Source organism: Parahaliea maris (assembly GCF_008064665.1).
In the GTDB taxonomy this organism is placed as follows: domain Bacteria; phylum Pseudomonadota; class Gammaproteobacteria; order Pseudomonadales; family Halieaceae; genus Parahaliea; species Parahaliea maris.
The window spans coordinates 230,686-461,371 of sequence record NZ_VRZA01000001.1 but is presented as its reverse complement, the minus strand read 5'-3'; the positions used below and the strand labels follow the sequence as shown (position 1 = coordinate 461,371).

Below are 230,686 nucleotides of genomic sequence, written 5' to 3'. Positions count from 1 at the left end.
GCGCCACCATCCAGGTGGTCAGGATGGCGCCCCAGGTGGTGAAGGAGTCGAGATAGGGCATGGCGGCATCGGTGTAGCGGGCCAGGAGGTAGCCGCTGAGCGCAGACACCAGCACCACGGCTGAAATAGCCGTGGTGTGCTGGCGCAGGGTCCAGCGACTGATCGGGCGCTGGCCCTCGTCGTCGATCTGCCCCTGGCTGCTCTGTTGCCACTGCCACCAGCCGTATACCGCCATCGCCAGGTAGTAGACTTGCAGGGCAGATTCCATCACCAACCCTACCTGCCAGAACAGGTAGAGCGAAATGGCCGTGCCGGCGAAGGCGGCGTACCAGCACCACAGGCTTTCGCGCACCGCCAGCAGGAGGTAGGCAACCCCCAGCACCACCGCGATGAGTTCCCAGCCGGACATGGCTGCGAGCGCGGTGGCCAGGTGCTCGGGGAGCCCGCCTTCTGTCATCGGCTGATCTCCAGCTCACCGGGGATGAACTTGCACACCAGGACCTGCTTGCCGTACTGCTCGAAGTTGGCCTTGAGTTCCTGGCGCACGATGGCGAACACCCGGTCGAAGTCGCCACAGATTTGGGTGCTCATGGCGTTGGTGACAATCACCAGGTCGCCGTGCTCCCGCAGGCGATCGATAAAACCCTGGATGACCGGAATGTATTCTTCCTGCAGGGGGTAGAGGCTGAGTTCAGCCGTCAGTTTCATGCTGCTTTCCTGTATGTCTGACATGCAGTGTTACTCCGTAATGATGATTCAAGAGTAGCTGGAATCGGCTGTTAAAAGGAGTAGCGGCCATACACGCCGAAGGTGCGCGGTTCGCCGTACTGGAGATAGGGTTCGGTGACGTATTCCTTGCGCGGGTCATTGCCGAAGCTGCCAAAGCCGCGCACGAAGTAGTCCTCGTCGGTCAGGTTGCGCCCCCACAGGGCCACGCTCCAGTTACCGCTGGCGTAACCCAGGCGCAGGTGCAGCAGGTCGAAGGCGGGCGCCTGCAGGTCGTGACGGTCGGAGAAGTAGAAGTCATCCTTGCCCTCCAGGTCCAGGCGGGCGTAAAAACCGCCTCCCAGGTCGTAGCGCGCGCCGGCGGCGTACTGGTAACCCGGGGCGTGGGCCTGCTCGCGGCCGGAGAGGTCGGTGCCGGAGGCGTTGACGTAGTCTTTGAACTCCGTTTCCAGCAGGCCCAGATGGGTGTAGAGGGACAGGGATTCGGTGGCCCGCCAGTCCATCTCCAGTTCCAGACCGTAGTTGGTCCCCTCGGCCGCATTGCTGACGTGGTCGAGGAAGGTGGTGCTGTTGTCCTCGCGCTGGATCACCAGCGAGCCTTTCACCTGCTGGTCACGGCGGTCCATGTAGAACGCCGCCAGCCGCAGACTCATGCTGCCGTCGAGTAGCAGGCCCTTGTAGCCCACCTCGTAGTTGAGCAGGGACTCCTCGTCGAAGGTCTGTACCCGTTCCAGCTGGGTGATGATGGCCGGGTCCTCGAAGGCCTCCATGCTGGCCAGGATGCCGGCATTCACACCGTTGGCGCGGTAGCCGCGCGACAGGCCGCCGTACAGCATGTGGCCGTCGCTGACGGTGTACTCCAGGGTAACGCGTCCGCCCCACAGGGTCTTGCCCGGGTCAGAGGCAACGGCGTTGCTGTCGCTGTAGTCGGTGTTGCGGCGCTCCACCCGCAGCCCGGTGAGCAGGGACAGGTTCTCCGCGAGCCGGGTATCCATCTGGCCGAAGGCGGCGTAGGTGTCGGTGTCGTAACGGCTGTAGAAATCACCGTCCAGGTAGGTATAGCGGCGGTGCAGGTCCTCGCGGTCGCCCAGGTAATAAACACCGGCTACCCAGTCGCTGCGTCCGCCCAACAGCCTCGAGCTGTCGTTGGACAGCAGGCGCAGTTGGGCGCTGGAGCTGTCGCGGTCGCGCAGGTACTGGTCGAAGGACGAATACTCCCAACCGGGGGCAATGCCGACAAAGCTCCAGTCCTCGTCGTAGGAGTACTCGGTGTCCGAGGCCGCCAGGGTCAGGGTGGCCTCGAGGTCGAACGCGTTCAGCGATTGCTGCCAGTCCAGGGCCAGGGCGGTGGACTCCTGGCGGTCGTGGCCGGGCTGGTCGGACAGGGTGTGACGGGTGTTGTCGAGTGAAAAGGCGTCAAAGCCGTTGTCGGCGTCGAGGTAGAAGGCGGTGATGTCCAGGGTGGCGCTGTCGCTGGTCAGCCAGCGCAGTTTGCCGCGCACACTGGTTTCGTCGCGGCGATTGGTGTCATCCCGGGAGAGGTAGTCATTCTCGATGTAACCGTCGCTGCGGTACTCCTGGACTGCCACCCGATACAGGAGGCTGTCCTTGACCAGCGGGCCGGTGCCGACGATACCGGTGCTCCAGGTATTGTAGTTACCCAGCGTCCCTTCCACCGCCAGGGCCGGCTCATTTTCCGGCGCGGCGGTGCGCACGTTGATCAGGCCAGCGAGTGCATTGGCCCCGTGCAGCGTGCCCTGGGGGCCGCGCAGTACTTCCACCTGCTCGACGTCGAACAGGGTACCGGCGGTGCCCAGGCCGCTGAAATCCACGCCATCGACAATCAGGCCGATGGAGGCGTTCAGGGGCTCCTGGTACTGGCTGCGCTCGCCGATACCGCGAATCTGGAAGAAGCGGGCGCGGGAGGTGCCGCCGGCAAAATTCACATTCGGCGCCAGGTTGAGAATATCTTCCAGGTGCTGGGCGGCCCGCTGGCGGATGTCCTCCTGGGTTACCACGCTGGTACTGGTGGGTTGCTGCAGCAGGCTGGTGGGGCGGAATTCCGCGGTCACCAGAATTTCTTCCAGTTCCGCAGCGGTCGCCGCCGATACGGTACACGCCACGGCAACGGGTAGCAGTCGCAGGTAGTTGTTCATGTCGGGTTCTCCTCAAAATAAAAACAAGAGAGAACCGGTTTGAATAGCGGAGCGGGAGGAGAGGCGTGTAAAAGCCGCCAGCAGGCAGCCGGGATTACACAGCCGAAGCACCTGTCCCTACGCCGGTTCTAACCGGATCAGGTTCAAAGGGTTCGCCGGTAAAGGCATCTCAGGCAGGGTGTCATGTCCGGTTGATTCGCTGCATTTCAGCGTGCCAGCCAAAGCTTCTGGCAAGGCGCGTCTTGCAGGCAATGGCCGTAGCCCTTGGCAAAAGGCGCAACGCGGCCAGAAGCTTTGGCTGGCGCGCCCTTCGGGAGCCTACAGAAAACGCTGCCACTGCGTTGCTCCCCTTGAAAATACAACCAGTATTCTCTGCGGGTCGCGCCTTGTTGCAGCGTTTTCTGTAGGCTCTGAAATACAGTGAATCAACCGGACATGACACTCGCCACCCCCAGGTTTGCATCGGCATTATAGGGCGCTTACACTGAGCTGCCAATAACAAGGGTCGAATCACGACCCAACAGGGGAACGATCAATGGCGGAACAGCCTTTTGATGAGTACCACCCTATGGAAGAAATCGAGGGCGCGCCGCCGGCAGAGACACCAGAGGAGATCCGGCAGCGTCACTTGAGGGAAACCCTCAGCCTCAATAAATACCTCTACCGCCAGACCCAGCAGATGGAGTACATGCTGCTGGGGGCCGCCGACCTGCAGGCCCTGTTGGAGGTGTTACTGGTCAACCTGCCGCGCCACTTCGGATTTGCTGCGGCCGAGCTCTGGCTCTACGACCCCGAACAGGTTCTCGCCGGCCTCATGGCCGACCCCGAGCGTTACGGCCCGGCCCTGCAATTGCACAAAGATGTGTTCGCCATGCAGGAACTCTATGACCTGGAGCCGGCGGTGGAACTGATTGACGCCGCGGACACCCGCATGTTCGAGATTCTCAAGTCGAGCCGTGGGGTCGAGCAGGCCCTGTTGATTCCCCTGCAGGACGGCGGGCGGGTCATTGGCAGTTTCCACTGCGGCATCGGCGAGCCGTCCTTTGCCCTGGACGAGGCCGAACTGGATCATGTCGCCCACCTGGGCTCGGTGGTCTCCCTCTGCTTCCGCAACGCGGTGAGCCGACAGCAGATCTCCCGCCTGACGATGATCGACCCCCTGACCCAGATCAGTAACCTGCGCGGCTTCCAGAAAGACATCGCCAGGGAACTGGCCCGGGCGCGCCGGGCCGACCAGCCGGTATCGGTGTTGCTGCTGGATATCGACGAGTACGATGACCTTTACCAGAGCTATGGCGAGGTGACCGGCCAGTTTCTGATCAAAAAGATCTCCGAGCGAATCTCCTCCGACCTGCGTACCTCCGATTACCTGGCCCGCCTGGACGGCGCCCGCCTGGCCGTGCTGGTGCCCGGCAGCGGCGAGGTGCTGACGTCGGAGATCGCCGAGCGTATCCGCAGCGATATCGAGCATTTCGCCGTGGATGATGGTCGCGGCGCCAACCTCCAGGTAACCGTCAGCATTGGCTACGCCACCTGGGAACCGCAGCAGTTTCCCGCCATCGATATGGGGCAACTGGCCAGGCAGATCGAAAACACGGCGACCAAGGCGCTGGAGTCGGCCAGGAAGATGGGGGGGAACCGCTGCCAGGTGAATCGCCTTACCACCCTTATGGTGTAGAATCCCGGCATATCTGCCGGGAGAGTTTCGCCGTGAAAACGATCAATCAGCTGTTTGACAACAACCGCAACTGGGCGGAGAGCATCAAGACCAGCGATCCGGATTTTTTCGAGAAACTGGCCAACCAGCAAAGTCCCGAGTTCCTGTGGATTGGCTGTTCCGACAGCCGGGTACCCGCCAACCAGATTGTCGGCCTGCTGCCGGGTGAGGTTTTCGTTCACCGCAATGTGGCCAACGTGGTGGTTCATACCGACTTCAACTGTCTCAGCGTGCTGCAGTATGCAGTGGATGTCCTCAAGGTGAAGTATGTCCTGGTGGTCGGCCACTACGGCTGCGGGGGGGTGCGCGCAGCCTTCGAAAACAGTGATAACGGCCTGATCGACAACTGGCTGCGCAATATCAAGGATGTACAACACCGGCACCAGGACCAGCTGACCCCCCTGTCCGATGACGATGCCCGGGTGGACAGGCTCTGTGAGCTCAACGTGGTCAGCCAGGTGGCGAATGTGTGTCACACCACCATCGTCCAGAATGCCTGGTCTCGCGGGCAGCAATTGTCCGTACACGGTTGGGTGTACAGCCTCAAGGACGGCCTGCTGCGGGACCTGAAATGCGATGTGTCCGGGCCCGACCAGATTTCCGAGGCCTACCGCGTTTCCTGACAGCCTCCTCCGAATGGGTGATGGCGCACCGGCCGGGGCTCTCTACACTGCCGGGCAGGTGGTACACGGGCGGGTGACCGTCGCTGGCCACTGCCGACAATGATAACGAGAGGAACCGCCATGCCCTTCGATCCCGTTGCGATCAAAGACAAAAAAATTCTCATCACCGGCGCCACCGGCCAGGTCGCGCAACCCGTGCTGGCCGCCTGGTCCGGACAGGCCGATGTCTACGCCCTCGCCCGCTTTGCCCGGGACGAGGACCGCGCGCAGGTGGAGGCACTCGGGGCCACCTGTCTGGCCGCGGACCTGGCCGACCCCCAAGGGCTCGAAGGCCTGCCCGACGACTTCGACTATGTGCTGAATTTTGCCGTGGTGAAGAGTGGCGACTTCGACTACGACCTGGCCGCCAACGGCGAGGGGGTGGGGCGCCTGATGCTTCACTGCCGTCAGGCGAAGGCCTTTCTCCACCTGTCCTCCACCGCAGTGTATGAGTACGCGGGCCATGCACCGCGCGCCGAGGATGCGCCCCTGGGGGACAACCACCGGGTGATGTTTCCCACCTACAGCATCAGCAAGATCGCCGCCGAGACCGTGTGTCGTTTCGTTGCCCACCAGTTCGGCATTCCCACCACCATTGCCCGCTTGAGCGTTCCCTATGGCGACAACGGTGGCTGGCCCTGGTACCACCTGATGATGATGGAACAGGGGATTCCCATCGAAGTTCACCCGGAGGGCCCCAACAATTACAACCTGCTGCACGTGGACGACTACCTGGAGAAACTCCCGCGCCTGCTGGCTGCAGCCTCCACTGATGTGACCACAGTAAACTTTGGCGGTTCAGACACCACCAGCATCGAGGCCTGGTGTGCCTACCTCACCGAACTCACCGGGCTGGAACCGGTGTTTCAGGAAAACCCCAAGGCGTTTGGCAGCCTGAGCATCGATACCACCCGCATGCACGAGTTGATCGGCCCCACCGCGGTGGATTGGCGCGACGGCGTCCGGCGCATGGTGGAAAGCCTGTCGCCGCAACTTTTGCAGTAAAGCAATGACTCCCGAACGCAGCGCACGCCTGCGGGCCGTATTGGAACGACGCCAGCCCGACCTGACCCTGGTCACCGACTTCGTTAACAAACAGCGCAACCTCTCCGCCATCGTGCGCAACTGTGACGCCGCCGGCATCATGGCCATCCACGCCGTACTCGGCGAAGAGGACTACCGCGCCTTCCGCGGTACCGCCATGGGTTCCCATCGCTGGGTCGAAGTGCACCGCCACGCCGCCGTGGACGAAGCCATCTCCGGTCTGCAGGCGCAGGGCTACCAGGTGCTGGCGGCGCACCTGGGGGAGGGCGCGCGGGACTATCGGGAGATCGACTACTGCAAGCCCACGGCGGTGTTACTGGGCGCCGAGCGGCGCGGCGTCAGCGTGGAGGCCAGGGCCCGGGTCGACGGCTTTATCACCGTACCCATGATGGGTATGGTGGAGTCCTATAACGTCTCGGTCGCCTCGGGCATCATCCTCGCCGAAGCCCAGCGCCAGCGCGCTGAAGCCGGCCTGTACGACCAGTGCCGGATCGACCGGGCCACCTACCGCCGGCTGCTGTTCGAGTGGGCCTATCCCGATCTCGTTGAGTACTGCACAGAGCGAGGCCTGGCCTACCCACCCATCGACGAGGCAGGTGACCTGGTGGTTCCCTCCGCCTGGTATGCTGCAGTGCGGGAAGGCAGGGCGCCACTGGCCGGCGAAAGCGAAGCTCACTAACAGGGAGGACCCGCGTGAACAACCTGTTTCTGGTACTACTGCTGATCTTCGGCGGAGTGGCCTTGATGGTCGTCCTCGGCGAGCGCTTCGCGGCACCGGCCAGCCCGGAAAAAATGGCCCGCCTGCGGCGCTGGCTGGTGCCGCTTGTGGGCCTGATGCTGGTGCTGTCGCTGGTGAATTACTACCTCTGACTGGCATTGGCGAACAAGTGACGAAGTCGCCAACCTCGACAGTCTACGGGGGGAGCGTGTGCGGTACGCGGGGCCCGTCCGGGACTCTATGAGGCAGGAAGCCGATTAGAAGCGTACATGGACGTATCCACAGCGTGTCCCGGACGGGCCCCGCGTGCCGTATACGCGGCTTCAACCCTCTCAATCACCTGGCGCCACTATTCCCCGTTAGTGTTCGACGAACCTTTAAATGGATACCACCCGTTAGGGTGATGCCCTTTCCCCCGCGCTTTGCGAGACTGCTCATCCCCTACTGGTAGCTGGCGACAAGAGCAACATCAATGGCCGAGACAACCCTCGAACAACAATTACTCAGCGGCGAACTCTGGAACATATTCTGCGATGAACTGAAAAGCGCCGGCCAGCAGATACTGGCCGAGGGCGTGCCCCGTGACGCCCTGACCCGGGCCGAGGGTTACCGCTACCTGACCCGTCTGTTGCGTCTCGGCCTCGAGAAGCAGATCGAATTCGACGACCCCCAGCACCCCCAGTTCTACTCCCTGTCCCACGAAACCGCCAAAATCGGCAACGACAACCCGGACAACTTCTACCAGAACTGCGCCGTGGATGGCCGCCATGAATATCGCATTCGCGGCAATCGCGGCAGCGTCGACTACCTCAGCATCGAGACCAAGGCCGGCTCCTTCGCCGGGCAGGGCGACATGGCGCCGACCGGCCATGTCGAAATCGATGAACTGGACGTGGACGCCAACGGTGACTTCGAACTGATGGTCTCGGCGACCGAGTACCCCGGTAACTGGCTGCCCATGACCGAGGCCACCGACAACCTGCTGGTGCGCCAGACCTTCAAGGACCGCGCCAGCGAGCGCCGGGCGGAACTGTCCATCGAATGCCTCAACCCTGCGCGGGACGCACAACTGCGCCCGGCGGAATTTGCCGCCCAGTTACAGGCGGTGGTGCCCTTTGTTTCCGGTACCGCGGGCCTGTTCCATCAGTGGATGCAGGTGTTCTCGGAGCATATCAACCAGCTGCCCCCGAACGACCAGGCCATGTGCCTGCGGGCCGGGGGGGACCCGTCCATCTACTACCACAACAGTTACTGGCGACTGGGCCCGGATGAAGCCCTGGTCGTCGAGTTTACCCCGCCGCAGCAGTGTCGCACCTGGAACCTGCAGTTATCCAACTACTGGATGGAATCTCTCGATTACCGCTATCACCGGGTATGCGTGAACAAGCACAACGCCGTGGCCGAAGCCGATGGCAGCGTGCGGATAGTGATTGCCGGTGGGAATCCCGGGGCGGATTACCCCAACTGGCTGGACACCGCGGGGCATGGCAATGGTTCCATGCTGCTGCGCTATGTGGAAGCACAGGACAAGCCGCCCGTGCAGACCCGCGTGGTACCGCTGGCGGAGCTGCGGGCGGATTTGTTAGCCCGGTAACCACAGAACAATAAGACCGAGGAACCCAACGCTGTATGACTGACACAATTGTTTTTGATCCGGACGTGGCTATTGCCGCCGCCAAAGCCGTTGACGGGCTGGAGGATTTCGGCGACGACAGCCATGTCGAGCCCCTGCGCCGCCTGCTGTGGTCGCTGGAGCACGAGGCCGACCTGAACGCCTTTGGCCGCGGCGCCATGTTCCAGCGGGTCGTGGATATCCTGGCCACCCGGCTGCGAGTCCAGGCCTGGCTCAAGCGCTACCCGGAAATCCGCGACGAAGTGATCGAGGCGCCGCTGGTGATCGTCGGCCTGCCGCGTACCGGCACCACCATGCTGCACCGGACCATCGCCGCCGACCGGCGCATGTATGCGCCCCTGTGGTTCGAGACCCGATTTCCCTGCCCGGACCTGGACTGGGACTTTACCGCCGAAGGCGACCGCCGCATCCGCGATGCCAAGGCGGAGATGAAGGCCATGGTCGACGCCAACCCGGAGCTGATGTCCATCCACCCCATGGACGCCCTGGGCCCGGACGAGGACATCATGCTGCTGGAGCAGTCCTTCTACAGCTTCAATATCCAGTCCTTTGCCTGGCTGCCAAGTTACGACGAGTGGATCGAGGCCCAGGACCACACGCCGGGCTACGAATATCTCAAGCTGCTGCTGCAGTTCCTGCAGTGGCAGAAGAAGCGCAGCGGCCAGCAGGGCCAGCGCTGGGCCTTGAAAGCGCCCCACCACCTGCACTACATGGATCTGGTGTTCAAGATATTTCCCGACGCCAAGGTGGTACAATCCCACCGCGATCCGGTGGACACAGTGCCCTCCCTGGCGAGTCTGATCTACGGTGTGTGGGTCATTTACTCCGACAGCGCCGACCCGAAGCGGGTGGGTGAGCAGTGGGCACGCAAGTTCGCCAATGGCATGCGCCATACCATGGCCGTGCGCGAGCAACTGGGCAGTGATGCCTTCCTCGACCTGTGGTTCAAGGACACCGTCAGCCAGCCCCTGGTGGAGATCGAAAAGGTCTATGCCTTCCTCGGTATGGACCTGACCCCCGAGGCGCGCGAGGAAATGGCCAAGTGGCAGGACTTCAATCGCCGGGAATTGCGCCCGCCCCACGAGTACACCCTGGAGCAGTTCGGGTTGTCGGAGGCGGGCCTCAAGGAGCAGTACAAGGAATACCGGGCGGCGTTTATCGAGCGTTAGCCCCCTGACCTCAAGGGTCCGACAGAGGCCCGGCCGGCGCACAGTGTGCGCGCTGGCAGTAACAATACCTATCCGACTTTGAACAGTAGAGAACTGGAGTTATGGCAGAACAGAAAGCGACAAACGTGCACTGGCACGAAGGCGATATTACCCGTGAGCACCGGGCCAAACTGCTGGGCCACAAGGGTGCGACCCTGTGGTTCACCGGCCTGTCCGGCAGCGGCAAGAGCACCGTGGCGGTGGAACTGGAAGGCCGCCTGAGCGAAATGGGCATCCTGGCCTATCGCCTGGATGGCGACAACGTGCGCATGGGTATCAACAAGAACCTGGGCTTCTCGGCGGAAGACCGCACCGAGAACATCCGCCGTATCGGCGAGGTGGCCAAGCTGTTCGTGGACGCCGGTGTCATCGCCCTGTCCAGCTTCATCAGCCCCTACGCCGCCGACCGCGACCAGGTGCGCAAGCTGCACGAGGAAGCCGGCATGGACTTCATCGAAGTGTTTGTCGACTGCTCCCTGGAGGCTGCGGAATCCCGCGACCCCAAGGGCCTGTACAAGAAGGCCCGCGCCGGTGAGATCAAGAACTTTACCGGTATCGATGATCCCTACGAAGCGCCTGCCACCCCGGAGATTCACCTGCACTCCGACCAGCAGAGCCTGGACGAGGAAGTGGATGCCATTCTCGCCGCCCTGCGCGAGCGCGATGTCATCAAGGCCTGAATAGACAACTGACGGAGACCACCATGATCAAGCCCCACGGTTCCGAACAACTGAACCCCCTCTACGTGCAGGATGACGCTGCCCGCGCCGCCCTGGCCGCCGAGGCCGAAGGCCTGCCTTCCCTGCTGCTGAACTCCGCCGCCGCGGCCAACGCGGTGATGCTGGGTGCCGGCTACTTCAACCCGCTGACCGGCTATATGAACCTGGCCGATTCCCTGAGCGTGGCCGAGAAGCTGGCCACCGTCGACGGTCTGTTCTGGCCAGTGCCCATCGTCAACCTGACCGCTGAGTCCGGCATTGCAGCCGGCAGCCGTATCGCCCTGCGCGACCCCAACGTCGAGGGCAACCCGGTACTGGCGGTGATGGACGTCGAGGCGGTCGAGACCGTGTCCGACGAGCAGATCGACTTCATGGCGGAGAAGATCTTCCGCACCCTGGACCCCGAGCATCCCGGTGTGGCGACCTTCAAGAGCCTGGGGCGCACCCTGTTGAGTGGCCCCATCCAGGTGCTCAACTTCTCCTATTTCGAAGGCGAGTTCCCGGAAACTTTCCGCACCGCCTTCCAGATCCGCGCGGAAATCGCCGAGCGCGGCTGGGAGAAGGTCGTCGCCTTCCAGACCCGCAACCCCATGCACCGCGCCCACGAGGAACTGTGCCGCATGGCCATGGATGACCTGGGCGCCGACGGCATCCTCATCCACATGCTGCTGGGCAAGCTGAAGCCGGGTGATATCCCCGCCGACGTGCGCGACGCCGCCATCCGCAAGATGGTCGACGTGTACTTCCCGGAAAACACCGTGATGATCACCGGGTACGGTTTCGATATGCTCTATGCCGGCCCCCGCGAGGCAGTCCTGCACGCGGTGTTCCGCCAGAACTGTGGCTGTACCCACCTGATCGTGGGTCGTGACCACGCCGGGGTAGGGGATTACTACGGCGGTTTCGACGCCCAGACCATCTTCGACGAGGAAGTGCCCGAGGGCGCCCTGGAACTGGAAATCTACCGGGCCGACCACACCGCCTACAGCAAGAAGCTGGACAAGGTGGTGATGATGCGCGACGCCCCGGATCACAGCAAAGAGGATTTCGTCCTGCTGTCCGGCACCAAGGTGCGGGAAATGCTCGGCAACGGCATTGCGCCGCCCCCCGAGTTCTCCCGTCCGGAAGTGGCAAAGATCCTGATGGACTATTACCAGGCCCTCTGATCGCGCCGCTCCGGCGCCGGACCGGCCCTTCGGTCCGGCGCCTTTCCCGCCCCTTTCCCCTCTTTACGACGGCGAAAACGTGACACGTTAGCGTCATGTATGCCGCCTGATCCCGGCGTTTTTTGCTGTTTTCACAAATCTGTCACAGTTTTATCTTTTAATCGTCCACCCTATAATCGGGGCCTTGAAAGCCCCGGTGTACGCAATCGGCGGGGCAACGGATGGGAGTGCGCTTTGCCAGCTCAATGGCTCGACAATAAAAGTGATGTAGCTGAGCGCGCCGCCGCGAATTTACAGCAGTTTGGCCAGACCCTGGCCCAGCCCCGCAATCTGAAACGGCTGCGCACAGGCCTGCTGCTACTGGCGCTGGTGTGGGCGGCGGCGGCCCTGGCGCAGCTGTTCTGGGCCCTGTGGCCCTCGCCGGAGGCCGACCCGGCGCCAGCAGTGGTCATCAACCCGGTCAGTCGCAGCCAGCAGGCGACCCAGGCGGTGAGCGTAGACCGCGAGGCCCTGGTGGCCCGGCCCCTGTTTGGCGAGCCGGGAGAGGAAGCCGTCGAGGTGGAGCTGGCAGAGGCGACCGCCAGTTCGGCTTCCGAGCGTGAAGGTATTGAAGAGGGCGCCCGGGAGACCCGGCTGGACCTGACCCTGCGCGGGGTGGTGGCCTCTACCGAGGACGGCCTCGGCCACGCGATCATCGAATACCGCAACCAGCAGGCGGTGTACGCGGTGGATGACGAATTGCCGGTGTCCGGCAATGTGCGCCTGGCCAAGGTGCTACCGGACAAGGTGGTGCTCGACAACAACGGGACCTACGAACTGCTGCCCCTGTTCGATGACAGCGAACTGGACCGCCAGTTGCAGAATCTGCCCCGCACAGCCCGTCAGCCCGGTGCTGCAGCGGCCGAGTCGAGGGCCATTACCGCAGATGCCGAGGCCGGCGAACTGGCCGCGGGTTACCGCGACCAGCTCTACGACAACCCCGAGTCCCTGGCCAGCCTGGTGCGCATCAGTGCGGTGCGCGAGGGCGGGCAGCTGCAGGGGTACCGCATTATGCCGGGCAAGGACAGCGCCCAGTTCGGCCAGCTGGGTTTCAAGCCCGGCGACCTGGTGACCGCCGTGAACGGCATCGCCCTGGACAACCCGGCCAATACCATGCAGCTCTATCAGGCCATGCGCACCGCGCGCGAGGCCGTGTTCGATCTCCAGCGCGAAGGCGCACCCGTGTCGATTACCGTCGACCTGGGTGCCGCTGGGGGGGAACGGTAATAGAGTCAGCCACACTTTGACGAGGATCTACGTCTTGCTACAGCGTTTGCTCAGGCCACTTGGCGCCGCCCTGATTATCTCCCTCGCGGGAGTCTCGGCGCTGCCGGCCACCGCCCAGGAATTTACGGTCAACCTGAAAGAGACCGATATCCAGGAGCTGATCAAGTTCGTGGCGGAGGCGACTGGCACAACCATCGTGGTGGACCCCGCGGTGAAGGGCAAGGTCAAGGTCGTCTCCTCCAAGCCGGTGTCCCGCGACGAACTCTACGACCTGTTCCTCTCCATCCTGGAGGTCCACGGCTATACCGCGGTGCGCTCCGGTGGTGTGGTGCGGGTGATCCAGAGCAAGGACGCCCGCTCCGCCCCGGTCAGTGTCCGTGACATCCAGGCTGGCCAGGGTAACGACGAGTACGTGACCCAGGTCATGAAGCTGGAGAACATCTCCGCGGCCAAACTGATCCCCGTCCTGCGTCCGCTGGTTCCCCAGCAGGCCCATATGGCAGCCTACGCCCCCAGCAACGCCATCATCATTTCCGACATTGCCTCCAATATCGACCGCATCAGCGACATCATCAAGCGCATGGACCGCTCCGCCGTGCAGGAAACCGACCTGATCAAGCTGAAGTATGCGGTGGCCGAGGATGTCGTGCGCATGCTCAACCAGCTCAATGAGTCCGAGGCCCAGGCCAGTGGCGGCACCGAGCCCGAGGTGTTGCTGGTGGCGGACAAGCGTACCAACAGCGTGCTGATCAGTGCCGACGAACTGGAGCGGGCCCGCATCCGCAAGCTCATCAGTCACCTGGATACCCCGCTGGAGCAGAGCGGCAACGTCAAGGTGATTTACCTGGAGTACGCCAAGGCCGATGAAATTGCCGAGGTCCTGACCCGGGTGATGCAGAACATCAGCCAGCTCGACCCCGACGAGAAGCAGCCCCGGCGCACCAGCAGCAATACCTCGACCATTGAGGCGGACATCGGCACCAACTCCCTGATCATTACCGCCGACGCCGACGAGATGGCGGCCATCGAATCGGTCATTCGTCGCCTGGATATCCGTCGCGCCCAGGTGCTGGTGGAAGCGATCATCGTGGAGATGAACGTGACGGACTCCCAGGACCTGGGGTTGCAGTGGCTGTTCGCCAACGACAGCGGCACCTTTGGCAGCAATGTCACCGCTGGCGATGGGACCCTGAGCAACATCGGCGGGGCGGTACTGCCCCCGTCTGACGGTGATGACGGCGCGGGCATCACGACTGGCGACTTTGACGTGGGTGGCCTGGCGGGCGCGTTGGCGGGCACCGACGGGGTGACCCTGGGCTGGGGCACTATCGGCGACGACCTGTCGATGACGGTGATTCTCAATGCGCTCAAGGAAAAGAGTAACGCCAACATTCTTTCCACGCCGAGCCTGCTGACCCTCGATAACCAGGAGGCTTTTATCACGGTGGGGCAGAACGTCCCGTTTGTGACAGGCAACTACACCAACACCGGCTCCGGTGACGGGGTGTCAAACCCCTTCCAGACCATCGAGCGCGAAAACGTGGGTATCACCCTGACGGTGACGCCCCATATCAACGAGGGGGATTCGGTGGTCCTGGATATTGCCCAGGAGGTGTCCAGTCTCACCAACGCCGGGGCTGACCTGTCTGCTTCTGACATCATCACCAATGAGCGCAAGCTGCAAACCAAGGTGTTGGCCGCCAACAACCGGGTCGTTGTCCTCGGTGGCCTGATCAAGGACGACGTGCAGGACGGCCAGCAAAAAGTGCCGCTGCTGGGCGATATTCCCGTGCTGGGCCGGCTGTTTCGCTCCGATGCGGTGCAGGTGGTCAAGACCAACCTGCTGATATTCATCCGCCCCACCATCATTCGGGACGACAAGGACCTCGACGGCGCCAGCGCCGAGAAATACCGCTACATCCGGGCCCAGCAGCAAAGGCGCCGGGAGCAGGGTCTGATGTTCCTGGATGACGGCAATATTCCGGTACTGCCCGAGTGGGAAGAACAGATCAGGCAGCTCGAGGAAATCCGCGATGAATCGGCCGCTACCAGCGAGGAAGGAGCTGAGTAATGGCCGCGGAGGGAACTAGCCCGTCAGTGCTGGACCCGGTTGAGGGCAGTACTGTCGCCAGCCTGGAAGATGCCCCCGCGCCGGAAACCGCCGCGGGCAAGGGGCTGCCCTTCAGCTTTGCCAAGTTGCACGGTGTCCTCCTCGACCGGGAGGCGACACCGCCGGTGCTCTACTGCCAGGCGGAACCGGACCTGCCGGTACTGGTGGAGTTGCGACGCTTCCTGGGTGAGTCTTACCAGAGGGAAGTGGTCTCCGAGCAGGAGTTCCAGCGCCGCCTGACTCTGGCCTACCAGCGCGGCAACAACGAGGCCGTACAGATGGCGGAGGATCTCTCCGCCGATGTCGACCTGAGCCGGCTGGCGGACGAAATCCCCGAGGCGGGAGACCTGATGGACGCCGAGGACGACGCGCCCATCATCCGCCTGATCAACGCCATCCTGTCCCAGGCGGTGCGCGAGCAGGCCTCGGATATTCATATCGAGACCTTCGAGGACCGCCTCAGTATCCGCTACCGGATCGATGGCGTGCTGGCCGAGGTGCTGTCCCCCAAGCGCATGCTGGCGCCCCTGTTGGTTTCGCGCCTCAAGGTGATGGCCAAGCTGGATATTGCCGAGAAGCGCGTGCCCCAGGACGGGCGGATCTCGGTGCGTATTGCCGGACACGCGGTGGATATCCGCATGTCCACCATTCCCTCCGCCCACGGCGAGCGGGTGGTACTGCGCCTGCTGGACAAGCAGGCGGGGCAGTTGCAGCTGGAACAGCTCAACATGAACCCGCAGGTGTTCGACGCCTACCAGCGCGCCCTGCACAGCCCCCACGGCATTATCCTGGTGACCGGCCCCACTGGCTCGGGCAAGACCACCACCCTGTACGCGGGGCTCTCCCATATCAACCAGACCTCGCGCAACATCCTCACCATCGAGGACCCGATCGAGTACATGTTGCCGGGGGTGGGCCAGACCCAGGTCAACCAGAAGGTGGACATGACCTTCGCCCGTGGCCTGCGGGCCATCCTGCGCCAGGACCCCGACGTGGTCATGGTGGGGGAAATCCGCGACCTGGAAACAGCGGAAATTGCGGTGCAGGCCTCCCTGACCGGCCACCTGGTGCTCTCCACCCTGCACACCAACACGGCTATCGGTGCGGTGACCCGGCTGCAGGACATGGGCATCGAACCCTTCCTGCTCTCCTCCAGCCTGATCGGGGTGATGGCCCAGCGCCTGGTGCGCCTGTTGTGTGTCGACTGCAAGGAGTCCTACACGCCCACTGAAACCGAGCGTACCATGCTGGGCCTGGATGCACAGGCCGCCGACGGCCAGCAGCTGTGCCGTGCCACAGGCTGCGAGCGCTGTAACTACAGTGGTTACCGTGGCCGGACCGGCATTTACGAGCTGATCGAGGTGGACGATACCCTGCGCACCATGATTCACGAGGGCGCCGGCGAGCAAGTCATGCTGGCCGAGGCGCGCAAGCACTACCCCGGCATTCAGGAGGATGGCCGGCGCCGTATACTCGCGGGCGAAACCAGCCTCGAGGAAGTACTGCGGGTTACCGCGGTAAGCTGAGCCTGCGATGACCGCATATCGCTACAAGGCGCTGAATACCGGCGGCAAGCTGGTCAAGGGCGTGGTCGAGGGCGACTCCGAGCGCCAGGTCCGCAGCCAGCTGCGCAGCCAAAAACTGCGCCCGGTGGAAGTGGCCGTGGCCAACCGCCAGGCGGCCAACGCCCCGCGCATGCGCCTGTCGCTGTTCCAGCCCCGTATCAGCGTCTCCGAACTGGCCCTGCTGACCCGCCAGCTGGCCACTCTGGTGCAGTCCAACCTGCCGCTGGACGAATGCTTGCAGGCCGCCGCCGAACAGAGCCGCAAGGCGAGGACCAAGGCCCTGTTGTTGCAGGTGCGCTCCCGGGTGGCCGAGGGCCATACCCTGGCCTACGCCATGGGCGAGTTTCCCTCGGTGTTCAACGACATGTACCGGGCCATGGTCAACGCCGGCGAGCACGCGGGCTACCTGGGGCCGGTGCTGGAACAGCTGGCGGACTACAATGAACAGCGCCAGTACACCGCCCAGAAACTGAAAATGGCGATGATCTACCCCTTTATCCTGATCGGGGTGGCCATTACCGTGGTGGTGGCGCTGATGGTGTTCGTGGTGCCGGAGCTGGTGGGCATCTTTGCCCACTCCAAACGCGAGCTGCCAATGCTCACCAGGGTGTTGATCGCCACCTCGGATTTTTTCCGCGATTACGCACTCTATCTGTTACTGGGCCTGGTGGTGCTGGTGGTGGGTGTCCGCCGCCTGCTGCGCAACCCGGGCCGGCGCAAGCGCTGGCACCGGACTCTGCTGAAACTGCCGGGAATTTCGCGGCTGGTGATCGCCATGGATACCGCGCGGTTCGCCTCGACCCTGAGCATTCTCATGGCCAGCGGCGTGCCCCTGCTGGAATCCTTGCGCATCGCCGGGCAGGTCCTGACCAACCTCGTGTTGCGGGAAGACAGCGCCGCCGTGGCGGAGCGGGTGCAGGAGGGCAGCAGCCTCAACCGCGCCCTGCGCGAAAACGGCCGCTTTCCGCCGATGATGGTGCACATGGTGGCATCCGGTGAAACCAGCGGTGAACTGGAAACCATGCTCGAGCGCTCCGCTACCAACCAGGAGCGCGAGCTGGAAATGACCCTGGGCACCCTGATGAGCCTGCTGGAACCCCTGTTGGTGGTGTTCATGGGGGTGATGGTGCTGACCATCGTGCTGGCCATCCTGTTGCCCATTTTCGATCTGAATACAATGGTGAGATAGTCTTATGAAGCATCGAATGAACACAGCCCGCCAGCGCGGTTTCTCCCTGGTGGAGATTCTCGTGGTCCTGGTGATCATGGGACTGCTGATCAGCGTGGTGGCGCCCACCGTGCTCAATCGCGCCGACGAGGCCCGGGTGCAGAAGGTCTACGCCGATTTCAAGTCCATTGAAACCGCGCTCAAGATTTACCGCCTGGATAACTACGTCTACCCCACCACCGAGCAGGGCCTGGCGGCGCTGGTGTCTCCCAGCACGCTGTCCCCCGAGCCGCGCAACTTCAAGGAGGGTGGCTACCTGGCGGAAGTGCCGCAGGATCCCTGGGGGCGTCCCTACCTGTACCTGAGCCCGGGTGAACACGGCGAAGTGGACCTCTACTCCCTGGGCGCCGACGGCCTGTCCGGCGGTGAGGGGCAGAACGCCGACATCGGCAACTGGAAGTCCGAGGAATAAGCGAGGAATAAATCATGTGCCGCCCCCGCCAGCGGGGCTTCAGCCTGCTGGAGCTGCTGGTCGCCCTGTTTGTCATCGTACTGGTCACCTCCCTGGCCACCCTCAATGTGGGCTCGGGGAGCGGCGGCCTGGAACTGGAATCCAGCCTGCAAACCCTGCTCGATACCAATGAATTCGCTACCGATGAGGCGCAGATGACGGGCCGCGATTTCGGCCTGCTGTTGCAGCGGGTGGATGTGGACGGCGACATCGTCTATCGCTACGGCTGGCGCGAGCGGCGCCCCGAGGGCTGGCGCCCACCCACCAGCGGGGCGGACGTGTTCAACGACCGCGATTTCAGTCCGGAGGTGGTACTGGCCCTGCGCATGGAAGGCCAGGTGGATGGCGAGCTGCAAACCCCGGTGGACTCCCTGAACGCCGCGCCGCAAGTGGTTTTCTACGCCAGTGGCGAAGTCACTCCGGGAGAAATCGACGTGCGTCGGCGCAGCGACGACGCCCTGCTGTGGCGCCTGGAATGGGATCTGCTGGGCCGGGGCGACCTGCTGGTGCGGGGCGAGCGCGGAGAAGAGGCCGATGACGACTTCTAGGCGTGTTGCAGGCTTCACCCTGGTGGAAGTGATGGTGGCGCTGGCGGTGGTCGCCCTGGCGCTACCGGCGCTGATCATGACGCTTTACCAGCAGGTAGACGGCACCGAACATCTGCGTGACAAGTCACAGGCGCAGTTGGTAGCGGCGAACAAGCTCGCTGAACTGCGGTTACTGAGCCAGGCCCGGGGCAGCCTGCTGCAGGGCGAGGACAGCGGTAACTCCGAGCTTGCAGGGCGCGACTGGTCGTGGCTCATTCGCAGCAGCACCACACCTGTGCAGTCCTTTCAGCGGGTAGAGATCGAGGTGCGTGCGGGTGAGGACAATACCAGCGGGCCAGCGCTATATACCCTGAACGCTTTCATGTCTTCGGAAATCGAGAACACGGAGTCTACCGATGCCGGCGAGTAGACGGGCCGCCGGTTTTACCCTGGTCGAGGTGCTGATCGCGCTGGCTATTTCGGCTTTTATTGCCGCTGCCGCCTACACCGGCCTGAGTACGGTAATGACCGGGGTGGAGCGCACCCGGGCCGAAGCCGAGCGCACCTGGGAGATCAATCGCGCCCTCAACTTCCTGTCGCGGGACCTGCGGCAGTTTGCGGACCGCCCGGTGCGCGATGAATTCGGCGATGTGGAGCCCGCGCTGCAGGGCGGACCCGCGGCGCGTTTCCTGCTCAGCCTGACCCGCGCCGGCTGGTACAACCCCCAGGGTCATCCTCGCAGCTCCCTGGAACGGGTCAATTACGTGATCGAGGACGAGGCCCTGTGGCGGGAGTCGTACCCGGTGCTGGACCGGGCCGCGGAGACCGAACCCCTGCGGGTGCGCCTGCTGGATGACGTGGTGGACATGCGGTTGCTGTTTCTCAGCGATATCGGCGCCGTCAATCCGTCCGCACGGGGTACCGACATCGACACCCGCGCCTGGCCGGAAAACTGGGTGGCCAACCTGAGTGATCCCGGCGTCGATCTGGCGCCGCCCATTGCGGTGGAAGTCCAGCTGGAACTGGAAGACTGGGGGGAGGTGAGACGGCTCTATGTCCTGCCACCTTACTGACCTGCCATCCGGCCGCGCCGGTGGCGGCCGGCAACGGGGCGCCGCGCTGGTCATCGCCCTGCTGGTGTTTGCCATTTGCGCCGCCTTGATCGTCGCCATGAAAGCCGACTTCGAGCTGTTCTACCAGCGCGGGTCCAACAGCTTCCTGGCGGAGCAGGGCTATGCCTACCTGCGCGGTGCGGAGGATCTCGCGTCCCTGGCACTGGTGCTGGATTTCGACACCGACCAGACCGAGGACAGCAAGCGCGACGACCTCACCGAAATCTGGGCCCTGGGGCAGCCGCCCTTCCCCCTGGAGGACGGCAGCGGCCTGATGCGGGGTGTGCGCCCGGACCCCCGGGAAGGCGGCAAGTTTCTTTTTCTGGAGGATCTGCAGGGACGCTTCAACCTCAACAACCTGCCCGGACAGGCCAGCACCGGTGAAGGAGAAGGGGAGGAAGGCGAAGGTTCTGCAAGCCAGCGCTTTACTCCGGCCCAGGCCCAGTTTATCCGCCTGTTGCAGACATTCGAGGAACCGAGACTCAGCCAACAGCAGGCGATCACCCTCACTGAGGCACTACTGGACTGGATGGACACCGATACCACGCCGCGCGCCTTTGGCGCGGAGGACGACTACTATTTCGGCGAAGAGCCCGCCTACCGCGCGGGTAACCGCGCGCTCTCCAGCGTGTCTGAACTGCGTGCCGTGGCGAACATGACACCGGCGCTGTACCAGGCGCTCACCCCCTGGGTGACGGTCTGGCCACGGGAGGGGGGCAGTCAGCTCAATATCCACACCGCCCCGCCCCGTCTGTTGCAGACCCTCAACGCCGACGATGATCTCATGCCCCTCTCACCTGACGAGGCGCTGGCGATGGCCCAGCTGAGGGAGGAGGTTGGCTTCGCCGATGTTGCTACGTTTCTAAGCCAGCCTGTATACGCGGAGCGAGAAACAGAGGGGCTGACCGCCCTGTTGGGGGAGACCTCCAGCTGGTACCTGCTCAGTGCGGTGGTGGAAGTTGCCGACCGCAGCAGGCACTTGTACAGTGTCCTGCACCGCAACCAGCGGCGGGTGGAGTCGCGGGCGCGCTCCGCGGGCGAGCTGTAGCTGGCGGGCCCTGTGCTGTGAAGTCGACTCAACGATTACGATGCCCATTGCCATGATGCGCGCCGATCTGACACCCGAGACCTGGAGATTCTTCCTTGCATAACATCGCTGTAATCCGGCTGCTCGACGAGCAACTGCTGTGTTACCCGCCGGGAGCGGGGGAACAGCCTCTGCCGCTGGATAGCGCGGAGGCCTTCAAGTCCCTGCGCGACAGTGTGGCTGGCAACCGCTGGTCACTCTGTTTTGCGGCACCCGCGGCGGCCATTCGCCTGTTGACGCTGGACGTCGCCGCCGAAGAGAAGAAACACCTGGCCCAGTCCCTGCCCTTCACCCTGGAAGAGCAGGTGGCCGAGGATATCGATGGCCTCCACTTTGCGATGGCGCCCCTGGAGCGGCTGCACTACGGTGTGGCGATCTGCCAGCACGAGTGCATGCTGGCGTGGCAGGAGCAGCTCGCCGCACTGGACGGCATTACCCACTGGGTACCGGAAACCCTGCTGTTGCCGTGGCAGGCGGGGGAGTGGTGTCTGCTGCTGGAAGGTGAGCGCGCCATCGTGCGCAGCGGTGCCTGTGCCGGTTTCGGTTGCGAGCGGGAGCTGCTGCCGCTGCTGCTCGAAGCGGCCCTGCGTGAGGGCAGCCCGGACAGTGTCGTGATCTATGGCAGCGATCAGGCGGCCGATTGCGAACTCCTGCCCCAGGCCCTGCGGGAAAAGGTGCAGTGGCGTCGCGGCAACCTGTGCAGTGCGTTGCTGCTGGTGGATAGCCTGCCGCCACTCAACCTGAACCAGGGCCCCTATGCAGCCCGCCTGCCGCTGCAGCGCTGGTGGCGTGAGTGGCGCCTGGTGGCCTCGGTGCTGGCGGCCGTATTCTGCCTGCAGTTGCTCGCCACCTGGCTCGAGTACCGTTCCCTGGCCGATGAAAACCTGCGCCTGCGCGCAGCCCGGGAAGCCAGCTATCGCCAGGCCTATCCCCAGGGCGCGGTGGTGGATCCGGAGAAACAATTGCAGCGCCAGCTGGATGCAATGCGCGGTACCGGTGGCGGCAGTGGCTTTGTGCCCCTGCTGGACCGGGTGGGCAAGGTCCTTGCCGGGGAGCCCGGCACCCGGCTCGCCAGCCTCAACTACACCGACCGCGGCGGCGAAATGCGCATGAATATAGTGGCCAGCGATTACGAGAGCGTGGAGCGTATTCGCGCCGGCATCAACGCCAGCGGCCTGAACGCCACCATGGAAAGCAGCAATGCCCAGGGTGACGGCGTGCGGGCGCGAATTCGTGTGGAGGGCCGGGGATGAGCCAGTGGTTTGACCGTTTCAACATGCGCGAGCAGATCAGCCTGCTGGCCCTGGCGTTGGCCCTGCTGCTCTACCTGGCCTACATGCTGCTGTGGAGGCCCCTCGACGTGCAGCGTGAAGACATGCTGGCCCGCAACGCTGCCACCGCCGTTTCCCTGCAGCGGGTAGACGGCATGGTGTCGGAGATTCTCGCCCTGCGCGAGAGTGAAGGGGGTGCAACCCGCCGCCGCAATCTGACCACCGTGGTCAACCAGACTACGGCCGCGGCGGGGCTCGCAGTGAGCCGTCTACAACCCAATAGCCGCGGTGAGATTCAGGTGAGGCTGGAGGGCGTGGAATTCGGCGCCCTGGCCGGCTGGCTGTATGAGGTGGAGTACGGCCAGTCACTGCTGGTGCGCGAGGTTTCCATGACCCAGTCCGGCAGCGCCGGGCGGGTCGATGCCACAGTGCGTCTGGGCCAGAGCGAGTAGTCCGGTGAGGCGTCTTCTGCCACCGGCAGTCCTGCTGCTGTTGTTTCTGGTATTCGTGGTGGCAAACGCGCCGGCCCGGCTGTTGCCGGCCCTGCTCCCGGGGGAACAGCTGCAACTGCAGGGTGTGAGCGGCACGCTCTGGCACGGCAGTGCCAGTCGGTGTCTGGTGCAGACGCCCGCGGGCCCCCTGCAACTGGGCCGGGTCGAGTGGCAGCTCAAACCCCTGTCACTGCTGACTTTTGCCCCGGCCCTCGACTTTGCCAGCCAGTGGGGTGAACAACACGCTTCCGGCCTGGTGAAGGTACGCGGCCTGAACGATGTCACCCTCGACGGCATTTCCGCCCGCGCCGATGCCGCACTGCTGCGAGCGCTGGCGCCATTGGCGGTGGACGGCCTGTTTTCCCTGCAGGCAGAGCACCTGCGCGTGCGCAACGGTCGCCCGGTGGAGGCCGCTGGCCGCCTCGTATGGGAGAATGGCGCCTGGACGGCCCCACAGGGACGTATCGCACTGGGCTCCTACGCCCTGGATTTTCGCCAGGAGGATGACAGCTCGCCGCTGGAGGGACAGGTGATCACCCTTGCCGGGCCGGTACAGGCGGTCGGTAATGCCAGCCTGGCTGGCCAGGACTACAGCGTCGATGTGCGCATCCGGGCGCAGCAGGGTGCACTGGACCCGGCCCTGCAGCGGGGGCTTTCGCTGATGGCCACCCCCGATGGCGAGGGTTACCACCTGCAACTTTCCGGGACCCTGTAAACGGTCCTGCCACGACAATCCCCTAACACCAGGTACAGGAGCCAAGAGCATGTCAGACGCCCCCTATCGCAAGTACGAGTGCGTGATCTGCGGTTTTATCTACGACGAGGCCGAAGGCCTGCCGGATGACGGAATCCCCGCTGGCACCCGCTGGGAGGACATTCCCGAGGACTGGGAGTGCCCCGACTGCGGCATCAGCAAATCCGAATTCGACCTGATGGAAGGCTGACACCATCGACATGGATGCCGCTGACACCAAGGCCGCTGATACCAGGGCCGCCGACACAAAGGCCGCCGATACAAAGGCCCGATTGGACGCCCTGCGCGCCCTGATGCGCGAGCGAGGGCTGGATGCGCTGTTGATCCCCCGCGCCGACGAATACCTTGGTGAGTATATTCCCGCCCACAATGAGCGCCTGCGTTGGGTGTCCGGATTCGCCGGGTCCGCCGGGGTGGTGGCGGTGCTGGCAGAGGCGGCGGCCATTTTTGTCGACGGGCGCTACACCGTACAGGTAGCGCAGCAGGTCGACGCGGCCTGCTTCGAGTTTTTGCACCTGGTGAATGACCCCCACCTGGATTGGCTGGTGGAACGTCTGCCCGCCGGGAGTCGGGTGGGGTGTGATCCCCGGCTCCACACCCTGCAGTGGTATCGCGAAGCCCGGGACCGGCTGGACCGGGCCGGGCTGGAACTGGTGGCCGACACCGACAACCTGGTCGATGCCTGCTGGGAGGGGCGCCCGGACCCGGTCGTCCGCGAGGCACTGCTCCTGCCAGAGCAATACAGTGGCGAGTCCAGTGTCGACAAGCGCCAGCGCATTGCCGGGTTATTGCGGCAGAGTGAAGTGGACGCTGCGCTGGTGTTTGCGCCGGACGCGGTGAGCTGGTTGCTCAATATCCGCGGTACCGATGTGCCCCTGCTGCCGGTGTTGCAGTCCTTCGCCCTGCTCGGAGCGGACGGCACCCTCACGCTGTTCGTGGACCCGCGTCGTCTTCCCGAAGGATTTGCCCGACACGCCGGCGAGGGGGTGAGCGTGGCGGCAGAGCACGAGTTCGCCGTCCACGCCGCCGCCTGGAAGGGCCGCCGGATACTGGCCGACCCGGCCCAGGCCAATGCCTGGACCCTGTTGACCCTGGAGGCTGCCGGCGCGCGACTGGTCGCGGGCACCGACCCGGTCCTGTTGCCCAAGGCCTGCAAGAACGAGCGCGAGATCGCCGGTGCACGGCGTGCCCACCTGCGCGATGCGGTGGCTGAAATTCGCTTTCTGGCATGGCTCGATGCCGAGGTGGAGGCGGGGTACCTGCACGACGAGGCGGAATTGGCGGATCAGCTTTACACCTTCCGTGCGGCGGGTGAACACTTTCACGGCGGGTCCTTCGATACCATCTCCGCCGCCGGTGCCAATGCCGCCATGTGTCACTACAACCACCTGAATGCCTCGCAACCCGGACGGCTGGCCATGGACTCCATGTACCTGCTGGACAGCGGTGCACAGTACATTGACGGCACCACGGACATCACCCGCACCATTGCCATTGGCAATCCCGGGACGGAGCAGCGTCGCCTGTTTACGCTGGTGCTCAAGGGGCATATCGCACTGGATCAGGCCCGCTTTCCGCGGGGAACGACCGGCACTCACCTGGACGCACTGGCCCGCCAGTTCCTGTGGCAGGCGGGCTTCGACTACGACCACGGAACCGGCCACGGTGTGGGCTCCTTCCTCAGCGTGCACGAGGCGCCCCAGCGGATTTCCAAGGGCTGGAACGGGGTTGCCCTGCAACCCGGCATGATTGTCTCCAATGAACCGGGTTACTACCGCGACGGCGAATTCGGGATTCGCTGCGAGAACCTGGTCGTGGTGCGGGAACTGGAGGGTGACTTCGAAATCCCGGTTCTCGGCTTCGAGGCCCTCACCCTGGTGCCCTTCGACCTTCGCCTGGTCGAGCCGGATTTGCTGGGTGCTTCCGAGCGCGCATGGCTCGACAGCTACCACCAACACGTTCTCGACACGGTCGGCCCGCTGCTGGATGAAGCCGAGCGCCAGTGGCTGGTCCGGGCCACGCGCCCACTGGGTAACTGAACTGATAGCCCCCGGGTTTTGTTGTAGACTGCGCCCTATCGCCTGTAACCACAGGCCGCAATAACAAGTTTTCGGAGATTTTTATGGCAGCAGCCGGCGGCGGGGAGCACTGGTCTTCCCGATTTGCATTTTTGATGGCCTCAGTGGGCTTCGCAGTAGGCCTTGGCAATATCTGGCGATTCCCCTATGTGACGGGTGAAAATGGTGGCGCCGCCTTTGTCATCATCTACCTGGCCTGTGCTTTCGGTATCGGGGTGCCGATCCTGATGGCTGAATTGATGGTCGGCCGCCGGGGTCAGGGGAGCCCGCCAAATGCAATGGCAAACGTCGCCGTTGAGAGTGGCCGCACCCGGGAGTGGAAGTGGGTGGGCGGTATGGGCCTGCTGGCGGCCTACACCATCGAGATCGTCTACGCCGGTATCGTCGGTTGGGTACTGTGGTACCTGTTCAAGGCGGTGACCACGGGCTTTGCCGGTGTCGACGCCGTGGCGGCCAATGCCGAATTCGCCGGGGTACTGAGTGACAACCTCGGCATGCTGTTCTGGACCCTGGTCGGTCTCGCCATTACCGGCTTCATCATCTTTGCCGGGGTCAAGGACGGGATCGAGCGCGCGGTGAGCTTCATGATGCCGATGATGTTCGTGCTGCTGGTGGGGCTGGCGGGCTACAACTACTTTGCCGGTGGCTTTGACGCCGCACTGGACTACCTGTTCGCACCGGACTTCAGCAAAATTGGTCCCGAAGCGGTACTGGCCGCCATCGGTCAGGCCTTCTTCTCCATCGGGGTGGCCATGGGCGGTATGATGACCTACGGCTCCTACCTGCCCCGCAGCATCTCGATTACCCAGTCCGTCTTTATTATTGTGATCGCCGACACCCTGGTCGCCGTGCTCGCCGGACTGGTGATCTTCCCGGCGGTGTTCAACTACGGCCTCGACCCGGCCGGTGGCCCCGGTCTCATCTTCCAGACCATGCCCGCCGCCTTCGCCCAGATGCCCGGTGGTCACATCTTCAGCGTGCTGTTCTTCGCCATGCTGGCGGTCGCCGGTATCACCTCCATGGTGGGCCTGATCGAAAGTGTGAATTCCTGGGTCGAAGGGCACTTCGGCATCTCCCGGCACAAGAGCGCGCTGATCGTGGTCGGCTCGGTCGCGGTGCTGAGTGTGTTGAGCATCCTGTCCTACAACGTGCTTGAGGGCCTGAGCCTGGGCGGCAAGAACATCAATGACACCCTGGACTATTTCTCCAACCAGATCCTGTTGCCCCTGGGCGGCCTGTTCATTGCGCTGTTCGCGGGTTGGGGCGTCAAGAAGGTCTACAGCCGGGACGAGCTGACCTCGCTCAACGCGGTGGGCTACGCGATCTGGCACTTCCTGATCCGCTTCGTGGTGCCGCTGGCACTGGCCGTTATCTTCATCCTGGGCGTCGCTGGCTGACAGCGGCGCCTGGCAGAGCCCTGGGGGAGGGATCATGCTGGCGACTGTAAACGACTTTTTGTGGGGCCAGGTGCTGGTCGTGGTGCTGGTGGCGGTGGGCCTGTTGTACACCGTTGCCTCACGGGCCGTGCAATTCCGCTATTTCGGCCGCATGTTTGGCGTGTTGCGCCAGGGGCTGCACCACGAAAAAGGCCAGGTCAGCTCGTTCCAGGCGCTGGTGGTGAGCGTGGCCGGCCGCGTTGGCAGCGGCAACATCGCCGGGGTGGCGGTGGCCATTACCCTCGGCGGGCCCGGTGCGGTGTTCTGGATGTGGGTGATCGGCCTGATGGGCATGGCCACCAGTTTCTTCGAGTGTTCGCTGGCCCAGTTGTTCAAGCGCCGGGAACCTGATGGTCGCTTTCGCGGCGGCCCCGCCTATTACCTGAGCCACGGTGTCAGGCAGCGCTGGCTCGCGGTGATCTACTCGGTGCTGCTGCTGATCACCTTTGGTTTCGGCTTCAACGCGTTGCAGTCCTACGTGGTGGCCACGTCCATGGAGTCCTCCTTCAGCGTTCCGGCCTGGGCTACCGGGCTGGTGATGGTCGTGCTGCTGGGCAGTATTATTTTTGGTGGTATCCAGCGCATCGCCACGGTCGCGGAATTTGTCGTGCCGGTGATGGCCCTGGGCTACCTGCTCGCGGCCCTGCTGGTGCTCGGCATGAACCTCGAACGCATTCCGCACATGCTGGGTCTGATCGTCAACAGCGCCTTTGGCCTGGATTCGGCGGTCGGTGGCGGCCTCGGTGTCGCCCTGATGCAGGGGGTCAAACGGGGCCTGTTCAGCAATGAGGCGGGGCTTGGCAGCGCGCCCAATGTGGCCGCTGTGGCCCATGTGCCACATCCCGCCAACCAGGGCGTAGTGCAGGCATTTTCGGTGTTTATCGACACGGTGATCATGTGCACCTGTACCGCGCTGATCATCCTGCTGTCGGATGTATACCAGCCGGGTGCACCGGATGTCGCCGGTGTGGCACTGACCCAGTCGGCCCTGGCCAGCCATGTAGGGGCCTGGGGTGCCGGCTTTGTCAGTGTGGCGCTGGTCCTGTTTGCCTTCAGTTCGATGATGTACAACTACTATCTCGGCGAGAACAGTCTCAACTTCTTCAGCGAGGAGAACCAGCACCTGTTCAATATCTACCGCTGTCTGGTGCTGGGGCTGGTGCTCTGGGGCTCTATGCAGGATCTCGGCACGGTGTTTGGCTTTGCCGACCTCACGATGGGGCTGCTCGGCCTGGTCAACCTGGTGGGGCTGGTGTGGATGTTCCGGATCGGTATGCGCCTGTTGAAGGACTATGACAGTCAGCTTGCCGCAGGCGGTCAGCCGGTGCTGAAGCCTGAAGATTATGCGGATCTCGATATTGATCCTGCTGCGTGGCGTGATTGAGTGCCCCCTGATTCAATGCCCCGGGAGCCAAAACGTTTTCAAAGAATCGGTGAAAACAGCCGCGCCACGCCAGTGGCAAAGGTGAACCACAGCGGCTTGCCGGCGAGTTCCTCGCGGGTGACCCGGCGTGAATTGACGATGTCGTCCTCAAGCATATCCTGCACCTGGCCGCAAAACTGCTGGTCGTGGACCAGCAGGGTAATCTCGAAATTCAGGCGGAAGGAACGGTTGTCGAAGTTGGCGGTGCCAATCCCCGCGACCTTGTTGTCCATCAGCAGCACTTTCTGGTGCATGAACCCGCCCTGGTAGCGGTACACCTTGACCCCCGCCGGCAGCAGTTCCCGGGTGAAGGCCCAGTTGGCCATGCCCACCACGGGGCCGTCGGGCTCGTCGGGAATGAGCAGCCGTACATCCACGCCACGTAATGCCGCCAGTTGCAGCGCCGAGACGATGCCCCGGTCCGGGACGAAGTAGGGGCTGGCGATCCAGATGCGATAGCGCGCTTCGACGATGACCTGGTGGAACATCAGGCTCGCTTCCTCCAGGGTGCTGGCGGGATCGGACGCGAACACCAGGACGTCGCTGTCGCCGCGCCGTGGCGGTTCCAACTGATGCCGGATGTCCAGGGTGGAGCGGGTTGCCCAGCGCCAGTCGGTGGCGAAGGCGAGCTCGACCCCGAGGACTGCCGGCCCTTCCAGCCTGGCGTGGGTGTCGCGCCAGAACCCGTGCCTTTTGCTCAGCCCGAGATATTCGTCGCCGATGTTGTGCCCCCCAACCCAGGCCTGCTTGCCGTCGACCACGACGATCTTGCGATGGTTGCGAAAGTTGAGTTGGAAGCGGTTCCGGTGTCCCTGGGTAGTATTGAAGGCGGCCACCTGAACGCCGGTCTGAATGAGCTGCCGGCACATCCGCGTGCGGTGGAAGTTGCGGCTGCCAATCTCATCGTACAGCAGATAGACCTGCACACCCTCCCGGGCTTTCTGCGACAGGATACGGGTGAAGCGCGAGCCGAGTTCGTCGTCGCGGATGATGTAGAACTCGATCAGGATGTAATCCCGGGCGGTCTTGAGACCCTCCAGAATACTGTGGAAGGTGGCCTGGCCGTTGACCAGCAGCTCGAGACAGTTACCACGGGTGGAGGGTGTGCGGCTGAGATTATAGAGGCTGTTGTAGAGGGGGAGCTCGTCCGAGTAATCGATCAGGAACTCGTCCAGGGCGTGATGTGTGCGCTGTAGCAAGTCCCTTGTTTCGTTGGCGATCTGTTCGCGCTGTTCGAGATAACCGTCGAACTTGTTGCGGCCGAACACCAGGTAAAGGGGCAGGGCGATGTAGGGGATGGTTAGCAATGACAGGGCCCAGGCAATAGCACCCTGGGCGGTACGCACGCGGATGATGGCGTCGACCGCACAGAAGATGGCCGACAGGTAGAAAAACAGGGCCCCCGCGGCAATCATTTGACTGTAACTGGGCAGGTTCATTGCATGGCCAGTCTAGCCTGATTGCTCCGCCAGTACACGAGGAATCTGTCGGGGGAATCCGGCCCGCCGCCGCGCCGGGCAGGCCGAATGGAATGTGAAATCGACTATTCGAGCAGGTTGTTGCGCAGGCTGTCGATATCGGCCTGGCTGAGTTGCAGGCCATCGCGCAGGTAGGCGTCAAAGCTGCCCCAGTTTTCGTCGATGCTGGCGAAGGCGGCTTCCAGCCAGGGCCTGTTTACTCCCATCATGATAGCGATCTGCCGCTCGGCTTCCTCGCCCTTGAACAGGCGCAGCAGGGTGAGGTCACGGCTGTGGGCTTCACGTGACAGGGCGTCACTGAGCATGTAGTCATCGAGGATGGTCGAGCGCGGCACGCCCAGCAATTCCAGCAGGACCGCGGCGGCGAAACCGGTACGGTCCTTGCCGGCGGTGCAGTGCCAGAGCACGGGTGAGCCTTCGGCTGCTACGAGAGTGTGGAAGAACTGCCGGAACTGGGGCGTGAATTCACCGGCGAACTGGCGATTCGCCTCTTCCATCAATGCGTTGGCGTCAAAGCCCTCGAAGTCACCGCTGTCGATACGCTGCTTCAGGTCTTCGAATATTGCCGCATTGCCCTGGTCCAGGGTCGGTATTTCTACCACCTCAAAGGTGTGCGCCTCCGGCAGCTGGTCAGGCGCCTGTGTTTTCTCGGCTCCCGAGCGGAAGTCCACCACAGTTCCCAGGCCGAGTTCAGGCAATTGCTGGAGATCGGAGCGGCTGGCTTCCGACAGGTCACCCGAGCGATAGAGTCGCCCCCAGCGGACGGTCTTGCCATCGCTGGTGGTATAGCCGCCGAGGTCGCGGAAATTGGTGATGCCCTCAAAGGCCAGTACCCGGTGTGCCGCGCGTTGCGCCGGGGGCAGCTCCGCTGGCAGTACCACGGGCTGCGAGGGAATAAACTGAATGATGACGACGGCTGCCAGGCAAGCTGCAACCGCCCATGCCCCAAGGGATTTTTTCACAGGTGCTCCACGATGGTTGTTCCACGACAATTTAAAACGGGCGCCAGCTTATCATTCCAGGGGCCATTCGTGACGCCCGGGGTGGAACGGACAGCGACAAAGCGCGAAGGCCCCCAGTGCGTTAAACCAATCTGTGCCCAGGCGGGGCGAGCGGTCTTTGTGCCTGGCGCAGGGATCAATTGATGTATTAGGTAAAACTAATATAATTGCCCAATGCCGGATACATCGAAACCAGACAGTCCCCCGGGATTTTCGCCAGACCGCTTTGCACCCGGTGCAGAAGCCGCTGAGCGTTTTCTGAAACAACTGGCCAATCGCAACCGGTTGATGGTGCTCTGTGCCCTGAGCGAAGGGGAAAAATCGGTGGCAGAACTCAATGCCCTGATCCCCTTGTCGCAATCGGCGCTCTCCCAGCATTTGGCCCGCCTGCGGGAGGAGCAACTGGTTCGGGTGCGGAGTCAGGGGCGCGTCAATTACTACCTGTTGTGCGATCCCCGGGCGGCGAAATTGCTGGCAACCCTGCACGAACTGTTCTGCGAAGAGGGTACGCAGTGACTCACGGCCCCGAGTTCACCCATCCCCTCGACCGCCTCATAGCGCGTAGTCTGCGCGGCAGTGTGCCGCGTCTGTTGGCTTTCGTCGCGCTGGTCACGGGTGCTCTCGCACTGGTATTCACGCCACGGGAGGAAGAGCCGCAGATTGTGGTGCCGATGGTGGATGTGATGATCGAGGCGCCAGGGCTTGAGCCGCGCCAGGTCGAGCGCCAGGTGGCGATTCCGGTGGAGAAACTGCTGGCGCAGATACCGGGCGTCGAGCACGTGTATTCCACCACGACGGCCGGCAGTACGGTGGTCACGCTGGCGTTTTATGTTGGCCAGGATCGCGAGACGGCCCTGTTCAACAGCTACAACAAACTGTATTCCAACCAGCATCAGATGCCGGCTGTCGTCGGTCGCTGGCAGTTGCGGCCGGTGGAAGTGGACGACGTGGCGATTCTCATGCTGGGCCTGTGGAGCAGCGAGCCGGACCGCTACAGTGACTACGAACTGCGCCGCCTGGCGGAGGAGCTCAGTGCCAGCTTGCAAGCCCTGCCGGATACCGGCGAGGTGAACGTGACGGGCGGTCGCCCGCGGCAACTGCAGGTGTTGCTGGATCCCGAGAGCCTCGCGGCCCGGCAGACCACGGCCCTGGATGTGCTCCAGGCGCTGCCCGGATCCAACGTGCTGCAGTCTGCGGGGAACTGGGTCCTGGATAATCGCTCCATCGCGCTCGAGGTGGGTGATGCGCTGCGGGACCGGTCCAGCCTGGAGGCACTGGTGGTGAACGTCGTCGATGGCGTACCGGTGTCCCTGCGTGAGGTGGCAGAGGTCGTCGACGGGCCGGCTGAAGCCGACAGCTATACCTGGCTGTCGTTTGCCGGGCGGCCGGCAGCCGGGCCCGGTGGCCGGGACTATCCCATGGTCGCGGTGAGCGTGGCGAAGCAGGCGGGCAGCAACGCCGTGCAGGTAGCTGCGGATGTGCGTGCGCTGCTGGATGAGTTGGCAGGCACCTTGCTGCCGCCGGCCATCCACGTCGAAATACTGCGCGACTACGGTGAAACCGCCGATGAGAAGGTCAATAACCTGGTGGGGAGCCTGGGTTTTGCGGTGCTGACGGTGGTGGTGTTTATCAGCCTGTTCCTGGGCTGGCGGCCAGCCCTGGTGGTCGGCCTGGCGGTGCCCATCTGCTACGGCCTGACCCTCGCCCTGGATTACGCCTTCGGTTACACCATCAACCGGGTAACCCTGTTTGCCCTGATCCTCTCCCTCGGCCTGCTGGTCGATGACCCGATTACCGGTGTCGACAACATCACCCGCTTCCTGCCCGGCGATGGCAAGGGCATGCCACGTCGTATCGTCGAAGCCATGGCGGAAATCCGCGTGCCCCTGCTCATGTCCACCCTGACGATCGTGCTGGCCTTCCTGCCGCTGGCCTTTATCACCGGGATGATGGGGCCCTACATGGCGCCGATGGCCTTCAACGTCCCCATCGCGGTGATTGGCAGCACCCTGGTGGCCTTTGTGATCACGCCCTGGGTAGCCAGTCGCCTGCTGAAGCCCTCTGTCACTGATGACACTGCTGGCGGTGGCTGGCACACCAGTCTTTACGCGCGCTGGATGCAGCCGGTGCTGGTGCGAGGCCGGGCGCGCTGGGTGGTGGTAGCCGTGGTGCTGATGTTCCTGGCCGCGGCCAGCCTGCCGTTGTTGCGCCTGGTCCCCCTCAAGTTACTACCCTACGACAACAAGAACGAACTGCAGGTGCTGGTGGATATGCCGGAGTCCGCCTCGCTGGAACAGACTGCGGCAGTCACCGGGCGCGTCGTCGCCGAGGTGCTGCGACTGCCTGAAGTGGTCGCGGTGGCGGCCTTTGTGGGCGAACCGTCGCCGGTGGATTTCAACGGGATGGTACGCGGCTATTATCGCCGTCACGGTGCCTTCATGGGGGAACTGCGGCTGAAACTGGTCGACAAGACCGAACGTGACGAACAGTCTCACGGGGTTGCCCTGCGTCTGCGCGCCCTGCTGGCGCCCCTGGCCCGGGAGGGGTTGAGCCTGAAAGTCATCGAGGTGCCGCCGGGACCGCCGGTCATGAGCACCCTGGTGGCAGAAATCTACGGCGACACCTACACCCCCTATGCCGCGCAGCAACAGGCGGCACAGACCCTGGCGCGGCGCCTCGAGCGCGAGGCGCACGTGGTCGAGGTCGATACGACGGTGCAGGCCCCCCAGGAGCGTTGGCGTTTTGTCACCGACAAGACCAAGGCGGCTCTCTCGGGGGTGGCTACTCGCGACCTGGCCGATACCCTGACCCTGGCCAATGCCGGTATCGTGGCCGGCCACTTGCAGGAGCAGCACGAGACGCAGCCCCTGCCGATTGTATTGCGGCTGGCACCCTCTGACCGGGCGGAGCGGAACGACCTCGAACGGCTGCTGCTGAAGGGAAGGGCCGGGATTGTACAGGCGAGCACCGCCCAGGGCCTGGACGCGGCCCCCCAGCCGCTGGTCGCGGTGGGTGAACTCGGCCATTTCGAGGAAGGCCATGTGCAGCAGTCGATTCATCGCAAGGACCTGCGTTCGGTAGCCTACGTATTTGCCGAACTCTCCGGGCGCACCCCCGCGGAGGTGATTGCGGATGTGGTGGCCGACCGCGGGACTGTAGGGGGTGCAGAGGGTGCAGAGGGTGCAGAGGGTGCAGGGGGCGCCGAGAGTGGCGAGCCCAGCGACTGGCATCGCCGGACCTACCTGGCCCCGGGCGGTGGAGATGGCTGGCGCGTTGCCGATGACATCGAGGTGCGGTGGACCGGGGAGGGTGAGTGGCGGATAACCGTGGACGTATTCCGGGACATGGGCCTGGCCTTCGCCTTCGCCCTCGTGGCCATCTATTTCGTGCTGCGGGCGCAGACCGGTTCCGTCGCCCTGTCACTGATTATCATGTCGGCCATTCCGCTCACCGTGATTGGCATCATGCCGGGTTTCTGGTTGCTGAACGCAGCGGTTGGCGGCGAGATTGCCGGCGCCCCCGACCCGGTGCTGTTTACGGCCACTGCCATGATCGGAATGATCGCGCTGGCCGGTATCGTGGTTCGCAACTCCCTGATCCTGGTGGAGTTCGTGACCCAGGCGCGCGCCGCCGGCGCGAGTGTCAGGGAAGCCCTGCTACAGGCAGGCTCAGTGCGAATGCGGCCTGTTTTGCTGACCGCGGGCACTACGCTGCTGGGTAATCTGGTGATCATTCTCGACCCGGTATTCAGTGGGCTGGCCCTGGCCATCATCTTTGGCATCCTGGCGTCCACACTGCTGTCGCTGGTTGTGGTGCCGGTGGTGTACCTGCTGGTGTACGAGGGGCGCGACGAGGTGCAAGTGCAGGGAGGAGTGGGGTGATGCAGAACAAACGAGCCTGGTTGTCGGTCGTTGCGGCGCTTGCGGTATTAATGCTGCTGGTGGCCTGGATGGCCGGCCTGTTCGACCAGCGATTGCCTCCCGGTCTGGAGGAGGCCGGTGTGGTGTCGCTGGAAAACAGCCGGGAGGTGGTGGCTGAAGCCGTGGTACTGCAGGAGCCCGTGTCGGGCTCGGTGGAAGCGAAGCAGGCCACGATTATCTCCTCGCGAACCCTGGCGCGGATCGAGCGGGTTCACGTCCGGGCCGGAGACTCGGTACAACGTGGAGACCTGCTGGTGGAACTGGAGCAGGAAGACCTGGCGGCCCGGGTGAAACAGGCATCCCAGCGTAGCGACGCGGTGGCCGCTCGTTTGCGCGAGGCGGAGCGAAGCTTGTCACGGGCGCTGGAGTTGCAGGCAAAGGGCCTGCTGGCGGTGGCCGACCTTGACGCTGCCCAGGCCAGCCGGGATGCATTGCAGGCTGAGTTGCAAAGCGCCCGGCAGGGCGAGCGGGAGGCGAGTGCGGCGCTGGCCTACGCCGAAATTCGCTCGCCCATCGACGGGCGCATTGTGGATCGTTTCGCCGAGCCCGGTGATACCGCAACGCCCGGGCAGAAATTGTTGTCCCTGTACAACCCACTGTCCCTGCGGGTGGAAGCGGCGGTGCGAGAGCAACTGGCACTGGCTCTGCAGCCCGGGCAGCAGCTCGCCGTCGAGTTGCCGGCGTTGGACAGCCAGGTCGAAGCGACCATCGAGGAAATCGTCCCGGCCGCCCAGACCGGGTCCCGTACCTTCCTGGTGAAATTGCACCTGCCCTACGACAACAAGCTGCTGCCTGGAATGTACGCCCGGGTGCTGATACCGGCGGGGAGCGAGAACAAAGTACTGTTGCCCCGGGACTGGGTGGCGCAGGTCGGCCAGTTGTCGGTGGTACTTGTAGCCGGGCCCGGTGGGGCACAGCGACGCTTCGTGCGTGTAGGCAGCACCCTCGACGATGGCCGGGTGGAGATTCTCTCCGGACTGGAGCCCGGGGAGTGGGTGGTGGCGCCGGAGTAGGCGCCTTGCTCCTGCCGCTGGGCGACGCTCAGGCCTGGCGCGAGTTCTCCGGCCCCCAGTAGGCGCGCATGCTGGTGACCTTGCCGGCGTCATTGAACTCGAATACGTCGATCACATCCATCTCCATGCCCGGGATCATCACCTTGAAGGGGAAGGCCACCGCATTACCCGCACAGCGCGGTGTGCCGGTCAGGGCCAGCTTGGCGCCGGCGCCCATGGCGCCCTCGTAAAAGGCGCAGATGGCCTCCATACCAATGTGGGCGTCGGTGCCTACCGGATCTTCCACCGAGGCGTCTTCGGCGAAGAGCGCGCGAATAATATTGAGGTCTGCGTTGGCAAACGCCTCGATGTAGCGATCTACAGCGGCGAGTTTAGCGGCGGTCTCCATGCTTCATTCCTTTTATCGTTGCTATGGGTTGGTATTGGGTTGCGCTTGTCTCAGTAACCACACAGGCGGGCGTAGCGGTCCTTGTGGTAGCCGGTATCTCCCAGAATCTGCATGGCCACCCGGGCGCGTTTGAGGAAAAAACCAATTTCCAGCTCGTCGGTAACGCCGATGCCACCGTGCATCTGGACGGCCTCATTGGTCACCCGCTTGGCCAGTTCGTTCAGCTTTGCCTTGGCGAGACTGGCCATGAGAGGTAGCTGCTGCGGTTGCTCGTCCACCGTGGACAGGGCCTGGAGCACCACGGACTGGCACAGCTCCAGTTCGACCTGAATCTGCGCAGCGCGGTGCTGCAGGGCCTGGAAAGTGCCGATCAATGCACCGAATTGCTCTCGCTCTTTCAGGTAGGCGACAGTGCGTGCAAAGCTCTCCTTCGCAAGACCGAGCATTTCCGCCGCCATCGCGATACGGCCACGGTCGAGGACCTGCTCCAGCAGGGGCCCCGCTTCACCGACACGGCCGAGTACCGCTTCTGCCGGCACCCGGACCTGGTCGAACTGCAGGTTGGCGGCATTGCGGCTATCGGCCATCACCGTGCGGGTACAACGCACGCCGGCAGAGTCGCGCGGTACCAGGACCAGGGTAAGGCCATTGCTGCTGTCGGGCTCCCCGCTGCTGCGGGCGACCACCAGTAACTGGTCTGCGCTGTGACCATCGAGCACAAAACACTTTTCCCCGTTGAGGGTATAGCCGTCAGCTTCTGCCGCCAACCGGGTCTCGACGTGGGTCGGGCGGTGGTGATGGTGCTCTTCAAGGGCGAGGGCCAGGGTGAGTTCACCCACCGCGAGCTGTGGCAGCAGGGTTTCTTTCTGTGTCTCGTTGCCCGCCAGCAGGATGGCGGACGCCCCGAGTACTCCGGTGGCAAACAGCGGTGAGGCGCTCAGGGTGCGGCCGCTTTCCTCGACCACCAGGCCGAGACCGGCAAAGCCGAACTCCAGGCCGCCGTAGGCTTCCGGCAGGATAATACTGGCCCAGCCCAGTTCGCACATCTCCCGCCACAGGGACGGGTCGTAACCGGTCGCGTCGCGACTGTCGCGCAGCTTGCGCAGCGCCTCCACCGGTGCGCGCTGCTGTAAGAATTCCCGCGCGGTGTCCTGCAGCAGGCGCTGCTCTTCGTTCAATACCAATGCCATGTTCTTTCCCTGACGAACCCCGGTGCTGTGTGCTCAGCCCTGGGGCAGTTGTAATACATTTTTTGCGATGACGTTGAGCTGTACCTCGGAAGTGCCCCCGGCGATAGTCATCGCCTTGGACATGGCCCAGAGGCGCAGGGTATCCAGTTCCGCGGCGCTGAAGCTCTCGCCCTCCCAGCCGAGCCCTCGGGTGCCCATGATGGCCAGCAGCAGTTCGCTCTTGATCTTCTCGGCCTCGGTGCCCGCGTATTTCATCACCAGCGGAGCGGCGCTCTGCACGCCGGCGGCCTTTTCCTCGAAGCAGCGGAAGTGGGTCAGGCCGATGGCCTGCATCTGCATTTCGTAGTCCACCAGGTCGGAGCGCAGTTGCGCATCGGCAATTTTGCCGTCGACGAAGTCGAGGTAGTCGCGCGCCGCGGCCGTCGGGGGTACCTGCAGTCGCGGCGACTCGCTGCCCATCTCCGACATCAGCTTGCGCTCGTGAACCAGCAGGGCCTTGGCGATGGACCAGCCTTTGTTGAGTTCACCCACCAGGTTTTCCTTGGGGACCCTGACGTTGTCGAAAAAGGTCTGGCAGAACTCGGATTCGCCACTGATCAGTTCGATGGGAGTGACACTGACACCTTCTGTCGCCATGTCGATCAGGAGGAAACTGATACCTTCCTGTTTCTTGGCGCCCGGGTCGGTGCGCACGAGGCAGAAAATCCAGTCGGACTTGTCGGCGTTGGTTGTCCAGATTTTGCTGCCATTGACCAGGTAGTGGTCGCCCATGTCCTCCGCACGTGTCTGCAGGCTCGCCAGGTCGGAGCCTGACCCGGGTTCGGAATACCCCTGGCACCAGCGGATTTCGCCACCGGTTATCGCCTTCAGGTGGCGAAGCTTCTGTTCCTCGTTGCCATATTCCAGCAGCGCCGGGCCCAGCATCCATATGCCGAGGCTGTACAGCGGCGTGCGCGCGTTGATGCGCTTCATCTCCTCCTTGAGCACCCTGGCCTGCTGCGGATTCAGGCCGCCGCCACCGTAGGCCTCGGGCCACTCCGGCGCGGTCCAGCCGCGCGCATGCATGCGCTCAAACCAGAGTCGGGCGTCTTCGCCGGCAAAGCTGCCGCTGCGTCCGCCCCAGTACTGCTCTTCCGGCAGCGCCGGGCTGCGCTGGCTCTCGGGGCAATTATCCTGCAGCCATTGCCGCACTTCGGTGCGGAAGGTTTCCAGTTGCTCCACCTTGATACTGTCTCCTGCGCTGTGGGCAACGTTGCATACGTTGCAAAATTTGAATGGGCCAGCTTAACGGCTGCCCCTTGGCAGGCAATGACCATAGCAGTCACCCGTGCTGACAAAATAGCACCCCCGGGCTTTCGGGCCGAATCTGTGACGGTCGGTACACTGCCGCGAACCGCACCGCGTTGACCGGGCCTGGAGCCGGGGGCATGCTGGGTCCGATAGAAATTCAGCGGAGTGTAGTGGATGCAACGATTTGATAATAAGGTGGTACTGGTGACCGGAGCGGGCAGTGGCATTGGCCAGGGCAGTGCCCTGCGCATTGCCGCGGAGGGCGGCCACGTGTTCTGTGTCGACCTCGACCAGGCTGGCCTGGAGACAACGGTGGCAATGATTCGCGAAGCCGGGGGAGAAGCTACCGGCCACAGTTGCGATGTCAGTGACGAACAGCAAGTGAAAGACTGTGTCAGCGCCTGTGTGGCGCATTACGGCAGCCTGTACGCGCTGGTCAACATGGCCGGTATTCTGCGCTTCGACGATACCCGCGAGATCGAGCTCGATAAATGGCAGAAGGTGCTGGATGTGAACCTGACGGGCGCCATGCTGTTCTGTCGCGAGGCCTTGCCCCACCTTATCGAAACCGGGGGCAGTATCGTCAATGCGGCTTCCACTGCAGCCCTCGCGGGGTTGCCCTGCGGCGCGGCCTACTCCGCGAGCAAGGGGGCGGTGCTGGCCATGACCCGCAGTATCGCCATCGATTTCGCCAAGCAGGGCGTGCGTGCCAATTGCGTCTGTCCCGGAGATATCAATTCCGGTATGACGAACGATATCGAGTGGCCGCCTACCATGGATTTCGAGCTGATGCCGCGCATCGTGTCCCTGAGCGGGGCGAAGGGGCCGGAGGCCATCAGCGGGGTGATCGCCATGCTGGCGTCTGAGGATGCCATACACATGACGGGTGAAGATGTCAGGGTAGACGGCGGCACCCTGGCCTGAGCCAACCTCAGGCCGTCTGCCCGGGGTCGCTTACTCCGAGGCCGTCAGTACAACCTCGACGGTGCGGGTACTGTCACCGTTGCGCACTTCCACTTCCAGGCTGTCGCCAGGGCGGTGCTGTTCCAACACGCTGAGGAAGTCATCGTTGCTGTCGACCTCCCGTCCGTCGATGCCGACGATGACGTCACCCAGGGCGATTTCGCCGCGGCTGTTGCGATAAGCGCCCCGCAGGCCCGCTTCCGCCGCCGGCATGCCGGGGTAGACCCTCACCACCGGCAAGCCGTCCATGCGATAGCGCCGGACCCAGCGATCGCTGGCGAGTTCCAGCCCCATGGTCGGGCGCTGGATGCGACCGTAGGCGATCAGCTGCGGAACCACCTCGCGTACGGTATTCACGGGAATGGCAAAGCCGATTCCCGCGCTGGCACCGCTCGGGCTGTAAATGGCCGTATTCACCCCGACCAGTTGCCCCATCGAGTTGAGCAGGGGGCCGCCAGAGTTGCCGGGGTTGATGGCGGCATCGGTCTGGATGACTCCGCGGATGGTGCGATTACTGGGGGCCTTGATTTCCCGTCCCAGTGCGCTGACCACGCCGGTCGTCAGGGTGGTATCCAGGCCAAAGGGATTGCCGATGGCCAGTACTTTGCGGCCCACACTCAGTTCTGAGGAGTCGCCCAGGGGCAGGGAAACCAGGTCTTCTGGTGGCTCTTCGATGCGCAGCACCGCGAGGTCCTTTTCCGGGGCGATTCCCACCACCTCTGCGTCGTGCTCACTCTGGTCCTGCAGGGTTACTGTCAGCCGGTGTGCTCCGGCAATGACGTGGAAATTGGTGACGATGAGGCCGTTGTCATCCCAGACAAAACCCGTGCCGGAACCCCGTGGAATTTCGTGGACATCCAGCGAGAAGAAGTCCCTTCGCAGGGCCTTGTTGGTCACGTTGACCACCGCCGGGCTGGCCTTTGAGTAAATTTCCGTGCTGTTGGCCTCGTCTTCGGTAGCGAAGCTGAGGTAATCGGGCGCGGCCTGGGCCAGGGCAGTACCGGTCGCCGCCAGCAGGCAGGCGACCAGCAGGCCAAACAGGCTGCGGCCGGTTGTTCCGGACAGGGGGGCAAACGCTTTCATCGACATCGGGACTCCTTGCAGTCGGGCGAGCATACAACGTCAATTCAGACAGCGCGATACGGCCTGCGGTTCAACAGAGCAGCCACGCTCCCGGTTTGCCCGCCTCGGCATTGAGCCGGAAAAGGGCATTTGCTTAACTCCGGGCCTGTTAACACAAGGATTCAATGTTATGGGACGAGTAGCGGGCAAAGTTGCCATTATTACGGGGGCCGCCAGCGGCATGGGGCGGGCGGACGCCGAATTGCTGGCGCGGGAAGGGGCCACCGTGGTCCTGGCTGACCTCAATGAACAGGACGGCCTGGCGGCGGTAGAAGCTATCGGTGAGCGGGCCCGCTTTATGCGGCTCGATGTGACTGATGAAGCGAACTGGGAACAGGTCATTGCGCAAACTCTCGCCGAGTTCGGGCGCCTCGATGTACTGGTCAACAACGCCGGCCTGATGAGCCTCGGCACCGTGGTGGATACCAGCCTGGAAGCCTGGCATAAACTCATGGCGGTGAACGCCGACGGGGTGTTTCTCGGCTGCAAGCACGCCATTCCCGCCATGGCACAGGGCGGGGGCGGATCTATCGTCAACATGTCTTCGGTGGCGGCGATGCAGGGGATGTCTTTCGTGGCGGCCTACTGCGCCAGCAAGGGCGCGGTGCGCTCGCTCACCAAGAGCGTGGCCATGTTCTGCAAACAGCAGGGTAACGGTATTCGCTGCAACTCGATCCACCCGGACGGGGTGCGTACGCCCATGGTAGTGAAAGTCGCTACCGGGCAGGACAGCGCCACCCGGGAGGAGATCGAGGCCCTCGACAGCGCCGGGGCCATGTGCGAGCCGGAGGACATTGCCAACCTGGTGCTCTACCTGGCTTCCGACGAGTCGCGATTCGTGAACGGCGCCGAGATGCTGATCGACAACGCGGCGACGATTACGCCTCCGGTCGGCGTGTAAGGTCCGGGGAGGGCTATTCATGGAAAAGCTGGTTTATCCGCTGTGGAATGTCGAGGGCGGCGACGGTGATGCCCTGCGCGAACGCCTGCTGGGCGAGACTGTTCCCGCCTTGCTGGCCTCGGACGGCACGCGCGCCGTGCGCCTGACGGTCGCCGACAGCCGGGTCGCCCCCGCCAGCGGCAAGCGCATCGCTCGCTTGCCGCCGGCGCCGGATGCGGTGCTCTCACTGTGGCTGGACAACGCCGGGGCGCGGAGCGAACAGGAATCGGCCATTGCCGCGGCGGTGGAACGCTTCGACTGCCTGCTGGTGACGGAGGCGGAACCTATCGTAAACCGGGACCAGGCACCGGACGCGAACGGCCGCCTGCCGGGCTGGTGCCAGGTGGTGTTTCTGGAAACCCCGCCCCGGCTCAGCCGACAGGAATGGCTGGAGATCTGGCAGGGCAGCCATACGGCGGTGGCCATCCAGACTCAATCAACGTTTGCCTATCGGCAGAATGTGGTGGTGAGGAGGTTCACTGAGGGTGAGCGCCTGCCGGATGCGATGATCGAGGAGAATTTCCCGCTGGAGGCCATGACCTCTGATCATGCGTTTTACGATGCCGCAGACGACGCCCAGTTGCAGGCGCGGGTGCAGGCGATGATGGATAGCTGTGCCCGGTTTATCGACTTCGACCGGATGGATGTGATTCCGATGAGTGAGTACGTGTTTGGGGAGTTACTTACAGGACGTTTTGTCTGACCTGATTTGATCAAGTCGCTTTGCCTGCGGTTCTGATGGGTAAACTCAATTTAGTCGTCATTTCGAGGCCGCTATTCTGGATGTGAGCTCCGTAGGTCGGGCGCGATCTGGGCGTGCACCTCTCCGGACACGCTAAAAGCATGCCGTCCATGGCGCGCTCCTCAGCGGCCATCCCTGGCCGCTGAAGGTCCGGAGAGGCGCACCCCCAGCTCGCACCCTGCTCCGGCACGTGTATCAGGTTCTTTAGATTCGAAGTTCAGAGCTTGATGCTACCTGCGAGAGAGCGCGTGCGGCGCCCGGAGCCCTTCCGGGACCTTCAGCGGCATGGATGCCGCTGAGGAGCCCCCATGGATGGGTTCACGGCGTGTCCCGGAAGGGCTCCGGGTGGCGTGCGTGCGGGTTCAAGCTGTCGCTTTCTTGATGACTCGCAGTTACGGCAATTCAGAACGTGGGTTTGCTGATCGTGTACGCATTGCCCCAGTTCTCGCTCAACCCCCCAGCGCCCGAATCCGATCCTCCAGCGGCGGGTGCGAGCGGAACAGCCCGCCGATGCCTTCTTTCAACTGCTCGCTGATACCAAAGGCAGTGAGTTCGCCGGGCATATCCTGGGGCAGGCCCTGTTCCGCGCGCAGGCGCTGGAGGGCGGCGATCATCGCGCCGTTGCCGGCGAGGCTGGCGCCCGCTGCATCGGCGCGGTACTCGCGCCAGCGGGAGAACCAGAACACGATCATGCTGGCCAGAATACCCAGCACCAGTTCCGCGACGATGGTGACCGCGTAATAGCCCAGACCATAGCCGCGCTCGGTCTTGAACACCACCCGGTCCACCGTGTGGCCGATAATGCGGGCGAAGAACATCACAAAAGTATTCACCACGCCCTGGATCAGCGTCAGCGTGACCATGTCGCCATTGGCCACGTGGCCGATCTCGTGGGCCAGTACGGCCCGTACTTCCTGCGGGCTAAAGCGCTGCAGCAGGCCGGCACTGACCGCCACCAGGGCGGCGTTGCGGTTCCAGCCGGTGGCGAAGGCGTTGGCCGCCTGGGAGGGGAAAATACCGACTTCCGGCATGCCCACCCCGGCCTCTTTCGCCAGTTCGGCGACGGTGTCCACCAGCCACTGTTCCTCGCGGGTACGGGGTTGCTCGATGATCTGGGTGCCGGTGCCGCGCTTGGCCATCCACTTTGACAGCAGCAGGGAAATAAACGAGCCGCCAAAGCCGAAGACACCGCACATGACCAGCAGCGCGCCCAGGTTCAGGTCGACGCCGTTGGCGGCGAGGATGCCCTGGAGCCCGAGCAGGTTGAAGACAATGCTGACCAGCACCATCACGGCGATGTTGGTGGCCAGGAATAGCAGAACTCTCATGGTGTGCCCTTGGGTTGGCGTCTCAGTCAGATAGCTGTCCGACGGCGCATGTGCACCGCCGTTCGCCTGTATCTATGGTGCCAGTCGGCGCCTTTTTCAAGCGCCCTGTTCAGCTGTTGTGGACCCGGTCTCAACGTCGGAAGGCGTCCCGGTGTCGGTGTCGGTGTCGCTGTCGTTGTCGATAGCGGCTTCGGGGGGCGTGGGCAGGGGAATATCGCTGACTTCCAGCACGGGTTCGTTCCTGGGGCCGAGTTCGGCAGCCAGGACTTCACCGCGCAGTTCCACATCCTTCGCGCTGAGCTCGAACAGGGTGTTGATTCCCTCGTCCTGGTGCTTAACCCGCATGACCGCGCGCGGGTCGCGGCCGTCTACCCAGGCCTTTGACTTGCCCCAGTAGTGGCCGAGCTGGTTGCGGATGACAAATACCTCGTTCATGGTGCCTGAATCGACTCTCTATCTATTGCAGAATTCGTTGCGCAGTGTACGGCCTTGTCAGCCGAGCAGGAAGTCCTTGGCCTCGTTGATCCGCGCCGCAAGGTAATCACTGCCGCCGCGGTCCGGGTGCAATTTCTGGATCAGGCTGCGGTGGGCGGCGGTGATGTCCTCGTCGCTGGCATCGTCCCCAAGGCCCAGAATGGCCAGGGCCTCCTTGCGGGTCATACCGCCGGGGCTGGCCGTGCGGGTGTCGGCGCCTGGCTGCTCGCTGCTGCCGGCGCCGGGAAAGCGTTGTTCCATGTAGCCCGCGAGCAACTGGGCCGAGTCACTGTCTTCCCGCTGGCAGTACTGCATGAGTTCGTCGAGTTGGGCGCGGTCCATCTCGTCCAGGAACCAGTCCTTGTAGGGTCCGCTGAGCACCTCGCCGCTGAGCTTGCCGCTGCTGTGATCCATGTGCACCCGCAGGCAGGCGGTTTCCACCGTAGACTGCTGCTGGGCACCGGCCTGCGAACGCAGGGAAGAGAGCATGGGAAACAGGCGCACCAGGATGGGTGCCAGCTGCCGGAATGCCACCAGCAGGCCGGTCAGCGCCGCGCCTATCCAGTGCATGCGGCCGGTGACCGTGAGGCCGATCACCACGATGACCGCGACGATCACGCCGAGCTTGATGTACTCCGCCCGGCGTTTGTGGGGGGGTTGGCGACGGGCGCGCTGGTAGAGAATGTAGACAACGGCGGCAATCGCCAGCAGCAGGATGAGACGGGGCACTGTTTCCTCAGGGCTTGAGTTGCTGAAGCAGCAGTTTAGCACCCTCGGTAGGGTTGTTCTCCAGTGCCGCCCGACCCCCGCTGGCAAAGCGTGCCACGGCGCCGAGCAGCTCTGCCAGGCGCTGTGCGCTGCTGCTGTCAAAGCGCGCCCAGGCGCCACCGGAGAGCTTTGCCATCTGCTGGAAGCACTGCCGGACGTCGTATTGGTCGCCCTCCTGGAACAGGAACAGGGGGAGCTTGCGCATGCCGCATTCGCCGGCCAGCTGGCACAGGGTGTCGGGACTTTCCTCCATGGCGTCGCCAATGAACACCATTGCGCGCAGGGGGAGCTCCCGGTGTTGTTGCAGGGCGTGGCGCAGCAAGCGGCCGATCTGGGTTTGGCCACCCTCACAGGCGACCCGCTCCATCAGCGACGCCAGCGCGGTGCCGTCGCCCAGCCAGTCACTGGCAAAAAAATCGTGGAATCCGCGGTAATAGCACAGTTGCAGCGACAGGTTGGTGGCGCCGGTGCCAGTGCGGAACATGTCCTGCTGCAAGTGGCTGGCGCGGTCCCAGGTGGGTTGGCGGCTGGCGGTGGCGTCTATGGCGAAGATCAGGCGCGCACGCTGCTGGGCCACCGTGCTGATGGCACGACTGGTGCCCAGGAAGCGGGCGATCTCGGTGGAATTGGCTTTGCGTGAGGGGGGGCGGGCCATGCGCTGGAGCTGGCTTAGTTGGGCCCCAGTTTCTCCAGCGCCTTGAGGTTCTGCAGTTCCTGCAGGTAGTGACGGCGCGCGGCGAGCTCGCGCACGGCCTGTTGCAACTCGCTGTCGCTGATGCTGTCGTCATCGCTGACCAGCTGCCACAGCTTGCGGCTGCACAGTTCACTGGCGTTGAAATTACTGGTGGTCGTGTTCATGGTCGTTCCTTGTTCTTTACCGCTTCAGATTGCCACCTCTATGTGACATCTGCATGAAGCCTTTTACTCAATTTCTTGAAACCAGCTTACCCGCTTGTCAGGGAAAAGGGAAAGGGCGCCTGACCCTGGAACCCGGGCTGCGGCCGCGGGGCCTGTTCTCCGGCACGCCAGGCGGGAACCTTGAATCGTGCGCGGTAGGCGGTGCCGGGGGCCTGCTCGAAAGGTTTGCGCAGTTGCTCGATGGCCACCAGTTCGACGCTGAGTCCGCCTGCGCTGAAATGGGCCAGGCCGTAGCCATTGGCGGTACTGTCGGCAAAGCACAGCCCGGGGTTGGCCGGGTTGCTGCCAAGCCAGCGCGAGAGACGCCCGCTGCCGACTTTCTGGAAGGCGAAGGCGGCGAGTACACCGTCCTGCAGGGTCATGTTCCAGTTGGGGTATTGCCTGCCATCGTGTTCGGCGCTGACCAGTGCGGCAAAGTCCGGGTGGTCTTCGCCGGCGATTGCGCTCACGTTGTCGAATAGCGGAGAGGAGCTGATGCCCGCACAGTTGAAGTCCAGGGCCACCGCCGGGCTCGCCGGGTCCCCGGGGTTCACCAGGGCCTGGGCGGCGCCGTGCATATGGTGATCGCCGGAAAGGGAGACCACCCCTGCGGTGCCGGCGTGCTGCAGCTGGCTCATGATGTGTCGGTATTCGTGGGGATACCCATGCCAGGCATCGATATTGAAGATGCAGTCTTCGTAGCCGGCGAAGGGAATGCTGGAAAGGTCGAGGCGCAGGGGCAACAGGGGCAGGGGGTTGGCCCACAGTTTCCAGGTGGCCCCGGACCCTGTCATACCCTTCACCAACCAGTCGCGCTGGGTAGTCCCGAGGCAGGTGCCGGGTGCGCGCTCGCGCCAGGGGTTCGGCGTAGTGCCATCTCCCCAGGGCAGGGTCGCCGGTGGCTGGCCGTTATTGTACTCGCGGCCACTGTCGGCCATGTCGACCAACTCGACACTGTTCATGGGCAGGCCCAGGGATTCGGCCATGCCATCCTCGAGGCAGGGTGGCGTGCGGTAGCTGCGTGCGTCGGTCAGGAACAGGTCCACCAGTGTCCCCCAGCGCAGCCGGCGGTAGATGCACAAACTGTCGCGGGCGTTGCGGTTGTCGCTTTCGGGGTCGCCGCTAAGTGTAGCGGGCTGCAGGCCGTGGGCGTCCTGCCCCTGTAACTCGTCGAGCGCGCAGGGGATGAATTCGAACCAGGCGCGATTGGCATCGAGCTTGCGCCGTGCCTCCAGTTTTGGCTCCCGGGTGTACTGGCTGTAACTCTGGAAATTGTCGTCGCTGAATTCGTGGTCGTCCCAGGTACAGATAAAGGGCCAGCGGGCGCGCGCTGCCTGCAGGTGCGGGTCGGAAAGATAGGTTCGGTACAGGTGACGATAGTCCGCCAGGCTGACCGCGTAGCGATTTTCAGGCCCGTCATGGCCGTCGGGGAAGGCGGGCAGTACCCGCGAAGGTGCGCTGCCATCCTGGCGGGTGTGCCAGCTGCGTTCGTAAATGAAGTCGCCCAGATGCAGTACGGCGTCAATGCCTTCGCCAGGTGCGGCGCTGAGATCGTCCTCGAGCATGCGCGCCCAGCCCCCGTAAAAGGCCTGCTCGTAATTCTGGCAGCTGACGAAGGCCAGACGGAAATCGCGGGCCTGGTCCGCCGTTGGTGCAGTGCGGGTGCGCCCGCTGCGGGACACCGTGTCACCCGCGCCGCGGAAGCGGTAGAAGTACCAGCGATCCGCTGCCAGACCTTCTATCCAGGCCCGCAGTGTGTAGTCGTTGTCAGCGTGCACGGATAGCTGCCTGCTGACCAGCAGGTTTGCGAAGTCCTCCCCTTCGCTGATTTCCAGGGTGACGCCACACTGGCTGGCGCCGTCCTCGGGCACCGCCCTGGTCCACAGCACAACGCTGCCACTACCCGGGTCACCCGACGCGACACCCTGGGGAAAGTCCAGGGCTGGGGTGGGAACTGCAGCACTGGCGGGGGACGCGGATGACAGCTCTCCGACACTGAGCAGGAAGGTTCCGCTGGAGATCAGGGTCAGGAGTTCGCGACGTGACAGCTTCATGGCAGGGTTCCCCGGTAGACGAGGGGCTACTCTAGCCGCAATGGCGGCATGCGCACACCCCGGTTAAGTGTGCAGGTCACAGACCTCAGGAATTTTTCCAGTTCTGATAGTTGAACTACTCGGTGCGATTGCGGGAACGCGGCTTGCCGTTGTGCCGGTGGTCCGTCATCTGCGCCTTGTTGCAGCAGCGGAAACTGGTTCTAATGGTGCCGCAGGCAAGTACCCGTAGTGGCGATACAGGCTTTGCCCTGATACCGCCACGCGCAACTATAACGATAATGTCGAGGTGTGTAATGCCAGTGTTTTTTCCTTCCCGGAAGGGTTTCCGTCCAGTTCTTATGACAGCGGCGGTCGCCTCCGCGCTCTCCCCGTTTCAGATCTCGCCGGCGATGGCTGAAAGCCTGGTGCTGGAGGAAGTGGTCGTTACCGCCAGGCGGCGGGCTGAGAGCCTGCAGGAGACGCCGGTGGCGGTTACCGCCCTGGATGCGTCAGCGCTGCGCGAAGCTGGCGTGCGCAATCTGTCAGACCTGAACCAGGTGGCCCCGAGTATCGATGTGGCCAGCGCCAATGGTAACGCGCCCCTGGCAAACGTTTATATTCGCGGCGTGGGCCAGCGCAACTCCGGTGCCAATATCGATTCCGGGGTGGGGATTTACATCGACGACGTCTACGTCAGCCGACCGGACGGTGCCCTGCTGGATCTCAATGACATCCAGTCTGTGCAGGTGCTGCGCGGCCCCCAGGGTACCCTGTTTGGCAAGAACACGACCGGTGGAGCTCTGGTGTTTACCACCAATCGCCCCACCGATGAATTCGAGGGCTCGGTGGGCTTCCGGATTGGCAACTACGACCGCCTGGACGCCGATTTCGTGGTGAATGCCCCGCTGACCGATAACCTGTGGACCCGCCTGTCCGGCGTGAGCCGCAGTCGCGATGGCTATATCGATAATGTCTTCGACGGTGAGGACTATATGGACGAGGACCGCCAGAGCCTGATCTGGCAGACCCGCTGGGTGGCCACCGACGATCTTACCCTGGACCTGAATGTGAACTGGGCCGAGACCGACCAGACCATGCGGCCGCAGAAGTGTATGCCGGTGCCCGAGGTGGTGGGGTGGCAGGCGGCAATTTTCGATGCCATCGCAATCGTGCCCGCCACCGGCAGGAGCGTCGATGAGCATTGTGCCGAGGCCCGCGCAGCGGGGGACGCCAATACGGTGATCTCCGATCTCGGCGGTGATTACTATTCCGAGAACCAGGGTGCCTCGCTTACTGCCGAATGGGCGATCAATGACGATCTGAGCCTGAAGAGCATCACTGCCTGGCGCGGCACCGAGGCCACCCAGAACGATGACCTCGACAGTATTGGCGTACCTTTCCTGCATCGCACTAACACCGTGCACCCCAGCTTCAATCATCCGTCTGAATCAGACCAGTACAGCCAGGAATTGCAACTGGTGGGCAGTGCCTTCGACGATCGCCTTCAGTATGTGACCGGGGTCTACTGGTTCCAGGAGGAAACGTCCGGGCGGATCAATACCAATTACCTCGGTCCCTTTGATCCGGCGATAGCCCCCAACCTCATTTTCTTCAGTACCACGGCGTCAACCCTGGCGGCGGACAATGACGCGGTGGCGGCATTCGCCCAGCTGGAATGGGAGTTTAGTGACAACTGGCGGGGTACGATCGGCCTGCGCTACACCGACGAGAGCCGCGAACTGGAACGGGTGAATTACCTGCCCGACCCCTCTACCCTCGACGCCAATGGCGGTCCGGTCATTCCCCTGTCCGGAGGGCTCTACGTCGTGCAGCGTCCGGGGTATGAATTCAACCCGAACTTTGCTTTTGTCGAGAACGACATCGCTCGCGATGAGTCCGACAACAACGATGTCTCCCCCATGGCCAGTCTCCAGTATCTCATCGACGAGTTCGGCTGGATCGACCAGGGCAGCATCTACCTGACTTACAGCGAGGGCTTCCTCTCCGGCGGGCTGTCAGAGGCTCCGACCGGTGACCTCGAGGAGTTCGAACCGGAGGAAGTGGAAAACTGGGAGCTCGGCTTCAAGCTGGACCTGGCCCAGCGTCGCCTGCGGATCAACGGCGCCCTGTTCTCCTCCGACTACGTCAACCGCCAGCTCACCACCCTGGTGATCAATCCGGAAACCAACTCGCCTTCGGGTGCCACCATCAATGCCGCCAAATCGAGTATTGAGGGTGTCGAGCTGGAGACCACCTGGCTGGCCACCGACAACCTGGTGTTAAGCTTCAATATGACCCTGGCCGATGGGGATATCGAGGAGTTCGACGATATCCAGATCCTGACGGCTGACCCCACCATGGCGCCCGGCCCTGGTTGTACCCGCACCAACCTGACCCTGGTGTTGGTGGACGCCTGCCCCAACGACCGCTCCGACGAGAACCTGCCGCGGCTGGCGGAACAGACCTACTTGCTGGCGGCGCAATACACGCTGGATACCTCGCTAGGGACCTTCATGCCGCGGGTCCAGGCCAGCTGGAAGATGGACATGGACTTCTGCTTTGACTCCAGCAGCTGCCAGGTGGGCTATTGGTTCGAGGACGAACAGTTCGAGCTCAGTGCGCGGCTGACCTGGATCTCGCCCAGCGAGCGCTGGGTCGGCTCACTCTACGGAACCAACCTGACGGACGAGGAATACCTCGTGGGCGGCACGGCCCTTGTGGAGTCAGAGGGTGTTGGTGGCCAGGCCTACGCGCCGCCGAGGATGTACGGCGCCGAGTTGCAGTACCGTTTCTAGCAACCCGCTAATCCACCGGTAACAGGCGGCCCAGCAGGGCCGTCACTGCATTTTCTACCCGCAGGATGCGCGGGCCGAGGGACACGGTCTCCAGGCCCGCGGCCTGCAGCATGTCTACTTCGTACGGAATAAAGCCGCCCTCCGGACCGATGGCCAGCAGCAGTGGCGTGTCCGTATCTGTGGGAGCAGCGGAGGCGCCGGGCAGCGGATGCGCGAGCAAACCGCGCCGTTCCGCCAGCAGGGCCGGCAAGCGGTCCTCCACGAAGGGTTTGAAGCGTCGTTCCAGGGTGACGGCTGGGACGATCGTGTCGCGGGCCTGTTCCAGCCCCTGCAACAGGTAGTCACGCATAGTGTCTTCTGCCAGCACCGGTGTCTGCCAGAAACTCTTCTCCACCCGGTAGCTGTTGAACAGTACCAACTGCTCCACCCCGAATTCGGCTGCCGAGCGCAGGATGCGGCGCAGCATCTTGGGCCGGGGCAGGGCGACCAGCAGGGTAACGGGCAACTTGGCCGGCGGTGGGGAGTCCAGCTGGAAGGTAATAGTGGCGCGCTGGCTGTCGAGGCTGACGATGCGTCCCTCGCCCATCAGGCCGTCAATTTCCCCTACCCGAACGCTGTCACCCACGGCGGCGCGGTGCACCTGCCGAAGGTGTTGCAGGCGTTGGTCGCTGACCGTGATTTCAGCCGGACCCGAGCGATCGCCATCCGTGAACAGCAGCAGGTTCAAGGTGGCTCAGCCTGCCCACAGGTCGTATTCGTCTGCGCCGGTGACTTCGGCTTCCACAAAGTCTCCCGGGTTCAGGCCGGTGGCGCCGTCGAGGTAGACCTTGCCATCGATTTCCGGTGCGTCTGCGGTGGAGCGGCCAATGGCGCCCTCTTCGTCCACTTCGTCGATCAGGATTTCGATGGTCTTGCCTACCTTGGCCTGCAGCTTGTCGGCGCTGATCTGCTGTTGCACTTCCATGAAGCGTTCCCAGCGTTCCTGTTTCACTTCCTCCGGCACGTGGTCGGGGAGGTCGTTGGCGGCGGCGCCCTTGACCGGGGAGTACTGGAAGCAGCCGACCCGGTCCAGCTGGGCCTCGCGCAGGAAGTCCAGCAGGATGTCGAAGTCGCGGTCGGTTTCCCCGGGGAAGCCGACGATGAACGTACTGCGCAGGGTGAGGTCGGGGCAGATGCTGCGCCAGTGCTGGATGCGATCCAGTACCTTCTCGGCCGCGGCAGGGCGTTTCATCCGCTTGAGGACGTCCGGGCTACCGTGCTGGAAGGGGATGTCCAGGTAGGGCAGGATCTTGCCCTCGGCCATCAGCGGGATGACGTTGTCCACGTGGGGATAGGGGTAAACGTAATGCAAGCGCACCCACACGCCGAATTCACCGAGGGCCTCGCACAGTTCCTGCATCCGGGTCTTCAGCGGGCGTCCGTTCCAGAAGCCGGTGCGGTACTTCATGTCGATGCCGTAGGCGCTGGTGTCCTGGGAAATGACCAGCAACTCCCTCACCCCTGCCTTGACCAGGCGTTCGGCCTCTTCCATTACATCACCGATCGGGCGGCTCACCAGGTCGCCGCGCATGGCGGGGATGATGCAGAACTTGCAGCGGTGGTTGCAGCCCTCCGAGATTTTCAGGTAGGCGTAGTGGCGCGGGGTGAGCTTGACGCCCTGGGGGGGTACCAGGTCCACGTAGGGGTCGTGCACCGGTGTATGGGGCACGTACTGGTGCACCGCGCCCACCACTTCCTCGTAAGCGGCCGGCCCGGTCACCGACAAGACCTTGGGGTGCAGTTCGCGAATGGCGGCGGCGTCATCGCCCTTGCCCATGCAGCCGGTGACGATCACCTTGCCATTTTCGCTGATGGCCTCGCCGATGGCGTCCAGCGATTCCTGCTTGGCGCTGTCAATGAAACCGCAGGTATTCACGACCACCAGCTCGGCGTCCTCGTAACTGGGTACGATCTCGTAACCATCCATCTTGAGCTGGGTGAGGATACGCTCGGAGTCCACCAGTGCCTTGGGGCAGCCGAGGCTGACGAAACCGACCTTGTTACTGGCCATGGGATTACCTGTTGGGGAGCCAAAAAAGGGGGGCGAATTATAGCGGACGCGGTGCGGGCTGTCTGTGGCAGTATTTCTCCCTGAACCGGTGCGCATTCCCCGTCATGACGGGCTGCGGCTGAAGTGCTATGCTGACGGTGATGACATTCATTCGCCACCGCCGACATGATTCGGGGGGCGGTTTATTGGTTTACGAATTGAGGTATTCTATGAAGCTTCACATCCTGTGTGCTGCGGCGGCAGTGTTCGCGCTGTCTGCCTGCTCCAGCACTTCCTCTTCCTATAGCTCCAACGCTGCTGCCGAGAACTCGGTTGCCAGCGCCGACGGCGTGATCTGCGAGCGGATCCCTGTGACCGGAACGCGCAAGATGGAAAAAGTGTGCACCACCCAGGCCCAGCGCGATGCGCGCGCACGGGCTGCCAAGGACGCCCAGGCCCAGGTGGGTATTCGCGCCCAGCAAGTGGGTGGCCCCGGCGCCAACTGAGTTCATCAGTACCCGGGCGGTGTCAGTGTTTTGCACCGCCCCCTTCCCTTACCTAGTAGCAGACCACCATTTCTTTGCTATCCCCCTTCACCCGAAGTTCCTGACGCAATAGTTGCAACAGGGTCAGGCAGTCCTCCCGGTTGAGGAAATCGCCAACGCAGACGGCTTCCCCCCGGTTCTGCAAACAGATACCCGGACCCTCCGACGGATGGCTCTCCCGCAGCACACCGATGTTGGTCGTCTGGCGCTTGAACAGCCAGCTCTGGCGGGGCAGGTAGTAGCCCTTGTCGATGCGCACTTCGCGCTCGCTGATGGTGATCACGTGGCGGTATTCCAGTTTCCAGTTCACCAGGTAGAGCGCGCTGCCAAGGGCGGCCAGTTCCAGCCCCGCCAGCGGCAGAATGGGCCAGGCACCGATCAGTGCAAACCCGGCGGCAATACCGAGGGAGGGCACTGACAGCGCGAGCAATACCAGCTTGTTGACCCGCCAGCTCGCTGAGCGGTTGGGGCGGGCAACAATGGTAAAGCTTCGATGTTTACGCTGGCTGGTGACCACACTGGGCTTCCACGCATATTTTGGGTAAGTTTAGCCCGACTGAGGAGAGCTTTCGATGTCTGAACACGATGATGCCGTCCAGGCCCGCCTGGTGTCCCCGGACGATAGCGAGCGACTGGCCCGGGCGGTACTGGTGGATTGCCGCTACGCCCTGGGTGATCCCGCTGCGGGGCGTGCCGCCTATGAACAGGGGCACATCCCCGGAGCCTGTTACCTGGACCTGGGGGTGGACCTGTCGGCCCCGGTGCAGGCCCACGGTGGGCGCCACCCCCTGCCAGAGCCGGCGACCTTTGCCGCGACCCTGGCGGGTATCGGTATTCACAAGGGCAGCGAGGTCATCGCCTATGACGACAGCAACCAGGCCTATGCCGCCCGCCTGTGGTGGATGATGCGCAGTCTCGGCTACCGGCCGCCGCGGCTGCTGGATGGTGGCTACAGTGGCTGGCTGGCCGCAGGAGGCGTGCCCGAAACCGGGCTGCCGGTGCCGGATCCCTGTGAAGCCCCGGATGTCGGCCACTGGACCGGCATCTGTGACATCGACGGTGTGCGCGAGGCCCAGGCGGCGGGTGCCCTGCTGGTGGATTCCCGTGAGCCGGCCCGTTACGAGGGCCGGGAAGAGCCCATCGACCCGGTGGCCGGCCATATCCCCGGCGCCATCAACCGGCCCTGGCAAGGCACGGCTGCGGGGGAGGGGCGTCAGCACGACGAGGAGGGGTTGCGGGCTCACTGGGGCGAGTTGCTGGCAACGGAAGAGCTGGTCGTTTATTGCGGTTCCGGCGTCACTGCCTGCGTCAATCTGTTCACCCTCTCCCGGCTGGGCTACAACGACGCCCGGCTCTATCCGGGGAGCTGGTCCGACTGGTGCAGCTACCTCTGACCGCTCCCGGGTCGAACCGTCATACCATCGGGCCGAGGCTCTAGAAGGGCGGTGTCGACTCGCCCGCGAGCCACTCGCCGGTGGCCGGGTGCTCGAAACCGAGTGTCGTGGCGTGCAGTAGCAGGCGATCCGCCATGGCCTCGGCCTCCGGGTGGGCGTACATGTCGCAGCCGAGAATGGGGTGGCCCAATTCGCGCAGGTGAATACGCAGCTGGTGTGAGCGGCCGGTGACCGGGCTCAGTTCCAGCCGCGAGCGGTCTCCCCGCCGTTCCAGAACCCGGTAGCGGGTGAGCGCCGACTTGCCGCGTTCGTGGCAAATCATCTGCCGCGGCCGGTTGACCCAGTCGCAGGCGATAGGCAGGTCGATTTCGCCGCTGTCCTGCGCGGGCTCCCCCCAGACGATCGCAATGTAGCTCTTTTCCACCTGGCGCTGCTGGAACTGGCGGCTGATGTGGCTGTGGCACTCCCGGTTCAGGGGCACCACCATGATGCCCGAGGTGTCCAGGTCCAGCCGGTGCACGATACTGGCGGAGGGATAGTTCTCCTGCAGGCGGGTGATCATGCAGTCCTTGTTGAGCGGATGGCGCCCGGGAATGGTCAGCAGGTAGTGGGGCTTGCGCACCAGCAACAGGTGTTCATCCTCGTAGAGGATGTCGATGGGCTCCTGGCTGTGGGGCACGATGTAGGGAGGCAGGTCTTGCATGGCGGCGTATGCTAACTGGAAACGGTGTCGGCCTCCATGCCCTGGCATCTGTTGCACGGGCACCGGATAATGGCGGCCCCCGGCTTGTTGTGTCCCCATGAATCGACTCGCTTCATACGATCTCTCCGCGCTGCAATCGCAGCTGCAGTCTGTGCTGCCCGGTGCACGGCTGGATATCGCCAACCTCCCGGTGCGCAGGCCCCTGTCGCTGTACCTGCTGAATGCGGACTATCCCCAGGGGGAGCTTGATGCCCAGGCGGTGCAGTTCGTGATGGATAACCCGCTGTACTGGGTGTTCTGTTGGGCCTCGGGCCTGGTGCTGGCGGACTGGCTGTTCGAGCAGCCAGAGTGGGTCCGCGGCAAGCGGGTGGTGGACTTTGGCTGCGGCTCGGGGGTGGCGGCCATTGCCGCCGGCCTGGCCGGTGCGGGTGAGGTGATCGCCTGCGATATCGATCCACAGGCGCTTGCCGCGACCGCCGCCAACTCGGCGCTGAACCAGGTGAACCTGGCCCTGGCGGCTGATTTCCACGACATTGAAGGGCCCATCGACCTGCTGATCGTGGCGGATGTGCTGTACGACCGCAGCAACTTTCCCTGGCTTGAAACCTTTATCACCCGCGCGGACCGGGTGCTGCTGGCGGATTCCCGGGTCAAGGATTTCGACTTTCCGGGTTACCGACAGATTGCCGCGCGGGATGCCCACACCCTGCCGGATCTCGACGAAAGTCCGGAGTTCCGCGATGTGCGGATATACGAAGGGCTATCGGGCGCTTAGGGTCGGTACTCGTGCGGCCCCTTGCCCCACTGGAAAATGTCAAAGAAATCGTATGACGGGTCGGCCTGCTTCGGCTTGCCGATACGTGAACCCTCGATCATCGGGTGTTCGAGGTTCACCGTGGTCGGGTCGTCGACCTTGACCCAGTCCGCCACCACGGCCCGGTGGCTGTACTTCCACACGCCATCTCGCCGTTCGTACTTGTCGAAGTAGCGCCCGCCAATCAGCACGTCCATTGGCCCGTCCTCGCCCTGCACCTGGTGGAAGGCAATGATGTACACCTCGCCCTCGGCGCGGTTGCCGTCCAGTACGATGTTCAGGGTGGTGACGTTGTGATGGAGAATCAGCATGTTCTCCTGGATGCCGGGGAGGGCGTCGATAAAGGCCATGGCGTCGCCCTCGAAGAACTGCCCGTGTTCGTCGATGGCGTCCTCGTGGTAGAGGCTGCGCATTTTTTCGTTGTCGTGGCGGTCCGCCGCGTTGCAGTAGGCCATTACCAGTTCGGTGATGGCCTGCTTGTCGAGCAGAGCCTGCAGGCGGGGGTCCATTGCCTGAATGCCGCTGTAGGGGGAAGAGTCTGTCATGGGGGCTCCTTGTTATCCGGCGCCCCCGGAACTGGCGGGAGCCGCCTCAGTTTTTACCCAGCGCGCGCTGGTAGGCGGCGACGGTAGCGGCCAGGCCCATGCGAATGGCGTCCACGGTCAGGGCGTGGCCGATGGACACCTCCAGCAGGTTGGGTACGGCAGCGGCAAAGGCCGGCAGATTGTTGAGGTCCAGGTCGTGACCGGCGTTGACCCCGAGGCCTTCCTCGGCCGCCACTTCCGCGGCGCGCACGAATTGCCCGAGTATGGTATCCACATCCTGGCCAGCGGCGAAGGCGCGAGCATAGCTCTCGGTATAGAGTTCTATACGGTCGGCGCCGGTTTGTGCCGCCAGCCGGATCTGCTCCGGGATCGGGTCCATGAACAGGCTGGTGCGGATGCCCAGGCTGTTCAGTTCCTCGACCAGAGGCGCCACGGTGTCGCCGTCACGCTTCAGGTCGAAGCCGTGGTCGGAGGTGAGCTGGGCGTCGCCGTCGGGTACCAGCGTGCACTGGGCGGGACGGATGGCGCGCACCAGTTCCATGAAGCCCGGGTAGTCGCCGACACCGTCGCGCTCGCTCTTGCGAGGGCCGGCCATCGGGTTGCCTTCGATATTGAATTCCACGCTGAGCATACCGGCGAGGTCGAAGCAGTCGCTGGCGCGAATGTGGCGCTGGTCCGGCCGGGGGTGGACGGTAATACCGTGGGCCCCCGCGTCGATGCACATCTGCGCATGCCGCGGGATATCGGGATTGGTGGTATCCCGCGAGTTGCGGATCAGGGCGATCTTGTTGAGGTTGACGGAGAGGGCGATCACAGCAGGCTCTTGCGCACGATTTCCTTGATGATGATCGGCTCGGCGGGCACGTCGGTGTGCGAACCGATCTTCTGCACCGGGGTGGTGGAGATGAAGTCCACCACGTTCATACCATCGGTCACCTCGCCAAATACGGTGTAACCCTCGCGCCCCGGGGCCCAATCCAGACGCAGGTTGGTGCGCTGGTTGATGAAGAACTGGGCCGTGGCGGAGTCGGGGTCATTGGTGCGGGCCATCGCCACGGTTCCACGGACGTTGTGCAGGCGGTTTTTGGATTCGTTGACGATCGGTTCGCGGGTTTCTTTCTCGCTCATGTCCGGCAGCATGCCGCCGCCCTGGATCATGAAGTTGGGAATGACCCGGTGGAAGATGGTGCCGCTGTAAAAGCCGTCGTCCACGTACTTGAGGAAGTTCTCCACGGTCACCGGCGACTTGTCCCGGAACAGGCGCAGGGTGATATCTCCCTGGCTGGTCTTGATGACGACCTGCGGGTTGGGCAGGCCGCTGTCGCCGGCCGCACCGGCCAGGGGCGCAATCAGCAGTGACAGGCACAGGATCAGGTTTCTCAGCATGGAACGGTCTCCGTTGTATCTGTTGTCAGGCCCAGCTCGAGCTGCGGCGGCGCTTAGGCCACAGGCGCGGGACGACCAGGGTGATGATGACGCCCAGCAATACCGCCAGCGCACCGTCGATAAACTGGCCGCTTTGCAGTTTGTCCTGCAGGCGCTGGTTTTCCGCCTCCAGGGTGTCCACCTCGGAGCGCAGTGACTCCGCCTCTTCGGTCAGGCGGCGGTTGTCGGTATCCAGTTGCACGGCCTTGCCGGAAATCTGTTTGAGCTGGGCCAGTTCCTCGCTGACCTGGGCCAGTTCGGCGTCGGTATCACTGACCTGGGTGCTCAGGTCGCTGCTCTCGGATTGCAGGGCGGCAAGCTGGGATTCCAGGGCCTGGTTGCGCTCGCGCAGCTGGCTGGCGGTCGCCTGGGCCTGTTCCAGCTTGTTGGCCGCGGGCGCCTCCTGCATCAGATACTGGGCGCGCAGCCAGCCCTCGGTGCCGCTGCTGGTGGAAATCCGCGCCCAGTCACCGTCGGCGCTGGTTTCGTGCACCGTGAGACGGGTGCCGGAAGGCAGGCCCCGGTGGACGATGCGGTAGTCATTGCCGGCGCCACTGCGCACGGGAATGTACTGGGTGTCGCTGATATAGCGGGTGTCCTGGGCGGCAACGTGGGCGCTGCAGAGGCCGAGGGCAATCAGGGCTGTCAGGGAAATCTGGCGAAACAAGAGGCTTTCCTTTCTCGTTCAATGATGTGGGACAAGGTTAATCGGGGCGCAAGAATACCACGCCAGCCCCGCGGTCAGGGCAGTACCCGCTTGTAGGGTTTGACCACCACCCGGCTGTACACGCCGGCATCCACGTAGGGGTCGGCGTCGGCCCAGGCGGTGGCGTCTTCCAGGCTGTCGAACTCCGCGATCACCAGGCTGCCGGTAAATCCGGCCTCGCCGGGGTCTTCGGTGTCCAGTGCCGGGTGCGGCCCGGCCACCAGCAGGCGCCCCTCATCGGCCAGGGTTTGCAGCCGGGCGAGGTGCGCCGGGCGGGCCTTCTGGCGCAGCGCGAGGCTGTTCTCAACGTCTTCAGTGAGTATGGCGTAATACATGGAGGGCAATCCTATTTGTCGAGGGCTTCCTGCTCTTTCAGGTGAGGACTCACGATCAGGGCGGTGAGAATGGTCAGTACAAGAGTGAAGCCGATGGCAGAGTACAGCTTGTAACTCACCCAGGTTTCCTCGCTGAACCCGTAGGCCACCACCAGGTTGAGCGCACCCACAATCAGGAAATTGGAGACCCAGAGCAGGTTGAGACGGGTCCAGATCGGGTGCGGCAACTGCAGCTGGGAGCCGAGAGTGCGCTCCATCAGGTTCTTCTCGCCGATGAACTGGGAGCCGCCAAAGACGATGGCCAGTACCCAGTTGAAGATGGTGGGCTTCCACTGGATAAACGCTTCATTGCGGAACACCAGAGTGGCGCCGCCGAAGATGCAAACAGCGAGTGTCAGCCAGATCAGACGCCGTTCCAGTTGGCGGGTCATCAGCCAGGTGACCAGCACCTGGGCGATAGTGGCGGCCATCAGCACCGCCGTGGCGCTGAAGATACCGTCCAGGGTGTAAGTCCAGTCACCGAAGGTGATGGTTTCGCCTTTCATCTGGTAGACGATGAAAAACAGGGCGATGGGTACAAATTCCAGAAGTTGTCTCATAGGGAATGCCAGTTGACGGGCGTGATACCATGCGGTGGTACGCGGACCTGCAGAAGGCCATTCCTTCGCAGGTGAATTTTAGATGCGAGAGTTTAAAGTTTGTGTTGATTGACTTCCACACCCATTCCTCGGCCTCCGATGGTGAATTGTCGCCCGGGGATTTGCTCGCGCGCGCCCGGGAACGGGGTATCCGCGCCTTTGCCATCACCGATCACGATACGGTGGGGGGCTACCTGGCGGTGCGCGACAGTGCCCTGGACAACACTATGACACTCGTTTCGGGGGTAGAGTTCTCCTGTCGGTGGTCGGGGGTTACCGTGCATATCGTCGGGCTCGGTATGGAGGTGGAGCATCCCGCCATGCAGGAGGGGCTGGATCGCCTCGCCGGGGCCCGCCTCGAGCGAGCCGCCAAAATTGGCGCGCGACTGGAGAAGCTGGGTTTTGCCGGTGCCCTGGCCGGGGCCGAAGCCGAGGCCGGCGACAGCCAGCTCGGCCGCCCGCATTTCGCCGCGTGGATGGTGGCACAGGGGCACGTCGGCGATTTCAACGAGGCCTTCGACAAATACCTGGGGCAGGGCAAGACGGGGGATGTGAAAGCCTTCTGGCCGGAACTGGAGGAGGTCACCCGCTGGATTGTGGACGCCGGTGGCACAGCCATCATCGCCCATCCCCTCAAGTACAAGTTCACCCGCACGAAGCTGCAGCGCCTGGTGCTGGATTTCAAGCAGGCGGGAGGCTCCGCCCTGGAGCTGGTCAACGGCCGTCAGAACCCGGAGCAGACCGCCACCCTGCGGCGGCTGGCGCTGGAATGCGACCTGGCGGTGTCCGCGGGCTCCGATTTCCATCGCGACAGCAGCTTCGGGCCCGACCTGGGCGTGGAATTTCGCGCCCCGGAGGGGCTGGACTGTGTCTCGCGGCGCTTCCTGCCGGCAGGGGGTGCGGCATGAGCCAGTTTTTCCAGATTCACCCGGAATCCCCCCAGGCCCGGCTGGTGCGCCAGGCGGTGGACATCATTCGCGGGGGCGGGGTGGTGGTCTACCCGACTGACTCGGCCTACGCCCTGGGTTGCCACATCGGTGACAAGCAGGCGGTGGACCGCATTCGCCGCATCCGCAAGCTGGACGACCGCCACAACTTTACCCTGGTGTGTCGGGATCTGTCGGAAATCGCCTCCTATGCCAAGGTCGACAACACGGTCTACCGCCTGCTGAAGCACGCCACCCCGGGCCCCTACACCTTTATCCTGCGGGCGACCTCCGAGGTGCCCCGGCGCCTGATGCACCCCAAGCGCAAGACCGTCGGCCTGCGGGTGCCGGACAACGCCATCGCCCAGGCCCTGCTGGCGGATCTGGGCCAGCCCCTGATGAGTGTGACCCTGATCATGCCAGGGGACGAATTCCCGTTGATCGATCCTTACGACATCCGCGAGACCCTCGAACACCACGTCGACCTGGTCATCGACGGCGGCTATTGTGGCATGGAGCCGACCACGGTGGTTGACCTCGCCGACGACACGCCGATGTTGCTGCGCAGCGGCAAGGGCGACCCGGCGCCGTTCGAGGTCTGAGCCCGCAGCGGACTCGCGCCAAGCGGCCCCGGCTCAGGTATACTCACCCCAGACTATGGCAGGTGAACACGTGAACGAGACCAATTCCCAGGCGGAGCCCGCCCCCGGCGAGTCCGGTGCGCCCGACGCAGCCGCGGCCACGCCTCCGGGAGGCGCCCCCGAGCGTCCCCAGCAGGGGGAAATGCCCTTCGCGGTCGTACTGGGCAAGGCGATGACCGAACTGCCCAAGGACCTCTACATTCCCCCCCAGGCGCTGGAGGTGTTCCTGGAGGCCTTTGAGGGGCCCCTCGACCTGCTGCTCTACCTGATACGGCGCCAGAATCTCGACATTCTCGAGATCGACGTGTCCGAGATCACCGCACAATACATGCAGTACGTCGAACTGATGGATGCCATGCAGTTCGAGCTGGCGGCGGAATACCTGCTGATGGCCGCCATGCTGGCGGAGATCAAGTCGCGCATGTTGCTGCCGCGCTCTACCGAGATCGACGAGGACGAGGAGGACCCGCGGGCCCAGCTCATTCGCCGGCTGCAGGAGTACGAGCGCTTCAAGAAGGCCGCCGAGGATATCGAGGAAATGCCCCGGCTGGAGCGCGACACCTGGGTGGGTAGCGCCAATCCGCCGGACCTCAACCGCAGCCGGCCGGATCCGGAAGTGGACATGCGCGAGCTGCTGCTGGCCCTCGGCGAGGTGCTGCGCCGTGCCGATATGTTCGAGAGCCACCACATCCAGCGCGAGGCCCTGTCGACCCGGGAGCGCATGGCGGAGGTGCTGGAGCAATTGTCCGGGGCGCAGTTCGTGCCCTTTGTGTCACTGTTTTCCCATCGCGAGGGGCGACTGGGCGTGGTGGTGACCTTTCTCGCGGTGATGGAACTGATCAAGGAGTCCCTGGTGGAGATCGTGCAGAGCGAACCCTTCGGGCCCATTCACGTTAAAGCGCGGGCCGAGTAAGCCCCCAACAGGACATGGCAGAAATCAACCTGGTACAGATAATCGAGGGGGCCCTGCTGGCGGCGGGCAAGAGCCTGTCGGTGGCCCAGATCGGCGAACTTTTCGAGGAGCACGAGCGGCCGGACAATACCGCCATCCGCGAGGCCCTGGCCGAGATCGGTGAGCGCTGCGAGGACCGCGGCTTCGAGTTGCAGGAGGTGGCCAGCGGCTTTCGCTTCCAGGTGCGCCAGAATCTCAGCCCCTGGGTGGCCCGCCTGTGGCACGAGCGGCCGCAGAAGTACTCGCGCGCGCTGCTGGAAACGCTCGCCCTGATCGCCTATCGCCAGCCGATTACCCGCGGTGAAATCGAGGAGATTCGCGGCGTGGCGGTGAGCTCCAACATTATCAAGACCTTGCACGAGCGGGAGTGGATTCGTGTGGTGGGGCATCGCGACGTGCCCGGTCGCCCGGCCATGTACGCCACCACCCGTCAGTTCCTCGACTATTTCAACCTCAAGAACCTGGATCAGTTGCCGGCGCTGGCGGAAATACGCGACCTTGAGACCCTGAATGCGGAGCTCGGCTTCTCCGAGCCGGTAGCCGAAGCCGCCAACGAGTCGACGGATACCGGCGCCGCAGAAGACGCTCTGGAAGCGTCTGCGGAACCGCAGGACGAGTCCAGCACAGAGGCCGGGGCCGAAGATGGTCTGGGCACCCCACCCCTGCCCGGGCTTACCGTCGTGGGCGGAACAGAATTTGCCGGCGCGACTTTCGCGCCTGAAATCGCGCCTGATACCGCGCCTGAAGAGGAATCCCCGGAACCGGATGAGCAACACAGTCCAGAAACCAACGAAGACGGGGAACCGCGTGTCTGAGTCCCCGTCACTGAACGATAGCGAAGCCAAGGCCTCCCCGCGCACGGGTGAAAAACTGCAGAAAGTCCTGGCCCGCACCGGGCTCGGCTCCCGGCGCGAAATGGAACGCTGGATCGAAGAGGGCCGGATCGCCGTGGACGGCAAGCCCGCGCGCCTGGGTGACCGGGTCGATGACAGCGCCCGCATCGCCATCGATGGCCGCCCCCTGGATCGGGCCCCGGCGGAGGAAACCCGCTGCATCCTGTACCACAAGCCCACGGGGGAAGTCTGTTCGCGCAAGGATCCCCAGGGCCGGCGCACGGTGTTTCAGCGCCTGCCCAAGCTCAAGAGCGGCCGCTGGATATCCATAGGCCGGCTGGACTACAACACCTCCGGTCTGTTGCTGTTCACGACCGACGGCGAACTGGCCAATGCCCTGATGCACCCCTCGTCCAATATCGAGCGCGAGTACATGGTGCGGGTGATGGGGGATGTCAGGCCCGAGCACCTCGAGGCACTGCTTGCAGGCGTGATGCTGGAAGACGGGCTGGCGAAATTTACCGATATCCAGGACGGCGGCGGCGACGGTATCAATCACTGGTATTACGTGGTGATCATGGAGGGGCGCAACCGCGAAGTGCGCCGCCTGTGGGAGTCCCAGGGCCTGACGGTGTCGCGCCTCAAGCGGGTGCGCTATGGCGAGGTGTTCATCCCCTCCCGGGTCAAGCAGGGTCAGTGGACTGAGCTGGAGAACAAGGAAATCAAGAGCCTGTACCGGATGGCCGACCTGCCACAGAAAAAAGTGCGCAAGGCGAGCATCAAGGAGCGGGAAAAAATGGAACGCCAGTTCGGCAAGCGCGACGGCCGGGGCAGTGCCCGCAAAGGCGGCAAGCCCGCCGGTGGCACGGGTCCCTCCCGCAAGCGGGGCTGACCGGGCCCGGGCAGCCCCAGGCTGTCCCTGAGTGGTCTTGGCTGGTCTTGGCAATAGCGCCGAATGGCCTGCGCTGGCGAGACGGGTACACAGGAGGCGTTGTGCGGATTCACCGGGATTACGGGCGCCGGCTGAGCCTGGCGCTGCTGGCGCCGTGGCTGCTTAGCCCGCTGCTACAGGCGGCGCCAGCGGAGATAGCCGGCGAGGCGGCGGGGGGCGAGGCTGCCCCGGCAGCTCGCTACCAGGCCTGGATCGAGGCCATGAAATCTTCACCCAGAGGGCCTTTCAGGCGGGTGCGCTGGTTCTGCCAGGACGGTGAAATCCTGCCACCCGAACCCTTTGCCTGCCGTGACCACGGCGGCGGTTTCCAGCATGGCGAGTGGACCGAGCAGACCCTTGTGCTGCGCGAGCGGGGCTACTTCATTGCCAATATCCTCGCGGGCATCGACCCCGCGACGTTTCTCGATGCCGACCACGCGATGGACGCCTACGGCCAGTTGATCATCGAGAAATATCTGGTCAATGTCGACGACGGCTGGATTCTGCGCAGGGCCCGCACTGTTCGCGGCGCAATTCAGGCTGAGGATGAAAACGCCGGCGGCCGGGAATTGCTGCTGGCGATGGTGCAGCGCCCGGAGTGGATCGGCCCGCGGTTTCTGGCCCTGCGCGCCGGGCTGCGCCTGCTGCCCCACGGCAGCGATTCGACCACGGTACAGCAGGTTCGCGAACAGGCGGTGGTGCTGGCAGAGCGCGATCCGGGTTTCTCCGGCTTGCGGGCCAAGATTCACGGCGCCCCGGATGGCGGAGACGCCACCCGGGTGCGGGATTACGCCGCCGGGCGCGCCGCCTCAGAACGCGCGCCCTACCTGGCCCTGGCAGACGCCATCGACGAGCTGTACCGGGCCGAACCCCTGGCGGGTGAGCTGGAGAGTCTGGCGGCGAAGTACACCGCCGCCCCCTGGCTGCAGGAGCGCCTGCGCATCGCCGCTGCCGGCCTCGGGCCGGACAGTCCCGCCGATACGCGGCTGACAGCGAGCGCGTCACTGCTGGCCGACCTGCGCACCCACCTCGAGCGTGTCCATTCGCCCTGGGTGCGTCTCGAGCTGCTGGACCTCGGCGTGGACCTGGAGCGGGAGTTTTTCCGGGCCGCGGCGGATCTCGGCCCCCGTGTCGAAGAGGCTACCCGGCGGCAACAACTGCACTGGCTGGCCCAGGCGGGCAACGCCGCCTATGGCACCGGGCTGTTAAACACCCGATTGCAGGCGGCCCTGCAGGAAGCCATTGCCGCTGGGCATGACAGTGGTAGGTCGCTGACCATGTCGCTGGAAGAGTACCGCGACCTGTTGCGCTACCTGGCGCGAGCGCCGGGATGGGGAAACCAGGCCCTGCGCATGCAATTCCAGGGCTCGGTGGTCACCCTGACGGGAATCGAGCCGCGGGCGGCGCAGTTCCTGCCCGACCAGCTGCGCGGCAGTCCCCTGCTGTTCTACTCGCGAGTTCTCGACAGTCTCGCCCGGGATGGCAATCGCCTGGCGGGTGTTCGGCACCGGTTGTTTGGCCGTGAAATCGGCGTGGGCTTCAATGCGCTCAACCCCGGCCTGGCCCAGGGAATTCTGCACACCTCGCCCGATCTCGACGACCTTGGCAACCTGGATCCCGACGGTATCTACCTGCTCCCGGAAACCGTGGCCGACCTGCCGCCGGTGGCGGGCATTCTCACCGGCGGCGAAGGTAACCCCCTGTCGCACATTCAACTGCTGGCGCGCAATCTCGGTATCCCCAATGTGACGGTGGACGAAACCCTGCAGCGCGAGCTGGTCCGCTACGAGGGCAATCGAGTGGTGCTGGCGGTCAGTGATTCCGGCCTGGTGGAGCTGTCCCTGTGGGACGAGCAATGGAGCGAGGTCTTCGCCAGTAACCGGGGAGTGACCAGCGTCAGGATTGAGCCGGACCTCGACAAACTGGACCTGGAAGTGCGCCGCTTCCTGCCGCTGGCGGAGTTGCGGGCGGAGGACTCGGGCCGGGTCGTCGGCCCCAAGGCGGCCAAGCTGGGGGAACTGCGGGCCCTGTTCCCACAGCAGGTATCCCGGGGGCTGGCAATTCCCTTCGGCCTGTTTTACCAGGAAGTGCTGGCGCGTCCCTACCCGGGAGGCGGGGGCAGTATTTTTGCCTGGATGCAGGCCAATTACGCAAGGCTGGCCCAGTTGCCGGCGGGTAGCGCTACCCGTGCCGAAGCCACCGAGCGCTTTCGCGCAGAGCTCTATGACCTGGTGGTGACCAGTGAGATGAGCCCGGCCTTTCGCGATATGCTGCGACAGGCCTACACCCGGGCTTTCGGCGAGGACAGCCCCGGCGTGTTTGTGCGCTCTGATACCAATGTGGAAGACCTCCCCGGTTTCACCGGTGCCGGGCTCAACCTGACCCTGCCCAACGTGGTGGGCTTCGACAATCTCCTGCGCAGTATCCACCGGGTCTGGGCCTCGCCCTTCAGTGCCCGTGCCTTCGCCTGGCGCCAGGCCCACATGAGCCAGCCGGAACACGTGTACACCTCTATCCTCCTGCTGGAATCCGTGGCATCGGACAAGTCCGGGGTGATGGTCACCCAAGATATCGACAGCGGCCGCCACGACGTGATTTCGGTTGCCGTCAATGAGGGCCTCGGCGGCGCCGTCGACGGGCAGGCGGCGGAGTCCCTGCGAGTTTCCCTGCAGACCGGGGCAGTGAAGGTGCTGGCCACCGCAACGGCGCCCTGGCGGCGGGTGCCCGACCCCCGGGGAGGCATCCTGCAATTGCCCGCCAGCGGCAGTGATACCGTGTTGCAGCCGCATGAGATCGACACCCTGGTGGAATTTGCCCGGGTGCTGCCCCAGCGCTTTCCGGCGATCACCGACGAACAGGGCCACCCGGCCCCGGCGGACGTTGAGTTCGGGTTTGAGGGCGGTGAGTTGCGCCTGTTCCAGCTGCGTCCGTTCCTCGAGAGCCGTCAGGCCCAGGGTATTGCCTACCTGCAGGGGATGGAGGCGCGGCTGGCCGATATCGACGCTGTGACGGTGGCGCTGGATGAAGTGCCGGTGGCAGCGCCATGAGCAGAATACTGTTCGCTCTGCTGTTGCTGTGCGCCGTGAATTTCGCCGGCGCCTGGCCGCTGGATGGCTATCCCGACACCGGCATTCGCCGGGTGGAGGGCTCGCGCCTGGCCAATGAGGGTCTGGTGAACGATATCAGGCAGCCCCCCGGCGCCCTGTTACCGACGTCGGCGGTGCAGTTGCGGCTGCGGGATTATCCCGATCTCGCCATTCCCGCGCCCGACCCGGACTTTACCGCGGAGGTGCTCGGGCTTTTGGGCGACGAGGTGGATCGTTACGCCCTGGCCCTGCTGGACCTCACCGACCCCAATGCGCCGGTATACGCCGAATATCGGGGTGACGCCGCCCAGAATGTGGGCAGTGTGGGCAAAGTGATCGCCGCCCTGGGCCTGTTCCAGGCGCTCGCCGAAACCTGGCCCGACCCGGTACAGCGGCAGCAGGTGCTGCGCGACACCGCGCTGGTGGCCGATGATTTTTCCCAGAGCGACCATCACACGATACGCCTGTTCGACGTGGCGCAGCGCACGCTGCAACGTCGCCCGATGCAGATCGGCGATACCGGCTCACTGTGGGAGTACCTGGACTGGACCCTCTCGGTGAGCTCCAATTCGGCGGCTGCGATGGTGCAGCGTGACGCCATGATGATGCGGGCGCTGGGACGCGGCTATCCGCCGGCGCCTGCCGCCGTGGACGGTTTTTTTCGGGAGCGCAGTCGCGCAGAGCTGACCCGGCTCTACCAGCAAACCTTCTGGGATCCGGTCACCGCCAACGGTATGTCCCTGGGCGCGTTTCGCCAGGGCAGTTTTTTTACCCGGGGCGGCAAGCGCCGGGTCGATGGCGGCGGCGACAGTTATGCGACCCCCCGCGGCCTGCTGGATTTCGCGTTGAAAATGGAGCAGGGAAAACTGGTGGACCCCTGGAGCAGCCTGCAGCTCAAGCGCCTGTTGTATGTGACCGAGCGGCGCATTCGCTATGCATCGGCGCCCGAGTTGAAGAACGCCGCGGTGTATTTCAAGACCGGGTCGCTGTACCGCTGCAAGGCCGAGGAGGGGTTTGAGTGCCACCCCTACCACGGCAACGTCTACAACTACATGAACGCGCTGGCGATTGTCGAAGAACCGGTTGAGGGGGCGGCGGGAGAGCGCCAACTGCACTACATCGCAGTGCTGCTATCCAATGTGTTGCGGCGCAACGGGGCTGTGGATCATCAGCGGGTTGGTGGCGCTATTCATGAAATGCTACGCCGCCGCCACCAGCCGCATGAGTCACTGGTTTCCGCCGCTGCACAGGCTGGCGCAGCGCCAGGGCATTGATCGGTTCCGCCAGCTGTTCGAGCCACTCCGAGCCGTCGTGATCGCGGCTCAGGGCCACCAGTACATAGGCCTCATCGCCACGGCGCACCAGTGCGCTGTCGGCGTGGAAGGTCCTCCAGGTGCCGGATTTGCGGAACAGCTGTAACCCGGATTCACCCGCCAGGCCCTTGACGAACTTGTGGTTGATGCCCGGTCGGGACAGCGCTTCCAGCATCATTCTGTCCTGTCGGGGGCTCACCAGCTCGCTTTCGTGCAGGCGGCAGTAGAAGCGCGCCACCTGGTAGGTGGTGGCAGCGTGTGACAGGCCCTTGAGCGGGTCGCGATGGAAGGCCGGGTGCTTGTTGTAGGGCTTGCCCAGCCACAGTCCGCCGCCTTCCTCGGCATTGTAGAAGCCGTACTTCGGCGACTGCAGGACGTCCAGCAGGCGCTCGCCCCCTACGGCCTCCAGTACCCGGTTGGCGCAGTCGTTACAGGAGTAGCGGATCATGTCCTGTATGTCCTGACGCAGGGAGCGGTCGGGCTTCAGCCAGCCCTCATCCATGCCCACCGCGGCGCCCAGCAGGATGGCGATTTTCGGCAGGCTGGCGGCGTAGAGCATGTCGTTGCCGTTGATCTGGGCCAGGCGGGGGTGTTCATCATCCGTCAGGACCAGCAGGGACAGGGCGAGGTCACCGCGCTCGGTGGCCTCGGTCAGCCCGAGCTCGTCGACCAGCGATTCGAGGGATTGCTGCAGCTGCGGGTCGCCCGCCTGTTCCAGTTCGCAGTGGTTGGGCGCTACTTCGGCCATTGCCGAACCGGCCAGCAGCGCGGAGGCCAGTAGCAGCCAGCGTGGAATCAGCTTAGCCCTGCGCATCGAACGCCTGCCCGTGCACGCCGGCACTGTCGTCACCCATCAGGTAGAGGTAGGCCGGCATGATGTCCGCCGGGCCGGGGTTGTCGGTGGGGTTTTCCGCCGGGTAGGCGGCCCGCCGCATCGCGGTATTGGTGGCGCCGGGGTTCAGGCTGTTCACCCGCACCTGCGAGGTGTTTTCCAGCTCGGCCGCCAGTACCTGCATCAGGCCTTCGGTGGCAAACTTGGAGACCGCATAGGCGCCCCAGAACGCCTTGCCGCGGCGGCCCACGCTGGACGAGGAAAAGATCAACGAGGCGGTGGGAGCGCGCTGCAACAGGGGCAGCAGGTGGCGGGTCAGTAGGAACTGGGCATTGACGTTGACCTGCATCACCTCTTCCCAGGCTTTCCAGGTGGCGCTTTCGATGGGGCGACGTTCGCCGAGCACGCTGGCATTGTGCAGGAGGCCGTCGAGCCGGCCAAAGTTCTCCTCGATGGCCTGGGCCAGTTCCCGGTAGGACTGTTCGTCGGCACTGGCCAGATCCACGGGGAAAATGGCCGGCTGCGGATGACCCGCGGCCTCGATGGCATCGTACACGGCCTCCAGTTTGTCGACGGTGCGCCCGAGCAGTATAACCGTGGCACCGTGGGCAGCGTAAGTCTCGGCAGCGGCCCGGCCGATGCCGTCACCGGCGCCGGTCACCAGTACCGTTTTGCCCGCCAGCAGGTCGGGGCGCGCCTGGTAGCCGGCAGGCGCGGTAGAAATTTGTTGCAAAGTGTCCCTCTCTGGCCGGCAAGAGGCCGACCAATCAAAACTGGATAATCAGGTTGTGCAGCTCGGTGCTGCAACTAACAGCGGCGTCGGCGCCCCAGCAGTCGGGGTCGTCGTCGGCCTCGATATAGCCATACAGCGCGGCTATGGTGTGCATCCCTGCCCGGCGTCCTGCCTCGATATCCCGCCGGTGGTCGCCGACGTAAATGGTCCCTGCGGGGCTGCGGCCGAGTTGGCGGCAGGCCAGGTAGAGGGACTCCGGGTGTGGCTTGCGCTCACGGACGTCGTCCGGACAGACGACGCTGCCGGCGGCGGGTTCCATGGCCAGCGCCTCCAGCAAGGGCATAGTGTAAGCCCGCGGCTTGTTGGTGGAAATACCCCAGGGCACATCGCGCTCGGCCAGGGCGAGTATGAGTTCCGGAATTCCCGGGTAGGGCGCGGCACTCGTGCCCAGTACTTCGCTGTAGAGATCGAGCAAGCGCAGGCGTTTGGATTCGAACTCCGGCGCCGTCTCCTCGATGTCCAGGGCCAGCTGGGTCAGGGCCCGGGCGCCGTTGGAGACCGAGGCGCGGATACGCTGTTCGTCCATCGGCGGCAGGTCGTGCTCGGCGCGCAGGGCCTGTACCACCACGACAAATTCGCTGGCGGTATCGACCAGGGTGCCGTCCAGGTCGAACAGTACGGCCTGTAATGGCTGCTTGAGTGGCTGCTTGCGGTTATTCATGCCGGTACTCATGCGGGTTTCTGGGCTCTCACCATGTAGTTCACCGAGACATCGGTGGGGTGCAGGCGGTAGTGTTTGGTGAGGGGGTTGTAAGTGAGACCGGTGCTTTCCCGCAGCAGCAGGCCGGCATCGCGAATCCAGCCGGCCAGCTCCGAGGGCTTGATGAACTTGCTGTATTCATGGGTGCCGGCGGGCAGCAGTTCCAGCAGGTACTCGGCGCCGACAATGGCAAAGGCGAAGGCTTTCGGATTGCGGTTGATGGTGGAGAAATACAGGTTGCCACCGGGCCGTGCCAGCTCGGCACAGGCCGCCACCACCGAGGCCGGATCCGGAACGTGCTCGAGCATTTCCAGGCAGCACACCACGTCGAAAGTCTCTGGCGCTTCGGCTGCCAGGCCTTCGGCCGTGCTTTGCCGATAGTCCACCTCCACGCCAGACTCCAGTTGATGGATGCGAGCCACCGAGAGGGGGGCCTCGCCCATGTCGATGCCGGTAACCTCGGCGCCGCGCTGGGCCATGGCCTCGGCCAGGATGCCACCACCGCAGCCCACGTCCACCAGCCGCTTGCCGGCTACGGGTGAGTGCTCATCGATGAAGTTGGCCCGCAGCGGGTTGATTTCGTGCAGGGGGCGGAACTCGCTGTTGCGGTCCCACCAGCGTGAGGCCAGGGCCTCGAACTTGGCGATTTCCTCGGGGTCGACATTGCTGTGCCCGGGGTTCCCGGTCGGGTTGTCGGTGGCTTGCTGTTGACTCATGCCTTGGTTGTCCTCTTGGTCGCGATGCGCTGCTGCCAGTTGGCAACCCGCGCCGCCAGTGCAGTGGTGTCGATAGTGGTAAGGCGTCCGTCCCTGAGCAGCGGCTGGCCAGCCACCCAGTTGTGGGTGACTTCACTGCCGTTACAGGCGTATACCAGCTGGGACAGGGCATTGTGGACGGGTTGGGTCGCCGGGCCCGAGAGGTCCACGGCGATGAGATCGGCCTGCTTGCCCACCTCCAGGCTGCCCACCTGGTCGTCGATACCCAGGGCGCGGGCGCCCCCCAGGGTGGCCATCTCCAGCGCGGCGGCCGCGGGCAGGGCACTGGCGTCCAGTCGGCTGACCTTGGCCAGCAGAGCGGCGGCCTGCAGTTCGGCGAAGAGGTTAAGCGTGTTGTTGCTGGCGGCACCGTCGGTGCCCAGGGCGAGATTGACCCCGGCCTCCTGCAGAGCGGTGACCGGGCAGATGCCGGAGCCCAGTTTCATGTTGGAGCGGGGGCAGTGCACCACGTGGGCGCCGCTGGCGGCCAGCAGGGCGATATCCTGCTTGCCGAGGTCGGTCATGTGCACGCACTGGGTGCGCGGGCCCAGCAGCCCCAGGCGGTCGAGGCTGTCGATCGGGCGCTCACCCGTCGTTTCCACAGCCTGCAGCACCTCTGCGGCGGTTTCGTGCAGGTGTATCTGGACCGGGAGGTCGAGCTCCGCGGCCAGGGTGGCGACCCGGGCCAGGTCGGCCTCGGGTACGGTGTAGGTGGCGTGGGGCCCGAACACGGCGGTAATCAGTTCGTCGTGCTTCAGGGTGTCGCGCAGGGCGAGGCCCTTGCTGATGCACTCGCCGGCGTCCCTGGCCCAGGCAGTCTGGAAGCCGATGATCGGAATGGACAGCTGGCAGCGCATCCCGGCGGCCTGCACTGCGCGGGCAGTGGCTTCGGGAAAGAAGTACATGTCACTGAAAGTGGTGGTGCCCGAGCGAATCATTTCCGCCATGGCCAGTTCCGTGCCGTCGGCCACGAACTCGTCCGAGACGTGGGCGGCCTCGGCAGGCCACATGTGGTCTTCCAGCCAGGGCATCAGCGCATAGTCGTCGGCATAACCGCGCAGCAGGCTCATGGCGGCGTGGCCGTGGGCATTGACCAGGCCGGGCAGCAGTACGTGGCTGGGCAGTTCCAGTGTCTCGTCGGCCTGCCAGCCGGCGAAGTCGGCGCGCGGCATCAGGGCGGCGATGCGGCCGCCGCGGATAGCGAGGCTGTAACCCGTCATGACCTGGCCGGTCGGCGTTACGGGAATGATCCAGCCGGGATGGATCAGGGTGTCTGCCTGTTTGTCCGTAGCGATGGGGGGGGTACTCATGCACGCCTTACCATGGGGGCAGGGCTTTCGAGCCCGACCGGAATTTGCCGAAAAAATAACCAGCGGGCCGGGCCCGCGGAGGGGCTGCCGGCCCGCGCGCGCCAGTATAACCGCAAATGGTGCGCCGCCGCCCCGGCAGGGGCCGAAAACGGTAAAAACGTGGCGACTGGCGGGCATCTTCCGTATAATCGGCGGTTTGTGTCGGGGTCTGTGCAGTGCCGCAAAGGGGCTATTGAAGCCCACTGCCACCGCGCTGCCACTGTGTCCCGCATCGAGAATAATACCCCTCGCTTTTCGCTGAAGGAATTCGCTGTAAATGGGTGAATTAGCCAAAGAGATACTGCCCGTCAATATCGAGGACGAGCTGAAACAGTCGTACCTCGATTACGCCATGAGCGTGATTGTCGGGCGCGCCCTGCCAGATGTCAGGGACGGCCTCAAGCCGGTGCACCGCCGCGTGTTGTTTGCCATGAACGAGCTGAGCAACGACTGGAACAAGGCCTATAAAAAGTCGGCCCGTGTGGTCGGTGACGTGATCGGTAAGTACCACCCTCACGGAGATTCCGCGGTGTACGACACCATCGTGCGGATGGCCCAGCCCTTCTCCATGCGCTACATGCTGGTGGATGGCCAGGGCAACTTCGGGTCCATCGACGGTGATAACGCTGCGGCCATGCGCTACACCGAAATCCGCATGCGCAAGATCTCCCACGCCATGCTGGCCGATCTCGACAAAGAGACGGTGGACTTCGTCGACAACTACGACGGCACCGAGCGCATCCCCGCCGTGTTGCCCACCCGGGTGCCGAGCCTGCTGATCAATGGTTCTTCCGGCATCGCGGTGGGTATGGCCACCAACATCCCGCCCCACAACCTGCGGGAAGTGGTCAGCGGCTGTCTGGCGCTGATGAACAACCCGGACATCACCGTGGATGAGCTGATGGAGCACATCCCCGGTCCCGATTTCCCCACCGGTGCCATCATCAATGGCCGCGCCGGCATCATCCAGGCCTATCGCACCGGACGCGGGCGGATCTACGTGCGCGCCAAGGCCGAGGTGATCACCGACGAGAAACGGGGCAAGGACACCATTATCGTCCACGAGATTCCCTACCAGCTGAACAAGGCGCGCCTTATCGAGCGCATCGCCGAGCTGGTTAAAGAGAAGAAGATCGAGGGCATTACCGAACTGCGGGACGAGTCCGACAAGGACGGTCTGCGGGTCGTAATCGAGCTGCGTCGCGGCGAAATGGGCGACGTGGTTCTCAACAACCTCTACTCCCAGACCCAGCTGCAGTCCGTGTTCGGCATCAACATGGTGGCGCTGGTAGACGGCCAGCCCAAGATCCTCAATCTCAAGGAGGTGATCGAGGCCTTTATACGCCACCGTCGCGAGGTGGTGACCCGGCGTACCGTCTACTTGCTGCGCAAGGCCCGGGAACGCGGCCACATCCTTGAAGGCCTCGCGATTGCCCTGGCCAACATCGACCCGGTCATCGAGCTGATCAAGGCCAGCCCGAGCTCCGCCGAGGCCAGGGAAAAGCTGATCGCCCAGTCCTGGGAACCCGGTGACGTCATTGCCATGCTCGAGCGTGCCGGCGACGACGCCTGCCGCCCCGAAGACCTGGAGCCCCAGTTCGGCCTTCACGATGGCCGGTACCACCTGTCACCGGCCCAGGCCCAGGCCATCCTCGACCTGCGCCTGCACCGCCTGACCGGCCTCGAGCACGAAAAGCTGCTCAACGAGTACGGGGAGAAACTGGCGGAAATTGCCGACTACCTGGAAATTCTGGCCGACCCGGACCGCCTGAAACTGGTGATCCGCGAAGAGCTGGAAGAGATCGTCACCGAGTTCGGCGACGACCGCCTCACCGAGATCACCGCGTCCCAGCACGACCTCACCGTGGAAGACCTCATCACCGAGGAAGACCGGGTGGTCACCATCTCCCACGGCGGCTACGCCAAGACCCAGCCCCTGTCCGACTACCAGGCCCAGCGCCGCGGCGGCATGGGCAAGTCGGCCCTGGCGGTCAAAGACGAGGACTTCGTCGAACACCTGCTGATCGCCAGCACCCACGCCAACATCCTCTGCTTCACCAACATGGGCAAGGTGTACTGGCTCAAGGTCTTCCAGATCCCGCTGGCCGGGCGTAACTCCCGCGGCCGGCCCATGGTCAACCTGTTGCCGCTGGAAGACGGCGAGCGCGTGACCTCCATCCTGCCGGTGAACGAGTACACCGAGGGCTATTACATCTTCATGGCCACCGCCAACGGCACCGTGAAGAAAACCGCCCTGCCGGACTTCTCCCGCCCCCGCAGCGTGGGCCTGCGCGCCCTCGAACTGGAAGAGGGCGACGTACTGGTGGGCACCGCCATCACCAACGGGAAGAACGACGTCATGCTGTTCTCCTCCGAAGGTAAAGCCGTGCGCTTCAGCGAGGAAAACGTCCGCGCCATGGGTCGTACCGCCAAGGGCGTGCGCGGCATCGCCCTCGGCGAAGGCCACCGCATGCTGTCGCTGATCATTCCCCAGGAAGGCGGCCGCGTACTGACCGCCTCCGAGAATGGCTACGGCAAGCGCACCCCCGTTACCGAGTACCCGACCAAGGGTCGCGGCACCAAGGGCCTGATCGCCATGGCCACCACCGAACGTAACGGCAACCTGGTGGGCGCCGTGCAGGTGTTCGAGGGCGACCAGCTTATGCTCATCTCCAACCAGGGTACCCTCGTACGCACCCGCGCCGACGAAGTCTCCGAACTGGGCCGTAACACCCAGGGCGTGCGCATCATCCGCACCAAGGAAGGCGAATTCCTGGTGGGCGTGGAACGCATCGAGGAGCCGGAAGAAGACGAGGTGCTTGACGGCGAGGTCGAAGCGGTGGAAAGTGCTGCGCCCGAAGCTGACGGTGATTCCACCAGCAGCGATGCAGCGCCGGAAGAAGATTCAAGCGACGACTAGAAATATGCCTCGCATCCCTGTCGGTGGCGGGGAGCGAGGCGTAGTCCGCGGGGGGAGGGTGTAGTGACTGTGTGAGGCATGGATGCCGAGCACAAGCCCCCATGGACGGGTTCACGGCGTGTCACGGAACCCTCCCCCCGCGGAGTGCGCCGGGCTACGGGGTGCCGTGGAACGCGCCGGCCTACGAAGCTCCAGAAAGTTATGAGTAGGCGTCGACAAAAAGTATTTCAGTACATCACATGTCGTGATGCGTTAGGGAAACCAAACCAATGACCCGCAAATACAACTTCTGCGCCGGCCCCGCCGCTCTACCGGAAGCCGTGCTGGAAACCGCCCGCAACGAAATGCTCGACTGGCACGGCAGCGGCCTGTCCATCATGGAAATGAGCCACCGCAGCCCCGAGATCGTCGGCATCGCCGAACGCGCCGAGGCCGACCTGCGGCAACTGCTCAGTATCTCCGACGACTACGCCGTCCTGTTCCTGCAGGGCGGTGCCAGCACCCAGTTCTCCGCCGTGCCCCTCAACCTGCTGGGTGGTAAGACCAGTGCCGACTACGTCAACACCGGGCAGTGGTCCAAAAAGGCGATTGCCGAAGCCAAACGCTACGGCGGCGTCAACGTTGTCGCGTCCTCCGAAGATACCAACTTCAGCACCATCCCTGCCTTCGATTCCTGGCAGCTGGACAAGGACGCCGCGTACCTCCACTACACCCCCAACGAAACCATTGGTGGCGTGGAGTACTTCTGGACGCCCAAAGTGGACGTACCGCTGGTGGCAGACATGTCCTCCACCATCCTGTCCCGGCCGATCGACGTCTCCGAATTTGGCGTCATCTACGCCGGTGCCCAGAAAAACATCGGGCCCGCCGGCCTGACTTTGGTCATCGTGCGCAAGGACCTGCTGGGTCGCGCCGCCGACATCTGCCCCGCCATGCTCAACTGGCAGGTGGCGGCCGACAACGACTCCATGTACAACACGCCGCCCACCTACGCCCTGTACCTGGCCGGGCTGGTGTTCGACTGGCTCAAGGCCCAGGGTGGACTTGAGGCAATGGAAGCCATTAATCGCCGTAAAGCCGGGAAGCTTTACGCCGCCATCGACGGCAGCGACTTCTACGCCAACCCGGTTGAGCTGGCCAGTCGCTCCCTGATGAACGTACCCTTCACCCTGGCGGACGACAGCCTCGACAAGGCCTTCCTGGCCGAGGCGGACGAAGCCGGCCTGCTCAACCTGAAGGGGCATCGCTCAGTGGGCGGCATGCGTGCCAGCATCTACAATGCGGTGGGTGAAGACGCGGTCGATGCCCTGATCGCCTTCATGCACGACTTCGAACAACGTCATGGCTGATAAACGCACCCTCGAGGAAGTCCGCAAGGATATCGACGCCATCGATCAGGAGATCCAGGCGCTGATCAGTCGCCGGGCCCAATGCGCCCAGCGTGTGGCCGATATCAAGCTGGAGCAGATGCAGATTGCTCGCGAATCGGGTCAGGAGCCGGGCGAAGTCGTCTACTACCGCCCCGAGCGGGAGGCCCAGGTCCTCAAGCGCATCATGGATCGCAATGCCGGTCCGCTGCAGGGCGAGACCGTCGCGCACATTTTTCGCGAGATCATGTCCGCCTGCCTGGCCCTGGAAAAGCCCCTGCAGGTGGCCTATCTCGGCCCTGAGGGCACGTTTACCCACGCCGCCACCATCAAGCATTTCGGCCACGCCGCGATTCCCGAGTCCCAGAGCACCATCGACGCCGTGTTCGCCCAGGTGGAATCGGGGGAGTGTAACTACGGGGTGGTGCCGGTGGAGAACTCCACCGAGGGCATGGTCAACCACACCCTCGACAATTTCATGGACTCGCGCCTGAAGATATCCGGCGAAGTGGAGATGCCCATCGTCCACCACCTGCTGGTGGCGCCGGGCACCGGGCAGGGCGCGATTACCAAAATCTGTGCCCACCAGCAGGCCCTGGCCCAGTGCCGCAACTGGCTGGACCTGCACTGGCCCAATACCGAACGCGAGGCCGTGAGCAGCAACGGCGAGGCCGCGCGGCTGGCGGCCAGCACCCCGGCGGGTGTTGCCGCCGTGGCGGGGGATATGGCGGCGGAGCTCTACGGGCTGGAGAAGCTCGCGGAGCACATCGAAGACTACGCCGACAACACCACCCGCTTCCTGGTGGTCGGCCGGGAGGAGGTGCCCCCCAGCGGGCGCGACAAGACCTCGATCATCGTGTCCAGCCGCAACAAGCCGGGCGCCCTGTACGCCCTGCTGGACCCCTTCCGCAAGGCCGGTGTCAGCCTGACCCGCATCGACACCCGGCCCTCACGCACGGAAAAGTGGGCCTACGTGTTCTTCATCGAGTTCGAGGGGCATTTGCAGGATGACAACATCCGTGCCATTGTCGGGGAACTCGAAGAGCAGTCGATTCTGCTCAAACCCCTTGGTTCCTATCCCCGGGCGGTCCTGTAGTCCGCTCTACAGATTGTTATGGCAGAGCGTATCGACACTACCCTCATCCTGGGCCTCGGCCTGATTGGCGGCTCCCTGGCCCGCTCACTGAAGGCGCGGGGTTTCAGCCGGCAGGTGATTGGCTACGGCCACCGCGAAGCCTCCCTCTTGCGGGGGGTGGAGCTCGGGGTGATCGACAGTTATCACCTCGACCTGGACGAGGCCCTGGCCGCGGCGGACCTGATCGTGGTGGCGACGCCGACCCTGGTGGCGGCGGACATGCTGAAACAGATCCTGCCGCGACTCGCCGAGTTGGGCCGGACCCCGGTGATCACCGATGTGGCCAGTGTGAAGGGCAATTTGCAGCAGGCCGCCGTGGCGGCTCACGGCGGCATGCCGCCCAACCTCGTGCTGGGACACCCCATTGCCGGCTCAGAGAGAAGCGGGGTGGAAGCCTCCCGGGAAGACCTGTTCGTGAACCACCGGGTGATCCTGACCCCGGCGCCGGAAAACGACCCGGCCGCCATCGCGCTGGTGCGGGAGATGTGGGAGCTTACCGGCGCTGAGGTCGTGGACATGGCGGTGTCGGATCACGACGCGGTACTGGCGGCGACCAGCCACCTGCCGCATATGCTGGCCTATGCGCTGGTGGACGCGCTGGCCCAGAGCCCAATGAGTACCGATATTTTCCGCTTTGCTGCGGGGGGCTTCCGTGACTTTACCCGGATTGCCTCTTCGGACCCGGTGATGTGGCGGGATATCGCCATTGCCAACCGCGACGCGGTGCTGGTGGCCATGGACCTGTTCAGCGAGCACCTGGCGCAACTGCGTGCCGCTGTCGCTACAGAAGATGCCGATGGCATGCTGCACACCTTTACCCGCGCCAAGGCCGCGCGGGATGAATTCGCCGTGATGCTGGAAGCCCGCAGCCGCAAGTCATAGCGGTTGCCCGGCCCCGGTTATACGAGCCTGGAGAAGTAGGAACTATGGAATTCAAGTTGATGCCCGGTGGTACCGTGACTGGCGAGGCCCGGGTGCCGGGGGATAAATCCATCTCCCACCGTTCTATCATGCTCGGCGCCCTGGCCGAGGGTACCACCCGGGTCAGTGGCTTCCTCGAGGGTGAGGATGCCCTGGCAACCGTGGCGGCATTTCGCGCCATGGGCGTGCGAATCGAAGGCCCCGAAGACGGCGAAGTCGAGATCAGCGGTGTGGGTTTGCACGGGCTCAAGGCGCCGGCGCACGCCCTGGACGTAGGCAATTCCGGTACCACTATCCGCCTGCTCTCCGGTCTGCTGGCAGGGCAGGATTTTGACGTTGAGATCACCGGTGACGTGTCGCTGCAGAAGCGGCCTATGGGGCGGGTGATGGAGCCTCTGGCCCGGATGGGAGCAAAAATCGACGGCAGTGACGGCAAGCCGCCCCTGAAAATCACCGGGGGACAGGCGTTGCAGGGTATCCACTACGATCTGCCGATGGCCTCCGCCCAGGTGAAGTCCTGCGTGCTGCTGGCAGGTCTCTACGCCGATGGACGGACTTCCGTCACCGAGCCGGCGCCGACCCGGGACCATACCGAGCGTATGCTGCGGGGCTTCGGTTACGAAGTGAAAAACGAGAACGGCGTGATCAGCCTGGCCGGTGGTGGCAGCCTCCAGGGTTGTGAAATTGATGTGCCAGCGGATATTTCCTCGGCGGCTTTTTTCCTGGTGGCCGCCAGTATTGCGCCCGGTTCCGATCTGTTGCTGACCCACGTGGGCATCAACCCCACCCGTATCGGGGTGATCAATATCCTGACCCTGATGGGCGCCGATATCACCCTCAAGAACGAGCGCGAGGTGGGCGGTGAACCGGTCGCAGATATCCGGGTACGCTACGCACCCCTCAAGGGTATCGAGATTCCGGAAGACCAGGTGCCCCTGGCCATCGACGAGTTCCCGGCCCTGTTTATCGCTGCGGCCTGCGCCGAGGGGCGCACTGTGCTGCGTGGGGCAGAGGAGTTGCGGGTCAAGGAAAGTGATCGTATCGCCGCCATGGCGGAGGGCCTCACCACCCTTGGCGTACAGAACGAGGTGCTGGAAGACGGCATTATCATCGACGGTGGTCCGCTGGGCGGCGGTGTGATTTACACCTACCACGATCACCGGATCGCCATGGCCTTCTCTATCGCCGCGCTGCGGGCGGAGCAGGAAATTCGCGTCATGGACTGCGACCACGTGGCCACTTCCTTCCCGGGGTTCGACGCGCTGGCCCGAGGGCTGGGCCTGCAACTGACCGCCCTGGCGGACGACTGAGCCGCGCCATGAGCCAGGCACCGGTCATCACCGTCGACGGCCCCAGTGGGGCCGGCAAGGGCACCATCAGCCACCTGCTGGCAGAAGAACTCGGCTGGCACTTCCTGGACAGCGGCGCCCTGTACCGGGTGACCGGCCAGGCCTGCCTGATCGAAGGGGTGAGCTGGGATGACCATCCCGCGGTTACCCGGGTGGCACGCCACCTGGAGGTGACTTTCACCGCCGCCGACAACGGCGAGATCCTTGTGGCTTATAAAGGCCGGGATGTCAGCCGTGAAATCCGCACGGAAGAGGGCGGTCGCGGCGCCTCGACTGTGGCGGCCATCCCCTCGGTGCGCGAGGCCCTGTTGGCGCGCCAGCGCGAGTTTTTGCAGCCCCCCGGCCTGGTGGCCGACGGCCGCGACATGGGTACCGTGGTGTTTCCCCATGCCCCCCTCAAAATCTTCCTCACCGCCTCTGCCGAGGAGCGCGCCCGGCGCCGTTTTGATCAGTTGCGAGCAAAGGGAGAAAATGTTAGTCTCCCGCGCCTTCTTGAGGACATAGAGGAGCGAGATGCGCGTGATAGCCAGCGCGAAGTCGCTCCCCTGCTGCCCGCAGAGGACGCCGTCGTGATCGACAGCACCGCGCTACCCATCGCGGATGTGTTCGCGAAGGTGATGCAGGAAGTGTCGGCAAAAGGCCTCAAATAGGCCGTAAAAGCCCCTATCTTCCCTTAAGTTGTAAGCAAGACGCTGCGCCAAAGGCCGGTCCAGAAGTGGTCCTGGCGGAGCGATTATTCAGTGACCCGAGCCGGCTGGCGGCACGGTGCAGGCAGGTAACTGCCAAACCAATTAACAGGTAATGTGTAATGAGCGAATCATTCGCTGAACTTTTTGAAGAAAGTCTGAAAACTGTCGAAATGGAGCCCGGTAGCATTGTTACCGGTGTTGTCATCGACATCGATAACGAGTGGGTCACCGTCCACGCGGGCCTCAAGTCCGAAGGCGTGATTCCTCGTGCCCAGTTCACCGATGCCGCAGGCGAATGCAGCCTGAGCATTGGCGACGAAGTACAGGTGGCACTGGAAACCGTAGAAGACGGTTTCGGTGAAACCAAGCTGTCCCGTGAAAAAGCCAAGCGCGCTGAAGCCTGGAAAGAGCTGGAAGCCGCGCACGAAGCCGACGAAGTGGTTACCGGCGTTATCAATGGCAAGGTCAAGGGCGGCTTCACCGTCGACATCAACTCCATCCGCGCGTTCCTGCCCGGATCCCTCGTGGACGTGCGCCCCGTGCGCGAAACCGCCCACCTGGAAGGTAAAGACCTGGAGTTCAAGGTCATCAAGCTGGACCAGAAGCGCAACAACGTTGTCGTTTCCCGTCGTGCTGTTATGGAAGCAGCCAACAGCGAAGAGCGCGAAGCCCTGCTGGAAGCCCTGCAAGAGGGTATGACCATCAAGGGTATCGTGAAGAACCTGACCGACTACGGTGCATTCGTTGATCTGGGTGGCGTAGACGGCCTCCTGCACATTACCGACATGGCCTGGAAGCGTATCAAGCATCCTTCCGAAATCGTGGAAGTGGGCCAGGAAATCGAAGTCAAGGTCCTCAAGTTCGACCGCGAGCGCAACCGCGTATCCCTCGGCCTCAAGCAGCTGGGCGAAGATCCGTGGGTGGAAATCACCAACCGTTACCCCGAAGGCAGCCGCGTTCAGGCGCGCGTTACCAACCTCACCGACTACGGCTGCTTTGCCGAGCTGGAAGAGGGTGTGGAAGGTCTGGTACACGTTTCCGAAATGGACTGGACCAACAAGAACGTACACCCCTCCAAGATCGTCCAGCTGGGCGACGAGGTAGAGGTAATGGTTCTGGATATCGACGAAGAGCGTCGTCGTATCTCCCTGGGTATCAAGCAGTGCCAGCAGAACCCCTGGGACGCCTTTGCCGCCACTTACAGCAAGGGCGACAAAATCTCCGGCAGCATCAAGTCCATCACTGACTTCGGTATCTTCATCGGCCTCGAAGGCAACATCGACGGCCTGGTGCACCTGTCCGACATCAGCTGGAACGAAGCTGGCGAAGAAGCGGTTCGCAACTACAAGAAAGGCGACGAGATCGAGACCGTTATCCTGTCTATCGATCCGGAGCGCGAGCGCATCTCCCTGGGCATCAAGCAGCTGGACGGTGATTCCTTCTCCGACTACGTTGCCGAGAACGACCGCGGTGCGATCGTGACCGGTGAAGTGGTTGAGGTTGAGGCGAAAGCCGTGATCGTGAAACTGGCCGACGACGTCGAAGGTGTACTGAAAGCCTCCGACATCAGCCGCGACCGTGTCGAAGACGCCCGTGCGTCCTTCAAGGTTGGCGACAGCGTGGAAGCGAAAATCGTTTCCGTCGACCGCAAGAACCGCGTTGTTGGCCTGTCCGTGAAAGCCAAGGACTACGACGACGAGAAAGAAGCTGTGAAGTCCCTGAAAGACCAGGACGAAGCAGCCTCTCCGGGCACCATCGGCGACCTGATCAAGGCGCAGATGAGCGAGCAGTCCTGATCGCTGTTAGCTGAAACGCTGTAAAAAAGGGCCCTTCGGGGCCCTTTTTTTCTTTATAAAATAACAACTTGCGCAATTGGTCCCGAGCGCTAAAATAGCTCAAAACGCGCCCCGGCGTATAAGACACCTCTGTACAGGAGGCGGAATGACCAAAAGCGAACTGATCGAGACCATTGCTGCCCGGCAGTCCCAGCTGTCGTCCAAGGACGTGGAGCTGGCGGTGAAGACCATACTTGAGCATATGTCCCAGGCCTTGGCCGTGGGCGAGCGGATAGAGATACGCGGGTTTGGCAGTTTCTCCCTGCACTACCGGGAGCCGCGCCGGGGCCGTAACCCCAAGACCGGCGACACCGTGGAGCTCACCGGCAAGTACGTGCCGCACTTCAAACCCGGCAAGGAGCTCAGGGAGCGGGTAAATCTCGGCCTGCAGGCAGGGCTCTGAGTTGCCGCACACATTTCAGGCGGTATGATCATCGGTGATCATACCGCCTTTTTCGTTCCGGACATCCGACCATGAAACTGCTCCGTAAACTCCTCACTCTTCTGCTGGTTGTGGTCATGCTTGCCGTGGGGGTTCTGTTCGCCCTGCAGAACAAGGAGCCGGTTGCCCTGGACCTGCTCGTGTATACCTTCGCGCCCCACAGCCTGGCACTGTGGGTGCTGGCGGCCTTTGCCCTGGGTGGCATTGCCGGGATGCTGGCCTCCAGCCTGGTGATTCTCAAGTTGCGTGCGGGCAGGGCGGCCTCCAACCGCCAGTTGCAGCGCGCCAACACTGAACTGGATCGTCTGCGCACGGCAGGGCTCACTGGTGGAGATTGATTTACTGCTGTTTGCCACCCTGGTTGCGGCAATTGCCATAGGCTGGTTCCTGGGGCGGCGCAGTGCACACGCCCATACTGCCAGCCATGCCGACCTGCCCAGCCAGTACTACCGTGGCCTCAACTACCTGCTGGATGGCCGCCCCGACGGAGCGGTGGATGCCTTCATCAATGCGCTGGAGGTCAACAGCGAGACCCTTGAAACCCACATCGCCCTCGGTAACCTGCTGCGCAAGCGTGGCGAGGTCGACCGGGCTATTCGCATCCACCAGAACCTGCTGGCCCGTCCCAGCCTGCCCCGGCCCCAGGTGCACCAGGCCCACCTCGAACTGGCCAGGGATTACATCAGCGCTGGCCTGCTGGACCGGGCGGAGCGTCTGTTGCTCGACCTGCAGAAGGAATCTCCCGAGCAGCGTCGCGCCAGCCAGCGACACCTGCTGGAGATCTACCAGAGCGAACGCGAGTGGCCGCAGGCCATCGAGGTGGCCACCCAGTTGCTGCCGCGCAAGTCGCTGCTCGGCGGCAACCCGCCGCGGGAGCCCGACGGCGCCTCCCGGCAGCCGGTGAGCGTGGCCTTGGCCCACTATTACTGTGAACTGGCCTGCGAGCGCCAGGCTGAGGGCAAGCTGGCCGAGGCGGGCACGTTGCTGCAGCAGGCCCTCACCCAGGACAAGCAGTGTGTGCGCGCATCCATCATGCAGGGCGAGGTGGAATACGCCGCCGGTAACTACAAGCAAGCGGTCAAGGCCCTGCGGCGGGTGCGCCAGCAGGATCCCGAGTTCATTCCGGAAACTATCGCCACCCTGCGCAAGTGCTATGCCGAACTCGGCGATACCCGGGCCCTGCGCACTTACCTCAAGGACTGCCTGGCGGCCAACCCCTCCGCACCGCTGGTATTGGCGGTGGCGGAGGACCTGCGCACTGCCGAGGGGGGCGACGCCGCGGCGGAGTTCCTGTCCCGCCAACTGGCCGACCGGCCTTCCCTGCGCGGGCTGGCCCGGCTGATCAGCCTGCAGATGGATGAAACCCGCGGCAAGGTGCGCGACAACCTCGGCCTGCTGCAGGTGCTGGTGGACCGCCTGATTGCCGAACGCCCCGCCTATCGCTGCGGTCACTGCGGTTTTGCCGGCCGCCAGCTGCACTGGTTCTGCCCGGGCTGCAAGCACTGGGGCACCATCAAGGCAATCCGCGGCACCCGCGTCGACTGACGCCTTTTCCAGACTCTTGGAGGACAGATCATGACAAGCCCTATCCTGGTTGCGCTCGATTACCCCGACGCGGCCCCCGCCCTGGCCCTGGCGGATCGCCTGGCGCCAGAGCTCTGCCGCCTGAAAGTGGGCAAGGAGCTCTTTACCCGCGGCGGGCCGCAACTGGTGCAGAGCCTGCAGGACAAGGGTTTCGAAATCTTCCTCGACCTCAAGTTCCACGATATTCCCAACACGGTGGCCGGCGCTGTCAGGGCGGCGGCCGACCTCGGGGTGTGGATGGTCAACGTTCACGCCAGCGGGGGCCGGCGAATGATGGAGGCGGCGGCAGAGGCGGTCGCGAACGCCGCCAATAAACCGTTGCTGATCGGGGTGACCGTGCTCACCAGCATGAGTGACGAGGACCTGGCGGAGCTGGGCTATACCTGGACTGCCGCGGAGCGGGTGCAGCAACTGGCGGCCCTGACCCAGGATTGCGGGCTGGACGGCGTGGTCTGTTCCGCCCTGGAGGCGCCTGCCCTGCGCGCCAGCCGTGGCGAGGACTTCTGCCTGGTCACGCCGGGCATTCGCCTGGCGGGAGATGCCGCGGGCGACCAGCGCCGGGTGGTGACCCCGGCAGATGCCCTGGCGCGAGGCGCCACCTACCTGGTGATCGGCCGCTCCATTACCGGCGCAGCGAACCCCCTGGCGGCGTTGCAACGGGTGCACGAGGAAATTGCGTAAGATCATATCTGCCCGCTGGCGCGCGAAGCGCCTGGCGGGCTGCTAATCTCCGCTGTGATACGGATGCCTGCACGGACGCAGACACGTAAACGGAGATTACGCCATGAATCACTCACCCTTTAGTCGTACCGCCCCCGGATATCGCCTGGGCCGGCTGCTCAAGCACCTGCAATCCACTTCCTTAGCCACCCTGCTCGCGTTAACCGCGGTGACGGGCCTGCTGCTGCCGGACACCGTCCGCGCGCAGGAGACCGTGGCGGCGGCGACGGTGCAGGTCAATATCAACTCGGCGAATGCCGCCACCCTCGCGGCGCAACTCTCGGGCGTCGGACTGTCTCGCGCGCAGGAGATCGTGCGCTACCGGGAAATGTACGGCCCCTTCAAATCCGTTGACGAACTGGTCGACGTGAAGGGGATAGGCCCCGCAACCCTGGACCGCAATCGCGCGGTGATAACGCTGGAATAGGCCGGGCGCATCCGTATCATGTGGGGGCTCAGGCCCCCCGCTCTGTTTTCGGGGGCGGTAAATCACCAATAACCCCGGGGGTTGAAGTGCAAACAGGGAGCCTTGCCGCGTGACCTGCCTGGTGACAGGCGCCAGTGGTTTTATTGGCAGTGCCCTGTGCGCGCACCTCGCCGCAGAGGGTGTCGGGCTGGTAGCCACCAGCCGCGGCGGCGCGGTAACTGCGAGCGGCATTGCCACCCGGCCGATGGACCCGGCCCACCCGCAGGCGCGGTTGCTGGAGGGGGTGGATTCGGTGGTTCACCTGGCGGGCGTTGCCCACCAGCACGCGGCGCCGGAGATGTACGACAAGGTGAATGTTGAAGCGACCCTGGCCCTGGCGCGGGCCGCGCTGGAGGCGGGCGTTCGGCAGTTCATCTACTTCAGCAGCGTCAAGGCCATGGGGCCTCCCCATCACGAATCGCCACGTACCGAGACCGAGCTGACCTTGCCGGTGGATGCCTATGGCCGTTCCAAGCGCGAGGCCGAACTGCAGCTCGACGCGCTGTGCCGTGACGGCGGGATGTGCCTTGTCATCCTCCGCCCGTGCCTGGTCTACGGCCCTTCGCCCCGGGCCAACCTGCGCCTGTTGGCGGGGCTCGCCCGGTGGTGGCCCCTGCGTCCGCCGGAAGGTGGTGTGCGCTCCATGATCGGCCTGCAGGATCTTGTCAGCCTGGTGTCGCTGCTGGTGCGACAGCCGCCAGCAGAGAGCCGAACCTGGCTGGTCGCCGACGGCAAGCCCCTGTCGGCGCGCGAGATGTACGACGAGTTGCGCCAGGCGCGGGGGCTCGGCCCGGGGCGCCAGTGCCTGCCGCATTTCCTGTGGCGCTTTGCCTGCCGCCTGGTGGATTACCTGCGCGGAGAGGTGGGGGGTAGTACTGCGCACAAGCTGTTTGCCGCCGAGCAATACGACGCCAGTGCCGTGCAGGGCGCGACCGGTTGGCAGCCACGCCAGTGCTTTGCCGATGTGGCGCCCGCGATGGTGGAAGGGCGTTGATCGGGCTCTGGCTGCCACTGTTGGCCATGCTGCTGTCGGTGGGATTGTGCGGGGCCTACCTGCAGCTGGCTCGCCGCTGGCAACTGCTGGCCCACCCTAATCATCGCAGTTCCCACGACCTGCCGACCCCCCACGGGGGCGGCGTGGGTATCTTGAGTTGTCTGGCGCTGGTCACGGTGGTCTCCGGCTTTGGCGGGGTGAGCTGGCCGGTGGAAGTCTACTGGCTGTTGGGGTTGGCCCTGTCGCTCACGGTGCTCGGCGTTGTGGACGATGCCATGCACCTGTCGGTGCGGTTGCGCTTTACCGTCTATGCCCTCTGTTGCCTTGTCCTGGCGCTGGTGTGCCTGGCGCCATTGGAGTTGTGGCGTTGGTGGCTCCTGCTTCCCGCGGTGGTCGCTTTGCTCTGGGGCATGAACCTGTTCAACTTCATGGACGGCATTGACGGCATCGCAGCGTTGCAGTGTGCTGTGGCCTGCTGCGCCGCCGGCCTGTTGGCCTTCGTCTACGGTGGCTCGCCGGAATACGCCTTGTTCTGCCTGATGCTAGCTTTCGCTCACCTTGGCTTTCTGGTCTGGAACTTCCCCCCCGCGAAACTGTTCATGGGCGATGCGGGCAGCATTCCCAGTGGGTTCCTGTTGGGAGGGCTTGCGCTGTGGGGGGCGGTGAGTGGTGCAGTTGCTCCGGCGGTATGGCTGATCCTGCTGGCCTGCTTCGTGACGGATGCCAGTTGGACGCTGATGCGCCGTCTGTTGCGTGGTGACAATGTGCTGCAGGCGCACCGCGAGCACCTGTACCAGCGCCTGAGTCGCCACTGGGGTTCGCATCTGGCAGTTGACCTGGCGCTGCTGGCGGTGGTGTCTCTGTGGCTGTTTCCATTAGCCTGGTTTGCGCAGACGAATGAGGAGCACGGTTTATTCCTTGTTACTTTGGCATATTCTCCCCTCTTGATTTGCATGGCTAAAACAGGTGATTTGACGTAATATCCTTGCTCCGGGCTCACGCCAATCACATCTATTATGTGGGCCTGTGCAGACCATAGTTAGACCATAGGGAGTGGGGGAAATTTGCGTCATCGGCTTGTAAGTTATGTCCTGCACGCGATCTCCGGAACACTTGGGAGTCTGCGCGATGGGCTGGAGAAGCTGATCGAACTACCCCGCAATATCAAGCAGGCCTTCCTGCTGCTCCTCGACATGTTCTTCGTCTCCGCCGCCATCTGGGCGGCGGTTGCATTCAGGATGGGACACACCGATTTCACTCTCGGTCCCGTCGAACTGTTCTGTGCAATTTTCACAGTTTTCGCCAGCGCGGTGATCTTCCTGCGGCTGGGGCTGTACCGTGCCGTTATCCGTTTTATGGGGCAGCAGGCTATCTGGGCGGTGATCGCTGCGGTCAGCTACTCCACCCTGGTGCTGGGCGCGACGGTCTTCTTTACCCGGGCCGAAGTGCCGCGCTCCATGCCGTTCATCTACTGGTGCCTTGCGCTGTTGATGATTGGCGGTTCCCGGCTCACGGTGCGTGCCTACTACCAGGCCAAACTGCGCTCCCTTTCCAAGAACGTGATTATCTATGGTGCCGGTGAATCCGGGCGCCAGTTGCTGACGGCCCTGCACCACAGTGACCAGTACCGGGTGGTGGTGTTTGTGGACGACAACCCGCAATTGCAGCACTCGGTGATCAATGGCCTGCAGGTGGCGCGCGCCGAAGAAATTCCCCAGCTGATTGCCGAGCACAACATCACCCAGGTGTTGCTGGCGATTCCCTCGGCCTCCCCCGAGCGCCGACGAGAGATTATCGACTCCCTGGTGGGGCTGCCGGTGCACGTGCGCACCGTCCCGCGCATCAATGAACTGGTCGCGGGCCGCGCCAGCGTCAACCAGATCCAGGATGTCGACCTCGACGACCTGCTGGGCCGCGAGCCGGTGCCGCCGCACCCGGAACTGATCGATCGCTGTATCACCGACAAGGTGGTGATGGTCACCGGTGCCGGTGGCTCGATCGGGTCCGAGTTGTGCCGCCAGATTCTGCTGTCCAACCCCCGCGAACTGCTGCTGCTCGACAACTCCGAGTACGCCCTTTACCAGATTGAGCGCGAGCTCAACGACATCATGCGTGAGCGTAATGTTCACGTAGAGATGGTGGTGTTGCTGGGGTCGGTGCAGGACCAGCGCCGGCTGGAAACGATCTACCGCACTTTCGAGGTGAACACGGTCTACCACGCCGCGGCTTACAAACATGTGCCGATGGTGGAGTACAACGTAGCCGAGGGCGTGGCCAACAACGTGTTTGGCACCTGGTACGCCGCCGAAGCCGCGCGCAAGGCCGGGGTGGAAACCTTTGTGCTGGTGTCGACCGACAAGGCCGTGCGCCCCACCAACATCATGGGCGCCTCGAAGCGCTTTGCCGAACTGCTCCTGCAGGGGCTGGCCCAGCGCGAAAGCGGTACCCGGTTCTGCATGGTGCGCTTTGGCAACGTGCTTGGTTCATCCGGCTCCGTCGTGCCCCTGTTCCGGGAGCAGATCGAATCCGGTGGTCCGGTGACCGTGACCCACCCGGAAGTGTCACGCTATTTCATGAGCATTCCCGAAGCGGCGCAACTGGTGCTGCAGGCCGGTGCCATGGGCACAGGCGGCGATGTCTTTGTGCTGGACATGGGTGAGCCCGTGCGCATTGTCGACCTGGCGCGGCGCATGATCCGCCTCAGCGGCTACGAGATGCAGCACGACGGCCACCGCGCGGACCATATCGATATCGAGTTCATTGGCCTGCGCCCCGGCGAGAAGCTGCGGGAAGAGCTGTTGCTCGGCAGCAATGTCAGCGGCACCGGACACCCGATGATTATGCGAGCCGAGGAAGAATGCCTCAGCTACGCCCAGGTGCAGCGCTACCTGACCGAACTGATGCATTACTGCGACACCATGGACTGCGCGGGTATCACCGCGGTTCTCAATGCCGCTGTGAGTGGATTTGGTGGCCACGAAGTACGCTATGACCACCTCTGGCGCAAACAGGGCAAGGTTGGCCACCGCGTGCCGCGAGCCCTGGCCAAGCCGGTTCCGGCTGGCACCTCCAACGTACAGGAGCTGTTCCCGGAAAAATCCCAGTAGTTGCTACACACCAATCGATAACACCCTGAAAGAATTCCATCATGACCCACTTTGACGTATTCAATGGCGACGCCGATGGCCTGTGCGCCCTGACCCAGTTGCGCAATGCCGAGCCCCGCGAAGCCACCCTGGTCACCGGTGTCAAACGCGACATCAAACTACTGGACCGGGTAGACGCCGGACCGGAATCCCTGGTGACCGTACTGGATGTTTCCATGGACAAGAACCAGGCTGGGTTGCAGCGGGCCCTGGAGGCCGGCGCCAGCGTGTTCTACTGTGACCACCACTTCGCGGGTGATATTCCCGAGCATGCCAGCCTGGAAGCGCTGATCAATACCGCCCCCGACGTGTGTACCAGCCTGTTGATCAACAACCACCTGAACGGCGCTTTCCTCGGCTGGGCCGTGGTGGGGACCTTTGGCGACAACCTGCGCGACAGCGCCCTGCGGATTGCCAAACCCCTGGGTCTGGATGAGGCGGCGCTGGCACGGCTGGAGAACCTGGGCATCTACATCAACTACAACGGCTACGGTTCCAACCTGGAAGACCTGCACTTCGAGCCGGAGAACCTGTACCGTCTGATCAGCCAGTACGCGGACCCCTTCGACTTCATGACCGATGGCGCCGAGCACTTCCAGCGCCTGGAGACCGGGTATCGCGAAGACATGGCCGCTGCAGAGTCACTCAACCCCGAATACAAGGATGCCGCCGCAGCCGTGTACATGTTGCCCAACGAGCCCTGGGCGCGTCGGGTGAGTGGCGTTTACAGTAACGACCTGGCCAACGGCGACCCCGACCGGGCTCATGCCGTGCTCACCACCAAGGCCAATGGTTGCTACCTGGTCAGTGTGCGCGCACCGCTGAACAACAAGACCGGCGCCGACGAGCTGTGCATGCAGTTTCCCACCGGGGGAGGTCGCAAGGCAGCAGCGGGCGTCAATGACCTGCCGGCCGACCAGTTGCAGCGCTTCATCGATACCTTCGCCGGCTTTTACGCCTGAGCCAGACAGGCACCAGGCTTGAATCGCAACGGCGCCTGACCCATGATGCCCCTGACTTGCAGGAGGCTGTAGCGTGGATTGGGATGACATCAAGGTATTACTGGCGCTGAGCCGCAGGGGTTCCGCCCGCGGCGCGGCCCAGGAGCTGGGCGTCAGCAACTCGACGGTGACCCGGCGCCTCGATGAGCTCGAGCACCAACTGCAGACCCACCTGTTTGACCGCACCCCGGATGGCTATCGCATGACCGCGGCCGCCGAACGCCTGTTGCCGACGGCGGAACATGTGGAAGAGCTACTGCTGACCGCGGAGCGTCAGATCACTGGTGGCAACCAGCACCTGGAGGGCGTGATTCGCCTGACCACGCCGGACGTGTCCGGCATGGGCTTCCTGATGCGCCGGCTGGCAAAGTTCGCCGAGGAGTTTCCCGGCATCGAGCTGGAACTGATGCCCAGTTACGACGCCCTGGACCTGAGCCGCAGTGAGGCTGATATCGCCATCCGCGTAATGCCCGCCGGGGTCAAGCCGCCCGATTACCTGATCGGCCGCTATCTCTCGCCCCTGACGGCCTCGACCTATGTCCATCCCAGCCTGTTGAATCCGGACGATCCGACGGATGTTTCCCACCTGACCTGGATCGGTAAAAACCCCATAGGCCAGAAGGAAAGCTGGCTGGAAGAGACGGATTTTCCGGACTTGCCGGTGCGCCACGCAATTTCCAACATCAACCTGGTGGTGGATGCGCTGCGGGCGCGGATGGGACTTGCCTTCATGCCGTGTTTTGCCGCTTTCAATCACGACGACATCGTGCAGGTACCCGGTTCCGCAGTCGTCCACCACTCTGATATGTGGGTGCTGACCCACAAGGACCTGCGCATGAGTGCGCGCCTGCGGGCCGTGCGTGAGATGATCGCCGAGGAATTCGAGCGTATTCGGCATCAGCTGGATACCCGCGCCTCCTAGCCCCGGCAGGGTCGCCCCGCCAGGGCCACCCCGGTTGCAACGCCAACCGCTGGCTGTAGACCGTGCTACTTCTTCTGGTTCTGGATGCCACCTGTCAGGGCGATGCGCATGGCTTCCTCAACCCCGATCTCCAGCGGTGTGAGCTTTTCGGCGGGCACATACAGCGTGTATCCGCCTATCTGGTAGCTCATGGGCAGATACACACCAACCAGGCTCGCCTTGTCCTCCGGCATCATGCGTTGGGCAATGTTGCGCCCGGTTACGAACCCTATCAGGTGCATACCCTCCTGCACCTCCACCAGTACCACTGATTCCGCGCCGGTGCTGTCTGCGAGGCTGAACACCCGCATGAAATCCTTGATGGCACCGATTACCGATTTCACCAGTGGAATTCGCCCCAGCAGGGCTTCGCCCATGCGAATCAGGTAACGGACCACATACACCTTCACCAGGATCCCGATGCCTACCAGCACAAAGAACGCCGAGATGACCCCCAGGCCCTGGAAGTAATACTCCCGGGGCATCACGTAGAGGAATGCGGCAGAGGCCAGGCGCTCCATTTTCAGTAGCAGCCAATACACCAGGTAGATGGTGAGGGCGACGGGCAGGACGGCAGCAAGCCCCTGGAGGGCGAGGGTAAAGATGCGCTTCATTCAAGCTCCCTGTGAGGATTTACCGGGATCGAGTGTAACCCAGCCCCTGTCCTTTTTCGGGCCATGTGACGAATGCAAGCGCAGGGCCTGCCCAAAAATGCACCGATATTAAGCGAATGCGGATATCACACATATTTTTGGGCAGGGCTATGCTTCCTTCCACAGTCTGCAGAGGAGGCAGTGAGATGAAAAAACCGATGATAGTGTTAGTGGCAGCCGTACTGGGCACTGGTGCCCTGAACGCCTTCGCCGATCGCGGGGACCGGGAGAACCTGGCCGCCTGTACCGGAAGCGTCGAGCAGGCCCTGGGAGAGGATACCCGAACCCGCCTGTACGGGATTCAGCATCGGCGAAACGGCGACCGCCTGCGCCTGCGGGTCTACCCCGGTGAAGGTGAGAGCCAGACCCTGAGCTGCTGGGTTGACGATTCCGGGGCGATAACCCTGCAGACTTCGGACGGGGTAGCCCTGCGATCAGTGCCCTACGATGGAGCCGAGCAGGTTACCCTCAGCGAGTAATGCCCAACCACATAGTGAAGTATCAGTGAAGTATCAGTGAAGTAAGAGTGAATTAACCCATTCCCGCGCCGTCCCCTCACTCCCTCGGGGGCGGCATTTTTTTATTAGATCAGGCCGCGTACGAGTCCTCAGTCCTCGACATCATCCACATCGATCTGCCCGGTCAGGCGCTTGCGAATGTGCGACCAAGACATGCCCACCGCTAACAGCACCGAAATCAATACCAGCGCCACCCAGGCGAGTGCGCCGGGGGAATCCAGCGTCATCCAGCCTAGATCGATGAACAGCCAGATAAAGCAGCTGAACAACGCGGCGCCCAGAATCACGCCAAGCCAGCCCATAGACAGGAAGGTGGCCCGTACGTAGATGATCCAGCCGATCAGCAACACCAGTCCGACGATGGCGATGATAGGGCCAAAACTGGTGCCCTCGGCGAGGACCCAACTGACGTAGGAGTAGTCGGTGGGATTGTAAGTACCCAGGACGAGGATGGCGGCAAAGAGCCAGCGGAGGAGGAAGCTGCCTGCGTCGAAGGTGTTGGCCATGTGGGGGTCTCTTATCGGTGGGACGTGGTTAAAGCTAGAGGAAAGAACGCTAGGGGGCAAGTCCGCAGGAGAGGTCCTGCTTAATGCTGATAGATCAAATGCGTAATATCGCGATCCAAAGTACTAGGATGAGGAAGACTATAGGAATTCGGTTATAGGAGTTTTTTGTGAAATCAAACTTCATTACGCCGAAGTATGAGTAGGAGGAAAAAACGAGTTCAAATAGCTTCCAGAAGCTAACGAAATAAGCCAGTGTTAGAAGCACTGGCCTATCTGAAAACTTGATGAAAACTGAGTTCACAAGAAAAAATAGGTTAACTGAAAGAAAGATTACGCCAAAAAGGAGTGCCTTTTTTCTCTGTGCAGCAGTGCCAAGGTTAACGTCCATTTTAGTTGCGATCCCGATTTTCCATCAATTTTTGCAACGAGCTTCCTCTAATATTTTTTCTATCTGTGATCTGATGTTCTCAATGGTGAAAGTACCTGTTGAAAACATATTGCTCAGATTCTCGATATTTGCGTCACTCAGGTCTGTTAGTGGAAACTTTTTCCTTAGTATAGACTCAATAGCGCGCTTCAGTGCCCCTTCTCCAGCGGCTTTTACACCAGAGATAATCGCAGTCTCGTGGTCTCCGTAAGCCGCACTCATAAGTATTGATGTTCCTGAAAATAATGTGGAACTTGGTATAGTAAAAGGTGCGCAGGCGTAACAAACAAAGGTCAAAGCTGTTAGCGAGTCACCTATAATTCCTAGCCTGTTGGCACTTTGCGAAGGGGTGAGACCAAGATTTTCTTGTCTGCCTTTGTGGCGGCTCATCTGGCCGTTTAGTCCATAGAAATCAATGTATCGCGTTGGTGCGGCGTGCGCATATAGGTAAGAGTTCAAGCCTCCTTGCAGACCGATAGGATCACTCTGCACGTAACGCCCTGTAGTAGGTTGGAAATCCCGAAAATAATTGTGATGAAGTTTTGATTCAGCATCAAAGTACTGGCCGGGAAATCGCAAGTTATATTCTATGGTCTCAGTTCCTAGGTTAGCCTCTCCAAATGGTTTGTGGTCTGACCTCCATAAAACTCCACGATCAGTGGCTGTAATGACTCTCGGGCTCCCCAAATGATCCGAATGGATAAAGTACACCTCAGTCGTGTATTCAGGCTCCGGCTCTACCAACTCAACGAGCTTAACCCCATCCGCCGCCGTAACTCCTCCCGCATCCCCGATTTCTACGTACTCTCCACCTGATCCACTAAATTGGTAAGTACCAAGCAAGACCCACTGCTTTCCAAGTGATGACTGGTCTTGCTGGGTGATATCGACCCTGCCGTTATGTACGACACTGTAAGAAGCATTGGGGTTGTTCTTCCTGGTCTTCGGCCACCAGGCCCAAACCTCATAGTTCGCGGGTGTCAGGTTCTCAGGAATCCAGCGAAAGGTTGCGCCGCTGTTTTCGGACCGGTGGTAATAGTCATTCAGGGCGCCTTTCTTGCGCACGAGTTCCCAGTTTCCAGTAGAGCTAACACTGGTACTTTCGTCGTCAATCTCGATAACGCGCCCGGTAGTAGGTTCAGCGATTTCCTCGTGGGTGTAGGCGACGGCGATTGGGTTGTTCTCAAGGTACATATATTCCCTTAGCACGATGCCATCATCGCGTACCTCAGCCAGGAGTTTACCGTCGGTGTCATAAACAAAGTGAATACTGTGCTGAGGCGTTGTCTTGATGGCGCGCTGTCCCAGGGCATTGTAGGTATAGCTTGCCAGTACGGTGTCGGATTGATCGCCACCCAGTGATTTCCGTTCAATCACTTGGCTCAGCCTGTTGTGGGTTCCGTACTCGTAAATGAATCCGTCGCCACTGTTATTCAGGCGGCTGGTTTTTGCTATTTGATTACCGTTATTGTCGTACTGATAGGCCCACTCGTTGGTTTCCAGCAAACGGTGGCTTGCGCTGTCGTAGAGATAAGCGTCTGTCCCCGTCGAAGACGTCAGTGCAAGCCGGTTTCCGTTGTAATCGTAGGCGTATTGAAGTGAGCCATAGGCGCCCTGTGCGTTCGTCAGTCGATTGAGGGCGTCATAGCCAAACAGCTGGTTTGAGGCAGGGGTAATCGCGTCGTCGATACTGACAATATTCCCATTGTCGTCATAGAGATAACTGAGGTCCATCAGGCCAGCGTGAGTTCTGCGTGTGGGGCGATAGGCACCGTCAAAGCTGGCAGTCATTTCGATGCCATTGCCGTACGATATGGCATCCATTGGACCGTAGGGGAGGTAACTGACTGAGTCGAAGAGGGGGGCGCTACCGCTGTCGGTCGCTGTGACGGCGCTTGTTACCCGGCCTGAATCGTCCCGGCTGTAGGTTACAACCCGGCCACTGGGGTAGGTGATTGTCGTCAGTTGATCCGCGCTGTTGTAGGTATATTCAACGTCAATAGTGAGGGACTCGACGTCCCAGCTTCTTTGAATCAGGTTGCCCCGGTGATCGTAGCTGAGTGCAGTATTCCCGGAAGCGTCCGAGATGGTTGTCAGTCGACCTATGCCGTAAGTGCCCTCGTCATAGTGGTAGGTGATATTCAGGGCGGGGTCAGGGTAAACAGTCTGGGTGATGCGATTGATCGCGTCGTAACGGTGGCTGACCGTCGTCCCGTTTGCGTCGGTGCTGCTGATAAGGTTTCCGGCTGGGTCGTATTCATAATTGACGGACCCTGTGTCCGGGCTGCCCAGGTAGAGCAGGTTTCCAAACCCGTCGTAAAGATAATCGGTCAGCAAGGCGCGAGGGTCAGTAACCTGTTGTATCTTGTCCTGATCGTTGTGTGCATAAAGTGCGTTCTTGTTCAGCGGGGCGAACTCGCCGTTCAGTCTGTCGAGGGCGTCATAATACTTGTCGGTCACTTCGAGCTTGCCGTCGGTTACCTGGATTTGATTGCCGTTTCGGTCGTAGACAAAGTTGGTTGGCTGCTGGCTTCCCTCGGCGAGCGTAAGCACCCTGTTGAGCTCGTCGAAGGTTCTTTTGACGGTGTAGGCAATGGTTCCGCTTTCTGTTCGGGTAGTCTCGGTCAGGCGATTTCCTGCGTCGTCGAGGGTGTACTCGATCCGCTCTCCGCGGTTGTTTGCGACGGCGGTTAATCTGTGAGCCGCGTCGTACTCATTGTAAAGAGTGACGTTGTTGGGGAGGAATGTAGCGGTGAGCAGTCCCGCATTATTGTAGGTGTACTCCGTCCTGGCATTTCCGGATCCATCAGGGGCAATCACGGTGCTTGCCACAAGCCAGCCCCGAGAGTTGTACTCCAGTTGGGTTTGTACCCCGTTGGCATCGATGAGTAGCTCTGCCTTCCCCCAGGCATTGTGGTTCAGCATGCGCGCCTGGTGGTCGAGCGCATTGCTGGTACTGGTGCGGTTTCCCTGCGCATCGTAGGTGTGGCGGGTCAGGTCGGTAACGTCAGTTCGGGGCCCGTCTGTTGTGAGAACCTGTCCTGCTGAGTTATAGGTGTAGCTCCACTGTCGATCTGCCGCTTGCGCCGGGGCGATGATCAGGGCCAGTACCAGTGGCCAGGGTGAAGTTGGAACATCCTTGTTCGCGATCTTCATTGTGTCTCCTTGCCTGTCCGTGGCTGGGATGTTGTCAAAAATTCTGTCGGTTTATCTGCCTAATTGAGAGGGGTCAGTGTGGCTTGTGTCGAAATCAGATTGCCATTGGTGTCGTACTGGTAGTCGGTGGTAACACCCGGTTCGATGCGTTGCGAAGGCAAGTTGAAAGCTGGATGCCAGGTGGTCTGGTACGACCGCTCCACAGCACTCCCCAGTGCTTCGGTTCGCGTAAGTTCTCTGCCCAGGTAATCCCGTGTATACACGGTGAGGTTGTCCTCCCAGTCCCGCCTGCTGTTGATGAAAGCACGGGAGTCGTAGCGATAGGACTTGCTGGCGGCTACACAGTTCGCGCTGGCGTGGCCATCCACATCCCATACCAGTCGCTGACCGTTAGCCACCACGTACAAATAGGTCGTCTGCTTGCCCAGGGGATTTGTCACGGTGACCCGCGGATAGATGTCTTCAGCCAGTGTGTAGTCAAAGGTGGTAAGGTCGGCACCGGCATTGTGCGCAGAGCTGGTTGCCCGGCGATCGCTATCGTATGTCCAGCTCGCAAAGCGATCACCGTTCGCATCGGTAATACCCGTCAGCAGTTCCGGATAGCTGCTGTTTTCGTAATGATAGATACGGCTTCCGAGCTCGTCGGGGTAACTCACGGACGTGTGCATGCCGTTGGTGTCGTACGAGTATGCGTAGTGGTTGCCGCCGGGATCGGTAAAACCGGTTACGCGGCCCGTATCGTCGAGATGGTAGGTTAGTGCACCTCCCAGGCTGTGACTGACAGTTACGCTATCGGAAGAGTAAGTATAGGTATGGCTGATACCTGCACGGTTGGTGCGTGAGAGGATGCGTCCGGCTGCATCGTATTGTTCAACCAGGTCGTCCAGGGTTTCGTAGCGCCAGCCGCCGGGTTCCGCGAAAAGCTGTCCCGTCATGTTAGGTGCAGCAGATCGCATGTAGCTGCCGCCGACCAGGCCCCAGCCGAGAAAAGTGAAGCCCTTGCCGTCATCCCGCACGACTTCCACGGCAACGCTCGATCCGTCGTGGACCACCTCGGGAAATAATTGCCATTTACCCCCCAGCGAGTTGTACGCACGACGAACGAGCAGAGGAAACGGTTTGCTACCTTGGTAATCAATTTCCTCCTGGAACTTGTTGCCAACTGACGGCGTCACCGGGTTTCCGGCAGATGGGCAACCCTCACCCTGCTCCCTGTCGAGATCATCGCGTACCCCGGGCTCGGAAAAATAGATGTTATCGATGCCAAACCCGGCAGGTTCGGTGCCCACGATGAACGCCCGCCAGCTATAAATACCCACACTGCCACCCACGTGGTTTAGCCTGAAAAAACCCGGGGAGGGCGCATAGGTTTCATAGATGATCTGCCCGGTGTCTCCGTAGAACTCCAGTTTCACCGAATTGCTGGCTTCTATTGAGCCAATATCGAAACCCATATGGGCAACCGGCGCCGGGATATTCGTGCCGGGAAGTACAAACCGTCCAAATATCTCACCCATCAGGTTGTCCCCTCCCGACAGCACCTGTTCACCCAGGCTGGCCGTATCGGTGACGATGGTGGGCCCCGTTCCGCCAAAGTGGATGCCGCGGGGTTCGTATGAGGTGGTCACGTCCGTGCCTTCAGGAAACTCAGAAAATGTAATCGGATCGCTGTAACCGTCCGGTCCACTGATGGAAGGAGGTAGAGTTACCGCCGATAGCGCTGCCAGTCCCCTGGCGGGCTGTGCCGGGTTGTCCGGCGGATCACTCATGGTGATCGGGGCTGCAAATTGCTGGCCGGGGGTGATGGTTGCGCCTGCTGGCGTTTCGCTGGTGCCGCTGTTGCCAGCCTGCGAACACGCAGGAACAAGCGTCACAACCAGTGTGATGAGTTGTTTGAACATGCCGCTCCTCCCTGAGCCAGCCGGGTTCTTTGTGGCAGGTGTCATCCTTGAGACCTGTCAGGGAAAGATCGAGTCATACTCGACATCCCATGATTTTACTTTAGAGGAATGTGGCTGAGGTTGCGGGGAGAATGATTGGTCGATTTCAGCCAGAAGTGGAGAGAGTCGTCGGGTAGGGGGGAGTGATGAGCGCTCAGGCGCTCTTCTCTTTCCTGGTCCTGCCTTTCCCGGTGGCAGTTTTCAGCTTGTCTTTATCCTCAGCCTTGAGGGTGTCCAGCAGGGTGTCGTTAATCCTTGACTGCCATCCGGTGCCGCCTGCCTTGTAAGCATCGACAATGCGCTGATCCAGCCGAATGGAAACCGCCACTTTCTTTGGGCCCTTTTGTGGGCCGCGTCCTCGGGCTTTGGCGAAATCCTCTGCGGTCGCCTCGGACGTGTCAGGATCGCAAGAGATCCCCTCGTTGATCGCCTTGTCTTCAGCAGCGGTGGGTCTTACCAGCTTGCGTCTACCCTTTTTGCTCATAGTGATCTACCTCTCTGCTATTGGCCTTACGAAGACTGATCACGCGACAAACTTCTCCGCGCATGGTGTAAACAAGACAGTAGAGTCGGTCTTCGATGGGAGCGAAGGAAATCATTCGGGTTTCTTGGTAGTTTTCGCGCCTATCCTCCCACTCAAGAACGGAGTCCCATTCAAACTTTTCCACGTATTCAAACGACACCCCGTGAACTTCAAGGTTACGCTCAGCCTTTTTTCTGTCCCATTCGTATTTCATGATCAAATTGTAGGTATGCCATTCTACCTGTTAAAGCAAAATGTATATACAAAAAAGGTCGGCGTGATGTGATCGTGACTGCCGTGCCTGTGGCTATACCTGAGGACTGGAGGTAATTGTTAGGCGACCGGATCCCTGGTGTTTTTTGAAAGCAGTAGTGCCGCAGTGAGGTGTGAGTATCGTCAGCGCCGGGATATCAGCGGTCCTGCAGGGTCTTTGTAGAGGGCACAAAAAAGCCCGCAGAATCAGCGATTCTGCGGGCTTTTCCGTAATATGGCTCCGCCTGCTGGGCTCGAACCAGCGACCCAATGATTAACAGTCATTTGCTCTACCAACTGAGCTAAGGCGGAATGGACTTAACCAGAGGCCGCGTATATTAATGATCGAGTTGGGTGTGGTCAACACCCGATTGCAGATTATTTTCAGTGGCCCAGCGAACCCCTTACAAGGCTGAAATCCGGGGCCAAGTCGATGATAATAAACGGCTAATTTCTGCCCAGTCTGGCCCTGTCATGTCCAAAGCGTTCAAAGTCCAGTCCTCCTACCAGCCCGCCGGGGACCAGCCCCGGGCCATCGAGCAGCTGGTGGAAGGGGTGCAGGCAGGGCTGGCCTCCCAGATCCTGCTGGGGGTCACCGGCTCGGGCAAAACTTTCACCATGGCCCACGTGGTGGAAAAGCTGCAGCGGCCCACCATTGTCATGGCCCACAACAAGACGCTGGCGGCCCAGCTCTACGGCGAGTTCAAGGAATTCTTCCCGGACAACGCGGTGGAGTACTTCGTCTCCTACTACGACTACTACCAGCCCGAAGCCTACGTGCCCTCGTCCGACACCTATATAGAGAAGGACGCCTCGGTCAACGACCACATTGAGCAGATGCGCCTGTCGGCTACCAAGGCCCTGCTGGAGCGGGATGACTGTCTGGTAGTGGCCACGGTGTCCGCCATTTACGGCCTGGGGGATCCCCAGTCCTACTTCAAGATGGTGATGCACCTGTCCCGGGGGGAAATCATAGACCAGCGCCATATCCTGCGGCAGCTGGCGGAGCTGCAGTACACCCGCAATGATGTCGACTTCTCCCGCGGCACCTACCGGGTGCGGGGGGATGTGATCGACATCTTCCCGGCGGACTCGGAGCGTGAGGCGGTGCGGGTGGAGCTGTTCGACGAGGAGATCGACAGCATCACCCTGTTCGATCCCCTCACCGGGGCGGTGGAAAGCAAGGTGCCGCGCGTTACCATCTTCCCCAAGAGCCACTACGTGACCTCACGGGACGTAATGCTAAACGCGGTGGAGCAGATCGAGCAGGAGCTGGACGGCCGCCTCAAGCAGTTGAATGAGGTGAGCAAGCTGGTGGAGGCCCAGCGCCTGCAGCAGCGCACCAAATACGACATGGAGATGATCCGTGAACTGGGCTACTGCAACGGGGTGGAGAACTACTCCCGCTACCTCTCCGGGCGCGCCTCGGGTGAGCCGCCGCCCACCCTGTTCGAATACCTGCCGGACAACGCCCTGGTGATCATCGACGAGTCCCACGCCACCATTCCCCAGATCGGCGCCATGTTCCGCGGTGACCGCTCGCGCAAGGAAACCCTGGTGGAGTATGGTTTCCGCCTGCCTTCGGCACTGGACAACCGCCCCCTGCGCTTCGAGGAGTGGGAGCAACTGGTGCCCCAGGCGGTGTATGTGTCCGCCACGCCCGGCCCCTATGAAATCGAGCACGCCGGCCGCACGGTGGAGCAGGTGGTGCGCCCCACCGGCCTGGTGGACCCGGAGCTGGAAGTGCGCCCGGCCACCACCCAGGTGGACGACCTGCTGGCGGAAATCCGCAAGGTGGTGGCGGACGGCGAGCGGGTGCTGGTGACCACCCTCACCAAGCGTATGGCCGAGGACCTTACCGAATACCTGGCGGAGCACGACGTGCGGGTGCGCTATATGCACTCGGATATCGATACCGTGGAGCGGGTGGAAATCATCCGCGACCTGCGCCTGGGAGAGTTCGACGTGCTGGTGGGCATCAACCTCCTGCGGGAGGGCCTGGATATGCCCGAGGTGTCGCTGGTGGCCATTCTGGATGCCGACAAGGAGGGCTTCCTGCGCTCCGACCGCTCCCTCATCCAGACCATCGGCCGCGCCGCCCGTAACCTGAAGGGCCGCGCTATTCTGTATGCCGACCGGGTGACCGGATCGATGGAGCGGGCGATGGCAGAAACCGAGCGCCGCCGGGAGAAGCAGCTGGCCTACAACGCCGAACACGGCATTACCCCACGGGGGGTCACCAAGTCGGTCCAGGACATCATGGAAGGCGCCCGCCGCATGCCCACCCGCGGCAAGGCCAAGGGCCGCAAGGTGGCGGAGGACAAGCTGGCCTACAGCAACGAGGAGGTGGCCAAGCTCAGCCCCGCCGCGCTGGCCCGCAAGCTCAAGCAGATGGAGGCGCAGATGTTGGAACACGCCAAGAACCTGGAGTTCGAGGAGGCCGCCGCCCTGCGCGACCAGGTGGCGGAGCTCAAGCAGCTGGCTTTCGTGAGTTAGTCAGGTCAGTGCAACTGCCCATCCTGGGCTATAGTCTGTGCATCTTTGCCTAGTGGAGTTCTGTCATGTGGTTACGCCTTCTGCCCGCCCTGTTCCTGCTGTCATCTGCCGCCGTGCAGGCCGACAAGCCGCACCTGATTGACTGCGACGCCAAGGATGTCGCCCGTAACGCGGCGATGGAGGCCGCAGTGGGTGTGCACGGGCCCTGCGATGCAGAGAAGGTCAGCAACCGGGCCAAGGACGACGTGGACGACAAGCTGGATGACGCCCGCGACGGGGCCGAAAAGAAAATGGACAAGGTGAAAGACAAGCAGAAAGACAAGGACAAGAAGAAGCTGCACAAGGACAAGGATTGAGGCTACAGCTCCCCGCGCGGTAGCCGCAGGGCAATCATCACCCCCTCCGCCCCGGGTAGATTGTGCGCCTGCACCTGCCCGCCCAGGGTCTCGGTAATCAGCTTGACGATATAGAGGCCCAGCCCCAGGTGCACACCGTCGCCGGCGGACTTTTCCCGCAACGATACCATGGCCTCGAACAGCTGGCCCTGCATGTGCTCTGGCAATGGCGGCCCCTGGTTGGTGACCGCCAGCTCCCAGTGGCTGCCGCTGGCGGTGAGTGATACCTGAATGGGGCCACCCGGCGCCGAGAACGACGCGGCGTTGTCCACCAGCTTGTCCAGGGCCTGTACCAGCAGGTCGGGGGAGGCCAGGCAGGGGGCCGCAAGCAGGTCGCATTTCAGTTGCAGGCGGTAGCCCGGGTAGGCGCTCTGGTAGGCGGGTACTACCTGTTTCAGTAGCGGCACCAGGTCCAATTCCGCCAATACGTCACTGCGCACGCTCTCTTCCACCCGGCTGGCTTCGGTCATGGCAGTGAGGATGCGCCCCAGTCGCTCCAGCCCTTCTCGCGCCCGGGCCACAAAGACATCGCGCTGCGCCGGCGCGGTCTCTTCATCGAGGTTGTCCAGTGAGGACTGGATCACCGCGATGGGCGTGCGCAGCTCGTGGGACAGCTTGCGGCTCAGGGTCTGCAGGTATTCGTTGTAGGCGCGCAACTCCTCCAGCAGGTCGGCAAAGCGCCGGGACAGTTCGCCCACTTCGTCCCGCGCCTTGCTGCGGGGGAAGGCCTCGGTGACGATATTGCCGCGCTGGGCCACCCGCCCGGCGGCCCGGCTCAGGCGCCCGATGCGCCAGGACAGCACGCTGGCGTAGCCGAGCAGGCCCAGGGCAGCCAGGGCCGCCGCCAGCAGGCTGTAACTCAGCAGCTTGCTGAAGGCGCGGTCGGTCAGGGCCAGGTATTCCTCGCTGCCCTGGCGCAGCAACACCGCGCCGATCACTTCGCCGTCACTGCGGATGGGGGCCGCGGCCGACAGGGTGCTGCGCCGGCCATTGGTTGTTTCCCGGTACCAGCGAATGGCGTCCTGGCCGCGCAGGGCGGTCACCAGTTCGGCTGCCGCCAGGCGCCCCGTGGCCGTGGTCTGGGGCAGGGGGGGAACCTCCTGTTGTGACAGGATGCGTCGATACAACCAGCGCAGCAGCCAGAAGGGCCGGTTGTCCTGGTTTGCATCGGTGTCATCGGGGGGCGTGGCTGGCGCCACCTGCGCCAGTTGCCAGCTGTTGATATCGAATACGGCCAGTTCGCGGCCCGGCGCGCCAAACGCCGACAGCGGTTGTTGTAGCGCGTCGGGGTAATAGATCAGCCAGGGCGGAGCCTGCTGTTCCAGCGGCGTAAAGTTGCCGGCGGTGAGTGGAGCGCCGCGGCCGTCCACATCCACAATCTGCAGGCCGAGACGGTTGCCGGTAATGCCCAGGGGCAACTGTATTTCCAGGGTGTAGCCCTGTTGGGTGTCCTGCCACACGCCGGTGATCTGGCCGGGGTTCACGCCGGGGTGGCGGCGGCCGGCAGCGCGGGCCCGCACCGCCCCCGGGGCCGCGGTGGCAATGGCGTAGTCCTGGCGCCGGCCGTCCAGCCAGGTGCGAATCAGCAGGCGGTCTCCGTTGGGCTCGGGTGACAGGCCCGGGTTGTCGTACACCACCTTGTTGTCGCTGACGGCCAGCAACAGGTAGAGCATGCCGTTGCGGGTGGCCGCCTGGTAGCGGAAGCCGGGCGCAGCGCCAGGGCCCTGGTCGGCGCTGCCGTTTTCACTATGGTTGCCAAAACCGCCGCTCCACTCGTCGGGCCAGCCGTCGGCGTAGCCGTCAACAATAATCGGGGCCTGGGCGGCACGCGCGTAAATCGAACCATTCAACTCGGCCGGTTCGCGCAGCCGGGCGGTGTCCGGGTACAGTAAGCCAGGCTGTTCGCTGAAGCTCGCGGCCACGGCCTGGGCGGTGGCCTGCAGGGCAATGGCCTGGCCCTGGCGCAGGGTGTTTTCGGTTTCCCGCAGGAACTGGCAGCCGGCCCAGGGCAGCGCCAACAGCAGCAGGCTGATAACAATCAGCTGCCGGCGCAGGCTCACTCGCGGCCTACCCAGCGGTAACCCATGCCGTAGGCAGTTTCGATGGCGTCGAACTGCTCATCCACCGCCTGGAACTTGCGGCGGATGCGTTTGACGTGGGAGGTGATGCTGTTGTCGTCCAGCACCACACTGGCGGCTTCCATCAGTTGCTGGCGGTTTTTCACATGCCCCGGGTGGTGGGCCAGGGCATGCACCATCCAGAATTCCGTCACCGTGAGTTCCACAGGCTGGGTGCGCCAGCTGGCGGTCATCCGTTCCAGGTTCAGCAGCAGGGCGCCCTGTTCCACCCGGTGTTCCCGCGACTCCGGTGCCCGCAGGGCTTTCACCCGGCGCAGCAGGGCCGTGATGCGTGCCAGCATGTGGGGCTGGCTGATGTCCTTGGTGAGGTAGTCGTCGGCGCCCAGGCGCAGGCCGGAGATGATGTCCAGTTCCGAGTCGCGCGCGGTCAGAAAGACAATGGGCAGCTCCGGGGAGCGACTGCGCAGGTCGCGGCACAGGTCGAAACCGCCTTCGAACTCATCACCCAGGCCCACGTCGATGATCGCCAGGTCCGGCAGGCGCAGGGCAAAGGCCTCAGCGGCACGCTGGCGGCTATCGTACAGCGACACTTTGAAACCCTGGCGCTGCAGGGCGTCGCGGTAATTGGCGGCCAGGCTGGCCTCATCTTCGACAATGGCAATGTGCTGTGGCATGGCGTGAACCGGCCCGGCTCCACGGATTGAGAGTGCGCTCATGGTTCCAGAAAGGTCAGGGCAGCTCAAGCGGCTGCCACAATTCGCCATAATTCATCACCGCGCCGCCGCAATTGGTACCGCGCATCACCATATTGCTTCGCTGTAATGGCTCCTGAAATCACAGGGAGGCAAGACGATGGCGGGCAAGGACGTGGTGCGATATCCACTGGAGGAGGGGGTGGTGCTGCGGCCGGGCCTCTGGTTCTGTTTTCAGGCCCTGCCCCGGGCATTGCTGTGCCTGCTGGCGCTGCTGCTGTTCAGTGTTAGTCCGGCACGAGCGGCGGCAGAGGGCGACCACCCGGGAGCCGGCAAACTGCAGTGGTTTGACAGCTCAACGGGCACCTATCAGGCGGCACTCACCCAGGGCACCCGTCTCGACATTCGTGTGTCCGGCATGCTGGCGGTGGTGCGGCTGGAGCAGGTATTCAGCAACACCACACAATCGTGGCAGGAGGGTGTCTTCAGCTTTCCCCTGCCGGCAGACGCCGCCGTGCGACGGCTGGAAATGCAGGTGGGGGAGCGGGTGGTTGTCGGCCGGATTCGCGAGCGGCAAGAGGCCGAAGTACTGTACAAGGCAGCTCGCGCCGCGGGTAAAAAGGCGGCGTTGGTAGAACAGCAGCGCCCCAATCTCTTTACCAACCGCATCGCCAATATTGGCCCAGGCGAACAGGTCACCGTGCGCATGGAGTATGTGCAGGCGGCCGAGTACAGCGAGGGCACGTTTGCCCTGCGCATCCCCACGACGATCACCGCGCGTTATATCCCCGGGATTACCCGTGAACTCCCGCGCCGTGAACAAGGGCCCCGCGAGCAACCGCCGGCGTTGAGTACGCGGTCCCGGAATGGTGAGTACCTGGGCTGGGCGAGCGCCACCGACCAGGTGCCGGATGCGCCCGCGATCAGCCCACTGCTGTTTCCGCAGCCGGGGTCGGATCGGGCGCCCCTGAATCCGATGAATGTCACGGTGCAACTGGATGCCGGCATGCCCCTGGCCCAGGTGCAGGCGCTCTATCACGAACTCAACCTCAGCCGGGATGGCCAGCGCTACCAGCTGGCCCTGGCCGGCGGCCCGGTGGAAATGGACCGGGACTTTATTCTCCAGTGGCGCCCGGTCACCGGGGCAGCGCCGCGCAGTGCTCTGTTCGTGGAGCAGGTGGCGGGAGCGTATTACGGCCTGCTGATGGTGCTGCCTCCGGAGCTCGCAGATGCAAGCGCTGTCGCCTCCCGAGAGGTCATCCTGGTCGTGGATACCTCGGGCTCCATGGCCGGGGTGTCGATCGAACAGGCACGGCACAGCCTCGCGCTCGCCCTGCGCCAGTTGACGCCGGACGACACGTTCAACGTCATCGCTTTCGACAGCAATACCCGGGCGCTTTTCAGGCACGCCATGCCCGCCAACCGGCACTACCTGGCCCAGGCCAGTGAATTCGTGCGCCAGCTCCAGGCCGGCGGCGGCACGGAAATGCGTCCCGCGCTGGAGCGAGCCTTGCTGGTTGGTGACAACAGTGAAGAAACTGATGGTGAACGCTTGCGGCAGGTGATTTTCATTACCGACGGCGCGGTGGGTAACGAGGCCGCGCTGTTTGAATTGATCCAGCAGAATCTGGGCAGTAGCCGCCTGTTTACGGTGGGCATCGGTTCGGCTCCCAATCACTGGTTCATGCAGCGGGCAGCTGACGCCGGGCGCGGCTTCAGTGTGCAGGTTGGCAACATCGACGAGGCCGGCGAAGCCATGGGGGGACTGTTCGCCCGCATTGCGGCGCCGTTGGCGACAGACGTCGCGGTGAACTGGCCCAACCCGGTGGAGGCCTGGCCGGCGCGGGTGCCTGACCTCTATCGTGGTCAGCCGCTGTTGCAGGCCGTGCGCTTCAGCGGCCCTCCTGCCGGTGATGTGCAGGTGGCTGCGAACCTGGGCGGGCAGCGCTGGCAGGACAGCGTGACGCTGCCCGCCCAGCCGGGCAATGCCGAGGTGGCCAGTGTCTGGGCCCGGCGCAAAATCGCCGGACTGCTGGCGCTGAAATCCGCCGGTTCACCGGAGGATGAAATCCGGCCCGCGGTGCTGGAGGTGGCTCTCGCCCACCAGTTGCTGAGTCCCTACACCAGTTTTATCGCGATCGAGGAGCGGGTGTCGCGGGAGCCCTCGGTTCCCCTGCGTTCCGGCGCGGTTCCCAATACCCGCCCCCGCGGCCAGGGCCCGCAACCCTATGCCTATCCGGCCACTGCTACCACCGGCCCGGCCAAGGCCTTCCTGGGCTGCTTCGCCCTCTTTATTGCCCTGCTGATCCACGTCATGCGCCGCCCGGAGGAAGACCGTGACCCTGCCAAGTCTTGAGCGCTGTCGCCGCTGGTTGCTGGTGGCCCTGTGTGCGCTGGCGTTGAAGGAGCTCGGCGCGGCCGGGGTGATTTACGCCAAGGCCGCGCTGGCGCCCCACCTGATGGCGCGGGCCTGGCAGGCCACGCTGGCGGAGGGGGGCATTCACAAGCCCTGGCCCTGGGCCGATACCTGGCCGGTGGCGCGCCTGCAGGTGCCCGCGCTGGGTATCGACCAGTTTGTGCTGGCCGGGGCGACCGGCAATGCGCTGGCCTTTGGTCCCGGGCTCGATGCCGCAGGTGTGCTCCCGGGGCAGGATGGCACCGCCGTGATCGCCGGGCACCGTGACACCCATTTCCGCTTTCTGCAGCAGTTGTTGCCCGCCATGGCGGTGCGCCTCCAGTTACCCGATGGGCGCCGCCTGGAGTACCGGGTGACCGAATCAAAGGTGGTGGACACTCGCCTGCCGGTGTTCCGCCCCGCACAGCAGGGCGCACCCAACCTGGAGCTGGTGACCTGCTACCCCTTTGATGCCATCCGCGCCGGAGGGCCCTTGCGCTATATCGTGCGAGCCGAGCCGCCGGTGGGGCTGGCCGGGTCTCTGCCCGCCGCCCCGTTTGTGACACCCTTTATCACCACTGGAGAGGAGATCGCCCTGTGAAATCCCTGTCACACCAGCACACCGTCGCCGTGTACCAGACCCTGAGTCCCTCTCAACTCGCCGCCCTGCAGGGAGCCGCCTGGCGCCGGATTGTGCCGGGTCAGGGCGGCGAGTATTTTTGCCAGCTCAAGCTGCAGCAGCGTTACGCGGAAATGATCGCGCGGCAGTGGGCGGTACCGGCCTGCGGGGCGGGATACGTGGTACGCCTGATCCTGCCGCAGCAGGTGCTGGCGCACTATGACCTGACCACCGTGGCCTACGATGAGCACCTGGAGTACCAGGTGCCAACCTGTGAGCTGGCGGAGCTCAGCCGGCACCTTGTCGGGCAGGTGGAGCTGGTTTCGGTGTTCCGCGAGTGGGAGAGTTTTTCCGTCCCCATGCACAGTCCGCCGCTGACTGCGTTAATGGGCTGAAGCGCGCTGCCCGCCGGCCTGGCGGGCTTCCATCTGGACGCGCTACCGGCCGCCCGGGCGCCGCCGGCGCGGTTTCTGGGGCCGGGACAATTCCGGCTCACGCTTCCCCGTTTCCTGTGGTACCATCCCCGCCCCTGAATTTTCACCGGCCGGGGCACCATTCCCTTTGCGCCGACTGAAGCTGACTCACGTGGCCTTTAGTAGGGGTCACCACTGGATAAAGGAAAGCTCATGCCTGTTATCACCCTGCCTGACGGCAGCCAGCGCTCTTTCGACAACCCTGTTTCCGTACACGACGTCGCCGCCGATATCGGCCCCGGCCTCGCCAAGGCCGCGCTCGCCGGCGTGGTGGATGGCCGTGAGGTAGACACCTCTTATGTCATGGAGGGCGACGCGACCCTGGCCATCATCACCGAGCGTGACGAGGCCGGCCTGGAAATCATCCGCCACTCCACCGCCCACCTGCTGGCCATGGCCACGCAGGAACTGTTCCCCGGCACCCAGGTCACCATCGGCCCGGTGATCGAGGACGGCTTTTACTACGACTTTGCCACCGGTCACCACTTCACGCCGGAAGACCTGGAAAAGATCGAAAAGCGCATGGAGGAGATCGTAGCCGAGGACCTGACGGTCGAGCGTATGGTCATGAGCCGGGACAAGGCCATCGAGCTGTTCCGCAACATGGGCGAGCACTACAAGGTGCAGATCATCGAGGACCTGCCGGCCGACGAAGAGCTCTCCATCTACCAGCAGGGTCCGTGGATGGACCTGTGCCGCGGCCCCCACGTGCCCAGCACCGGCAAGCTCAAGGCCTTCAAGCTGACCAAGGTGGCCGGCGCCTACTGGCGAGGGGATGCCAAAAACGAGATGCTGCAGCGCGTCTACGGCACCGCCTGGGCCAACAAGAAAGAGCTCAAGGCCTACCTCAACCGCATCGCCGAGGCCGAGAAACGCGACCACCGCAAGATCGGCAAGAAGCTGGACCTGTTCCACATCCAGGAAGAGGCCCCCGGCATGGTGTTCTGGCACCCCGCTGGCTGGACCATCTACCAGGCGGTGGAGCAGTACATGCGTGAGGCCCAGCGCGCCGAGGGCTATGAGGAAATCAAGACGCCGCAGCTGGTGGATATCTCCCTGTGGCAGCGTTCCGGCCACGCCGACAAGTTCGGCAATGACATGTTCATGCTGGAAACCGAAGACCGCGAGTTCGCGGTGAAGCCGATGAACTGCCCCTGCCACGTGCAGGTGTTCAACCAGGGCCTCAAGTCCTACCGGGACCTGCCCCTGCGCCTGGCGGAATTCGGCTCCTGCCACCGCAATGAGCCCTCCGGCTCCCTGCACGGCATCATGCGGGTGCGCGGCTTTACCCAGGACGACGCCCACATCTTCTGTACCGAAGAGCAGATCCAGTCAGAGGTTTCGACCTTTATCGACTTCCTGCACGCGGTGTACGAAGACTTCGGCTTCAGCGAGGTGATCTACCGCCTGTCTACCCGCCCCGAACAGCGGGTGGGCTCCGACGCCGACTGGGACCGGGCCGAAAAAGCCCTCGCCGACGCGCTCGACGCCCAGAACCTGCCCTGGGAAGAGCTGCCCGGGGAGGGCGCCTTCTACGGGCCGAAGATCGAGTTCTCACTGAAAGACTGCATCGGCCGGGTCTGGCAGCTGGGCACCATCCAGGTCGATTTCTCCATGCCGGGGCGCCTCGACGCCCAGTATGTGGCCGAGGACGGCTCCCGCCAGGTGCCGGTGATGTTGCACCGCGCCATCCTGGGTTCTTTCGAGCGTTTTATCGGGATTCTGATCGAACATTACGAGGGGGTTTTCCCGACCTGGCTCGCTCCGACCCAGGCGGTCGTGCTGAATATTACCGATAAACAGTCCGAATACGCCCAAAAAGTGGAAGATTCCTTGAAAAACAAGGGCTTTCGGGTGATTTCGGACTTGAGAAACGAAAAAATCGGCTTTAAAATCCGCGAGCACACAATTCAGAAGGTCCCCTACCTGCTTGTCGTGGGGGATAAAGAAGTCGAAACACAGACCGTGGCCGTACGGGCCCGTCGTGGCGAGGACATGGGATCGATGGATCTCGAGGCGTTTACCGCCCACCTTGCAGACGATGTGGCACGTCGCGGCCGTATTGTAATGGAAGTGGAGAATCAGCATTAAGAGAGATAGTGGCAAAGGCGCCTCCAAGAAGGCCCTGACCAACGACCAGATCACCCATGACCCGGTACGCCTGATAGGCGCCGATGGTGAACAGGTAGGTATTGTGCCCCTGAGCGAGGCCAAGACCGCGGCGGAAGCCGCCAGTATGGACCTCGTGCTTATTGCTGAATCCGACCCCGCAGTCTGCAAGATCATGGACTACGGGAAACATGTCTTTGAGGCGAAGAAGCAGAAGGCTGCTCAGAAGAAGAAGCAGAAGCGGACTCAAGTCAAGGAAATGAAGTTTCGTCCTGGGACGGAAGAGGGTGACTATCAGGTAAAACTGCGCAACCTGACACGTTTCCTCGAAAATGGCGACAAGGCCAAAGTCACACTGCGTTTTCGCGGTCGTGAAATGGCTCACCAGGAAATCGGCCTGGAATTGCTGAAGCGGGTAGAAGCCGATCTCGCAGAGATTGGCTCCGTGGAGCAGTTCCCCAAGATGGAAGGCCGTCAAATGACCATGGTGATCGCCCCGAAGAAGAAGAACTAGGGCCCGTGAATGCCTTAGTGCTTCGTTTGTTTAACTCTCAAATGCGGAGTGTTTATTATGCCTAAAGCAAAAATTCACAGCGGTGCTGCCAAGCGTTTCAAGAAAACGGCTGGCGGCTATAAGCGTAAAAGCGCTTATAAGAGCCACATCCTGACCAAAATGACCACCAAGCGTAAGCGTCAGCTGCGTGGAACTTCAATGATCCACGCCAGCGATAAAGTGCTTGTCGACCGCATGTTGCGGGCGCGCTAACGGACCCATTGGAGATTAGGAGAAGACTATGCCTCGCGTAAAACGTGGTGTGGTGGCCCACCGCCGTCACAAGAAAATCCTGAAACAGGCCAAGGGTTACTATGGTGCCCGCAGCCGTGTGTTTCGTGTTGCCAAGCAAGCTGTTACCAAAGCTGGCCAGTATGCATACCGTGACCGTCGTCAGCGCAAGCGTCAGTTCCGCGCGCTGTGGATCACGCGTATCAACGCCCAGTCCCGCGCTAACGGCCTGAGCTACAGCCGACTGATCAACGGCCTGAAGAAGGCCGACATCCAGCTGGACCGCCGCGTGCTGTCTGACCTGGCTGTGCATGACAAGCCGGCTTTTGCAGCGATCGTGGAGCAAGCGAAGGCCGCTCTGGCCTAAGCCCACCCCCACTGCGGTGCTGTTGTGATTGCACCGCGGTTCGCTGGCTACACTGTAAGTACAAGAAGGGAAAGGGCTCAGCTCTTTCCCTTCTTTTTTGCCGTTTTAAAAGCGGAGTACGGATTGTGAAGCTCTCATCGTTTGGGGACTTCGCTACCCGCACAGATCATGCCCGAGGGGTTTCGCGGACTCGCCGTGAATACATCCATGTAGGCTCTTCAGCGGCATCCATGCCGCTGACGGTCCGCGAAACCCCTCGGGCATGCTCTGCGCTCCTTTTTTGGAGTCTTTCAGATCTCTGACTTCGCTCGTCGTGGTTGCGAAGTACGGAGGTAGCGCTGGTGGTCGGGGGGCTCCCGGCGGACTGTGTGAGACATGGATGTCGAGCACAAGCCCCCATGGAAGGGTTCACGGCGTGTCCGACGGGAGCCCCGCGACCGCCAGTGCGGAAAGCGACCACCTTACTGAGAGTCAGAGCGTCGATAAACACTGAAAAACTCGAGACCAAACCAATGGAAAACCTCGAACCACTCGCCAACGAAGCCCGGGCCAAAATCCAGGCTGCCGACGACGGTGCCACCCTTGAGCAACTGCGCGTCGACTACCTTGGCAAGAAAGGCCAGATCACCGCACTGCTCAAAGGCCTCGGCAAGCTGAGCGCCGAAGAGCGCCCCGAAGCCGGTGCCAAAATCAACGTCGTCAAACAGGAACTGCAAGCGCTGATTGGCGAGCGCAAGCAGGCGCTGGAAAGTGCGGCGGTCGAAGCCAAACTGGCAGCCGAGACCATCGACGTGACCCTGCCCGGCCGCGGCCAGACCACCGGTGGTATTCACCCCGTCACCCGCACCATCGAGCGCATCGAGGACTTCTTCTCCAGCATCGGCTTCGACGTGGTGGAAGGCCCGGAGATCGAAGACGACTACCACAACTTCGAGGCCCTCAATATTCCGGCGCACCACCCCGCCCGGGCCATGCACGATACCTTCTACGTCGACGAGACCACGGTATTGCGCACCCACACCTCACCGGTGCAGGTGCGGGTGATGGAAACCGAGAAGCCGCCGCTGCGGGTGATCTGCCCCGGGCGCGTGTATCGCTGCGACTCGGACCTGACGCATACCCCCATGTTCCACCAGATGGAAGGCCTGCTGATCGACGAGCACTCCAGCTTTGCCGACCTCAAGGGCCTGATCGAGGAGTTCCTGCGGGTGTTCTTCGAGAAGGAGCTGGCGGTGCGTTTCCGTCCATCCTACTTCCCCTTCACCGAGCCCTCGGCAGAGGTGGACATCCAGTGTGTGAACTGTGGTGGTGACGGTTGCCGCGTGTGCAGCCACACGGGCTGGATCGAGATCATGGGCTGCGGCATGGTGCACCCGAGCGTGTTTGAGTCCTCCAACATCGACCCGGAAAAATACTCCGGCTTCGCCTTCGGTATGGGTATGGAGCGTTTGGCCATGTTGCGCTACGGCGTGAATGACCTGCGCCTGTTCTTCGACAACGACCTGCGTTTCCTCGAGCAGTTCTAAGCCCCCGACCACGGAGAGATAAACAGTGAAAATCAGTGAACAGTGGCTGCGGGAATGGGTTAACCCGGAGCTTTCCACCGAAGACCTGGCCCACCAGATCACCATGGCTGGCCTGGAAGTGGACGCTATCGAGCCGGTGGCGGGCAGTTTCAGTGGTGTGGTGGTGGCAGAGATCATCAGCGCCGAGCAACACCCGGACGCCGACAAGCTGCGCGTGTGCGCAGTGAACGCCGGTGACGAGACGGTACAGATCGTGTGCGGTGCACCGAATGCCCGCGCAGGCCTGAAGGCGCCGCTGGCGAAGGTCGGCGCGGTACTGCCTGGCGACTTCAAGATCAAGAAGGCCAAACTGCGCGGCGCCGAGTCATTCGGCATGCTCTGCGCGGAGCAGGAGTTGGGTTTGTCGGATGCCTCCGACGGCCTGATGGAATTGCCGGCGGATGCGCCCGTAGGCGGCGATATTCGTGAGTTCCTGCAACTGGACGACAACCTGATCGAGATCGGCCTGACCCCGAATCGCGCCGACTGCCTAGGTGTGCGCGGTATCGCCCGGGAAGTCGGCCTGCTGAATGGCCTGGCGGTCACCGAGCCTGCGATTGCCGAGGTGCCCGCGAGCCACGACGATACCCTGACGGTGGAACTGCAGGCGGCGGCACACTGCCCCCGTTATCTGGGCCGGGTGGTGCGCAACGTGGATCTGTCGCGCCCCAGCCCCCTGTGGCTGCAGGAAAAACTGCGTCGTTGCGGCATCCGCAGCATCGATGCGGCGGTGGATATCACCAACTATGTGTTGCTTGAGCTGGGCCAGCCCATGCACGCCTTCGACCTGGACAAGCTGCAGGGCGGCATCGTTGTGCGCACGGCGGAGCAGGGTGAATCCCTGGCGCTGCTGGACGGCCAGACAGTTGAGCTGAATGCCGAGACCCTGGTGATCGCCGACCACAGTGGTGCGGTGGCGATGGCCGGCATCATGGGCGGCGATCCTACCGCTGTGGGTGAGGGTACGACCAACATCTTCCTCGAAGCGGCTTTCTTCACCCCGGATCTGCTGGCCGGCAAGGCTCGCGGCTATGGCCTGCACACCGATTCCTCCCACCGCTTCGAGCGTGGCGTGGACTTCACCCTGCAACGCCAGGCCATGGAGCGCGCCACCGCGCTGCTGCTGGAGATTGTTGGCGGAGAGGCGGGCCCGATTATCGAGGCTGTCGATGAAGCCCAGTTGCCGGCCCGCCCGGACGTGACCCTGCGCGCCGAGCGCATCGGCAAGCTGCTGGGCTTTGAACTGCCCGCGGCGGAAGTGGAGCGCATCCTCGGCGGGCTCGGCCTCGGCGTCACCGCTACCGACGGCGGCTGGACCTGCAGCGTGCCGAGCTGGCGCTTTGACATCGCCATTGAGGCGGACCTGCTGGAAGAGCTGGCCCGGGTCTACGGCTACAACAACCTGCCCATCACCCGCATCCGCGCGGGGCTGAGCATGCCGGCGCAACCGGAGTCCGAGCTGTCACCGCGCTTCCTGCGCCGCCACCTGGCAGCACGGGGCTACCGCGAGGCAATTACCTACAGCTTTGTCGAGCCTGCGCTGCAGCAGGTGTTCGACCCGGAGCTGACGCCGGTGGCACTGGCCAACCCGATCTCCGCCGACATGGCGGTGATGCGGACCAGCCTGCTGCCGGGCCTGGTGAGCGCGGTACTGCGCAACACCAACCGCCAGCAGCCCCGTGTCCGCCTGTTCGAGACCGGACTGCGGTTCATTCCCGGCCCTGACACAGCGCTCGAAGGCCTGCAGCAGGTGCCGACCCTGGCCCTGGTGGCCACCGGGCAGCGGCTGGCGGAATCCTGGGCCAGCCCCAGTGAGGCAGCGGACTTCTTCGACCTGAAGGGCGACCTGGAAAGCCTGCTGGCCCTGGGGCGTCGCGCTGGCGAATTCACCTTTGCCGCGGGCCGTCACCCGGCCCTGCACCCCGGCCAGACCGCGACCATTCAGCTGGATGGCAAGGGCGTGGGCGTGATCGGTGCGTTGCACCCCACCGTGCAGCGTGACCTCGACCTGAACGCGGCCCTTTACGTGTGCGAGATCGACCTGGAAGCGGTGCTGGGCGGGGCCCTGCCGTCATTCGCCGAGCTGTCACGCTTCCCCGAAGTGCGCCGCGACCTGGCGGTACTGGTGGACAAGCAGGTGCCGGCAACCGACCTGATGGCGAGTGTTCGCGCTGCGGCGGGCAGTCACATGACCGAACTGCGTCTGTTCGACGTGTACGAGGGCAAGGGCGTTGAGCCCGGCAAGAAAAGCCTGGCGTTGGGCCTGGTGTTCCGCGACAAAACGCGAACCCTGGCGGAAGAGGACGTCAACCAGGCGGTTGAACAGGTGGTTGCCTCTCTGCAGACCGATTACAGTGCAGAGCTGCGAAGCTAGGTGAGGTAGTCCCGGGGGCTTGCTGGCCCCCGGTCATTTGCCAAGCGGCGCTCTCCCTCACGGGGCAGCGCCGCTTTTGCGTTCAGGTCAGTGGACGTGACCGTGAGCGACTTCTTCGTCGGTAGCGGGGCGCACATCGACCACCTGCACTTCAAAGTGCAGTTCGGTGCCCGCCAGGGGGTGGTTGGCATCGATGGTGATCTCGTCACCTTCTACCGCGGTGACCACCACGCGCTGGACGTTGCCCTGGGGGTCCTGGGACTGGAAGGCCATACCGGGCTCGATAGTCTCAACACCCTGGAATACAGCGCGATCGACCACCTGTACCAGCTGCGGTACCACTTCGCCGTAGCCGTCGGCCGGGGCGATAACGACATTCAGTTCATCACCGCTCACCTTGCCGGTCAGGGCGTTTTCCAGGCCCGGAATAATGTTGCCGGCGCCGTGCAGGTAGTTCAGCGGATCTGAACCCGCAGAGCTGTCGAGGGTGTTGCCGTCTGCGTCGGAAAGGGTGTAGTGAATGCTGACCACGGCGTTATCGCCAATTAGCAGAGACATAAAATGCTCCTGTGAGTATGCCATTGCCGGCTGAACGGGGTGCGGTGTATGGCGTATGGGTGTTGCCCGAATGGTGCGAGGGCGATGATGGCGCTGCCGCGGGGGCAACTGGTTGGCCGGGCTGTGCCGACCTGGGGAGTGCGCCCGGCGGTGTTGGCCGCCGGGTGCTGCAGAGTCGCGTCGTCGATCAGACTACAACGATGTTTTCTGCTTGCGGGCCTTTTTTGCCCTGGGTCACGGTGAACTCGACCTTCTGGCCTTCAACCAGGGTTTTGAAGCCTGAGCCGCTGATGGCGCTGAAGTGAGCGAATACGTCGGGACCGGAGTCCTGCTCGATGAAGCCGAAGCCTTTGGTTTCGTTGAACCACTTAACGGTGCCAGTGCTGGTAGACATAAGTAATATCCTGCATTTTCAGTTGTTTAGTGTCCTCTCTCGGGGGAGATTCGGCTCCGACGAGATGCGACGACATGCGCGCGGGAGGACGGTTGAGCTTGAGTTATTGCGATTACTTATGAATAGCTGGGCGAGGTGACTGCACGGGTTTAGTCGGCGAGACTTCGGACGGGAATGCATAAGACGGTAAAAACTTGCAAGCTTGCTCAGTATAAGGGCACAGCGGGGGCCGTCAAAGGCTTTTTTGTCACCACTAGTACCCCTTTTTGGAAGATATTCGGGGGGCAGATTGTCAGGGGGCGCCGCCGGGCGGGAGCCACTGGTCACTCCAGGCCAACAGCGCCCGCACGGTTTCCACATAGCCGGCCGGGATGTGGCCACCTTCCACCACGACGTGTCGCTTCTGGTCCACCGGGGAGCCCAGGGCGTCGAAGTACGGCTGTTGGGCGCCCTCGAGCGAGAAATTGAAATCGTCCCGGCCAGTGAAGAGCAGCACGGGGAGCGTCACCCGGGGCAGGTAATGCTGCATGGTGATTTCCGGCGGCAGGGGCTGCTCGTAGAGCCCGGTGCTCTGGATCATGGCGGTGGTAAACCGCTCCTCGACCGCCAGCGCGTAAGGCGCCCTGGCGGCACCGTAGCTGATGGCGTGCAACGCGACATGGTCGCTGTCGATATCATCCCGTGTTTCCAGGTAGTCCAGGGTCCGGCGGATATCCTGCACCTGCTGTACCAGTTGTTCGCGCAGGGCCAGGGGCCCGGAAGGGCGGGCCCGGTTACGCTCGAAGGTGCCCTGGTAAACCGGGAACGCCACCGCTCGCCCGGTCCGCAGGAAGGGCTCCACGTCGAGTAGTCCCGTCTGGTCGAGGGAGTCGAGCATCAGCGCGTTGCCCCCCGGAAAATGCACGACCACGGGGTAGGGCGGTGAGCCGTTGGCCGGCAGGAGCAAATCCATGGGCAGTGTTTCATCACCGTAGGCCGCCCGAATCCTGATGCGTTCCCGCACCCAGGCCGACTGGCTCTCGTCCCGGGCAACCAGGGTGGCGTCGAGGGGGGCCGGGTCATAGTCAAACTGGCGGGCGAACAGGGCGAAGGTGGCGTCGTCCACGGGGGCGATGTCGCGGGGCGGTTTGCGCGGAAGGTCGGCCAGCATCTGCGCGGTGGGTGGGATGGCGCTGTGCATCAGCCTGACGCCCATGCCACGGCGGCGCTGTAAGGCGGGTTGCGCGTAGGGGTCCAGCAGGGCGTAGGAGTCCGACCGCCAGGAGCCGCCCAGCAGGTGCCGCTGGTCACCGGAAGCGTTGGCACACCACTCCGCCACGTTGCCCGCCATGTCGTAGGTGCCCCGGGCGCCGAGTCCGCCCTGGCCCACCGCCCGGGTGGCGCGGCCATTGAAGTGGCTGGCGGTTACGGTGTCGGCAAACAACTGGGCCTGCGGGCCGCCGAAGCCCGCGGCGCGCCACCAGTGAAATGCGGTGGGTAGCTGGTGTCCTGCCCATTTGGCGTAGGCCGCCGCCTCATACCAGCTGATGCCTTCCACGGGATGATCCGCCAGTTCCGGGGGGTAGGTGCCCGACGCCCAGAATGCGGGGCCGGGCAGCCCGGTGCTGTCCACCAGTTTGGGGATCAGCTCAGGCCAGGGCAGTGCCGGGTCCTCCGTGGATGACGGGGCCCAGTGCTCCCGGTTCTGGTAGCCGCCGTCGCTGACAAAGGCGGCGTATTCCCGGTTCGTGACCTCGTTGCGCTGGATCCAGTAAGCGGGCAGCTCCACCCGGTTGCCCATGTACTCCACCGGGCCGGGAGGCACGTACACCATGCCTTCCACGGCGTTGGCGAGCCTCGGCAGCACGAACGGCTCTGGCCAGGGCAGGATGCTGGGGGCTACCGTGAGTGATTGCCGGCCCTCGTGAGCGAGGCTAAAGCTCAGCATGGCGGGTGGTAGCCGGATTTTGTTCAGCGGCGTTTTCCCCAGTGGTACCCACTCCTCTGCCCCCGCCTGGTAGGGACCCACAGCGATGGTGGCTCCGGTGGGGTCGCTGGTCAGGGTGACCGGCAGTGACAGGCCGAGCCAGAGTTGCTCCAGCGCGGGATCACCGGGGAACTGCTCCCGGGCCTCGCGGGCGAGTCGCCAGGCGGCAAACAGGTCCGTTTGCAGGGTACTGCGGATGGCGGGAATAACCTCCCCGTGGAGCCGGCTCAGGGAGGATTCATGCTGAATGTCCCGGTAGAGGTACAGCCCCGGGATGCTGCACAGGGCCACCAGGATAATGGCCAGCAGCCCGAGCCGTCGCGACCATCGCGGTGCTGCGGGCGTAGGGTCCCCAGCCTCGGCAGGCTGGCGGTCTGGTTGTTCCTTCACACCCTGAGCCGGGGAGGAGATTTCCTCCACCTCGCAAACCATACGGTAGCCGCGGCGATGTTGCGTCTCTATATAGCGGGGAGACTGCGGCTCGTCTCCCAGGGCCTGGCGCAGTTCGCTGATGGTTTGCGGAAGCACATTGGGCGAGAGGGCAGAGCGCCCCCAGACTTCGTCCATCAACGCATCCCGGTCCACGACCCGGGGCGCGTGGCGGAGCAGGGCTTCGCACAGCAGGAAGGCCTGCCGGCGCAGCTTCACCTGCCCGGCCTCGCCGGTCAGGGTGCCGGTGAGGGGGTCGAGAACGAAGTCACCAAAGCGGTAGGCCATGCGCTTTTCCGAGACTCAGGCGCTGGCCGCGGCCGGGTTCCAGTAGGTGGTAGAGGCTGTGGCAACCCCCTCATGGGCGATCAAACGGGGACAGGGGAGAGAATGCAATATGATATGGCCCGAATTATCTTCTTTAAAAACAGAAGGATAGAACATTTGAGAGAAATTTTAAGTGGTTTTGATTGTTTTGCTCAGTCTTTTCCCGCGGGCTTGCCGACACTCGGACTGGCGATGGTCACCGGACTGTCGATTATCCGAATCACGAGAGGGAAAAGCGCATGTCAAACAAGCAGAAGCATCATCAGTGGAAGTGTGGACTGGCGGCCGCAGCCGTCGCCCTGACGGGTAGCCTGTACGGATCGCTGGCATCGGCGGGATCGGAGAGCGCCACGCCGATTTACGGGGTGAGCGCCCCGGTGCGGGAGCAGTTACTGCAACTGAGCAAGGCGGTACAGGCCTTCTCCAGCCACGATGTCGCCCGGGCAGCGGGTTGGTCCGCCACCATTTCGGACTGTATCGTCTCCCCCGCGGGCGGGATGGGGTTTCACGTGGCCAACCTGGACGAACTGGAGGGGCGGCCCTTCGAGGTGTCGCTGCTGCGCCCGGAAGTGCTGATGTACGTGCCCATGGAGGACGGTTCCATGGAGTTTCTCGGGGTCGAGTACATTGTTCCCTATACCCCCGAAAACGCGTCCACTCCGCCGCAGTTGCTGGGCCAGTCATTCCAGTACAACCCCTTCCTCGGTATCTGGGCCCTGCATGTGTGGACCGAACGACACAATCCCCTGGGCGTCTTCGCGTCCTTCAATCCTTCGGTCAGCTGCGAATTCGCCGAATCCGGGGAGTGATCATTCCCCAGCGCATCGGGTTGCGGGCGGAGTACGCCCGCGACTGGATGGACGTCGACTATCCGAGGCTCGGCAGCAGCTTAGGTGAACCAGTTAACGTTATTTGACCTTAAGGTCGGGAAAGGCCTTGATCACAAAGGAGAAGTTTAATTTGACAGTTTGACAATTCAGTATCAATGGCGCACTCTTGGCGGTGATGTTATGAACCTGGCAGTGGGTCAAGTTATTGATTCACTGGAAAAAATACAAAGCTGAGTTCAGGAACCGCCAGAACCCATGACCGCGCTCACCAAATCAGAAATGGCCGAACGCCTGTTTGAAGAGCTGGGGCTCAACAAACGCGAAGCCAAGGAGATTGTGGAGCTCTTCTTCGAAGAGATACGCGCCTGTCTGGAAGGTAACGAACAGGTGAAGCTATCGGGTTTTGGCAATTTCGATCTGCGTGACAAGAGCCAGCGCCCGGGCCGCAATCCCAAGACTGGCGAAGAAATCCCCATCTCTGCCCGGCGGGTGGTTACCTTCCGCCCCGGGCAGAAACTGAAGGCGCGAGTGGAAGAGTATGCTGGAACCGACCCACAATAACGAACTCCCGACTATTCCCGGCAAGCGCTACTTCACTATTGGCGAAGTCAGCGAACTGTGCGCCGTAAAGCCCCATGTACTGCGTTACTGGGAGCAGGAGTTCCCCCAATTGAAGCCGGTCAAGCGCCGCGGCAACCGCCGCTACTACCAGCGTGACGACGTGCTCACCATCCGCCAGATCCGCAGCCTGCTGTACGAACAGGGCTACACCATCGGCGGTGCCCGCCAGCGTATGACCGATGATGGCGACAACCTGACCTCGGTGGAAATGCAGGCGGTGATCAAGGAAACCATCGAAGACCTGGAAGAAGTGCTGAAGGTCCTCAAACCCGCGAAATAGAGTTTGTCTCCCGGGCCGTATTGAGTATAATGCCGCCCTCGCCAAACATGGCACCTAACGGGGCGTAGCGCAGTCTGGTAGCGCACCACACTGGGGGTGTGGTGGTCGTAGGTTCAAATCCTGCCGTCCCGACCAAATTCTAATTCCGGGAAATCCCGGAACATCTCTAAGGCCCTGTATATCAGGGCCTTTCTGTTTATACTCGTTCCCAAGCTATCCCATAGCGAACCGCCCAATACCGTCACTTTTGGCGGTATAGCTGACGGTACTTCCGGGGGTGGCGATTTCGATACCGTCACAAGACACAGGGACGAGTCATGCCGCTAACTGCAACCCAGGTTGAGAAAGCCAAGCCCCAGGAGCGCCCGTTCAAGCTGGCCGATGGGGGTGGTCTCTACATGCTGGTGAGCCCCAAGGGCAGCAAATACTGGCGCTACGACTACCGCTATGCCGGCAAGCGTAAAACGCTGGCTCTGGGAACCTATCCCGACGTTTCGTTGAAGGCTGCCCGGCAGCGCCACCGCACGGCCCGGGAACTGCTGGAGCAGGGTACGGACCCCTGCGAAGTCCGAAAAGTGGAGAAGCTCACCCGGCATCTGGCCGCCGCGGAGAGTTTTGAGGCGGTAGCGCGGGAGTGGTTCAACCAGACCATGCCCGAGAAATCGAAAAGTTATCAGGACCGGACGGGGCGTATCTTGGAGAAAGACCTTTACCCGGTGTTGGGCTCCCGCCCCATTTCGGCTATTACTGCGCCTGAGTTGCTGGCAGCTCTGCGCCGGATTGAGTCCCGCGGAGCCAATGACATCGCCCATCGTGCAAAGCAGACAGCCGGCCAGGTGTTCCGCTACGCGGTGGCGACGGGGCGGGCGGAACGCGACCCATCCGGCGACCTGAAAGGCGCGCTCAAACCCAAGCGCCAGAAAAAGCACCATGCAGCCCTGACCAACCCCGCCGAAGTTGGGCGCCTGCTGGTGGCGATGGATGCCTTTGAAGGCACCCCGACTGTCAAAACGGCACTACTGTTGTCGCCGCTGTTGTTCCAGCGCCCGGGCGAGATTAGGGCAATGGAGTGGGCCGAAATCAATTGGGAAGCCGAGCAGTGGGAGATACCCGCTGAGAAAATGAAAATGCGGCTGCCCCATATTGTGCCGCTGAGTAAGCAGGCCCTGGCTCTACTTGAAGAACTGCACCGGCTCACAGGGCGAGGCCGCTACGTTTTCCCCAGTGCCCGGGGTGCAAGTCGCTGTTTGTCTGAAAATGGCGTGCGGACGGCACTGCGGACACTCGGTTATGACAACGAGAGCATGACGCCGCATGGCTTTCGCGCAACTGCTCGTACCCTCTTGGACGAGGTGCTGGGCTATCGAGTTGACTGGATTGAGCACCAACTCGCCCATGCGGTGAAGGATGCCAACGGGCGAGCTTACAACCGTACAGCGCACCTCGATGGACGAGCCAAGATGATGCAGGGCTGGGCCGACTATCTGGACAATCTGAAAGCCCAAGCCGCGGCTGGAAACGTGATTACCGCGAAGTTTGGGAAATAGGGAGTGAAGCACTCACCCCCGCCCCCGATGTCGGATACACGGTACATTTCTGCGTTGTTCGAGCTTGAGCCGGACCAGTGGGGGCTCAGGGGAGACCCAGAGCTTTGGGAAGCAATGCGGGAGTACTTTGCAAATGAGCCTGTCCCGAGCAGTTCCCGGCAGCTCTCCAAGAAAATCTCCGCGGCATTTGAATTTTTGACCGGAAGCCCCATCACCGCCCCCGGTGATTTCTACCTTGAATCGTTCGCGCAGGGTGGAATGTCGAGTGGCTATATCTGCCCCGAATGGTGGCGGGAGACTGCGTTGCCCTTTCTGTGCATGGCGCTTGAGAAACTCTGAAGTCTGATAACCAGCAAACACCCGAAGGGGGGCAAATGAAACAAATTAAAACCGCTGCACCAAACACTGACCTGGAGAACCTTGTGGATTCCGTAATGGAGGATATCGGTGCAATTTTCGAGGTGTTGGCTTCGCGCCTGGAGGCTGATGCTGCGGCGAGCAGTTTGTGCAGGACCGGGGGCTATCTCTGCGACAACTGGCAAACAATGATACGCCAGCAACTTAAAGAGCTTCAGGAAAGTGCTGCACCTGATTCAAGGGAAACCCGGCCCCGTAGCCACCGAAAAACCGGCGAGCTTTTACTTTCGGTTAATCGCCCCGCTGCATAGTAGCTTTCTCGCGGGCTCCGGCCCGCGCCCCCTTCCCAGCATGAAAAATCCCGAATAGTGCCATCCGGGCCCCCTCCTTATGGTGTTGGAAACAACCCAACAGGAGCAGGAAATGGCATTACAGCCCACGGAGTCACCAAAAAGCCGCGATTCATTGCGCTTAATTCGATTGCCTGAAGTACGGAGTCTGACTGGCCTGAGTCGCACACATATCTACCGCCTGGTAGCCGCAGAGGAGTTTCCGGCTCCCCTGAAGCTTGGGGGGGGAGAGCGTACGCGTGCGAGCGGGTGGCTTGAGGTTGAGGTATTGGCCTGGATTGAGTCACGTATTGCCGAGCGGCAGTCAGCATAGGGGGGCGGACAATGGAGAAGAACGTTACCACTGCCCGCCAGCGTCATGCCCTCAGGGCTCTGCATTCGGGCCCATGCAGCCGCGAGCAACTGGACAGCGAGACCGGCGCCAGTAACAGCCCGGAGATTGTCCGGCAGTTGCGGTGCCAGGGTTGGGATATTCCATGCGAGCGTGTGCCCCACGTCGATCGTGACGGAATAAAGGGGACGCACGGGGTCTATCAGCTCTCTGAGCATGACCGTGAGCGCCTGCAAACACTGCGCGAACTTGAGGACACGTAACTTGCGGGCGACTAATCCCGGTGCAGACTTGCTGCGTCACCTCGTTTCCCGCGGTGACTTAGTATCGGTTGCATCCGGTAGATTGCTAATCACCCCAGCCAGCGGGTATCCGGTGCCAGATGGATGGTTGCGGAAGCACAGTGATTGCATTCTCGGCCTGATTGCACGGTACATGCGCGGACCGACGTACCGCTTCACCGGCTATAAGGCGGGGAAGTTTGGTGGTGGACGGATAGCTGGGGTATGCCTCCAATTTGAGGAGGTAATCACTGGGCGAGAGGCATACGCCATATTCAATGCCAGCATTACCCGCGCCCGTACGACTAAGCACGGGAAGGCGGGGGCTCCGCTTCCGGCTGGCCAGTTTCGCGTAGGGCCTCGGAGTGGGTTTCTGAAATTTTGGCGACGGGCCGGCTTGGAAGAACCTCCCCGCCTTACCTCCTTTCACGACTACATGGGCAAGCTCCGCCCGCTCTTGTTCCAGGCATCCGTCGCGGATGGGGAACGCTTGGACAAGTCCACCATAAAGCCGCTGGAAGTGTCCGCTGATGGCGTGGTTTCCATCGCGGGGGGCTTGAAGCTGCCGGACAACCACCGGACAAGTGCCGGACAACTTCCGGACAATATCCAGACAAGTTTGCCGGACAAGGTATTGCTTGAAGGCCAGCAACTACGCGGCTTTCCGGAGAATCCAACTGCGGGGAATTCTAACCACGGTAATACGGTTAAAGGTATCACGTGTACACGGTCCTCCTATCCTCATAACGTCGTACCTATGCCCTCATCACCACCATTTCCCGCTGGCCAGGCCGATGAAGACTGGTGGGCCAGCTACGATAGGGACGAAAAGGAAAAGCACACATGAGCACTCTCGCCGCCCGATACCGACAGGCCATTGAACTTCGCGCTATTGGCCTGAGCTTTGACGAAATTGCCGCGCACCTCGGAGTAAAAACATCTGAGGCAATCGAGTTGGTTCAGCTTGCCGTTGCGAGCCTGTACTTTCCCCAAGACAAGAACCTCCTGTTGGAAGATGCAAAGCACCCGATATGGCAGCTCCATCATGCAAGGCAGTTGGCGTTGGAGGCAGAAGGCTTTGGAGCGACAAGTGACCCCCTTGAGGTGAGCGATTAACTGTGGACGAAAATGGCACCACGGCCCGCACACGCTGCCCCAGGGCGGCCCGTCACGCTGACGAGCGGCTCAGGCACCAGGAAATAATCGCCCGGGAATATCTCAAGGGCCGGCTTCAGGCAGAAATTGCCGAGGAGTTGGGCCTTTCGATCGCCACGGTGAAGCGTGACCTTGTGAAAGTGCGTGAGCGTTGGTTGAAATCATCGCTCCGGGATTTCGATGCACTGCGGGCAGAGCAACTAGCGAAGATTGATACTGTTGAGGCGGAAGCCTGGACCATGTGGATGCGAAGCTGCGAGCGGCGAGTGCGCACCTCGGTTCAGGAGCTTGAAGCGACGAAGTACCCAGGTACCAATACGCGGACGGACGACGAGGACGGCAGCGGAGAGCCTCGGTACCTCCAAATCACGCTCCAGTGTGTTGAGCGCCGCGCTCGGTTACTTGGCCTGGACGCGCCGCAGAAAGTTGCACAGACGGACAGCCAGGGGCGGGATACCCAGCATTCCCGCGATGTCCGGGATATGAGTGACCGGGATTTTGAAGCCGAAATTCTGGAACTTGAGACCAAGCGCGTGGACCACATGCCCGATGCTGAATTCAAGGATTACATTCTGGCGATAACCCGGGGCCGATTTGAAGCGACGAAGGTGGAGGGGGCCAAAGATGAGCGCCCGCTCTACCTCCGAGATAAAGCTTTCAAATAGCCAGAGCTGCACTCCCGCCATAGCTACGGCTCAAACTGCGAAAGCAGTCACAAATTAAAGTCCACCGGTATTGCTATACTGTTGCTCCGGTCCTCGCGGAGCCGCGGTGTCATGGAAGACAAAGATATTGAGTTCACGAAAATTACCGGTGGCAGTGGCGGTTTCGATTCAAAGCCGCTTCCCTCTCCAAATGGGGGCGTTGGTCTTAAATTGTCTGCTAGCGCATTAGTCGCCGACTGGCTTCAAGAAAAAGTAGATGAAATCAATTCCGCTGAATCGCCACAACGGCAGCAACATCTGATTAACGGCTTTCCAGATGCTTTTCGGGGTGCTCTGTTGTTGGAGACTGAAACCGGAGAGCCGCTGTCCCCTGGACAGGTGAGCGCCCAAGGTAGAATTTTGCTGGTATCTGGCTATCCAGCCTCGCACGTATTCGATATCGAAGGTGGTGTTGTATTCATCGGGCATGGTTGGGCAAGCGAAGGAAGCACCGGAGGCCACTTTGCCCATGTCCTCTACGGAACCTTTGAGTGGCACGATATCCAGGGCGGCGGTTGGATTGCCCTCGACTCGGACGATGCGCTTATTGATATGTACGACGGCAAAGAACTGCCAGATGGTCCGAGGTTAAGAGCAATGCAAATTCTGGAGGAGTCATTCAATGTAGATACCTCTAATGTGCCATTGGCTGCGCCACTTCGAGCGCAGATATCCCCGCAATTTTTATCCAAGCTCAGAGGACTAAAATGAACAAGGGCATTCTAGGGGTAGTGATACTACTGGCCGCGGTGCCGGCAGTAGGCCAAACGAGTTTTTATAAGTGCAAGGACCAGTGGGGGCAGCCGGTATTTAGCCAGCGCCCGTGCGGTGACAACGCAGTGAAGGGCGCCGTGTCCGGCCCGCAGACACTTGGTGCACAGGCAGGGGGCGGCGAGCCCTCAGAGCAGCCCTCAGCACAGCCGAGCGCCCCCGGAGCTTCAGGGGACACTTGGGACCGAATAGCGGCAGACAGGGAGATAAGGTCTGCTGAGCGGGAGATTAACCGTGCAGAGAATCGTATTGATGCGTTGCATCGTGAGCGTGATCGAAAAGTTGCTGCCCTGACGCGACGCAGCGGCTACGCCAACAACAACCTGGCCGGCGCCCAGCTTAAGGAAAGTCTCGCTACTGAGATGCGGGCAATTAATGAGCAATATCGGGACAAAATAGAGCGAGAGGAGCGCAGGCTGGACCGGCTCCGGGAGCAGATAGACCGTGTGCGGGATGCTGCTCAGTAAGTGGCCGTGTAAGTGTGACCTGCATCACAATTCTGAGAGTTCTAATATCGGCAAAAATAGGAAGTGTCGGTATTTATGACGGTATAAGGTGGGTTTTAATAATAAAAAATCCTTCTATATCAATGCGTTATGTTGGTTTTTCATGCGGTGCCGTCGACCAAATTCCTCTTTAAAAACAGTCGGTTAGACATTCAGTCTGCTGGCTGTTTTTGTATGTACTCCAATTTGAGCCCATGGACTTTAGGCGGTAGAGAACACTTTGCCGATCTGTTTGGGTGAGACCCCCACGGCAAACAGAGATCGCATCATCAGGTCGATGGTGACGGACGGATCACCCGCTTCCATCTTGGCCACTCGGGACTGGCTTGAGTGGATGCGTTTGGCGAACGCAGCCTGGCTAAGCTTGTGGGATTGTCGGACGGCCTTGAGCTTCTTTGCCAGTGCCAGCTTGGTTTCGATATAGGTTTCTTCTTCCGGTGTGAGGCCGAGGACGTCCGCAGCGTCACCCACGGACCAGCCGGCGGTCTCCAGTTTTTTGCGCTTAGCGGTTTTCATTGTCGTATCTCCTCAGTCGCTCCTTGCAGGCGCAGGACCGTCCACTACGATCCTGGCACTTCTTGAAAAGGGGAATCTTGACCTCTCAGTTTAGTCAGCTGAGTGTTTGTCTCTTAGTCTCATGGCGTGCAAATTTATGTCGGATCTGACATTAAAGTAAACCAAAAGTTTACGGCTGGTGATGGGGGAGAGGGCTATCGGCCGGGGCTGAAAGTAGGGGCTCAGGTGACTCAATACCTAAGCCTGAATTTCTCGGCCATGGTTCCGAGTTTGGCCATCACGTTGCGGTTGAGTGCTTTGGTGTGTCCGTCGGGTGCGAGCATCGCCATGAGTAGGTAACGGCTTTCATCCAACTGACCGGTGCAATAGACCAGATGTATATCACTGGTCTTCTGGAAGGGTGGGGCTTCCTGCCGCCAGGGCTTTGCCGGGTCGAACAGGTGGATGTGACGCACACCGTGCTCCAGAACCTTGCGCGGGGTGTGCGGGTGGTCGTATGGCACGTCGCGGCCGAAGTGGTGAATAGCCGAGCCTTCAACGTAGGCTTTGAAGTCGGCGACCAGGGCGGCTTTCTCCTTTGTCGTCAGCGCCCCGGTTAGCATCGGTGATGTGTATATCGTGCTCAATGCGCCTCAAACTCGTCCAGTTGCTCGGGGCTGGCGTTGGCCAGTAGTTCAGCGCTGCGGCCAGTGATTTCCCGCAGGCGGGCACTGGTTGGCTGGAACTGGGCGCGGATGCCCGGTTCGCCTTTCTCCGCTGCGGCTACCAACCGGGCGAACACCTCCGCGTTGATGACATAGCCCGCCGTCTCATTGTTCGACAGCACCGCCACGGGACCGGGGCGTTGAAGCACCTTGGCGAGTTGGCTGCGCAGTTTGGTGATGGAAATGGTTTCCTCTGCCAGTAGCGCCTGAATGTTCATGGCATATCTCCCTAGTTCGGGTTGATGTACACAATAATGTTCTAGATGGTGCACACTTATGTGTCCGCATTATAGGGCGCCCTATATCACCGTCAAGCACAGCTTACGCCAGGTGGCTGTCGGCACAGTGTCGGCACAGATGAGTAAATCACGGTCATTTCTGGGAATGCGGGATTTCGTAAGTTGTTGATTTATAAGGGGTCGTGTTTTCCGCCTAATAGTTCAAATCCTGCCCTCCCGACCAAATATCGCTGAAATTTCAGCGTCTTGAGAAGCCCGCACACTAGTGCGGGCTTTTTTTGTTTATGTGGAGTCTGGGCATTTCGAGGTGGCTGCGATAATCCGCTTCACACCATGACCCGGTGCGCCACAATTGACTCGCCGACGTCGCCCCCGGTCATGTCCCGCAGGACCCTGATCTGCCAGAATCACGGTTATGAGAACAACTCCCCGCCTAATCACGCCGGCCCGACTGGTACTGGCCATGTTGCTTGCCGGAAGCCTTCAGGCCGCCCCTGTGTCGACGACATCACAGGAGCTGGAAGGTGCGGTGGAAGGCTGTGCGCGCCACCTGGGGACCATGCCGGTTGCGTTGGGTCAGGAATTATCTTTTCCCCTGAACGTAGCCAGCTGGAACATCCAGAAAAGCGGCAATCCGGGATGGCTGGATGATCTGACAACCTTCGCCGGAGACACCCAGCTCACCTTCGTGCAGGAGGCTGCCTTGTTCGCGAACCTGGCGGAAGTGCGCCCCAACGCGCCTCTTTACCAGTCATTCTCCCAGGGCTATACCAGTGGCGACCTGCAGACCGGTGTCATGACCCTCAGTACCCACGCCCCCACCATGCAGTGCAATTTCACGCGCCTCGAGCCCTGGCTGGGCACCCCCAAGGCCGCTGCAGTCACCGAGCATGCGCTGTCGGGATATTCCCAGCGGCTGCTGGCGATCAATCTCCACGCCGTCAATTTCACTCTGGGAACCGAGGACCTGCGCCAGCAGTTGCGTCCACTGAAAACCCTGCTGTCCCATCATCGTGGGCCGGTGATCCTGGCGGGGGATTTCAATACCTGGAGCGACGCTCGCCAGACCCTGGTCGATGCCGCCCTTGCCCGGTACGGGCTGCAGCCGCTGGGCTTCGAGCCCGACCTGCGCACCACCGCTTTCGGCAGACCGCTGGACCACATCTTTGTACGTGGCCTCGCGGCATTGCATACGGAGGTCATTCCCGTCCGCAGCTCTGATCACAATATGCTCCGAGCCCGATTGCAACTGACGATGTGAGGCGGACTCGATGCGTCGAATGATTTTCCTGTGCCTTTTGCTCGCCTTTTCGACAGCAGTCACTGCGGGTGATGATTACGAGGCCGAGATCGATCACCTGCTGCAGTTCGTGGCCACCAGCGGCTGTACCTTTCACCGCAACGGCACTGACCACAGCGCGGCAGACGCCGCTGACCACCTGCGCCTGAAGTACCGCCGTGCCGGCAAGTATGTCGGCAGCGCAGAGCAGTTTATCGACAGGCTGGCCAGCGAGAGCTCCTGGACCGGGAAACCCTACACGGTCACCTGCGCAGGGGTCACGCAACCCTCCGGCGAGTGGCTGTACGCGGCGCTCACCACCCTGCGGGATCCGGCGGTTTCCCACTAGCGGCAGCCAGCCTGCCGCAGTACCTGTATTACCTCTCAGTCACTTCCCCGAGGCCATTCCGTATCGGCGGCGATGGCCGATATGCAATCCGGCCGTCTGATAAAAGCGCGCTGGAAAACGCTGGTTCGTCACAAAAAATTGATCCAGGTCAATTGCAAAACCATTAGAACTTACTAATATGAAATATAAGGTATAAGCATATAGCTATAAGTTATATGCATGTGGCTGGTTTTGTAAGCGGGGCAGTACATGGCGATGCACTCAAAAATGACGACGTTCGGCGACTTGCGTCTGGAGGCGGGTTGGCCATTTGCCCGTCCTGTGCGACGAGGTGGCCAGACGGTGCGCGCAGGTCTTTTGCTGATCCTTGTGGCAGCGCTGAGCGCCTGCCGTATTCAGGTAGGGGTACCCGAACACGGTGAGGTGGCGTCCATGTCAGGCAGCCTGCTCTGTGAAAGCGGCTCTCAGTGCGCTGTAGAGGTTGCGGACATCCACTTCGACGAGACTTATACGGCGACTCCGGAAGCGGGCTACCAGTTTGCCGGCTGGAAGAAGGGGTGGCGACTGTTGTGCGGAGGAAGTCTTGAACCCTGCCATCTCCTGACCAGCGGTTTTGAAGGCAATGACCAACTGATGGAGTTCCTTGCATCGGATGAGGTGTTTTACCTGGAACCCCAGTTTCTGGAAGGGGATGCCATCCGTCGCTACCAGGCGGGGGACGTTGCACGATTTGACGGGACGCTGGAGCGCAGCGGCCCCGGAGCCGACCCGGCCCAGTCGACTGCCGTGGCAATTCGTATGGCATTCGCGCCGCTGGAGGTGGCCGGAGTCGATGAAGAGGTGCTGGAGCGCCAGTGGCGAGTCACCCTGGAAGACTCGGGCGTGGTGGAAGAGTCTGTCACTGCCATTTTCCAGGACAGCAAGGGTGCGCTGTTCGACCTGAAGGACGCCGATGGCAATAGTTACCTCGACCAGGCCACCGATACCCTGGGCGTCCTGTCCATACCCTCACCGGCCTTCGCCACGGCGCTGTCTACCCATGACTACTACTTGATGTACGGCGGCCATACCTCCGGACCAATCACACAGGGTAGCCGGGTCGTCGAGCGCTATGCCCTGGAACCGCACCAGCTCGGAGCGGTGGAGTTGCCCGCCTACCGGGTGATTATCACTGACCACTATGAGTACCTGGTGACCTACGACGAATTCCGTCGTGATACCAGTGTGGCCGAACGAAGTGAGTTCTGGATTGCGCCGGCCAAGGGCCTGATCAGCTTCACCATCGATACCCAGGTATACAGCAGCAGCGGTGTATTGCAGTTGCAGCAGAACCTCACTGGCGTTATGTCAGGCGGCAATTTTTGAAACGGGGCGAGTGCCCCCGGAGAGACGGTAATGATGAAGCGCTGGTGGATGTTGGCAGTCGGGCTGGTATTGCACGGGCTTCAGGCGGTGGCTGAGCCACCTTCGGGGGACTCGGCGCTGCAAGGCCTCACGGCGCAGCAGCGAGAGGAATACCAGCAGCAGTGGCAGCGGGCCGCCACTGTGGAAGAACGCCAGGAAATCCAGTCCCGCTATCGGGATCTCGCCAGAACCCAGTCCCAGTCAGGCGGGGTCAATGCGCCCTGTGGTAACCGCGGCACCGGTGGCCAGCCTGGGGCCGGGATGCCTTGTACCGAGGGCAAATACGGCCAGGGGCAGCGCGGTGACGGTAAGGGTATACCTGCGGGCGACAAGAACCGGCCCAAAGGCAAAGGCCGGTAGGGCGCATGGCGGTTGACGAATAACCCATTCCCGCTACAGGCGGGAGAGATTGAAGTAAACGCACTTCCGCAGGAGGAAGCCAGCTATGAATAAGTCTTACAAACCACTGGCAGTGGCCATCGCTGCTTTCAATTCCGCTTTGATTGTAACCGGGGCTAGCGCGCAGGACATTGCGGCACCCTATAGCTCTCCCGTCCATGTGTTCAGCATTGACGACCTGCAGAGTGATTTTGACGGGGCGACCTACGGTGGTGCGATTGGCGAGCCTGATGCCCGGGCGATTTGTGGCCTGGATGTCCCTTGTCCAGCGGAAGTAGCGCCATTTACCGACAAGCAAGGGGTCATGCTGTATCCGGTAGATACGGAGTTCGGCTTCAACGTGGTCGACTTTCTCGGCGCCCAGGAAAAATCCCTCGATAACGATTACCAGGAAGGCTTCGTCGGCAATATCACCGAGGCCGGCGAACTCATCGGCCTGAAAATCTCCAACGCCGCCACGGATACCTACAAGGTCAAACCACCGCTGGGTACCTGGTGCCAGGGACTGGGGGGAACCTCCATCAAATGTTCCACCGAGCACTACACTGTCATGGAGCACGTTTTGAGCTGCCATGAGGTTGTCCCTTACTTTTTTGCTGACCCGACAACGGGAACCCAGGCCGTCCTGAGTTTTCCGGACGGGTCGGCCTCCTACGACTGTGCTGGCGCCGAACTGGATGACCTGCTGAACATCCTGGTGAATGGTGAACCGACGGGAGGCTTATTGACCAGCGCCACCCCCGGAGACCAGATAGCGGCCAACGATAACACCACGGTATTGAACGATATCGCCACCAGCACGGATTACTCCGTGACTCTGAAGGATGACGGCAAACCTCTGTATCGCTGGGGCAGCCTGATCAAGCGCCCGAATGACGTTCGCCTGTATGCACGCATCCCCTTGCCGGAGGCGTGGAAGGAAGAGGGCGCCAACTACCAGATCAACAGTGCCAAACTGGTGGTGACGCACTGGATCACCAACAACCCGAATGACCAGCTGCGGCCGGAAGACCTGGAAAACGAATCGGCAACCGGCCGCAAGCCGTCCTATGAGGTGACGGGCAGCGGCGACTGGGTGTCCACGCGGGACTGCTACGAGGGGGACGGCGACTATCTGGAGTCCGAGGAAGGCTCGACCGACCCCTCCGAGATCGGGGCCGGAACAGTGCTGAAGAACTCCTATTTTGCGGACCCCAACCCTCTGGCGGGAATTAACCCGCCACAGAGGTTTTCTGCTGATCTCGTGTCAGCCTATACCAACGCCTACTACACCACGATCGACCGAGACCCTTTCGAATGGTCCTATGTGGCAGAGGATGCAACGGACGTTTTCAACTTTACCGGATATCCACTGCCGCTCACTCCGGAGGAGATGACAAACCAGGGACTGCGCCTGGTCTCAGGGCCGCGCTGGCGCCTCAAGGCCAACAAGTTTGGCCAGGATATTCCCGGCCTGGAGATCCCGCTGGTAGAGTGCAGTGCGCCGCCGTTCAGCAACGACAATATCAAGTACGAGGTGGGTACACCGGTGACCACCGTCATCAACCTGCTGGACTGGGAGGGTGGCGAAGACAACTCGCCGCTGCGCTATTCCCAGGGCTGGATCGACCTGCCGCGGGATGAATTTGGCGAACCGCTGGTGACTGTGGTGCGGGAATGCGACGTCGATGAAGACTGTATCGCCATTACCTCCAACGGACTGCCGATGACGACGGACTTTGACCTTGCGGTGTATATCAAGGGTGACCGTAAGTCGACGGCGCTGTACTCCGCGCAGCTGGTGATCAACGAGTTCGAGGAGGTGGTGACGCCGATTACCACGGCGACCATCCAGCAGTTTAAAGTGCCCAGCAAGGCCTTCACGGGTGATGTCGACACGATCGCGGTGAAAATCCTGATCGGCGATAACGCGCCTGCCGTCGGCGATGGCAGCTACGTTATCGAGGGTTCTGATGGCACCTACATCGAGGGCACCTTCGACGGTATCGAGCCGGGCCAGTCAGAACGCTTCACTCACGACTGGACGGCGCCTGACCTGGCCCAGGACGTGGAGTGGACTGTCACTGTCACCTCGGCAGGCGAGGTGCTGGACTCTGCCACCGCCACCACGGTGGTCCGGGTCAAGTAACCCGAAGGCAGCGGTGTGAGCGTTTCCCGCTGACACCGTTCATTCTGCAGTCGTCTGGGCGATGGCGCTCTTGCAGCCCTCGCCCAGTTCTGCTTCGTGTGCTTCCAGGCATGCCATCACCTGTCCTCCACCCATCTCGATATCGCTGCAGTGGGTTTGCAGCTCCGAGCCGTATCTGGCGCTGGGGTCGATCTCCTCGCGCGCTGACATCGGAAACTATAGTCGAGCCCAGGAGGGGGCATACGAAAAATACTCAGGTCAAGCTTCTGTCGCCGCAGTTACTGCCTCCGGCGACCACGCGCTTCGTGATGGTGAGTCAGTCCTGGTCTACGGCCGAGCAGCGATAGAGCGCAGGCTTACGAATCTCCATTGAGCCATTGGCGTACTGGGCAAAGCCCAGTCGCACGCTGGTGGCGTTCTCGGGCACGGTGAAGCGCAGGGTCACGGGGGTCCAGTCCCAGGTGCCCATGTGGGGTTCGTGCTCGAACTTCTCCGACGCCAGCAGGCGGTCGCCACCCATGACCGGGTCGGGGTCGCCGCGCAGGGTCATCATCAGGCCACCGCCCACCTTGAAGCCGTGATTGACACCCTCCTCGTTCAGGTCGAGCTTCAACTCGGCGCTGTATTCCAGGGTCTGGCCGCGCAGCGGTGTGGCCTGCAGGCCCTGGCTCAGGGTGAACCAGGGTTGGGTGGCGATCTTCTCGATTTTGGCGGTGCCATTGGCCAGCGTCAGCTCGAAGGATTTCTCTCCCGCATGCTGCGAACTCATCCAGGGCGGTGCGGCGCCGGCAACGTTGGTGGCGAATTCCGCGTTGGCCAGCAGGTTGTTCCCTGCCTCGCACTGCAGAGCACTTGGTCCTGTTGATGGTGAGGCGGTGTTGGTTTCGGTGCCGGAGGAGGGGGCGGTACCGTCTGTGCAGGCGCAGAGCAGAGTCGCCGCAGCGGCAATGGGCAGTAGTGTTTTCATCGACGCAGTATAGGGAGGCTGCGCCCCGAGAGCCAGCCAGCCGGGCTGTCTCATCCGGGGCGCAATCTGTCAGTCGAGTTCCAGGGATTGTTGGCCTATCCCGTTGGGGGTGCCGCGCTGCTGAATTCCCGTGCTGCCCATGTCGGGGCGGGCCTGGGCGTTGAGTGCCTCCGGCAGGCGTTGCAGGAGAGTGCCCCCCCACCAGGTCTGGGGCAGCGGGTCCAGCAGGTCCTCTACTTCCACCACGTCCGCCAGGCCCACGAAGGGTTGCACGGCTGTGCCGCCGCCACCGTCGTTGTCCCACTCTGCGTAGGCTGCCCCCGTGACCTGTCGTTCAGCGTCAAAGCTCACCACCATAAACTGCCCCGCGATTCTGGCGTCGCCCCAGTCCACCGAGAGAAAGTCCGCGCCCATGGCCCCGAGGCTGAAGCCCACGCTGTTCTCCTGGATGCGCCAGGCCTCCCAGCCCATGACATAGCCGGTGGGGGTGCTGCTCAGGCGCAGGGGGGGGCCCAGTGCGGTCAGAACTTCCGCCATTGACTGCCCCTGTGCCGGCGGTGCCGTGCCGGCAAGCGGGGACCCCAGCTGGTAGTTCCACCGGGTACAGCCAGCCAGCGTCAGCAGGCTGAATACTGCCAGGGCCTTCCTGAAGTCAGTCATCCTGCTGTACATAGGTTGAGTAATCCACCAGTTGGTCCTGTTCATCGAAGATGAACACGGCGCGGTCGTAGCGGGTGTTCACTTCAAAGCGGTTGTAGACCACCAGGATCAGGCCTTCCCCCTGGGCGTGTTCGAACAGGTAGTACAGCACCGTCTCGTCTTCGAGGGCGATCAGTTGGGAGGGCGGCCCGAGGCGCTTGAGCACCTCACTGCGGGTGGTTTTCCCCACGGTGATGTCGCCCAGTTGTGCGGGGCTCCAGTTTACGTCTACGCCGCGGCGGTTCTCGTATTGGGCGCAGGCGCCGAGCAGGGTGCACAGTAGCAGGGTGAACAGGGCTCGTGTCATTAGGTTTGACTCCAGTGGTGGTTTCAGTAGTCAAGCATAGTGCTTTATGCGGGTGAGGGTCTGATACGCAGCAACGGCAGGATGGGATGACTGCGACGCTGAAACTGTGAGCGCAGCGTGCTAGTCTGCCCCGGACCCGGACGGTGGAATGGATTATGACACCTACACTCAGAAAGCTCGCCTGGCTGGTCTATCTTTTTTTGTGGGCGGTGGTCCTGATAGCAGTCTTTACACCTCAGCCTCCGGTCGGCCTGGAGCATGGCTCGGACAAGGTCGGCCACTTCCTCGCCCTGTTCGCGGTGGCCTTCAGCGGCTGCTTCGCGGTATTTCCTGGCCTGTGCGAGAAACGCTACTGGATATGGACCGCCGTGGCGGCCGTCGCGTTGGAGTGCCTGCAGGGCGCCTTGCTAGTGGAGCGAGAGTTCAGTCTGCTGGATATGGTGGCCAATCTCATTGGGGTCGCGCTGGCGGCACTGGTTTGGCGCCTCTCGGTCAGGCCGCGGTTGCTAGTGTCCTCGCAGTAGCAAGTCGATACGCCAATAAAACATAGTTAAAGGAATGTAATGTAGCCTCTGACAACCACATCGCTTACTATAGGGGCGGTTTGAATTGACGGGTGGTGAGCATGACGGGGTGCAGGTATTTCTTGTGTGTAATAGTTGGGTTGGCAGCCGGGTGCGGCCCGGTTGAAGACCCCACACTGTTTCCGGAATACAGCGAGGCCTCAGCTCTGCCACCGCCCCCCAAAGAGCCCGTGGCCTTCGATGAGAATCGAAACCTGCTGTGGGGGGATCTGCATATCCATACCAGCCTGTCGATGGACGCCTGGATCAATGGCGTGCGCACAACCCCCGACGATGCCTACACCTTCACACGCGGGGGCACGATTCCCCATGCAGCGGGGTACCCCATCCGGATTGCCCGGCCCCTGGATTTTGCGGCGGTAACGGATCACGCCGAATATCTGGGTGTTGCAGGCCTCAGCGATATCGAACACGCCCTGGAAAAGCGCTCACTACGCGAGCGCCTGCTGAATGACGGGCCTATCGGGCTGACGTGGGCCTTTATACAAACGGTAAAGGATGTGAACCGGCGCCACGAAATATTCAACATACCGGGGCACGAGGTGATTTCCCGCAATGCCTGGAAGGACACCATCGACGCTGCCGAGCGGCATTACGATCCGGGCACCTTTACGACTCTGGTGGCCTATGAATGGAGCTCCAAGCCGGAAAAACAGACACTTCACCGTAACGTTGTCTATCGCGGCTCCAGGGCGCCAGAACTTCCCTATTCGGCACTCGATTCGTTCGACCCGGAAGACCTGTGGGATGCGCTCGACGCCCAGCGTGAACAGGGCATCGGTGTGTTGGCAATCCCGCATAACGGCAACATCAGCAATGGCAAGATGTACGACACGGTGACCCTTTCAGGTGAACCGTTTGACGCTGCCTATGCAGCCCAGCGCCTGAGAAATGAACCCGTCAGTGAAATTTTCCAGGTGAAGGGGAGTTCCGAGACCCATCCGCAATTGTCGCCCGGTGACGGATTTGCCGACTTCGAACTGATGTTCAACCAGGATGATCCGGAAAACTCCAGGGTGGCTGGCAGCTACGCCCGCCATGCCCTGCGCACCGGACTGGAGTTTTCCCATAGCGAGGGCTTCAACCCCTATAAGTTCGGGGTGATCGGCAGCAGCGACAGTCATAACTCGAGCTCCACACCAGACGAAGCGAATCATCACGGCAAGCTGCCAATGTTCGATGGTACTGCCGCAATCCGCAGCAACGAGGCCTTCCTGCTGCCAGACCGGGCAAGGCCGATGCGCGCCTGGGGTTCCGGCGGCCTGGCTGCTGTCTGGGCCACTGAGAATACCCGTGAAGCGATTTTTGATGCGCTCCGTCGCAAGGAAACCTACGCTACCAGTGGACCGCGTATTCAACTGCGCTTCTTTGCTGGCTGGGAGTTTGCGGACGATATTGTCAGCAATCCCGACCGGGTCGCCATGGCGTATGCGCAGGGTGTCCCCATGGGCGGTGTGCTGCGGTCGCGGGGCAGCGCCACGTCGCCGCAATTCCTGCTCTGGGCCCAGCGCGATCCAGACGGAGCGAACCTGGACCGCCTGCAGGTGATCAAGGGGTGGGTCGATCAGCAGGGGCGCTCTCACGAGAAGGTTTTTGATGTCGCTGCGGGTCAGGGACGTCAGCGAGGTGATGACGGCTATTTTGAACCGGTAGGCAGTACCGTGGATCTCGCGGTGCCTGGCTTTGAGAATTCGATTGGCTCTACGCAGCTCGCCGTGAAGTGGTCTGACCCGGAATTCGAGCCGGCGCAGGAGGCGTTTTATTATGCGCGGGCCGTAGAGATTCCCACACCGCGCTACTCGACTTACGACGCGGTGAAACTCGGGATCGAACCACCCCAGCCTTCCACCCTCCAGGAGCGCGCCGTCACCTCAGCCGTTTGGTATCAACCGGAATAAGGTATGGCGCGTAATGTGAGCGCTATAGGGGTTTGGTACGCGTCAACTAGCGGGGTGCTGGTCGTGTCACGAGTTCCCGGCGCAACCCCGAGGAAGCCTATTCGTAGGTGCCGAACAGTTTGTCGTAAAACAGGGTGATGGTGGCGTAATTGCCCTTGTGCATATTCTCGTGATGTACGTGGTGTTTTTGCGCTGCCCAGGTCATCGTTTTGAAGGGAAACCTGGGCAGGTCGAGATGGACATGGTTGATCTGGTTCAGGCGTACGTAAATGAGGTAGGTGACTACGACCGTGGCGACACTGAACGTCCCGGTAATCGCTGCCAGTAACGGCACGGTACCGAGGTAAAGCGCCAGGCCGATGAATGTTTCCAGCGGGTGGACGTAGCTGGCGTCGATAAAGGTGGGGTTTCTCGCCTGGTGATGGACGGCGTGCACTTTGCGCATCGCGCCGTTGCCATGAAACAGGAAGCGGTGGACGAAGTAGTAAAAGAAATCGTAGACCATGAGTATCAGTACGACATCCAGGAGAACATGCCAAAGCGCCTCTGCTTGAAGGCTGGCGCTGAAAGGCACTATCAGTGTAAAAAAAATGACGTTACAGGCCAGGCCTACCTTCTTGCCGGCGTTGACTATGGGGGGATATTTCTCCAGCTTCCATTTCTTGCTGTCCTCCTGCTGGTTGAGTGCGTACATGCGCTGAACATCCGGGTGCCTGAATACCAGCCAGGTGAGTACTTTGTTGATCAGAACGATCGCAACCAGGGAAGCCAGCGCTGCCTCCCAGTGATAGTGACTCCAGAAAGTCGAAAATAAAGTGTCCATATTTGCTGCTCGTAATCAAGCCACTACCACTTCGCGAAACCATGGTGTTGTGCAATCAGCGTGAAGACCTGATCTACTCGTAGGGGCCGATCAGGCGGATAGTGGCATATGATTCAGAAATTGTAGCTAAGCGTCACGCCTGCGGTACGCGGGTCCAGCGAGCGTCTTATCCACACGTAAGGGTTGGACACCTGGGTGCCGGCAGCGTAGTCCGGAATGTCACCGCGAATTTCGGATTTCAGCACCGCGGTTTCATCGGTGAGGTTCTTCACCCAGATGTTTACATCCCAACTGCCTGATATTGATCGGAAGCCGAGATAGGCGTCGAGTTTGCTATAGCTGTCCAGGTCCTTGCGTTCCGATAGGGAGTAGTACTCACTTTCGGCATTGACCAGGCCCCGCAGGTACCATTCCAATTTGTCACCAATAGTGTGAGAGTACTCCGAGGCCAGGTTGGCGGACCACTCCGGCTCGGCCCCAGCGCGCTCCCCGGTGAGATCGCAGGTGTTGAACGAGAAGATCTCCTCACCAATCGGTTCACCATTGGTGCAAGGCGTATTCCTGGCGTCGGTCAGCTCGGCCTGGTTGTAGCTAAGGCCGACGTGAAGAGTCCAGTTCTGTGCCAGCAGGTAGGTAAAGTCAGAGTCAAAACCGTAGGACTCTGCTTCATCGACCGTTACGACGGGTGATTCGAGATCCACACTGCCATCAACCGTTCGGTAGGAAACCTGCTCGGCGTTGCGATGGAAGTCCGAGTAGACTTGATAGTACGCCGCGAAGTTCCACAGACCGCGGCTGCCAAACAGCTCCCATTTGAAACCCAACTCGAAGTTGTCGGCAGTTTCGTCATCAAAAGCCAGGAAAACCGGTGGAATGATAGTCCTTGCAACGTTGACATTCCCCGCGACCCAGCCGCGGTCATAACTACCGTAAACCATTAGATCATCCGTGAACTGGTACTGGTACTTCAAGGTTCCGGTGATGGCGTCGTACTCGTCAGTGCGCAACTCCGCAGGAATACCCTCCAGTTCAGCACCGCCTACAGGTAGCTGGGTACCGTCGGGCAGTAGCAGAAAATAGCTTCCGGTGAACGGCTGCCTGCCGTCGCGTTCCGACTCGCTGTAACGCAAACCAATCGTCAGAGTACTTTTGTCGCTGAGGTAAATCGAGTTATGGCTAAAGATCGCCTTTGTTTCGTTCGCCAGGTAAGCCGGGTTGGCAATGTCCGCAAAAACGTTTAGGCCCGGAGCAACTGCCAAGTAGGTATCCACATAGACTTCGGTGAGTGAATCGGTTGTGGTATTGAATGCGCCGATGGTCCAGTCCCAGAGATCGTTGCCCTGGGAGGCCAGTCGCAGTTCATAGGTTTGGACGTCATCAACGTTGGAGTCGACGATCACATTGGTGGACAGGACCTCTGAGGCATCTTCGTCGTAGTCACGGACTATTCGGTTGTTCTGGTCACTGGCTATGAAGGTAAGTTCCAGGTCGTTCGCAAAGTTGTAATTGACCTCGACTGATAACAAATCCGTTGTATTTTCTATAAAGGAATCCTTGTCAGCTACCGCGATCCGGTCGTCGACATCGAAACCGTTACCCTGCACCATGGGGTCGATATCGTTGTTATCCTCGATGTCCCAGTAAGCAAAGCGGAGGCTTAGGCTGTCGGTGGCTTCCCACGCGACCACGGCCCGGAACGCCCTGGTTTCATTCTCAGCCTGCCGGTCGAGCGTGACATTCTCGACGTCGGGGTTCTCGTTGGTGTCGTAGAGTCCAGATAGGCGCACACCCAGTTTGTCCTCTATGATCGGCAAGGAGACGCCAAACTGGGTGTTGGAACCATCATGCTCAGTGAAACTCTGGCGGATGTAGCCGTCCATTTCAGACAGGTTGGGACTTTGTGAGCGAATCGTGACTGCCCCGGCGGGCGAGGTTTGTCCGTACAGTGTGCCTTGGGGGCCGCGCAGTACTTCTATTTGTCCGATGTCGAACAGGCCTGTCAGTATACCGCGGGGCTGAGCGAAGTAGTTGCCGTCGACATAGAACGTCAATCTGGGGGTTAGCGGGGCATTCAGGTCGCTGCCCAGTCCGCGCACTGCCAGGTCGTAATCGACCCCGCTACCACTGATGGCGAGTCCGGTCGTCAGGTTATTGATCTCATTGAGCGAGAAGGCGCCGTACTGTTCAATCTGGGTGGCCGTCATCACACTGACGGTCATCGGTGTTTCCGACAGGGTCTCCACGCGTTTTTGGGCGGTTACGATGACTTCCTCCAGCACCAGTTCACTCTGCTGAGCCTGGGCAGGTAAACCCATGCAGGCCAGAATGGCGGTGGAGAGTACGGTTTTGTGCAACGGTTTTATCATTGTTTTACCCTTACGTCCGGAAGTATGGCGCGAGGCCAGGAGATTACCGCTACCGTTATTATTCCAAAATGTTCTAGTAGGCGGCGTCTTTTACAACCACTGTAAGCGTTCTGCTTCTTATATACATTTTAAGTGCAATGGATCGAGATACTAATGCGTGGCTTACCGTTCAGCAAGGTATTGGGAGGGCTTTAGTCTGGTTCCTGACTGGGGATCTTATCGGGCCTTTCTAACGCCTTATTTAATGCCTTGGTGGACAGCCGCTGGCAGTCCTTTCCGATACGCTGTCATCTAACGGGCTCGCCGGAGGGCACGGCCTTGTACCGCCCCGCCGCTTACGCCGGTGAAGACCTTCGTGGTCACACAAATGATTGTAGTGAGTATGTAAAATCGGACCAGTTACGACGCGGTACGGGCATGGAAGTTGGTACCTTTGAAAATGGCAGTAATCAGCGAAGGGTGCTCGGCAGGTAGCCTGCACACCCTCATCTAATCTGGAACAGGCTACTAACGGAGAGACGCAATGAGTGAATTCCTGGGCTATCAGGGTAAGGCGGTTGTTATCACGGGGGCCGCATCGGGGATGGGGAAGGCGGCCGCGCAGTTGCTGGTGGACCTCGGCGCCCAGGTTTACGCGCTGGACATTGCAGATGTGACAGTGCCGGTGGCGCAGTCATTCAAGGTGGATATGAAAGATGCTGCCTCCATAGAAGCAGTGCTGAGTGAACTGCCTCAGACAGTGGATGCGCTGTTCAATTGCGCGGGCGTGCCCAGTCCTCCATTCTCGCCGGAAGACGCGGTGCTGATCAATTTTGCGGGCTTGCGCTATCTGACCGAATCACTGTTGCCGCGTATTGTCGAAGGCGGGGCCATCGCCTCCATTGCATCGACCGCGGGCATGGGGTGGCACGGGAATCTGGAGTGCGTGAAATCCTTCCTCGCGCTGGAGAATGATATTGAGGCGGCGCGTAACTGGCTCACCGAGAACGCAGGTACCTATGGCGATGGGTACGGCTTCTCCAAACAGTGCATCATCGTGTACACGATGTCTTCTGCCAAGGCACTCGCTGCCCGCGACATCAGGATCAACTGTATCTCACCTTCGCCCACAGACAGCGCCTTCATGCAGCAGTTGAAAGGCGATGGCCAGGTGCCAGAGGAAGCCGTGCAATTATTCCTGCCTTCCAATGGCCGTTATGCTACGGGTGAGGAGATGGGTAAAGCCCTGGTGCTCCTGAACAGCGATCTGGCGAGCTTCGTCAGCGGCAATAACCTGCCTGTCGACTTCGGTTACTGCGCCGAAGTGCGTATGGGGCAGCGGGATAATCTTCTCCAATTGTCCTGAGATATACCCGTATAACCTCTGGGGGATGACGTCATTGCCCCGTGAAGGATAAATTATCGGCGGTATTTGGCCGTAGCGTTCGCGGTCTTTGCTATCTGGTCTGAGTTCGCAATATCGGCGCTCTTGTAGCGTAGCCACGTCTCCGGGCTCTACTCCGTCGCGACCCCGATGGAGTAGTGAGCCCCTTTATTCATTGCGTCCCTTGAATCTTGCCGCGATCACTACAAGTTTGGTCGTGTTGGTGGCGCCTGTCCGGGTGTCTTTGCAAGTGTCGCGGGAAATTTAAAAAAATAGTTGTTCACGACTATTTTAATAGGTAGTCTGGTCGGACATTCAAAGAGTGGCAGCGTGAGGTCCGTTCTTGATCGTGGCCACACGCACCTTTATTGAGAAAGGAATGCCGGTGGGTAAACAGGAAGAAAAAAGCCTGAACACGAAGAACCGAATTCTCGATGCGGTGAAGCAGCTTATCGAGGACGGCGGTTTTGCCGCTGCGAGTTCAACACGCATTGCCAGGGCCGCCGGTATTTCATGGGGTGTGGCACAGCATCATTTTGGTGACAAGCAGGGCATCCTGTTATCGGTACTCGAACAGTGCAGTACCGAATACATCAATTTCATGATCGAGATACCCAGGTCAGAGGGCACCCGGTCAGAGCGTATCCAGCGATACGTCGAGCGATGCTGGGAGTTCTATCGTGGTAGTGAATATAAAATCGCACTGGAGATTGCGCTCGCCATGCGTTTTCAGGATAGCGAGTTCACCAATCCGGAGACATTTGAGCGTCAGCAGCTGCAACTGGTTGAGTTATGGCGAACCGTTTTTCCCGACGCCGAGGTCGATGACGAAACCTTACGCCACCTGATTCGGCATACCTACATCGTTCTGTCCGGCCTTGTCATAGACGGCATGCTCGAAAACGTGGACCTGAACACCCGTTTCCAGCTCGGGATGCTGTCGCGCACCCTTGAATCCTACCTTTATCCGGCCGGAAACGATGGATGAGGGGTGTTATCCCTGGCTGCTGCTACCGTAGCGGCAAATGTTCAATAAGACACATCTGACACTATAAGGAGAAATATGATGAGTATCTCAGTGGATCTGGAAGGCAAGGTCGCCATTGTCACGGGTGCCGGAATGGGCGTGGGCGAGGGCATCGCACTCGCACTGGCCAAAGCGGGGGCGAATGTGGTGTGTAACGCCCGTACCGCTGCTGACATCGAGCGGACGGCAGAACGAGTTCGGACGCTGGGCAGGGACGCTATCGCAGTGCCAGGCGATGTGACCGTGGGCAGCGACCTCGATGAACTCGTGGCGAGAACAATCGATCATTTCGGTCGGATTGATCTTCTGATCAACAACGCGGGTGGCACTATCTTCAACAGCTTTCTGGACGTGAGCGACGAAGAGTTTTCTTTCATCTTCGACTGGAATACGCGTTCTTCCTTCATGCTCTCCAAGCGCGTAGCCCCTTACATGATTCGGCAGCAGAGCGGTGTCATTATCAATGTGTCATCGGCGGTTGGACACCTTACAGCCCGGGGAATGATGGCCTACGGCGTGGCCAAGGCGGGCCTGGACTACCTGACCCGCAGTATGGCGGACGAACTTGCGCCTTATGTGCGGGTGAATGCCATTGCACTCGGGTCCATCATGACGCCCGCGCTGGAACGCACTCTGATCGACTCGGATGAAAGTTTCGGCAGGCTGCTGACTGAGAAGACGCCTTTGCGCAGTATCGGCGATGCCAACAAGGTGGGCGAGACGGTGGCCTTCCTCTGCTCCCAGGCGGCAGACTACATCACGGGTGATGTCATGCGCTATGACGGAGGCCTGCAGGATACCAACCTGCCGTACCGCTTGCCGGATTACGATCCACAGACCGTCATCGCGGAATCCGGGGAGTAATGCCATGTATCGGGTTATTCAATGGAGTACAGGTAACGTTGGCCAATACGCTCTCCGCAGCATCGCGGTACACCCGGAGTTGGAACTCGTTGGGCTGTGGGTTCACTCAAAGGACAAAGTAGGGCGGGATGCCGCTTCTTTTGCCGGCGGTGAACCGACCGGTATCCTTTCCACTGATGATGCGGATGCACTGCTGGCCATGGATGCGGACTGTGTCTGCTTCACCGCTGCCGCGGATACCCGGATGGAAGCGGCCGTGGATGACCTGTGCCGGATCCTGGAGGCGGGCAAGAACGTCGTCGCTTCCTCTCCGGTTGCGCTCATTCACCAGGACGGTCTGGGGCCTGAAGTAAGGCAGCGCCTGGAGGCAGCGTGCCAGCAGGGTGGTGCGTCCCTGTTCGTGAACGGTATCGATCCCGGCTGGGCCAATGACATATTCCCCCTGACGTTTACCGGTATCGTAGAGCGCTGGAGTTCGGTGCGAATACAGGAAATCGTAAACTACGCGACTTATGACCAGCCCGACATTATCTTTGGCGGCATGGGTTTCGGGGGGCCGCTGGATAACGACAATGTATTTGGGCCGCCCGGTACGCTGCCCTTGATGTGGGGCGGAACGGTCCGACTGATTGCGGAGGGACTGGGCGTAGAGCTCGATGAGATTCGGGAGACCTGGGAGCGGGCCCCGACGCCGTTCTCCTTCGATGCCCTGGGCCGCACCATTGAGAAGGGTACCTGTGCCGCTGTCCGTTTCGAGGTTCAGGGCATTGTGGGTGGTCAACCAAGGATCGTAGTCGAGCATGTTACCCGCATGCACGATGACGTGGTCCCTGACTGGCCCCAGGGTCACGGCTATGTCCTGAATGTCAAGGGTGAGCCGAATCTGGAGTGCCGGTTCGACATGTACGACAGCACCGGTGATACCGCGTTGGCAGGTACTGGCCTGACGGCAACACGCATCACCAACGCGATTCCCGCAGTCTGCCAGGCCCGCACAGGGTTCCTCTCGGCACTGGACCTGCCACTGGTGACGGGTAAGGGCTTATTGGACGAAAGTATGGCGCCCTGACGGGCGCCGATCTTCGCGGCCGGGATGGATCAGTTCATATCGGGTGGCACCGGCGAGACGGTTACCACCACACCATTCATGTGGGACATGCCGGACAGGGGTTCAATCGAACCTGGGCCGTCCGGCATGATGACGTTGATATTTGCGCCGTTCGTCTGGCGGGCCACCGACAGGCCGTCTGCGCGCTGATGCCCCCAACCATGGGGCACGGCGACCGCGCCGGGCATCATCGAGTCGTCGAATTTTACCGGCACATCGATGTACTTTCCGTTTGCGCTGACACGCGCGATGGAGTCCTGTGTCAGTTGGTGTGCAGCGGCATCCTGTGGATGGATGTAGAGGTAATTGGTATTGCGCTCACCTTTGACGAAGGCCGTGACGTTGTGCGCCCAGGTGTTATGCGAAAAACGTTCCCGTTTCTGTATCAGCTTCAATGAAGGCGCGCCTTCCAACTCCTCGTTGAAGGTGGTTTCCAGCGAGTCCAGTCGTGCGATGAGGTCGGGTGGCGCGAGCTGTACTTTGCCCGAGGGTGTGTTAACCCGCTGCCCCAGGTAATCCCCCGGCTGATTAGGTGTCAGCAGGATGCCGTCAGGGTGTTTGCGCATGGCCCGAATTCCGCTGATTTTTCCGCTGCGCATTAACAAACTGAAAAAAAGTCGGTCCAGGGTCATGCCGGATTTTGCCAATGGCGTGCGGTTCAGCCATTCGCCCAGGTTGCTGAGCCATTGCAGAGGCCGTGATCCGCCCAGCGGGCGTCCGGCTGCACGGCACAATTGACGAAGGATCAGGCCCTCGTCGCGGGCGTCGCCGGGAGGTGACAGCACCGAATCGGTATAACTGAAGCTGCGGTCGGGCATCAGCCCCATGACGGTAAAAAAGTAGAATGGGATGTCTGCGCGTTCCAGGGCGTGCAGTCCCGGGAGTATGTAGTCGGCGTACTCGGCGGTTTCATTGCGCACGATGTCCAGGCAGACGAACAGTTCGAGGTCGCTGAAGGCAGCGGCCAGGCGCTCGCTGCCGGCACAGGTCAGCAACGGATTGCCGGACATGTTGAGCATCGCCCGCACCTTGCCGGGCCCGGGGTTCAGTATTTCGTCGGCGAGGATGCCGCCTGGCACCGTACTGTTGACATAGGGTACATCGGCAATTCGGGATCTCTTGACCTGCCCGGGAGCGGGCGGTTTGGCGATGACGCCTTTGCCTGCGATAACGCCTCCGCGGCGATCGAGGTTGCCGGAAATGGCGTTGATCGCCTCCTGCAGCCAGAACGCGAGCAGTCCGAAGCGGCCCTGGTTCACCCCGGTAGATGAATAAATAGCAGCGCCATCCGCCTCGACATACTGTGTCACGATGTCCCGTAGTCGCTCGGCGGGAATGCGGGTAACTGCCTCCACCCGCTCCGGTGTCCATGGTCGCGCGGCCGCGGCCAGCGCTTCATAGCCCTCCATGTAGCGCTGGACCCGCTCCTGATCCACCGCGTTGCGGGCGATCATTTCGTGCAGAAAGCCCAGGAAGAAGAACACGTCGGTGTCAGGCCGGATCGGGATGTGCTCCCCGCAGCGCTTGGCTGATTCGGTGAAGCGTGGATTGACCCAGTAGACCTTGCCGCCGCGCTGTTCGATATCGGCAACCCGGTCCATCGCATGGGGCAGGCAGATAAAACTCATTTTCGAGATAACCGGGTTGCTGCCGACCACAATCAGCAGGCGGGTGTGATCGATGTCGGGAAACACCTGGTCGGACGCGCTGCCGAACATACGTTCGGCCCCGGCGAACTTGTTGGCGCAGTCCTGAGTGCCGGGCGTGAATAACTTGTCTGCGTCGAAGGCCTTCAGAAAGCCCGTCATCAGCGTGGTGGGCCACATGCTGAAGGCGATGGGATTACCGATGTACGCGGCAATCGATTCCCCGCCGTGCTGCTCGTGGATGGCCTTGAGCCGGTCTCCGATCTCGGTCAGCGCCTGCTCCCAGGGGATTGGTTGGAAACTGCCGTCGACTTTTTTGAGGGGGCGTGTCAGGCGATCGGGATTACCCGCAAAGTCGCCCATTTTGAGCCCCTTGATACAGGCGTAACCGCGACTGCTGACATGGTCGGGATTGGGTGCGATATTGAGCACACGGTTATTTTCAGTGGTGACTTGCAGCCCGCATTGGGCCTCACAGATGCGGCAGAACGTTTTCTGAGTCGTGGTCCCCATTCAAAGTCTTCCCTGCAAGATTGCGGCGGATTCCCCGCGCCCATGCTGTTTCATGCGGCGGATTTGGGCCGTTGCCCGAACCAGGCTATTGCATCCCTGACCGTGTCCTCGATCGGGCGCGGTTCCCAGCCCAGGTCATCGATAGCCTTACTGTTGTCGAGCGGTCCGAAAACCTCTGACAGGAACACAGAGTCGCGGCAGAGTTGCACATCCTTTTTTCCGGTAAGTTTAGCCAGCCACTCGCTGATGGTGGCCATTACGTAGGCCATTTTCAGACCGATGGTCCGCGGTGCTTGCCGACCAAGTTGGGAAGCTGCCATCGTGTAAAGCTCGACCTGGCCGATGAACCGATTGGCCACGATGTAGCGCTCCCCGGTTGCCCCGAAACGCTCGGCCAGCAGGGCCGCGGCAGCCGCGTCACGGATATCGACTGTCGGCGCTGCGCAGTCCAGAGCGACACCCCGGCCCTTCGCTGCCTGCCACAGCAGTCCTCCGTGTGGTGTCGGCTGATAGTCTTCGGGGCCGTAGGTATTCGCCACGCACAGTGCTATTCCGGGCAAGTTGTGCTCGCGACAGGCCCCCAGCAGCAGGTTTTCGGCCTCCACCCGTGACCTGATATAGTGCGGGGCTCGTTCCCACCAGTTGAACTCGTCCTCCTCGCTGGCAGTGTCGCCGGGTTTTCTGCCAATCGTGGCCATACTGCTGGTAAACACAAAGCGGTCGATAGCGCAGGACGTGGCTGCCTCGATCGCGTTCCGCAGTCCCTCCACGTTACAGCGGTACAGAGGTGTCGGGTCGGTCAGCCAGGCGCGAGTATCAACCACGCTGTAGAACACAGTGCCGCACCCCTGCATGGCAGCGCGCAGGGACCCGATGTCCAGCACGTCACCATAGCAGCGCTCTACCGGGAGATCGTCGATGGATGCCGTATTACTGTTTTTGCGCACCAGTACGCGCACCTTGCGACCAGTGGCGACCAGTTGTCGGGTTGTCTGGCTGCCCATGTAGCCATTTGCGCCAACGACCAGTGCCGGTTTTTCGACGCTCTGCCGGTAACCGGCACACTCCTCATTCATTAATTTCTCTCCACAGTCCAGCCGTACTCACGGCATTGATCCCAAGGGAGCCACGAGGTGAAGCCATCTTTGGTGATTGCGTTGCCCGCGAATCATCGGGGCAGGCGGTCCCAGAGCACTGCATCGCGGGTGACAACTGCGAGGTTGGCGGCGACGGCCAGATCATCGGCCAGGGCGCCTCGCAACGAGGATAGGTCTGAGGCTCCCAGGTCCAGGATGGCCGCATAGGGGAGGGTATTCATCGCCGGCCCGAGGCTTTCGTCGTCGCGGAGGTTGAGCACGATGCGATTAAGGTGGGTTGCCCGCTCCCTCGCTACTTCAGCGATATTTTCCGCGTCCTGTCTCGAGTTGAAGAACAGGTAGGCCGAGACGCCACCCGGTTCGCCGGGCTTGATCACTTCCTCCTGCACCCACAGTGAGACACCTGGAATGGGTTCGGCGAAGGTTTCGGCTTCGTCTTCTGCCATCCTGGCGGAGCCCGCCATGTCCTCCTCTGTCATACCAGCGAACATGTCGCTGTCTACCATGAAGCTGGCAATGGCGTCGTAGTCCTGTGAAGCCGCTGCAACGGGTGCCGGGCGGATGGGCTCTGCCTGGACATAGCCCAGAGTATAGCGCCACAGGGGTTGTTCCATGCCGAGCGCGCCGTGCTTGCGCCAGCGTCGGATGAAGTCATCAACGGTGAAACCCGGTTTGCGCCGGGCCAGGTACATCAATTTCAACATCTGCTTTGCCTCGTTGTTCGGGTCAGGTTCGCACTGTCACGGTGAATACCCCCGTGCCGGTGCTACAGAATGGTCGGATTTGATCCGCCAGTTCCCTCAGATCCCAGACCTCGCCCTTGCTGTGATCCGTGTAGGCCACAAACTGCTCCGCCAGTCCACTGAACATTCCCACATAGTTTGTGATCAGGCAGTTCAGGTCAGGACAGTATCAGCATTGCAATACAAATGTTATTGGGAGCAGTATGATTTTTTAGCGGAGTGAGCGATCACGTATCGGGGAAGAATAGACCAGGCGCCGGCAGCCTATAGTGCCCGGCCTTATTGCGACTGCCCGGCGGTCCAGCAGCAGTGTATTGAACAGGCCTTTTCGGCAACGCCGCCGGTCAATCAGCCTGAGGGAACTGGACAGTCACCAGCTTTTCCAGCAGGAAATCAACAACCGCCTGTACACGGGCGGACATCTCCCGACGCTGGGGATACTGCAGTACGATCTCACCAAATTTTGAACTGTGGCCCTCGATTTCGTAGTCGGGCAGGACCCTGGCAAGGGTTCCCTCGGCAAAGTGGCGCTGTACGTTCAGTTCGGTCACTACCGTAATGCCCAGGCCGGCGACGGCGGCGTCGACTACTGTTTCCAGTTCATCCCGCAATGTGACCCGCCCGCGGGGCTGGAATACGTAGCCCTTGCCGCGGCGGTTGCCACGGGCGCGAAGAGTACAGCGCGCATAGGCGCCGCTGGGAAGGGTTGCGCCTATGCACTCGTGCTCATGGAGTTCCTCGGGCCGCTTTGGCGCACCGTGCCGCTCCAGGTAACCCGGGCTGGCCACCAGCACCAGGGGCATGACCATCAACCGCTTGCACACCTTGTCGCCGTGGTATTCCTCGCCCCAGGTGATGTGAATGTCCTCGCCGCGGCGGCTCGGGCCGTGGCCGGAGTCGTGCAGGCTCAGGTCCAGTGAAAGTCCGGGGTAGCGTTGCAACAGCTCCGGCAGGACCGGGATCAGCGCCAGGCGACCGTAGGCAGTCACCGAGGAAATACGCACCAGGCCACTCGGTTGGCGCTGGCTGGTATCGACCTCCTGCATCGCGGTCTGCAATGTCGAGAAGGCGTCCTGGGCTTGCTCCAGCAATTGCTGGCCCTCGGCCGTCAGCTGCACCATGCGGGTGGTTCGGTTCAGTAGCTTGGCTCCCAACGCGGCCTCCAGTTGTGAGACGTTTTTGCTCACGGCGGCCACGGTCATTCCCGTTTGCTGGGAGGCTTTGGTAAAGCTGCCGGCGTCGGCAACCTGGGTGAAAAGCCACAGTTTGCGCAGTAGATCCACGGGGTTGCCTCGTTCAACTCGGGGATACACCGGTTGAACACCAGTGTCGGTTCAGTGACGCAGTCTGCTGCCGATATTACTACAGGTTAACAATACAATTAACCTGGAGAGATGGGGGGTTGTTCTTGATGGGCCGGTCAGGCGCCCGCGGAGGGTGGGCGCGCGCGGCAGAGTGGGGGCGGTTTGTTAGCGACTGTTCTGTGACTAGCCTGCGGCCAGCACACTGGCGCGGATGACGCGTTTATCGACCTTGCCGGTTGCGCCCAGCGGCAGGGCATCGGCCTGACGCCAGAACACGGTCGGAATCTTATAGGCGGCCAGGTTGTCCTTCATCATGGCCCGGAGGGTATCATCGTCAGGCGCTTGCCCGCTGTCGACCTGGAGCACCGCGCCGACCTCCTCTCCCAGCGTGGGATGGGGTACCCCGAAGACACTGGCGGCCCGGATGCCAGGTACAGTCACCAGCATGGCCTCGACCTCGGCACAGTAGATATTCTCACCACCGCGAATGATCATGTCCTTCTTGCGATCGACGAGGTAGACAAAGCCCTCATCGTCGATACGGCCGATGTCGCCAGTATGAAACCAGCCGTCGACAAAGGACGTTGCGGTCGCTTGCGGATTGTTCCAGTAACCGCGAACGACATTGGGGCCCTTGATGCAGATCTCGCCGAGTTCCCCAGGTTCAAGCACCTTGCCTGTGTCATCAATGACCTTGAGGTCGATAACCGGGGGCGCCATACCGACACTGTCGGGACGCTGCACGTAATCTGCGCCGCCGTTAAAAGTGACCGTCGAGGAACACTCGGTAAGGCCATAGCCCGTGGAGACGTCGGCAAGGTTGGGAAAGGTGTCACCCAGCCTGCGTCGCAATTCTGCGGGCGCCGGTGCACCACCGAAAGATAGCGATTCAAGCGAAGAGAGGTCGTAGTGCTCACGCTCGGGGCTGTCCAACAGGTGCCAGACCATGGTGGGGACGCCGAGAAAACTGGTGATGTGCTCTTTCTCAATCAACCTCAGCGATTCCTGCGGATCCCACTTGTGCATCATGACGATTTTACCGGCATGGGCCAGGTTGAGTAACAGGGTGCCAATGCAGCCGGTCACATGAAACAGGGGTACCGTCAGCAGGGACGCGCGCGGCCGTGCCTGCATGGCGGCCATCGCTTCCGCCATCTGCGTCAGGTCTATCCCGGCCCTCAGGGCTTTCCAGGCACCGACGTAAGTAGCGGTGGGCAGGGCGCTGCAGAAGTTACGATGCGTACCCAAAGCGCCTTTCGGTTTTCCAGTGGAGCCGGAGGTATAGAAAATGGTGGCCGGGTCATCCGGTTGGATATCGACAGTGGGCAGGCTTATGTCATCCGCGATATCGTCAAAGACGGCATCCAGGCTGTTACAGAGTCCCTCGGGCGCGGTCACAGGCTGGGTTACCAGAATGCCGCGTAACCCGGGCAGTTCCTGGAGTCGGTTCGCGGCACGCTGTTGGCGTTCCCCATCCGCAATGAGAACCACACTGCCGCTGTCGACAAGCCCGTAACAAAGCTCCTGCGAAGTCCACCATCCGTTCAGGGGGACGGCCACAGCACCAATGGCGGTGATGGCCCAGAAGGCAATGGACCACTCAGGCAGGTTTCTCATGGCAATGGCGACACGCTCGCCCTTGCAGACCTCGAATTGCTCTATCAGTACGGCAGCAAGGGCGGCAACACGCTGGTAGTGCTCGCGGTACGTCAAGGAGTCTCCCTGGTAGGCGATGTAGGTGCGGTCCCCATGTGCCAGTGAGCCCTGTACCAGTTCTGCTATGGATCCGGGACCGCTTTTCCAGCCGCGACGGCGGATACCGTCGAGTTCAAACTCCATCATTTCGAATGGTGACCCGGGGGCAGTCAGGGTCGCCGCAATCTGGGCCGGTGTCATCGCCATGGGTTGTACTCCTGGTATAAGGGACAGGCGCTATAAGCCCAGTCTCTGCTCAATTTCCTCGAGTGCTTCGAGGGTGTATACGGCGAGTCGCTGAATGCTGGGAAGCGAATCCCGTGCACCGACGATGCCGAGATTGATGTGGTCGCGATAGCCCCGGGCGGTAATGTTTAACGCCTGGGCCTGGACGATCATCGAGCAGGGGTAGAGCGCTTCACATTCCGCCTGACCGAACCAGAGTGTATGGCGCGGTCCCTGAACATTGGAAATGGTGACATTGACAATGGGGCGACTGGGGGTGCCACCGCCTATCGTGTTGAGGAAGGCGGCCGGGAGCAGCACCAGTCCGTTCAGGATGGCAATTTGCTGCTGGTTCAACTCGGAGATGAACTGCTTGCCCTGGCGCATCGACTCGCTGATTACATGCATGCGTTCAACCGGGTCTTCCAGGTTGGTGGCGAGCGAAGCGTAAATCACGGTCACTGAGTTGCCGAGACCATCCTGGGTTTCCCTCAGGGTGGCGGCGGGCACGGCGGCGACGAGAGGCCTGTCGGGAAGTTCGTCTATTTCCTGCAAATAGCGGCGTAGAGCACTCGATAAAATGGCCAGGAAAGCATCGTTAACGGACACCTTTTCACGCGCCCCAATCGCTTTGAGCCGCTGCAGCTCTATCTGCTGTGTGGCATAGCGACGCGCACCGGTAATTTTTGTGTTGAAGACCGACTTCGGTGCAACGAAGGGGCCAACGAAACCACTGGCAGGGCGGGTTCTTACCGAGGTGGCCACTTTGCCCAGTGCCTGCAGCAGGCTCTGGGCGGCGGGTTGTTCGGGAGGCTGAATGGACTCCCTTTCTTCGCGCAGGGTGGTGGCGAACGAGCGCGCCCAGGGAGCTTTCGGCGGCTCGTCGGAGTTGGTCGACAGGCTGTCTGTCAGGATGCCAATGACCGCGGCGCCATCTGCCAGGGCGTGATGCATCTTCAGGTAGGTTGCGAAGCGTCCGTTTTCCAGACCTTCGATGACATTCAGTTCCCAGAGGGGGCGATTGAAATCAAGCGGCCGCGCATGCAAGCGGGAAATCAGTGATCCGAGTTCCCGTTCGCCGCCCGGCCAGGGCAGGGCGGAGTGGCGCACATGGTAGTCGAGATCTATGTCTTCTGGGGGCAGGACTGTCCACGCGGTGTCGCCCTTTTGCGCCAACACATAGTTGAAAGGTGGCGCGGTGACAGCCTGTTCGGAAAGCTCCTGCACCAGGTCGCGTATGAATCCCGGGTGAGCGCCGGCGGGCAGCTTGAACGTGGAAAGCGAGGCTGTGTGAGCCGGCGTGTCGGCTGACTCCAGTTTCAGGAGAAACCGGTCAGTACGGCCGAGAGGAATGGTATCTGCCATAGACTAGTGAAACCGGATGGCGATGCCGCCATGAAAATGCGAACGGAAGGCTCGACAGGACACGCTGCGAGACGTAGTTCCAGTGACAGGATGCACTGGTTGTAAACCCGGGGGCCGGGGGTGAGGGGCCTTGCCTGGTAGGGAAGTGGCGCACCTCGACACACGTGCTTTCATATTATGTCCACGTGGATCGTTTGGAAGAACACTAGTCCATCACCTGGCGGAGGACAACACTGGAAGATTTCGACTATTCTCCCCAATGCCAGTGAGGATGTGTTCCGACTCTCTATCAAAGTATAATAAAAACATTTATATTGCTATGATATTTTTGCTCTATGGCAAATGCAAGCCCTTGAAAGGCCCCCGGAGGACTCCTGTATGGAACGGCTAAGCTTCATTGATCAGGCTTTTCACAAACTCACCACGAGTGGCGCTGCGCCGGTGGATATGCAGGGCGTTATGGTAGTGGACCCTGCCAGGTCTCCCTACGAGATTACTCCGGAGGCGCTGGGTGACCACATAGCGGCCCGCCTTTCCGGCTTCCCCCTGCTGCGCAAGAAGTTGATTCAGGATCCCCTGCGACTGAGCGACTTGAGGCTTGTCGATGATCCCGATTTCGATATCCACAGTCATATTCGCTATCGGCAGCTTCCCGCGCCGGGCAACCAGCAACAACTCAACCACCAGCTTGGTCTTTCTTCAGCCGAGCAGTTGGCGGTTGACCGGCCCCTGTGGCGTATCGATATCATCTCCGGTCTGGAGAACGGTCACATTGCCATTGCACACAAGTTGTCCCATGCGTCTATGGATGGCATGGCGGCAATGAAAATGTTGCTGTCGTTATTCGACCCGGAGCCCGCGCCGTTGGAAACTTATTCGGCAACGGAATGGGCGCCGGACGAGCCTCCGGGGCGAGCGAATCTACTGGCGACGGCCCTGAAGGAAACGGGCTCGCGGATCTATGTGCGGGGCCCGTCACTGATCGGCAAGCAGTCTGTCAACCTGGCCAAATCGGCGGTCAGTAAAGCCTTGAGTAAAAAGGAAAAGATCAAACCGGGCTCTGCTGAGCCGGCCACCCCAGTACCCAAAGCCCAGCGCACGTCGCTCAATGGCGATATCTCATTTGACCAACGGGTCCTTGCGTCGTGCAGTTTTGAGCTCGACAAGTTGAAAGTCCTGGCCCGGTCTCTGGAGTGCAGTGTCAATGACCTGTGCCTGGCATTGGCTTCCGAAGCGTTGGTAAGTTACTTCGCCGGTATCGGGGAGAAGCTGGATTTCGATCTGGTGACCATCGTCCCGATGAGCACTCGTGCGGCCGATGACAGCAAGGCGGGTAACGCCCTCGCGGTCAAGCCGGTAAACCTCAATAACACGATCAGGAATCCGCTGAAACGGCTCCGCGCCATACAGCGCCAGACCGGGGCCGCCAAAACCGCCCGCTCGGTCTCTATGGACAAGAGCGCCAGTGCCGGCTCGGTGAAGCCGACAGAGTTTCTCGATCTCCTGTCACCGCTGCTACTGGACGTCATCCTGGGAGCGCTTGCCAGGATCAAGCCCTGGTCGAAGGTGCCGGTCATTACCAACACCCTGATAACCAATGTTCCCGGCCCCCGGGAGGTTCTGTATTTTGCCGGTATGCCGCTGGAACGACAGATACCGGTGATTCCCATCGGTCCCACGTGCGCCCTGTCGATCGGCATCAGCTCGATGCAAAACGATCTCACCGTGGGGTTCCACGCCTGTGGTAGCACCGTGAAAGAGGGTGATCTACACTACTTCACCGAGGGAATGCAGGCCATGTACGAACGCCTTTCGGCGTTGTCGAGTGAGCCCGGAGATCCGCCCACTTCCAGGTCGAGGAAGTCTGCAACCGGTTCGAGGTCCAAGGCGAGGGCAAAGCCCAAGAGCAAAACGGGGGCCAGGCGTAAAGTCAAAGCCCCCGCAAAGCCCAAATCCCCTCCAAAGGCCAAATCCAAGGCCGCATCGAAGGCTGCCAGCAAGGCTGCGCCCGGAACCGCGAAAGCTAAATCCGCAACCCCTTCCAGGGCTCGACCGAAAGCCGGTGCCGCTCCGGGGGCTGGAAAACAACGCGGTGATTAAGCAATTGCGTCTGGCGTACCGCCCCACAACCGCCGGTTGCGGCGGCGAACCACTAGCGTTCTCACCCGGTGCCTCTGCCATCACGGCTGGCACGGGAAGGCATTGGCGAAGTGCCGAGGAATTCACACATGGCAAAGAAACGACCCTTTCTCTCGGATAGCACCGACCGCTGGGCGATGCCTTCGCCCTTGCTGGCCATCGCCGACGAGCACAAGTATGTGTTCCGTTTACTGGATTTGCTCGATGATGAGGCGGCAACCCTGGCCAAGGGCAGTGCCGCAGATGTGCAGTGTATCGCCGACATCCTCTACTACCTCACGCACTACCCCGATCGCTTCCACCACCCCAAGGAAGACCTCATTTTTGATCGCATGGGGGAGGCGGACTCCAAAACCCATTCGGTCATCACCCGATTGCGTCGTGGTCATGAGGAAATAACCCGGCTGGGACTGGCATTGGCCGGGCAGGTTGATGACGTCGGCAAGTCCCGCTCGAAAAAGCAACGCAAAAGCTTCGCAGATGAACTCCAGGCCTATATTCGAGGCCTGCGCGACCACATGCACCTCGAGGAAGCCAGGGTCTTCCAGCCTGCCATGGACCTGTTGGCCCGCAGCGACTGGGAGGCTATCGACCGCAAGATAAAGCCCGTTGTCGATCCGGTGTTCGGCGATTACCCACTTGACGCCTTTAGCGAACTTTTCAATCGGCACATCAATCGGATTACGTCCGTGTCGACCGGTGGCTTTTACCCCGGCCATGTGGAAAAACTGACCTCGCGGGTAGAGAGCACCATTTTTGCCTGCCGGCAGTTCGTGAAGCTTCCCGACCTGTTGTACCAGCACAGGAAGGCGGCGGCGGCCCGGCAATTGGAAATTCTCATGAGCATGGGCGCCGCGCGGGGACTGTCTGAAATCTATGAGTTGGTGCAGGAGGCGTCTGCCAACTACCGGGCCGGGATCAGGGCATCACTGGACCTGGTGCGTGATTCGTTCCGGGCCCGGGAGCTGCTGACGCCGGAGGAGCTGGAGGCGGAGGCCATCACTCTGCGTAGTGAAAGTGACTTCTCCAATTACGATATATACCGCTTTGATCCCAAGACGCCGGCCCGAATCAGTTGGCAGGCGATGCTGGCCAACGTTATTTTCAGGGGAACGATCAAGCAGATGATGGGCCTGATGGGGACCGGGTCCCTGGATCAGGCCAGGCGTATGGCGTCGATAATGCATAAGAGCCCACCGGGTGTTACCCAGAGCGAAGTGCATTTCGACACATTTCACGCCTCCCTGCTGGAACCTGAGGGCGAGGAACTCGGCGACGCGACCCTGCTTTATCTGCCTGGCGGGGGGTTTATTTTCCCGGCTTCGTCGGGGCACACGGCGCTGGCAGCAGATTTGGCGCGCCGTATACAGGGGAGGGCGCTGCTGGTGCATTACCGGTTGGCGCCAGAACATCCTTTCCCCGCTGGTCTTGAGGACGCCCTGGAAGCCTATCGTTATCTGCTGGAGGAGCGCGGCATTCCACCCCACCGCATCGTGTGCGCCGGTGATTCTGCCGGAGGCGGACTGTTGTTGTCGCTGTTGCAAGCGATACGCCACGACGGCCTGCCGTTGCCCCGTGCCGCGACGGTTATATCACCATTGGCAGATCTGAGCTTTTCCGGGAAATCCCGGCGTTTCAACCGCTGGCGTGACCCCATGCTGCCGACCGACCGCCGAATGAACGCCTTCGATCTCTATGCGGGAGACACCCCGCCGGACCACCCCCTGCTGTCGCCAATCTATGGCGATCTCAAGGGTTTTCCGCCCCTGTTCGCCCAGGTGAGCAGCACGGAAATCCTCCTGGATGATACCCTTCGGATTGCCCGCCGAGCGCGCAGTGCGGGCGTTGAGGTGGAGGTCGAAGTGTGGAATGCGCTGCCCCATGTCTGGCATCTGTGGACGTCTATTCCTGAGGCGACACACGCCCTCGAACGCATCGCCACTTACTTCAATGAGCAACTGTCACAGCCAGACCCATCGACGCTGAGAGGGGCGAAGGCGGCGTCGAAGCGCAAGGCATCGCGGAAACGGGCTTCGACGAAGCGAGCTGCCACAAGCCGCGCCCAGGGACAGGTGCCGGGAACAGTTCAACCTTGAAGGTATTCGTAACTGGCGCCACCGGCATGGTCGGCGCGCACTGCGCGCTGGAACTTCTGGCAGCCGGCCATGAGGTGCGGTTGTTAGTCCGCGATCCGGACTTTGCCCGGAACTACTTTGCTGAGCGGGGCTACGACGTCACGGACCTGGTCGTGGCTGACATGTGTGATGCCGATGCCATTCGTCGAGGTCTCAAAGGTTGTCATGCCCTGTTTCACGCGGCCGCCATGGTCAATCTGGCGTCCGGCTACGCCAGGGAGGTCTATGAAGGCAACACCGGCAGCATCGCGTCCGTGGTGGAGACTGCGGTTGCCTGCGGTATCCCGAATATCGTCTGGGTCTCCAGTCTGTCGGTCCTGCTGCGGCCCGGTATCGACTACGTTGACGAGGAAGCCGCACTCGCTGAACCAGTGGATGCCTACTCGCGCTCGAAGGTCGAGTGCGAGAAGCGGGTTCGTCTGCTGCAGGCCCGGGGCGCTCCTGTCCAGATCAGCTATCCGGGGGCGGTGATCGGGCCCCATGATCCCCGTTTCAACCAGAGTAACAAAGCCCTGGCACTATTTCTTTCCATCGTGCCGCGCACCAGCAGTGGTCTACAGCAGGTGGATGCCCGGGATCTCGCCCGGTTCCATCGCTATCTGTTGGAGCACCCACCTTCCAGTGACCGGGAGGTATACCGCTACATCGTCGGGGGCCCCTACCTCGGTTGGGAAGCGCTGCATACGATGCTGGAGCAACTGACGGGCACCTCGATATTTCATCCGCGGGTATCGGGTGGTCTCCTGAGAGCGATAGGGGCCATGGTTGACCGGGCTCAGAGAATTCGACCCTTCGAGACCCAGGTGTCGGCGGAATCGCTGAGAATCGCCACCCAGTGGCCGTACGCAGACTCGTCCAGGGCGCTTTCCCACGCCAATCTGGAGTTCAGGCCAATCGCGAAATCCATCGAGGACAGCATTCGCTGGTTTGCGGAAACCGGACGAGTCTCACCCGAAAAAGCCGGGCGCCTGGCCCCCTGTTGACGCAAGGCTCTGGTAGGCTGCCTGAATCAGGTTTGCGCTGCGTGGGTCACCCTCGGGATCAAAGCGCATGGTGTTGGTCAGGTAGGCCATGGCGACGCCATTGTCAGGGTCGGCAAAGGCCGTTGTGCCGCCGGCGCCGGGGTGGCCGTAGCAGTTGGGGCCTGCTCCCGGCGCCACCATGGGTTGCAGGCTGTAACCCAGGCCAAAGCAGGTGTCATGCAGGATGACTGCATCCGGTCCCCGGGATTGCACCGTACGAGCGGTTTCCAGAAGGGCAGGGGAGAGTGTTGGCAGCCCTGCTATATCGCCGTTGAGGGCTGCGTAGAAGCGCGCCATGGAGCGCGCATCTCCCACGCCATTGGAGGACGGCATTTCCGCCTGCAGTATCTCGGCTCGATTCCACATGTCGTTATAACCGAACTGTTTGTTCGGGCCGGACATGACCCTGGCCGTGAGGCTGTTTTCACCGAGAATCTCGGCGGCCGCGTTGGCGTTTCCTGCGGGTGGGATGATGCGGGCACAGTGGGGTAGTTCGTCTTTGGGCAGGCCGATCCAGAGGCGCAGCCCTGCCACCGCAGCAATTTCGCGGTTCAGGAAGCTGCCAAGTGTTTCTCCGGTGATACGCCTGAGGAGTTCCCCCAGGATCCAGCCGAAGGAGCGCGCGTGATAGCCGTGCGTGCTGTCGGGTTCCCAGTTCGGGGCCTGCGCGGCAATCGCCCCGACCACGGGGTCCCAGTTGAGGATCTCTGCAAGAGTAAGCTCGCCCTCTACCGCTGCCAGCCCCGCGCGGTGGGCGAGCACCATACGGGTGGTGATATCAGCCTTGCCGTTGGCGGCAAATTCCGGCCAGTAGTGGCAGATGGGCAAGTCGATATCGAGTTGGCCTGCATCGACGAGCCGCAACAGGCAGGTGGCGGTCAGGCCCTTGGCAGCCGAGAACATCAGGGCGACGGTATTTTCCTGCCAGGGCTTGCCTGTGCTTGCATCGGCGAAGCCGCCCCATATGTCGACCACGGGCTCGCCGTGGTGGTACAGGGCAAAGGCGGCACCCTTGTCTTCCCGGTTCTGGAGGTTGTCTGCGAAGGCTTCGGCCACGGCTTCAAAATTCGCGTAATAGCGACCGCGGACAAGTCCCGATTCAAATTCCTTGAGTTTGTTGGTCACGACAGGATCGGTCCTGAAACTGTGGGGCGGCTGATGCCTGATGAGGCTTACGATGCCACCACCGGTCATGCGATGCAAATATCATTTGTATGAAAAGGTTTTTAAACCACCGGCCACTGATTTTCCCCAGCGTGATAATAACGTTTGAGTTGGCGGTGTCGAGGGTTGTGCCCTGCACGGAATGTGGATTAAGGTTAATAATACAATTAACAAAAAAGGTGGTTATGTGTGTTCTGAGGGCGATTAGAATCGACCTCGTTGGCGCTACTGTAGTCGTGCGCGCAGCGCCTGTTGTTTGTTGGCTTCCGCGCCGAATGATAACAAGACAAGATGAAGGAGTCTGACCAATGGCAAACGCCTACTGGTTTTCCCGGAACCCGGACAAAGCATGGGCAGAGAAATTTTTTCTTACCCTGATTCCGTTCTGGTTCTTCTACAATATGCTAATGGTGCAGATGGGCTGGCTGGAAACCGGTACCTTCTGGAACATCATGCAGAATTTTCTGATGTGGTTCCCCTACTGCGTCCTGGTCCCGTGGTTTCTGAGGCGCAATAGCGGCGTGCCCTGGCACCAGAGCTACTGGTTCAAATTCAATGTGTACATGTTTTGGTGGGTATTCCTGGCAACCTACTTCCATACGGAATACTTCTTTGAGGTGCTTGGCCTGCGCTACCGCTTCGAAGATGTCCACTTGTATCTCGACTCGGCAATCATTGGCCCGGATGAGGCAACAGCGCTGGAAACCTTCCAGAAAGTCCCTCCATCCATGTATCTCAATGCCATCGTGTTTTTCTCGGTCTATCACATCACCGCAGTAATCGCGCTGCGCCGTATCCGAACCATGACCAGCGAGTGGCCTTCGGCTACATCGCGCTTTATCGCCTGGTGTCTTATTGTCCTGGTAGTGTCGGCGTTCTGGGGGTGGGGCGAGACTTACATGTATTTCGTCATGATTTCCCACGGCGACGATCCCAGCAAGATGAACGTCTGGTACGAGAACCTCGAACAGATGCTGTGGGTGGGCTCCTGGTTCTACGCTTTGTACTTCGTTGTCGCGTTCCCGAACCTCTATCGTATGGACGAAGAACCCGATGGTGAGCGCTGGAGCATTGGGCGAATTTTCATTGAGGTTTCCTTTGTGGGCATGATCACCTTGTTGCTGATTGATCTCGCCACCTGGATCATGCATTTCGAGGGTATCACCGTTTACTGATGTTGCGGAGAGGCCGGGGGGAGACCCCGGCCGTCGCTTGGAGGGCTGCAGATGACCAATGGGAACTTCGGAGTTTCGATACTTGACGAATTTGCGGGCAGTTGGGCCGTGGTCGCGGGGGGCTCGGACGGTACCGGGGCAGCGTTTGCCCGGGCACTCGCAGCGGCGGGTATGAACTTGCTACTGATTGCCCGTCGCGCTGCGCCACTGGATACTCTCGCCGCTGCGATCCGGGAAAATCATGCGGTGGAGGTGCGAACGGCCAGCGTTGATTTGTCCGAAAGCGATGCGGGTCGGCGGGTGATCGATCTGGCCGATGGACTTGAGGTCAGCCTGTTTGTCTCCAACGCGGGAAGCGATCCTTACGGCTCGGCATTCCTCAAGGCCCCGATTTCCGATTGGAGCAGTATGGTCAGGCGCAATATTGATGCGCTGGTTGAGCCCAGTTATGCCTTCGCCGAGCAGATGGTGTCCCGCGGTCGCGGCGCCATCATCGTGATGTCATCGGGTGCCGCTCTTGGTGGCCAGCCCGGAGGCGCGATCTACAGCGGGACCAAGGCTTTTGGTCTGAACTTCGCGGAATCCCTGTACAGCGAGCTAAAGCCGCTCGGAGTGCATGTGCTGTGTGCGGTCTGTGCGGCGATGAACACGCCCAGCCTGAACCAGTTGCTTGGAAAGCGCGGGCTTTCGATCCCCGATCTGGATGAGCCCGATGCGGTCGTTTCGACGCTCCTGGACTATCTGGGGCGGGGGCCGTCTTACATCTTTCCCTTTGCCGGTAATGACGAGCTAGTGCGCAAACTGCAACGGCAACGGCAGGAGCGGCTGATTCAGATGGAGCATGTATCCAAGGCTTTCTACAATGAAATCTAACACGGTACCGGGCTGCTGCCGGCTTCGTTAGCGGCCGATGTCCGACAGCTATCCCGCTTCCAGCCCGCCCTGTCCAGTCGGGTTCAGCAATCCATCCTCCTCCAGACTCTGTTGCTATCGCCGGCGATCTTGACTTGGATCAAGGTTAATACATTTCGTATACAATGTTTATACTGTATCCTTGCAGACAGCCAGGATCGGCGCTGTACTTTGCACTCCAGTCCAGCCAGAACTGCGGAAATATTGCAAAACCAGCGATCATTGAAGGAGCATAACAATGAGCAAACGATATAAGTATCCAATCCCCTATGGGTGGTACCAGGTTGCCTACTCCAAGGACCTGGCGCCGGGAGAGTCGAGGCCCCTCCGCTATTTTGGTGAAGACCTGGTGATATTCCGCGGTGAAGAGGGTGCGGTACAGGTGCTGGACGCCTACTGCCCGCACATGGGTGCCCATCTCGGCTATGGCATACACAAGTCCAAAGGTACGGGAGGCGGTTGCGTGAAAGGCAACACGATTACCTGCCCGTTCCATGGTTGGGTTTTCGATATGGACGGGAAAGTTGCGGAGATACCCTACGCCAAGAAAATTCCTCCCCGTGCACAAGACAAGGAAGTATTGAAAAAGTGGCCCACGGTCGAGCGAAACCAGGTGATATCAGTGTGGTACCACCCCGATGGTATCGACCCGCTTTGGGAGGTGGAGCGACTGCCGGAGCTGGATGACGAAAACAGCGGCTGGACCCGCATTGGCGAGAACAACTGCCGCAAGATGGTTATCCCCACGGTGATGCAGGAAATTGCGGAGAACTCGGTTGATTTTGCCCACTTTATCTTCGTTCACCAGGTCAAAAGCACTCCTCAGGCGGAAACCACCTACGACGGGCCAATGGGGCATCGCATGATCAAGGCGGACATGCAGACCCCCAGGGGTATTGTGGAGGGCGGCATCGAGTCGAAAAATATCGGGCCCGGCCTGGGTTGGGTGCGCTTTACCGGTATTGCCGAAACCCTGCTATTAAGCCACCTGACACCGGTGGAAGATGAGCTCATCGAAGTGAACTACTCTTTTCTGCAGCCCCTTGTGGATGGCAAGGAACCCGCTGCTGGTGGCGTCCAGGACGCCATCATCAAGGACATCTGGAGCCAGATGGAAGAGGACTACGTGATCTGGGAGCACAAGATCGGTCGCGAGAACCCCATGCTATGCGATGGCGACGGCCCGATCGCCCAGTTCCGTCGCTACTACTCCCAGTTTTACGCCGGGGCCTGATTCAGCCCCGGGAAAACAGACGACCGGATAACACGCGGTAACTGGGATCTTCCACACCGTCCGGCGCGGGCGGCAGGCCAGCGATCGGGCGGTCATGCTCAAGGTCGAACATGACCTCCCTGCTGGCGAAGCGCCAGCGACCATCTTCCCGGCGATAGTGGTCCAGGTAGCGAACGCCAACGAACTCCTCACGCATGCCGCCATTGCCGTCGGGCATCTGGTGGAAGCCCAGCGCATACACCTCGCCCTGGGCTGTTTCCCCATCGACCTCGATGAGGTGGTTGCAGAGGTAGTGAGCGCCGATGCGAGCCGTGGTCAGCGCCCCCGCAAGGAAGTCGACATACTCCCCGGCGGGGCCGTCAAAATGCCTGCCGTGGGTGTCGGTGCCATCGCGCGTATAAAGTGTTCGCAGGAGGTTATAGTCCTTGCGATCGACGCCACGGCAGTAGAGAAGGGCCAGTTCTCGGATCTCTTCTTTAGCCAGTAAAGTTCGTATCGGTCGTTCATCGAGGCTCATGGTGTACTCCTCCCGTGTAGTCGGTTGTTGGCCAGAAGATGAACGCCGCGCATTCAATTGATGCGGTTTGCGAGGCCGGACCGGGCATGGTAACGGCTGCCGATTTACCGCTGATCACGGCAGCCTGTTGTGTAAAGACCGGTAACTGAATCTGAATTAGTACTCGAAGGTCAGATCCAGTCCATAGGTTCGGGAGAACTCATACTGACCGGCGACCACAGGCCCCAGCGTGTTCATATTGACCGGCAGATCACTGTCGGTCAGGTTCCGCCCCCAGACGGCAACGCTCACTTCGCCACCTGCCAGTTTGATACCGGCCAGTGAAATCCGGCCGTTGAGGCGCCAGACGTCACCGTTGGTGCCATCGACGTAGTCAGTCGGCCGCGTGGCGATCCATTCCTCGGACCGGTAAGAGGCGTCCAGGTGGAAACGCACCTGGGCGTCGCCGAAGATCGGGTCGGTCACGTAGTCACCGAACACCGTCCCGGTCCAGTCCGGGCGCAGGTGTGGAGAGATGGGCCCACCGAGCAGTGCGAGGTCGATGTCCTTGAACTCGAAATCCAGATAGCCGAAGCTCATGCCCAGCGTGGTATTGGTGATGGGCACCCAACTGGCCTCGAATTCGACGCCCTGAGCCTCGGTATCACCGGCATTGACCAGCACCTGGGAGGCGGCGACGGGCGGGTCGACAAGGTTTCCCGCGGTACCGAACTGCTGGTCCTCATAGTCGACGGAGAACAGCGCGATGTTGGTGCGCAGCCTGCCCTGTAGCCAGGTCGCCTTGCCGCCGACCTCGAAGGACTTGGCCATCTCCGGGTCATACTCCAGGCCCGATACCAGCCCGCCCGAAATATAGCCGATGGAGTACTTCGCATAGAGCAGGATGTCTTCGGTGGGCAACCAGTTCGCGCCTACCATATAGGTTGGCTCACTCTCGTCGTAGTCCAGTCTCAATTCCTGGCCCGGTAATGTCCGGTCGATATAATCCTTTTTGTCATTGGTATAGCGGCCTCCAAGGACCAATTCCCATTGATCGCTGAGACGGTATTCGAGCTGGGTGTAGGCCGCCAGGGATTCAGTTTCCGCCTCTGAGCGCCTACCGGTTTCGAGGCCAGGAATAAAGGAGCCGGGGGTGCCGCCAAAGATCGCGTTGGGCGCGGTTGAGTCAGGCAGACCCCCTGCCTCCTGGTCCAGGGCGTAGTAAAGAAAACCGTTCGTCCAGGTAAATCTGTCGGTTTCCCAGATCAGCTGGGTTTCATTACTGGTCTGCTCGGTCTCCTTGCCGCCGGTCACGAAAAAGACGACGATACCGGGCGCGAACTGGCCAATGCCATCGAGGGTTTGACCCGGGACTTCGACATAGCCCTCGCGGTAGGCAAAGATATTGCGCAGCGACAGGCTCTCACTGATTTCATACTCCGCCGTCAGGTTGTGCCCCCAGATTTCCGAATAGGTTTGGGTGTGAAAGGCATTGTTTACCGCGTCGGGGCGTTTGTCGGCGATGGATGATTCGATCAGGGGAACGATGGGGGCCAGCACATCGGCAACACCCAGGATGCCCACCGGAGGCGGTGATGTGTCGACCTCCTGGTAATCATATTTGTAGACCAGTCGCAGGTCCTCGTGGAGGTCAAAATCCACCGCTACCAGCAATGCGTCGCTGTCAGAATCTCCCAGCCGCTCGGGTGACTCGTACGCCTTTGATTCAAAATTGGTCCAGTCGACTACAAAGCCCGCGCCGAGGTTGTCGACATCACCTTCGCGCTCCTGGTAGGTGTAGTTGATGCTGGCGCTGATCGGGCCCCACTTGGGTGTATCGATCCGTGTCCGGGATTCAAACAGGTCGAAGTTGCCCGCGGTAAAGGTCTGCTTGAAACCGAATTCGCCGTCAGGATCCGGGGTGATGAAGCTGATAGCGCCACCGGATGTATTGCGTCCGAACAGCGTACCCTGTGGCCCGCGGAGGACCTCGATGCGCTCGAGATCCGCGTAGTTGGTCAGGCCACCGCTGCCGCCCGGCAAGTAGACGCCGTCGAGGTAGATGGCTACCCCGCTGTCCGCTGCCAGCGCGGTTCCCGAGGCATACAGGCCGCGTATCTGGAACAGCACGCTGCGGGTTCCACCGGAGCCCTCTACCGCTGACAGATTGGGTACCAGTGTCCCCAGGTCGATCAGGTTATTGATGCGATAGTCATCGATCTGGTCGCTGCTGAACGCCTCGATGGAAATGGGCACATCCTGTACGCTTTGCTGACGTCGCTGGGCGGTGACCACCACTTCCTCAAGTGCGGTAACGCCACTTTGAGCGAGCGCGGGCGGCGCGATCCCTGCGGGCGCCAAGGTTGCGGCGAGAACCGCGTTTCTCAGGTTTATCTTCGTCACAGAGTTTTCCTCCCTGTATTGCCGTGCTACCGCTGTTTTATTGATTTGATACACAGAGCGACAAGGCTGGACACCACTGGAAGAGGGTTTGTGCGCCTGGGGAAATTCGGAATCCCTCGGGCTGCATCCAGTCGGTGGCCTCATCTGGGCATTGGTATGTAATCCTCTTGGCGACACAAAGTCAATAGCAATAGAAATGTTTTAATGATTGAAAAATTCCGATGTCGTTGGCGACATGTGAAGGCATTGCCTGCTTAAAAGCCGCAAAAAACTTTAGGATATCGATAAATAAATGGTAAAAGGAATTTCAATGCAAAACGTTTGTCTGCTGCTTTGTTCTGATTAATGCAGTGAAAAAAATAATCTGAAAATGTTTAGAGCGACTTGCGTGCCGCCTCGGTCGCGATCGCGCCGCCCAGAACAACCTGATCCTGATGACCCTTTCGGTGCGGAGAGGTAGAAAAGAGCGCTACCTAGAAGATTAGCTTGATAAGGTAGTCGATAAACTCTCCCCGCCGGCTCTCGCTCAAGGGATACAGACCCATGGTGTCGCGCCTGCTGGCGTTGGCGTGCGAGCGGTCCAGTAGCGGCCCGAGGGTGACAAACGCCACCAAAGAGCTGGCGATGATGTCGCGCAGTACGGTGCCTCTGATGCGCGCATCCAGTTCCCGATCATCCAGCGACAGATCGAGGGCGCGGGGGGGAGCGAAGTGGCGTGACAGCCACTCCATGCGGGGGCCTTCGGAAGTGCCCTCGCGAAGGTAGAATTGCCCGTATTCCGGTACCTGGCTCAGGGCGTCCACGAAACAGGTGAGTGTATGGCGTATCTTTGCGCGGTCGTCCGCCAGTTGCTCTGGCGAAAACAACTCATCGAAGGCTGCCGTGAAGCGTCTCTCCACCTCTTCAGCAGCGCTCTGCCACAGTTGTTCCTTGGTTTGGAAGTGGTAAAGGATCAGCGTCCGCTGGGCACCGCAAGTTGCCGTAATTTCACGGAAATGCGTACCGTCATAGCCGAACCTGGCGAAAGACAGAACCGCCGCATCAAGGATGGATTTGCGGGTTGCTGCCCGCTGCTGCTGTCTGGTCGCTGTCATCGCCGCCCCGTTTCGCTCACCTGAAGCAATAAAACATAGTAATACGAATTTTATTGACAGTAATGATATCGCTCGCTAAATTCACTGACAAGTCTGTCAGCGAAATACCAGAGCAGGAGAGCATAATGAGCAATGGTCGTTTTCCCTTTCCGGTCCCCTTCGGCTGGTTCCAGGTAGCCTTTGAGCACGATGTGCAACCGGGCGAAATCAAGCCCATGCGCTATTTTGGCCGCGATCTTGTGCTCTGGCGCAGCGAATCCGGTGAGTTGCACCTGCAGGACGCTTACTGCCCCCACCTCGGCGGCAACTTTGGCGTTCTGGGTAAAGTGGTGGGGGAGTTGATCCAGTGCCCTTTCCACCATTGGCAGTTCAATGGTGAAGGCCAGGTGGCGCATATCCCCTATGCCAGGCAGCTGAACCAGAAGGCCTGCGTACGTACCTACCCTTTGGATGTCAGGTACGGCCTGGTGATGGCCTGGTATCACCCGGAGGGCGCTGCGCCGACCTATGACCTTCCGGAGATCCCGGAATTTGATGACAAGGAGTATGTAGCGCCCATCGTGACCCGGCACGAGATTCGTACCTGCCTACAGGAAATGGCGGAGAACACTGCCGACGGTGCCCATTTCGTGACGATTCACAATCATCCGGGTTCTGCCGAGTATGATCGTTTCGACTTTGACGGCCCCAACATGATCATGGAAAGCCGGCAGAAGTTTCCCAGCTCCGGCGGCCCAGTGGAAGGCACCCTGAATAGTCACAGCACGGGCTTTGGCTGGGGAGTGGTGCGCTACCACACGTTGATCGAAGTCTGCATGCTCACGACCAATGTCCCTGTCGACGAGGAAACCGTCGTCCAGTATTTCCACGTCGCTTACCGTAACCCGGAGGGGGATGCGAAGATCGACCGCATAGGCGCGGCCTTCAATAAAGAGGTCAACCGCCAGCTGACCGATGACATTCCCATGTGGGAGAACAAGGTCTATATGCCTCGTCCCAACCTCTGTGACGGCGACGGCCCCATTGCCAAGTTCCGCAAATGGGCCAGTCAGTTCTACGCCGAACAGCAAAACGCGGCCTGAAATTGGCGTGCCCCAGCGCGTACATAGCGCCGGTATCCGGCGCTGTCACTGAGGTTTTTACAGGTCCATTCACAGAACAACAGAGCGATAACAATGCTGGATTTTACAAGGCGCGAGAACCGCGTTTTGAGCACAGTATTCCGCCACTGGGCAGAACTGGCTCCCGATCGTGATTTCCTGCTCGCGGGCAACGATCGCCTGACCTATGTCGAGGCCTATGGGCAGGCCTGCCGCTATGCCGGGGGGCTGGCGGCCCGCGGTGTCGGCCGGGATGACCGCGTAGCCATCTTCATGGACAGCTGTCCCGAATTTGTCCTGGTGAGCCTGGCCTGCAGTCTGGTCGGTGCGCAGTGGATACCCATTAACACCGACTATCGCGGCGAATGGCTGCGCCAGACGCTGGCGGACAGTGATCCGAAGCTGCTGGTCACTGACCAGCGGTACCTCCCCCGGGTTGAAGAGCTGTGCAAGGGCGTCGTCGAGGATATTATTGTGCGGGAGGGTGCCCCCGGTTATCCGGGCCTGGAAGATCTCCAGGCACAGAGCCAGGGGCATTTTGAACCCGCCGGCCTGGACCCTGGCGATGTCGCCTCGGTGATGTGGACCTCTGGTACGACCGGGCGCTCGAAGGGCGTGATGCAAAGCCACAACGCCTGGGTGAGAAGCGCGCTCAGTGCCGCCGAAATGGGCGCCATGAGTCCCGGCGACGTCGTTTACAACTGCCTGCCGCTGTATAATTCGGCAGCCTGGGTAGCCAATATTTACCCGGCCCTGGTGAGTGGGATTGCCGTCGCTATCGATCCGGCATTCTCGGCCGGCAATTTCTGGGACCGGACCCGCCACTACGGCGCCACCCATGTCTTCACCCTTGGGGCGATGCACATGTTTCTGTGGAAGGCACCAGAGCAGGCCGACGACGCCGACAACCCGGTCCGGTCTGCCACCATGACGCCGATGCCCCATGACATCCACCGGGCTTTCTGCGAGCGCTTTGGCATCGAGTCGATCAACCAGGGGTTTGGGCAGAGCGAGATCATGCTGCTGACCCGTAATCATGATGACGGCGTGCGCGAACTGGTTCCCAATGCGCTGGGTGAGCCGGCGGATGATCTTGAGGTCGCCCTGCTGGATGAGCAGAACCGGCCCGTTGCAGTGGGGGAGGTGGGGGAGTTTTGCGTCAAGCCCAGGGGCGAGCACATTCTGTTCAACGGCTATTTCAATAACCCTGAAGCGACAGCGGAGGCGTTCTCCGGTGGCTGGTATCACACCGGGGATCTCGGCAAGCAGGACGAACAGGGCAACTATTTTTTTGTCGATCGGAAGAAAGACCTGATCCGCTACAAGGGACGCAGTGTCTCCTCCCTGGCCATCGAGGCGATTGCCCGTCGCCATCCGGCCATCAAGGACGTCGCCGTGTATGGAATTACCTCCGCGGAGCTGAGTTCCGAGCACGAAATCATGCTCGCCGCGGTGCTCAATCCTGAAGCGGTCTGTTCACCTGCAGAACTTGCCCGGTTCATCAATGATAACGCTCCCTATTTTTTCGTGCCGCGTTACATCGAATTCATGCCGGAGCTCCCCATGACCCCAACCCAGAAAGTGCGTAAGGTGGAAATGCGCCAGCGCGGTATTGCTGACACCACATGGGATGCCCGCGCGGCCGGCTTCGAGGTGGAACGATGAGCGTGAGCGGGCAGAGCCTGGAACAACTGGTGCGCAGGGCGGGGTATTTCGACTGGGGCAGCGCTGTACCACTCGAGGATATTCGCGGCGAGGTCGCCATCGCAGGTATCGGGGAAACACCTTACAGCGGGCCCTCCGGTCGCAATGCGAGGGATCTGTGCCTGGAGGCGGTAGCGGCGGCGATTGCGGATGCGGGCCTGCAACCCGCGGATATCGACGGGCTGATGGTCTCAAAGGGTATCGCCGACCAGATTACGCCGGAGGACTTTCACGCCCACTTCGGTACCTCCCAGCCGATCTGGTTCAGCCGGGAAGGCGGAGGCATGATCTGGGCCGCGACATCCGCCCACGCGGCCGCGCAGGCCCTGCGTCGTGGCGAGGCCCGGCATATTGTCAATGTCTTCGCTGTCGACTGGGCCAGCCGCCGGGCTGATGGTCGCGGCACACCGGGCGACTGGCATGCCTCGGAAGTGATGAAGGCCCACTTCGAGCTGCCGTTTGGCTGGTATCCGCAACCCGTTTATTTCGCGACGTTTGCGCGCCGCTACATGCATGAGTTTGGCCTGACCGAGCGACAGCTCGCCGCACTGCCGGTGGCGTTTCGCCGTCATGCCAACCGCCATCCCGGTGCGGTGATGAGAGAGAAGTCGCTCTCGGTGGAGGACTATCTCGATCGCGCGCCACTGGCCGACCCACTGAGAATGGAGGATTGCTGCCTGATTTCCGACGGCGGCGCAGCCTATGTTTACACCAGCGTCGAGCGTGCCCGTGACCTGCGTCAGCGGCCAGTGATTGTGGAAGGGGTAGGGCGTGGCATCGTGGATGGTGCGCCCTACATCAGCCAGCAGAAACAGATCACGGCGACCCCGCAGACCTTCGCAGCCCCCTGGGCGTTTGCGATGGCCGATGCAAACCCCGGCGAACTGGACGTGATCGCAGTCTATGACTGTTTCTCTATCACCGCCCTGATGCAGATAGAGGACATGGGCCTGTGCTCCAAGGGCGAGGGAGGCCATTTCATCCAGGACGGGCGGCTGGACTTTGACCGGCCGCGCAGCCGGGGCGGCATTCCCTGTAACACCCATGGCGGCCTGTTGTCGCACGCTTATGTGCTGGGCATCGCCCATGTGGTCGAACTGGTCAAACAGTTACGCGGCGAAGCGGTCAATCAGGTGGAAAACGCCGAACTGGCAGCCTACGCCGGATTCACTGCCGACGAGGGTTCGACCCTCGTGTTGCGAAGAGGTTAAGCATGGTTCAGCCCGATACGAATGATCCCGTCACCGGCCCTTTCTGGCTTGCCGCTAGTGAACAGCGCCTGGTGATGAGCTGGTGTGAGCGCTGCGATTGTGCTGTCTGGTATCCGAAGCCTGCGTGTCCGGAGTGCGGCGGGTTGCTACACTGGAAGACCCTCAGCGGTGACGCGACGCTGTTGTCGTGGACGGTGGTGTCGAAGACGATGAACCCGTCATTCAACGGTTCATACATCCCGGCGCTGGTGGTACCCCGGGACGCACCTGGCACGCGGCTGGTAACTCAGTTGGTCGACTGCGAGCCGGCGGAACTGGTTTGTGACATGCCTCTGGCTCTGCGCTTCGGGATGCTGCAGCCACGAGAGGGAGATCCGTACATGGCCCCCCTGTTCACGCCATTCCGCCTTAGAGTAGGGCCGTGAACCGGTTTGCGGAGCGACTTGGCCCGCCTTGATAAACTTTTGAGGACATTCCGCTATGAACATAGACTTCAGCGACCACTGTTACCTCGTTACCGGGGGAGCCTCGGGTATTGGCGCGGCAACGGTGCGCTACATCGCCCGTCACGGCGGCGCGGCAGTGATTGCCGATCTCAACGAGGACGCTGCGACTGCACTTGTGGAGGAATATCCCCAAAAGCTGCGCTTCCATGCCACTGACGTGACTGAACTGACACAACTGGAAGCCGCCTGCCAGCTTGCAGTTGACACCTTCGGCGGTCTCGATGGCGCGGTGAACAGTGCGGGCCTGGGGAGTTTCGGTACCACCACCGAGTTGCCCCTCGAGGAGTGGCACAAGGTGATCGATATCGACCTGAATGGGGTTTTTTACGCCTGTCGTGCGATCATTCCCCATCTGCGGGCACGGGGCGGCGGCAGTATCGTCAACATTGCGTCATTGAGTGGGGTGCGCGCCGACCACGGCTTTGCGGCCTACAACGCCGCCAAGGCGGCGGTGATCAACTACACGCGGACCCTGGCTCTCGATCACGGCCGGGAAGGAATTCGTGCCACGGCGGTGTGTCCCGGCTTTATCGATACCCCGCTCACCGCGGTACCGTCTTCGATCGATACGGTGCGCAAAGCCTGGCTGGACGCCATCGCGCTGCAGCGCGCCGGCCAGCCGGAGGATGTGGCCAATCTGGTCGCCTTTCTCCTGTCGCCGGCCGCCAGCTATATCAGCGGCACGGAAATTGTCATCGATGGCGGAATGGGCAGCAGCAATAACCAGCCCAACCTGCCGCGGCTGTTTGCCGGGCTCGGGTAGGATGCAAAGCAGGACACAGGAACAGTGGCGGGCCAGACGGCCCGCCAGCGGGCAGTTTATACAGTCGCCTCGCCCTCGGGATCATAGGTGATCGGCATGGCCTTGATGGTATTGATAAAGATCGACCGCATGTAGGTGACGTCTCCCGCAAATTTCGGGTTGCGCAGGCGCGGAATCATTTCTTCGAAGATGATTTTCAGCTCGAGCCGGGCCAGGTTCATACCCAGGCAGAAGTGCTCACCGATGCCAAAGGCGCGGTGTTCCCGTGCCATGTTGCTGATACGCTTGTGGCGATGGATGTCGAATCGGGTGGCGTCATCGCCGAACACGTCTTCGTCGTGGTTGGTGGCGTGGTAGTGCAGGATGACCTTGTCACCTTCCTTGAACTGGTAGCCCTGCCATTCAAGATCCTGGGTGACTGTTCGGCGCATGGCGATAAAAGCAGTGTTGTAGCGCAGCATTTCCTCCACTGCCATGGGAATCTCCTCCGGGTGCTGCACCAGGTATTCCAACTGATCCGGGTTTTCCATGAGGGCCCGCATCCCGTGGGCTGTCGCGGTACGCGTACTCTCGTTGCCGCCCACCATGATGAGGATGAACATCCAGGCGAACATTTCCTCTGTCACCTTGACGCCGTCGACCTCGCCATCGAGTAGCGCCTGTACCACCTGGCTGGTCGGGTTTTCCCGCTCCCTCTTGGCTAGTTCCATGGCGTACATGATGACCTGCAGTGACACGTTGTTGGCCTCATTGGGATCAGTGACCACATCGGGGTCGTCCGCAAAGGTCATGATGTTGGTCCATTCGAAGAACTGTTTGCGGTCCTCCACTGGTACGCCAAGGATTTCGAGGATGGCGATCAGCGGCAATTCGGCTGCCACGTCCTCGATGAACTCACATTCCCCCCTGGTGGCCACGCGGTCGACGATCCCCCTGGCCTGTTCCCGCAACCAGGGTTCGAGCGTGGCGACCGCCCGGGGAGTGAACGCGTCGCGGACCACCTTGCGATACTTCATATGCTTGGGTGGATCCATCGCAATGATGAAGTTTTCATTCATGATTTTCTGGGTTTCTTTCTGCTCAGGTGGCGTTTCCATGGGGAAAGGCCCCTCCCGGTTGGAGGAGAACAGGTCAGGATTCCGGGATACGAAATCCAGTGCCTCGCGCTTCACTGCGGCCCAATAGGGGACGCCGGTGGACGGGTCGTCAAAACGAACAAAGGGCCCCTGTTGGCGCAGTTTGGCCAACTCGGCATAGGGCATCCCGTTGACGTAGGTATCGAGGTCCAGCAGATGGGAGAACGGACATGCACTCATTATTCTTTACCTGTAACCGTGGGCACTTTTCCGGCCCATTACTTTAACCAGAATGTGGGGGATTACCTGCCCGCCGCATCTGCGCTTTCATCGGTTCGGCGAATCAGTCAGTACTCGCCGGTTGTAGCCAGATGGCAGAGGTGACAGCCCTTTCCTGCAGGGTAGCAGGTTCCGGCGCTTCCACCCCAAGAAGCTTGGCGTCGTAGGTCGACCAGCGTGGCGTGGGTATCTCCAGCACTCTTGCATAATAGAAGGCGTGTTGGGTCGGTGAGAAGTCGGGATCCGTCCACTGGACCTGCAACATCGGACTGCCGATGGCGTTCGTGTAGCTGGCGTCTGCGATATTCACGGTGTTACCGACCGGGTTGGCGGCCTTGCTGGCAGGGTCAGCCTGCCGATTCTCCGCCAGGGCAACGTCGTGGATGCGCTCGTGGGACTGCCCAGAGGCATCCACCCAGCCTTTGATAATCTGGATCCGATCGAGGTTGGCGCCCTGGGGGTCCTTCGCCGCCATGACCACGAAACGGGGGGATGTATCTTCGCTACTGGCTGCCTGCAATTCACCGCCCATCGGCACGCCGGAGGCGTAGGCTCGTTGTAGCCACTCGGGGTCGTCCATCAGGCCTTCCGGGTACTGCGCGCCAGCAAAGAATCGTACCGTCATCCGGGGGCCGGAGGTGGCATAGGTTTCCTTGCGGCGCATGGCATCAAAGATTGATTCCCGGGTGTTTTCCTCCGCCCATACCGCCGCGAGTCCCGCGGATTCCCAGTTAGCCGCGCGATGCTCTTCCTCTGGTATCAGGTAGGCCTTGCCCAGGCGTATGGCGGCGCTACCGTCCATGATCGGGAGTTTGCCGTGGTGATTGTCCTCCTCTACAGGAGAGCTGGCATTGTGCCCGTCACTGGAACCGATTACGCCAAAGCGGTAGGGATTGAAGCCCTGGTCGTGCTCGAATTCCATGCCGACCCGCAGGGCGTCACGGATATAGCTGCCCTTGGGGTTTGAGTCCTGTATTTCCTGGCTCAACATGGTGTCCAGGATGTTGAAGTCGGCAAAGGGGTCCTCAGGCGACAGGGAAGGGTGGGTCTCGGAGGCGCCCTTGACCTGGAAGATTTCACTGATCGGCTCGTTGAGCGTACGCCGGCGGGCGTATTCGGCGTCGAATGCGCTGCCGTCAAGAGCGACGCTGTCGTACATCAATCCATCACTGACGTTGCCGTTATGGGGAATCGCCAGGTTGGCCATGCCCTGTTTGCGTTGTTCTTCCAGTGCCGTCCACAGGTCTCTCGGGTCCTCCGACTCGATCGAGCTGTAGGGAAGTTCCGGCACTTTGGTGCTGCGGTAGATCACGTTGCGGTGCAGGTTGCGGGCGTCCGGCATGGAACTCCATTCATAGCCGACAAAGGTAGTGAAGCGCCCGGGCTCGTAGTGCCGCTCGGCAGCCTCTATAGTTTCCCGCCAGGCCTTCCTGGAAATCTCGGCGGCGCCGGTCTTGTCGACGTCGCGCAGGTTGAAACCCATGTTGGTGCGCAGGAATGCGATGGTATTCATCAGCGGCCCGTCTTCCAGCAGGCGTTCGCGCATGGGCCGGGTCGCCGTGGGTAACTCGGGGGCGCGTTCGCGAACCACGCCGAGATATTCGGAGTGGTCGGTTACTGCAGCGAAATCCAGCGGCCGGTGCAAACGGATGGGGTAGCCCAGGGGGTGCTCGATTGTCCCGCCACGGGTAAAGGTGTAGGCATCGTCGGGGAGGCCCCGAACGCCCATGGTCCAGGCATCGGTCGACAGGCTGGTGTGGATGTGCAGGTCACCCCAGAACACCTGGCGTTCTGCCCTGGGTGGAACCAGCGGCTTGGCAGGCGGCGGTCCGGCACTGGCCTCGTCGAAGGCCGGAAACAAGGATGGATCTTCCACTGGTGAGCATGCGCCTACCGCGATCAGGCTCACGAAGGCGAGGGCCGAGTTACGCAATGCCGGCATTGTAGGTCCTTTTACAACTTATTTTTCTTCAGGGCTGCACTGATGTTGGCTGCCCCTATGGAATTGCCTGGCAGGCCGTGTGGTTGTGATCACGTTGCCTGCTTGTCTGCCGCTGCCTCGGCTATGGCCTCTTCCAGCGGGGCCAGCATGCCCGCGGCGCGCGGGTACCCCGCGTACTGGGCGATGAAAAGCAACAGTTCGCGCGCTTCCTCCGGGGTCATTTCACCGCGTTTCAGTGACGCCTTGACCTGGATCTTGAAGGTGGTGGGCTCTCCCTTCTCGGCGATGATGCCCAGCAGCAGGATGCGCTTGTCTCGCATGCTCAGGGTGTCGCGAGTCCACAGCTCGGCGAACAGTTGCTCCAGCATGATATCGCTGAATGGGTAGCCTTCCGGCGGGGTAACGACATCTCCCGCGTAGACATCCTTGATGGTTTCCAGTCCGATTTCACGACGTGTTTTTTCGGTCATTGCGCGATTTCTCTTATGGTGTGAACGATGGGTTCGGTGGCCGGCTGCTGCCCGGGGCGTTGGCTCAGTCTCGCAGTAGCCTCTCGGCCAGCTGCCGGCGTGCTTCCGGGCTGAGTCGCTGTCTGAGTTCATTTTCCAACTGCATCAGGTCAGGCTCGGAACGGGTAAAGACAGCCACCTCCGGTTGCAGGGCGTGATACAGGCGTTTCATGGTACTGCGCAGGCTGTCCAGCGCCTTTGGCCCGACCGTACCGCGAATTTCGGCTTCGAGGTCATCGATACCATTGACGGAATCCTCGATCAGGCGGCGGCCGAAGCCGGTGAATCGCAACAGGACCTGGCGAGCATCCTCCGGGTCCTGCTCACGGTAGATATAGCCTTCGTCTTCCAGTTCATTGGCGATGGCGCTGATCGCCTGTTTACTGACGTTTTGCAGGGCCGCTATTTTCAGCATGCGGCCGCCTTCAGGGCCGATCAACGCCAGGATCTGCGCGTAGGACAGTTTCAGCCCCGAGTGACCCCGGTCGATGGTGATCTCCATCAGCCGCTGGCTGAGGTAGTCGCTGAAGCGGGGTAGCAGTGCTACCAGGGAGGTCCTGCCACTGCTGGCGGTACTGGCCACAGGGGGCAGAATGTCCTTCGCCTCACAGAAGGTTGTGAGGGCCTCAACGCTGCGGTCGTACAGGTCCCGGCCCACCAGGCGGCAGAAATCGCTCTCCAGCCGGTCGGCAACCACCAGCCCAAGACGGCGCAACTCCGACCCCCTCTCCGTAAGCAGTATGCGTTTGGCGCGGCCATCGCTGGGGTCCGGTGCGCGCTCGATAAAGCCGGCCAGTTCAATCTGGTTGGCGGTCTGGTTGGCCGCCTGTCGTGATATGCCCAGCTCATCGGCGAGGTCTGTCAGGCGGATACCAGCATCCGGAACCAGGGAAATATAGGGCTCGAAATACAGGCGAAGATTGTCGAAACCATGTTCCCCTACCAACCGTTCCATGACCTGGGATTGAAGGTATCGCGTGACCCCCATGACCTGCCGGGGAAAATTGTCCCGATAGCGGCTCCAGGTGGGGTCTACACTGTCGATCTGTGAGGTATTTGGTTTCATGGCTATAATGTAAATTTAGATTGACTCACGGTCAATTAGTATTGACAAAAATGCCGGGCTTAGTCTGACAGGCTATACACCACCAGAGCATCCCCGAGCAGTTCACCCAGTTTTTCCGGGCCTTTGGCAGCGTAGGCCAGGGGGCCGTGTCCGCCGGCGGCGATGGCAAGATACTGTTTGCCGTTCTTCTCCAGGCGATAGGTCATGGGCGTGGCCTGGGCCGGTGCTGGCAGTTTATCCTGCCACAGGGTCTCACCGCTGTTCACGTCAAACGCGCGGATGTAACCATCCAGCGTGGCGGCGGCAAAGACCAGCCCGGTCGCGGTTTGCAGGGTACCCCCGGTATTCGGTGTGCCCCAGTCCAGGATGCGGCCCAGCCCCAGTGGAGAGAGTTCTTCCAGGTTGCCCAGGGGGATCTCCCAGAGCGTCTCGCCCGAATCGAGGTTGATCGCCGTCAGTACGCCCCAGGGGGGCGCTGTGCACGGCGTGTTGTGCGGTGACAGGAAACCACCCCTGACGACGACATAGGGTGTGCCTTCCTGGGCATTGGCTCCCACCAGGTCGTTACCGTCGAGTGAGTCGGCCTTTTCCCGGGGGATCAACTTCGCGGTGTAGGGAACACGCATGGAATTGACGATCATGATGTTTTGCTTCGGATTGACCGAGACAGAGCCCCAGTTGACGCCGCCACCGAGGCCGGGCCAGAGCAGTGCTTCGCGTTCCAGCCCCGGCGGAGTAAAGATGCCGCGATAGTCGAATGCCTTGAATTGCGCAAGGCAGGCGTCGCGATCACCGGGGTAAAGTCCCCAGATATCATCTTCGGTGAGCGCTTCGGGATGGACCGGCTTGGGCAGGGTGGGGAAGGGCTGGGTCGGTGCGGTAGGTTCCCCGGGTACGTTGGATTTCGGTACCGGCCGCTCCTCCACCGGAAACAGGGGTTCACCGGTTTCCCGGTTGAGCAGGAAGATATGTCCCATCTTGGTGGCGGCGATGACCCCGGGAGTGCTGCCATTCTGTTCGAACAGTACCGGCTGGGCAGCCACGTCCCAGTCCCAGATGTCATGGTGTACCGCCTGGAAATGCCAGAGCGGCTCGCCGCTGCCTGCATCCACCGCAACCACTGAGGTGCCATAGTAGTCCAGGTCGCCACGTTCGGGGCCGCCGTAGTGGTCGGGTTGTGGGCCGCCCGTGGGCAGGTAGATGATGCCGCGCTCCACGTCGGCGGACAGGTTGCCCCAGGCGTTCGGCGTGGAGCGGGTGAAGTTGGCGCCGGCTTTGGCTTGTTCAGCGGTAACGGGCTCGATACCGGGCGGTACGGGGTCGAACGCCCAAACCAGTTCGCCACTGCGCACATCAAAAGCCCGGATCACGCCTGGTGGGGCGTCGACCCGCTGCCCATCCTTGACGAATGCGCCGGTGACAACCAGGTCATCGATTACCAGCGGCGCCGATGTCATGTAGTACTCCGCGAGGCGCACGTCCCCCAGATTGGCCTTGAGGTCGACGTTGCCGGCTTCGCCAAAGTCTTCGCAGGGACGGCCCGTGTCAGCGTCTACCGCCAGCAGACGCGCGTCGAGAGTGCCGGAGAGGATGCGCCTGTTGCAGGCTTCGCCCTGGCTGCCTTCATTCTCCCAGTAAGCCACGCCTCGACAGCTGGGTGTATAGACCCCGGTCAGGTCCACCTGGGGGTCGTAGGTCCAGCGCTCCTCACCGGTTTCGGGGTCCAGTGAGACGATGCGGTTATACGGGGTACAAAGGTACATGCTGCCGTTGGTCACCAGTGGGGTGGCCTGGAAGGCCGTCGCCCCGTGGGTATCGGTGCCGGTGGAGATGTCGCCGGTGTGGTACACCCAGGCGACTTCCAGCTGACCCACGTTGTCCGGGCTAATCTGGGTCAGTTCGCTGAAGCGTTGCCCGGCGTTGCTGCCGCCGACTGCCGGCCACGAGGCAACGGGGCCGCTGTGGTCCAGGGGGGCGCGTTGGCAGGCCGTCAGCGCCAAAAGGGGCAGGGTTAGCAGGAGTCGACGTAGTGCAGTGTGGTTCATGCAGCGGTTGCTCTCTTATGGCCGGTGATGTTCACCAGCGTGATTATTGTTGATGGTCAGGGTTGGTTTCCGAACATCGGGTTGACAATAAAATAACATAGTTCTACCAATGTTTTATATGTTAGCATGCCGCGACCAGGTTGATAAGGAGAACAGCGCCTGATGTGGGACGCAGAATTTGACGTGATCGTGGTCGGCAGCGGCGCAGGCGCCCTGACGGCTGCCTGCCGCGCGCAGGACCTCGGTAACGAGGTGTTGGTAGTGGAAAAAGCCGCATTTTATGGTGGAACCTCGGCCAGTTCCGGGGGCGGGCTGTGGATTCCCAACAACCACCTGATGCTGGCCGCTGGTGTCGAAGACAACGAACAGGACGCCCTGACCTACCTGCACAGCCTGACCGACGGCGATGTCGCTCCCGCACTGGTGGATGCCTACGTACGGGAGGGCCCCGTCATGCTGCGCTATCTCGAAGAGCAGACCCGGGTGGCTTTTGAGTCCATGGTGCATTACGCCGACTACTATCAGGAACTGCCCGGATCCCGACCGGGCGGGCGCTCGATAGACCCCTTGCCGTATCATGCCAGGGACCTCGGAGGGTCCTTCGAAACCCTCGGCTTTCCGCACATACAAACGCGTGTCATGGGTTTGATGGGTTATACCAACCAGGAGGGTGCCGTACTATTGAGCAAGGCGCCCGGCTGGTTGAAGGTGGTACTCAAACTCGCTCTGGAATACGCCGCCGACCTGCCTGGGCGTCTCAAGGGTCGGCGCTCGCGCCGGCTGGTGATGGGTAATGCGCTGGTAGGGCGCCTGCGGCATTCCCTCGACGATCGCCATGTGCCACTGTGGCTCTCCTCTCCGGTGAGGGAGCTTGTGAGCGAGGACGGTGTTGTCACCGGTGTGAAGGTAGAGCGCGGTGGGCAGGTGCAGCAACTTCGGGCGCGCAAGGGCGTGATTGTCGGCGCGGGTGGCTTCGAACACTCCCAGCCATTGCGCGAACGCTACCTGCCCGGTCCGAGCGATACGCACTGGTCTGCCGCTTCGCCCACCAATACGGGCGACCTGCTCGAGGCGGCCACGGCAATCGGCGCTGCAACCCACCTGATGGATGAAGCCTGGTGGGGGCCGACAATTCGTGTGCAAGGTGAGGATCGGGCTCGCATGCTGTTCACCGAGCGCTCCATGCCGGGCTGCATCCTGGTCAATGCCAAAGGTGCGCGCTTCGTCAATGAATCGGTGGCCTACACCACAGCGGTACAGGCAATGTATGACGGTGACAATCTGCCTTGCTATGCCATTTTCGATAGTCGCTACCGTCGCGAATACCCCTTCGGGCCGCTGTTGCCCGGCGGTATGCACCTGGACTGGCTGCAGAGTGGCAAGATCCGCAATGACCTGCTGGTAACGGCAGACAGTATCCCGGCACTGGCGCAGAAACTCGGTGTTTCCGCCGAGGGTCTTACGGACACCGTGAAGCAGTTCAATCGCTATGCGGAGTCGGGGGTGGATGAAGATTTTCATCGCGGCGAGAACAGCTACGACAAGCTCTACGGGGACGTACGCCTCGGGCCGAACACCTGCCTCGCACCGCTGCTTGAGGGCCCCTTCTACGGTATTGAAGTGTATCCGGGTGATATTGGTACCAAGGGAGGCTTGTTGACCAACGAGCACGCCCAGGTACTCAGCGAAGGTGGTGCGCCAATCAAGGGGCTATATGCCATAGGCAATACGGCGGCGTCACCGATGGGGCGGTACTATCCCGGTGCCGGTGCCACACTGGGTCCGGCAATGACCTTTGGTTTTATCGCTGCTGGCCACGCAAGTTCATAGGGCCGGCCTGACTACGAGGAGAATCACTATGTCCTGGCAGCAATCTATCTCACTGGTGGGTAAAGTGGCACTGGTCACGGGCGGCGGCGCAGGAATCGGTCGTGCGATCGTCAGCGCCTATAGCGAGCTCGGGGCCGATATTGTCATCGCAGAGATCGATCCCGAAAAATGCAACGAATTACAGGCGAGTTTTCCAAACGCACTGGTTCAACAATGTGATGTGCGTGATGCAGTTGAAGTTGATGCACTCGCACAAGCGGTACAACATCGATTCGGAGGCCTGAACGTTCTGGTGAACAATGTTGGACACCACCTGGGTGTGTTCAAGGAACTCTCCGAGTTTACGGAAGACGACTGGGACAGCCAGCATGCGATAAACCTGCGTCATATGTTCCTGGTGTCACGGGCAATGATTCCCCTGATGAAGGCATCCGGGAATGGCAGCATTATCAATTTTTCATCCGTGGAGGGGTTTCGCGGTTGCCCCTACAACGTCGGCTATACGACCTTCAAGCATGCCGTCCGGGGTTTCACCGAGTCCCTGTCGATGGAATTGTCGAACTACGGAATCAGAGTCAACAACATTGCTCCGGAAACTACTGATACTGAGCAGGTGCCATTGGACCAGGTTTACAAACCCGAGTACCGGGAAGGGGTAGGCAAGACCATACCGCTGGGACGCATGGGAAGGCCTGAGGACCACGCTGGGGCAGCAGTCTATCTGGCGTCGGAGCTTTCATCCTGGGTTACTGGTACCTCGATGTTGGTTGATGGCGGCACCTTGCCGCAGGGTCCGTTTCACCGAGTGCCGTCGGGTAGATGGAGTAATGCCCCGATGGTAACCGACAACATTTCCTACGAAGTGTAGCGACGCGATACGTTAATTCCGGGAGGTGAGAATTCCCATGAAAGTTTTGATTCTTGGTGGAAACGGGATGGTTGGTGGTCATTCGGCTTTACGCCTTACGGAGCTTGGGCACAAGGTTACCCTGGCGTCTCGAACGGCTCCGGCGACGGGGACACCATTGGGTTCACTGCCATGGATCCAAATCGATTATGTGAACGATCCTGTGAACGAAGCCGTGCTGGGGGCGTTTGACGCCTTGGTCTTCGCGGCCGGAAATGATATTCGGCATGTCCCAGAGGACACTCCGGCAGACGTACACTGGGGTCGAGCCAATAGCGAAGCAGTTCCCGCTTTTATAGAATCTGCCAAGGCTGCAGGTGTTAAGAGGGCGATTGTCATCGGTAGCTTCTATCCGCAGGCAGCACCGGAACTGCTGGCTACCGAGCCGTATATAGCGAGTAGGAAAGCCGCCGACGACGGGGCTCGGGCGTTGGCAGACGACAGTTTTCACGTCGTTTCGCTCAATGCGCCGGTCATCATCGGCCATGTGCCGGGGCTATTGATCCCCGCCTATGATGCTTATGCGCGCTGGGCGTTGGGCCAATTGCCGCTACCGCGGCAGGCTCCCCCGGGAGGCACCAATGTTATTTCGGTCGACACACTGACCGATGCAATTGTCGATGCACTGGATCGCGGCGAGAACGGCCGGGCCTATCTGATTGGTGACGAAAACCTGACCTGGGCTCAATTGCTGCAATACTTTCTCGACGCTGCGGGCGACAAAGACCCCTTGCCAGTTGTCGATGAGGAATTCCCTCTCCTGCCAGACTCAATGATGATGCGCGGGCGAGGCAGCACTATCTACTTTGACCTCGATCTGGAACAGGCAAAAGAACTTGGCTACAGAACCAACGATGTCGCACGTACCGCCAACATTATCGTTGAAGCCGTGAAGAGCGGAACCTGACACCTCTCTCCCCGCTGTCCATGTCGGCGACCCTGAACACCTCAGGGCGAGTACCAGATCGCCGAACTGACCGCTCGTTCCTGGATAGTGACAGGCTCCGGAGGCTCTACGCCGAGGCGTTCGGCATCGTGCGTCGTGTACCTTGGCGTGGGCTTCTCGATTGCGCGGGCGTAGTAAAAGGCGTGTTGAGCGGAGTTGAACTCGGGATCTCGCCAGGTTCTGGAATAGCTCGCGGCGCCCTCGGTGTCCTCCCCACTGCCGGCAATGTCGTAAATCACTTCGTGACTGCGGCCTTTCTCGTCCACCCAGGCTTTGATCACCTGTAGTCGATCCAGGTTGGCCCCGAGAGGGTCTTTCTGCGCGGAAAGCAGGAAGGTGGGGGACTCTGCTCCGATGCTTCCCTTGAGGCTGCTCCCCATGGGGACGCCGCCCGCATAGGCCGGTACCAACCAGTCGCCATCCAGCGTCAGGTCGTCATAGCCCCAGCCGGCAAAAAAACGTAGTGCTATACGTGGTCCGGACGTGGCGTAGGTTTCTTTGCGTTGCATTGCTTCGAATATGGACTCGCGTGTGTTCTGCTGGGCCCACACGGCGACAAGGCCCGCAGCGCCGTAGGCGGTGATGGGAGTTGCCTTGTCGCTGAGGTAGGCGAGAGTCAGGCGCTGACTGGGAGAGCCGTCCATGAGGGGCAACTTGCCATGGAAGTTGTCCTCTTCTGTTGAGGAACTCGAATTATGGCTGTCACTGGAACCGATGACCCCGAATTGATAGGGGTTGTAGCCCTCCCGGTGGGCGAATTCAAGTCCCGTGCGCAGGGCGTCGCGGCTGTAACTGCCCTTCGGTGTACTCGGCTCCCGCGCGGCGGTCATCAAGGTATCCATTAGCGCGAAGTCGGCGAACTCATCGGCAGGTGAAAGACTGGGGTGGGTCTCGGAGGTGCCTTTGACCTGAAAAATTTCTGACAGGGGCTCATTGCGGGAGCGCAACTCTGCGTACTCGGCATCAATGGCGCTGCCATTGAATGTCCTGGATTCGTACATCCGTCCACCGCTGACGTTACCATTGTGTGGGATTGCAAGTACGTCCATGCCTTGTTCGCGTTGCGCGTCCAGTACGCGCCATAAATCTTCGGGATTGCTGGAGTCCCTGGATGTGTAAGGGTAGTCTGGCACTCGCGCGGATTTGTAGATCACATTTCGGTGCAGATTGCGTTCGTCTGGCATCGAACTGTATTCGTAAGCGACGAAGGTGGTGAAGCGCCCCGGTTCGTTGTGATTCTCCGCAGCCTGTTGTATGTCCTGCCAAGCAGCATCGGAAACGTATTGCAGATCGTCGCGCCCGAAGGTTTCTTCCCGCTTTTCGCGGGAACTCATCGAGGAAAAAATGCGGTAGAAATAATAGGCAGTGAACCGAAGTGCGCTACCACTCTTCAGGGCGTTTATCAGGCCTTCATCCAGTTGGTCAGCTTGCGATCCCGCCAGGTGCCTTGGTACCCCGAGGTATTCAGCGTGATCCGTCACTGCGCCAAAATCCAGCGGCCTGCGGGCGCGAATGGGGTAGCCGAGCCCGTGCATGATGGTGCCGCCTTTCATGTAGTTGTAGGCGTCATCAGGCAGGGTCCTGGTGCCCATGGTGAAGGCATCATAGGACAGGGCGGTGTGCACATGCAGGTCGCCCCAGAGCAGGTTGCGGGTAGCGTTAGGGGGTACGACGGCGCGGCTGGGCAGATCGGGTTGCAGCACCTTGCCGACGTGAGTACCTATGGTTGGATCATCAAAATCAGAGCACCCGGCAATGCCGATAGTCAGGACCACTGCCGGTATGATGTGTCGTTGCATCGCTCGCCCCGGGTAATGAATGATTTTTATTCCGGCTCTCACCTGCGGAGTTACCCTCTGGAGCTATCCAGAGGGTTTGTTACGCCACGGGTGCACTGTCTGGAGAACGTAAGGTCTAGTCTATCTCCACCAGTTTGATGGTCTGATTGGGGCAATAGTCGACGGCGTCCTGTACCTTGCTACGCAATTCCTCCCCGGGGAACTCATTCTTGACCCGGACTTTGGGATAGCCGCTGTCCATATCGACCACTTCAAACACCTCGGGGCACTCCTCAGTACAGACACCGTGCCCCTGGCACAGCATCAGGTCGACTTCGACTTTATAGTTCGCCATGACGTAATCTCCCTCAGGCGGCTTTGCGGTCAGCGCGACGGCGGTAGCGCAGAATGCAGGGGTCGGACGGGCGCAGAATCAGTGAGGGCATGATTTCGGCATACTCACCGGAGGGACCAGCCAGTTCAAATTCGTAATTGTTCAGCAACACCGAGAAAATCACTTTCACTTGCAGTATCGCAAAGGCATTGCCCACGCATTTGCGCTGGCCACCACCGAAGGGAATCAGGGCGAAGGGGCTCTCCGGTGCCGGGCGATCCGGTTTGAACGCCTCGGCGTCTTCGAAGCTACTCTCCAGGCGGTGTGCGACGTAGGGGCAGAGCATCACATTCTTGCCTTTCTCGATGATGTGTCCCTTGTATTCGAAATCCTCCATGACGCGTCGGGTGAGGGTATTCAGCGGGGGGTGCACCCGCAGGGCTTCGCGAATAAAGCCTTCGAGCTTGGACATGCGTCGCAGGATCTTCAGGTCGAACTGCTGGCCCGAGCTCATTACCGCGTCCACCTCGGCCACCACGGCCTGGGTCAGTTCCGGGTGACGTGCCATTTCTACCAGAGTCCAGGCGGCGGTGTTGGCGCTGGTGTGGTGACCTGCAAACATGAACCACACGATCATGCCGGCAATCTCGCTGGTAGTGAGATGGCGGCCATCAGGGTAGGTGGCATCCATGTATACCTGCAGCAGGTCCATCTCGACTTCGCCGGAAGCGCGGCGTTTTTCTACACGCTCGGTGATCAACTCCTCCAACCGGGCTCGGGCTTTGTCCCTGGCGTCGTAAGCCGCCTTCACCGCACCGGGGTCCTGCAGGCCGCCGGCGTCTGCCGCTGCGCCGAGGGTGTGGTACAACTCGGCGAATTCATCGGTTAACGAGTAGCGGAATTCGGAGCCCAGCAGGCAGTGGGTTGAGGTTTTGATGGTCAGGTCCGCGAAGCCCTCGTAAAAGTCCAGTTCGCCGCTGTCACCCCAATCGGCAATCCAGTCCTCGGCTTCCCTGGCGATAATCGGGGCATAGTGGTTCATCTTCTCACTGGCCAGGCCACGCGAGTGCATGCGCAATTGCTGGCGCTCGATATCGAGGGGGGCTCCGTACTGCACACCCTTACCAAAAATGGGCACCATGAACTGGTAGGCCTCGGGGGCGCTGACCTTGATGTCGTCGACACGGAACACGGCTTCGTGAGCCTCGGGGCCAACCATCAATACCGTGTTGATACCACCCATGTCGAACTCAGCCAGTTCGCCGCACTCCTTATAAGCACGCTGCAGGAAATGGGCGGGGTGGGCGCAGAACTCTTCAAAGTGGCCGCCTTCCTCGGGGGATTTGGCGCCGCTGACGAAGGGGATGTCACTCATGTCAACCTCGATCATCTTATTAAGGCAATGCACAAAAACATTGCTACAGAAATTTAATGGGGATTATAGGGCATGCGGGTGTACCTCACAACCCGCTTCCTCCACTGTTTGACACAGGGTTGAATACTTGTAACACCCGCGTCCGTATGGTCTGTGGCCAGCAATCTTTTGTCGGGTTCTTCAACTCAGTCGACGCGCAACTGCAGCGACTGGAGGCGGTTTTCCATCACAAAGGGGGTCCACTGAGCCACTTCTGCTTCATAGAAATCCGGCACGCGTTCAACGAAGGTCGCCAGCGCCTCCTCGATAGTGTAGCGCGCCATAGCCTGACCGATGCAGAAGTGCGCCCCGAGTCCAAAGCTCAGGGAGAACACCCTTGGATCGCGGGTAATATCGAACTGCTGCGGATTGTCCCAGCGGTCCGGGTCCCGGTTTGCGGCGCCAAAAGGGATGGCAATGGTGTCGCCGGTGGCAAAGTGGTGGCCAAACGCCTCCAGGGGATGGGCGGCCTTTTGCGGCAATTCGACAATGCCCGGTCGCATGCGCAAGGTTTCTTCACAGGCGCCCTGTTTCCAGCGCGGGGGATCGTTGCGCAATAGCATGGCAGCCTCGGGATGGCGCGCCAGTTCCAGTAGCCCGGATGCAATTGCGCTGCCCGTGGTTCCTCCGGAACCGAAAATAGTGGAGAACAGGGTGATCAGTTCAGGGTGGCTGAGCCGACCACCCTCATCTTCCGCCTCGAGCAGGCGGGTGAGAAAATCGTCTCGCGGCACCTGACGACGTTTTTCATACAGTGTGCCAACATGATGCATGACCTGGGCAATAGCCCTGTTGGCGGTGTCGCGCATGTCCCGGGTAACTTGCGGGCCGAAGCAATCCGGGATGCGCGCATCGGCGAGCGGCGCCTCGGCGCCGTTCATTTCTTCGCCATCCACTTCCAGGAAGGACATCATTACCCGGCGGGGCAGGGGGCCGGCAAAGCCCTGCAATACGTCGATCGGCTGCCCGGCCTTACGGTTCTCCAGCAAGTCATCCAACAGGTGGTGGGCATGCTGACGGATCATCGGTCGCAGAGGTTCAAGGCTGCGCTTTGACAGGGTGGATGTCACCAGTTTTCGAATGCGCAGGTGATCGGGCCCTTCCATCACCCCCAGCGCATGACTGCGCCAGGTATGCAGGGGATCGCCGGGCTGGAAGCCCCGGTTCTCCAAGCGTTCGATTCCCTCGTTGATGAAGTCGCTGCCCTTGATCGCCCATTCCGCGTCATCCCAGCGCAGGACGCACAGGTCGCCGCTATCGTTGTAGGCAGTTGCCCCGCGCTCGCGGAACTCGGCGAGAATTGGATAAGGGTTCTGCCAGTAGGCGGGATCGTGAGTGGGAATGGTGGACGACATGATTCACCTGCTTTGCGACAGGGTGATAGCGAAGCGCGCTGTACTACGCGCTCCGCTAGTCTGGTCAGGCGTTGACGGGATTGTTGTGCTCGTCCCTGGGCTGGGTTTCCAGCGGGTGTACCTCCAGGGTGCCGAACAGTTTGTCGTACAGCAGCGTGATGGTGGCGTAATTGCCCTTGTGCATGTCCAGGTGGTGGGCATCGTGCTTCATGGCAATGTAGTTGATGGTCTTGAAAGGGAAGTAGTTCAGGTCTATCCGGCAGTGGTTGACCTGGTTCAACTGAGTGTAGATGAAATTGGAAATCACAATGGTCGCCACGTGGAAGGGCGCCAGGCCACCCAGGCCCAGGACCACGATGGTGGCAAAGTACAGGGCGATACCGATAAAGATTTCCCAGGGATGCAGCAGGTAGGAGTCAATGGACGTGACCCGGCTGCGGGCCTGGTGATGCACAGCGTGCACGCGGCGCATGTAGCCTTTGCCGTGAAAAAGGAAGCGGTGCACCAGATAGTAAAAGAAGTCGTAGACCATCAGGATCAGGAAGACATCCAGCACGATTCGCCATACCGGCTGCGCTTCCCAGCTGACAAAAAAGGGCAGAATCGCAATGTAGAACGCAGTGTTGATGACGAAACCGATTTTTTGGCTCGATTTGACGCGATGGTGGTATTTTTTCCCCAGTTCGCGCCATTTTCGCTGATTTTCGCTGCGATTTTCTTCGCGCGCACGGGCGAAGGCCGGCACCTTGAAGGCGATGAACTGGGCCAGAGCAATGCTCGCTCCGAGTATAACGAAGGTCAGCAGGCTGGCCTGCCAGTCATATGTGAAGGTCATGGATATTTTCCTTACCGGCTGCGGCCGGAGCCGTTCCCAAGACGGCGATAAAGTAAATAATAATTGACTAATAGTCAATACGAATTGATTAAATAAGGGCCGGGGAGTCCGGCCGGGTAGGCTCAGGCAAACCGGGGGGTACAGACCAGGATAAAGCATTGCTGTAGTAATGTTATTTGCCTATAGTCTGTGGCCTCGACAATAACCACCGGTGAACGAGCAATGACCGAGATAGTTGCCCTGCACGATGTGCCTGAATTCCATGAGCAGACCGATGTAGTCGTCTGCGGTCTCGGTGGCGCCGGTGTTTCTGTCGCGCTGGAGGCAAGGGCGACGGGGGCAGAGGTGGTGGCGCTGGAGCGATTCAGCGCCGGCGGTGGGTCCACGATGCTATCCGCCTGTGAAATGTACCTGGGGGGTAGCGGCGGCACTCGCCTGCAGCGCGACCTGGGTATCGAGGACAGCAGCGAAAACATGGTCAATTACCTGATGACCTGTTTTGGTGAGCATGCCGACCGGGCCCGGGTGGAGGCCTTCGTCGACGGCGCTGCTGAGCATTTTGACTGGCTCGAGGCCCAGGGCATTCCCTACCGCCGCAGCCTGTTCGAGGGCCGCGACGTGGTGGCCCTGACCGGTGATTCACTGCAATTCACGGGCAATGAGCGGGCCTGGCCCTTCGACCAGCGCGCGACGCCGGTGCCCCGCGGCCACCTGCCGGAGGATGCCGGGCACGAGGGCGGTATGGTTGTCATGAATACGCTGCTGGGCAAGCTCGAGGGGGCCGGGGTGAATTGCTGGTACGACAGCCGGCTGCTGGGGCTGATTCAGGAAGACAATGGTCGGATCTGCGGCGTCGTGGCCAAGGTCGACAATGCGCCGCGCTATGTCCTGGCGCGACGGGGAGTGGTGTTGACGACGGGCGGCTTCATTATGAATGAGCGCATGACCCAACAAAATATCCCGGAACTGGCATCGATCTGCACGCGCCACGGCAATCCCGGTGATCAGGGTGATGGTATCCGCCTCGGCGTGGCCGCCGGCGGTGTCGCCATTCACATGGGCCAGGCTTTTGTGGGTGTGGCCCATTATCCGCCGGCACAATTGACCTACGGCTTGTTCGTCAATGCCCAGGGCCAGCGCTTTATCAACGAGGATGTGTACCTGTCTCGCCTCGGAGCCGCGGTGTCGCAGCAAACCGATATGCGCGCTTTCATGTTTATCGACAATCGCTACTTTGCCCGTCCCGATTACCACCAGACCACCGAGATTGTCGCGGTGGGCGAAACCGTAGCGGAGGTCGAGGAAGAGGCGGGGTTACCGCCGGGCAGCCTGCAGCATACCGTGGAGTACTACAACCGTTACGCCGCGGAGGGCGTTGACCCCCTGTTTCACAAGTCGCCCACCTGGCTGGCGCCACTGATCGAGCCTCCCTTCGCGCTGGTTGACTATTCCCTGCCACTTCTGCAGCCCGCCTGCTTCACCCTGGGGGGGCTCGATACGCTGCCGACGGGGGAAGTGTTGAATGCCGAGCGGGAGCCGATCCCGGGTTTGTTTGCGGCGGGTCGTACTGCCTGCGGGATACCGCGCACCGGCGCGGGTTATGCCAGCGGTATGTCGGTGGCCGACGCCACCCTGTTCGGGCGCAAGGCAGGACGCCAGGCCGCTTTACAGCCCCAGCGCTAATCCGCGGATTGCCAAGAGGGGAGGGTATGTCGCCCCTCGCCAGGGCAGAGCGATACCGTCAGTGCGGTGTCAGTTCGCGCCCGAGGATGGTGTCGCCCTTGATCGTGGTGCGGTGAATCCGCCGTGCCGTGCCTGGCCGGGTCCCGGTGGTACTGTGCATTGCCCGCCAGTTATCCCACAGCACCATGTCGCCCTCGCGCCATTGGTGGAAGTAGTGAAACTCGGGCTTGCGGATGTGGGCCACCAGTTCGCGCATAAGGTCCATGGCTTCGTCGTGACATAACCCCGCACGCTGGGGCAGGTGGAAGCGGTCCAGCATAAGCTCGACGATTTCCAGCACCTTGCGCCCCGTCACCGGATGGGTGACCACAGCCGGATAGACGATCTCCGGAAAATTGGGGTAATTCATCTGGCTGGGCTTGCGGGGACTGTACGGGCTGGGTTCGTAGCCCTCGGTATCAACAAACCGCATGTTGCGCCGTTGCATGGTAAAGGTGTACACCACCTCCAGTTGTTCCACCAGGGCCCTGGTTTCATCGTCCAGGGCATCGTAAGCTTTGGCCAGGTCACCGAAACCGGTGAGCCCGCCTTCGGTGGCACACACCACTGCCCGCAGTACCGCGCCGTGATTGGGTTTGCCGGTGTAGTGCAGGTCCATGTGCCAGTCCAGTTTGCTCACCAGCTGCTCACCGTGGTAGCTGGCGACCATGAACTTTTCCTGCTCGGGGTCATTGACCAGCTCGAACAACTCGGGGAACTCCCGCGACTGGGTGGCTGCCAGTGGATGTAATTCCAGTTCGCCGAACAGGCGGCTGAACTCAATCTGTTTCTGCGGATCGATGTCCTGGTCGCGGAACAGGACGATGCCGTGCTCGAGCCAGATTTGGCGCAGCTCCCGGGCCAGGTCGTCAGGGACCGGCTGGTTGATATCGAAGCCGCTGACCTCGACGCCGACGTTCTCCAAGGGGGTGACATTCAGGACCATGAGCCTACTCCGCTGCGTTCAGGATATTGGGGTCGCGCCGCAGCTCGCGCCGCGCCATGGCTTCGAACAGGAAGGGGAAGCCATTGGCGTCCGGCAGGGCAATCTGCTGCACCATGCCATCGGGGAGTGTTTTACCGCCGCTGGCAAGGCGCGCCTGCCAGCCCCGTTTACAGCGCCACTCAAGGGTCGCCATGCGTAAATGGGCCTGGCGAATGTTTTTTGCCAGTACCAGGGCGCCGTGGTTGGCCAACAAGGCCCATTTGGCATCCCCCAGTGCGTCAACCAGCCCGGCGGTGATATTCCTGTCGTCGAAGGTGCCGTCGTACTCGTTGAATACCGGCAGCGGCCCGTCCACGTAGGCGCCCGCCTGGTCGAGTACCGGTGGCGACTCGCCCAGGCAGGCCCAGAGGCCGCTCCACTCGGGGTGATTGTGCATGACGACATGGACATCCGGGCGGGCGCTATGTAGCTGCAGATGCAGGCCGATGGCGGGAGTGACGTTCCAGTCGCCCTCGATGACCTCACCGATCGGTGACAGCGTGAGGATGTCTGCTTCCGTGACCTCATCCCAGCTGAGTTCCCAGGGATTGCACAGCACATTGCCATCGGCGCAGCGCAGGGTGATATGGCCCGCCAGGTGCTCGTTCCAGCCTTCGCTGTAGGCCACCCGGCACAACAGCGCCACCAGGCCTTTTTCGGAAACCGGGGGCAGTAGTGGATGGCGCCCTTGTCGCGGTGCGAGCGGCGCAATCGCTGCAGCATTGAGATCGTCGAAACGTTGCATGGCCAGTCCTTTGTAAGCGTTATGTGGGGTCTTGGCGTCACTCCGCAGTACAGCGTAAATCCGGCCTGAAAGCGAGGGGGAGATGGTTTAATGATTTATCCCTGAGTCAATGGCACATGGACTTATACTGTTCCTTAAAAAATAGCAGGGAAAATGTAATGGCATTGCGTGCAACCCATCAATACTGCCTCCATCTGGCTGCCACTGAGTCGACGGGGTATTCGCATTGAATTCCCTCGATTGCCTGTTCGAGCCTCTGGCGATTGGCTCGATGCTACTGCCCAATCGTCTCGCCATGTCGGCGATGACGACCAACTACGGCAGCGAAGATTTTCAGGTCACTGATCGCCTGATCGAATACCACGCCGCCCGGGCGCGTGGCGGTGTGGGCCTGATTACCGTCGAGATGTGCTCTGTGGATACCGCCCAGCGCTACCAACCCCAGTCCTTGTCCCTCGGTGACGACCGCTTTATTGACGGGCACCGGCGACTGGTGGAACGTGTGCACGCCGAGGGTGCCTGCATCCAGCCCCAGATATCCCATCCGGGCCCGGAATCGATGTCGGAACCCGTCGGGCCCTCGGTAGCCGTGGCGGCGGGGACTGGCTGGCCCTGCCGTGTCCTGACGCCGGGGGAAATCGATAGCATCATGGATCAGTACGCCGCTGCCGCGGTGCGAGCCCGGGAGGCGGGCTACGATGGGATGGAACTGCACGCAGCCCATGCCTATATGCTGCTTGGCTCGTTTCTGTCGCCCCTGCGCAATCACCGGGAAGACGAGTATCGGGGCGATACCCTGGAGGGACGTGCGCGGATGCTGCTGGAAACATTGCGGCGAATCAAGCGCAGTGCGGGGGAGGACTTTCCCATTACCGTACGGATATCAGGTTATGAGGATAGCTGGGACGGCCGAGGCTTGCCCGAGACGCAACTGCTCGCTCCGCAACTCGTGGCGGCAGGAGCCGATGCGATTCAGGTGAGCGGCGGAGTTTCCCACGACAAACTGGTGGGGCAGATCGTGTGTGGTTCGCACTATCGCGACGGGCACAATGTCGCTGTGGCTGCCGCGATCCGGCGCGTTGTGTCGGTGCCGGTCATGGTCGTGGGCCGTATCCATCGGCCTGAACTTGCCGCCCGCATCGTGGCAGGTGGCGACGCCGATATCGTGATGATGGCGCGGCCGCTGCTGGCGGACCCGGAACTGCCCAATAAGCTGCGTCGCGGCAGGGCTGGCGAGGTGCGACGCTGCCTCTCGTGCGAAAACTGCATCGATTCGATGCTCAGCGCGCCCTTCGATGCCAACATGAACTGTGCGGTGAACGCCTTCAGCGGCCGCGAGACCGAGCTGACGCTGCAACCTGTGCCATCCCCGCGACACGTGGTGATTATCGGTGGCGGTGCTGCCGGGATGGAGGCAGCCCGTTTGAGTGCAGAACGAGGTCACCGGGTCACGCTGCTGGAGCGTGCGCCGCGCCTTGGTGGTTCCCTGTTCCTCGCCGCCACGGTCCACAGTGCCAATGAACCGTTGCTGGACTACCTCAAGGGTGAACTGCAGCGCCTTCGGGTCGATGTTCGCCTGGGTGTGACCGCAACCCCGGAACTCGTTGCCACCCTGGCGCCCCATGCCATCCTGGTCGCGACCGGTGCGCGACTGCGCGACGCGGCCATACCCGTCGACGGAGAGGCGCAGGTGCTCACCGGAAACGTATTGCGCCGACTGGTGCTTGGAGGAGAGCCCGGCCCCGGCGAACGACCGGTGCCCGCACTCCTCAATCTGGCGGCGAAGGTGCCCGCGGCCGTTCAGCGCAGGGTTGGCCCTGCGCTCTTGCGTCGCCTGACCCGGCAGTACCTGCCTTTCGGCAGCCGTGTTTGCGTGATTGGTAGCGATCTGGCCGCGGTGGAACTGGCCAGCTTTATCGCCGCCCGTGGTCGCCATGTCACCCTGCTCAGCGAGGTGTTGCAACTGGCGCCAGAGGTCGGGCCAAAGCGGCGGCAGGAACAGCTTTCGGAACTGGATAGCGCCGGGGTGGTGGTGATCACCGGCGTTACTGTCACCGGCGTCGAGCGGACACGGGTGCGATTCGAGCGGGACGGCTTTTCCAGCGAGACAGCGGCAGACTCGACCCTGGTAGCCGGGCACCCCGAGGCGGATCTGAGCCTGGCGGAATCCTTGAAGGATGTGTGCGCGACCGTCGTTCCAATCGGTGATTGCACTGGCCTCGGCTTGATCCGTCAGGCGACGGAACAGGCAGCCAGAGCCGTGTGTGCACTTTAACGTCACGCTGACACTGGCTCGGATGAATCGAGAAAGCCGCGACTGCATCATTCAGGTACTGCGCAGCGGGCTCGAAAAAATAGTAAAGAATGGTTGATTAATAGTCAAACACGGTTGACAATGTTGTATCGCGGTTCCCCCTGGCGCGAGCCTGGGTGTCGGCGGAGCTTGAAAAATAAGTTAACAGGAGTTTCCAGATGAATCCCGAATCCCGTCTGTTTATCGATGGTGAACTGGTTGATGCCGAGTCAGGCAAGCGCTATCCAGTCGTGAGTCCAGCTACCGGAGAGGTGATCGGAGAAGCTGCCGATGCCAGTGTGGCGGATACCGATCGCGCCATCGCTGCAGCCCGACGCGCCTTTGACAAAACGGACTGGTCTACCAATCACGCCTTCCGGCTGCGCTGTCTACAGCAGTTGCAGGAAGGGCTGCGCGCCAATATGGCGGAATACAAGACCCAGATTGCCGCGGAAACGGGCGCACCCCTGGCGACCTGTGGCAGCGGCGGGCCCCAGTGTGAGGTCCCGATTTCCTTTATCGATTACACCCTGGAAAGCCTGCCCGGGTTCGAATGGCAACGGGATATCGGTATTTCCGAGATGATGGGTATCAAGAGCCGTCGCCTGGTGGAGAAGGAGGCGATTGGCGTGGTGGCCTGCATCACGCCCTGGAATGTCCCCCTGCAAATCAATCTCGCCAAGTCAGTCCCTGCGCTCGCGGCGGGTTGTACGGTGGTGTTGAAAGCAGCGCCGGATACGCCCTGGTCGGCGACGCTGCTGGGGCGTGTGGTTGCGGAGTGTACTGATATTCCCCCGGGCGTGTTCAATGTCATCACCTCGGAGGACCCGCGCGAAACGGGCGAAAAACTCGTCAGTGATCCCCGTGTCGATATGGTGTCTTTCACCGGGTCCACCGCGGTTGGCAAACACATCATGGCCACTGCAGCGCAGAACGTGACCAAGGTTTTCCTCGAATTGGGCGGTAAATCCGCCAATATCGTGCTCGATGATGCCGACCTCAACCAGAGCCTGTTGAGCGCCCTGGGTGTTTGTTTCCATGCTGGCCAGGGATGCGCCATTCAGACCCGCCTCCTGATTCCCCGGACACGGCAGGCCGAGGTCGAGGAGCTATTGAAAACCTTCTTCGGCTTTATCCAGTACGGCGATCCTGCGGCAGAAGACCAGATCATGGGGCCGTTGATCAACGCCCGGCAACAAGAGCGTGTGCTTTCCTATATCGAAAAAGGCAAGGAAGAGGGCGCCCGTCTGCTCTTGGGGGGCGGTGTGCCTGAGCATCTACCAAAAGGGTTCTACGTGGAGCCGACTGTTTTTGTGGATGTCACCAACGATATGACCATTGCTCGGGAAGAAATCTTTGGGCCGGTCCTGGTAGTGATTGCCTACGAAGACGAGGCCGACGCCGTACGTATCGCCAACGATTCCGATTTCGGCCTGTCTGGCAGTGTATGGTCTGCGGACGAAGATCGTGCCATGCGAGTCGCCCGCAAGATACGCACCGGTACGATTAATGTGAATGGCGGCAATTTTTATGGTGCCGACGCGCCTTTCGGGGGCTACAAGCAGAGTGGCATTGGCCGGGAGATGGGCAAGGAAGGTTTCGAGGAATACCTTGAAACCAAGACCATTGCAGTAGCTGTATGAACGGCGCACTGGAAGGCCATCATTATGTTGTCACCGGGGGCGGGAGCGGCTTTGGCCTGGCGATCGCCCGGCAACTGGTTGCTTCCGGTGCCCGGGTAAGCCTGTTGGGCCGTCGGCAGGCGGCACTCGATGAGGCGGTGGCTGAACTGGGGGCCGCTGCCGCCGGTTACACCTGTGATGTCGGCGACGCTGGCAGTGTTTCGACAGCGTTTTCTCGCCTGGCAGAAGCAGGCCCCGTCGATGGCCTGGTGAACAATGCCGGGGTGGCGCGCCCGGCCGCCATCGAGCACCTCGTTGAAGAAGAAGTGCAATTACAGGTAAGTACCAATTTCCTCGGGACGGTGTTCTGTTGCCAGGCGGCAATCCCCCTCCTCAGAGGTCGCCCGAATCCCCGCATTGTGAACCTGTCTTCAGCCAGTGCCTGGCACTACGACGAGATGACGCACCTTTCTATTTACGCCTCGACCAAGGCTGCGGTAGAGCGCTTTACCCGCGATCTGCGGGAAGAAGTACAGGCCGACGGAATCGGGGTGACTAATCTGCGTCCAGGGTCTGCCGGAACCGATATCGCGGCCGGATGGGATCCGGAGCGTTTTGCTATCGCCTTCCAGGAGTGGACCAAGGCCGGCGACTTTATGGACGTCGGTATGGAAGCTGAACACGTGGGCCAGGCAGTTGCCCACGTGCTGGCCTACCCGCCCGGCGTGGCGGTGGACCTTATTGAAATTCGACCGAATCAATTGCTCGCCAAGAGCGAATTTATTTAATAACAGGAGTATTCCATGGACTTCAAAGGTAAAACCGTCATTGTTACCGGCGCCGGAGGCGGCATTGGCGAAGGCTACGCCAAAGCTTGCGCGGCCCAGGGTATGAACGTGGTCATCGCGGAACTGGCAGAAGAGGGTGGCCGCAGGGTTGCTGGTGAAATCGAGGCGGAAGGTGGCCGCGCCCTGTTCGTAAAAACCGATGTGGGCGATGAGCAATCCGCCAGGGATTGTGTCGCCGCCGCGGTGGAGGTATTTGGCGGCGTTGATTACCTGATCAACAATGCAGCGATTTTCGGTGACATGAAAATCCAGGGCTACCTGGATGTCGACATGGACTACCTGGAAAAATTCATGCGTATCAACGCGCATGGCGCTCTCATCATGACGCGGGCGGTGGTAGACGCAATGACCGCTGCAGGCGGTGGCGCCATCATCAACCAGTCTTCAACCGCGGCGTGGATGGGCGTGGGATACTATGGTGTCGCCAAGCTGGCCCTGAACGGCATTACCCAGTCGCTGGCTCGTGAACTCGGCCCCCGCAATATACGTATCAATGCCATCGCCCCCGGGCCCACCGACACTGGCGCCTTGCAAAAAACCTCCGGAGACTATGCACAGGAAATGATCAAGACTATGCCACTGGGGCGCCTCGGCCAGCCCAGTGACATGGCAGACGCCGCGCTGTTCCTGCTCTCCGACCAGTCCAGCTGGATTACCGGGCAGATCATCAACGTGGATGGTGGCCAGATAATGCGCCCCTGACCCTTGGGTACCTACGGAAGGGCGTAGAGCCCTTCCCGCACTACCCGGACGGCGCTTTGTAGCGTCGTCAGGCTTTGATAACTCCCTCTGCCTTCATCCAGTCCACCATGTCGCGCAGGCTCTGTTCGCCGCCAATGATGTCCTGTCCCAGCACTTGCCGGGCTTCGGCGTCGTCCTGGGCCACACAGCGCGTCAGTACCGCAGCCGCCTCGTAGGTGAGGTCGGGCGTCGGGCCGCCGAGCAGTTTCTGTTTGAGGTCGGCGATTCGTCCGATCCCGCGCAGCAGCCAGCCCGGCATTTTGCTGGCTTTGATTTCCTTGCCCGTCTGCTCACGCATGACCTCCAGGATCTGCTGGTGGGTGAGGTAGTCTGCCGTCGCCATGATCCGGCGCGGACCGTTACCAGGTTCCAGCAGTCGGCTGATCAGTAACGCCAGGTCGCGCACATCAGTAAACGTCAGTCCGCCCTCGGTGACCAGCATCGTGCCGCTGTTGACGTAGTTGGCCAGGAACTCCTGCCCGCTGCCCACGGTGGGGTCATCAGGGCCGTTGACGGAAGCAGGGTAGATACAGACCACGGGGGCACCGCTGTCCTGAAGCTTACGAGCGTCCCGTTCGGCCTGGGCTTTGGTCTTTGCATAGCTGGAGTCGGGTTCATGGACAGGGTCGTTGGCAGTCATGAGCGGACCCGCCGGTGGGAACATCGCCATGAAGCTGGATACGAAGATCACCGGGTCGAGGCCGGCGTCGACAGCGGCTTGCAACAGGCGCTCACTGCCAGTGACATTGAGGTCCCACATCTTCTGGACGTCGGCGACGTTCTTGGACATGATGCCAGCGCAGTGCACCAGTCCCTGGTAGCCCGGCAACAGGTCCGCCCAGTCAGTGTCCAGCACATCCCCCTGGTGCAGGGTCACGCTGGTAGGAGAAACGCCCAGCTTTTCAAGGATATCGCCTTGTTTGGACGAATTTCGTGCCAGCACACCGACTTCGTGGCCGGACTTGAGCAGTTGATCTACTACGTGGCTGCCGATAAAACCGGTTGCGCCGGTTACCAGTACTTTCATAGTTGTTGTTCTCTTTACACCAAGTATTGCCTGGCGAATGTTTCCATATCGCGTAGTTTCTCGTCCAGGCTCATGACACTGGCCATGCCGTTCTCGTCGCAGAAAGCATGACGGTAGAGCTTGGTGGCGCCGAGTTCCGCACAGCGCTCGATATTGCGGCCACTCATGTCGTACAGCCCAAGGGCAATGTCGAAATGCTCGTGACTCCGGCCCTCATCCTGGCGGAACTGGTACAGGGCGGGTAACAGCTGCTCCACTTCCTCCATTTCATGTTGACCACCGATCCAGCCATCGTGTCGCGCGGCACGGCGTAGCGCAGGTTCGGCAAAACCACCGATGAACACGGGTAGGGGCTGGTCGAGTCCCGGTGACATCTGCAGGCTGGGGAAGCGGTAGAACTCACCTTCGTAGCTGACAGGCTCGCCCGTCCAGAGTTGGGACATGACATCCAGCATTTCGTCGCAACGCTTGCCCCGGGTGTGGAAGTCCTGATCCACCAGGTCGAACTCGGACTTCTGCCAGCCAATACCGGCGCCGAGGATAACCCGGCCCTCACTGATGTTGGCTGCGGTGGAGACCAGCTTGGCCACATTGAACGGGTCGTGCATGGGCAACACGTAGACACTGGTGAGGAAGCGCAAGGTACTGGTGACCTGAGACAGCGCGGCTATCTGCACCCACGGTTCGGGCCAGTGGGTCTGGGGATACCAGCGGATCAGGCTGTTCTTGCTGTAATCGTACTGTTCGTACTGCTCGCTGAACGTGATCAGGTGTTCCCCCAGGGTGATACCTTCAAACCCCAGGTCCTCGGCGTGTTTCGCCAGGGTAGGAAGCTCCTTCATGTCGAGCATGGCCAGACACTGCCAGTACTTCATGCGTTTCTCCTTGTCATTTCCGGCAACCTCGGTGGTACCGCTGCCCGGTCTATGCGTAGAACTGACTGTACCACTTACGGAACTTGGCAATGGGGCCATCCCCGTCACACAGTGCCGGTTGTTCCCGGTAGATCTTGTTCTCCCAGATCGGCATGTCTTCCGTGATTTGCTTGCAGATGTCAGCGACGATGGCCGCGTTAACTCCCCCCTCCACGACTTTCCCGTCGCGCTTGGGTTGGGTAAAGGCGAAGCGCACGTGAACGGTATCTTCATTGACCGGTGTGACCTGGCCGAGCAGTAGCGTATTGGCAATCCCTTCGAAGCGGGTGTAACCCTGGCCGGGACCAACTCCGCGGGAAGTGATGCTGCCTTCCACGGTACCGCGGGGCGTCTCCAGATCAGCTCTGTTTACTGTCAGGCTGGTGTGGTCTTCAAAATTGATGTTGGAATCGGGCATCGAGGCGGTCTGATGTACATAGCGGAAGTGAGCGCCGTCGTAACCGTTCTCTGCCATCTCCTGGCAGCTGGTGTGGATATGCCATTCATGGCGGTCAAGGGGAGCCCAGTCATCGGACTCTGCCTCGGGAAAACGCTCGGGCTGCCACAGGGGAGCGATGCCTTCGGGGTGATACCACACGTAGATGCACTGGTTCATTTCCTCGGTCGGGTAGCTCACCAGACACTGCTTGTCCTTCACCTTGGGTGGAATGGCCTTGGCGTAGGGGACATCGGTGCACATGCCGTCGCCGTCAAATTTCCAGGCATGGAACGGACAGACGATGGATTCGCCCTCGACGCGACCTCCGCCGCTACTGCCGTGGATACCGTAACCCAGGTGAGCGCCCAGGTGTGGGCAGTATGCGTCCAGCACCGAGACCTTGCCTGATTCGGCGCGGAACATGACGAGTTCCTTGCCAAAATACTGCAGGGGTTTTGATTCACCTACTGCGATATCATCTGTGTAGGCCACTACGTACCAGCCGTAAGGCATGGGTAATCCGAGTCGTGAGTTCATAGCAATTCCTGATAAATGTGTCGGCAGTGGTTGGCAGTTTCCTCTGGTGATGCCAGGCCCCGAGTAAGATAGAACCTAGGCTTGGTCGTGCAGGGTGTCAATTCGCCGATTCGATTAAAACAGTTTTGAAGAAATGTATATACCGTCGAGCCAGGCTGAATTCTACGTGCGGTGTATCGTGCCTGGTGCATCACGGGCCCGGTTTGCCAACCGGGTCCGTGAAGGGGAAGCGCACTAGAAGTTATACGTTCCGGTCAGGCCCACCTGGCGCGGATTTGCCAACAAATCGTATTCCAGCAGTCCGGTGGGGGTGCCCCGCAGCGGGAATGCAACAGTGGTTTCGTAAGAGTTGATGTTCTGGATGGCTTCCTTGTCGAAAGCGTTCTTCACCCAGAGCTTCAGATCCCAGACGCCATCCGTGCTTCTGAGGCCGGTAAAGAAGTCCGCAGTGGCATAACTGGGTGAGTCGATCCTGGTGATCGGTGAGACTCGCGTACTGTAGAAATTGTACAGCGCGTCAGCGTACCATTCGGCACCCCAGCGGCCGAGGGGCAGGGAATAGCTCGCGCGGCTGATAACCGACCAGTTGCCAGTATCGCTGCCGAGGCGGTCCCCACCCAGGTCACATGCCAGGTAAGCCTGGCCGTCCGCGGGAATCACGGTGCGAATGCCGTCACCGCAGGCGGCGTCGTCAAAGTCCTCAAACTTGGTATCGTTATAGGACACGCTCAGCATACCCGACAGGTTTTCGTTGAACAGGTACGTTACCTCCGCTTCAGCCCCCTGGGCGAGGACCTCCTTGGCATTCTGGGTAATGCGGAACATTTCATCATAGTTACCATCGAGGTTGGTATCCAGCGGCTGGTCCTGGGTGTAGAACTGGAAGTCATTGTACATTTGATAGTACGCCGACAAGTTCAGGCGCAGGCGCCGATCCAGCAATTCACCCTTGTATCCAATTTCGATACTGTTGGACGATTCGGGGTCGTACTCGGAGATCGAGGGCGGTGTCGTACCGGCGAGATCCAGGGTCTGGCCGCCGGCTCGTCCGCCGCGATCGATAGTTACATACACCATTTCGTCCGCGCTAAGGTTGTAAGCCAGTTTGGCAGTGCCTGTCCAGGCAATCCAGGTGGTCTCGGCGGGGCGCGCGTTCAGTGCGCCCGGAACGGAGGTGATAGTCTCATAGCCGTTGCCGGTATCCAGCGCAATGTCGATGTCCGTCGCAATCGCATTCACGTTACTTCTGCGTTCGTTGTTCCAGCGGGCGCCAAGCGTGAGTGTCCAGTCATCGTTGAGGTAAAAGGTGTTATGAGTGAATGCACCCCAGTCTTCCGAAATCGCATCGAGTGTCGTGGCTGAGACGAAGCTGATATTGACAGGAAACGGGGGGAAAGGACCCACGAAGTTGCCGGGAAGGCCGTTGACAGCGGTGCCTTTGGTGTCGACGGTGGTTCTGGAGTCGTTGTTGGCATAGTAAACACCTACCATCCAGTTCCAGAAATCATTGTCGGACGACGCCAGGCGCAGCTCTGTATTAAAAAGTTTGGACAGGTTGATCTGGGTATTGCGATAGGCATCATCAATCGGAGTAGAGTCCGCGTCATAAAACTCGTCATTCGTCGATGTCGCGTGGTAGGTCTGCGACGTCAGCACAGCCCAGTCGAAGTCAAAGTTCAGCTCTGCAATGGTCTGATTGATACGTACATTGGCATCGCGGGGAAAGTTGCTGAAGTCCTGACGTTCGAAGGGGCTGATACCTTCGCTGGGCAGCCCCGGGATCGGAGAGCCAGGTTCGACGCCAGCAATAAAGCGTGATTCATTGCTGTCGTATTCCGAGTACAGGTGACTGAGACGACCGCTGAACATGTCACCTGGCTCCCACAGGAAGGTGACGCGCCCAGATTTGGTGCGCGACAGCTGGTCGACATTCATGTTGGCATACTCGTAGTCTGAGCTCTGGTTCTCGTCGTAGACGCCAGCAAAACGAACGCCGAGTTCATTTTCGATTAGTGGAACACTGACCCCAAACTGTGTGTTGGAGAGTGAGTGCTGACCGGCCGAGTGCTTGATGAAGCCTTCAACCTCAGTCAGGTCCGGGTTACGGGTGTGAATAGAAATAGTGCCTGTTGGTGAAGCTTTCCCATACAGCGTTCCCTGCGGGCCGCGCAGCACTTCGAATCTCGCAATATCGAACTGGGAATAGAACGATAGTTGTTGCTGACTCTGGTAGGAGCCGTCAACAAAAATGTTGGCCCGCGGAGTCGTTGGACCGCCAGCAATGGTGCTGACTCCACGGAGGGCGATGTTGGGGTTGTTTTTGTTGCCGTTGGCATACATGCCGGGGATGAATTTGTTCAGTTCCTTCATCTCGAAGGCAACGTTTTGCTCAAATACCTTGCCGGTAACCGCGTTGACGCTCACGGGTACATCTTGCAGAAGTTCAGTTGTCTTCTGCGCCGTTACGGTGATCTCCTCGAGAACGAGTGGGCTCGATGACTGCGCAAGCGCCTGGCTGCCAAGCAGCAGTGCACTGACGGTGAGCGAGAGCCTTGTTTTGCTAAATCGATGTTCCATAACAAGTTCCATCCAGGGTATATGACTTATAGGTTGTTGGATATCTATCTTCGGGACTGCAATTGCCTATCAAGCACAATCTCAAGTAGCCGATAGACAGGGGAAATCCCGATTAACTATTACTGTTGACAGGAAAAGGCAGCCTCCGGCCTGGCCATTGTCAATTCGTACGCGGATGTGATGCCGGGGGGGGCAGCGCACACGGCTGTGATGGAGTTGACTGCCATCATCGCCGTTGCGACCTCAGTCGCATGCACATGATCTTCGAGAGAGGCGTCTGATTCAGGATCCAGGCTGGCACAACACACCATATGAGACTGAACTGTCGGACTACCGTCGATGCGCACGGTCCATCCATCTTCAGGTGTCGGCCAATGTGGCGGATAGTCCTCGCCGATGTTCCACAACGCGTCGATCTCGATGAGTACTTTGCCGCTAACAATTCCCTGCCAGCGATAACGCTGACCAGATACCGTCCCGACGGGTACCGTACCGGTCATGATGGAAAATTCGTGATCGGTAGTTACAAGTTCCTGCACGACCCGCAACTCATCGAGAGTCAGGTTCCAGGCCGCGGCGAGCATGTAGACCTGTTCAGAAAAAATGCCGCTGTTAAAGCGAGCGAATTCATTGTTTTCGAGTAAGGCCTCCTCTTCTGAATGCCCGAAGTGCATGCAATCGAAGGTGATGCTGGCGTTGTTGTAGTAACTCCAGTTCGCCCGCTCAAATATGGTGACTTTGTCGATACGTTTCGACATCCCGGACAGTGCGACGGGCTGTACCATACCTGCAAATCCGGGGTTTATTCCGGTGCCGTACAAGGTTGAGTTTCCCCTGTTGCAGGCTTCGAGCACCCGCTCTCGCTCGGCGGCCGGCCAGGATTCAGCGTAAAAAGCAAATGGAGTTGCGACAACATTCTTGCCGGAGGCGAGCATCTGGCATATTTCGTCAACGCTGCTGAGCCGTGGCATGTAAAGAACACAGTCCGCATCGAGTGCGACTATATCGTCGATAGAGGAGGTCGCAGAGACGCCGATACCTCCCAGACCAAGCGTTTCGCCGATGTCGAGGCCAGCATTGTTGCTCGAGTGGCGCCAGGCACCCACCAGTTCGGTAGAGGGGTTGCGCACAACGGCTTCCAGCGCTTCCTTACCCACGTTGCCAACACCCCACTGAACTACCCGGATGCTCATGAGCGAAACTCCCGGGCAGGGCCTGTCAATTGTGTAACTGACTCGAGCCGGTTGCGCTTGCTGCGGAGCCGTGGTGACTCACTCAATACCTGCGTACTGCACTCTGCTGGATGGATTATGGTGCCGGTGTTCATTTCTGCCTGCCTGGAATCATTATATTGGGCGTGATAGGGCCTTTGATGAGGATACTAGTATGGCGGTAAACCAAAGTAAACATTTCACATGAAATTTAATATGTGAAAAAATGTTTGTTCCGTAGCTGCTGCGTGGAAACACCGTTTGATGAAGCCTTTGGTGTGGTGATATGGGCATGTGCGGCAAGCCAGGCGGGCGCTGAGCGGAGGTAAAAGCTATCTGAAATCAAGCGATTAGCAGAGGATGGCCGTTTCAGGGGGATATCTGGATTGGAAGATAAAACATTTCAAAGAGCTACCATATAGCCAATATTGTCAACGGCCCGATCGTTTCGTGACTACAGGGATAAATATCTTATAAAACATATAGTTAAGTATATCCTGTCCGATAGAACTCTGAACTTATGTGTCATTTCCTGGGCCGATTTCGGCGTTATAAGGTATATAAAACATTTCTATAGATATTGACAATCCGGTCCGAATGCAGTCTCCTTGAAAGCGGGAGATCCTGATTGGACCTATGCAGGATGACGGCTCGCAGGAATGCCCGGAAAAGTCGAAAATAACGATCGGCCGGGATTTGGCGCCAGGGTCTGTCAGGCGTCGCTAGTCCGCAAGGGTGAATCAAGCCAAAGAGAAATAGAAAATAACAGTGCTGTATAAATCCTATGAAATGGTGCGCTGGCTTGACCCGCTGCGGGCAACCGGCGTTGATTCAGCACATAGGTAAGCCTCATGCTATCCGCTGCCTTGAGCAGCCAGAATAGCCAGATTTGAGAATAGCTAATGGTTCGCAATAATGACTGCCGGTTCTGATCCCGCACCCACCAGGCGCTACACACGGTATGTGCTTGTCCTGATATTCTTTGTGTCGGTTTTCAATACCTGTGACCGGACGATCCTGTCGGTAATGGTTGATGAGATCAGCCGTGATCTCGCGCTGGATGACCGGCAGATGGGGTTCCTGATGGGACTGGCATTTGCTGTCACCTATTTTCTGGCCGGCATCCCTCTGGCGCGTCTCGCAGACCGCTGGTCCCGTCCCAAGGTGGTCTCGCTTGCGTTGTTCACCTGGAGCGTAATGACGGCCCTGGGCGGAATGGCCCAGAATTTCATACAGATGGCGCTAACGAGGGTAGGTGTAGGTTTTGGGGAGGCTGGCGCCAGTCCCCCAAACCAGGCGATGATCGCTGAGTACGTCCCCCCTGAGCGTCGCGCCCGAGCTATGGCGCTACTGACAGTCGGTTCCATCGCAGGCCTTGCCCTGGGTACGGTGTACGGCGGGTGGGCCAGTTCAAACTGGGGTTGGCGTATAGCGCTCATCAGTGTTGGACTCCCCGGAATATTCCTCGCCGGGCTTTTTGTCTTTACCGTGCGGGACTACCGGCAATCGGACGATCGCCGGGTAGGAGACAACCTCTGGTTGCAGATGCGCGAACTGGCAGCGATCAAACCGTTTGTCTATCTGACGATCTCAGCCTGCCTGGTGTCGATCCCTGCTATGGGCAGGGCGTTGTGGGAACCCACCTTTCTGCGCCGGGTTTACGAAATGGACGCCTCGCAGGCTGGTGTCTGGTACTTTATCACCGGTGCGCTTCCTACCGCTATCGGCGCGCTTTTCTTTGCCTACTATATCGACAAACTGGCCCAGCGAGACAAGCGCTGGTACGCCTGGCTACCGGGCATTGTCAGCGTGGTACTCGTGCCCCTGACAATTACATTCTACTTGTATCCCACTGACCTTTCGTTTTTCGGAATCATGCCGCAGGCTTTTATCTGGTCCATTGCGGCCTCTCTGCTGGGGGCAGCCTGGACTCCGGCTACGATGACCCTGGCCGTGCAGCTGGTACCCGGTAACTCGCGTTCGGTCGCAGCTGCAACCTGGTCTATGTTGGCTAGCCTGATTGGAACGGGGCTCGGGCCACTCGTGGTGGGGGACCTGAATGCCCGGCTCGAGCCGGCGTACGGGACAGAGGCAGTTCGCTATTCACTGGTAGCACTGAGCGCCGCACCGCTTGCCGCGGCGGCCATGTACTTTCTCACAGCGCGGGCAATGGGTGATGGCAAGGTTGTCGGCAAGCAACCGCTCACGGCGCGCAGCATTTAGTGGCATTTGTTTGATGTCCTCCCGCGGCAACTTGATCAGTGGAATTGGCGTGCCTGTTTTCCGCAATCTAGTCGGTGTCAGGTAATGAGCCGTCACCTGCTGCGAAGCGGTGCATTGGTACAATAATTTAGCCCGGAATTTGGGGCAAGGCTTGATGTCGAGAGAGGGCCTTGCTAGATTTAAAAACATATATAGAGAAATGTTTTGGTAAGCGAGGCTCACATGACTAACCAACCCGGTAAACGACTGCGCTTTGGCGCCTTCTTCGCGCCCTTTCACAACAATCGCACCAGCCCGACATTCGCCCTGGAGCGCGATCTGGACCTGATCAAGTGGCTGGATCATCTCGACTACGACGAGGCCTGGATCGGCGAGCACCACTCGGGTGCCTACGAATGTATTGCCTCCCCCGAAGTGTTCATTGCCACGGCAGCCGAGCGTACCCGGAACATCCGCCTCGGCACCGGGGTCAGCTCGCTGTCCTACCACCAACCGCTGATCCTGGCGGACCGCATCGCCCAACTGGACCATCAGACCCGGGGCCGGATCATGTTCGGGGTAGGGCCCGGGCAGCTGATTGCCGATGCCTACATGATGGGCGTGGACCCGCAAAAGCTCCGCGACCGTATGGGCGAGTCCCTGGACGTGCTGGTCAAGCTGCTCAATGGTGAAACCGTGACGGCCAGTACCGACTGGTTTACCCTGAATGAGGCACGCATGCACATCCTGCCCTACCAGGAGAATCTGGAGATTGCCGTGGCTTCGGCGATTTCTCCCTCCGGCGCGCGACTGGCGGGGCAGTACGGCGCTGCCATGCTGTCGGTGGCTGCGTCCAGCCCGAAAGGCTTTGAGGCGCTGGCGGACAGCTGGAGTATCTGTGAGTCGAAGGCGGCCGAGTATTCCCAGACAGTGGATCGCAAGACCTGGCGGGTGGTAGCACCTTTCCACATTGCCGAAACCCGGGAGCAGGCACGGCGGGACCTCGAGTATGGCCTGATGGACATGTTCAACTACTTCCACAAGTTCGGCGGCGACCTCTTCCCGCAGGTGAAGGATCTGGACGAGGCCATCGAGATCTGGTGTACCGGCGGCCTGGGGGCGTTCGGTGTAGGCCTGGTGGGAACTCCGGACGACCTTGTGGACCATATCAAGAACCTGCAGCAGCAGTCGGGCGGGTTTGGTGCGTTCCTGTCGCTGGCGCACAATGCGGCGAGTTACGAGGCCACTAAAAAGTCCTACGAGCTGTTGGCCCAGTACGTGATGCCCCACTTCCAGCACAGCAACGACAACCGCACGGCCTCGCTGGAGTGGGCCGCTTCCAACGCCGACCGCTTCATGGCCGAGTACATGGGCGGTATCGAGCGGGCTATCCAGCAACACGAAGAAGAAACACGGCAGAAACAACAGAAAGCTGGCTAGTGCCAGGTTCATGGCCCGCAAGTGTGGGAGTTGTTAGCCTCGGCTCGCTCGGAGCCGGGGCATTTTTTTGTGTATGAATGCCGCGCGTTACCCGATCAAGCGTGCTTGAGTTCCCGATAGGCATCAAGCACCGGCGTGAATTCCTCCGGAGTAGAGCCGTGAATCACGACACTATCGGCCCCATTGTCCAGTTCGGCCTGCCAGGCACGGGCGCATTCTTCTGCCGTCCCCACAGCTGCGTGCAGCCATTCTTTCGGGATCAGCTCGCTGATTTCCTCGAGTTGGTCGAGTGTGGCCACACTGTCGATGCCGCCGGGAATCGAGGTCACTGCCGGACTCGCTCTGAATTGCTCAAGTACTTGCGGGTCCCACTCATTGAGCTGGATCAGTAGCTCTGCATAGCCCGGCGCCTGCATGTAGGTGGCCATACGAGCAACGATTTTGCGCAGATAATCTTCTCTGCTCGGGTTGCATGCGGTGGCCAGAACTGCGTGGAGTTTAACGGCGTCAGGATCGCGTCCAGCCTTTTCCGCCCCCGCCTGAACGAATGCGCGGGCACGTTTCAGCCCGTGGGGTGTAATGAACGTGTGCAGGTGTATGCCGTCAAAGTGGCCTCCGGCGAACTTCAGGCTTGCAGGCCCGAAACCGACGAAATGCAGGGGGATTTGCGCATCCATCCACTTGCCCATGCTCAGGTAGGGGAAATGGCCCAGTTCACCCTTGTGGTCCAGAACACTTTCTCCGGACCACAATGTTCGCAGGAGCTCGATGCCTTCGACAAATTTCTTATTGTTCACGTTTTCCAGACCCATCAACTGGTTGCGCAGGGCCACGCCTCGACTCAGTCCCAGCTCAAAACGGCCTTCGGAGAGGTAGTGCAGGCTGGAGCACATGGTGGCGAGTACCAGCGGATGTCGAGTATGCAAGTTGGTCGCGGCGGTTGCGACGTGAATCCGGCGGGTTGTCGCCAACGCCGCGCTGCAGATGACTCCGGCATCCTTGACGTCAAAGCGCTCAGACAGCCAGACCCGGCCCAACCCAAGTTCTTCAGCGGCGGCGGCCTCCGTGATGGCGTCTGCAGGTGTCGTGGTGTGTCCCGGCAGCAGGTAACAGCTTAGTTCGGGAAATTCGGTGTGGCTCATAATTATTGTCCTGGATCAGTGTCAGCGACTGGAATGCCTTTATCGGCGTGCAAAAGGTGTTACACTTTGCGCTACAATAACATTTATCTGGCAATGTAATAAAGCATGCTGCAAGTTACCCGGGCCATCCGCCGGGCTCTTCAATCAGTGTAGTCAGGGTATTCCAATGAGTCAGTTTGAATTTCCATCCACTCCTGCCGAGTTAAGTCCGGAGCGGTTGACCGTCTATCTACAGGAGTCAGGAGCAATAGCCGATAGGGTTAACGTTCGTGATGTCGATTACAGTTTGATAGGACACGGAAAAATGGGAGCCAATGCTCGCCTGCGGCTTAGCTACAGTGGCCCGGCACAAGGGGCACCAGCTACCATTGTCGGTAAATTTCCGGCGGAGGACGCGCGGGCGCGGGAGATGGCAGGTGCTCAGGGTGCATACTACAAGGAAGTCATGTTCTACCGGGAGCTCGCACCCGCGACACCGATGAAAACGCCCCGAATCTATGCCAGCGAACTTTCCGATGATCGTAAGGGTTTTCTACTTCTCATGGAGGATATAAGCGACGCTTCAGCGGGTAATAATCTGGAGGGCGCTTCCCGGGAACATACCACGCTGGCTGCACGGGAAGCGGCGAAACTGGCTGCCAGCTTCTACGGCGACGAGACCCTGGGGGGGCGGGACTATGTAATGAGCCCGGCACGCGAAGATGGCGGAGCTATGGCGCAGGCGCTGATGGAACAGTGCTGGCCCGGCTTTGTAGATCGGTTTCAGGCTGCATTGTCGGCAGAAGCGCGGGAGTTTGGCGAAGACTATATTGGGCGCCACACGATTTTTGCAACGCGTTATACGGGCCCTAAAACCCTGATCCATGGCGATTTCCGGAGCGAGAATATTCTGTTTGGCGTGGATACGGCAACAGCGGTTGATTGGCAGACGGCCAGTGAATCCAGCCCGCTGGCCGATCTCGCCTACTTTATGGGAGGAAGTGTGGAAACCGGGGATCGCCGGCAGTGGGAACGGGAGATGGTCGCCTACTTCAGGGGGGTGCTGGCGGATCATGGTTTGGAACTCCCGGAGAGCGACTGCTGGGACCAGTATCGTGAGTACTCCATGCACGGCCTGATGATCATGATTCTGGGGGCCAGTTTCAGCTCGCCGGACCCACGGGCGGACGCGATGTTCTCTGCGATGATCCGGCGCCATGTTCAGCACTGCCTGGATCTGGGGGCAGGGGAGTTCCTGGGCTAGTTCGGCGATAGGGGCCTAATGCGAACAAGGCGCTGTTCGGCCTTGCTCGCGAAAGGGCGTCAGGTGCGTTTGTCAAAAGTGATCGGCATTGCCTTGATGCCCTGGATGAAATTCGAGTGCATGTACAATACGTCGCCACTCAGCCTGGGATTATCGATACGGCGCAAGATTTCTCCAAGCATTACCTGCATTTCCATTTTCGCGAGGTTCATCCCGAAGCAGTTGTGGCGGCCAATCCCGAATGAACGGATATCCCTCACCATATCCTGGTAATCGCTTCGGTGAATATCGAAGGCTTCCGGGTCCTGTGCGAAGATCGCTTCATCCCGATTCGCACCGGGGTAGTACATAATGACCTTGTCGCCCTTTTTGATGGGTGCGTTGCCGAGTTCGGGAGCCGTGATGTCCTGGGTCGCTGTCCTCCGCATGCAGACGAAGGGCGGGTTGTAACGCACGATTTCCAGAATCGCGTCGTCCAGTTTGTCGGGATGCTCCTGCAGGTAGCGGTATTGCTCGGGGTTGGCAATCAGATTGCGCATCCCGTGGGTAATCGTGGTTCGGGTGCTCTCATTGCCGGCCGAAAGAATCATGAGCACGATCCAGGCAAAGGTTTCATCCGATACAGGTTCACCATTGATCTCGCCATTCAGCAATTGGCTGCTGACATTCCTTTCGTTCGAGCCGCGCCATTTTGCCGCCAGTTCGTGGGCGTACATCATGATGTTGGCCGCAGCTTGCATGCCGGCATCCTCGCTCACCTGGCTGTCAGGATCGTCGGCAAACATCATCAGGTTGGTCCACTCGAAGAAGTCCTTTCGGTCTTCGGCCGGAATGTCGAAAAAGTCGAGGATCATCAACAGGGGAAGTTCTGCCGCGATATCGGTGACAAACTCGCATTCACCCCGATCGATCACCCGGTCAACAATCTCACTGGCGTATTGCCGTGCGCGAGGTTCGTAGCCGGCAACGGCAGCAGGGGAGAAGTGATCGCGGATTAGTTTCCGATACTCGAGGTTCTCCGGGGGATCCAGGTTAAGAAACATTCGGGACTGGATGTTATCGACCATCTCCTGGTCGAATTCCATGGGTACCGCTGCACGGAGGCGGGATGAAAACAGGTTGTTATTCTTTGATACGAAATCAATCGCGGCATGACGTGTTACCGCCCAGTAGGGGACGCCGGTCAGTGGGTCCTCGATCCTGACCGCGGGTCCGGCCTCGCGAATAGCAGCAACTGCAGCGGCGTCATAGCCTGAAGACAGAAATTTCGGGTCCATCAGATTGGAGAACGGACATTGTGACATGGCAGTGTTCCTGGTTGTGGTCTCTCGGTATCGGCAAAAGCACCGCGTTACCCTTTGAATTCTCGGTGCGGTGGAAGCGGCCAGGCCGTCGGCCGCTCACGGTATCCAACTATGCGCATTCTCGGCCTTGCAGTAGTATAAAACATAATGAAAAGAATGTAATATATCCAACCCTTGAAGGCCTGTTTCGCTATTGATGGCAAGCTGGCCAGAGCGTGAACAATAACAGGTGAAGACCCCTTATGAGCGAAGTTCTGCCGGGTACGCGCGTCAGTCCGCCGTTAACGGACGATGGCAGCGTGCAGTTTGATCGAGAGTACGATGTCATTGTCGTCGGTTATGGCGGTGCGGGCGCCGTGACTGCGCTGGAGGCCCTCGAGCAGGGGGCAAGCGTGGCGGTTGTGGACCGCTTTGAGGGGGGCGGGGCAACGGCCATCAGTGGCTCCGTCATTTATGCGGGGGGCGGGACCAGCCTGCAGAAGCGCCTCGGGGTTGAGGACAGCGTCGACAATATGTACCGCTACCTGCGGCAGGAGACCGACGGTGTTGTCAATGACGAAACCGTCCTTGAATTTTGCCGCCAGAGCCCGGAAAACATCGACTGGCTCGCCGGTCACGGCGTTGCATTCTCGGGCGGCCTGTTCAACCAGAAAACGACGTATCCCGTTCACGGTTACTCTCTTTACCCCTCTGGCAACGAACTCGACTATACCTATTCGAGAGAGGCCGATCCGGCCGCCCGGGGTCACATACCGAATGGTATTGCCAAGTGGTCTGCCATGGGCCCGGCGTTCTATAAGCCGATCGCCGCGGCAGTGGCGCGCCTCAAGCCCGCTTTTTATCGCCAGCATCGGGTTAATCGGCTGGTTGTCGACCAGACCGGACGAGTGGTGGGTGTCGAATGTGGCGCGCTGGCGTCCTCCAGGTTCGCCGCACTCCGCCACCGCCTGTGGTCCAGACTGGCTGTAGCGACGCATATGTACTCACCGGGTGTCGCCGATGTATTCCGTGCCTGGGCGGATGGTATCGAGAAAGGCAGCCGCGGTGAGGGCGTCAGGATCAAAGCGAGGAAGGGCGTGGTCCTCGCCGCCGGCGGGTTCATCTTCAATCGCGAGATGGTGAAAAAGTATGCCGCCAGGTTCGAGCCGGGTATGCGTCTTGGTACCGCGGGTGACGACGGATCGGGTATTGCGTTGGGGGCCAGTGTCGGCGGCGCCCTCAAGCATATGGGCAACGCGTCTGCCTGGCGCTTCATCAACCCTCCGGTGAGCTGGACCAGGGCCATTCTGGTCAATCGTCAGGGTAACCGCTATGTCAGCGAAACCCTGTACGGTGCCGCCATCGGTACCGAGATGATGCGCAATCATGAAGCTAACGGCATCCTGATCCTGGACAGCACGCTGTATGATCAGAGTGTCAGTGAAATCAGTGCAAAAACCGCGCGTCTCATCACCCGGCTGCAGTTCAGGGACGCTATCTCCAAGGCCGTCAAGGCGGATAGTCTGGACGAACTGGCCAGCCGCACCGGTATTGATCCAAGCGGTCTGCGCGAAACGGTAGCGTCTTACAATGCCATCGCCGAGAAAGGTGAAAGGGACGAATTTCAAAAATCGCCGGAATATATCCAGGCGATAGTCAAACCCCCGTTCTACGCCATCGACCTGTCGGCAGGGAAGGGTGGTATTACGCCGGTGATCACCCTGGGAGGGCTGCAGGTCGACGAGGCCTCTGGTCGGGTGTTGAAGGAAAGCGGCGAGCCGGTGCCCGGTTTGTATGCCGCGGGCCGCAACGCGGTTGGAATCCCTTCCAACAGTTATGTCACCGGGCTATCGGTTGCGGACTGCATCTTTTCCGGGCGCAGGGCCGCTCGGGACCTGTGTCGCTGATTCCAGGGCCGCTCGTTGTGGCGTACCCGTGATAGCGTGACTCTGCTTCAGGCGTCGCGCCCCCGTCAAGCGGTGGGCGCATCCGCGAATTGCCGTGCCAGGGACTTCCACTCGTTCCAGCGGCGTTCGTCCGAGGGGAACGCCGGGTGGTTACACCGGGCCAGTACAATGTCTTCGCCAACGATACGACCCTGGTAAACATCCAGCAGCTCCAACTGCGACTTGTAGGCGCTCTTCTGGTTGTCCTCAACGCACTTTGGGGGCGCGCCTGACCACAAACCAGCTTCCCGTGCCCTGGCGATGAAGCCGGGCACGTTTCCCTCCTCAGGCGCGTCCAGGCACAGATAGAGGCTGCCGTTGGCTTTGTCGTCCGGGTCGAAATAAAGTGTCTTGTTGTCAATGAGGGCAGCCAGGTCCGGAACGCTCTGGTCCTGGTCCTGGTCCTGGTGCTGTTGGCCTTGGCCGACATCTTCGTTCATGGGCTCACCCCTGTGCCGTGAGGGCGCTCTTATCTGAAGGTGGTACGATCTCTGACTTCCATTTCTCGCCGTTATCCCGGAACGCCTGCGCCATTTTCTCCCAGTGGGATTCATCGTTATTACGAAACAGGATATTGAAGCGCGCGGCATTGCGAAACTCGAGGACTTCGGCGCCGTCCGGCCCGGCGACGTAGCTGTAGGGAGCATCCGCCGGTACGAAAAAGCCGTCCCCCTTGCACAGTACCTGCTTACCGAGGTGTACCTCACCAGCGATAACATAGTAAAGGCAGTCAGCGCTGTGGGAGTGACGGGGTAGAACAAAACCGCTCTTGAACCATGCATAACACAGGCTGAGCCCATCGTCCTCCGGTTCGCGATACAGGCACAGCACCTTCTCGCCGCCACTCTCAGCACCGCCAGCTTCAATCAGTTTGCTGAAGCCGGCCATCACGCTGTCATCAATACCTTCCATGGGCATTTGCTCTTCGGTGAGCGGGTTGGCGTCGGCAAAGCGGAATATGTCAATGCCTTTCCTGGGGCGTGCTCCGGGAGCAGGCGCGGGGTTGTTGTTATCCATAGGTGGCCTCCTGAGATGTATGGGGCACTCTGCCCGCATTGTGTGGGTGTAGCAAAATCACTACCCTCGATCGTGGGTCGTGGGTATGGCATGACAATCTTTCTGCCGTTGCCTGGCGCAGGGACGTCAATGGGGTCAGTATCCGCATAACCTCGCGTACCGGTCCTTATGGTAGCCACTATCGCCGAGAACTTGCATGCAGACGCGGGCTCGTTTGAGGAACAAGCCGATGTCCAATTCGTCCGTCACGCCAATCCCGCCGTGCATTTGCACCGCTTCATTGGTCACTGTTTGCACCAGTTCATTCATTTTCGCCTTGGCGAGACTGGCCATTGCAGGGAGCTGATCGGAATCTTCGTCCACAGCTGTCAGTGCCTGTAGAACAACTGACTGACAGAGCTCCAGCTCTGTCAGCATGATAGCTGCACGATGTTGCAGGGCCTGGAAGGAGCCGATTTTGACACCAAACTGGGTGCGTTCCTTGAGATAGTCCACTGTTCGCTCAAACGCCTCCCGGGCGAGCCCCAGCATTTCTGCACAGAGGGCCACGCGCCCGCGATCCAGAACCGCCTCGAGGAGTGTTTGCCCTTCACTGCCCTCACCAATAATCCAGCCATCTTCAATGACGACGTTCTGGAAGGTCAGATTTGCCGCATTGCGGCTGTCTGCCATCAATGTACGGTCGCACTGGACGCCGTCTGTTTCACGGGGAACCAGTACCAGGCAAACGGCATCGGCGCTCTGGGTGCACCCACTATCGTTCCGCGCAACAACCAGGCACTGGTCCGCGCTGTGGCCATCAAGCACAAAGCATTTACTGCCATTGAGCAGGTACTGCCCGTTTTCTTTACGCAATGAGGTGGAGAAACCGGTGGGGTTGTGGTGGTTGTGTTCTTCCAGCGCCAGGGCCAGGGTCAGCTCTCCGGCAACAATGGCCGGAAGAAGGCGTTCCTTCTGGGACTCGTTACCCCCCAACTGTATTGCGGAAGCGCCCAGTACAAGGGTTGCGAAGAGGGGCGAAGGGGTCAGGGTGCGACCCGTTTCTTCCAGCACCACGCCGAGGCCAAGGTAGCCAAAGTCCAGGCCTCCAAAGGCTTCCTGAACGGGGATTCCCGCCCATCCCAGTGCCACCATTTCTTGCCACAATGACGGCGAGTAGCCGATCTCGTCGCAGTTGTCGCGGAGCCTTCTCAGTTCGGCTACCGGTGCGTTTTTCGTCAAGAATTCGCGCGCTGTATCCCGAAGCAGTCGCTGCTCTTCATTCAGTACAAGTGCCATGTTATTCCTCTACTCTCAGGTCAAGCGTCAGGACTGTGGAAGTCCCAGCACGCGTTTGGCGAGTACGTTGAGCTGTATCTCGGAAGTGCCGCCAGCGATGGTCAGGGTCTTGGAAAATGCCCAGATTCGCAGTGTGTCGAGTTCAATCTGGCTGAATCCCTCGCCCTCCCAACCGAGTCCCTTGCTACCCATAATCGCAAGTAACAATTCACTCTTGGCCTTTTCGAGTTCGGTTCCGACATACTTCATTATCAACGGCGCAGCGCTCTGTGTACCGGTGGATTTTTCCTCGTAGCATCGCATATGGGTGAGTGCGATGGCTTGCAACAGCATCTCGTAGTCAACCAGTGCCGCTCGCAGGTGCGCATCGGCTATTCGTCCGTCGGAGAAGGGGAGATACTCGCGTGCGGCAGCGGTGGGAGTAATTTGCTTTCGTGGTGACTCTGTACCCATTTCAGCGATGAGTTTGCGCTCATGCACGAGCAGGGCCTTGGCGATACTCCACCCCTTGTTGATCTCACCTACCAGGTTCGATTTCGGCACTAACACGTCATCGAAGAAGGTTTGACAGAACTCGGATTCACCGCTGATCAGTTCGATGGGAGTCGCGCTGACGCCGTCGCTTGCCATATCGATGAGAAGAAAACTGATTCCTTCCTGTTTTTTCGCACCGGGATCGGTTCTTACCAGGCAGAAAATACAGTCTGCTTTGTCTGCACCTGTGGTCCAGATCTTGCTGCCATTGACCAAAAAGTGATCGCCTCTGTCCTCCGCCCGGGTTTGCACGCTGGCGAGATCCGAACCTGATCCAGGCTCGGAGTAACCCTGGCACCAGCGGATTTCCCCTCTGACAATCGAGGGCAGGTGCTCTAGCTTTTGCTCTTCACTACCGAACTCCAGCAGAGCGGGGCCAAGCATCCACAGGCCCAGGCTGCACAGAGGCGGTCGGGCGCGGATTCGCTTCAACTCCTGTTTCAGAACATGTGCCTGTTCCGGTGAGAGGCCGCCACCCCCATAGGCGCTTGGCCATTCCGGAGCGATCCAGTGCTTGTCGCGCATGCGTTCGAACCAGACGCGGGCTCCTTCGCTGGGGAAAGCGGCATCGCGACCTCCCCAGTACTGATCATCGGGCAGGGCAGGCTGGCGTTCACTGTCTGGACAGTTTTCTTCCAGCCACGTACGAGTTTCACGCCGAAACGCTTCCAGTTCTTCCATTACGCGTTCTCCTGTCAGGTTTCCACGCTCAGTTACAGATAATGCATCGGGTTAGTTGGCTTACTTTTTGATTTGTGACGCCAGTAGATTGGCAATCTTCTCACCGTAGGGAGGTAAGGTGCCCCCCAGTTTTGCGATATTCACCCAGCCTTCCTCGTATACGGCCCGGGCGTGGCTGAATGTTTTGAAACCGTCCCGACCACGGTAGTTACCCTGCCCAGACATGCCGATACCACCAAAGGGCAGGTCGTCGCATCCTACATGCGAAGCGACGGCATTGACTGAAACCCCACCCGATGTTGTCTGTCGCAGTACCTTTGCTTTTTCCTCACGATCACTGCCGAAATAATAGAGTGCCAGTGGCTTCTCCCGTACGTTGATGAAATCAGTGGCTTCATCCAGAGTCTGGTAAGTTTTTACACAGAGTATGGGACCGAACAATTCCTCCTGCATGCAGGCAAGGTTGTCCTCGGGGTTGATGATCAGATGGATAGCAATTTTATGCGCGTCATCCCCTGAGATCGCCTCGCCACTCGGACTCAAGGCAACAACCCGGGTACCCGCCTGCTCAGCTTCATCGATCAAGCCCGCGATACGTTTGAAATGTCGCTGATTAATACAGGCAACGAAATCCGGGTTGTTCTGGATGGTCGGGAAATGTTCACTGATGATGCTTTGCGCGGTACGGATGAACGCCTCTAGTTGGCTGTGGTGGATAAAACAATAATCCGGGCTGACACACAGCTGACCCGCATTCATTGATTTACCCATGATCAGTGTTTCGACCGATTTGTAGATATCGGCACCACTGCCAATGATCACCGGAGACTTTCCACCCAGTTCAAGGGTGACCGGCACGAGGTTTTCTGCCGCGCCGAGCATGACTTTGCGGCCGATGCTGGTAGACCCGGTGAAAATGAGGTGATCGAGGGGGAGAGCGGTAAAGGCTGCGCCGACTTCCGGACCACCCGTTACCACAGCGATCTCGGAAGGCTCGAAGTAGCGACTGAACAGACGGCTCAGGCACTCGCTGGTCGCTGGCGTGTACTCAGACGGCTTGATCAGCGCCCGGTTGCCCGCTCCCAGTACATCCGCCAGTGGGCTGAATACCATGTTTACCGGGACATTCCAGGGGGTCATGATCCCCACCACACCTTTGGGCTGGTACTGAACCCAGGCGCGAGCGCCCAGAAAATTCAGCGGAGCCATGGGCTTGCGCCGCTCCGGGCGCATCCACTTCTTCAGGTTCTTTTTGACAAACTTGAGACTATTGACGGAAGTCAGGATGTCCATCATCTGTGTCACATAAGGTGAGCGACAACCGAAATCGGATTCCACGGCGGCACAGATTTCATCCACGTTGTCGACCAGGAGAGCGATACAACGGTCAATCCTGTCCAGCCGGGTTGCGAGAGCGACTTCTCCTTCCTCGCGAAAGGCTCTGCGCTGGCACGATAACAGGTCATCAAGGGAAACCTTTGCGTGCTTACCCTGGGTAAGATCGTTCATTGTTGAATTCCTTCGAGTTGGCGGCGGTAACTGGCTGCAAGTGGTTCCAGAGGGACGCCGGAGTCTTCCAGAATGAGATCGGCACATTTCTCTGCGATCATTGTGGTGGGGGCGTGTGTATTGCCGGAGATCAGTATTGGCATGATGGATGCGTCAGCTATACGCAAGGCTTCAATACCACGCACCCGCAAGCGCTCATCGACCACAGAATCCTGGTCGGCGCCCATTCGGCAGGTGCCTACAGGGTGGTAAACCGATTCGGCATGGTCCTGGATAAAGCGCAGTAGCTGTTCGTCAGAGTTCACGGTTGGCCCGGGTAAAATCTCGCTCTGTCGATAAGGCGCAAAGGTAGGGGCCTGGAATATTTGCCTTACGCGCCGAACCGCTGCGACCGTAGATTGGACATCTTCGGGCTCGCTGAGGTAGTTGGCCCGTATAAGCGGCGCCCGTGTCGGGTCAGGGGATGCTATGTGTATGGAACCACGGCTGGCAGGCCGCAGGAAGCAGACAGTTGCCGTGGTTCCCGTGCGGGTTTTCATATTTCCACGGCTGTCAGTTTCGCTCGCCGCTGGCGCGAAGTGCACCTGGGCATCTGGCCTTTTGACCTGTTCACTGGTTCGGAAAAAGGCGCCCACCTGGGCAGCAGGATGAGAAAGCAAACCACTTCCGTTCATCGCATACTTCGCCAGATTCCCCAGCAAGCGAAGTGGGCGGGTCTCCTCGTGAAAAGTCTTCACGCCGGATAATCCCTGCAGAACATTCACGGTAAGGTGATCCTGAAGGTTTTCACCAACTCCAGGTGCGTCCCGAATGACGTCAATACCCAGCGAACTGAGCAATTCCCCATTGCCGATACCAGACAACTCGAGGAGCTGCGGCGAGTTAATGGCTCCACCACAGAGAATGACTTCCCGATTCGCGTTGATAACGAGGGGCCCCGCAGAGCGTGGTGAGTCTGATTGCAATTCAACGCCGCTCACCCGATTTGCGTCGAGCAGGAGGCGCCGGGCCAACATGCCCGTTACGACGGTGAGGTTGGGTCGTGAAGACACCGGGTCCAGATAGGCGTTGCGAGCACTGTGTCTGCGCCCGCGCCGGATGTTCTTCTGGTAATAGCCGACGCCTTCCTGGTCAGCGCCGTTGAAATCGTTGTTAAAGGGCAGCCCGGATTCCATCGCCGCCTGAACGAAAATATCTGCCAGCCGCCAGCGTTCGGCCGGCTCGAATTCCTCTACCCACAGCGGGCCACCACGTCCGTGGAAGCTCGACGGGGAGCCCGCGTAATGTTCGGAGCGGAGGAAATAGGGCAGTACGCTCTGGTAGTCCCAGCCGTGGCAGCCCAGGTTCGCCCAGCTATCGTAATCATCTGCCTGGCCACGAATATAGACCATGCCATTGATGGCGCTGGTGCCCCCCAGAACCCGGCCGCGTGGCCAACTTATGCGTCGCCCCGAGAGGTTTTGTTCGGGTTCCGTGTGGTAGCCCCAATTCAGGGTTTTGTGGTTCATCAGGAAGGCGAATCCCAGGGGAATCCGCAATAAGGGGTGGCGTCCTTTGGGCCCCGCCTCCACCAGCAGCACACTGCGACTCGACTCCCTGGAGAGGCGGTTGGCCAGTGCACAGCCAGCAGATCCTGCACCAACTATTATGTAATCGTAGCTCTGTCTTAACGTAGGCATTGAATGTACCGGGCTTAAGCGTTTCGTATTTCAGGATAGTTCCTGATAGACGAGATTATGTTCTTTTTCCTGTAGTGAGCTCTCGGCGTCTTGAGACCCATAAAACATTGCAATAGTAATCTTTGTGCAGTACTCTTTCAATAACATTTCAGACTAATGGTATTGCAGTGGGGCCCACTGGGTCCCGGCAAATTCAATCGTATGGAGGGTGCATGACACAGGACTTTCCCGAGGGCGTTGCCCTGGTGATCGGCGGTAGCGGCGGTACCGGCGCAGTCATCTGTAGAGAGTTGGCCGAGGCGGGTAGCGATGTCGTATTGACGTACAACGGTAACCGGGAAAGGGCCGCTCAAACGGCGGAGCAGTTGGTATCCCTTGGGCGACAGGCGGAGTACCACCAGTTGTCTATTGGAGATCATCAGCGGGTAAAAACGCTGATTGACGATATAGCCAGCCGGCACCGAATCCACACCGTGGTGGTAGCCGCAGGGTCAGATATACCGCAATTGATGATCAGGGATGTCTCACCGGATGAATGGAAAAGGGTGGTCGATGCCGATGTAAACGGCTTCTTCAATATCGTGCACGCATCTCTGCCCCATATGAAGGCGGGGGGCGGCGGTTCCTACGTGCATATCAGCTCCGCTGGTTTACATAAATGGCCAGAACGTGACGTGCTGTCTGTTGCTCCCAAAGCCTCTATTGAATGGCTGCTGCAGGGTATTGCGAAAGAAGAGGGCATGTTTGGCATTCGGGCCAACAGCGTTGCTATTGGTGTTATCAATGCCGGAATCTTCAAGCGTCTTTGGGCGGATGGCTCCTTTGACGAGGCCTGGAAGGAGGCTGTGCAGGCCGGTTTGTGCATCAAGCGCTGGGGTGAGCCAGAGGAAGTCGCCCACGCGGTGGTCTACCTCGCCTCGCAGCGGGCCGGTTATGTTACCGGGCAAATCCTGTCAGTGGATGGTGGTTACGGTGTGTGAGTCAAAACGTGTAAAAACAGTTACAAAACACCCGGCGTGGGCATGATGCCCTGAGTCAGACCCACACGCGTGAGCCGGTAGCGGGTCAATCGGGAAATACCAGGGGAAAAGCATGAACAAAACCACAACCAGCATCCCCCGACGGATGCGCTTTGGCGCCTTCTTCGCGCCCTTCCACAACAATCGCACCAGCCCGACATTTGCGCTGGAGCGGGACCTGGACCTGATCAAGTGGCTGGATCATCTCGACTACGACGAGGCCTGGATCGGCGAACACCACTCAGGCGCCTACGAGTGCATCGCGTCACCTGAGGTATTTATTGCCACGGCAGCCGAGCGCACCCGCAATATCCGCCTGGGTACCGGGGTCAGCTCGCTGTCCTACCACCAGCCCCTGATCCTGGCCGACCGCATCGCCCAGCTGGACCACCAGACCCGGGGCCGCATTATGTTCGGGGTGGGGCCCGGCCAGCTGATCGCCGATGCCTACATGATGGGTGTGGACCCGCAAAAGCTGCGCGACCGCATGGGCGAGTCACTGGACGTGCTGGTCAAGCTGCTCAATGGCGAAACCGTGACCGCCAGTACCGACTGGTTCACCCTGAACGAGGCGCGCATGCACATCCTGCCCTACCAGGAAAACCTGGAAATTGCCGTGGCGTCGGCGATCTCGCCCTCAGGGGCGCGGCTGGCGGGGCAGTATGGCGCCGCCATGCTGTCGGTAGCAGCCTCCAGCCCGAAGGGCTTCGAGGCGCTGGCGGACAGCTGGAGTATCTGTGAGTCGAAGGCGGAGGAATACAGCCAGACGGTGGATCGCAGCAGCTGGCGGGTGGTAGCGCCCTTCCACATTGCCGAAACCCGGGAGCAGGCGCGACGGGACCTCGAGTTCGGCCTGATGGACATGTTCAATTACTTCCACAAGTTCGGCGGCGACCTGTTTCCGCAGGTGAAGGACCTGGACGAGGCCATCGAAATCTGGTGCACCGGCGGCCTGGGTGCCTTCGGCGTGGGCCTGGTGGGTACCCCGGATGATCTGGTGGAGCACATCAGGAACCTGCAGGAGCAATCTGGCGGTTTCGGGGCGTTCCTTTCACTGGCCCACAACGCGGCGAGTTACGAGGCCACTAAAAAGTCCTATGAACTGCTGGCCCAGTATGTAATGCCCCACTTCCAGCACAGTAACGACAACCGCACCGCGTCGCTGGAATGGGCGGCCTCCAATGCCGACCGCTTCATGGCTGAGTACATGGGGGGCATCGAACGTGCCATCCAACAACACGAAGAAGAAGTTTCCGCAAAACAGGCAAAGGCAGGTAAGTCATGATCCAGCATATAACCCTTATTTACTTCAAGGCCGATACGACAGACGAGCGCAAGCAGGCCGTACTGGCTGCATTCCAGCAACTCCCCGATCTGATTCCCGGGATCAAGGCCTTTCGCACGGGGCTCGACCTCGAATTGCTGGAAGGTAATGCCGGGCTGGCGGTAGTAGCGGAGTTCGCCTCAGCGGACGACTTTCTGACCTACTCGACCCACGCTGCGCATGCGGAGGTGATATTCCCGGTGTGTGGCGAAGTGATGGCGTCCTACGCCACCAGCCAGTTCGAGTTCTGAGCCGATAAGGCGGGTTAACTATGGCCGCGATGGTTCCTTCTGTGGCAGGGGCCGGGAGCGGCGGCAACGGAGAGGAAGGTCGGCTTGGAACACCAGCCCTGGAAACGTATCGAATTGAAAGCCTTCGGGGGCCCCGAGGAGTTACACACAGTCCTGCAGGCCGAGCTTCCGGAGCCCGGGCCGGGTGAGGTCAGGGTCAAGGTGCTCACGGCCGGTACGGGGTTTACCGATACCATCATCCGCCAGGGGCAATATGTGGATGTCAAGGACAAGCCTCCCTTCGTCCTGGGCTACGACTGGTTCGGGGTAGTCGATGCGATCGGGGAGGGTGTCTCCGGGTTTGTGCCGGGTGATCCGGTGGCCGACATGAGTGTTATCGGTGGATATACCCAGTACCTCTGTGTGGCGGCAGATCGCCTGGTGAAGGCGCCAGCGGGTCTCGATCCCGCGGCCGCTGTGTGCATGATTCTTTCCTATACCACGGCCTACCAGATGCTCACCCGGGAATGCACACTGAAGCCCGGTGACAGTATTCTGGTACACGCTGCGGGCGGCGCGGTGGGCACCGCGCTGCTGGAACTGGGCAGTGAAATGGGCCTTAAGGTCTACGGTACAGCCTCCTCTGCCAAACACCCGCTGTTGACGGAATTGGGCGCAGAACCCATCGACTACCGCAATGAAGACTTTGTCGATGTGCTGATGCGTAAAACTGACGGGCGGGGCGTTGACGCGGTGTTCGATACCATCGGCGGCAAGAATTGGTCCCGGTCGTATCGCTGCCTGGCGTTTGGCGGAAAACTCGTCGCCTTTGGTGCCCTGCAGGTGACTACCGGCGAGGAGCGGGTGCCCGCACTGCTGTGGGGCTTCGCCAAGTTGCTCGTGCTGTGGCGCATTCTGCCCGATGGTCGCAAGACCAGCTTCTATAACATTCACACGCGGCGCCAGAAGCACCCGGAGGAGTTCAAGGCCGATGTTGAAACGCTGTTTTCAATGTTAGCCGCAGGTCGACTGTCGCCTGTAGTCGCCCAGCGCAGACCGCTGGAGGATGCGGCGGCAGTGCACCGGGAGATCGATGTCGGGGCCATCGCGGGTAAGGTGGTGCTGGACTGCTGGGCCGGTTAAACAGTCGATACCAACCAGATTACATTGAGCTAATTTGCAATTTACCCGGTTAAAACATATCTAGTGGTATGTATTATGCCCCAGGCTAAATTTATCAATCTTTAAGGAGTCTTGATGTTTCCGGAGCCATCCGCCTATTCCCTGTCCATCTACCGCTGCGTGCTCGTCTTGAGCGTAATCCTGCTTCTGGCAAATGCGGCAACGGTCAGTGCTGTCTCTGCAGAACCGGCAGTAGTGAGTATGGGTTCAGGCCAGGTTCGTGGCGTGAAAAGCGAGGGAGTCGTTGCCTTCAAGGGCATTCCATTCGCGGCACCTCCGGTTGGTGAGCTGCGCTTCTCAGCTCCTCAGCCAGCGGCGGGCTGGCAGGGAGAGTTTGCTGCCGATAGCTTTCCCCCGGTGTGTACCCAGACGCGCTATGAAGCTGGCGTTGCAAAAACTTACGGAACGGAAGACTGTTTATACCTCAATGTCTATACGCCTGACAGCGACCTGAGCGAAGGTGCCCCGGTACTCGTCTGGATTCACGGTGGTGGGCGAAGGAACGGCGATGGTCGCCGGCCCGTGGAGGACTTTGTACGCGAAACCGGTACGGTGGTGGTGATGATTCAGTATCGTCTGGACCACCTTGCCTTTTTTGCTCACCCCGCGTTGAATGCGGCAGAATCCGGCAGGTTTTCTTCCGGTAACTACGGCTACCTCGATGCAATTGCTGCGCTACAGTGGGTCCAGCGGGAAATCGCAGCCTTCGGCGGTGCCCCCCAGCGGGTCACGATAGGCGGCATGTCCGGCGGCGGGACAATGGTCTGTGGCCTGATGGCAAGCCCACAGGCTGAAGGCCTGTTCCACGGTGCGATCATCCAGAGCGGTGGCTCCTGCTGGTTTCCCACTGACTCCTGGCAAATTGGGGAACGCCGTGGGCAGCAATTGGTAAACCAGATGGGTTGTGCGGAGAGACCGCAGCCCATCGAGTGTATGCGGCAACAGCCTGCCGAATCCTTTTTTCGCTTCCCTTCCGTATACAACCCCCATAAGCCTCCAGCCATCAGTTTCTTCTCGGCCATGCCCATGTTGGGCGGGCGCAGCGGAAATATTGTTGACGGGCAGGTCTTTCCCCGCTCATTTCCGGATGCGTTCAGCAACGGCGCCTTCCACCGAGTGCCTGTGATGATCGGTGTAGCCCGACATGAGGGCCGCCGGGTTTATGGCGACTTGTTGTTCCAGATCGGCGCGGGACAAATGGGCAGTGAGGATTATTTGTCAGCGCTTGAGGGCCTACTCGGCTCGAAAGCGATTGCCGAAAGTGCCGCCGTTGCCTATCCCCTGGAAGGTTCCGGGCTATCACCCATCGAGCGATTCTCCGATGTGGCGACCGAGGCGCACTATACCTGTCCGCACAGTGAACTGGCCATGACGCTTTCCCGGATTGTGCCAACCTGGATGTATGAACAGCAGGTACCGGGTACCAAAACCAGCCCGAACCTTGAGATGGGTGCCTACCACGGCTTTGACACGGAACTGCTGTTCGGGGGGAGTTTTGATGGCAGTGTACCGGACTTCAATGCCGAGCAGCAGGAGGCCGCAAGGCTGTTTCGTCGTTACGTGGCGAACTTTGTTCATGGCGCTGACCCCAATGGCGATGGACTGGTCGAGTGGAAGCCTTACGCTGGCGATCAGGCGGAGTACCACCTGGCCTTCTCAGCAGAGCCTCGTCTTGAAACCGGGCTCAGGGAGAGGGCTTGCCGCTTCTGGAGAGAGCAGGGATGGGAAGTCCTCCCGCAACTGGACTGATTGTCCAGTGATATCCGAATGATGTACCGAGAGATGGAATTATGAGTAAGTGGGAATGTATTGTTTGCGGCCTGATCTACGATGAGAAGGAAGGCTGGCCAGACGACGGCATTGCGCCGGGAACCAGGTGGGAGGATGTGCCCGAAGACTGGCTCTGCCCCGACTGTGGCGTGGGCAAAGAGGACTTCGAACTGCTGGAGGAAGCGCCTCTCGATGATCTTCCCCACCACGAGGAGCCCGTGGCTGATCGCGAACATGCGCCGGTGGTCATCATCGGCACGGGGTTGGCCGGCTACAACCTGGCGCGCGAGTTCCGCAAGCAGGATGACGAGACTCCCCTGATTTTGCTGACTTCGGACGACGGGCGCGCCTATTCCAAGCCCATGCTGTCCACAGGTTTCACCCGGGATACCAGTGCCGATGACCTGGCCCAGCAGGACGCGGGGACCATGGGGCAGCAACTCAAGGCCAGCGTCTGGACTCGTACCCACGTCAGTGAAATCGATACCGCACGGCAGGTGATCAAGGTCGGCGATGAGCAGACCGAAATCCATTACGGCAAGCTGGTGCTGGCGCTCGGCGCCCAGGTCATTCAACCGCCCATCGGCGGCGACGGCCTGGACCTGGTGTATTCGGTCAACGATCTGTTGGACTACGACGACTTCCGTACCGCCGTGGCCAAGAACAACGTGAAGAAGGTCTGCATTATCGGCGGTGGCCTGATCGGGTGCGAGTTCACCAACGACCTGCTCAATGGCGGCTTTGAGGTGGAAGCGGTTGACCCGCTGGCCTACTGCCTGCCCACTTTGCTGCCGGAAACCGCTGGCAAGGCAGTGCAGGCGGCTCTGGAGGCGAAGGGGGCAAAATTCCATTTCGGGCCGCTGGTCACGGAAGTCAACAAGGCGGAGCAGGGTGTGTCGGTTATCCTCAATAATGGCAGCACTCTCAGTGCGGACCTGGTGGTTTCGGCAGTCGGTGTACGCCCGCGTATCGACCTGGCCAAGGCCTCGGGGATCGCCACCAACCGTGGCGTCGTAACCAATCGCCTGCTCGAGACCAGTGCAGCCAATGTATACGCTCTGGGTGACTGCGCTGAGGTCGAGGGACAGGTCCTGGTCTACGTCGCCCCCCTGATGGCGGCCGTCAAAGCGCTGGGTAAAACCCTCGCCGGCCAGCCCACCGAGGTGGTGTACCCGGCCATGCCGGTGACCATCAAGACGCCGGCCTGTCCGGTGGTCGTCGCACCACCGGCCGCCGGCGCTGCCGGTGAGTGGAAAGTAGCAGCCGACGGCAATAACGTCCGGGCAGAATACCGCGACGCCGGTGGCGCCCTGTTGGGCTTTGCCCTGACCGGTGAGGCCACCAGGGCCAAACTGGAGCTGCAGAAAGAACTGCCGCCAATCCTGCCATGACCACCGTTTTCAGAAGGGCGAGTAGATGTTTGCGGAGAGGCAAATGACCGATTTTCAACCTGTCACTGCGGCGCGTGTCCACGAAGAGATCAGGAACCTGACCCGGCAAGGCGAGTTCTTCGAAGTGACACGACGAAGCTATTCCTTTGGTGAGCGACTGGCTTTTATCAATGCGGCTGAGACGATGCTTGACATCCTGCAGTCCGCTCGCAACCACGGTGATGCTGAGTTCCTCGTCTATGAGGCGAACCGGTTAACCTATGCCGATTTTTTCAAGGCTGCGGACGCATTCGCCGCCTGGCTTCAAAGGGCTCGCGAAATACAACCTGGTGATCGGGTGGCGCTTGCGATGAGTAACCGGCCGGAGTGGCTTATCGCCTTTGCAGGGGCAATACTCGTGGGGGCCATTGTGGTGCCCATCAACAGTTGGGGAAAAGCGGACGAACTCAGCTTTGCCATCCACGACAGCGGTGCCAGCGTGGTTGTACTGGATCGCGCCCGATTCGATCTGGTGTCAAATCGCCTTCCAGACCTTGATACCCACGTTGTCATTGCAGAGTCTGTAGATTGCATGCCAGCTGAGAGCGTGCACTTTCTTACAGAGATCCTTGATACCTGGCCCGGGCACGCTTATGAGGTCGCGTCGCCAGATACCGAAAGTGCGTGCCTTGTACTTTATACCTCGGGCAGTACCGGCTTTCCCAAAGGAGTCGTGCATCATCACGCGGCTGTCTGCCAGGTACACATGAATATGATGTTCCTGGGTTTCCTGACC

At 61.1% G+C, this 230,686-nt stretch carries 207 protein-coding genes and 2 tRNA genes (2 of these 209 running past the window's edge); 123 read left to right on the top strand and 86 right to left on the bottom strand.

The annotated features are described in order from the left end of the window. From pnuC to FV139_RS02005, 3 genes are all read right to left on the bottom strand, one after another. Positions 1–457, bottom strand: partial view of a nicotinamide riboside transporter PnuC gene (gene pnuC, locus FV139_RS02015; protein ID WP_187276357.1) — the 5' portion only. Its footprint begins 170 nt before the window's first position; 457 of the gene's 627 nt are visible here — the first part of the coding sequence; the start codon lies at positions 455–457; the stop codon falls past the left edge of the window. After that, positions 454–708: a YkoF family thiamine/hydroxymethylpyrimidine-binding protein gene (locus FV139_RS02010; protein ID WP_148066565.1), complete on the bottom strand. Its 255-nt coding sequence runs from the start codon at positions 706–708 to the stop codon at positions 454–456. Before FV139_RS02010 ends, pnuC begins: the two co-directional genes overlap by 4 nt. A gap of 71 nt (positions 709–779) precedes the next feature. Next, positions 780–2,882: a TonB-dependent receptor gene (locus FV139_RS02005; protein ID WP_148066564.1), complete on the bottom strand. Its 2,103-nt coding sequence runs from the start codon at positions 2,880–2,882 to the stop codon at positions 780–782. Between the two features lie 535 nt (positions 2,883–3,417). Here FV139_RS02005 and FV139_RS02000 point away from each other — a divergent pair. The 25 genes from FV139_RS02000 (at position 3,418) to FV139_RS01885 (ending at position 28,509) form a co-directional block, all read left to right on the top strand. Next, on the top strand, positions 3,418–4,560 hold the full coding sequence (locus tag FV139_RS02000; protein ID WP_148066563.1) for a GGDEF domain-containing protein: 1,143 nt from the start codon (positions 3,418–3,420) through the stop codon (positions 4,558–4,560). Positions 4,561–4,592: 32 nt separating this feature from the next. Then, complete coding sequence (gene can, locus FV139_RS01995) at positions 4,593–5,222, top strand: carbonate dehydratase (protein WP_148066562.1); 630 nt, start codon at positions 4,593–4,595, stop codon at positions 5,220–5,222. Between the two features lie 120 nt (positions 5,223–5,342). Then, a complete protein-coding gene (locus tag FV139_RS01990; RefSeq protein ID WP_187276356.1) occupies positions 5,343–6,266 on the top strand; it encodes an NAD-dependent epimerase/dehydratase family protein in 924 nt (307 codons plus the stop codon). Between the two features lie 4 nt (positions 6,267–6,270). Next, positions 6,271–6,984, top strand: a complete 714-nt coding sequence (gene trmH / locus FV139_RS01985) for a tRNA (guanosine(18)-2'-O)-methyltransferase TrmH (RefSeq protein ID WP_148066561.1) — start codon at positions 6,271–6,273, stop codon at positions 6,982–6,984. A 14-nt stretch (positions 6,985–6,998) separates the two neighbouring features. Beyond that, positions 6,999–7,175, top strand: coding sequence for a hypothetical protein (locus tag FV139_RS21005; RefSeq protein WP_187276355.1), 177 nt, complete (start codon positions 6,999–7,001; stop codon positions 7,173–7,175). Positions 7,176–7,495: 320 nt separating this feature from the next. Further along, complete coding sequence (locus FV139_RS01980) at positions 7,496–8,617, top strand: DUF1214 domain-containing protein (RefSeq protein ID WP_148066560.1); 1,122 nt, start codon at positions 7,496–7,498, stop codon at positions 8,615–8,617. 35 nt (positions 8,618–8,652) lie between these two features. Beyond that, positions 8,653–9,825, top strand: coding sequence for a sulfotransferase family protein (locus FV139_RS01975; protein ID WP_148066559.1), 1,173 nt, complete (start codon positions 8,653–8,655; stop codon positions 9,823–9,825). Between the two features lie 101 nt (positions 9,826–9,926). Continuing rightward, a complete protein-coding gene (gene cysC, locus FV139_RS01970; protein ID WP_148066558.1) occupies positions 9,927–10,544 on the top strand; it encodes an adenylyl-sulfate kinase in 618 nt (205 codons plus the stop codon). Between the two features lie 23 nt (positions 10,545–10,567). Continuing rightward, positions 10,568–11,749, top strand: coding sequence for a sulfate adenylyltransferase (gene sat, locus FV139_RS01965; protein ID WP_148066557.1), 1,182 nt, complete (start codon positions 10,568–10,570; stop codon positions 11,747–11,749). 234 nt (positions 11,750–11,983) lie between these two features. Then, positions 11,984–13,015: a type II secretion system protein GspC gene (gspC, locus tag FV139_RS01960; RefSeq protein ID WP_235898484.1), complete on the top strand. Its 1,032-nt coding sequence runs from the start codon at positions 11,984–11,986 to the stop codon at positions 13,013–13,015. Positions 13,016–13,049: 34 nt separating this feature from the next. Next, positions 13,050–15,086, top strand: coding sequence for a type II secretion system secretin GspD (gene gspD, locus FV139_RS01955; RefSeq protein WP_328592268.1), 2,037 nt, complete (start codon positions 13,050–13,052; stop codon positions 15,084–15,086). Further along, positions 15,086–16,651 (top strand): type II secretion system ATPase GspE, encoded by a 1,566-nt coding sequence (gene gspE / locus FV139_RS01950; RefSeq protein WP_148066555.1) that lies wholly within the window; start codon positions 15,086–15,088, stop codon positions 16,649–16,651. The genes gspD and gspE overlap by 1 nt, the downstream gene beginning before the upstream one ends. Positions 16,652–16,658: 7 nt before the next feature. Further along, entirely contained in the window at positions 16,659–17,879 is a 1,221-nt protein-coding gene (gene gspF / locus FV139_RS01945) for a type II secretion system inner membrane protein GspF (protein WP_148066554.1), read from the top strand. A gap of 16 nt (positions 17,880–17,895) precedes the next feature. Next, positions 17,896–18,330, top strand: coding sequence for a type II secretion system major pseudopilin GspG (gene gspG, locus FV139_RS01940; RefSeq protein ID WP_187276354.1), 435 nt, complete (start codon positions 17,896–17,898; stop codon positions 18,328–18,330). 14 nt (positions 18,331–18,344) lie between these two features. Further along, the gene (locus FV139_RS01935; protein WP_148066552.1) at positions 18,345–18,917 is read left to right on the top strand and encodes a prepilin-type N-terminal cleavage/methylation domain-containing protein; all 573 of its coding nucleotides are present in this window, start codon (positions 18,345–18,347) and stop codon (positions 18,915–18,917) included. Beyond that, positions 18,904–19,326, top strand: a complete 423-nt coding sequence (gene gspI, locus FV139_RS01930) for a type II secretion system minor pseudopilin GspI (protein WP_148066551.1) — start codon at positions 18,904–18,906, stop codon at positions 19,324–19,326. The genes FV139_RS01935 and gspI overlap by 14 nt, the downstream gene beginning before the upstream one ends. Beyond that, positions 19,313–19,969: a type II secretion system minor pseudopilin GspJ gene (gene gspJ, locus FV139_RS01925; protein ID WP_148066550.1), complete on the top strand. Its 657-nt coding sequence runs from the start codon at positions 19,313–19,315 to the stop codon at positions 19,967–19,969. The genes gspI and gspJ overlap by 14 nt, the downstream gene beginning before the upstream one ends. Then, a complete protein-coding gene (gene gspK / locus FV139_RS01920) occupies positions 19,950–21,056 on the top strand; it encodes a type II secretion system minor pseudopilin GspK (RefSeq protein WP_148066549.1) in 1,107 nt (368 codons plus the stop codon). Before gspJ ends, gspK begins: the two co-directional genes overlap by 20 nt. 95 nt (positions 21,057–21,151) lie before the next feature. Continuing rightward, entirely contained in the window at positions 21,152–22,348 is a 1,197-nt protein-coding gene (gene gspL / locus FV139_RS01915; protein ID WP_148066548.1) for a type II secretion system protein GspL, read from the top strand. Beyond that, a complete protein-coding gene (gene gspM / locus FV139_RS01910) occupies positions 22,345–22,818 on the top strand; it encodes a type II secretion system protein GspM (RefSeq protein ID WP_148066547.1) in 474 nt (157 codons plus the stop codon). Before gspL ends, gspM begins: the two co-directional genes overlap by 4 nt. Positions 22,819–22,822: 4 nt before the next feature. Continuing rightward, positions 22,823–23,572: a type II secretion system protein N gene (locus tag FV139_RS01905; RefSeq protein WP_187276353.1), complete on the top strand. Its 750-nt coding sequence runs from the start codon at positions 22,823–22,825 to the stop codon at positions 23,570–23,572. A gap of 49 nt (positions 23,573–23,621) precedes the next feature. Next, positions 23,622–23,801 (top strand): rubredoxin, encoded by a 180-nt coding sequence (locus FV139_RS01900; protein WP_148066545.1) that lies wholly within the window; start codon positions 23,622–23,624, stop codon positions 23,799–23,801. Positions 23,802–23,811: 10 nt separating this feature from the next. Beyond that, positions 23,812–25,650 carry an aminopeptidase P family protein gene (locus FV139_RS01895; protein ID WP_148066544.1) on the top strand — a complete coding sequence of 613 codons (1,839 nt, stop codon included), beginning with the start codon at positions 23,812–23,814 and terminating at the stop codon, positions 25,648–25,650. Positions 25,651–25,733: 83 nt separating this feature from the next. Beyond that, positions 25,734–27,086, top strand: coding sequence for a sodium-dependent transporter (locus tag FV139_RS01890; RefSeq protein WP_148066543.1), 1,353 nt, complete (start codon positions 25,734–25,736; stop codon positions 27,084–27,086). Positions 27,087–27,120: 34 nt separating this feature from the next. Beyond that, positions 27,121–28,509 (top strand): alanine/glycine:cation symporter family protein, encoded by a 1,389-nt coding sequence (locus FV139_RS01885; RefSeq protein WP_148066542.1) that lies wholly within the window; start codon positions 27,121–27,123, stop codon positions 28,507–28,509. Positions 28,510–28,547: 38 nt separating this feature from the next. Here the strand turns inward: FV139_RS01885 and cls are convergent, their stop codons facing one another. Continuing rightward, entirely contained in the window at positions 28,548–29,987 is a 1,440-nt protein-coding gene (cls, locus tag FV139_RS01880; RefSeq protein WP_148066541.1) for a cardiolipin synthase, read from the bottom strand. 104 nt (positions 29,988–30,091) lie between these two features. After that, a complete protein-coding gene (locus FV139_RS01875; protein ID WP_187276352.1) occupies positions 30,092–30,988 on the bottom strand; it encodes a tyrosine-protein phosphatase in 897 nt (298 codons plus the stop codon). 213 nt (positions 30,989–31,201) lie between these two features. Between FV139_RS01875 and FV139_RS01870 the strand changes: the two genes are divergently transcribed. The 3 genes from FV139_RS01870 to FV139_RS01860 are packed head-to-tail and all read left to right on the top strand — an operon-like array spanning position 31,202 to position 35,960. Next, entirely contained in the window at positions 31,202–31,543 is a 342-nt protein-coding gene (locus tag FV139_RS01870) for an ArsR/SmtB family transcription factor (protein WP_148066539.1), read from the top strand. Then, complete coding sequence (locus FV139_RS01865) at positions 31,540–34,908, top strand: efflux RND transporter permease subunit (RefSeq protein WP_148066538.1); 3,369 nt, start codon at positions 31,540–31,542, stop codon at positions 34,906–34,908. Before FV139_RS01870 ends, FV139_RS01865 begins: the two co-directional genes overlap by 4 nt. Next, a complete protein-coding gene (locus FV139_RS01860; RefSeq protein WP_148066537.1) occupies positions 34,908–35,960 on the top strand; it encodes an efflux RND transporter periplasmic adaptor subunit in 1,053 nt (350 codons plus the stop codon). The genes FV139_RS01865 and FV139_RS01860 overlap by 1 nt, the downstream gene beginning before the upstream one ends. Before the next feature lie 28 nt (positions 35,961–35,988). Here the strand turns inward: FV139_RS01860 and FV139_RS01855 are convergent, their stop codons facing one another. From FV139_RS01855 to FV139_RS01845, 3 genes are read right to left on the bottom strand one after another with little or no spacing between them, the layout of a single operon-like run. Continuing rightward, positions 35,989–36,348 (bottom strand): nuclear transport factor 2 family protein, encoded by a 360-nt coding sequence (locus tag FV139_RS01855; protein WP_148066536.1) that lies wholly within the window; start codon positions 36,346–36,348, stop codon positions 35,989–35,991. 50 nt (positions 36,349–36,398) lie between these two features. After that, positions 36,399–37,538, bottom strand: a complete 1,140-nt coding sequence (locus tag FV139_RS01850; RefSeq protein ID WP_148066535.1) for an acyl-CoA dehydrogenase family protein — start codon at positions 37,536–37,538, stop codon at positions 36,399–36,401. A gap of 33 nt (positions 37,539–37,571) precedes the next feature. Next, entirely contained in the window at positions 37,572–38,759 is a 1,188-nt protein-coding gene (locus FV139_RS01845; protein ID WP_148066534.1) for an acyl-CoA dehydrogenase family protein, read from the bottom strand. Between the two features lie 243 nt (positions 38,760–39,002). Between FV139_RS01845 and FV139_RS01840 the strand changes: the two genes are divergently transcribed. Then, on the top strand, positions 39,003–39,752 hold the full coding sequence (locus tag FV139_RS01840; protein ID WP_148066533.1) for an SDR family NAD(P)-dependent oxidoreductase: 750 nt from the start codon (positions 39,003–39,005) through the stop codon (positions 39,750–39,752). Positions 39,753–39,782: 30 nt separating this feature from the next. On the opposite strand, the gene FV139_RS01835 is transcribed toward FV139_RS01840, so the two are convergent. Further along, on the bottom strand, positions 39,783–40,874 hold the full coding sequence (locus FV139_RS01835; RefSeq protein WP_148067035.1) for a S1C family serine protease: 1,092 nt from the start codon (positions 40,872–40,874) through the stop codon (positions 39,783–39,785). A gap of 169 nt (positions 40,875–41,043) precedes the next feature. Here FV139_RS01835 and FV139_RS01830 point away from each other — a divergent pair, with 169 nt between their 5' ends. Then, positions 41,044–41,814 (top strand): glucose 1-dehydrogenase, encoded by a 771-nt coding sequence (locus tag FV139_RS01830; RefSeq protein ID WP_148066532.1) that lies wholly within the window; start codon positions 41,044–41,046, stop codon positions 41,812–41,814. Between the two features lie 19 nt (positions 41,815–41,833). Next, positions 41,834–42,556, top strand: a complete 723-nt coding sequence (locus FV139_RS01825; RefSeq protein WP_148066531.1) for an EthD domain-containing protein — start codon at positions 41,834–41,836, stop codon at positions 42,554–42,556. A 488-nt stretch (positions 42,557–43,044) separates the two neighbouring features. On the opposite strand, the gene htpX is transcribed toward FV139_RS01825, so the two are convergent. The 6 genes from htpX to FV139_RS01795 form a co-directional block, all read right to left on the bottom strand. Further along, on the bottom strand, positions 43,045–43,923 hold the full coding sequence (gene htpX, locus FV139_RS01820) for a protease HtpX (protein ID WP_148066530.1): 879 nt from the start codon (positions 43,921–43,923) through the stop codon (positions 43,045–43,047). Between the two features lie 96 nt (positions 43,924–44,019). Continuing rightward, entirely contained in the window at positions 44,020–44,358 is a 339-nt protein-coding gene (locus tag FV139_RS01815) for a heat-shock protein HtpX (RefSeq protein ID WP_187276351.1), read from the bottom strand. 57 nt (positions 44,359–44,415) lie between these two features. Continuing rightward, the gene (locus FV139_RS01810) at positions 44,416–45,126 is read right to left on the bottom strand and encodes a J domain-containing protein (protein WP_148066529.1); all 711 of its coding nucleotides are present in this window, start codon (positions 45,124–45,126) and stop codon (positions 44,416–44,418) included. A gap of 7 nt (positions 45,127–45,133) precedes the next feature. Further along, complete coding sequence (locus FV139_RS01805; RefSeq protein ID WP_148066528.1) at positions 45,134–45,820, bottom strand: VWA domain-containing protein; 687 nt, start codon at positions 45,818–45,820, stop codon at positions 45,134–45,136. Between the two features lie 14 nt (positions 45,821–45,834). Continuing rightward, positions 45,835–46,023, bottom strand: coding sequence for a hypothetical protein (locus FV139_RS01800; protein WP_148066527.1), 189 nt, complete (start codon positions 46,021–46,023; stop codon positions 45,835–45,837). An 86-nt stretch (positions 46,024–46,109) separates the two neighbouring features. Further along, on the bottom strand, positions 46,110–48,116 hold the full coding sequence (locus FV139_RS01795) for an alkaline phosphatase D family protein (protein ID WP_148066526.1): 2,007 nt from the start codon (positions 48,114–48,116) through the stop codon (positions 46,110–46,112). Positions 48,117–48,505: 389 nt separating this feature from the next. Here FV139_RS01795 and FV139_RS01790 point away from each other — a divergent pair, with 389 nt between their 5' ends. Beyond that, positions 48,506–50,890 carry a TonB-dependent receptor gene (locus FV139_RS01790; RefSeq protein ID WP_187276350.1) on the top strand — a complete coding sequence of 795 codons (2,385 nt, stop codon included), beginning with the start codon at positions 48,506–48,508 and terminating at the stop codon, positions 50,888–50,890. A 7-nt stretch (positions 50,891–50,897) separates the two neighbouring features. On the opposite strand, the gene FV139_RS01785 is transcribed toward FV139_RS01790, so the two are convergent. Continuing rightward, a complete protein-coding gene (locus FV139_RS01785) occupies positions 50,898–51,617 on the bottom strand; it encodes a 16S rRNA (uracil(1498)-N(3))-methyltransferase (RefSeq protein WP_148066524.1) in 720 nt (239 codons plus the stop codon). A gap of 6 nt (positions 51,618–51,623) precedes the next feature. Next, positions 51,624–52,940: a 30S ribosomal protein S12 methylthiotransferase RimO gene (rimO, locus tag FV139_RS01780; protein ID WP_148066523.1), complete on the bottom strand. Its 1,317-nt coding sequence runs from the start codon at positions 52,938–52,940 to the stop codon at positions 51,624–51,626. Positions 52,941–53,149: 209 nt separating this feature from the next. Here rimO and FV139_RS01775 point away from each other — a divergent pair, with 209 nt between their 5' ends. After that, positions 53,150–53,425: a hypothetical protein gene (locus FV139_RS01775; protein ID WP_148066522.1), complete on the top strand. Its 276-nt coding sequence runs from the start codon at positions 53,150–53,152 to the stop codon at positions 53,423–53,425. Positions 53,426–53,477: 52 nt separating this feature from the next. Here the strand turns inward: FV139_RS01775 and FV139_RS01770 are convergent, their stop codons facing one another. Then, complete coding sequence (locus FV139_RS01770) at positions 53,478–53,981, bottom strand: DUF2244 domain-containing protein (RefSeq protein WP_148066521.1); 504 nt, start codon at positions 53,979–53,981, stop codon at positions 53,478–53,480. Positions 53,982–54,036: 55 nt separating this feature from the next. Here FV139_RS01770 and FV139_RS01765 point away from each other — a divergent pair, with 55 nt between their 5' ends. Beyond that, positions 54,037–54,858 carry a sulfurtransferase gene (locus FV139_RS01765; RefSeq protein WP_148066520.1) on the top strand — a complete coding sequence of 274 codons (822 nt, stop codon included), beginning with the start codon at positions 54,037–54,039 and terminating at the stop codon, positions 54,856–54,858. A gap of 40 nt (positions 54,859–54,898) precedes the next feature. On the opposite strand, the gene FV139_RS01760 is transcribed toward FV139_RS01765, so the two are convergent. Then, positions 54,899–55,561 carry a pseudouridine synthase gene (locus tag FV139_RS01760; RefSeq protein WP_148066519.1) on the bottom strand — a complete coding sequence of 221 codons (663 nt, stop codon included), beginning with the start codon at positions 55,559–55,561 and terminating at the stop codon, positions 54,899–54,901. 97 nt (positions 55,562–55,658) lie between these two features. On the opposite strand from FV139_RS01760, the gene FV139_RS01755 reads away from it, so the two are divergent. Continuing rightward, a complete protein-coding gene (locus FV139_RS01755; protein WP_148066518.1) occupies positions 55,659–56,336 on the top strand; it encodes a class I SAM-dependent methyltransferase in 678 nt (225 codons plus the stop codon). Here FV139_RS01755 and FV139_RS01750 read toward each other — a convergent pair. From FV139_RS01750 to FV139_RS01725, 6 genes are all read right to left on the bottom strand, one after another. Continuing rightward, positions 56,333–56,920, bottom strand: coding sequence for a nuclear transport factor 2 family protein (locus FV139_RS01750; RefSeq protein WP_213003993.1), 588 nt, complete (start codon positions 56,918–56,920; stop codon positions 56,333–56,335). The genes FV139_RS01755 and FV139_RS01750 overlap by 4 nt on opposite strands. A gap of 46 nt (positions 56,921–56,966) precedes the next feature. Further along, complete coding sequence (locus FV139_RS01745) at positions 56,967–57,734, bottom strand: pyridoxine 5'-phosphate synthase (protein ID WP_148066517.1); 768 nt, start codon at positions 57,732–57,734, stop codon at positions 56,967–56,969. After that, on the bottom strand, positions 57,731–58,306 hold the full coding sequence (locus FV139_RS01740) for a peptidylprolyl isomerase (RefSeq protein ID WP_148066516.1): 576 nt from the start codon (positions 58,304–58,306) through the stop codon (positions 57,731–57,733). Before FV139_RS01740 ends, FV139_RS01745 begins: the two co-directional genes overlap by 4 nt. A gap of 25 nt (positions 58,307–58,331) precedes the next feature. Then, positions 58,332–59,012, bottom strand: coding sequence for a TIGR04211 family SH3 domain-containing protein (locus tag FV139_RS01735; RefSeq protein ID WP_235898480.1), 681 nt, complete (start codon positions 59,010–59,012; stop codon positions 58,332–58,334). A gap of 74 nt (positions 59,013–59,086) precedes the next feature. Then, a complete protein-coding gene (locus FV139_RS01730; RefSeq protein ID WP_148066515.1) occupies positions 59,087–59,386 on the bottom strand; it encodes a YciI family protein in 300 nt (99 codons plus the stop codon). Positions 59,387–59,397: 11 nt separating this feature from the next. Continuing rightward, complete coding sequence (locus tag FV139_RS01725) at positions 59,398–59,985, bottom strand: septation protein A (protein ID WP_148066514.1); 588 nt, start codon at positions 59,983–59,985, stop codon at positions 59,398–59,400. Between the two features lie 101 nt (positions 59,986–60,086). Between FV139_RS01725 and FV139_RS01720 the strand changes: the two genes are divergently transcribed. The 7 genes from FV139_RS01720 (at position 60,087) to FV139_RS01690 (ending at position 68,667) form a co-directional block, all read left to right on the top strand. After that, positions 60,087–60,932, top strand: coding sequence for a PHP domain-containing protein (locus tag FV139_RS01720; RefSeq protein WP_235898478.1), 846 nt, complete (start codon positions 60,087–60,089; stop codon positions 60,930–60,932). Next, positions 60,929–61,552 carry an L-threonylcarbamoyladenylate synthase gene (locus tag FV139_RS01715; RefSeq protein ID WP_148066512.1) on the top strand — a complete coding sequence of 208 codons (624 nt, stop codon included), beginning with the start codon at positions 60,929–60,931 and terminating at the stop codon, positions 61,550–61,552. The genes FV139_RS01720 and FV139_RS01715 overlap by 4 nt, the downstream gene beginning before the upstream one ends. 55 nt (positions 61,553–61,607) lie before the next feature. Next, positions 61,608–62,504: a segregation and condensation protein A gene (locus FV139_RS01710; protein ID WP_148066511.1), complete on the top strand. Its 897-nt coding sequence runs from the start codon at positions 61,608–61,610 to the stop codon at positions 62,502–62,504. A 14-nt stretch (positions 62,505–62,518) separates the two neighbouring features. Continuing rightward, entirely contained in the window at positions 62,519–63,358 is an 840-nt protein-coding gene (gene scpB / locus FV139_RS01705) for an SMC-Scp complex subunit ScpB (protein ID WP_235898477.1), read from the top strand. After that, positions 63,351–64,268 (top strand): 23S rRNA pseudouridine(2605) synthase RluB, encoded by a 918-nt coding sequence (gene rluB, locus FV139_RS01700; protein WP_235898476.1) that lies wholly within the window; start codon positions 63,351–63,353, stop codon positions 64,266–64,268. The genes scpB and rluB overlap by 8 nt, the downstream gene beginning before the upstream one ends. A gap of 101 nt (positions 64,269–64,369) precedes the next feature. After that, positions 64,370–67,354, top strand: a complete 2,985-nt coding sequence (locus FV139_RS01695; protein WP_148066509.1) for a PEP/pyruvate-binding domain-containing protein — start codon at positions 64,370–64,372, stop codon at positions 67,352–67,354. After that, a complete protein-coding gene (locus FV139_RS01690; protein ID WP_148066508.1) occupies positions 67,351–68,667 on the top strand; it encodes a serine hydrolase in 1,317 nt (438 codons plus the stop codon). The genes FV139_RS01695 and FV139_RS01690 overlap by 4 nt, the downstream gene beginning before the upstream one ends. Here FV139_RS01690 and FV139_RS01685 read toward each other — a convergent pair. The 5 genes from FV139_RS01685 to FV139_RS01665 are packed head-to-tail and all read right to left on the bottom strand — an operon-like array spanning position 68,579 to position 73,096. Beyond that, the gene (locus FV139_RS01685) at positions 68,579–69,520 is read right to left on the bottom strand and encodes a serine hydrolase (protein ID WP_148066507.1); all 942 of its coding nucleotides are present in this window, start codon (positions 69,518–69,520) and stop codon (positions 68,579–68,581) included. The two genes, FV139_RS01690 and FV139_RS01685, sit on opposite strands and share 89 nt — an antisense overlap. Beyond that, the gene (locus FV139_RS01680; RefSeq protein WP_148067032.1) at positions 69,507–70,262 is read right to left on the bottom strand and encodes a YciK family oxidoreductase; all 756 of its coding nucleotides are present in this window, start codon (positions 70,260–70,262) and stop codon (positions 69,507–69,509) included. The genes FV139_RS01685 and FV139_RS01680 overlap by 14 nt, the downstream gene beginning before the upstream one ends. A 43-nt stretch (positions 70,263–70,305) precedes the next feature. After that, positions 70,306–70,992 (bottom strand): HAD family hydrolase, encoded by a 687-nt coding sequence (locus tag FV139_RS01675; RefSeq protein WP_148066506.1) that lies wholly within the window; start codon positions 70,990–70,992, stop codon positions 70,306–70,308. 8 nt (positions 70,993–71,000) lie between these two features. Further along, complete coding sequence (gene ubiG / locus FV139_RS01670) at positions 71,001–71,747, bottom strand: bifunctional 2-polyprenyl-6-hydroxyphenol methylase/3-demethylubiquinol 3-O-methyltransferase UbiG (RefSeq protein ID WP_148066505.1); 747 nt, start codon at positions 71,745–71,747, stop codon at positions 71,001–71,003. Beyond that, on the bottom strand, positions 71,744–73,096 hold the full coding sequence (locus tag FV139_RS01665; protein ID WP_187276349.1) for a TRZ/ATZ family hydrolase: 1,353 nt from the start codon (positions 73,094–73,096) through the stop codon (positions 71,744–71,746). Before FV139_RS01665 ends, ubiG begins: the two co-directional genes overlap by 4 nt. 316 nt (positions 73,097–73,412) lie before the next feature. On the opposite strand from FV139_RS01665, the gene gyrA reads away from it, so the two are divergent. From gyrA to FV139_RS01580, 17 genes are all read left to right on the top strand, one after another. After that, entirely contained in the window at positions 73,413–76,055 is a 2,643-nt protein-coding gene (gene gyrA / locus FV139_RS01660) for a DNA gyrase subunit A (RefSeq protein WP_148066504.1), read from the top strand. 269 nt (positions 76,056–76,324) lie between these two features. Further along, positions 76,325–77,404 (top strand): 3-phosphoserine/phosphohydroxythreonine transaminase, encoded by a 1,080-nt coding sequence (gene serC, locus FV139_RS01655; RefSeq protein ID WP_148066503.1) that lies wholly within the window; start codon positions 76,325–76,327, stop codon positions 77,402–77,404. After that, on the top strand, positions 77,397–78,518 hold the full coding sequence (gene pheA / locus FV139_RS01650; RefSeq protein ID WP_148066502.1) for a prephenate dehydratase: 1,122 nt from the start codon (positions 77,397–77,399) through the stop codon (positions 78,516–78,518). Before serC ends, pheA begins: the two co-directional genes overlap by 8 nt. An 18-nt stretch (positions 78,519–78,536) precedes the next feature. Further along, positions 78,537–79,439, top strand: a complete 903-nt coding sequence (locus FV139_RS01645; protein WP_148066501.1) for a prephenate dehydrogenase/arogenate dehydrogenase family protein — start codon at positions 78,537–78,539, stop codon at positions 79,437–79,439. Between the two features lie 44 nt (positions 79,440–79,483). Then, entirely contained in the window at positions 79,484–80,788 is a 1,305-nt protein-coding gene (aroA, locus tag FV139_RS01640) for a 3-phosphoshikimate 1-carboxyvinyltransferase (protein ID WP_148066500.1), read from the top strand. An 8-nt stretch (positions 80,789–80,796) separates the two neighbouring features. Then, positions 80,797–81,477: a (d)CMP kinase gene (gene cmk / locus FV139_RS01635; protein ID WP_148066499.1), complete on the top strand. Its 681-nt coding sequence runs from the start codon at positions 80,797–80,799 to the stop codon at positions 81,475–81,477. A gap of 158 nt (positions 81,478–81,635) precedes the next feature. After that, on the top strand, positions 81,636–83,312 hold the full coding sequence (gene rpsA / locus FV139_RS01630) for a 30S ribosomal protein S1 (RefSeq protein ID WP_148066498.1): 1,677 nt from the start codon (positions 81,636–81,638) through the stop codon (positions 83,310–83,312). Between the two features lie 118 nt (positions 83,313–83,430). Beyond that, entirely contained in the window at positions 83,431–83,754 is a 324-nt protein-coding gene (ihfB, locus tag FV139_RS01625; protein ID WP_268939927.1) for an integration host factor subunit beta, read from the top strand. A gap of 71 nt (positions 83,755–83,825) precedes the next feature. Further along, a complete protein-coding gene (locus FV139_RS01620) occupies positions 83,826–84,131 on the top strand; it encodes a lipopolysaccharide assembly protein LapA domain-containing protein (RefSeq protein WP_148066496.1) in 306 nt (101 codons plus the stop codon). Then, on the top strand, positions 84,121–85,338 hold the full coding sequence (lapB, locus tag FV139_RS01615; protein WP_235898473.1) for a lipopolysaccharide assembly protein LapB: 1,218 nt from the start codon (positions 84,121–84,123) through the stop codon (positions 85,336–85,338). The genes FV139_RS01620 and lapB overlap by 11 nt, the downstream gene beginning before the upstream one ends. Before the next feature lie 30 nt (positions 85,339–85,368). Next, positions 85,369–86,058 carry an orotidine-5'-phosphate decarboxylase gene (gene pyrF / locus FV139_RS01610; RefSeq protein ID WP_148066495.1) on the top strand — a complete coding sequence of 230 codons (690 nt, stop codon included), beginning with the start codon at positions 85,369–85,371 and terminating at the stop codon, positions 86,056–86,058. 103 nt (positions 86,059–86,161) lie between these two features. Beyond that, a complete protein-coding gene (locus FV139_RS01605) occupies positions 86,162–86,524 on the top strand; it encodes a ComEA family DNA-binding protein (RefSeq protein ID WP_148066494.1) in 363 nt (120 codons plus the stop codon). A 109-nt stretch (positions 86,525–86,633) separates the two neighbouring features. Continuing rightward, on the top strand, positions 86,634–87,557 hold the full coding sequence (locus FV139_RS01600) for an NAD-dependent epimerase/dehydratase family protein (RefSeq protein ID WP_148066493.1): 924 nt from the start codon (positions 86,634–86,636) through the stop codon (positions 87,555–87,557). Positions 87,558–87,583: 26 nt separating this feature from the next. Beyond that, positions 87,584–88,537: an MraY family glycosyltransferase gene (locus FV139_RS01595; RefSeq protein WP_235898528.1), complete on the top strand. Its 954-nt coding sequence runs from the start codon at positions 87,584–87,586 to the stop codon at positions 88,535–88,537. Between the two features lie 84 nt (positions 88,538–88,621). Continuing rightward, positions 88,622–90,664 (top strand): polysaccharide biosynthesis protein, encoded by a 2,043-nt coding sequence (locus FV139_RS01590; RefSeq protein ID WP_148066491.1) that lies wholly within the window; start codon positions 88,622–88,624, stop codon positions 90,662–90,664. 41 nt (positions 90,665–90,705) lie between these two features. After that, on the top strand, positions 90,706–91,665 hold the full coding sequence (locus tag FV139_RS01585) for a DHH family phosphoesterase (RefSeq protein ID WP_148066490.1): 960 nt from the start codon (positions 90,706–90,708) through the stop codon (positions 91,663–91,665). Positions 91,666–91,738: 73 nt separating this feature from the next. After that, positions 91,739–92,626 (top strand): LysR family transcriptional regulator, encoded by an 888-nt coding sequence (locus FV139_RS01580; RefSeq protein ID WP_148066489.1) that lies wholly within the window; start codon positions 91,739–91,741, stop codon positions 92,624–92,626. A 65-nt stretch (positions 92,627–92,691) separates the two neighbouring features. On the opposite strand, the gene FV139_RS01575 is transcribed toward FV139_RS01580, so the two are convergent. Beyond that, positions 92,692–93,279 carry a DUF502 domain-containing protein gene (locus FV139_RS01575; RefSeq protein WP_148066488.1) on the bottom strand — a complete coding sequence of 196 codons (588 nt, stop codon included), beginning with the start codon at positions 93,277–93,279 and terminating at the stop codon, positions 92,692–92,694. Between the two features lie 185 nt (positions 93,280–93,464). On the opposite strand from FV139_RS01575, the gene FV139_RS01570 reads away from it, so the two are divergent. Next, on the top strand, positions 93,465–93,797 hold the full coding sequence (locus FV139_RS01570) for a hypothetical protein (RefSeq protein ID WP_148066487.1): 333 nt from the start codon (positions 93,465–93,467) through the stop codon (positions 93,795–93,797). A gap of 128 nt (positions 93,798–93,925) precedes the next feature. On the opposite strand, the gene FV139_RS01565 is transcribed toward FV139_RS01570, so the two are convergent. The 6 genes from FV139_RS01565 to FV139_RS01540 all read right to left on the bottom strand — a co-directional run bounded on the left by FV139_RS01565 (position 93,926) and on the right by FV139_RS01540 (position 100,952). Next, the gene (locus FV139_RS01565; protein WP_148066486.1) at positions 93,926–94,342 is read right to left on the bottom strand and encodes a DUF6524 family protein; all 417 of its coding nucleotides are present in this window, start codon (positions 94,340–94,342) and stop codon (positions 93,926–93,928) included. Between the two features lie 412 nt (positions 94,343–94,754). Further along, positions 94,755–97,925 (bottom strand): RHS repeat-associated core domain-containing protein, encoded by a 3,171-nt coding sequence (locus FV139_RS01560; protein ID WP_148066485.1) that lies wholly within the window; start codon positions 97,923–97,925, stop codon positions 94,755–94,757. 59 nt (positions 97,926–97,984) lie between these two features. Continuing rightward, the gene (locus FV139_RS01555) at positions 97,985–99,826 is read right to left on the bottom strand and encodes a DUF6531 domain-containing protein (RefSeq protein ID WP_187276348.1); all 1,842 of its coding nucleotides are present in this window, start codon (positions 99,824–99,826) and stop codon (positions 97,985–97,987) included. Between the two features lie 193 nt (positions 99,827–100,019). After that, a complete protein-coding gene (locus FV139_RS01550; protein WP_148066483.1) occupies positions 100,020–100,349 on the bottom strand; it encodes a BrnA antitoxin family protein in 330 nt (109 codons plus the stop codon). After that, positions 100,333–100,602 (bottom strand): BrnT family toxin, encoded by a 270-nt coding sequence (locus tag FV139_RS21350; protein WP_148066482.1) that lies wholly within the window; start codon positions 100,600–100,602, stop codon positions 100,333–100,335. The genes FV139_RS01550 and FV139_RS21350 overlap by 17 nt, the downstream gene beginning before the upstream one ends. Before the next feature lie 274 nt (positions 100,603–100,876). Beyond that, positions 100,877–100,952: transfer RNA gene (locus FV139_RS01540), tRNA-Asn, on the bottom strand. Positions 100,953–101,114: 162 nt separating this feature from the next. Between FV139_RS01540 and uvrB the strand changes: the two genes are divergently transcribed. Next, a complete protein-coding gene (gene uvrB, locus FV139_RS01535; RefSeq protein WP_148066481.1) occupies positions 101,115–103,136 on the top strand; it encodes an excinuclease ABC subunit UvrB in 2,022 nt (673 codons plus the stop codon). Between the two features lie 65 nt (positions 103,137–103,201). Beyond that, on the top strand, positions 103,202–103,492 hold the full coding sequence (locus tag FV139_RS01530; RefSeq protein WP_148066480.1) for a hypothetical protein: 291 nt from the start codon (positions 103,202–103,204) through the stop codon (positions 103,490–103,492). A 2-nt stretch (positions 103,493–103,494) separates the two neighbouring features. Here the strand turns inward: FV139_RS01530 and FV139_RS01525 are convergent, their stop codons facing one another. Together FV139_RS01525 and pdsR are read right to left on the bottom strand one after the other, a co-directional pair. Continuing rightward, positions 103,495–105,591: an ATP-binding protein gene (locus FV139_RS01525; RefSeq protein ID WP_148066479.1), complete on the bottom strand. Its 2,097-nt coding sequence runs from the start codon at positions 105,589–105,591 to the stop codon at positions 103,495–103,497. After that, positions 105,588–106,283, bottom strand: coding sequence for a proteobacterial dedicated sortase system response regulator (pdsR, locus tag FV139_RS01520; RefSeq protein WP_148067029.1), 696 nt, complete (start codon positions 106,281–106,283; stop codon positions 105,588–105,590). Before pdsR ends, FV139_RS01525 begins: the two co-directional genes overlap by 4 nt. Before the next feature lie 178 nt (positions 106,284–106,461). On the opposite strand from pdsR, the gene FV139_RS01515 reads away from it, so the two are divergent. The 9 genes from FV139_RS01515 to pheT all read left to right on the top strand — a co-directional run bounded on the left by FV139_RS01515 (position 106,462) and on the right by pheT (position 116,987). Then, on the top strand, positions 106,462–108,657 hold the full coding sequence (locus tag FV139_RS01515; RefSeq protein WP_148066478.1) for a marine proteobacterial sortase target protein: 2,196 nt from the start codon (positions 106,462–106,464) through the stop codon (positions 108,655–108,657). Next, on the top strand, positions 108,638–109,297 hold the full coding sequence (locus tag FV139_RS01510) for a class GN sortase (RefSeq protein ID WP_235898471.1): 660 nt from the start codon (positions 108,638–108,640) through the stop codon (positions 109,295–109,297). Before FV139_RS01515 ends, FV139_RS01510 begins: the two co-directional genes overlap by 20 nt. Beyond that, a complete protein-coding gene (locus FV139_RS01505; protein ID WP_148066477.1) occupies positions 109,294–109,710 on the top strand; it encodes a hypothetical protein in 417 nt (138 codons plus the stop codon). The genes FV139_RS01510 and FV139_RS01505 overlap by 4 nt, the downstream gene beginning before the upstream one ends. Before the next feature lie 231 nt (positions 109,711–109,941). Beyond that, positions 109,942–111,879 (top strand): threonine--tRNA ligase, encoded by a 1,938-nt coding sequence (gene thrS, locus FV139_RS01500; RefSeq protein WP_148066476.1) that lies wholly within the window; start codon positions 109,942–109,944, stop codon positions 111,877–111,879. After that, positions 111,869–112,411 carry a translation initiation factor IF-3 gene (gene infC / locus FV139_RS01495; protein WP_213004019.1) on the top strand — a complete coding sequence of 181 codons (543 nt, stop codon included), beginning with the start codon at positions 111,869–111,871 and terminating at the stop codon, positions 112,409–112,411. The genes thrS and infC overlap by 11 nt, the downstream gene beginning before the upstream one ends. A 57-nt stretch (positions 112,412–112,468) precedes the next feature. Next, positions 112,469–112,663, top strand: a complete 195-nt coding sequence (rpmI, locus tag FV139_RS01490) for a 50S ribosomal protein L35 (RefSeq protein ID WP_148066474.1) — start codon at positions 112,469–112,471, stop codon at positions 112,661–112,663. Positions 112,664–112,691: 28 nt separating this feature from the next. After that, the gene (gene rplT, locus FV139_RS01485; RefSeq protein ID WP_116368735.1) at positions 112,692–113,048 is read left to right on the top strand and encodes a 50S ribosomal protein L20; all 357 of its coding nucleotides are present in this window, start codon (positions 112,692–112,694) and stop codon (positions 113,046–113,048) included. Between the two features lie 512 nt (positions 113,049–113,560). After that, complete coding sequence (gene pheS / locus FV139_RS01480; RefSeq protein ID WP_148066473.1) at positions 113,561–114,574, top strand: phenylalanine--tRNA ligase subunit alpha; 1,014 nt, start codon at positions 113,561–113,563, stop codon at positions 114,572–114,574. A gap of 25 nt (positions 114,575–114,599) precedes the next feature. Then, positions 114,600–116,987 (top strand): phenylalanine--tRNA ligase subunit beta, encoded by a 2,388-nt coding sequence (gene pheT, locus FV139_RS01475; RefSeq protein WP_148066472.1) that lies wholly within the window; start codon positions 114,600–114,602, stop codon positions 116,985–116,987. Between the two features lie 87 nt (positions 116,988–117,074). Here pheT and FV139_RS01470 read toward each other — a convergent pair whose 3' ends face one another. The 3 genes from FV139_RS01470 to FV139_RS01460 form a co-directional block, all read right to left on the bottom strand. Next, positions 117,075–117,539, bottom strand: coding sequence for an FKBP-type peptidyl-prolyl cis-trans isomerase (locus FV139_RS01470; protein WP_148067027.1), 465 nt, complete (start codon positions 117,537–117,539; stop codon positions 117,075–117,077). A 193-nt stretch (positions 117,540–117,732) separates the two neighbouring features. Next, a complete protein-coding gene (locus FV139_RS01465) occupies positions 117,733–117,939 on the bottom strand; it encodes a cold-shock protein (protein WP_148066471.1) in 207 nt (68 codons plus the stop codon). Positions 117,940–118,231: 292 nt separating this feature from the next. Continuing rightward, positions 118,232–120,622, bottom strand: coding sequence for an SUMF1/EgtB/PvdO family nonheme iron enzyme (locus FV139_RS01460; RefSeq protein ID WP_148066470.1), 2,391 nt, complete (start codon positions 120,620–120,622; stop codon positions 118,232–118,234). A gap of 278 nt (positions 120,623–120,900) precedes the next feature. Here FV139_RS01460 and FV139_RS01455 point away from each other — a divergent pair, with 278 nt between their 5' ends. From FV139_RS01455 to FV139_RS01405, 11 genes are all read left to right on the top strand, one after another. Continuing rightward, complete coding sequence (locus tag FV139_RS01455) at positions 120,901–121,470, top strand: hypothetical protein (protein ID WP_148066469.1); 570 nt, start codon at positions 120,901–120,903, stop codon at positions 121,468–121,470. A 276-nt stretch (positions 121,471–121,746) separates the two neighbouring features. After that, complete coding sequence (gene ihfA, locus FV139_RS01450) at positions 121,747–122,052, top strand: integration host factor subunit alpha (RefSeq protein ID WP_148066468.1); 306 nt, start codon at positions 121,747–121,749, stop codon at positions 122,050–122,052. Continuing rightward, on the top strand, positions 122,030–122,392 hold the full coding sequence (locus FV139_RS01445; RefSeq protein ID WP_148066467.1) for a MerR family transcriptional regulator: 363 nt from the start codon (positions 122,030–122,032) through the stop codon (positions 122,390–122,392). The genes ihfA and FV139_RS01445 overlap by 23 nt, the downstream gene beginning before the upstream one ends. 58 nt (positions 122,393–122,450) lie before the next feature. After that, positions 122,451–122,527: transfer RNA gene (locus FV139_RS01440), tRNA-Pro, on the top strand. Positions 122,528–122,709: 182 nt separating this feature from the next. Continuing rightward, positions 122,710–123,939: a tyrosine-type recombinase/integrase gene (locus tag FV139_RS01435; RefSeq protein ID WP_148066466.1), complete on the top strand. Its 1,230-nt coding sequence runs from the start codon at positions 122,710–122,712 to the stop codon at positions 123,937–123,939. 374 nt (positions 123,940–124,313) lie between these two features. Continuing rightward, the gene (locus FV139_RS01430; RefSeq protein ID WP_148066465.1) at positions 124,314–124,607 is read left to right on the top strand and encodes a hypothetical protein; all 294 of its coding nucleotides are present in this window, start codon (positions 124,314–124,316) and stop codon (positions 124,605–124,607) included. Between the two features lie 79 nt (positions 124,608–124,686). Beyond that, positions 124,687–124,959 carry a helix-turn-helix transcriptional regulator gene (locus FV139_RS01425; RefSeq protein ID WP_328592267.1) on the top strand — a complete coding sequence of 91 codons (273 nt, stop codon included), beginning with the start codon at positions 124,687–124,689 and terminating at the stop codon, positions 124,957–124,959. Positions 124,960–125,748: 789 nt separating this feature from the next. Then, positions 125,749–126,105, top strand: coding sequence for a hypothetical protein (locus FV139_RS01420; protein WP_148066464.1), 357 nt, complete (start codon positions 125,749–125,751; stop codon positions 126,103–126,105). After that, the gene (locus FV139_RS01415; RefSeq protein ID WP_148066463.1) at positions 126,102–126,374 is read left to right on the top strand and encodes an RNA polymerase sigma factor sigma-70 region 4 domain-containing protein; all 273 of its coding nucleotides are present in this window, start codon (positions 126,102–126,104) and stop codon (positions 126,372–126,374) included. The genes FV139_RS01420 and FV139_RS01415 overlap by 4 nt, the downstream gene beginning before the upstream one ends. A 2-nt stretch (positions 126,375–126,376) precedes the next feature. Continuing rightward, entirely contained in the window at positions 126,377–127,078 is a 702-nt protein-coding gene (locus FV139_RS01410) for an ECF-type sigma factor (protein WP_148066462.1), read from the top strand. A gap of 111 nt (positions 127,079–127,189) precedes the next feature. After that, entirely contained in the window at positions 127,190–127,828 is a 639-nt protein-coding gene (locus FV139_RS01405) for a hypothetical protein (protein ID WP_148066461.1), read from the top strand. A gap of 767 nt (positions 127,829–128,595) precedes the next feature. On the opposite strand, the gene FV139_RS01400 is transcribed toward FV139_RS01405, so the two are convergent. The 3 genes from FV139_RS01400 to FV139_RS01390 form a co-directional block, all read right to left on the bottom strand. Continuing rightward, positions 128,596–128,910: a helix-turn-helix domain-containing protein gene (locus FV139_RS01400; RefSeq protein WP_148066460.1), complete on the bottom strand. Its 315-nt coding sequence runs from the start codon at positions 128,908–128,910 to the stop codon at positions 128,596–128,598. A gap of 230 nt (positions 128,911–129,140) precedes the next feature. Then, entirely contained in the window at positions 129,141–129,536 is a 396-nt protein-coding gene (locus tag FV139_RS01395) for a type II toxin-antitoxin system YafO family toxin (protein ID WP_148066459.1), read from the bottom strand. Next, positions 129,533–129,832 (bottom strand): type II toxin-antitoxin system Phd/YefM family antitoxin, encoded by a 300-nt coding sequence (locus FV139_RS01390; protein ID WP_148066458.1) that lies wholly within the window; start codon positions 129,830–129,832, stop codon positions 129,533–129,535. The genes FV139_RS01395 and FV139_RS01390 overlap by 4 nt, the downstream gene beginning before the upstream one ends. Before the next feature lie 517 nt (positions 129,833–130,349). Here FV139_RS01390 and FV139_RS01385 point away from each other — a divergent pair. The 5 genes from FV139_RS01385 to FV139_RS01365 all read left to right on the top strand — a co-directional run bounded on the left by FV139_RS01385 (position 130,350) and on the right by FV139_RS01365 (position 135,412). After that, on the top strand, positions 130,350–131,114 hold the full coding sequence (locus tag FV139_RS01385) for an endonuclease/exonuclease/phosphatase family protein (protein WP_187276347.1): 765 nt from the start codon (positions 130,350–130,352) through the stop codon (positions 131,112–131,114). A 10-nt stretch (positions 131,115–131,124) separates the two neighbouring features. Then, positions 131,125–131,481 (top strand): YfeK family protein, encoded by a 357-nt coding sequence (locus FV139_RS01380; protein ID WP_148066456.1) that lies wholly within the window; start codon positions 131,125–131,127, stop codon positions 131,479–131,481. A gap of 342 nt (positions 131,482–131,823) precedes the next feature. Next, positions 131,824–132,846 (top strand): hypothetical protein, encoded by a 1,023-nt coding sequence (locus FV139_RS01375; protein ID WP_148066455.1) that lies wholly within the window; start codon positions 131,824–131,826, stop codon positions 132,844–132,846. Positions 132,847–132,876: 30 nt separating this feature from the next. Then, positions 132,877–133,245, top strand: coding sequence for a hypothetical protein (locus tag FV139_RS01370; RefSeq protein WP_148066454.1), 369 nt, complete (start codon positions 132,877–132,879; stop codon positions 133,243–133,245). Between the two features lie 85 nt (positions 133,246–133,330). After that, entirely contained in the window at positions 133,331–135,412 is a 2,082-nt protein-coding gene (locus tag FV139_RS01365; protein ID WP_148066453.1) for a hypothetical protein, read from the top strand. 39 nt (positions 135,413–135,451) lie between these two features. Here the strand turns inward: FV139_RS01365 and FV139_RS01360 are convergent, their stop codons facing one another. The 4 genes from FV139_RS01360 to FV139_RS01345 form a co-directional block, all read right to left on the bottom strand. Next, complete coding sequence (locus tag FV139_RS01360) at positions 135,452–135,622, bottom strand: cysteine rich repeat-containing protein (RefSeq protein WP_148066452.1); 171 nt, start codon at positions 135,620–135,622, stop codon at positions 135,452–135,454. 106 nt (positions 135,623–135,728) lie between these two features. Beyond that, the gene (locus FV139_RS01355; RefSeq protein ID WP_148066451.1) at positions 135,729–136,379 is read right to left on the bottom strand and encodes a hypothetical protein; all 651 of its coding nucleotides are present in this window, start codon (positions 136,377–136,379) and stop codon (positions 135,729–135,731) included. Positions 136,380–136,448: 69 nt separating this feature from the next. Beyond that, a complete protein-coding gene (locus FV139_RS01350) occupies positions 136,449–137,039 on the bottom strand; it encodes a hypothetical protein (protein ID WP_148066450.1) in 591 nt (196 codons plus the stop codon). Then, the gene (locus FV139_RS01345; protein ID WP_148066449.1) at positions 137,032–137,385 is read right to left on the bottom strand and encodes a hypothetical protein; all 354 of its coding nucleotides are present in this window, start codon (positions 137,383–137,385) and stop codon (positions 137,032–137,034) included. Before FV139_RS01345 ends, FV139_RS01350 begins: the two co-directional genes overlap by 8 nt. Before the next feature lie 155 nt (positions 137,386–137,540). Here FV139_RS01345 and FV139_RS01340 point away from each other — a divergent pair, with 155 nt between their 5' ends. After that, positions 137,541–137,909: a VanZ family protein gene (locus FV139_RS01340; RefSeq protein WP_148066448.1), complete on the top strand. Its 369-nt coding sequence runs from the start codon at positions 137,541–137,543 to the stop codon at positions 137,907–137,909. A 230-nt stretch (positions 137,910–138,139) separates the two neighbouring features. Further along, positions 138,140–139,867, top strand: a complete 1,728-nt coding sequence (locus FV139_RS01335; protein ID WP_235898470.1) for a DUF3604 domain-containing protein — start codon at positions 138,140–138,142, stop codon at positions 139,865–139,867. 97 nt (positions 139,868–139,964) lie between these two features. On the opposite strand, the gene FV139_RS01330 is transcribed toward FV139_RS01335, so the two are convergent. Together FV139_RS01330 and FV139_RS01325 are read right to left on the bottom strand one after the other, a co-directional pair. Next, positions 139,965–140,690, bottom strand: a complete 726-nt coding sequence (locus tag FV139_RS01330) for a sterol desaturase family protein (protein WP_148066446.1) — start codon at positions 140,688–140,690, stop codon at positions 139,965–139,967. A gap of 113 nt (positions 140,691–140,803) precedes the next feature. After that, entirely contained in the window at positions 140,804–143,056 is a 2,253-nt protein-coding gene (locus tag FV139_RS01325; RefSeq protein WP_148066445.1) for a TonB-dependent receptor, read from the bottom strand. Between the two features lie 523 nt (positions 143,057–143,579). Here FV139_RS01325 and FV139_RS01320 point away from each other — a divergent pair. The 4 genes from FV139_RS01320 to FV139_RS01305 all read left to right on the top strand — a co-directional run bounded on the left by FV139_RS01320 (position 143,580) and on the right by FV139_RS01305 (position 147,379). Then, on the top strand, positions 143,580–144,401 hold the full coding sequence (locus FV139_RS01320; protein WP_148066444.1) for an SDR family oxidoreductase: 822 nt from the start codon (positions 143,580–143,582) through the stop codon (positions 144,399–144,401). A 367-nt stretch (positions 144,402–144,768) separates the two neighbouring features. Continuing rightward, positions 144,769–145,407 carry a TetR/AcrR family transcriptional regulator gene (locus tag FV139_RS01315; RefSeq protein WP_148066443.1) on the top strand — a complete coding sequence of 213 codons (639 nt, stop codon included), beginning with the start codon at positions 144,769–144,771 and terminating at the stop codon, positions 145,405–145,407. A 78-nt stretch (positions 145,408–145,485) separates the two neighbouring features. Continuing rightward, the gene (locus FV139_RS01310) at positions 145,486–146,310 is read left to right on the top strand and encodes an SDR family NAD(P)-dependent oxidoreductase (RefSeq protein ID WP_187276346.1); all 825 of its coding nucleotides are present in this window, start codon (positions 145,486–145,488) and stop codon (positions 146,308–146,310) included. A 4-nt stretch (positions 146,311–146,314) separates the two neighbouring features. Further along, the gene (locus FV139_RS01305; RefSeq protein ID WP_148066441.1) at positions 146,315–147,379 is read left to right on the top strand and encodes an NAD(P)H-dependent amine dehydrogenase family protein; all 1,065 of its coding nucleotides are present in this window, start codon (positions 146,315–146,317) and stop codon (positions 147,377–147,379) included. A gap of 29 nt (positions 147,380–147,408) precedes the next feature. Here the strand turns inward: FV139_RS01305 and FV139_RS01300 are convergent, their stop codons facing one another. The 6 genes from FV139_RS01300 to FV139_RS01275 all read right to left on the bottom strand — a co-directional run bounded on the left by FV139_RS01300 (position 147,409) and on the right by FV139_RS01275 (position 156,006). Then, on the bottom strand, positions 147,409–149,577 hold the full coding sequence (locus FV139_RS01300) for a molybdopterin-containing oxidoreductase family protein (RefSeq protein ID WP_148066440.1): 2,169 nt from the start codon (positions 149,575–149,577) through the stop codon (positions 147,409–147,411). A gap of 50 nt (positions 149,578–149,627) precedes the next feature. Then, positions 149,628–150,653: an NAD-dependent epimerase/dehydratase family protein gene (locus FV139_RS01295; protein WP_148066439.1), complete on the bottom strand. Its 1,026-nt coding sequence runs from the start codon at positions 150,651–150,653 to the stop codon at positions 149,628–149,630. Between the two features lie 92 nt (positions 150,654–150,745). Further along, on the bottom strand, positions 150,746–151,378 hold the full coding sequence (locus FV139_RS01290; RefSeq protein WP_148066438.1) for an EthD domain-containing protein: 633 nt from the start codon (positions 151,376–151,378) through the stop codon (positions 150,746–150,748). A 383-nt stretch (positions 151,379–151,761) separates the two neighbouring features. Beyond that, positions 151,762–152,700, bottom strand: coding sequence for a LysR family transcriptional regulator (locus FV139_RS01285; protein ID WP_187276345.1), 939 nt, complete (start codon positions 152,698–152,700; stop codon positions 151,762–151,764). Positions 152,701–152,904: 204 nt separating this feature from the next. Further along, positions 152,905–154,623, bottom strand: coding sequence for a class I adenylate-forming enzyme family protein (locus FV139_RS01280; protein WP_148066436.1), 1,719 nt, complete (start codon positions 154,621–154,623; stop codon positions 152,905–152,907). A 30-nt stretch (positions 154,624–154,653) separates the two neighbouring features. Next, positions 154,654–156,006, bottom strand: coding sequence for a wax ester/triacylglycerol synthase family O-acyltransferase (locus tag FV139_RS01275; RefSeq protein WP_148066435.1), 1,353 nt, complete (start codon positions 156,004–156,006; stop codon positions 154,654–154,656). Between the two features lie 378 nt (positions 156,007–156,384). Between FV139_RS01275 and FV139_RS01270 the strand changes: the two genes are divergently transcribed. The 3 genes from FV139_RS01270 to FV139_RS01260 all read left to right on the top strand — a co-directional run bounded on the left by FV139_RS01270 (position 156,385) and on the right by FV139_RS01260 (position 161,263). Continuing rightward, a complete protein-coding gene (locus FV139_RS01270) occupies positions 156,385–158,106 on the top strand; it encodes a wax ester/triacylglycerol synthase domain-containing protein (RefSeq protein ID WP_187276344.1) in 1,722 nt (573 codons plus the stop codon). A 128-nt stretch (positions 158,107–158,234) separates the two neighbouring features. Further along, positions 158,235–160,241: an alpha/beta hydrolase fold domain-containing protein gene (locus FV139_RS01265; protein ID WP_148066433.1), complete on the top strand. Its 2,007-nt coding sequence runs from the start codon at positions 158,235–158,237 to the stop codon at positions 160,239–160,241. After that, positions 160,238–161,263 carry an NAD-dependent epimerase/dehydratase family protein gene (locus FV139_RS01260; RefSeq protein WP_148066432.1) on the top strand — a complete coding sequence of 342 codons (1,026 nt, stop codon included), beginning with the start codon at positions 160,238–160,240 and terminating at the stop codon, positions 161,261–161,263. Before FV139_RS01265 ends, FV139_RS01260 begins: the two co-directional genes overlap by 4 nt. Here FV139_RS01260 and FV139_RS01255 read toward each other — a convergent pair. Further along, positions 161,228–162,427, bottom strand: coding sequence for a serine hydrolase domain-containing protein (locus tag FV139_RS01255; RefSeq protein ID WP_187276343.1), 1,200 nt, complete (start codon positions 162,425–162,427; stop codon positions 161,228–161,230). The genes FV139_RS01260 and FV139_RS01255 overlap by 36 nt on opposite strands. Positions 162,428–162,774: 347 nt before the next feature. On the opposite strand from FV139_RS01255, the gene FV139_RS01250 reads away from it, so the two are divergent. The 3 genes from FV139_RS01250 to FV139_RS01240 all read left to right on the top strand — a co-directional run bounded on the left by FV139_RS01250 (position 162,775) and on the right by FV139_RS01240 (position 165,787). Next, a complete protein-coding gene (locus tag FV139_RS01250) occupies positions 162,775–163,641 on the top strand; it encodes a hypothetical protein (RefSeq protein ID WP_148066430.1) in 867 nt (288 codons plus the stop codon). A 51-nt stretch (positions 163,642–163,692) separates the two neighbouring features. Then, positions 163,693–164,514, top strand: coding sequence for an SDR family NAD(P)-dependent oxidoreductase (locus FV139_RS01245; RefSeq protein WP_148066429.1), 822 nt, complete (start codon positions 163,693–163,695; stop codon positions 164,512–164,514). A gap of 277 nt (positions 164,515–164,791) precedes the next feature. Next, a complete protein-coding gene (locus FV139_RS01240; RefSeq protein ID WP_148066428.1) occupies positions 164,792–165,787 on the top strand; it encodes a Rieske 2Fe-2S domain-containing protein in 996 nt (331 codons plus the stop codon). A 1-nt stretch (position 165,788) separates the two neighbouring features. Here FV139_RS01240 and FV139_RS01235 read toward each other — a convergent pair whose 3' ends face one another. From FV139_RS01235 to FV139_RS01225, 3 genes are all read right to left on the bottom strand, one after another. Then, the gene (locus FV139_RS01235; protein ID WP_148066427.1) at positions 165,789–166,304 is read right to left on the bottom strand and encodes a nuclear transport factor 2 family protein; all 516 of its coding nucleotides are present in this window, start codon (positions 166,302–166,304) and stop codon (positions 165,789–165,791) included. Between the two features lie 156 nt (positions 166,305–166,460). After that, on the bottom strand, positions 166,461–168,686 hold the full coding sequence (locus tag FV139_RS01230) for a TonB-dependent receptor (protein ID WP_187276342.1): 2,226 nt from the start codon (positions 168,684–168,686) through the stop codon (positions 166,461–166,463). A 473-nt stretch (positions 168,687–169,159) separates the two neighbouring features. Then, on the bottom strand, positions 169,160–169,780 hold the full coding sequence (locus FV139_RS01225) for a TetR/AcrR family transcriptional regulator (RefSeq protein ID WP_148066425.1): 621 nt from the start codon (positions 169,778–169,780) through the stop codon (positions 169,160–169,162). Positions 169,781–169,905: 125 nt separating this feature from the next. On the opposite strand from FV139_RS01225, the gene FV139_RS01220 reads away from it, so the two are divergent. The 5 genes from FV139_RS01220 to FV139_RS01200 all read left to right on the top strand — a co-directional run bounded on the left by FV139_RS01220 (position 169,906) and on the right by FV139_RS01200 (position 175,064). Continuing rightward, positions 169,906–170,862, top strand: a complete 957-nt coding sequence (locus FV139_RS01220) for a Rieske 2Fe-2S domain-containing protein (RefSeq protein ID WP_187276341.1) — start codon at positions 169,906–169,908, stop codon at positions 170,860–170,862. Between the two features lie 126 nt (positions 170,863–170,988). After that, positions 170,989–172,545, top strand: a complete 1,557-nt coding sequence (locus FV139_RS01215; protein ID WP_187276340.1) for an AMP-binding protein — start codon at positions 170,989–170,991, stop codon at positions 172,543–172,545. Between the two features lie 2 nt (positions 172,546–172,547). Next, the gene (locus FV139_RS01210; protein WP_148066422.1) at positions 172,548–173,795 is read left to right on the top strand and encodes a thiolase family protein; all 1,248 of its coding nucleotides are present in this window, start codon (positions 172,548–172,550) and stop codon (positions 173,793–173,795) included. Positions 173,796–173,797: 2 nt separating this feature from the next. After that, positions 173,798–174,220 (top strand): Zn-ribbon domain-containing OB-fold protein, encoded by a 423-nt coding sequence (locus tag FV139_RS21345; RefSeq protein WP_148066421.1) that lies wholly within the window; start codon positions 173,798–173,800, stop codon positions 174,218–174,220. A gap of 55 nt (positions 174,221–174,275) precedes the next feature. Next, positions 174,276–175,064, top strand: coding sequence for an SDR family NAD(P)-dependent oxidoreductase (locus tag FV139_RS01200; protein WP_148066420.1), 789 nt, complete (start codon positions 174,276–174,278; stop codon positions 175,062–175,064). A gap of 56 nt (positions 175,065–175,120) precedes the next feature. On the opposite strand, the gene FV139_RS01195 is transcribed toward FV139_RS01200, so the two are convergent. From FV139_RS01195 to FV139_RS01175, 5 genes are all read right to left on the bottom strand, one after another. After that, positions 175,121–176,380, bottom strand: a complete 1,260-nt coding sequence (locus FV139_RS01195) for a cytochrome P450 (protein WP_148066419.1) — start codon at positions 176,378–176,380, stop codon at positions 175,121–175,123. A gap of 103 nt (positions 176,381–176,483) precedes the next feature. Continuing rightward, positions 176,484–178,361 (bottom strand): DUF3604 domain-containing protein, encoded by a 1,878-nt coding sequence (locus FV139_RS01190; protein WP_148066418.1) that lies wholly within the window; start codon positions 178,359–178,361, stop codon positions 176,484–176,486. 89 nt (positions 178,362–178,450) lie between these two features. Further along, entirely contained in the window at positions 178,451–178,831 is a 381-nt protein-coding gene (locus FV139_RS01185) for a carboxymuconolactone decarboxylase family protein (RefSeq protein ID WP_187276339.1), read from the bottom strand. A 64-nt stretch (positions 178,832–178,895) separates the two neighbouring features. Beyond that, on the bottom strand, positions 178,896–179,936 hold the full coding sequence (locus FV139_RS01180) for a MarR family winged helix-turn-helix transcriptional regulator (RefSeq protein WP_148066416.1): 1,041 nt from the start codon (positions 179,934–179,936) through the stop codon (positions 178,896–178,898). Between the two features lie 59 nt (positions 179,937–179,995). Continuing rightward, entirely contained in the window at positions 179,996–181,981 is a 1,986-nt protein-coding gene (locus FV139_RS01175; protein WP_148066415.1) for a pyrroloquinoline quinone-dependent dehydrogenase, read from the bottom strand. A 162-nt stretch (positions 181,982–182,143) separates the two neighbouring features. Between FV139_RS01175 and FV139_RS01170 the strand changes: the two genes are divergently transcribed. From FV139_RS01170 to FV139_RS01160, 3 genes are read left to right on the top strand one after another with little or no spacing between them, the layout of a single operon-like run. Next, on the top strand, positions 182,144–183,811 hold the full coding sequence (locus FV139_RS01170) for an FAD-binding protein (protein ID WP_148066414.1): 1,668 nt from the start codon (positions 182,144–182,146) through the stop codon (positions 183,809–183,811). 28 nt (positions 183,812–183,839) lie between these two features. Continuing rightward, a complete protein-coding gene (locus FV139_RS01165; RefSeq protein WP_148066413.1) occupies positions 183,840–184,679 on the top strand; it encodes an SDR family NAD(P)-dependent oxidoreductase in 840 nt (279 codons plus the stop codon). A gap of 37 nt (positions 184,680–184,716) precedes the next feature. After that, on the top strand, positions 184,717–185,625 hold the full coding sequence (locus tag FV139_RS01160) for an NAD-dependent epimerase/dehydratase family protein (protein WP_148066412.1): 909 nt from the start codon (positions 184,717–184,719) through the stop codon (positions 185,623–185,625). Positions 185,626–185,666: 41 nt separating this feature from the next. Here the strand turns inward: FV139_RS01160 and FV139_RS01155 are convergent, their stop codons facing one another. From FV139_RS01155 to FV139_RS01135, 5 genes are all read right to left on the bottom strand, one after another. After that, a complete protein-coding gene (locus FV139_RS01155; protein ID WP_148066411.1) occupies positions 185,667–187,463 on the bottom strand; it encodes a DUF3604 domain-containing protein in 1,797 nt (598 codons plus the stop codon). A 115-nt stretch (positions 187,464–187,578) separates the two neighbouring features. Further along, a complete protein-coding gene (locus tag FV139_RS01150) occupies positions 187,579–187,797 on the bottom strand; it encodes a ferredoxin (RefSeq protein ID WP_148066410.1) in 219 nt (72 codons plus the stop codon). Positions 187,798–187,810: 13 nt separating this feature from the next. Then, entirely contained in the window at positions 187,811–189,151 is a 1,341-nt protein-coding gene (locus FV139_RS01145) for a cytochrome P450 (protein ID WP_187276338.1), read from the bottom strand. A 185-nt stretch (positions 189,152–189,336) separates the two neighbouring features. Then, entirely contained in the window at positions 189,337–190,545 is a 1,209-nt protein-coding gene (locus FV139_RS01140) for a cytochrome P450 (RefSeq protein WP_148066408.1), read from the bottom strand. A 64-nt stretch (positions 190,546–190,609) separates the two neighbouring features. Beyond that, on the bottom strand, positions 190,610–191,380 hold the full coding sequence (locus FV139_RS01135) for a sterol desaturase family protein (protein ID WP_187276337.1): 771 nt from the start codon (positions 191,378–191,380) through the stop codon (positions 190,610–190,612). 222 nt (positions 191,381–191,602) lie between these two features. On the opposite strand from FV139_RS01135, the gene FV139_RS01130 reads away from it, so the two are divergent. Beyond that, a complete protein-coding gene (locus tag FV139_RS01130) occupies positions 191,603–193,063 on the top strand; it encodes an FAD-dependent oxidoreductase (protein WP_148066406.1) in 1,461 nt (486 codons plus the stop codon). A gap of 58 nt (positions 193,064–193,121) precedes the next feature. Here the strand turns inward: FV139_RS01130 and FV139_RS01125 are convergent, their stop codons facing one another. Together FV139_RS01125 and FV139_RS01120 are read right to left on the bottom strand one after the other, a co-directional pair. Next, the gene (locus FV139_RS01125) at positions 193,122–194,048 is read right to left on the bottom strand and encodes a TauD/TfdA dioxygenase family protein (protein ID WP_148066405.1); all 927 of its coding nucleotides are present in this window, start codon (positions 194,046–194,048) and stop codon (positions 193,122–193,124) included. A gap of 4 nt (positions 194,049–194,052) precedes the next feature. After that, positions 194,053–194,832 carry a class II aldolase/adducin family protein gene (locus tag FV139_RS01120; RefSeq protein WP_148066404.1) on the bottom strand — a complete coding sequence of 260 codons (780 nt, stop codon included), beginning with the start codon at positions 194,830–194,832 and terminating at the stop codon, positions 194,053–194,055. Between the two features lie 226 nt (positions 194,833–195,058). On the opposite strand from FV139_RS01120, the gene FV139_RS01115 reads away from it, so the two are divergent. The 4 genes from FV139_RS01115 to FV139_RS01100 all read left to right on the top strand — a co-directional run bounded on the left by FV139_RS01115 (position 195,059) and on the right by FV139_RS01100 (position 200,297). Next, positions 195,059–197,107 (top strand): FAD-dependent oxidoreductase, encoded by a 2,049-nt coding sequence (locus tag FV139_RS01115; protein ID WP_148066403.1) that lies wholly within the window; start codon positions 195,059–195,061, stop codon positions 197,105–197,107. Positions 197,108–197,304: 197 nt separating this feature from the next. After that, positions 197,305–198,768, top strand: a complete 1,464-nt coding sequence (locus tag FV139_RS01110; protein WP_148066402.1) for an aldehyde dehydrogenase family protein — start codon at positions 197,305–197,307, stop codon at positions 198,766–198,768. After that, the gene (locus FV139_RS01105) at positions 198,765–199,535 is read left to right on the top strand and encodes an SDR family oxidoreductase (RefSeq protein WP_148066401.1); all 771 of its coding nucleotides are present in this window, start codon (positions 198,765–198,767) and stop codon (positions 199,533–199,535) included. The genes FV139_RS01110 and FV139_RS01105 overlap by 4 nt, the downstream gene beginning before the upstream one ends. A gap of 15 nt (positions 199,536–199,550) precedes the next feature. Then, complete coding sequence (locus FV139_RS01100) at positions 199,551–200,297, top strand: SDR family oxidoreductase (protein ID WP_148066400.1); 747 nt, start codon at positions 199,551–199,553, stop codon at positions 200,295–200,297. Positions 200,298–200,364: 67 nt separating this feature from the next. Here the strand turns inward: FV139_RS01100 and FV139_RS01095 are convergent, their stop codons facing one another. From FV139_RS01095 to FV139_RS01075, 5 genes are all read right to left on the bottom strand, one after another. Beyond that, positions 200,365–201,363: an SDR family NAD(P)-dependent oxidoreductase gene (locus FV139_RS01095; RefSeq protein ID WP_148066399.1), complete on the bottom strand. Its 999-nt coding sequence runs from the start codon at positions 201,361–201,363 to the stop codon at positions 200,365–200,367. Between the two features lie 14 nt (positions 201,364–201,377). After that, entirely contained in the window at positions 201,378–202,238 is an 861-nt protein-coding gene (locus FV139_RS01090; protein ID WP_187276336.1) for a TIGR03619 family F420-dependent LLM class oxidoreductase, read from the bottom strand. Between the two features lie 49 nt (positions 202,239–202,287). Continuing rightward, positions 202,288–203,253, bottom strand: coding sequence for an aromatic ring-hydroxylating oxygenase subunit alpha (locus tag FV139_RS01085; protein WP_148066397.1), 966 nt, complete (start codon positions 203,251–203,253; stop codon positions 202,288–202,290). A 234-nt stretch (positions 203,254–203,487) separates the two neighbouring features. Then, the gene (locus FV139_RS01080; protein ID WP_187276335.1) at positions 203,488–205,830 is read right to left on the bottom strand and encodes a TonB-dependent receptor; all 2,343 of its coding nucleotides are present in this window, start codon (positions 205,828–205,830) and stop codon (positions 203,488–203,490) included. Positions 205,831–205,949: 119 nt separating this feature from the next. Further along, the gene (locus FV139_RS01075) at positions 205,950–207,023 is read right to left on the bottom strand and encodes an NAD(P)H-dependent amine dehydrogenase family protein (protein WP_148066395.1); all 1,074 of its coding nucleotides are present in this window, start codon (positions 207,021–207,023) and stop codon (positions 205,950–205,952) included. A 1,002-nt stretch (positions 207,024–208,025) separates the two neighbouring features. On the opposite strand from FV139_RS01075, the gene FV139_RS01070 reads away from it, so the two are divergent. Continuing rightward, positions 208,026–209,264, top strand: a complete 1,239-nt coding sequence (locus FV139_RS01070) for a spinster family MFS transporter (protein WP_187276334.1) — start codon at positions 208,026–208,028, stop codon at positions 209,262–209,264. Positions 209,265–209,486: 222 nt separating this feature from the next. After that, positions 209,487–210,683, top strand: a complete 1,197-nt coding sequence (locus FV139_RS01065) for an LLM class flavin-dependent oxidoreductase (RefSeq protein WP_148066393.1) — start codon at positions 209,487–209,489, stop codon at positions 210,681–210,683. A 95-nt stretch (positions 210,684–210,778) separates the two neighbouring features. Here the strand turns inward: FV139_RS01065 and FV139_RS01060 are convergent, their stop codons facing one another. Then, complete coding sequence (locus tag FV139_RS01060) at positions 210,779–211,825, bottom strand: TIGR03857 family LLM class F420-dependent oxidoreductase (RefSeq protein ID WP_148066392.1); 1,047 nt, start codon at positions 211,823–211,825, stop codon at positions 210,779–210,781. 166 nt (positions 211,826–211,991) lie between these two features. On the opposite strand from FV139_RS01060, the gene FV139_RS01055 reads away from it, so the two are divergent. After that, positions 211,992–213,068, top strand: coding sequence for a phosphotransferase (locus FV139_RS01055; RefSeq protein WP_148066391.1), 1,077 nt, complete (start codon positions 211,992–211,994; stop codon positions 213,066–213,068). A gap of 59 nt (positions 213,069–213,127) precedes the next feature. On the opposite strand, the gene FV139_RS01050 is transcribed toward FV139_RS01055, so the two are convergent. Next, positions 213,128–214,372 carry a cytochrome P450 gene (locus tag FV139_RS01050; RefSeq protein ID WP_148066390.1) on the bottom strand — a complete coding sequence of 415 codons (1,245 nt, stop codon included), beginning with the start codon at positions 214,370–214,372 and terminating at the stop codon, positions 213,128–213,130. 242 nt (positions 214,373–214,614) lie between these two features. Here FV139_RS01050 and FV139_RS01045 point away from each other — a divergent pair, with 242 nt between their 5' ends. Beyond that, positions 214,615–216,258 carry an FAD-binding protein gene (locus tag FV139_RS01045; RefSeq protein WP_148066389.1) on the top strand — a complete coding sequence of 548 codons (1,644 nt, stop codon included), beginning with the start codon at positions 214,615–214,617 and terminating at the stop codon, positions 216,256–216,258. A gap of 65 nt (positions 216,259–216,323) precedes the next feature. Here the strand turns inward: FV139_RS01045 and FV139_RS01040 are convergent, their stop codons facing one another. From FV139_RS01040 to FV139_RS01015, 6 genes are all read right to left on the bottom strand, one after another. After that, positions 216,324–216,737, bottom strand: a complete 414-nt coding sequence (locus tag FV139_RS01040; protein ID WP_148066388.1) for a hypothetical protein — start codon at positions 216,735–216,737, stop codon at positions 216,324–216,326. A 4-nt stretch (positions 216,738–216,741) separates the two neighbouring features. Continuing rightward, positions 216,742–217,314, bottom strand: coding sequence for a cupin domain-containing protein (locus FV139_RS01035; RefSeq protein ID WP_148066387.1), 573 nt, complete (start codon positions 217,312–217,314; stop codon positions 216,742–216,744). Between the two features lie 135 nt (positions 217,315–217,449). Further along, positions 217,450–218,592 (bottom strand): acyl-CoA dehydrogenase family protein, encoded by a 1,143-nt coding sequence (locus FV139_RS01030; RefSeq protein WP_148066386.1) that lies wholly within the window; start codon positions 218,590–218,592, stop codon positions 217,450–217,452. Positions 218,593–218,619: 27 nt separating this feature from the next. Continuing rightward, the gene (locus FV139_RS01025; protein ID WP_148066385.1) at positions 218,620–219,807 is read right to left on the bottom strand and encodes an acyl-CoA dehydrogenase family protein; all 1,188 of its coding nucleotides are present in this window, start codon (positions 219,805–219,807) and stop codon (positions 218,620–218,622) included. Between the two features lie 60 nt (positions 219,808–219,867). Then, a complete protein-coding gene (locus FV139_RS01020; protein WP_148066384.1) occupies positions 219,868–221,316 on the bottom strand; it encodes a coniferyl aldehyde dehydrogenase in 1,449 nt (482 codons plus the stop codon). Next, the gene (locus FV139_RS01015; RefSeq protein ID WP_148066383.1) at positions 221,313–222,995 is read right to left on the bottom strand and encodes a GMC family oxidoreductase; all 1,683 of its coding nucleotides are present in this window, start codon (positions 222,993–222,995) and stop codon (positions 221,313–221,315) included. Before FV139_RS01015 ends, FV139_RS01020 begins: the two co-directional genes overlap by 4 nt. Positions 222,996–223,207: 212 nt before the next feature. Here FV139_RS01015 and FV139_RS01010 point away from each other — a divergent pair, with 212 nt between their 5' ends. The 7 genes from FV139_RS01010 to FV139_RS00980 all read left to right on the top strand — a co-directional run. After that, complete coding sequence (locus FV139_RS01010) at positions 223,208–223,975, top strand: SDR family NAD(P)-dependent oxidoreductase (protein ID WP_148066382.1); 768 nt, start codon at positions 223,208–223,210, stop codon at positions 223,973–223,975. Positions 223,976–224,087: 112 nt separating this feature from the next. Further along, positions 224,088–225,299, top strand: coding sequence for an LLM class flavin-dependent oxidoreductase (locus tag FV139_RS01005; RefSeq protein ID WP_213003990.1), 1,212 nt, complete (start codon positions 224,088–224,090; stop codon positions 225,297–225,299). Then, positions 225,296–225,589 carry a Dabb family protein gene (locus tag FV139_RS01000; RefSeq protein ID WP_148066381.1) on the top strand — a complete coding sequence of 98 codons (294 nt, stop codon included), beginning with the start codon at positions 225,296–225,298 and terminating at the stop codon, positions 225,587–225,589. The genes FV139_RS01005 and FV139_RS01000 overlap by 4 nt, the downstream gene beginning before the upstream one ends. Positions 225,590–225,673: 84 nt before the next feature. After that, positions 225,674–226,711 (top strand): medium chain dehydrogenase/reductase family protein, encoded by a 1,038-nt coding sequence (locus FV139_RS00995; protein ID WP_148066380.1) that lies wholly within the window; start codon positions 225,674–225,676, stop codon positions 226,709–226,711. A gap of 114 nt (positions 226,712–226,825) precedes the next feature. Continuing rightward, the gene (locus FV139_RS00990; protein WP_148066379.1) at positions 226,826–228,499 is read left to right on the top strand and encodes a carboxylesterase/lipase family protein; all 1,674 of its coding nucleotides are present in this window, start codon (positions 226,826–226,828) and stop codon (positions 228,497–228,499) included. Positions 228,500–228,540: 41 nt separating this feature from the next. Further along, entirely contained in the window at positions 228,541–229,911 is a 1,371-nt protein-coding gene (locus FV139_RS00985) for an FAD-dependent oxidoreductase (RefSeq protein WP_148066378.1), read from the top strand. 43 nt (positions 229,912–229,954) lie between these two features. Next, positions 229,955–230,686: the 5' portion of a class I adenylate-forming enzyme family protein gene (locus FV139_RS00980; RefSeq protein WP_187276333.1), read on the top strand. Its footprint extends 984 nt past the window's final position; only the first 732 of its 1,716 coding nucleotides appear in the window; it begins with the start codon at positions 229,955–229,957; its stop codon lies beyond the right edge, outside the window.

What these genes read in the sequence shown, in the direction of transcription:
- pheA (WP_148066502.1), top strand. Translation starts at nt 77,397, where the DNA reads ATGGCTGATAAACGCACCCTCGAGGAAGTCCGCAAGGATATCGACGCC.
- gspF (WP_148066554.1), top strand. Translation starts at nt 16,659, where the DNA reads ATGACCGCATATCGCTACAAGGCGCTGAATACCGGCGGCAAGCTGGTC.
- FV139_RS01380 (WP_148066456.1), top strand. Translation starts at nt 131,125, where the DNA reads ATGCGTCGAATGATTTTCCTGTGCCTTTTGCTCGCCTTTTCGACAGCA.
- FV139_RS01300 (WP_148066440.1), bottom strand. Translation starts at nt 149,577, where the DNA reads ATGGGGACCACGACTCAGAAAACGTTCTGCCGCATCTGTGAGGCCCAA.
- FV139_RS01935 (WP_148066552.1), top strand. Translation starts at nt 18,345, where the DNA reads ATGTGCCGCCCCCGCCAGCGGGGCTTCAGCCTGCTGGAGCTGCTGGTC.
- FV139_RS00990 (WP_148066379.1), top strand. Translation starts at nt 226,826, where the DNA reads ATGTTTCCGGAGCCATCCGCCTATTCCCTGTCCATCTACCGCTGCGTG.
- FV139_RS01835 (WP_148067035.1), bottom strand. Translation starts at nt 40,874, where the DNA reads ATGAAAGCGTTTGCCCCCCTGTCCGGAACAACCGGCCGCAGCCTGTTT.
- FV139_RS01175 (WP_148066415.1), bottom strand. Translation starts at nt 181,981, where the DNA reads ATGAACCACACTGCACTACGTCGACTCCTGCTAACCCTGCCCCTTTTG.
- FV139_RS01620 (WP_148066496.1), top strand. Translation starts at nt 83,826, where the DNA reads ATGAAACTGCTCCGTAAACTCCTCACTCTTCTGCTGGTTGTGGTCATG.
- FV139_RS01030 (WP_148066386.1), bottom strand. Translation starts at nt 218,592, where the DNA reads ATGGCACTTGTACTGAATGAAGAGCAGCGACTGCTTCGGGATACAGCG.
- FV139_RS01350 (WP_148066450.1), bottom strand. Translation starts at nt 137,039, where the DNA reads ATGACTGACTTCAGGAAGGCCCTGGCAGTATTCAGCCTGCTGACGCTG.
- FV139_RS01990 (WP_187276356.1), top strand. Translation starts at nt 5,343, where the DNA reads ATGCCCTTCGATCCCGTTGCGATCAAAGACAAAAAAATTCTCATCACC.
- FV139_RS01025 (WP_148066385.1), bottom strand. Translation starts at nt 219,807, where the DNA reads ATGGAAGAACTGGAAGCGTTTCGGCGTGAAACTCGTACGTGGCTGGAA.
- FV139_RS01825 (WP_148066531.1), top strand. Translation starts at nt 41,834, where the DNA reads ATGGAAAAGCTGGTTTATCCGCTGTGGAATGTCGAGGGCGGCGACGGT.
- FV139_RS01340 (WP_148066448.1), top strand. Translation starts at nt 137,541, where the DNA reads ATGACACCTACACTCAGAAAGCTCGCCTGGCTGGTCTATCTTTTTTTG.
- FV139_RS01140 (WP_148066408.1), bottom strand. Translation starts at nt 190,545, where the DNA reads ATGTCGTCCACCATTCCCACTCACGATCCCGCCTACTGGCAGAACCCT.
- trmH (WP_148066561.1), top strand. Translation starts at nt 6,271, where the DNA reads ATGACTCCCGAACGCAGCGCACGCCTGCGGGCCGTATTGGAACGACGC.
- FV139_RS01800 (WP_148066527.1), bottom strand. Translation starts at nt 46,023, where the DNA reads ATGAACACGACCACCAGTAATTTCAACGCCAGTGAACTGTGCAGCCGC.
- rimO (WP_148066523.1), bottom strand. Translation starts at nt 52,940, where the DNA reads ATGGCCAGTAACAAGGTCGGTTTCGTCAGCCTCGGCTGCCCCAAGGCA.
- FV139_RS01065 (WP_148066393.1), top strand. Translation starts at nt 209,487, where the DNA reads ATGACTAACCAACCCGGTAAACGACTGCGCTTTGGCGCCTTCTTCGCG.
- FV139_RS01790 (WP_187276350.1), top strand. Translation starts at nt 48,506, where the DNA reads ATGGCTGAAAGCCTGGTGCTGGAGGAAGTGGTCGTTACCGCCAGGCGG.
- sat (WP_148066557.1), top strand. Translation starts at nt 10,568, where the DNA reads ATGATCAAGCCCCACGGTTCCGAACAACTGAACCCCCTCTACGTGCAG.
- FV139_RS01895 (WP_148066544.1), top strand. Translation starts at nt 23,812, where the DNA reads ATGGATGCCGCTGACACCAAGGCCGCTGATACCAGGGCCGCCGACACA.
- FV139_RS01840 (WP_148066533.1), top strand. Translation starts at nt 39,003, where the DNA reads ATGCAACGATTTGATAATAAGGTGGTACTGGTGACCGGAGCGGGCAGT.
- thrS (WP_148066476.1), top strand. Translation starts at nt 109,942, where the DNA reads ATGCCTGTTATCACCCTGCCTGACGGCAGCCAGCGCTCTTTCGACAAC.
- cysC (WP_148066558.1), top strand. Translation starts at nt 9,927, where the DNA reads ATGGCAGAACAGAAAGCGACAAACGTGCACTGGCACGAAGGCGATATT.
- FV139_RS01435 (WP_148066466.1), top strand. Translation starts at nt 122,710, where the DNA reads ATGCCGCTAACTGCAACCCAGGTTGAGAAAGCCAAGCCCCAGGAGCGC.
- FV139_RS01725 (WP_148066514.1), bottom strand. Translation starts at nt 59,985, where the DNA reads ATGAGACAACTTCTGGAATTTGTACCCATCGCCCTGTTTTTCATCGTC.
- FV139_RS01730 (WP_148066515.1), bottom strand. Translation starts at nt 59,386, where the DNA reads ATGTATTACGCCATACTCACTGAAGACGTTGAGAACAGCCTCGCGCTG.
- FV139_RS01685 (WP_148066507.1), bottom strand. Translation starts at nt 69,520, where the DNA reads ATGCGCAGGGCTAAGCTGATTCCACGCTGGCTGCTACTGGCCTCCGCG.
- FV139_RS01015 (WP_148066383.1), bottom strand. Translation starts at nt 222,995, where the DNA reads ATGCCTACGTTAAGACAGAGCTACGATTACATAATAGTTGGTGCAGGA.
- FV139_RS01565 (WP_148066486.1), bottom strand. Translation starts at nt 94,342, where the DNA reads ATGGCCAACACCTTCGACGCAGGCAGCTTCCTCCTCCGCTGGCTCTTT.
- FV139_RS01040 (WP_148066388.1), bottom strand. Translation starts at nt 216,737, where the DNA reads ATGAACGAAGATGTCGGCCAAGGCCAACAGCACCAGGACCAGGACCAG.
- FV139_RS01295 (WP_148066439.1), bottom strand. Translation starts at nt 150,653, where the DNA reads ATGAATGAGGAGTGTGCCGGTTACCGGCAGAGCGTCGAAAAACCGGCA.
- FV139_RS01355 (WP_148066451.1), bottom strand. Translation starts at nt 136,379, where the DNA reads ATGAAAACACTACTGCCCATTGCCGCTGCGGCGACTCTGCTCTGCGCC.
- FV139_RS01235 (WP_148066427.1), bottom strand. Translation starts at nt 166,304, where the DNA reads ATGAGCCTCGATGAACGACCGATACGAACTTTACTGGCTAAAGAAGAG.
- FV139_RS00985 (WP_148066378.1), top strand. Translation starts at nt 228,541, where the DNA reads ATGAGTAAGTGGGAATGTATTGTTTGCGGCCTGATCTACGATGAGAAG.
- FV139_RS01265 (WP_148066433.1), top strand. Translation starts at nt 158,235, where the DNA reads ATGGCAAAGAAACGACCCTTTCTCTCGGATAGCACCGACCGCTGGGCG.
- pyrF (WP_148066495.1), top strand. Translation starts at nt 85,369, where the DNA reads ATGACAAGCCCTATCCTGGTTGCGCTCGATTACCCCGACGCGGCCCCC.
- gspI (WP_148066551.1), top strand. Translation starts at nt 18,904, where the DNA reads ATGACGACTTCTAGGCGTGTTGCAGGCTTCACCCTGGTGGAAGTGATG.
- FV139_RS01605 (WP_148066494.1), top strand. Translation starts at nt 86,162, where the DNA reads ATGAATCACTCACCCTTTAGTCGTACCGCCCCCGGATATCGCCTGGGC.
- FV139_RS01555 (WP_187276348.1), bottom strand. Translation starts at nt 99,826, where the DNA reads ATGTTCAAACAACTCATCACACTGGTTGTGACGCTTGTTCCTGCGTGT.
- FV139_RS01690 (WP_148066508.1), top strand. Translation starts at nt 67,351, where the DNA reads ATGAGCAGAATACTGTTCGCTCTGCTGTTGCTGTGCGCCGTGAATTTC.
- FV139_RS01850 (WP_148066535.1), bottom strand. Translation starts at nt 37,538, where the DNA reads ATGGCATTGGTATTGAACGAAGAGCAGCGCCTGCTGCAGGACACCGCG.
- FV139_RS01145 (WP_187276338.1), bottom strand. Translation starts at nt 189,151, where the DNA reads ATGAGTGACATCCCCTTCGTCAGCGGCGCCAAATCCCCCGAGGAAGGC.
- FV139_RS01455 (WP_148066469.1), top strand. Translation starts at nt 120,901, where the DNA reads ATGTCAAACAAGCAGAAGCATCATCAGTGGAAGTGTGGACTGGCGGCC.
- cmk (WP_148066499.1), top strand. Translation starts at nt 80,797, where the DNA reads ATGAGCCAGGCACCGGTCATCACCGTCGACGGCCCCAGTGGGGCCGGC.
- FV139_RS01665 (WP_187276349.1), bottom strand. Translation starts at nt 73,096, where the DNA reads ATGAGTACCCCCCCCATCGCTACGGACAAACAGGCAGACACCCTGATC.
- FV139_RS01570 (WP_148066487.1), top strand. Translation starts at nt 93,465, where the DNA reads ATGAAAAAACCGATGATAGTGTTAGTGGCAGCCGTACTGGGCACTGGT.
- FV139_RS01275 (WP_148066435.1), bottom strand. Translation starts at nt 156,006, where the DNA reads ATGGCAGATACCATTCCTCTCGGCCGTACTGACCGGTTTCTCCTGAAA.
- FV139_RS01860 (WP_148066537.1), top strand. Translation starts at nt 34,908, where the DNA reads ATGCAGAACAAACGAGCCTGGTTGTCGGTCGTTGCGGCGCTTGCGGTA.
- scpB (WP_235898477.1), top strand. Translation starts at nt 62,519, where the DNA reads ATGGCAGAAATCAACCTGGTACAGATAATCGAGGGGGCCCTGCTGGCG.
- gspG (WP_187276354.1), top strand. Translation starts at nt 17,896, where the DNA reads ATGAACACAGCCCGCCAGCGCGGTTTCTCCCTGGTGGAGATTCTCGTG.
- FV139_RS01155 (WP_148066411.1), bottom strand. Translation starts at nt 187,463, where the DNA reads ATGCAACGACACATCATACCGGCAGTGGTCCTGACTATCGGCATTGCC.
- FV139_RS01150 (WP_148066410.1), bottom strand. Translation starts at nt 187,797, where the DNA reads ATGGCGAACTATAAAGTCGAAGTCGACCTGATGCTGTGCCAGGGGCAC.
- FV139_RS01110 (WP_148066402.1), top strand. Translation starts at nt 197,305, where the DNA reads ATGAATCCCGAATCCCGTCTGTTTATCGATGGTGAACTGGTTGATGCC.
- ihfA (WP_148066468.1), top strand. Translation starts at nt 121,747, where the DNA reads ATGACCGCGCTCACCAAATCAGAAATGGCCGAACGCCTGTTTGAAGAG.
- FV139_RS01815 (WP_187276351.1), bottom strand. Translation starts at nt 44,358, where the DNA reads ATGAACGAGGTATTTGTCATCCGCAACCAGCTCGGCCACTACTGGGGC.
- FV139_RS01010 (WP_148066382.1), top strand. Translation starts at nt 223,208, where the DNA reads ATGACACAGGACTTTCCCGAGGGCGTTGCCCTGGTGATCGGCGGTAGC.
- FV139_RS01870 (WP_148066539.1), top strand. Translation starts at nt 31,202, where the DNA reads ATGCCGGATACATCGAAACCAGACAGTCCCCCGGGATTTTCGCCAGAC.
- FV139_RS01165 (WP_148066413.1), top strand. Translation starts at nt 183,840, where the DNA reads ATGTCCTGGCAGCAATCTATCTCACTGGTGGGTAAAGTGGCACTGGTC.
- FV139_RS01270 (WP_187276344.1), top strand. Translation starts at nt 156,385, where the DNA reads ATGGAACGGCTAAGCTTCATTGATCAGGCTTTTCACAAACTCACCACG.
- FV139_RS01405 (WP_148066461.1), top strand. Translation starts at nt 127,190, where the DNA reads ATGGAAGACAAAGATATTGAGTTCACGAAAATTACCGGTGGCAGTGGC.
- htpX (WP_148066530.1), bottom strand. Translation starts at nt 43,923, where the DNA reads ATGAGAGTTCTGCTATTCCTGGCCACCAACATCGCCGTGATGGTGCTG.
- FV139_RS01160 (WP_148066412.1), top strand. Translation starts at nt 184,717, where the DNA reads ATGAAAGTTTTGATTCTTGGTGGAAACGGGATGGTTGGTGGTCATTCG.
- gspE (WP_148066555.1), top strand. Translation starts at nt 15,086, where the DNA reads ATGGCCGCGGAGGGAACTAGCCCGTCAGTGCTGGACCCGGTTGAGGGC.
- FV139_RS01805 (WP_148066528.1), bottom strand. Translation starts at nt 45,820, where the DNA reads ATGGCCCGCCCCCCCTCACGCAAAGCCAATTCCACCGAGATCGCCCGC.
- FV139_RS01170 (WP_148066414.1), top strand. Translation starts at nt 182,144, where the DNA reads ATGTGGGACGCAGAATTTGACGTGATCGTGGTCGGCAGCGGCGCAGGC.
- FV139_RS01465 (WP_148066471.1), bottom strand. Translation starts at nt 117,939, where the DNA reads ATGTCTACCAGCACTGGCACCGTTAAGTGGTTCAACGAAACCAAAGGC.
- FV139_RS01060 (WP_148066392.1), bottom strand. Translation starts at nt 211,825, where the DNA reads ATGAGCCACACCGAATTTCCCGAACTAAGCTGTTACCTGCTGCCGGGA.
- FV139_RS01105 (WP_148066401.1), top strand. Translation starts at nt 198,765, where the DNA reads ATGAACGGCGCACTGGAAGGCCATCATTATGTTGTCACCGGGGGCGGG.
- FV139_RS01225 (WP_148066425.1), bottom strand. Translation starts at nt 169,780, where the DNA reads ATGACAGCGACCAGACAGCAGCAGCGGGCAGCAACCCGCAAATCCATC.
- FV139_RS01085 (WP_148066397.1), bottom strand. Translation starts at nt 203,253, where the DNA reads ATGAACTCACGACTCGGATTACCCATGCCTTACGGCTGGTACGTAGTG.
- FV139_RS01445 (WP_148066467.1), top strand. Translation starts at nt 122,030, where the DNA reads ATGCTGGAACCGACCCACAATAACGAACTCCCGACTATTCCCGGCAAG.
- FV139_RS01400 (WP_148066460.1), bottom strand. Translation starts at nt 128,910, where the DNA reads ATGAAAACCGCTAAGCGCAAAAAACTGGAGACCGCCGGCTGGTCCGTG.
- FV139_RS01415 (WP_148066463.1), top strand. Translation starts at nt 126,102, where the DNA reads ATGAGCACTCTCGCCGCCCGATACCGACAGGCCATTGAACTTCGCGCT.
- FV139_RS01575 (WP_148066488.1), bottom strand. Translation starts at nt 93,279, where the DNA reads ATGAAGCGCATCTTTACCCTCGCCCTCCAGGGGCTTGCTGCCGTCCTG.
- FV139_RS21345 (WP_148066421.1), top strand. Translation starts at nt 173,798, where the DNA reads ATGGTTCAGCCCGATACGAATGATCCCGTCACCGGCCCTTTCTGGCTT.
- FV139_RS01240 (WP_148066428.1), top strand. Translation starts at nt 164,792, where the DNA reads ATGAGCAAACGATATAAGTATCCAATCCCCTATGGGTGGTACCAGGTT.
- FV139_RS01515 (WP_148066478.1), top strand. Translation starts at nt 106,462, where the DNA reads ATGGCGGGCAAGGACGTGGTGCGATATCCACTGGAGGAGGGGGTGGTG.
- FV139_RS01130 (WP_148066406.1), top strand. Translation starts at nt 191,603, where the DNA reads ATGACCGAGATAGTTGCCCTGCACGATGTGCCTGAATTCCATGAGCAG.
- FV139_RS01020 (WP_148066384.1), bottom strand. Translation starts at nt 221,316, where the DNA reads ATGAACGATCTTACCCAGGGTAAGCACGCAAAGGTTTCCCTTGATGAC.
- FV139_RS01390 (WP_148066458.1), bottom strand. Translation starts at nt 129,832, where the DNA reads ATGAACATTCAGGCGCTACTGGCAGAGGAAACCATTTCCATCACCAAA.
- FV139_RS01200 (WP_148066420.1), top strand. Translation starts at nt 174,276, where the DNA reads ATGAACATAGACTTCAGCGACCACTGTTACCTCGTTACCGGGGGAGCC.
- FV139_RS01185 (WP_187276339.1), bottom strand. Translation starts at nt 178,831, where the DNA reads ATGACCGAAAAAACACGTCGTGAAATCGGACTGGAAACCATCAAGGAT.
- FV139_RS01550 (WP_148066483.1), bottom strand. Translation starts at nt 100,349, where the DNA reads ATGAGCAAAAAGGGTAGACGCAAGCTGGTAAGACCCACCGCTGCTGAA.
- FV139_RS01035 (WP_148066387.1), bottom strand. Translation starts at nt 217,314, where the DNA reads ATGGATAACAACAACCCCGCGCCTGCTCCCGGAGCACGCCCCAGGAAA.
- FV139_RS01460 (WP_148066470.1), bottom strand. Translation starts at nt 120,622, where the DNA reads ATGGCCTACCGCTTTGGTGACTTCGTTCTCGACCCCCTCACCGGCACC.
- FV139_RS01090 (WP_187276336.1), bottom strand. Translation starts at nt 202,238, where the DNA reads ATGAAGTACTGGCAGTGTCTGGCCATGCTCGACATGAAGGAGCTTCCT.
- FV139_RS01710 (WP_148066511.1), top strand. Translation starts at nt 61,608, where the DNA reads ATGGCAGGTGAACACGTGAACGAGACCAATTCCCAGGCGGAGCCCGCC.
- FV139_RS01365 (WP_148066453.1), top strand. Translation starts at nt 133,331, where the DNA reads ATGAATAAGTCTTACAAACCACTGGCAGTGGCCATCGCTGCTTTCAAT.
- FV139_RS01005 (WP_213003990.1), top strand. Translation starts at nt 224,088, where the DNA reads ATGAACAAAACCACAACCAGCATCCCCCGACGGATGCGCTTTGGCGCC.
- FV139_RS02010 (WP_148066565.1), bottom strand. Translation starts at nt 708, where the DNA reads ATGAAACTGACGGCTGAACTCAGCCTCTACCCCCTGCAGGAAGAATAC.
- FV139_RS01180 (WP_148066416.1), bottom strand. Translation starts at nt 179,936, where the DNA reads ATGAAACCAAATACCTCACAGATCGACAGTGTAGACCCCACCTGGAGC.
- FV139_RS01775 (WP_148066522.1), top strand. Translation starts at nt 53,150, where the DNA reads ATGAAGCTTCACATCCTGTGTGCTGCGGCGGCAGTGTTCGCGCTGTCT.
- FV139_RS01345 (WP_148066449.1), bottom strand. Translation starts at nt 137,385, where the DNA reads ATGACACGAGCCCTGTTCACCCTGCTACTGTGCACCCTGCTCGGCGCC.
- FV139_RS01900 (WP_148066545.1), top strand. Translation starts at nt 23,622, where the DNA reads ATGTCAGACGCCCCCTATCGCAAGTACGAGTGCGTGATCTGCGGTTTT.
- FV139_RS01760 (WP_148066519.1), bottom strand. Translation starts at nt 55,561, where the DNA reads ATGCAAGACCTGCCTCCCTACATCGTGCCCCACAGCCAGGAGCCCATC.
- FV139_RS01190 (WP_148066418.1), bottom strand. Translation starts at nt 178,361, where the DNA reads ATGCCGGCATTGCGTAACTCGGCCCTCGCCTTCGTGAGCCTGATCGCG.
- FV139_RS01075 (WP_148066395.1), bottom strand. Translation starts at nt 207,023, where the DNA reads ATGAGCATCCGGGTAGTTCAGTGGGGTGTTGGCAACGTGGGTAAGGAA.
- FV139_RS01885 (WP_148066542.1), top strand. Translation starts at nt 27,121, where the DNA reads ATGCTGGCGACTGTAAACGACTTTTTGTGGGGCCAGGTGCTGGTCGTG.
- FV139_RS01310 (WP_187276346.1), top strand. Translation starts at nt 145,486, where the DNA reads ATGAGTATCTCAGTGGATCTGGAAGGCAAGGTCGCCATTGTCACGGGT.
- FV139_RS01765 (WP_148066520.1), top strand. Translation starts at nt 54,037, where the DNA reads ATGTCTGAACACGATGATGCCGTCCAGGCCCGCCTGGTGTCCCCGGAC.
- FV139_RS01560 (WP_148066485.1), bottom strand. Translation starts at nt 97,925, where the DNA reads ATGAAGATCGCGAACAAGGATGTTCCAACTTCACCCTGGCCACTGGTA.
- FV139_RS01715 (WP_148066512.1), top strand. Translation starts at nt 60,929, where the DNA reads ATGAGCCAGTTTTTCCAGATTCACCCGGAATCCCCCCAGGCCCGGCTG.
- FV139_RS01290 (WP_148066438.1), bottom strand. Translation starts at nt 151,378, where the DNA reads ATGTTGAAATTGATGTACCTGGCCCGGCGCAAACCGGGTTTCACCGTT.
- FV139_RS01675 (WP_148066506.1), bottom strand. Translation starts at nt 70,992, where the DNA reads ATGAATAACCGCAAGCAGCCACTCAAGCAGCCATTACAGGCCGTACTG.
- FV139_RS01330 (WP_148066446.1), bottom strand. Translation starts at nt 140,690, where the DNA reads ATGGACACTTTATTTTCGACTTTCTGGAGTCACTATCACTGGGAGGCA.
- FV139_RS01890 (WP_148066543.1), top strand. Translation starts at nt 25,734, where the DNA reads ATGGCAGCAGCCGGCGGCGGGGAGCACTGGTCTTCCCGATTTGCATTT.
- FV139_RS01430 (WP_148066465.1), top strand. Translation starts at nt 124,314, where the DNA reads ATGAAACAAATTAAAACCGCTGCACCAAACACTGACCTGGAGAACCTT.
- FV139_RS01755 (WP_148066518.1), top strand. Translation starts at nt 55,659, where the DNA reads ATGAATCGACTCGCTTCATACGATCTCTCCGCGCTGCAATCGCAGCTG.
- FV139_RS01045 (WP_148066389.1), top strand. Translation starts at nt 214,615, where the DNA reads ATGAGCGAAGTTCTGCCGGGTACGCGCGTCAGTCCGCCGTTAACGGAC.
- FV139_RS01000 (WP_148066381.1), top strand. Translation starts at nt 225,296, where the DNA reads ATGATCCAGCATATAACCCTTATTTACTTCAAGGCCGATACGACAGAC.
- FV139_RS01245 (WP_148066429.1), top strand. Translation starts at nt 163,693, where the DNA reads ATGACCAATGGGAACTTCGGAGTTTCGATACTTGACGAATTTGCGGGC.
- FV139_RS01325 (WP_148066445.1), bottom strand. Translation starts at nt 143,056, where the DNA reads ATGATAAAACCGTTGCACAAAACCGTACTCTCCACCGCCATTCTGGCC.
- serC (WP_148066503.1), top strand. Translation starts at nt 76,325, where the DNA reads ATGACCCGCAAATACAACTTCTGCGCCGGCCCCGCCGCTCTACCGGAA.
- FV139_RS01080 (WP_187276335.1), bottom strand. Translation starts at nt 205,830, where the DNA reads ATGGAACATCGATTTAGCAAAACAAGGCTCTCGCTCACCGTCAGTGCA.
- pdsR (WP_148067029.1), bottom strand. Translation starts at nt 106,283, where the DNA reads ATGCCACAGCACATTGCCATTGTCGAAGATGAGGCCAGCCTGGCCGCC.
- FV139_RS01320 (WP_148066444.1), top strand. Translation starts at nt 143,580, where the DNA reads ATGAGTGAATTCCTGGGCTATCAGGGTAAGGCGGTTGTTATCACGGGG.
- rpsA (WP_148066498.1), top strand. Translation starts at nt 81,636, where the DNA reads ATGAGCGAATCATTCGCTGAACTTTTTGAAGAAAGTCTGAAAACTGTC.
- FV139_RS01830 (WP_148066532.1), top strand. Translation starts at nt 41,044, where the DNA reads ATGGGACGAGTAGCGGGCAAAGTTGCCATTATTACGGGGGCCGCCAGC.
- gspM (WP_148066547.1), top strand. Translation starts at nt 22,345, where the DNA reads ATGAGCCAGTGGTTTGACCGTTTCAACATGCGCGAGCAGATCAGCCTG.
- FV139_RS01305 (WP_148066441.1), top strand. Translation starts at nt 146,315, where the DNA reads ATGTATCGGGTTATTCAATGGAGTACAGGTAACGTTGGCCAATACGCT.
- FV139_RS01125 (WP_148066405.1), bottom strand. Translation starts at nt 194,048, where the DNA reads ATGGTCCTGAATGTCACCCCCTTGGAGAACGTCGGCGTCGAGGTCAGC.
- FV139_RS01645 (WP_148066501.1), top strand. Translation starts at nt 78,537, where the DNA reads ATGGCAGAGCGTATCGACACTACCCTCATCCTGGGCCTCGGCCTGATT.
- FV139_RS01055 (WP_148066391.1), top strand. Translation starts at nt 211,992, where the DNA reads ATGAGTCAGTTTGAATTTCCATCCACTCCTGCCGAGTTAAGTCCGGAG.
- FV139_RS01135 (WP_187276337.1), bottom strand. Translation starts at nt 191,380, where the DNA reads ATGACCTTCACATATGACTGGCAGGCCAGCCTGCTGACCTTCGTTATA.
- FV139_RS01250 (WP_148066430.1), top strand. Translation starts at nt 162,775, where the DNA reads ATGGCAAACGCCTACTGGTTTTCCCGGAACCCGGACAAAGCATGGGCA.
- FV139_RS01980 (WP_148066560.1), top strand. Translation starts at nt 7,496, where the DNA reads ATGGCCGAGACAACCCTCGAACAACAATTACTCAGCGGCGAACTCTGG.
- FV139_RS01050 (WP_148066390.1), bottom strand. Translation starts at nt 214,372, where the DNA reads ATGTCACAATGTCCGTTCTCCAATCTGATGGACCCGAAATTTCTGTCT.
- FV139_RS01740 (WP_148066516.1), bottom strand. Translation starts at nt 58,306, where the DNA reads ATGCTGAGAAACCTGATCCTGTGCCTGTCACTGCTGATTGCGCCCCTG.
- FV139_RS01750 (WP_213003993.1), bottom strand. Translation starts at nt 56,920, where the DNA reads ATGACAGACTCTTCCCCCTACAGCGGCATTCAGGCAATGGACCCCCGC.
- rplT (WP_116368735.1), top strand. Translation starts at nt 112,692, where the DNA reads ATGCCTCGCGTAAAACGTGGTGTGGTGGCCCACCGCCGTCACAAGAAA.
- FV139_RS01975 (WP_148066559.1), top strand. Translation starts at nt 8,653, where the DNA reads ATGACTGACACAATTGTTTTTGATCCGGACGTGGCTATTGCCGCCGCC.
- FV139_RS01120 (WP_148066404.1), bottom strand. Translation starts at nt 194,832, where the DNA reads ATGCAACGTTTCGACGATCTCAATGCTGCAGCGATTGCGCCGCTCGCA.
- FV139_RS02005 (WP_148066564.1), bottom strand. Translation starts at nt 2,882, where the DNA reads ATGAACAACTACCTGCGACTGCTACCCGTTGCCGTGGCGTGTACCGTA.
- gyrA (WP_148066504.1), top strand. Translation starts at nt 73,413, where the DNA reads ATGGGTGAATTAGCCAAAGAGATACTGCCCGTCAATATCGAGGACGAG.
- rpmI (WP_148066474.1), top strand. Translation starts at nt 112,469, where the DNA reads ATGCCTAAAGCAAAAATTCACAGCGGTGCTGCCAAGCGTTTCAAGAAA.
- FV139_RS01370 (WP_148066454.1), top strand. Translation starts at nt 132,877, where the DNA reads ATGATGAAGCGCTGGTGGATGTTGGCAGTCGGGCTGGTATTGCACGGG.
- FV139_RS01195 (WP_148066419.1), bottom strand. Translation starts at nt 176,380, where the DNA reads ATGAGTGCATGTCCGTTCTCCCATCTGCTGGACCTCGATACCTACGTC.
- FV139_RS01220 (WP_187276341.1), top strand. Translation starts at nt 169,906, where the DNA reads ATGAGCAATGGTCGTTTTCCCTTTCCGGTCCCCTTCGGCTGGTTCCAG.
- FV139_RS01595 (WP_235898528.1), top strand. Translation starts at nt 87,584, where the DNA reads ATGCTGCTGTCGGTGGGATTGTGCGGGGCCTACCTGCAGCTGGCTCGC.
- pheS (WP_148066473.1), top strand. Translation starts at nt 113,561, where the DNA reads ATGGAAAACCTCGAACCACTCGCCAACGAAGCCCGGGCCAAAATCCAG.
- FV139_RS01425 (WP_328592267.1), top strand. Translation starts at nt 124,687, where the DNA reads ATGGTGTTGGAAACAACCCAACAGGAGCAGGAAATGGCATTACAGCCC.
- FV139_RS01795 (WP_148066526.1), bottom strand. Translation starts at nt 48,116, where the DNA reads ATGAAGCTGTCACGTCGCGAACTCCTGACCCTGATCTCCAGCGGAACC.
- FV139_RS02000 (WP_148066563.1), top strand. Translation starts at nt 3,418, where the DNA reads ATGGCGGAACAGCCTTTTGATGAGTACCACCCTATGGAAGAAATCGAG.
- FV139_RS01280 (WP_148066436.1), bottom strand. Translation starts at nt 154,623, where the DNA reads ATGGCGATGACACCGGCCCAGATTGCGGCGACCCTGACTGCCCCCGGG.
- FV139_RS01360 (WP_148066452.1), bottom strand. Translation starts at nt 135,622, where the DNA reads ATGTCAGCGCGCGAGGAGATCGACCCCAGCGCCAGATACGGCTCGGAG.
- gspJ (WP_148066550.1), top strand. Translation starts at nt 19,313, where the DNA reads ATGCCGGCGAGTAGACGGGCCGCCGGTTTTACCCTGGTCGAGGTGCTG.
- aroA (WP_148066500.1), top strand. Translation starts at nt 79,484, where the DNA reads ATGGAATTCAAGTTGATGCCCGGTGGTACCGTGACTGGCGAGGCCCGG.
- FV139_RS01095 (WP_148066399.1), bottom strand. Translation starts at nt 201,363, where the DNA reads ATGAAAGTACTGGTAACCGGCGCAACCGGTTTTATCGGCAGCCACGTA.
- uvrB (WP_148066481.1), top strand. Translation starts at nt 101,115, where the DNA reads ATGTCCAAAGCGTTCAAAGTCCAGTCCTCCTACCAGCCCGCCGGGGAC.
- cls (WP_148066541.1), bottom strand. Translation starts at nt 29,987, where the DNA reads ATGAACCTGCCCAGTTACAGTCAAATGATTGCCGCGGGGGCCCTGTTT.
- gspK (WP_148066549.1), top strand. Translation starts at nt 19,950, where the DNA reads ATGTCCTGCCACCTTACTGACCTGCCATCCGGCCGCGCCGGTGGCGGC.
- FV139_RS01585 (WP_148066490.1), top strand. Translation starts at nt 90,706, where the DNA reads ATGACCCACTTTGACGTATTCAATGGCGACGCCGATGGCCTGTGCGCC.
- FV139_RS01530 (WP_148066480.1), top strand. Translation starts at nt 103,202, where the DNA reads ATGTGGTTACGCCTTCTGCCCGCCCTGTTCCTGCTGTCATCTGCCGCC.
- FV139_RS01855 (WP_148066536.1), bottom strand. Translation starts at nt 36,348, where the DNA reads ATGGAGACCGCCGCTAAACTCGCCGCTGTAGATCGCTACATCGAGGCG.
- FV139_RS01100 (WP_148066400.1), top strand. Translation starts at nt 199,551, where the DNA reads ATGGACTTCAAAGGTAAAACCGTCATTGTTACCGGCGCCGGAGGCGGC.
- FV139_RS21350 (WP_148066482.1), bottom strand. Translation starts at nt 100,602, where the DNA reads ATGAAATACGAATGGGACAGAAAAAAGGCTGAGCGTAACCTTGAAGTT.
- ubiG (WP_148066505.1), bottom strand. Translation starts at nt 71,747, where the DNA reads ATGAGTCAACAGCAAGCCACCGACAACCCGACCGGGAACCCCGGGCAC.